159 protein-coding genes, 1 pseudogene and 2 riboswitches (1 of these 162 only partly in view) are annotated in these 170,824 nt (G+C 72.7%); of the genes and pseudogenes, 70 read left to right on the forward strand and 90 right to left on the reverse strand.

The features are described from left to right. The 7 genes from AB0B63_RS11955 to AB0B63_RS11985 form a co-directional block, all read right to left on the reverse strand. On the reverse strand, positions 1–925 hold the 5' portion of the coding sequence (locus AB0B63_RS11955) for an urease accessory protein UreD (protein WP_357017345.1). Its footprint begins 17 nt before the window's first position; only the first 925 of its 942 coding nucleotides appear in the window; its start codon is at positions 923–925; its stop codon lies off the left edge, out of view. Further along, on the reverse strand, positions 925–1,662 hold the full coding sequence (gene ureG, locus AB0B63_RS11960; RefSeq protein ID WP_208566114.1) for an urease accessory protein UreG: 738 nt from the start codon (positions 1,660–1,662) through the stop codon (positions 925–927). The genes AB0B63_RS11955 and ureG overlap by 1 nt, the downstream gene beginning before the upstream one ends. Beyond that, positions 1,652–2,335: an urease accessory UreF family protein gene (locus tag AB0B63_RS11965; RefSeq protein ID WP_357017349.1), complete on the reverse strand. Its 684-nt coding sequence runs from the start codon at positions 2,333–2,335 to the stop codon at positions 1,652–1,654. Before AB0B63_RS11965 ends, ureG begins: the two co-directional genes overlap by 11 nt. After that, on the reverse strand, positions 2,335–4,038 hold the full coding sequence (locus tag AB0B63_RS11970; RefSeq protein ID WP_357017352.1) for an urease subunit alpha: 1,704 nt from the start codon (positions 4,036–4,038) through the stop codon (positions 2,335–2,337). The genes AB0B63_RS11965 and AB0B63_RS11970 overlap by 1 nt, the downstream gene beginning before the upstream one ends. Further along, positions 4,035–4,394 carry an urease subunit beta gene (locus AB0B63_RS11975; RefSeq protein WP_357017355.1) on the reverse strand — a complete coding sequence of 120 codons (360 nt, stop codon included), beginning with the start codon at positions 4,392–4,394 and terminating at the stop codon, positions 4,035–4,037. Before AB0B63_RS11975 ends, AB0B63_RS11970 begins: the two co-directional genes overlap by 4 nt. Continuing rightward, a complete protein-coding gene (locus AB0B63_RS11980) occupies positions 4,391–4,693 on the reverse strand; it encodes an urease subunit gamma (protein ID WP_208566118.1) in 303 nt (100 codons plus the stop codon). Before AB0B63_RS11980 ends, AB0B63_RS11975 begins: the two co-directional genes overlap by 4 nt. Before the next feature lie 258 nt (positions 4,694–4,951). Beyond that, entirely contained in the window at positions 4,952–5,584 is a 633-nt protein-coding gene (locus AB0B63_RS11985; protein ID WP_357017358.1) for an SGNH/GDSL hydrolase family protein, read from the reverse strand. Positions 5,585–5,878: 294 nt separating this feature from the next. Between AB0B63_RS11985 and AB0B63_RS11990 the strand changes: the two genes are divergently transcribed. Continuing rightward, entirely contained in the window at positions 5,879–6,610 is a 732-nt protein-coding gene (locus tag AB0B63_RS11990; protein ID WP_357017361.1) for a GAF and ANTAR domain-containing protein, read from the forward strand. Positions 6,611–6,621: 11 nt separating this feature from the next. On the opposite strand, the gene AB0B63_RS11995 is transcribed toward AB0B63_RS11990, so the two are convergent. From AB0B63_RS11995 to AB0B63_RS12005, 3 genes are all read right to left on the reverse strand, one after another. Beyond that, the gene (locus AB0B63_RS11995) at positions 6,622–7,332 is read right to left on the reverse strand and encodes a GAF and ANTAR domain-containing protein (RefSeq protein ID WP_357017364.1); all 711 of its coding nucleotides are present in this window, start codon (positions 7,330–7,332) and stop codon (positions 6,622–6,624) included. Between the two features lie 195 nt (positions 7,333–7,527). After that, positions 7,528–8,064, reverse strand: coding sequence for an RNA 2'-phosphotransferase (locus AB0B63_RS12000; protein WP_357017367.1), 537 nt, complete (start codon positions 8,062–8,064; stop codon positions 7,528–7,530). 95 nt (positions 8,065–8,159) lie between these two features. Then, positions 8,160–9,008, reverse strand: coding sequence for an SDR family oxidoreductase (locus tag AB0B63_RS12005; RefSeq protein WP_357017370.1), 849 nt, complete (start codon positions 9,006–9,008; stop codon positions 8,160–8,162). A 119-nt stretch (positions 9,009–9,127) separates the two neighbouring features. Between AB0B63_RS12005 and AB0B63_RS12010 the strand changes: the two genes are divergently transcribed. The 4 genes from AB0B63_RS12010 to AB0B63_RS12025 all read left to right on the forward strand — a co-directional run bounded on the left by AB0B63_RS12010 (position 9,128) and on the right by AB0B63_RS12025 (position 12,479). Continuing rightward, positions 9,128–9,544 carry a helix-turn-helix domain-containing protein gene (locus tag AB0B63_RS12010; protein ID WP_357017373.1) on the forward strand — a complete coding sequence of 139 codons (417 nt, stop codon included), beginning with the start codon at positions 9,128–9,130 and terminating at the stop codon, positions 9,542–9,544. A 67-nt stretch (positions 9,545–9,611) separates the two neighbouring features. Next, a riboswitch (SAM riboswitch) is annotated at positions 9,612–9,723 on the forward strand. 271 nt (positions 9,724–9,994) lie between these two features. Then, positions 9,995–10,894, forward strand: coding sequence for an ABC transporter substrate-binding protein (locus AB0B63_RS12015; RefSeq protein WP_307799058.1), 900 nt, complete (start codon positions 9,995–9,997; stop codon positions 10,892–10,894). 41 nt (positions 10,895–10,935) lie between these two features. Then, positions 10,936–11,733, forward strand: coding sequence for an amino acid ABC transporter permease (locus AB0B63_RS12020; RefSeq protein ID WP_208566125.1), 798 nt, complete (start codon positions 10,936–10,938; stop codon positions 11,731–11,733). Continuing rightward, on the forward strand, positions 11,730–12,479 hold the full coding sequence (locus tag AB0B63_RS12025) for an amino acid ABC transporter ATP-binding protein (RefSeq protein ID WP_208566126.1): 750 nt from the start codon (positions 11,730–11,732) through the stop codon (positions 12,477–12,479). Before AB0B63_RS12020 ends, AB0B63_RS12025 begins: the two co-directional genes overlap by 4 nt. Before the next feature lie 76 nt (positions 12,480–12,555). Here the strand turns inward: AB0B63_RS12025 and tatC are convergent, their stop codons facing one another. The 5 genes from tatC to AB0B63_RS12050 all read right to left on the reverse strand — a co-directional run bounded on the left by tatC (position 12,556) and on the right by AB0B63_RS12050 (position 16,386). Beyond that, positions 12,556–13,509, reverse strand: coding sequence for a twin-arginine translocase subunit TatC (tatC, locus tag AB0B63_RS12030; RefSeq protein WP_208566127.1), 954 nt, complete (start codon positions 13,507–13,509; stop codon positions 12,556–12,558). 18 nt (positions 13,510–13,527) lie between these two features. Further along, complete coding sequence (gene tatA, locus AB0B63_RS12035; protein ID WP_208566128.1) at positions 13,528–13,872, reverse strand: Sec-independent protein translocase subunit TatA; 345 nt, start codon at positions 13,870–13,872, stop codon at positions 13,528–13,530. Positions 13,873–14,133: 261 nt separating this feature from the next. Next, positions 14,134–14,382, reverse strand: a complete 249-nt coding sequence (locus tag AB0B63_RS12040; protein WP_208566129.1) for a hypothetical protein — start codon at positions 14,380–14,382, stop codon at positions 14,134–14,136. Between the two features lie 10 nt (positions 14,383–14,392). Then, positions 14,393–15,391, reverse strand: coding sequence for a YafY family protein (locus AB0B63_RS12045; RefSeq protein WP_208566130.1), 999 nt, complete (start codon positions 15,389–15,391; stop codon positions 14,393–14,395). After that, complete coding sequence (locus AB0B63_RS12050) at positions 15,388–16,386, reverse strand: WYL domain-containing protein (protein ID WP_219461573.1); 999 nt, start codon at positions 16,384–16,386, stop codon at positions 15,388–15,390. The genes AB0B63_RS12045 and AB0B63_RS12050 overlap by 4 nt, the downstream gene beginning before the upstream one ends. Before the next feature lie 221 nt (positions 16,387–16,607). Here AB0B63_RS12050 and AB0B63_RS12055 point away from each other — a divergent pair, with 221 nt between their 5' ends. Together AB0B63_RS12055 and AB0B63_RS12060 are read left to right on the forward strand one after the other, a co-directional pair. Then, positions 16,608–17,669, forward strand: coding sequence for a cation diffusion facilitator family transporter (locus tag AB0B63_RS12055; RefSeq protein WP_357017380.1), 1,062 nt, complete (start codon positions 16,608–16,610; stop codon positions 17,667–17,669). 180 nt (positions 17,670–17,849) lie between these two features. Then, entirely contained in the window at positions 17,850–18,947 is a 1,098-nt protein-coding gene (locus AB0B63_RS12060) for a DUF3866 family protein (RefSeq protein WP_357017383.1), read from the forward strand. Positions 18,948–19,209: 262 nt separating this feature from the next. Here AB0B63_RS12060 and AB0B63_RS12065 read toward each other — a convergent pair whose 3' ends face one another. From AB0B63_RS12065 to rfbA, 17 genes are all read right to left on the reverse strand, one after another. Beyond that, positions 19,210–19,998 (reverse strand): hypothetical protein, encoded by a 789-nt coding sequence (locus tag AB0B63_RS12065; RefSeq protein WP_208566134.1) that lies wholly within the window; start codon positions 19,996–19,998, stop codon positions 19,210–19,212. Positions 19,999–20,084: 86 nt separating this feature from the next. Further along, positions 20,085–20,879: a hypothetical protein gene (locus AB0B63_RS12070; protein WP_357017386.1), complete on the reverse strand. Its 795-nt coding sequence runs from the start codon at positions 20,877–20,879 to the stop codon at positions 20,085–20,087. Then, complete coding sequence (locus tag AB0B63_RS12075; protein ID WP_357017389.1) at positions 20,876–22,669, reverse strand: hypothetical protein; 1,794 nt, start codon at positions 22,667–22,669, stop codon at positions 20,876–20,878. Before AB0B63_RS12075 ends, AB0B63_RS12070 begins: the two co-directional genes overlap by 4 nt. Then, entirely contained in the window at positions 22,666–23,478 is an 813-nt protein-coding gene (locus tag AB0B63_RS12080) for an SIR2 family protein (RefSeq protein ID WP_208566137.1), read from the reverse strand. Before AB0B63_RS12080 ends, AB0B63_RS12075 begins: the two co-directional genes overlap by 4 nt. Positions 23,479–23,480: 2 nt before the next feature. Then, complete coding sequence (locus AB0B63_RS12085; RefSeq protein WP_357017392.1) at positions 23,481–25,175, reverse strand: AAA family ATPase; 1,695 nt, start codon at positions 25,173–25,175, stop codon at positions 23,481–23,483. After that, positions 25,175–27,643: a hypothetical protein gene (locus tag AB0B63_RS12090; RefSeq protein ID WP_357017395.1), complete on the reverse strand. Its 2,469-nt coding sequence runs from the start codon at positions 27,641–27,643 to the stop codon at positions 25,175–25,177. The genes AB0B63_RS12085 and AB0B63_RS12090 overlap by 1 nt, the downstream gene beginning before the upstream one ends. Positions 27,644–27,675: 32 nt before the next feature. Next, positions 27,676–29,325 carry a Mov34/MPN/PAD-1 family protein gene (locus AB0B63_RS12095; protein WP_208566140.1) on the reverse strand — a complete coding sequence of 550 codons (1,650 nt, stop codon included), beginning with the start codon at positions 29,323–29,325 and terminating at the stop codon, positions 27,676–27,678. Further along, positions 29,325–29,639, reverse strand: a complete 315-nt coding sequence (locus AB0B63_RS12100) for a hypothetical protein (protein ID WP_208566141.1) — start codon at positions 29,637–29,639, stop codon at positions 29,325–29,327. The genes AB0B63_RS12095 and AB0B63_RS12100 overlap by 1 nt, the downstream gene beginning before the upstream one ends. Further along, entirely contained in the window at positions 29,636–30,193 is a 558-nt protein-coding gene (locus AB0B63_RS12105) for a hypothetical protein (RefSeq protein WP_208566142.1), read from the reverse strand. The genes AB0B63_RS12100 and AB0B63_RS12105 overlap by 4 nt, the downstream gene beginning before the upstream one ends. Then, positions 30,180–30,806: a ubiquitin-conjugating enzyme E2 gene (locus AB0B63_RS12110; protein WP_357017401.1), complete on the reverse strand. Its 627-nt coding sequence runs from the start codon at positions 30,804–30,806 to the stop codon at positions 30,180–30,182. The genes AB0B63_RS12105 and AB0B63_RS12110 overlap by 14 nt, the downstream gene beginning before the upstream one ends. Position 30,807: 1 nt before the next feature. Beyond that, entirely contained in the window at positions 30,808–32,067 is a 1,260-nt protein-coding gene (locus AB0B63_RS12115; protein WP_357017404.1) for a ThiF family adenylyltransferase, read from the reverse strand. Continuing rightward, positions 32,064–32,579, reverse strand: coding sequence for a hypothetical protein (locus tag AB0B63_RS12120; RefSeq protein ID WP_208566145.1), 516 nt, complete (start codon positions 32,577–32,579; stop codon positions 32,064–32,066). The genes AB0B63_RS12115 and AB0B63_RS12120 overlap by 4 nt, the downstream gene beginning before the upstream one ends. A gap of 363 nt (positions 32,580–32,942) precedes the next feature. Next, a complete protein-coding gene (locus AB0B63_RS12125; RefSeq protein ID WP_357017407.1) occupies positions 32,943–33,488 on the reverse strand; it encodes a carboxymuconolactone decarboxylase family protein in 546 nt (181 codons plus the stop codon). A 132-nt stretch (positions 33,489–33,620) separates the two neighbouring features. Further along, on the reverse strand, positions 33,621–33,818 hold the full coding sequence (locus AB0B63_RS12130; protein ID WP_208566147.1) for a hypothetical protein: 198 nt from the start codon (positions 33,816–33,818) through the stop codon (positions 33,621–33,623). Positions 33,819–33,876: 58 nt separating this feature from the next. Beyond that, on the reverse strand, positions 33,877–35,235 hold the full coding sequence (pafA, locus tag AB0B63_RS12135) for a Pup--protein ligase (protein WP_208566148.1): 1,359 nt from the start codon (positions 35,233–35,235) through the stop codon (positions 33,877–33,879). 68 nt (positions 35,236–35,303) lie between these two features. Continuing rightward, on the reverse strand, positions 35,304–35,927 hold the full coding sequence (gene rfbC / locus AB0B63_RS12140) for a dTDP-4-dehydrorhamnose 3,5-epimerase (RefSeq protein ID WP_208566149.1): 624 nt from the start codon (positions 35,925–35,927) through the stop codon (positions 35,304–35,306). Continuing rightward, positions 35,924–36,841: a glucose-1-phosphate thymidylyltransferase RfbA gene (gene rfbA, locus AB0B63_RS12145; protein WP_357017412.1), complete on the reverse strand. Its 918-nt coding sequence runs from the start codon at positions 36,839–36,841 to the stop codon at positions 35,924–35,926. Before rfbA ends, rfbC begins: the two co-directional genes overlap by 4 nt. 88 nt (positions 36,842–36,929) lie before the next feature. Here rfbA and rfbB point away from each other — a divergent pair, with 88 nt between their 5' ends. The 6 genes from rfbB to AB0B63_RS12175 are packed head-to-tail and all read left to right on the forward strand — an operon-like array spanning position 36,930 to position 42,252. After that, positions 36,930–37,931: a dTDP-glucose 4,6-dehydratase gene (gene rfbB, locus AB0B63_RS12150; RefSeq protein WP_208566151.1), complete on the forward strand. Its 1,002-nt coding sequence runs from the start codon at positions 36,930–36,932 to the stop codon at positions 37,929–37,931. Further along, positions 37,928–38,815: a dTDP-4-dehydrorhamnose reductase gene (gene rfbD / locus AB0B63_RS12155; protein ID WP_208566152.1), complete on the forward strand. Its 888-nt coding sequence runs from the start codon at positions 37,928–37,930 to the stop codon at positions 38,813–38,815. The genes rfbB and rfbD overlap by 4 nt, the downstream gene beginning before the upstream one ends. After that, positions 38,812–39,219 carry a DUF2304 family protein gene (locus AB0B63_RS12160; protein ID WP_244251851.1) on the forward strand — a complete coding sequence of 136 codons (408 nt, stop codon included), beginning with the start codon at positions 38,812–38,814 and terminating at the stop codon, positions 39,217–39,219. Before rfbD ends, AB0B63_RS12160 begins: the two co-directional genes overlap by 4 nt. Continuing rightward, positions 39,212–39,913 carry a glycosyltransferase family 2 protein gene (locus AB0B63_RS12165; RefSeq protein ID WP_145920205.1) on the forward strand — a complete coding sequence of 234 codons (702 nt, stop codon included), beginning with the start codon at positions 39,212–39,214 and terminating at the stop codon, positions 39,911–39,913. Before AB0B63_RS12160 ends, AB0B63_RS12165 begins: the two co-directional genes overlap by 8 nt. Continuing rightward, a complete protein-coding gene (locus AB0B63_RS12170) occupies positions 39,913–41,223 on the forward strand; it encodes a polysaccharide biosynthesis protein (protein WP_357017417.1) in 1,311 nt (436 codons plus the stop codon). The genes AB0B63_RS12165 and AB0B63_RS12170 overlap by 1 nt, the downstream gene beginning before the upstream one ends. Next, entirely contained in the window at positions 41,224–42,252 is a 1,029-nt protein-coding gene (locus AB0B63_RS12175) for a glycosyltransferase family 2 protein (protein ID WP_208566154.1), read from the forward strand. 116 nt (positions 42,253–42,368) lie between these two features. Here AB0B63_RS12175 and prcA read toward each other — a convergent pair whose 3' ends face one another. The 7 genes from prcA to arc form a co-directional block, all read right to left on the reverse strand. Beyond that, positions 42,369–43,202 carry a proteasome subunit alpha gene (gene prcA / locus AB0B63_RS12180; RefSeq protein ID WP_357017421.1) on the reverse strand — a complete coding sequence of 278 codons (834 nt, stop codon included), beginning with the start codon at positions 43,200–43,202 and terminating at the stop codon, positions 42,369–42,371. A 60-nt stretch (positions 43,203–43,262) separates the two neighbouring features. Then, positions 43,263–44,102 carry a proteasome subunit beta gene (gene prcB / locus AB0B63_RS12185; RefSeq protein ID WP_208566156.1) on the reverse strand — a complete coding sequence of 280 codons (840 nt, stop codon included), beginning with the start codon at positions 44,100–44,102 and terminating at the stop codon, positions 43,263–43,265. Next, positions 44,021–44,707, reverse strand: a complete 687-nt coding sequence (locus AB0B63_RS12190) for an endonuclease VII domain-containing protein (RefSeq protein ID WP_357017425.1) — start codon at positions 44,705–44,707, stop codon at positions 44,021–44,023. The genes prcB and AB0B63_RS12190 overlap by 82 nt, the downstream gene beginning before the upstream one ends. Before the next feature lie 22 nt (positions 44,708–44,729). Next, positions 44,730–44,942, reverse strand: coding sequence for a ubiquitin-like protein Pup (locus AB0B63_RS12195; protein WP_204924405.1), 213 nt, complete (start codon positions 44,940–44,942; stop codon positions 44,730–44,732). A gap of 110 nt (positions 44,943–45,052) precedes the next feature. Continuing rightward, positions 45,053–46,570 carry a depupylase/deamidase Dop gene (dop, locus tag AB0B63_RS12200; protein WP_357017429.1) on the reverse strand — a complete coding sequence of 506 codons (1,518 nt, stop codon included), beginning with the start codon at positions 46,568–46,570 and terminating at the stop codon, positions 45,053–45,055. Between the two features lie 58 nt (positions 46,571–46,628). After that, positions 46,629–48,698: a hypothetical protein gene (locus AB0B63_RS12205; RefSeq protein ID WP_208566158.1), complete on the reverse strand. Its 2,070-nt coding sequence runs from the start codon at positions 48,696–48,698 to the stop codon at positions 46,629–46,631. A 151-nt stretch (positions 48,699–48,849) separates the two neighbouring features. Continuing rightward, complete coding sequence (gene arc / locus AB0B63_RS12210; RefSeq protein ID WP_208566159.1) at positions 48,850–50,631, reverse strand: proteasome ATPase; 1,782 nt, start codon at positions 50,629–50,631, stop codon at positions 48,850–48,852. A gap of 177 nt (positions 50,632–50,808) precedes the next feature. Between arc and AB0B63_RS12215 the strand changes: the two genes are divergently transcribed. Then, on the forward strand, positions 50,809–51,105 hold the full coding sequence (locus AB0B63_RS12215) for a ferredoxin (protein WP_208566160.1): 297 nt from the start codon (positions 50,809–50,811) through the stop codon (positions 51,103–51,105). Positions 51,106–51,210: 105 nt separating this feature from the next. On the opposite strand, the gene AB0B63_RS12220 is transcribed toward AB0B63_RS12215, so the two are convergent. From AB0B63_RS12220 to AB0B63_RS12230, 3 genes are all read right to left on the reverse strand, one after another. Beyond that, the gene (locus tag AB0B63_RS12220) at positions 51,211–51,783 is read right to left on the reverse strand and encodes a hypothetical protein (RefSeq protein WP_091239677.1); all 573 of its coding nucleotides are present in this window, start codon (positions 51,781–51,783) and stop codon (positions 51,211–51,213) included. 81 nt (positions 51,784–51,864) lie between these two features. Next, on the reverse strand, positions 51,865–52,818 hold the full coding sequence (locus tag AB0B63_RS12225; RefSeq protein ID WP_208566475.1) for a tRNA (adenine-N1)-methyltransferase: 954 nt from the start codon (positions 52,816–52,818) through the stop codon (positions 51,865–51,867). Between the two features lie 65 nt (positions 52,819–52,883). Then, on the reverse strand, positions 52,884–54,038 hold the full coding sequence (locus AB0B63_RS12230; RefSeq protein WP_357017434.1) for a site-2 protease family protein: 1,155 nt from the start codon (positions 54,036–54,038) through the stop codon (positions 52,884–52,886). An 82-nt stretch (positions 54,039–54,120) separates the two neighbouring features. On the opposite strand from AB0B63_RS12230, the gene AB0B63_RS12235 reads away from it, so the two are divergent. From AB0B63_RS12235 to AB0B63_RS12255, 5 genes are all read left to right on the forward strand, one after another. Continuing rightward, on the forward strand, positions 54,121–55,032 hold the full coding sequence (locus AB0B63_RS12235; protein ID WP_219461474.1) for a PD-(D/E)XK nuclease family protein: 912 nt from the start codon (positions 54,121–54,123) through the stop codon (positions 55,030–55,032). Positions 55,033–55,129: 97 nt separating this feature from the next. Then, a complete protein-coding gene (locus tag AB0B63_RS12240) occupies positions 55,130–56,323 on the forward strand; it encodes a sensor histidine kinase (protein WP_357017437.1) in 1,194 nt (397 codons plus the stop codon). 23 nt (positions 56,324–56,346) lie between these two features. Continuing rightward, entirely contained in the window at positions 56,347–57,081 is a 735-nt protein-coding gene (locus AB0B63_RS12245; protein ID WP_357017440.1) for a response regulator transcription factor, read from the forward strand. A gap of 356 nt (positions 57,082–57,437) precedes the next feature. Next, a complete protein-coding gene (locus AB0B63_RS12250; RefSeq protein ID WP_357017443.1) occupies positions 57,438–58,205 on the forward strand; it encodes an ABC transporter ATP-binding protein in 768 nt (255 codons plus the stop codon). Then, entirely contained in the window at positions 58,205–60,757 is a 2,553-nt protein-coding gene (locus AB0B63_RS12255) for an FtsX-like permease family protein (RefSeq protein WP_357017446.1), read from the forward strand. The genes AB0B63_RS12250 and AB0B63_RS12255 overlap by 1 nt, the downstream gene beginning before the upstream one ends. 116 nt (positions 60,758–60,873) lie before the next feature. Here the strand turns inward: AB0B63_RS12255 and AB0B63_RS12260 are convergent, their stop codons facing one another. The 3 genes from AB0B63_RS12260 to AB0B63_RS12270 all read right to left on the reverse strand — a co-directional run bounded on the left by AB0B63_RS12260 (position 60,874) and on the right by AB0B63_RS12270 (position 62,732). Then, positions 60,874–61,521, reverse strand: a complete 648-nt coding sequence (locus AB0B63_RS12260) for an HAD family phosphatase (RefSeq protein ID WP_357017449.1) — start codon at positions 61,519–61,521, stop codon at positions 60,874–60,876. A gap of 119 nt (positions 61,522–61,640) precedes the next feature. After that, entirely contained in the window at positions 61,641–62,408 is a 768-nt protein-coding gene (locus tag AB0B63_RS12265) for a neutral zinc metallopeptidase (protein WP_307799064.1), read from the reverse strand. 117 nt (positions 62,409–62,525) lie between these two features. After that, a complete protein-coding gene (locus AB0B63_RS12270; RefSeq protein ID WP_208566167.1) occupies positions 62,526–62,732 on the reverse strand; it encodes a hypothetical protein in 207 nt (68 codons plus the stop codon). Between the two features lie 142 nt (positions 62,733–62,874). Between AB0B63_RS12270 and AB0B63_RS12275 the strand changes: the two genes are divergently transcribed. The 5 genes from AB0B63_RS12275 to AB0B63_RS12295 all read left to right on the forward strand — a co-directional run bounded on the left by AB0B63_RS12275 (position 62,875) and on the right by AB0B63_RS12295 (position 67,753). Further along, the gene (locus AB0B63_RS12275) at positions 62,875–63,276 is read left to right on the forward strand and encodes a YciI family protein (RefSeq protein ID WP_208566168.1); all 402 of its coding nucleotides are present in this window, start codon (positions 62,875–62,877) and stop codon (positions 63,274–63,276) included. A 9-nt stretch (positions 63,277–63,285) separates the two neighbouring features. Next, entirely contained in the window at positions 63,286–64,539 is a 1,254-nt protein-coding gene (locus AB0B63_RS12280) for a DUF6596 domain-containing protein (protein WP_357017454.1), read from the forward strand. A gap of 77 nt (positions 64,540–64,616) precedes the next feature. Further along, complete coding sequence (locus AB0B63_RS12285; RefSeq protein WP_357017457.1) at positions 64,617–65,753, forward strand: M20 family metallopeptidase; 1,137 nt, start codon at positions 64,617–64,619, stop codon at positions 65,751–65,753. A gap of 74 nt (positions 65,754–65,827) precedes the next feature. Next, positions 65,828–66,976, forward strand: coding sequence for a glutamate--cysteine ligase (locus AB0B63_RS12290; protein ID WP_357017461.1), 1,149 nt, complete (start codon positions 65,828–65,830; stop codon positions 66,974–66,976). A gap of 177 nt (positions 66,977–67,153) precedes the next feature. Then, positions 67,154–67,753 (forward strand): nitroreductase family protein, encoded by a 600-nt coding sequence (locus AB0B63_RS12295; protein ID WP_357017660.1) that lies wholly within the window; start codon positions 67,154–67,156, stop codon positions 67,751–67,753. Here AB0B63_RS12295 and AB0B63_RS12300 read toward each other — a convergent pair. Continuing rightward, positions 67,737–69,281: an NAD(P)-binding domain-containing protein gene (locus AB0B63_RS12300; protein ID WP_357017463.1), complete on the reverse strand. Its 1,545-nt coding sequence runs from the start codon at positions 69,279–69,281 to the stop codon at positions 67,737–67,739. The genes AB0B63_RS12295 and AB0B63_RS12300 overlap by 17 nt on opposite strands. 130 nt (positions 69,282–69,411) lie before the next feature. Further along, complete coding sequence (locus AB0B63_RS12305) at positions 69,412–70,284, reverse strand: endonuclease/exonuclease/phosphatase family protein (protein WP_208566174.1); 873 nt, start codon at positions 70,282–70,284, stop codon at positions 69,412–69,414. 220 nt (positions 70,285–70,504) lie between these two features. On the opposite strand from AB0B63_RS12305, the gene AB0B63_RS12310 reads away from it, so the two are divergent. Then, positions 70,505–71,527 carry a glycoside hydrolase family 43 protein gene (locus AB0B63_RS12310; protein ID WP_357017466.1) on the forward strand — a complete coding sequence of 341 codons (1,023 nt, stop codon included), beginning with the start codon at positions 70,505–70,507 and terminating at the stop codon, positions 71,525–71,527. 60 nt (positions 71,528–71,587) lie between these two features. Here AB0B63_RS12310 and AB0B63_RS12315 read toward each other — a convergent pair whose 3' ends face one another. Beyond that, positions 71,588–71,752: a hypothetical protein gene (locus AB0B63_RS12315; RefSeq protein ID WP_357017469.1), complete on the reverse strand. Its 165-nt coding sequence runs from the start codon at positions 71,750–71,752 to the stop codon at positions 71,588–71,590. 164 nt (positions 71,753–71,916) lie between these two features. Further along, entirely contained in the window at positions 71,917–73,605 is a 1,689-nt protein-coding gene (locus tag AB0B63_RS12320) for an LLM class flavin-dependent oxidoreductase (protein ID WP_208566177.1), read from the reverse strand. Positions 73,606–73,929: 324 nt separating this feature from the next. Between AB0B63_RS12320 and sthA the strand changes: the two genes are divergently transcribed. The 4 genes from sthA (at position 73,930) to prfH (ending at position 78,729) form a co-directional block, all read left to right on the forward strand. Next, positions 73,930–75,333 (forward strand): Si-specific NAD(P)(+) transhydrogenase, encoded by a 1,404-nt coding sequence (gene sthA / locus AB0B63_RS12325; RefSeq protein ID WP_208566178.1) that lies wholly within the window; start codon positions 73,930–73,932, stop codon positions 75,331–75,333. A gap of 150 nt (positions 75,334–75,483) precedes the next feature. After that, positions 75,484–76,695: an ROK family protein gene (locus AB0B63_RS12330; RefSeq protein ID WP_357017474.1), complete on the forward strand. Its 1,212-nt coding sequence runs from the start codon at positions 75,484–75,486 to the stop codon at positions 76,693–76,695. Positions 76,696–76,870: 175 nt separating this feature from the next. Beyond that, positions 76,871–78,046 carry an RNA ligase RtcB family protein gene (locus AB0B63_RS12335; protein ID WP_357017477.1) on the forward strand — a complete coding sequence of 392 codons (1,176 nt, stop codon included), beginning with the start codon at positions 76,871–76,873 and terminating at the stop codon, positions 78,044–78,046. Continuing rightward, the gene (gene prfH / locus AB0B63_RS12340) at positions 78,043–78,729 is read left to right on the forward strand and encodes a peptide chain release factor H (protein ID WP_357017480.1); all 687 of its coding nucleotides are present in this window, start codon (positions 78,043–78,045) and stop codon (positions 78,727–78,729) included. The genes AB0B63_RS12335 and prfH overlap by 4 nt, the downstream gene beginning before the upstream one ends. Here the strand turns inward: prfH and AB0B63_RS12345 are convergent. Beyond that, entirely contained in the window at positions 78,689–79,315 is a 627-nt protein-coding gene (locus AB0B63_RS12345; RefSeq protein ID WP_219461416.1) for a DUF1349 domain-containing protein, read from the reverse strand. The two genes, prfH and AB0B63_RS12345, sit on opposite strands and share 41 nt — an antisense overlap. Before the next feature lie 88 nt (positions 79,316–79,403). On the opposite strand from AB0B63_RS12345, the gene AB0B63_RS12350 reads away from it, so the two are divergent. The 4 genes from AB0B63_RS12350 to AB0B63_RS12365 all read left to right on the forward strand — a co-directional run bounded on the left by AB0B63_RS12350 (position 79,404) and on the right by AB0B63_RS12365 (position 84,509). Continuing rightward, positions 79,404–80,234 carry a PIG-L family deacetylase gene (locus tag AB0B63_RS12350; protein WP_208566183.1) on the forward strand — a complete coding sequence of 277 codons (831 nt, stop codon included), beginning with the start codon at positions 79,404–79,406 and terminating at the stop codon, positions 80,232–80,234. Between the two features lie 199 nt (positions 80,235–80,433). Continuing rightward, on the forward strand, positions 80,434–82,677 hold the full coding sequence (locus tag AB0B63_RS12355; protein WP_357017484.1) for a M4 family metallopeptidase: 2,244 nt from the start codon (positions 80,434–80,436) through the stop codon (positions 82,675–82,677). 165 nt (positions 82,678–82,842) lie between these two features. Then, positions 82,843–83,970 (forward strand): glycosyl hydrolase 53 family protein, encoded by a 1,128-nt coding sequence (locus AB0B63_RS12360; protein ID WP_208566185.1) that lies wholly within the window; start codon positions 82,843–82,845, stop codon positions 83,968–83,970. A 74-nt stretch (positions 83,971–84,044) separates the two neighbouring features. Next, positions 84,045–84,509: a hypothetical protein gene (locus AB0B63_RS12365; RefSeq protein WP_208566186.1), complete on the forward strand. Its 465-nt coding sequence runs from the start codon at positions 84,045–84,047 to the stop codon at positions 84,507–84,509. A 135-nt stretch (positions 84,510–84,644) separates the two neighbouring features. Here the strand turns inward: AB0B63_RS12365 and AB0B63_RS12370 are convergent, their stop codons facing one another. The 5 genes from AB0B63_RS12370 to AB0B63_RS12390 all read right to left on the reverse strand — a co-directional run bounded on the left by AB0B63_RS12370 (position 84,645) and on the right by AB0B63_RS12390 (position 90,046). Next, positions 84,645–85,385, reverse strand: coding sequence for a cellulose binding domain-containing protein (locus tag AB0B63_RS12370; RefSeq protein ID WP_357017487.1), 741 nt, complete (start codon positions 85,383–85,385; stop codon positions 84,645–84,647). A gap of 398 nt (positions 85,386–85,783) precedes the next feature. Continuing rightward, on the reverse strand, positions 85,784–86,806 hold the full coding sequence (locus tag AB0B63_RS12375; protein ID WP_208566188.1) for a LacI family DNA-binding transcriptional regulator: 1,023 nt from the start codon (positions 86,804–86,806) through the stop codon (positions 85,784–85,786). A 58-nt stretch (positions 86,807–86,864) separates the two neighbouring features. Next, positions 86,865–87,704 (reverse strand): carbohydrate ABC transporter permease, encoded by an 840-nt coding sequence (locus tag AB0B63_RS12380; RefSeq protein WP_208566189.1) that lies wholly within the window; start codon positions 87,702–87,704, stop codon positions 86,865–86,867. Then, a complete protein-coding gene (locus AB0B63_RS12385) occupies positions 87,701–88,699 on the reverse strand; it encodes a sugar ABC transporter permease (RefSeq protein WP_208566190.1) in 999 nt (332 codons plus the stop codon). Before AB0B63_RS12385 ends, AB0B63_RS12380 begins: the two co-directional genes overlap by 4 nt. Before the next feature lie 54 nt (positions 88,700–88,753). Then, positions 88,754–90,046: an extracellular solute-binding protein gene (locus AB0B63_RS12390; RefSeq protein WP_208566191.1), complete on the reverse strand. Its 1,293-nt coding sequence runs from the start codon at positions 90,044–90,046 to the stop codon at positions 88,754–88,756. Positions 90,047–90,290: 244 nt separating this feature from the next. Here AB0B63_RS12390 and AB0B63_RS12395 point away from each other — a divergent pair, with 244 nt between their 5' ends. From AB0B63_RS12395 to AB0B63_RS12405, 3 genes are all read left to right on the forward strand, one after another. Then, positions 90,291–91,916 carry a glycoside hydrolase family 43 protein gene (locus AB0B63_RS12395; protein WP_357017492.1) on the forward strand — a complete coding sequence of 542 codons (1,626 nt, stop codon included), beginning with the start codon at positions 90,291–90,293 and terminating at the stop codon, positions 91,914–91,916. 306 nt (positions 91,917–92,222) lie between these two features. Beyond that, positions 92,223–93,416, forward strand: coding sequence for an endo-1,4-beta-xylanase (locus AB0B63_RS12400; RefSeq protein WP_357017495.1), 1,194 nt, complete (start codon positions 92,223–92,225; stop codon positions 93,414–93,416). Positions 93,417–93,424: 8 nt separating this feature from the next. Continuing rightward, entirely contained in the window at positions 93,425–94,021 is a 597-nt protein-coding gene (locus tag AB0B63_RS12405) for a polysaccharide deacetylase family protein (RefSeq protein ID WP_357017498.1), read from the forward strand. A 192-nt stretch (positions 94,022–94,213) separates the two neighbouring features. Here the strand turns inward: AB0B63_RS12405 and AB0B63_RS12410 are convergent, their stop codons facing one another. From AB0B63_RS12410 to AB0B63_RS12450, 9 genes are all read right to left on the reverse strand, one after another. Beyond that, a complete protein-coding gene (locus tag AB0B63_RS12410; RefSeq protein WP_357017501.1) occupies positions 94,214–95,254 on the reverse strand; it encodes a hypothetical protein in 1,041 nt (346 codons plus the stop codon). A gap of 63 nt (positions 95,255–95,317) precedes the next feature. Next, positions 95,318–97,102 carry a TraM recognition domain-containing protein gene (locus tag AB0B63_RS12415; RefSeq protein WP_357017663.1) on the reverse strand — a complete coding sequence of 595 codons (1,785 nt, stop codon included), beginning with the start codon at positions 97,100–97,102 and terminating at the stop codon, positions 95,318–95,320. Positions 97,103–97,107: 5 nt separating this feature from the next. After that, positions 97,108–98,844 (reverse strand): ATP/GTP-binding protein, encoded by a 1,737-nt coding sequence (locus AB0B63_RS12420; RefSeq protein WP_357017504.1) that lies wholly within the window; start codon positions 98,842–98,844, stop codon positions 97,108–97,110. Beyond that, positions 98,841–100,334 carry an SCO6880 family protein gene (locus tag AB0B63_RS12425; RefSeq protein WP_219461381.1) on the reverse strand — a complete coding sequence of 498 codons (1,494 nt, stop codon included), beginning with the start codon at positions 100,332–100,334 and terminating at the stop codon, positions 98,841–98,843. Before AB0B63_RS12425 ends, AB0B63_RS12420 begins: the two co-directional genes overlap by 4 nt. A 66-nt stretch (positions 100,335–100,400) precedes the next feature. Continuing rightward, positions 100,401–101,579 carry a hypothetical protein gene (locus AB0B63_RS12430; protein ID WP_208566197.1) on the reverse strand — a complete coding sequence of 393 codons (1,179 nt, stop codon included), beginning with the start codon at positions 101,577–101,579 and terminating at the stop codon, positions 100,401–100,403. Beyond that, a complete protein-coding gene (locus tag AB0B63_RS12435) occupies positions 101,580–102,290 on the reverse strand; it encodes a hypothetical protein (protein WP_357017509.1) in 711 nt (236 codons plus the stop codon). Continuing rightward, positions 102,287–102,643, reverse strand: a complete 357-nt coding sequence (locus AB0B63_RS12440; protein ID WP_208566199.1) for a hypothetical protein — start codon at positions 102,641–102,643, stop codon at positions 102,287–102,289. The genes AB0B63_RS12435 and AB0B63_RS12440 overlap by 4 nt, the downstream gene beginning before the upstream one ends. A 116-nt stretch (positions 102,644–102,759) precedes the next feature. Then, complete coding sequence (locus tag AB0B63_RS12445; RefSeq protein WP_208566200.1) at positions 102,760–103,098, reverse strand: hypothetical protein; 339 nt, start codon at positions 103,096–103,098, stop codon at positions 102,760–102,762. After that, positions 103,095–103,628 carry a hypothetical protein gene (locus AB0B63_RS12450; RefSeq protein WP_357017513.1) on the reverse strand — a complete coding sequence of 178 codons (534 nt, stop codon included), beginning with the start codon at positions 103,626–103,628 and terminating at the stop codon, positions 103,095–103,097. The genes AB0B63_RS12445 and AB0B63_RS12450 overlap by 4 nt, the downstream gene beginning before the upstream one ends. 184 nt (positions 103,629–103,812) lie before the next feature. Here AB0B63_RS12450 and AB0B63_RS12455 point away from each other — a divergent pair, with 184 nt between their 5' ends. Together AB0B63_RS12455 and AB0B63_RS12460 are read left to right on the forward strand one after the other, a co-directional pair. Beyond that, positions 103,813–104,616 carry a transglycosylase SLT domain-containing protein gene (locus tag AB0B63_RS12455; RefSeq protein ID WP_208566201.1) on the forward strand — a complete coding sequence of 268 codons (804 nt, stop codon included), beginning with the start codon at positions 103,813–103,815 and terminating at the stop codon, positions 104,614–104,616. Between the two features lie 38 nt (positions 104,617–104,654). Continuing rightward, a complete protein-coding gene (locus AB0B63_RS12460) occupies positions 104,655–105,092 on the forward strand; it encodes a DUF4913 domain-containing protein (RefSeq protein WP_357017516.1) in 438 nt (145 codons plus the stop codon). Between the two features lie 138 nt (positions 105,093–105,230). Here the strand turns inward: AB0B63_RS12460 and AB0B63_RS12465 are convergent, their stop codons facing one another. From AB0B63_RS12465 to AB0B63_RS12475, 3 genes are all read right to left on the reverse strand, one after another. Next, the gene (locus tag AB0B63_RS12465) at positions 105,231–106,307 is read right to left on the reverse strand and encodes a zf-HC2 domain-containing protein (protein ID WP_357017519.1); all 1,077 of its coding nucleotides are present in this window, start codon (positions 106,305–106,307) and stop codon (positions 105,231–105,233) included. A 100-nt stretch (positions 106,308–106,407) separates the two neighbouring features. Continuing rightward, a complete protein-coding gene (locus AB0B63_RS12470) occupies positions 106,408–106,962 on the reverse strand; it encodes a sigma-70 family RNA polymerase sigma factor (protein ID WP_208566204.1) in 555 nt (184 codons plus the stop codon). 221 nt (positions 106,963–107,183) lie between these two features. Continuing rightward, positions 107,184–108,845 (reverse strand): beta-1,3-glucanase family protein, encoded by a 1,662-nt coding sequence (locus AB0B63_RS12475; protein WP_357017523.1) that lies wholly within the window; start codon positions 108,843–108,845, stop codon positions 107,184–107,186. A gap of 235 nt (positions 108,846–109,080) precedes the next feature. On the opposite strand from AB0B63_RS12475, the gene AB0B63_RS12480 reads away from it, so the two are divergent. Further along, a complete protein-coding gene (locus tag AB0B63_RS12480; protein WP_357017526.1) occupies positions 109,081–110,658 on the forward strand; it encodes a ricin-type beta-trefoil lectin domain protein in 1,578 nt (525 codons plus the stop codon). A gap of 128 nt (positions 110,659–110,786) precedes the next feature. On the opposite strand, the gene AB0B63_RS12485 is transcribed toward AB0B63_RS12480, so the two are convergent. After that, positions 110,787–112,277, reverse strand: a complete 1,491-nt coding sequence (locus AB0B63_RS12485) for a S8 family serine peptidase (RefSeq protein ID WP_357017529.1) — start codon at positions 112,275–112,277, stop codon at positions 110,787–110,789. A 282-nt stretch (positions 112,278–112,559) separates the two neighbouring features. Between AB0B63_RS12485 and AB0B63_RS12490 the strand changes: the two genes are divergently transcribed. Further along, positions 112,560–114,698 (forward strand): hypothetical protein, encoded by a 2,139-nt coding sequence (locus AB0B63_RS12490; RefSeq protein WP_357017532.1) that lies wholly within the window; start codon positions 112,560–112,562, stop codon positions 114,696–114,698. On the opposite strand, the gene AB0B63_RS12495 is transcribed toward AB0B63_RS12490, so the two are convergent. Beyond that, positions 114,644–116,779, reverse strand: coding sequence for a hypothetical protein (locus AB0B63_RS12495; protein ID WP_357017535.1), 2,136 nt, complete (start codon positions 116,777–116,779; stop codon positions 114,644–114,646). The genes AB0B63_RS12490 and AB0B63_RS12495 overlap by 55 nt on opposite strands. Before the next feature lie 200 nt (positions 116,780–116,979). Between AB0B63_RS12495 and AB0B63_RS12500 the strand changes: the two genes are divergently transcribed. Further along, on the forward strand, positions 116,980–117,465 hold the full coding sequence (locus AB0B63_RS12500) for a hypothetical protein (protein ID WP_208566208.1): 486 nt from the start codon (positions 116,980–116,982) through the stop codon (positions 117,463–117,465). A 47-nt stretch (positions 117,466–117,512) separates the two neighbouring features. Here the strand turns inward: AB0B63_RS12500 and pdxY are convergent, their stop codons facing one another. After that, entirely contained in the window at positions 117,513–118,364 is an 852-nt protein-coding gene (gene pdxY, locus AB0B63_RS12505; protein WP_208566209.1) for a pyridoxal kinase PdxY, read from the reverse strand. A 193-nt stretch (positions 118,365–118,557) separates the two neighbouring features. Then, the gene (locus AB0B63_RS12510) at positions 118,558–120,591 is read right to left on the reverse strand and encodes a copper resistance protein CopC (RefSeq protein ID WP_357017539.1); all 2,034 of its coding nucleotides are present in this window, start codon (positions 120,589–120,591) and stop codon (positions 118,558–118,560) included. A 297-nt stretch (positions 120,592–120,888) separates the two neighbouring features. On the opposite strand from AB0B63_RS12510, the gene AB0B63_RS12515 reads away from it, so the two are divergent. From AB0B63_RS12515 to AB0B63_RS12565, 11 genes are all read left to right on the forward strand, one after another. Beyond that, on the forward strand, positions 120,889–121,458 hold the full coding sequence (locus tag AB0B63_RS12515; RefSeq protein ID WP_208566211.1) for a sigma-70 family RNA polymerase sigma factor: 570 nt from the start codon (positions 120,889–120,891) through the stop codon (positions 121,456–121,458). Between the two features lie 66 nt (positions 121,459–121,524). Beyond that, positions 121,525–122,304 (forward strand): zf-HC2 domain-containing protein, encoded by a 780-nt coding sequence (locus tag AB0B63_RS12520; RefSeq protein WP_357017544.1) that lies wholly within the window; start codon positions 121,525–121,527, stop codon positions 122,302–122,304. A gap of 94 nt (positions 122,305–122,398) precedes the next feature. Further along, positions 122,399–123,052: a copper chaperone PCu(A)C gene (locus AB0B63_RS12525; protein WP_357017547.1), complete on the forward strand. Its 654-nt coding sequence runs from the start codon at positions 122,399–122,401 to the stop codon at positions 123,050–123,052. Positions 123,053–123,075: 23 nt separating this feature from the next. Then, positions 123,076–124,287 carry a Dyp-type peroxidase gene (locus AB0B63_RS12530; RefSeq protein ID WP_357017666.1) on the forward strand — a complete coding sequence of 404 codons (1,212 nt, stop codon included), beginning with the start codon at positions 123,076–123,078 and terminating at the stop codon, positions 124,285–124,287. Positions 124,288–124,306: 19 nt separating this feature from the next. Continuing rightward, positions 124,307–124,867: a copper resistance CopC family protein gene (locus tag AB0B63_RS12535; protein ID WP_357017550.1), complete on the forward strand. Its 561-nt coding sequence runs from the start codon at positions 124,307–124,309 to the stop codon at positions 124,865–124,867. 93 nt (positions 124,868–124,960) lie between these two features. Continuing rightward, the gene (locus tag AB0B63_RS12540; RefSeq protein ID WP_357017553.1) at positions 124,961–126,442 is read left to right on the forward strand and encodes a PepSY domain-containing protein; all 1,482 of its coding nucleotides are present in this window, start codon (positions 124,961–124,963) and stop codon (positions 126,440–126,442) included. A gap of 152 nt (positions 126,443–126,594) precedes the next feature. Then, positions 126,595–126,663, forward strand: a riboswitch (cobalamin riboswitch). A gap of 60 nt (positions 126,664–126,723) precedes the next feature. Further along, entirely contained in the window at positions 126,724–126,927 is a 204-nt protein-coding gene (locus tag AB0B63_RS12545) for a CbtB-domain containing protein (protein ID WP_208566216.1), read from the forward strand. Further along, complete coding sequence (locus AB0B63_RS12550; protein WP_357017556.1) at positions 126,918–127,748, forward strand: CbtA family protein; 831 nt, start codon at positions 126,918–126,920, stop codon at positions 127,746–127,748. Before AB0B63_RS12545 ends, AB0B63_RS12550 begins: the two co-directional genes overlap by 10 nt. Beyond that, a complete protein-coding gene (locus AB0B63_RS12555) occupies positions 127,745–128,362 on the forward strand; it encodes a histidine phosphatase family protein (protein ID WP_357017559.1) in 618 nt (205 codons plus the stop codon). Before AB0B63_RS12550 ends, AB0B63_RS12555 begins: the two co-directional genes overlap by 4 nt. A 193-nt stretch (positions 128,363–128,555) precedes the next feature. After that, complete coding sequence (locus AB0B63_RS12560; protein WP_357017562.1) at positions 128,556–129,215, forward strand: TOPRIM nucleotidyl transferase/hydrolase domain-containing protein; 660 nt, start codon at positions 128,556–128,558, stop codon at positions 129,213–129,215. 10 nt (positions 129,216–129,225) lie between these two features. Continuing rightward, a complete protein-coding gene (locus AB0B63_RS12565; RefSeq protein ID WP_357017565.1) occupies positions 129,226–130,014 on the forward strand; it encodes an ankyrin repeat domain-containing protein in 789 nt (262 codons plus the stop codon). Between the two features lie 113 nt (positions 130,015–130,127). Here the strand turns inward: AB0B63_RS12565 and AB0B63_RS12570 are convergent, their stop codons facing one another. Next, positions 130,128–130,724 carry a dihydrofolate reductase family protein gene (locus tag AB0B63_RS12570; RefSeq protein WP_357017568.1) on the reverse strand — a complete coding sequence of 199 codons (597 nt, stop codon included), beginning with the start codon at positions 130,722–130,724 and terminating at the stop codon, positions 130,128–130,130. A 122-nt stretch (positions 130,725–130,846) separates the two neighbouring features. Then, positions 130,847–131,374 carry a GNAT family N-acetyltransferase gene (locus AB0B63_RS12575; protein WP_357017571.1) on the reverse strand — a complete coding sequence of 176 codons (528 nt, stop codon included), beginning with the start codon at positions 131,372–131,374 and terminating at the stop codon, positions 130,847–130,849. 221 nt (positions 131,375–131,595) lie between these two features. Between AB0B63_RS12575 and AB0B63_RS12580 the strand changes: the two genes are divergently transcribed. The 3 genes from AB0B63_RS12580 (at position 131,596) to AB0B63_RS12590 (ending at position 133,689) form a co-directional block, all read left to right on the forward strand. After that, positions 131,596–132,234, forward strand: coding sequence for a hypothetical protein (locus AB0B63_RS12580; RefSeq protein ID WP_357017574.1), 639 nt, complete (start codon positions 131,596–131,598; stop codon positions 132,232–132,234). A gap of 113 nt (positions 132,235–132,347) precedes the next feature. Next, entirely contained in the window at positions 132,348–132,860 is a 513-nt protein-coding gene (locus AB0B63_RS12585) for a sigma-70 family RNA polymerase sigma factor (protein ID WP_357017577.1), read from the forward strand. Next, a complete protein-coding gene (locus tag AB0B63_RS12590; RefSeq protein ID WP_208566225.1) occupies positions 132,850–133,689 on the forward strand; it encodes a hypothetical protein in 840 nt (279 codons plus the stop codon). The genes AB0B63_RS12585 and AB0B63_RS12590 overlap by 11 nt, the downstream gene beginning before the upstream one ends. A 50-nt stretch (positions 133,690–133,739) precedes the next feature. Here AB0B63_RS12590 and AB0B63_RS12595 read toward each other — a convergent pair whose 3' ends face one another. Next, on the reverse strand, positions 133,740–134,270 hold the full coding sequence (locus AB0B63_RS12595; RefSeq protein ID WP_357017580.1) for an adenylate kinase: 531 nt from the start codon (positions 134,268–134,270) through the stop codon (positions 133,740–133,742). 246 nt (positions 134,271–134,516) lie between these two features. Between AB0B63_RS12595 and AB0B63_RS12600 the strand changes: the two genes are divergently transcribed. From AB0B63_RS12600 to AB0B63_RS12620, 5 genes are read left to right on the forward strand one after another with little or no spacing between them, the layout of a single operon-like run. Next, the gene (locus AB0B63_RS12600) at positions 134,517–136,196 is read left to right on the forward strand and encodes an extracellular solute-binding protein (RefSeq protein ID WP_357017583.1); all 1,680 of its coding nucleotides are present in this window, start codon (positions 134,517–134,519) and stop codon (positions 136,194–136,196) included. Further along, the gene (locus AB0B63_RS12605; RefSeq protein WP_357017586.1) at positions 136,193–137,218 is read left to right on the forward strand and encodes an ABC transporter permease subunit; all 1,026 of its coding nucleotides are present in this window, start codon (positions 136,193–136,195) and stop codon (positions 137,216–137,218) included. The genes AB0B63_RS12600 and AB0B63_RS12605 overlap by 4 nt, the downstream gene beginning before the upstream one ends. Continuing rightward, positions 137,215–138,138, forward strand: coding sequence for a carbohydrate ABC transporter permease (locus AB0B63_RS12610; RefSeq protein ID WP_357017589.1), 924 nt, complete (start codon positions 137,215–137,217; stop codon positions 138,136–138,138). The genes AB0B63_RS12605 and AB0B63_RS12610 overlap by 4 nt, the downstream gene beginning before the upstream one ends. 58 nt (positions 138,139–138,196) lie before the next feature. Continuing rightward, positions 138,197–138,814 carry an ABC transporter ATP-binding protein gene (locus tag AB0B63_RS12615; protein WP_357017591.1) on the forward strand — a complete coding sequence of 206 codons (618 nt, stop codon included), beginning with the start codon at positions 138,197–138,199 and terminating at the stop codon, positions 138,812–138,814. A 1-nt stretch (position 138,815) separates the two neighbouring features. Continuing rightward, positions 138,816–140,231, forward strand: coding sequence for a DUF6297 family protein (locus AB0B63_RS12620; protein ID WP_357017594.1), 1,416 nt, complete (start codon positions 138,816–138,818; stop codon positions 140,229–140,231). Between the two features lie 17 nt (positions 140,232–140,248). Here AB0B63_RS12620 and AB0B63_RS12625 read toward each other — a convergent pair whose 3' ends face one another. The 3 genes and pseudogenes from AB0B63_RS12625 to AB0B63_RS12635 all read right to left on the reverse strand — a co-directional run. Next, the gene (locus AB0B63_RS12625; protein WP_208566231.1) at positions 140,249–141,952 is read right to left on the reverse strand and encodes a hypothetical protein; all 1,704 of its coding nucleotides are present in this window, start codon (positions 141,950–141,952) and stop codon (positions 140,249–140,251) included. A gap of 119 nt (positions 141,953–142,071) precedes the next feature. Next, on the reverse strand, positions 142,072–142,530 hold the full coding sequence (locus tag AB0B63_RS12630; protein WP_357017669.1) for a cellulose binding domain-containing protein: 459 nt from the start codon (positions 142,528–142,530) through the stop codon (positions 142,072–142,074). Beyond that, positions 142,522–143,589 (reverse strand): annotated as a pseudogene (locus tag AB0B63_RS12635) (PQQ-dependent sugar dehydrogenase); the annotation flags it as partial. The gene AB0B63_RS12630 and the pseudogene AB0B63_RS12635, both read right to left, overlap by 9 nt. Positions 143,590–143,783: 194 nt before the next feature. Here AB0B63_RS12635 and AB0B63_RS12640 point away from each other — a divergent pair. Continuing rightward, positions 143,784–144,350 carry a hypothetical protein gene (locus tag AB0B63_RS12640; RefSeq protein ID WP_208566232.1) on the forward strand — a complete coding sequence of 189 codons (567 nt, stop codon included), beginning with the start codon at positions 143,784–143,786 and terminating at the stop codon, positions 144,348–144,350. A gap of 69 nt (positions 144,351–144,419) precedes the next feature. On the opposite strand, the gene AB0B63_RS12645 is transcribed toward AB0B63_RS12640, so the two are convergent. From AB0B63_RS12645 to AB0B63_RS12655, 3 genes are all read right to left on the reverse strand, one after another. Beyond that, the gene (locus AB0B63_RS12645; RefSeq protein WP_357017599.1) at positions 144,420–144,959 is read right to left on the reverse strand and encodes a flavin reductase family protein; all 540 of its coding nucleotides are present in this window, start codon (positions 144,957–144,959) and stop codon (positions 144,420–144,422) included. Between the two features lie 509 nt (positions 144,960–145,468). Further along, positions 145,469–148,549 carry a VWD domain-containing protein gene (locus AB0B63_RS12650; RefSeq protein ID WP_357017602.1) on the reverse strand — a complete coding sequence of 1,027 codons (3,081 nt, stop codon included), beginning with the start codon at positions 148,547–148,549 and terminating at the stop codon, positions 145,469–145,471. 127 nt (positions 148,550–148,676) lie between these two features. Next, on the reverse strand, positions 148,677–149,507 hold the full coding sequence (locus AB0B63_RS12655; RefSeq protein ID WP_357017605.1) for an alpha/beta hydrolase: 831 nt from the start codon (positions 149,505–149,507) through the stop codon (positions 148,677–148,679). 80 nt (positions 149,508–149,587) lie between these two features. Here AB0B63_RS12655 and AB0B63_RS12660 point away from each other — a divergent pair, with 80 nt between their 5' ends. Next, positions 149,588–150,619, forward strand: coding sequence for a sigma-70 family RNA polymerase sigma factor (locus tag AB0B63_RS12660; protein ID WP_357017672.1), 1,032 nt, complete (start codon positions 149,588–149,590; stop codon positions 150,617–150,619). A gap of 57 nt (positions 150,620–150,676) precedes the next feature. On the opposite strand, the gene AB0B63_RS12665 is transcribed toward AB0B63_RS12660, so the two are convergent. Further along, on the reverse strand, positions 150,677–152,014 hold the full coding sequence (locus AB0B63_RS12665; RefSeq protein ID WP_357017608.1) for a glycoside hydrolase family 43 protein: 1,338 nt from the start codon (positions 152,012–152,014) through the stop codon (positions 150,677–150,679). Positions 152,015–152,093: 79 nt separating this feature from the next. On the opposite strand from AB0B63_RS12665, the gene AB0B63_RS12670 reads away from it, so the two are divergent. Beyond that, positions 152,094–153,275 carry an ROK family protein gene (locus AB0B63_RS12670; RefSeq protein WP_357017611.1) on the forward strand — a complete coding sequence of 394 codons (1,182 nt, stop codon included), beginning with the start codon at positions 152,094–152,096 and terminating at the stop codon, positions 153,273–153,275. 221 nt (positions 153,276–153,496) lie between these two features. On the opposite strand, the gene AB0B63_RS12675 is transcribed toward AB0B63_RS12670, so the two are convergent. Beyond that, positions 153,497–155,875, reverse strand: a complete 2,379-nt coding sequence (locus AB0B63_RS12675) for an excinuclease ABC subunit UvrA (RefSeq protein ID WP_357017614.1) — start codon at positions 155,873–155,875, stop codon at positions 153,497–153,499. Between the two features lie 189 nt (positions 155,876–156,064). Beyond that, positions 156,065–156,475: a RidA family protein gene (locus tag AB0B63_RS12680; RefSeq protein ID WP_357017617.1), complete on the reverse strand. Its 411-nt coding sequence runs from the start codon at positions 156,473–156,475 to the stop codon at positions 156,065–156,067. A gap of 71 nt (positions 156,476–156,546) precedes the next feature. Between AB0B63_RS12680 and AB0B63_RS12685 the strand changes: the two genes are divergently transcribed. Next, positions 156,547–156,921, forward strand: a complete 375-nt coding sequence (locus AB0B63_RS12685; protein WP_357017620.1) for a helix-turn-helix domain-containing protein — start codon at positions 156,547–156,549, stop codon at positions 156,919–156,921. A gap of 197 nt (positions 156,922–157,118) precedes the next feature. Here AB0B63_RS12685 and AB0B63_RS12690 read toward each other — a convergent pair whose 3' ends face one another. Beyond that, a complete protein-coding gene (locus tag AB0B63_RS12690; protein WP_357017623.1) occupies positions 157,119–157,337 on the reverse strand; it encodes a flavin reductase in 219 nt (72 codons plus the stop codon). A gap of 489 nt (positions 157,338–157,826) precedes the next feature. Here AB0B63_RS12690 and AB0B63_RS12695 point away from each other — a divergent pair, with 489 nt between their 5' ends. Both AB0B63_RS12695 and AB0B63_RS12700 read left to right on the forward strand, forming a co-directional pair. Further along, on the forward strand, positions 157,827–158,153 hold the full coding sequence (locus AB0B63_RS12695) for a hypothetical protein (protein WP_357017626.1): 327 nt from the start codon (positions 157,827–157,829) through the stop codon (positions 158,151–158,153). Positions 158,154–158,852: 699 nt separating this feature from the next. Continuing rightward, a complete protein-coding gene (locus tag AB0B63_RS12700; protein ID WP_357017629.1) occupies positions 158,853–159,875 on the forward strand; it encodes an HNH endonuclease in 1,023 nt (340 codons plus the stop codon). Positions 159,876–159,991: 116 nt separating this feature from the next. On the opposite strand, the gene AB0B63_RS12705 is transcribed toward AB0B63_RS12700, so the two are convergent. The 4 genes from AB0B63_RS12705 to istA are packed head-to-tail and all read right to left on the reverse strand — an operon-like array spanning position 159,992 to position 162,684. Further along, positions 159,992–160,270, reverse strand: a complete 279-nt coding sequence (locus tag AB0B63_RS12705; RefSeq protein WP_357017633.1) for an ankyrin repeat domain-containing protein — start codon at positions 160,268–160,270, stop codon at positions 159,992–159,994. Continuing rightward, complete coding sequence (locus AB0B63_RS12710; protein WP_357017636.1) at positions 160,239–160,499, reverse strand: hypothetical protein; 261 nt, start codon at positions 160,497–160,499, stop codon at positions 160,239–160,241. The genes AB0B63_RS12705 and AB0B63_RS12710 overlap by 32 nt, the downstream gene beginning before the upstream one ends. After that, positions 160,499–161,260 carry an IS21-like element helper ATPase IstB gene (istB, locus tag AB0B63_RS12715; RefSeq protein ID WP_357017639.1) on the reverse strand — a complete coding sequence of 254 codons (762 nt, stop codon included), beginning with the start codon at positions 161,258–161,260 and terminating at the stop codon, positions 160,499–160,501. The genes AB0B63_RS12710 and istB overlap by 1 nt, the downstream gene beginning before the upstream one ends. Further along, a complete protein-coding gene (istA, locus tag AB0B63_RS12720) occupies positions 161,257–162,684 on the reverse strand; it encodes an IS21 family transposase (protein WP_357017642.1) in 1,428 nt (475 codons plus the stop codon). The genes istB and istA overlap by 4 nt, the downstream gene beginning before the upstream one ends. Before the next feature lie 631 nt (positions 162,685–163,315). On the opposite strand from istA, the gene AB0B63_RS12725 reads away from it, so the two are divergent. Further along, complete coding sequence (locus AB0B63_RS12725) at positions 163,316–163,498, forward strand: hypothetical protein (protein WP_357017645.1); 183 nt, start codon at positions 163,316–163,318, stop codon at positions 163,496–163,498. A gap of 46 nt (positions 163,499–163,544) precedes the next feature. On the opposite strand, the gene metH is transcribed toward AB0B63_RS12725, so the two are convergent. Beyond that, a complete protein-coding gene (gene metH / locus AB0B63_RS12730) occupies positions 163,545–167,060 on the reverse strand; it encodes a methionine synthase (protein ID WP_357017648.1) in 3,516 nt (1,171 codons plus the stop codon). Positions 167,061–167,319: 259 nt separating this feature from the next. Here metH and AB0B63_RS12735 point away from each other — a divergent pair, with 259 nt between their 5' ends. Next, a complete protein-coding gene (locus AB0B63_RS12735) occupies positions 167,320–168,189 on the forward strand; it encodes a PAC2 family protein (RefSeq protein ID WP_208566261.1) in 870 nt (289 codons plus the stop codon). A 159-nt stretch (positions 168,190–168,348) separates the two neighbouring features. Continuing rightward, on the forward strand, positions 168,349–169,140 hold the full coding sequence (locus tag AB0B63_RS12740) for a GntR family transcriptional regulator (protein ID WP_208566262.1): 792 nt from the start codon (positions 168,349–168,351) through the stop codon (positions 169,138–169,140). Between the two features lie 139 nt (positions 169,141–169,279). Here AB0B63_RS12740 and AB0B63_RS12745 read toward each other — a convergent pair whose 3' ends face one another. Beyond that, the gene (locus AB0B63_RS12745) at positions 169,280–170,020 is read right to left on the reverse strand and encodes a LysE family transporter (RefSeq protein WP_357017652.1); all 741 of its coding nucleotides are present in this window, start codon (positions 170,018–170,020) and stop codon (positions 169,280–169,282) included. Positions 170,021–170,088: 68 nt separating this feature from the next. On the opposite strand from AB0B63_RS12745, the gene AB0B63_RS12750 reads away from it, so the two are divergent. Then, the gene (locus AB0B63_RS12750; RefSeq protein WP_357017655.1) at positions 170,089–170,535 is read left to right on the forward strand and encodes an Lrp/AsnC family transcriptional regulator; all 447 of its coding nucleotides are present in this window, start codon (positions 170,089–170,091) and stop codon (positions 170,533–170,535) included. Positions 170,536–170,824: the final 289 nt, after the last annotated feature.

Below are 170,824 nucleotides of genomic sequence, written 5' to 3' on the forward strand. Positions count from 1 at the left end.
CCCGCCGCGTCCGGAACGCTGCCCCCGCCCCCGGCAGCGCCCTGGGCCCGGCAGCGGCAGCGGACGCGGTAGCAGCAGCGCTGACGGTCGGGGCGGCCGGAGCCGGACCGGTGGCCGTCGCCGGGGTGGGCGGGTCGATCGCCGCCACGCCGGCCGGGTCACCGGCCGGGTCGAGCAGGGTACGCAGGGTGTGGGCGTCGGGGGCGGTGGCGGTGAGCAGGGCCGCCGGACCACCGGCCAGCGGCATCCAGGCGGCGGACGCCCCGGGGCCGGTGGGCAGCACCCGACCCCGGAGCTGACCGCCGCCGTCCACGGTGGCCGGTCCCGACGCGGCGGCGGGACCGACCACCAGCAGCGAACCGGTCGCCGTCGCCCCGCCCAGCACCGCCGGCCCGGCCCAACCGGGTGCGGCCGGGCCGACCGCCAGGGACTGGCGCAGCAGCGGCCGCCCGGCGTGGTCGACCGAGGTCGCCACCACGACGTTGCCGGCGGGTTCGCCGTACCGGCCGCAGACGAGTTCCTCGCGCCAGAGCAACCGGGCCCCCTCGGCGAGGCTCACCCGGGACCCGGCGACGTGGTCGCAGCCGGCCGCCGCGACCAGCTGCTCCGGCAGCCAGTGCAGGGTGCCGCCGTCGTGCACCACCGCGTCGACCCGCATCCGGGAGACCGCCCCCGGCCGGCCGGGCAGGGCCACCGAGGCGGCGACGGTACGCACCCGCACCGCCGCCCCCGGCCCCACCTCGACGCTCAACCGCAGGTCGTCACCGGCCAGCGGGCCGGCCGCGCCGCCGACGACGTACACCGTGGGGACGCCCTCCTCGGTGGCGGCCTGGCGCAGCAGCAGCGGTGACTCGCCCCGCAGCTCGCGCAGCACCGTGCGGCCGTGACGGTCGGCCACCGCCACCACCCGGGCGACCGCGCGCATCAGGCGACGGCCAGCCGGCCACGGTGGTGGGCCAGCTCGTGACGGACCCAGTCGGCCACCCCGGTGGCCAGCGGATCGCCCACGATGGACAGGAATACCGTCGGCAGGTCCCCCCGCCGGGCGCGGGCGTCGCGGTCCATCACCGACAGGTCGGCCCGCACCAGCGGGGCCAGGTCGGTCTTGTTGATGACCAGCAGGTCGGCGGCGGTCACCCCGGGCCCACCCTTGCGGGGCACCTTGTCACCACCGGCGACGTCGACCACGAAGATCTGCCGGTCGACCAGCCCCCGGCTGAACGTGGCGGTGAGGTTGTCCCCACCGCTCTCCACCAGCACCAGGTCCAGCGGCCCGACCCCGTCGACCAGCTCGTCGATCGCGTCGAGGTTCGCGCCGATGTCGTCGCGGATCGCGGTGTGCGGGCAGCAGCCGGTCTCCACCGCCCGGATCCGCTCCGGGTCGAGCACCCCGGCCCGGCGCAGGAAGTCCGCGTCCTCGGTGGTGTAGATGTCGTTGGTCACCACGCCCAGGCGCAGCTCGTCGGCGAAGGCCCGGCACAGCGCCGCGACCAGCGCGGTCTTGCCCGACCCGACCGGTCCGCCGATGCCGACCCGCAGCGGGCGGGCGGTGGGCGGCAGCGGGGCGTGCGGGTCGACCCCCGGCTCGGGGTGGGTGTGCGGCACGGTCTCGTCGTGCGGGATCGACGCGTGCGGGGTCGGCGATACGGTTTCAGGACGCAAAGAGACGCACCTCCCAGGTGGTGTGGACTTCGGCGTGGATGTCGGTGAGCGGGGCGGCCGGGGCCGGCAGCCACTCGGGCGGATCGTCGGCGGTGGCGACCGCACGGGCCGCCGTGGCGTCGCAGTCGACGGCCAGCGCCGCCAGCACCGCGTGCACCCGGTACGGGTCGAGCCCGAGCAGCCGTACCCCCGCGCTGGCCGGGCCGGTCACCGACCCGTACGCGGCGACGGTCGCCACCGCCACCGGGTCCAGGGCGGCGGCGGCGGCGACCAGACCGAGCACCAGCGGCTGGTGCGGCCCCGGCACACCGGCGGGCAGCGCGTCGAACCCGCCGTCGGGCCAGATCTCCCGACCGGCCCGCAGCAGCGCCCGACCCTGCCGGCGGGAGACGACCCGCAGCGCCGGGGCGGCGGTACGGGCGTCCAGTTCGGCGTCCAGCCGGGCCAGCGTCGCCCGTCGGTCGGTGGCTGCGGCGGCCCGGTGCGCCGCCACCGCGAACGCGGCGGCGACCAGCCCGCCGGTGGCCAACCGGCCGCGCAGGAACCCGGCCAGGGTGGCCGGGTCGGTGACCAGCCCGGCCGCCACCGCCGCCTCCAGCCCGCCGGAGTGGGCGTGCGCCCCGGCGGGGAACCTGCCGTCGGCCAGCAGCAGCACCATGCTCGACGGGGTCATCAGAACAGGTGGTACCGCTGGGCCATGGGCAGTTCGGTGACCGGTTCCGGGTCGACCACCACCCCGTCGATGCGGACGGTGAAGGTGTCCGGGTCGACCTCGATGCGCGGCAACGCGCCGTTGCACGGCAGGTCCGCCTTGCCCCGTGAGCGCACGTCGGCCACCGGGACCAGCGGGCGGCGCACGTCCAGCCGCAGGCCCGCCTCCAGCGCGGCCGGCGCGACGAACGCCACGCTGGTCGCGGCCGGCACCACGCCGTACGCGCCGAACATCGGCCTCGGCAGCATCGGCTGTGGGGTGGGGATGGACGCGTTCGCGTCGCCCATCTGCGCGTACGCGATCATCCCGCCCTTGATCACCAGGTGTGGCCGGACCCCGAAGAACGCCGGGTCCCAGAGCACCAGGTCGGCGAGCTTGCCCGGTTCCACCGAGCCGATCTCCCGTTCCAGCCCGTTGGCCATCGCCGCGCAGATGGTGTATTTCGCTACGTAGCGGCGGGCCCGGTGGTTGTCGGCCGGGCCGTCACCGGGCAGCGCGCCCACCCGCCGCTTCATCACGTGCGCGCTCTGCCAGGTCCGGGTGATCACCTCGCCGACCCGGCCCATCGCCTGCGAGTCCGAGCCGATGATGGAGATCGCCCCGAGGTCGTGCAGCAGGTCCTCGGCGGCCATCGTGGACGGCCGGATCCGGCTCTCGGCGAACGCCAGGTCCTCCGGCACCGACGGGTTGAGGTGGTGGCAGACCATCAGCATGTCGAGGTGCTCGGCGAGGGTGTTGCGGGTGTACGGCCGGGTCGGGTTCGTCGACGACGGCAGCACGTTCGGCTCCCCGGCCACCGTGATGATGTCCGGCGCGTGCCCACCCCCCGCCCCCTCGGTGTGGTACGAGTGGATCGCCCGGCCGGCGATGGCGCGCAGCGTGTCCGCCACGAACCCGGCCTCGTTGAGGGTGTCGGTGTGGATGGACACCTGCACCCCGGACGCGTCGGCCACCCGCAGGCAGGCGTCGATCGCCGCCGGGGTGGTCCCCCAGTCCTCGTGCAGCTTGAACCCACCCGCCCCGGCCCGCAACTGCTCCCACAGCGCCTCGGTGGAGACCGTGTTGCCCTTGCCCAGCAGCAGCACGTTCACCGGGAAGGCGTCCAGCGCCTCGTGCATCCGGGCCAGGTGCCAGGCGTTCGGGGTGACCGTGGTGGCCCGGGTGCCCTCGGCCGGGCCGGTGCCCCCGCCGACCAGGGTGGTGATGCCCGAGGTGAGCGCCTCGGTGACGATCTGCGGGCAGATGAAGTGCACGTGGGTGTCCACCGCCCCGGCGGTGAGGATGCGCCCGTTGCCGGCGATCACCTCGGTCGACGGGCCGATCACCAGGTCCGGGTGCACCCCGGGCATGGTGTCCGGGTTGCCCGCCCGCCCCAACGCCACGATCCGCCCGTCGCGCAGCCCGACGTCGGCCTTCACCACCCCCCAGTGGTCCAGCACCACCGCGCCGGTGATCACCGTGTCCAGGGCGCCCTCGGCCCGGGTGGCCCGGGACTGGCCCATCGACTCGCGGATCACCTTGCCGCCGCCGAACACCGCCTCGTCGCCGCCGACGCAGTGGTCGACCTCCACCTCGATCAGCAGGTCGGTGTCGGCCAGCCGGATGCGGTCGCCGGTGGTCGGGCCGTACAGGTCGGCGTAGCGTCGCCGGTCCACCGCGCTCATCGTCCCGCCTCCGCGTCGCGCGGGCCGGACCCGTCGGCATCCGGCCCCGGGTCGAGGGGGCCGGCGACCTCGCCGCGCAGCCCCGGCACGACCCGGGCCCCGCCCAGCGGCACCAGGTCGACGGTGCGGCTGACGCCCGGCTCGAACCGCACCGACGTCCCCGCCGGCACGGCGAGCCGCTGCCCGTACGCGGCGGCGCGGTCGAAGCGCAGGCCCGGGTTGGTCTCGGCGAAGTGGTAGTGCGAGCCGACCTGGATCGGCCGGTCGGCGGTGTTGACCACCAGCAGGGTGGTCACCGGGCGACCCGCGTTGATCTCGACCGGCCCGTCGCCGGGCAGGATCTCCCCGGGGATCACGGGATCGGGTGGTGCACCGTCACCAACTTGGTGCCGTCCGGGAACGTCGCCTCCACCTGCACCTCCCCCAGCATCTCGGGGATTCCGTCGAGCACGTCGTCGCGGGTGAGCACGGTCCGGCCGGCGGCCATGAGGTCGGTGACCGTCCGGCCGTCCCGGGCGCCCTCGAGGAGGAACGCGGTGATCATGGCGACGGCCTCGGGATAGTTGAGGCGCAGTCCGCGCTCGCGTCGTCGTCGGGCGACGTCCGCAGCGACGTGGACGAGCAGGCGGTCCTGCTCGTGGGGCGTGAGGAACACGGGATCTCCCGGGCGGCTCGGCGTGTTTCCCACCGTACCGACTCCGAACGCGACAAAGGGCGCAGACCGGCGAGGGGGCGGGACGACACACGGGACCGCCGCCGGCACCGGGCAGGTCCTCCCGGGGCCCCACCGGCCCCGGCCCGCCACAGGGCCGCTCGGCGGTGGTGGTTGGGAAGGACCGCACCGCCAACCGCTGGACCGACCGTAGAGGATCACCCCGGGCCCTGGCAACGCCCAGGGCCCGACCAGCCGGGCTCAGGTGGCCGGGGTGACCGCCGCCAGCCACTGCTGGGCCAGCACCGCGTGACCGGACGGGGTCAGGTGCACCCCGTCGTCGGTCCACACCCGGTCGTCGACCTCGGCGCGGTGGAACACCGCCTCCACCGCGACCAGCGTCGCGTCGAACTCGGCGGCCAGCTTGCGCACCGCGTCGACCTTCGGGTCCAGGTCGTCACGCCAGCGCCGCTGGAGGTCGTCGACCGGGATGAGGAAGGGTTCCATCAGCACCAGCCGGACGTCGGGCAGCGCCTGCCGGGTGCTGGCGAGCAGGTGCCGGTAGTCGGTGGAGAACTCCTCGACGGTGGTCACCTCGCCGCTGCTGTACCGCCGCCAGGTGTCGTTGATCCCGATCAGCACCGACACCACCTGCGGGGCCAACGCCAGGCAGTCGTCCGCCCAGCGGGACCGCAGGTCGCGTACCCGGTCACCGCCGACGCCCCGGTTGCGGAAGGTCACCCGGTGGCCCGGATACCGGGCGGTGAACCAGGCGGCGGCCATCATCGCCCAGCCCGTCCCCAGGTCGGCCTCGTCGGCGCGGTCGCGCCCGGCGTCGGTGATGCTGTCGCCGATGAACAGCACCCGGCCACCACGCGGCATCTCCAGCGTCATCGCGTCCGCTCCCCTGTCGTCGTCGGACGCCATCATCCCCCGGGGTCCGCCCCGGACACCACCCGGGAAATCGACGTCGTGGTGGTGTCCGTCGCCTGTCGTCGCCGACCGACCCGCTACAGTGATGGTCCGCATTCGACGTCCCCCGGGATGTCGCAGGCGAGCGTCAAGCAGTGGCGCGGTCCCCGGTTCGTCCCGGCGGAGCCGCACCCACGGCCGCCGGCACGGACCGATCGTCACGCGCCGCCGGCCCGACCGGCAGGTTCGCGCCGGTTCGCAAGGACGTCAGACGCCATGCCACAGTCCCCGCTCGACCTCACCGAGGCCATCCTCCGGTTGGGGTCCATCCGCCACGACGAGATGGGCCTCGACGCCGTCCTGACCCGGATCACCGAGGTCGCCCGGGACAGCATCCCGGGTACGACGGAGACCTCGGTGACCCTGGTGCACGGCACCGAGGCGAAGACCGCCGCCCACACCGGTGACCTCGCCCGCCGGCTCGACCAGTGGCAGTACGAACAGGGTCGCGGCCCGTGCCTGGACGCGGCCACCACCGGCACCGTGCTGATCGTCACCGACATGACCCGGGAGCCGCGCTGGCCGGAGTGGGCGACCCGGGCCCACGCGTCAGGGGTGTCCTCGGCGATGTCGATCGGTCTGCCGATCCAGGAGGCGGTGGTCGGCGCCCTCAACCTCTACGCCACCCGACCGGACGCCTTCAGCAGGGTGGCCGAGCCGGCCCGGGCACTCGCCGGACACGCCGCGGTGGCCCTGGCCAACGCCCACCTGTACGACAGCACCGCCACCCTGGCCGGGCAGATGCAGGAGGCGATGCGCAACCGGGCGGTCATCGAGCAGGCCAAGGGCATCATCATGGGTCAACGCCGGTGCACGGCCGACGAGGCGTTCGCGATGCTGGCCCGGGTCTCCCAGAATTCCAACCGCAAGCTGCGCGACGTGGCGGAGGCCCTGGTGCAGCAGGTCGTCCGGCCGGTGCCCGGTCAACCCACCGCCGCCGACCGCTGAGCCACGCCGGTTCAGCGACTGCCGGCGGTGGCCCTGCCGACCAGTGCGGCGGCGACGTCGCGCAGCCGACGGTTGGTGTCCTGGGAGAGCTTGGTGAGAATGCCGAAGGCCTCGTCGGCCGTGCACCGGCGTTGACCCATGATGATGCCCTTGGCCTGCTCGATGACCGCCCGGCTCTCCATCGCCGCCCGCATCTGTTCGGCCAGGGTGGTGGCGCTGGAGTAGAGGTGGGCGTTGGCCAGGGCCACCGCGGCGTACGCGGCGAAGGTCCGGGCCAGCTCGACCGTGTCGGCGTCGAACGCGCGGGGGGTCGTCCCGTAGAGGTTGAGGGCGCCGACCACCGCCTCCTGGATCGGCAGGCCGACGGCGAGCGTGCTGCCGACACCCGCGTCGGCGGCCCGGGCCGCCCAGGCCGGCCACCGTTCCTCGGTGGCGGTGTCGGCCACGACGAGGGTGTCGCCGGTGACGGCGGCGTCCAGGCACGGCCCGTGGGCCTGCCGGTACTGCCACTCGTCGAGCAGCAGCGCGACGTCGCCGGTGACGGCGATGCTGTGCGGCACAGCGCCGCGCAGCAGGGTCACCGAGACCTCGTGGGCCCCCCGTAGGCTGCGCCCCGCCAGGTCGGCGATCAGCTGCAACACCTCGTCCACGCCGACCTCGTCGAGTCGGATCCGGCCGAGTTCGGCCAACGCGTCGTGCGGGTCCAGGGAGAGTGGTGTCATCGCGCGGCTCCTTCCCGGCTGGGGCGGGGACGCGGGACGGCGTCAACGGCTCGCCCCCGGCTGCGCGTCGCCCCCGGCGGCAGGTCGGCACCCTGGCCGTTCACCGGCCCGCCCGGCGGGGCACGACAACCGCACCATACCCGCCGTCGGCGCGCACCGCCCGGCGACGCGGCAGCCGTCGCGGAGGTGACCGGGTCACCCCAGGTAGGCCGGCGGCACCGCGTCGGTGAGCCACACGCCGTTGGCGCTGCGGTAGAAGGTGTGCCCGTCGCGGGCCATCGCCGCCGCGTCGACGGTCAGTACCACCACCGCGCCACCCCGGCGGGCCCCGACCCGCCGGGCCGTCGCCACGTCCGACGACAGGTGTACGTGGTGTCGGCCGCCCCGGTGCAGTCCGGTGGCCCGGATCGAGCCGAGTGCGACGGCCCCGGTGCCGTGGAAGAGCCGCGGCGGCGGCGGTTCGGCGGTCAGCCCCAGGTCCACCGGGTACGAGTGGCCCTGGCTGGCCCGGATCCGTTCGGTCCCGTCGGCGTCCCGGGTCACCGCGAAGCGCTGCTTGTCGTTGCCCGTGACCACCACGTCGAGGTCGGCCCGGTCGATCCGCAGGGCCGCCAGCAGGTCGACCACGGACACCCAGCCGCCCGGGTCGGGGGTGAGGCCGAACCGGGCGGGCTGGTGGCGCAGGGCGAGCGACACCCGCTTGCTGACCCGCACCAGCGTCTGGTGATCCATGGCGAGCATTGTCGGGTGGGGCGGGGGCGACGTTCCACCGGTTATCCCCGCGCCGCCCGCCCCGGGGTGTCGCCGGGGCGGACGCGCGGGTCGGGTCAGCGGGCGGCGCGGAGCGCCTCGGTGAGGCTGGTGGGCCGGCGGCCGAGCAGCTTCTCCAGGTCGTCCACGGGCACGTACAGCGCACCCTGGGCGATGCCCCGGTCGGCGTCGGCCAGGGTGGCGGCGTACGGCTCGGGCAGCCCGGCGGAGACGAGCAGGTCGGTGTACGCCGGCACCGGCAGGTCGGTGTAGCGGACGTCGTGTCCACTCTGGCGGGACACCTCGGCGGCCAGTTCGGTCATGGTGAACGCCTCACCGCCCAGCTCGTAGACCTGACCGGCGTGTCCCTCGGTGGTGAGCACCTCGGCGGCGGCCTCGGCGTAGTCGGCGCGGGTGGCGGCGCTGACCCGGCCGTCACCCGCGGAACCGGCGACCCCGTGGGCCAGGTAGCCGTCGAGTTGGCCGGTGTAGTTCTCCAGGTACCAGCTGTTGCGCAGCAGCACGTACGGCAGGCCGGAGGCGCGCAACTCCTCCTCGGTGGCCCGGTGCTCGGCGGCGAGCAGCAGGTCGGAGGTGTCGGCGTGGGCGATGCTGGTGTAGACGACCAGGCCGACACCGGCCCCGCGGGCAGCGTCGATGACGTTGTGGTGCTGGGGCAGCCGCTGGCCGACCTCGCTGCCGGAGACGAACATCAGCTTCTCGGCGTCGGCGAAGGCGGCGCGGAGCGAGTCGGGGTCGGTGTAGTCGGCCGGCCGGACCTCGACCCCCCGGTCGGCGAGGTCGGTGAGCCGGCCGGTGTCCCGCCCCAGCGCCACGATCTTCCCGGCGGGTACGCCCCGGCGCAGCAGGGATTCGACGATCAGGCGACCCAGGTGGCCGGTGGCTCCGGTGACGACGATGGACATGGCGTTCTCCTTCGGGTGGCTACTTCAGTCGTACTGGCAAACACCCAGCTGCTTGGCGATACTTCCCATCGGAGAGTAGGCACCTTGAAGTTTGTGACGCACTGATGGAGAGTAAGCAGATGCGACCCGACCCGTTCCAGCGCAACTGCGGCAGCCGGCAGGTCATCGACCGGATCGGCGACCGGTGGAGCGTGCTGGTCGTGCTGACCCTCGCCGACGGCGACCGGCGCTACGGCGAGCTGGCCGAACACATCGACGGGATCAGCCAGAAGATGCTCACCCAGACCCTTCGCGGGCTGGAGCGCGACGGCCTGGTCACCCGGACGGTGCACGCCAGCGTCCCGCCCCGGGTCGACTACGCCCTCACCGACCTGGGCCGCAGCCTGCTCGACCTGGTCTCCGGACTGGAGTCCTGGGCCACCACCCACCTCGCCGAGGTGCAGGCGGCCCGGGTCCGCTACGACGCCGACCTGCCCCACCGCGCGCCCACCGGCACCACGCGACCCACCCGTCTCACCCGTCCCGCCCGGCGGTAAGGAGCGGACGTGAGGGCCGTCATAACGGGTGGACGATCGCCCGGTCCCGGCTGCTAGCCTTCGGGCAGGTCATGAGCGCCAGCGTCAAGCCCCGGCTCGCTGGCCGGCAACCCTCCGCCACGGTGGGGTGCTCCGGGTGAGGACCAGGCACCGGTAGACCACCGGTGCAAGCGTGGCCTGGTTTCCCCAGGTCAACTCCGACCCCGGGAGAACCCATGTCCGCACCCGCCCCGCCCACCGACGGCGTCGCCCCCGTGTCCCGGGCCGGCGTCCGGAGCAGCGGCGTCCGGCTGGTCAGACGGCGACACGTCGACCTGATGCGGGTCCACAGCGACTCCTGTCGCCCCCGGTAGTCGACCCCCTCTTCCCGTACCACCTCAGCGGCGTGCCCGGCGGGCACCCCGTCGGCGACGCGCGCCCGCCGTCGCCCGATCAACTCTGGAGACACCCGTGCGCTTCCTCCCTGCCCTGCCCACGACCCGGCGGCCCCGGCCCGCCCTCACCAGGGCCGCCGCGCTCGGCGTCGCCGCCCTGCTCGCCGCCACCGCGCTGACCGCCTGCGGCGGCGACTCCGCCGACCCGGCCGACAACCCGTACGGCCTGCTCCAGCCGGGGGTGCTGCGCGCCGGCACGCTCACCGACGCCCCACCGAACGTCTACCTCAAGGACGGCACCTTCACCGGCTTCGACAACGACCTGCTCGTCGCGGCCGCCGGCAAGGTGGGGCTGAAGGTCGAGTTCGTCGGCACCGACTTCTCGGCACTGCTCTCCCAGGTCAACAACCGCAAGTTCGACATCGGCAGCTCCTCGATCACCATCACCGAGGCCCGGAAGAAGACCGTCGACTTCGGCAACGGCTACGACTTCGGCTACTTCGGCCTCGACGTGCCCGCCGGCTCCCCGCTGACCGGCTTCGACCAGCTCGCCGGCAAGCGGGTGGTGGTCGTGCAGGGCACCGTGCAGGACGACTACGCCACCTCGCGCAAGCTCGACCCGGTGCGGGTGCCCGACTACAACGGGGCGGTCAACCAGCTCAAGGCCGGCACCGCCGACGCCTGGATCGCCCCCGCCGAGATCGGCGAGAAGTCGGCCGCCGACAGCAACGGCAAGATCACGGTGGCGGCCACGGAGTTGAGCCCGACCCCCACCGCGTACGCCTTCGCCAAGGGCAACGACGCGCTGCGCGAGGCGCTGAACAAGGGCCTCGACGAGGTCATCGCCGACGGCACCTGGACCCGGCTCCAGCAGCAGTACTACCCGGGCCGGCCGATCCCCGCCGGCTTCACCCCCGGCAGCGGCACCGTCGCCGCCCCCGGCGCGGCGACGCCGTCGGCGTCGGCCACCTCCTGACGGTACGACCAGACCAGCGAGCGGGGCGGTAGGAGAACACGATGGATCCGTTGAGCACCCTGTGGGAGACCTTCTTCGACGGGGACTCCATGCGCGAGGCGCTGCCCGAGATGCTGACCGTCGGGCTGCCCAACACGCTGATCCTGGCGGTCTCCGCCGCCCTGCTCGGCTCGGTGCTCGGCATGGCGCTGGCCGTGGCGGGCCTCTCCCGTACCCGGTGGTTGCGCTGGCCGGCCCGGGTCTACACCGACGTGTTCCGGGGCCTGCCGGCCGCCGCCACCATCCTGCTGATCGGCGTCGGCCTGGCCCCGCTCGGCATGCAGGTGTGGGGTCCCAACCCCTACCCGCTGGGCATCCTGGCGCTGTCGCTGATCGCCGCCGCGTACATCGGGGAGATCTTCCGCTCCGGCATCCAGAGCGTGGAGGCGGCGCAGCTGGAGGGGGCCCGAGCGCTGGGCTTCTCCTGGGGTGAGGCGATGCGCCTGGTCATCGTCCCGCAAGGGGTACGCCGGGTGCTGCCGGCCTGGGTCAATCAGCTGATCGCGCTGATCAAGGACTCCAGCCTGGTCTACTTCCTCGGCCTGCTGGCCAGCCAGCGGGAGTTGTTCCGGATCGGGCAGGACTACGCGGCCAACACCGGCAACCAGTCGGCGCTGCTGCTGGCCGGCCTGTGCTACCTGCTGCTGACCGTGCCGCTGACGCACGCCGTCAACGCCATCGACCGCCGGTTGCGCCGGGGCCGGACGGTCACCGTCGACCCCGACGACGACGGCGGGCTGGCCCTGGCCGGCGAGACCGCCCTACCGCAACCGCGTACCCCCCGGGAGGACCCCCGATGACCGCCGGCACCGCGACCACCACCTCGGTCAGCCTCGCCGTCCGCGACGTGCACCTGGCCTTCGGGGCCAACCGGGTGCTGCGCGGCGTCGACCTGGACGTCGCCCGGGGCGCGACGGCCTGCGTCATCGGACCGTCCGGTTCCGGCAAGTCCACCCTGCTGCGCACCGTCAACCGGCTGATCGAGCCGGACGCCGGTGACGTCCTGCTCGACGGGCGCAGCGTGCTGCGCGACGACCCGGACGCCCTGCGGCAGCGGATCGGCATGGTCTTCCAGCAGTTCAACCTGTTTCCGCACATGACCGTGCTGCGCAACATCACCCTGGCGTTGCGCCGGCTCAAGAAGCTGCCCGAGGACGAGGCGGTCGCGCTGGCCCGGACCCAGTTGGCGCTGGTCGGCCTCGCCGGCAAGGCCGACTCCCGGCCCGCCCACCTCTCCGGCGGTCAGCAGCAGCGGGTCGCCATCGCCCGGGCGCTGGCCCTGCAACCTGAGGTGATGCTCTTCGACGAGGCCACCTCGGCGCTCGACCCGGAGCTGGTCAAGGGGGTGCTCGGGGTGATGGCCGAGCTGTCCGCCGGGGGCATGACGATGGTGGTGGTCACCCACGAGATGGGCTTCGCCCGCTCGGTCGCCGACACCGTCGCGTTCATGGACCACGGGGTGGTGCTGGAGGCCGGCGCACCGGAGGCGGTCTTCGAGACGCCGCAGCACCCCCGGCTGCGCCGCTTCCTGTCCCAGGTGCTCTGAGCCCGCCGGGGCCGGACGGGCGACGCCGCTCCCGGCAGGGCGGGAGCGGCGTCGGGTGGTGCGGATGACCTGACGCTCAGGTCATGTCGTCGTAGCGGCGGTCGATCGGTTTGGGTGGGGCCACCGGCTCGGAGGCGTGCACCGGCTCGGACAACTCCAGCTCCGGCGTGGCCACCACCGGGTCGTCGTCCAACTCCAACGGCGACACCTCGTCGTCGCTCAGCCCCGCGTAGGACTCCTTACGCCGCCCCTTGCGCCGGTCGTTGATGAAGGCCACCCCGACCGCGGCGAAGTAGAGCGCGCAGAGGCAGATCGCCAACGCGGTCATGCCGAACGGGTCGGGGGTGGGCGTCACCACGGCGGAGAAGGCGAAGAACACGAAGACCGCAACCCGCCACCAGCTCAGCAACTTGCGGGCGCTGGCCAACCCGACGAAGTTGAGCATCAGCACCACCAGCGGGAACTCGAACGCCACCCCGAACAACAGGATCAGGTTGGTGACGAACGAGATGTAGCGGGTGACCTCCAGGGTGGTGGAGATGTCGCCACCGGAGATGTCGAGCAGGAACTCCAGGCCCTTGGTGGTGACGAAGAAGGCCAACACCGCGCCGGCCGCGAACAACGGCGCGGCGAGCGTCGTGAAGATGTACGCGTACCGCCGCTCGTGCCGGTGCAGACCCGGCGCGATGAACGCCCAGAGCTGGTAGAGCCAGACCGGTGCCGCGATGATCAACCCGACCCAGAGGCCGATCTTCAGATTGAGCAGGAAGACATCGGCAACGCCGAGCTGGACGAACTTACACAGCCCGGTATCCGGGTCCCTCGCCTGAGGCAGGTCGCAGTACGGCTTCGAGAGCAGCACCCGGACCGGCGTCGCCAGCCAGATGCCGAAGCCGAAGCCGACCAGGATCGCCAGCGAGGCGCGGAACAGCCGGTTCCGCAGCTCGCGGACATGCTCCATCAGGGTCATGGAACCGTCGGAGGCCCGTTCGAAGGTGCTGGGGCCGCGTTTACGGAGCGCGAAGGCCACGGTGGTGGGGCCCTTCGGTCAGTTGTCGCGGACGCGCTGCACCGGGTCGACCGGCGGGGCGACCGGCTGCTGCGGAGCCTGCTGCGGGGCGTACTGCGGCTGGGCGTACTGCTGCTGGGGCTGCGGCGCGTACGGCTGCTGCTGCACGGGCTGCTGCTGGGGCGGCAGCGGCTGGTAGCCGGCCTGCGCGTCGGCCTTCTCGGCCAGGTCGCGGTCGTCGTCGGCCAGGCTCTTGGTCTCCGCCTTGATGATCCGCAACGAACGGCCGAGCGAGCGGGCCGCGTCGGGAAGCCGCTTCGCGCCGAAGAGCAGGATCAGCACAACCACGAGTACGGCGATGTGCCACGGCTTGAGGGCACCCATGGGAAGCTCCAGTCGCTCTGTGTCGAAGGGTGGGGTCGCTGCCCATCGTACGTGCGAGACGGGCTGCTGCCACCCGCCGGGCCACCGCTGATGCGGCCCGGCCGGTGAAGTCTTGACCACCGCTGAGTGTCCCGTCAACCACCTGTACGGGTGCAGAGCTGCGTGAATCGGACGCCGGGTGGGCGGCGGACGCGCGGTTCACCGACCGGTGTCGATCAGTTCCCGCGCCGGATGTCGATCACTCCCGCGCCCGGCCGTCGATCAGTCGCCGCGCTTGGCCTTGATCAGTTCCAGCCGCTGCTGGGTCGTCTCGCCCTGCCGCTGGAGCGCCTCGACCCGTTCCTGGAGCGCCTCGGCGCTGTGCCGCAGCGCCTCCGCGTCGGCCTGGCGACGCTGCAACGCCACCGCCGCGCGACGCAACCGGGGCAGCCGCACCAGCACCGGACGGACCGCCAGGGCCAACACGACCAGCGCGAACAGCAGCACCACGAGAACGATCCACTTCACCACGGCGGCCAGCCTACCGGTCGGTCGGCGGACCCACCGGGCCGGCCGAGAGCACCGGGGTGGCGTACGCCTCCAGGGCGGCGGTGGCCTGGGCACGGACCTGGGCAGCCAGCTCGACCGGGGCGAGGACGGTGACGTCGGGACCCAATCCGAGCACGAAGCGGCGTGCCCAGCCGAGATCGGTCACCCGCAGCGACACCACCCACCGGTCACCGTCGACCTCGACCCGCTCACACGGGTAGTACTCGGTGATCCACCGCTCGCCCCGGCCAATGCGCAGGGTGATCAGCGGCAGGTCCGGGGACGGCTGGAACACCCCCTGGCGCAGGTCGTGCGGGCGGGCCTGCGGCGGCACCACGGCGGGCTCGTCCAGCTCGACGACCGCGTCGATCCGGTCGGCCCGGAACAACCGGACCGCCTCGGCGCGGCGGCACCACGCCTCGACGTAGGCCCGACCATCGACCATCAGCATCCGCAGCGGGTCGATGACGCGCTCGGTGCTCTCGTCCCGGGCTGCGGTGTAGTAGGTGATCCGCAGCGCCCGGTGCCGCTCCACCGCCGCCCGCAGCTCCTGCACCCGCTGGCTCTCGCCGGGGAGTCGGACAGCCACCGGGGCGCCGACCAGGTCACCGGCCGCATTCTCGATCTTGGCGAGGGCCCGCTCGACGGCCTCCCGGTTGGCCACCCCGGGCGTCTCGGCGAGCATCCGCAGCGCCACCACCAGGGCCAACGCCTCGTCCGGGGTGAGCCGCAGCGGCCGGTCGATGCCGGCGTCGTAGGTGATGGTCACCCGGTCGCCGTCGAAGGCCATGTCGATCAGGTCACCCGGGCCGTAACCGGGCAGCCCGCACACCCAGAGCAGCTCCAGGTCCTCGCGGAGCTGCCGTTCGCTGACGCCCAGGTCACCGGCGGCCTCGGCGATCTCGATGCCCGGTCGGGCCAGCAGGTAGGGCACCAGGTTCAGCAACCGGGCCAGCCGGTCGGCGGAGGTACGCGCGGCGGGGCGGGTCATCGGGCACCCCCGGCCACGGCCAGCTCGTCGTGCCGGGCGGCGATCTCCTTGAGTCGTTGGATCACCGCGTCGCGTACCTCGGGAGGGTCCACGACCCGGACGTCCGGGCCGTAGCCGACGAGCTGCCCGGCCAGCGACTCCGGATCGGCGTAGGGCAGCACCAGGTGGTCGCCGTCGGGGCCGGGCACGCTCTGCACCGCCCACCGGCGCAGCCCGGCGGCCCGCCCGGGCGCGGCCAGCACGGTGGCCCGGCCGGTCCGCTCGACCGGCCCGGACCAGGTGGCGACGTGCGAGATCAGGTCGAGGCCGGCGGGTGGTTCGTAGCCGCCCGGCGCACCGGTGGCCCGGACCGCGCCCACCACCCGGGACAGCCGGAAGCAGCGGGTCGCCGCCCGGTCCCGGTCGTGGCCGACGACGTACCAGCGGCCCCGCCAGCAGACCACGCCCCACGGCTGCAACCGGCGTCGGGTCGGCGCGTCCCGGTCCGGCACCCGGTAGTCGAAGGTGACCTCCCGGCGGTCCCGGGCGGCGGCGGTGAGCGGGGCGAACGACGGGTCGACGGTGACCATCGGCTCCAGGCCCAGGGTGGCCTGCGGGTCGACGTCGACGCCGGCCGCGCGCAGCTTGGCCAGCCCGGACGAGGCGGCGGCGGCCAGCCCGGCGTGCTGCCACAACCGGGCGGCGATGCCCACCGCGGCGGCCTCGTCCGGTTCGAGCGGGATGTCGGGCAGGGCGTACTCGCGGTGGGCGATCCGGTAACCGGGCTCGGCGTCGAACACGCTGGCCGTCCCGGTCTCCAGCGGCACCCCCAGCTCGCGCAGTTCCGCCTTGTCCCGTTCGAACTTACGCTGGAACGCCTCGTGCTCCCGGGCGTCGTCCGGATCGTGTTCGTAGCCGGGAACGGTCGCGGCGATCTGCGCGGCGGTCAGGAACCGCCTGGTGGACAGCAGACAGATCACCAGGTTGACCAGGCGTTCGGTACGACTCCGCGACACGGGGTGAACGCTAGCAGCCCACCCGCGAAACCCGTGCACCCACGCCGGACCCCCATCCCCCACCCAACCCCCCATCCCCCGCCACGACCCCACCCTTCTGCGGTGATCAAGAGGTTTGCGTCATCCGTAGAGATCAATTTGACGTAACGCTCTTGATCACCGGGGGCAGAACCCGGCCGGCTCTCCGGGCGGAGCCGGGACAACAGACTTACGGTGACCGCATGTCGGAAGGTGAAGTCAAGACCGAGAGCGTCGGCACGGTCGTGGTGGCGGGGGTGGCCAACCTCGCCATCGCGGTGGCGAAACTGGTCGCCGGGGTCGTCTCCGGCTCGGCGGCGATGCTCTCCGAGGCCGCCCACTCGCTCGCCGACACCACCACCGAGGTGCTGCTCTACCTGGCGTTGCGCCGGGGCGCCCGGCCCGCCGACGTCCGGCACCCGTTCGGGTACGGCAAGGAGAGCTACGTCTGGGCGTTCCTCGCCGCGTTGTTCACCTTCGTCGCGGGGGCCGGCTTCGCCATCACCCACGGCGTGACGACCATCCTGGTCCACGAACACAGCGGCGACTACCTGATCTCGTACGTGGTGCTGGCGGTCTCCTTCGTCATCGAGTCGGTGTCGCTGACCCGCGCGGTACGCCAGGTGCGCAGCGAGTCCCGCCGGTGGCGGACCACCCCCCGCCGGTTCCTGCGGCTGACCGCCGACACCACCGTCAAGGCGGTGTTCCTGGAGGACAGCGCCGCCCTGGTCGGGCTGCTCATCGCGGGCGTCGGGGTGGGCCTGTCCGAGTGGACCGGTGACGAGCTGTGGGACGGTCTCGCCTCGATCCTGATCGGCCTGCTGCTACTCGTCGTCGCCACCGTCCTCGCCCGCAGCAACCTCTCGCTGCTGGTCGGTCGGGCGGTGCCCGAACGGCTGCACCGGGAGATCGAACGGGAGCTGGCCGGCCTGCCGACGGTGGACCGGATCGACACCCTGCTGACCATGCAGCTCGGCCCGGCGGACATCCTGGTGGCCGCCAAGGTCGACTTCCGGGACGAGGCGACCGGGGGCGACATCGAGGCCGACGCCGACGAGGCCGAGCGACGGCTCACCGCCCGCTATCCGGAGATCGGGTACGTCTTCCTCGACCCCACCCGGTCGCTGCCCGGCGTCGCCGGTCGCCGCGCCCGGCGTACCCAGGACGAGCAGGGCCCGGTGACCGACGCCCGGGTCACCCGGGGCGGACCCGACCCGGCGACCGACGCCGGCGACGCCCCCGGGCGGCCCGACCGACCGGCGTAACCGGCCCGACCGCCGTAACCGCCGTGACCGGCCCGACCGGGGCGACCGGCGTGACCGGCGGGACTGGGCCTGCCGGCGGGCCGAGGTGGGTCCGGGCCGACCTGCACCGCGGGCGGGCCGGACCGGGCGGCGGCGGACCCGCACGCGGTCACCCGGCCGGCCGGCGATACCGTGCCGGGCATGGTGCGATGGCGGTCCGGGACGGTCACGGCGGTACGACGGCGGTGGGCCGGTGCGGTGGAACTCGACGTCGCCCTGCCCGACGGGACCACCCTGCGTGCGCTGGCCTACCCGGAGCTGGTCGGTGACCCGGTCCCCGGCGACCGGGTGCTGCTCAACGCCGGTGCGCTGCTGATGGGCCTCGGCACCGGCGGGTACGCCCTGGTGGTCGCCCTGCCCGACCGGCTGCCCGCCGACCCGCCGCAGGCCGGGGACACCCGCGACGCCGGTCACCTGGTCAAGGCCCGGTACACCCCGTTGCAGCCGATCATGCTGGGGGTCGACGAGGAGGCGTCGCCGCACCACACGCTGCTCGCCACCGTCGACAGCCTGGACGGGATGCCGGTGGTCACGGCCGACCTGCACTCCGCCCTGCCGGCCATCCTCGCCGGCATCCACGCCGACGCCCCGCAGGCCCGGGTGGCCTACCTGCTCACCGACGGTGGCGCCCTGCCGGCCTGGTTCTCCCGCACCCTCGACGGGCTGCGCGACGTGCTCGTCGGCACGGTCAGCGTCGGGCAGGCGTTCGGCGGGGACCTGGAGGCGGCCACCCTGCACACCGGCCTGCTGGCCGCCCGGCACGTGCTCCGCGCCGACGTGGCGATCGTCGCGCAGGGGCCCGGCAACCTGGGCACCGGCACCCGGTGGGGGTTCTCCGGCGTCGCCGTCGGCGAGGCGGTCAACGCGGTGGCCGTGCTGGGCGGTCGGCCGGTCGGTTCGCTGCGGATCTCCGACGCCGACGCCCGCCCCCGGCACCAGGGGGTGTCGCACCACAGCCTCACCGCATACGGCCGGGTGGCGCTGGCCCCGGCGGAGCTGGTGGTGCCGGACGGCCTGCCGGTGGAGCTGGCGGCCCGGGTGGATGCCGCGTTGGCCCCGCTGGCCGACCGGCACCGGGTGGTCCGGGTCGACACCGACGGTCTGGACGCCGCGCTGCGCGCCCTGCCGGTGCGGCTGTCCACGATGGGTCGTGGGCTGGACGCCGACCACGCCTACTTCCTGGCGGCGGCCGCCGCCGGCCGGCACGCCGCCGCGCTGGCCGACACGCCGGCCAGCTGACCCGTCCGGCGCGCTGACCCGCCCGCCCGCAACCCCGGCCGGTGCGGCGTCACCCCGGTCGACGTGGCGGCACCCCGGCCGGTGCGGCGTCACCCCGGTCGACGCGGCGGCACCCCGGTCGACGCGGCGGCACCCCGGTCGACGCGGCCCCACCGACCCGGCACGGCGACCCCGGTCGGCTGGAGTCGGCGGCGGATCCGGGAGGGCGGGCGGCGCGGGTCCGGTGCCCGGACAGGCGGTGGGCGTCGTGCCCGGGCCCCGTTCAGTCGCCCGGCTGGTCCCCCGGCCGGCCGTCGGCGTCGACCGGTCGGGCCGCCGCCCAGATGTGGCGGAACTGGTCGATCCAGTAGGCGTACCAGCGGTCGCTGTCGCGCCGGTGGAACTCCAGGTGCATCCGGCCCGAGGTGGACTCGTTGTGGAAACCGTGCAGCTCCACGATCACCCGGCCGTGCCGGCTCTGCGGGTCGATCGCCACCAGGCTGAACCCGGGGTTGAAGTCGAGCACCCGATGCTCGACGACGCCGGGGACCGGCCAACCGGCCATCGCGGCCAACCGGCCACGGGTGGTGGTGATGGACGGCCGGAGCCGCTGCAACGCGAAGTCGACCGCGTCGTCGAGCTGCCGTACGGCCTGCTCCACCGCCGGTGACGCCGGATCCAGCAGCACCACCCGGACGACCCCACCGGGCCGGGCGAGCACCGACGTGCGCAGTGCGTCGCAGTGGGCCGGCGACAGGATGTTGACCGCCGACGGCGCATAGACCCACACCTCCTGGGCGGTACGCAGCCGGTCCGGGAACGGTCGGGCGTCGAACGCCACCCGGTCGTCGAGGAAGGCGTCCAACGTGCCCGCCCGCTCGTCGGGGACGGTGATCCGGTACACCAGCAGCGCGATGCCGGCGAGCAGGACGCTCCACAGCACCTCCACCGGCACCAGGTCACCGAAGGCGGAGACGACGGCGAGCGCCGCGGCGACCAGGGTCACCGCGTACGCCTCCAGATTGCGTCCCCGCCGGACGTCGTGTCCGATCCTGCGCACCGTCCCGGCCATCCGCCCCTCCTGTCGTCTCGGTCGTCGATGGCACCGCGTCGGGGCCGGTCGCCTCCGCCGGGTGGCTGGGCTGCTCACCGGCCGGGTCAGTCCGGCGACTCGGCGGCTCCCCCGGGGCGTGTCCCGGCGATCTCCCGTCGACGCCACCGGCGCAGATACGCCCGGGCCCGTCGACGGGTCTGCGGCGACATCCCCTCGTCCCCGGCGATCCGGGCGAGGTCGTCCTGCACCGCCGTACGCAGCGCCGGCTCCCCGGCCACCCGGATCGCCAGGTTGATCAGGGCGTCGTTGCCCGACTGCAACCACTTGCGCAGGATCGGCACGGCGTCGCGCTGGTTGAGCAGTTCGGTCCGGAGCTTGCCCATCCGGTCGACGTACTTGACGCGCAGGCTCTCCACCAGGGCGTGGTGCGCCTTGCCGAGGCTCTGCAGGTCCGCCGACTCGCTGAGGGCGCCGGCCACCTCCAACGCCTGCTGCCAGCGCAACAGCCCGGTGATGATGTCCTGCAGGCGCTTGTCGTCCGACTCGGTGTCGAACGGGGCGGACCCGGTGTCCGACGTCGGGTCGCTCGCCGCGGACTCGTCCGGACCGATCAGCGAGGTGGGGTCGACCAGCGAGGTGGGACCCGCGTACTGCTTGCTGATCCGGGCCAGTTCCTCGGTGAAACCGGCCTGCACCGAGTAGGAGATCTCGACCGGGTCGAGGTCCGGCACCTCCACCTTGATCATCGCTGAGGTGAGCGGCCCGTCGGGCAGGTTCAGGGACACGTCGACGTCCTTCAGGTTGACCGTCATCCTGAGCGCGTCGAGCGCCCGTGCCGGCGGAACCTGCAGGGGATGCGCCCGGAGCAGGGGCAGTTGGTCGCCGGGGGGTCCCGTCACCGGTCCGCTCCGTCCGGCGGGTGCGGCCGTGGGTCGATCTGGAAGTCCGGTGCGCCGTCCTGCGGGTCGGGCGTCGTCGCCGCGTCGTGCCGGGGTACCGGGTCCACGGTGAACACCGGTTGGATCGCCTCCGTCGCGTCCGCCAGCCGGCGTACCACCTCCGACCAGAGACGGCCGAGTTCCTCCACGGACAAGCCGCCCGTCGACCCGTCCGCCGGCACGTCGGCGTCCGGTGCACCGTCCGCAGGCGCCCTACCGGCGGCGGCCACCCGGGAGATGGTCAGGCCCACCTCCTGCCGCCAGATGTCGAGCGCGTCGTGCAACCAGTCCGGATCGGACTCCGGCAGGGCGTCGACCTGCATGATCGCCCCGCCCAGTCGGGCCACGCAGTCCTCGTCGAGCCAGGCCAGCAGCGGACCCAGCTCCCGCGTGATCCACTCGACGACCGCGTCGACCGTGACGAACATCTGCTCCGGCAGGGCCTCCACCCGGACCGTGTCGCCGCGGCCGTAGTTCGCCCGCGCCCAGTCGGTCACCGCCAGCGGACAGAACAGGACGATGTGCGAGCCGTTCGGATCGACCGATTCTCGCCACCATTCGATGACCGCCGTCAGTCGGACCCAGAAACCGGGGTCCGGGGAGGACAGGTCACACAGTTCACCGACGACGACGGTGTCCGCGCCCCGGGCCCGCAGGCCGAGCCACCGGCCGATCGCGGTCAGGTCCGCCCCGCCGCGCAGGCCGGCGGAGGACAGACCCTCGTCGAGCCCCGCGAGCAGCCACTCCGCCGTCCGTCGGCGGGTACGTTCACCGTCGATGCCGATCAGGGTGACCGGCCCGGCGAACGCCGACTCCCGCAGCCCGGCCAGTTGGTCGACGGTGAGCAACGGAGGGGTCGCCGCGGGCCGCAGCACCGTCCAGCCGGCCGACGGCGACGTGGTCGGCGGCACAGCGGCGGACGAGGCGCCCCCGGACAGGCCGAGGCTCTCCGCCAACTGGTTCAGGATGTCGGTCGTCGCGTCCTCGTCGTCCTCGCTCTCGTCACCGACCACCAGGTGGAAGTCGGCCTCCACCCAGGAGTGTTTGAGGCTGTACCGGCCCAGCAGGTACAGCGGCGTGAGCTTGCGGTAGAGGGTGCTGAGCGGGACGTTGAGCCGGCACCAGCCCCACCCGTAGACGACGTCGAAGTCGTCGAGGAACTCCACCAGCGCGGCACGCATGTCCCGGAGTTGGGTGCCGTGCTCGTCGAGCCGGGTCGGTTCCAGCCCGGCGATCAGCATCTCCGCCGCGTCGACCAGCACCGGGCGGGCCCGTTCGCTGCCCTGCCGGCGGAGATCGAACATGCTCGGCTTGTGCCCCACCGCCTCGATGTGGCGCGGCACGATGGAGCCGGCGGCGATCATGTGTCGACAGAGGTGTTCATAGAGATACCGGGCCGGGTCGGTCACCATGACCGCGTTGAAGTAGCCCTGGTTCATCAGCTCGGCCAGGTTGGCGATCGCCGTCAGGTCGCCGTCCGCCGCGTCGGTCGGTGTGGTGTACCGCTTCAGGAAGTCGTCCCGGGCCAGCGACGAGGAGCGGAAAGCCCAGAAGTCGCCGATCTTCTGGTCGTCATTCTTGGTCGGCGCCCGGTCCCCGCGCAGCGCGTCGACGAACCGGGTCGGTCGGGCGTGGTTGAGCAGCGCCGCCCCACCGTCCAGACCGATCACCAGGGCCGAGGACACCTTGCTCTCCCGGTTCGCCCGCATCCGTTGGGCCAGGTCGGCCACCTGCAGCTCGGACCTCTTCACGTCAACTGCTCCGTGACGGCCCGCATCAGGCCGGCGAAGCTGCCCAGCTTCCCGTCGATGAACCTCGGGCTGTAGTTGCGCTGGGCCATCAGCGACAGCACCATCGGGGCGTCGGGGAAGGCGATGTTGGCGTAGTAGAGGGGGGAACGGTCCCGGCTGAACGCCTGCAACACGTTGAGGTGGAAGAAGGAGTACCCGCAGACCACCGCCGGTCGACTGGTGACGTCCCGGACGAGCTGCTCGATGCGCTCCTCGTACCGGATGATCTCGCGGCTGGTCATCAGGTTCAGCCCGAGGTCCAGCCCGCCGTGCAGCTTGATGATCCGGATCCGGGGGCTACCCGGTGCGGTGATCTGGAGCACCGCCGCCTCGGGCCGGTACTGCGGCACGTCGATCACCCGGTAGTCGTGGTGTTCGCGCAGCCCGGCGGCGGCGAGCGCCTGCTCCAGAAGATCGTCGATGTTGACGGTCACCACCATGTCCGCGTACCCGCGGGTGAGCAGCCCGACCAGTTGGCGGTACGGCGAGTCCGGGGTGAGCGGACGCTCCAGGTACCGCCGGAACAGGCCGGCCCGCGCCACCCCCGGCCCGAGCCCGTCACAGAACAGGTCGAACCGGTACTGGGGGCTGCCCCACGTGTCGACGTCGTCGCCCAGCACGGCGGCGAGCAGCTCCGCGTTGAGCGGCACCCCGTCGTGCACCGAGCAGCCGGCGCCGAGCCAGAAGAAGGGCTTCTCCGCCGACGCCTGGTCATCCCGGAACTGCCGCAGATGCCGGACCAGTTCCCGCACACTGTCCTGCGCGGTCATCGCTACCTCCGTAGGTGTCGGAGCAGGGTCAGGTCCACCACCGGTTCCTCCGACCACGCCTGCTCGGAGACGGGATGCCAGGCCGGGCCGGTGCCGGGCAGCAGGGAGGCGACGCCGCCCTGGACGTAGTGGCCGTAGGTGCGCTCGACGTCGCGCGCCATGTCGTCGTGGCCCAACTCCCGCAGCGCGGAGACCGACTGCCGCACCCAGTCGCGGATGTGCATCGGCTGCTGGTACGTCTCCAGCGCGGTCAGCAGCTGCTGCCGGGTCAGCTGCCCGGTCGGCCCCTGCGGGCCGGTGGACGAGATGACCCCCATGACGGTGTCCGAGACGACCTTCTGGATGTCACCCGGCGCCAGCCCGTGCGACCTGCGGGCCAACTCGACGACGTCGATGTCGTCGGCACGCACCCCGGCGTCGAGCTGGTCGAGGTGCACCTGGAAGATCTTCGCCCGGACCTGCTCGTCGGGCAGCTCGACGGGGATCATCTCGTCGAAGCGGCGCAGCAGTGCCAGGTCCATCGCCCAGAGCCGGTTCGTGCAGCCGAAGAAGATCACCGCGGCCTGTGACTCACGTAGCCGGTCGATCTCCTGGAGCAGGTGCGAGGTGAGCTGCACCCGCCAGTCCTGACCGCCCTCCCGGGACATGCCGATCGAGTCGATCTCGTCTCCGAACAGGATCGCCGGTTGGGCGTCGATCGCCTGGTCGAAGATCTCCGACACCCGCTTCTCGTCGTCACCGACGTAACGGTTCAACACGTCGTTGAGACGCATCCGGAAGATCGGCAGTGGCCGGCCGTGTCGACGCCGGTACTCGCCGCTGAACGCCCGGATGAGGAAGGTCTTGCCGCATCCCGACGGTCCGAACAACAGGATGGACCTGCTGGGTGACTGGTGGTAGCGGGCCAGCCGGTCGGCGAGGCCCTCGCTGTCGAGGTCCCCGAAGTAGGTCTCGAAGATCCGCTGACGTAGCCGCCCGGTGAACGTACCCGCCTCGTCCGCGCCTCCGACCTGCGCGAACGTCGGTTCGGTCGAGCCGGTCACCGGTCGGGACCCCGACCCCGGCTCGGCGGCGTCCACCTCCGCGGGCAGCCGGGGGTGCCGCGGCTGCAGGGCCCGGACCCGACGCAGGTCCGTCGCGCACTGCTCCGGCCGGCCCAGCTCCTGGTGCACGTACGCGCGGGTGGCCAGCACCTCGGCGGACAGGTACCGGCCCAGCCCGCCGGGCAGCGGCGCGGCGTCGAGGAGCCCGGCGAGCCGGTCGCACGCCGCCACCGCCTCGACCGTCGGTTGCTGCTCGAACCCGGCCAGCAGCCGTGACAACGCGTCGGTCAGACTGTTCGCCACCAGTTCCTGGTGGGTGCTGCGCCCGATGGCACGCAGCAGCGAACCGACCGCCCGCTCGTGCTCGCCGCGCAGGTGATGCAGGTGACCCAGCAGCGCGGCGGCGTCCGAGCCGGCGCCGAACTCGTCGAGGGCACGGGCCAGGTCCGCCTCGGCCACCGCGAGGTCCGCCGGGTCGGGCTGCCCGTCCCCGTCCCGCAGCAGGGTCCAGGCCCGGCCGTAGTACGGCTCCCACTGGTCCGCGCCCAACTCGATCGCCTTGGCGAAGTGTTCCCGGGCCGACCGGAGGTCGTCCCGGCCCAGTGCGTCGACACCCTCGTGGTAAGCCGACGTCCAGACCTTCTCGGGCTCCATCAGCCACCTCCCTGCGTCCCGTTGACCGGCCACACGACACAGCGGGAGACGTGGGACCGTCCCCGACCGGCGGTCACCCGGATGCCGCCGTGCGCGCCGATGCCGTCGACCAGTGCGTCCGCGACGGTGACACCGGCGGCGACCGCCAGCGCCCCGTACGCCGCCGGCGTCAGTCCACCGGCGAACAACTCGGTGTAGCCGGTGCAGTCGCCGATCGCCCGCGGGTCGGTGTCCGCCGTCGCGGCCACCAGGACGTGCGGGGCGAACTCCGCCGTGGCGAACAGCCGCTGGAGCTGGTCCAGCACCGGCCCCGGGCCACCGGTGAACAGCACGCACACCGGCCCGGTCACCCCGGTGGGTGGCACGACGCCGGTACGGATCCAGGGATTGTCGTCGTCGGGGGGCGTGCCGCCGGCCGCCGGGGCGGACCGCTCCGGCGGCGGGTCGGGTTCGCGGGCGGAGCTGACCAGCGCCGCCAACTCCTCCAGCCGGGCCTCGTCCGGGCGGGGCACCACGTCCAACTCGAAGTCGGACCAGTCCCGGTCACCGGTGGCCTTCGGCACCGACCCGATCGCCCCGACGGTGTCGACGATCGAACCCAGCAGCAACGTCGCTGCCACGGGGGCTTCGACGGCGTCCGTGGGCAGGTCGACCAGGACCCGGCCGGCCGAGCCGAGCGGCTCGACGGAGAAGTCCGGCCGTTGGAACGTCATCGCCACGGCCCGCCGCAGGACGCTGACGACGCCCAGGGCCCGGTCGAGCAGGAGGGCGGCGCGGCGCAGGTCACCGGTGTGGTGGAACGTCAGCCCGGCGCGCTCGAAGACCATCGCCACGGCGTGCGTGCGGGACGCGTCGGCGTCGTCACTGGCGTAGGCGCGCCTGGTAAGCAGGCCGACGGCGTAGACGATGGCCCTGACCACCGCGTCGGCGGCCGGGTCCGCACAGTGCGGCAACCGGGCCAGCAGACACTGCGCCAGCAGGTCGCGCAGCGCCGGGGCCCGGTCCAGTTCCTCCAGCCACCAACCCGCCTGCCCCTGGCCGTCGAGCTGGGGTCGCAGCCGGTGCCAGCCCGGGGGGACCGTACCGACCGGCGTCTCCCGGATCCACACCACCGGCCAGCCCTGCCGGGACAGCGTGTCCCCCCACGCGCCGATCCGGGCTTCGGTCACCGGGGTGCCGATCAGCCGGCAGCGGACGCCCGGGCCGATCCGCAGGCTGGCGACGCCGCCCCGGTCGGCCAGGCCGACCCGCAGCGGCACCCCGGGCGGGGCGTCCGGGTAGCCGGTCAACCGGGCCGGTCGGCGGAACGGGTCCCCGCTGGCCGGGGGCACGGCCACCCGGGTCGGTGCCGACGCCGGAACGACGGGCGGTGGCACCTCCCGCAGCAGTTCGGCGTCGGCGAGCAGGGCCGGCAGGAACCACCCGCTGCGCCGACCGACCGTCCGCAACTGGCGGGCCGCCACGGGCAACCGGTGACGCAACACCCGGCCGTCGAGCAGTGACACGAGTTCGGGTAGCCGGGCCTCCAGACCCCGCTGCATCATCCAGTCGCCGATGCGCAGACCGTGGGCGAAGGCCCGGTGCAGCTCCCGGTCGGAGCCGAGCCGGGAGTGCTCCTCGACCAGCATCCGGCGGTAGCGCCAGGCCGCCGCGAGGACCGGATCCACCCGGTTCGGGCGCCACGGGTCCGGGCCCGGCCCCACCGCCGCCTCGTCGGTGAGGGCGCTGGCCAGGTAGAAGCAGGCGTACGCGGTGGTGGGGTCACCCAGCCGGAGCAGGGCCCGCCCGCACCAGACCAGTTCCGTGCGCACCTCGGACTCGAGCCAGCCGGACAGCCTCTCGTCCCCGACGATGGTCAGGAGCTGCTCGACGATGATCCGGTATTCGCCCAGGCCGTACCAGACGTCACCCCGGGCGAGGTAGGGACCGGTCAGATCGCGCAGCAGCCGCCGTTCGACACCCTCCGGATCGGTGGCCGGCGACTCGCCGTACGGCAGGTCGTCCTCGCCGTCGAAGAGGGCGGCGAGCCGCTCCCGCTTCGGCTCCGGGCCCTCCACCCCCAGCGGTGCCACCGATGCCGGCACGGGGACCGGTTCCGACGGGCGCAGTGCCGGCTCCTGGGCCAACGCCGCCAGCTCGGACAGCTCAGCCCAGTCCGCCCGCAGGCCGGTGCCGACCAGGTGAACGGTGTGCGTGAGCAGCGCGTGGGCCAGGCCCGGCAGACCGAGTGCCGCCCAGCCCCGGATCACCGCCAGCCACCAGCCGCACCGGCCGGTGTGCAGTTGGGCCAGCAGTTTCCCGTATCCGGCCGGGACGGTGTCACCGGGGTCGGCGGCCGGTACGAACACCGCAGGGTCCACGGCCAGCATGACCGCCGCACTGAACTCGCGGGCCACGACCACCCGCTCACCCGCGTCGAGCAGCCGCGGCCAGTTGCCCCCGACCTTTCCGCGCCGGCCGATGGTCAACTCCCCCGCACCTCCTCCGGTCGTCCCCACGCTCAGAACCGGCACAGGACGTGGTCGATGCGACCGTGCAACCGGCCGAGGTGGTCGGTGCAGATGGTGGCCACCGACTCCTGCCCGGCCACGCTGACGATGTGCTGGGTCAGTCGTTGCGTGCGCAGGTCGAAGGCGGCGATCTGGTTGCCGCCGTCGTCGTCGAACAGGGCGTAGAGGGTGTCGCCGCCGAGGGACAGGTCCCGCACCGGCCACCGGTCCCAGGGTGGGTCGAGGGCGATGTCGACCAGCGGTGTCCCGTCGTCCTCGGCGGGTCGCCAGAGCCGGAGCCGGCCGTCCTGCACGGCCCCGAGCAGCGGCGTCGACCCACCGGACTCCTTCCAGCGGGGCAGCAGCCGACACTGCGCGGACGGCAGGTCCCCCCGCGTGCCGGAGCCGAGCGACGTGCGCTCGCCCTCCTGGACGAGGGGCAGCCGGTGCCACTGCCGGGCGGTACGCACCCAGACCGCCTCCGGGTCGCCGACGGCCTCCAGCGGATCCCCCTCCAGTGGGGGCAGCGCGAGTCGGGCGAACTGGAACCGGAACCGGGTCCCCTGCTCCGAGTCCTCGGCCGCCGAGGTCTCCATCCGCAGGACGTGGTGGTTGGCCATCAGCACCCAGAGCATGCCCTCCTGGTCGTAGTGCACCGAGACGGGCGGCGACTCGATCCGGACCGGCCAGACCAGCCGCCGGGATATGTCGAAGCGCTCCATCAGCAGGTCACCCGGGGTGTAGGAGTAGCACTCGCCCCGGTGTACGGCGATCCGTTCCTTGAACCGGGTGGAGGCCAGCCGTAGCCGTCCCTGGCGACCACGGGTGTGTCGCAGCCGCCGCTGGACCGCCTCCAACTCCTCGACGCAGCCGGGGTCGGCACCGGCCGTGAGCGCCACCTCGACCAGGAGCCGGAACTGGTCGATGCCGGCGTCGGTGCCCCACCGGCGACGGGGGCTGGCCGCCGCGGTCAGCAGCGTGGCCAGCCGGGACTCCGTGGCCACGCCCAGTGCGGGCAGCAACTCGGCCGGCCCTGGTCGGCTCGGCCGGTCGTCGTCGTCCCGGTCGACGCACTCCTCCAGGAACCGCTGGTGTCGTTCGGCGGCGCTGTCGGGGCCGGTCATCCGGACCAGGTAGTCGTCGAGCGCCTCCAGTTCGGTGCCGGCGAGCCGCCAGAAGCCCACCGGGAGTCCCCACTCGCCGGCGCCGACCACGGCGGAGACGTACCAGGGCGCGTTGAAGTGTGCCTGGTGCATCTTGTGGTCGGTCCCCGACATGAACGGCTTGCCGCCGACGTGTGAGTGGTACCAGCCGACGATGTACTCGTCGACGCTGTCGGCGAGCCGGGCGGCGATCGCCTGGATCGACGACTGGTCGAACTCGAAGTGCACCGCGCTGGCGTTGTCGCTGGGCACCGCCAGGTGGTCGGTGACCGTGACGATCCAACCGGTGCCGTTGACGAAGTGACGGCCCAGCAGGATGCCGCCGACCTCGGTGCCGGCCTGCTGCGCGGACTGCCGCCGGATGCCGCTGAGTACGGTGTCGTCGACGTGCAGGGTGACCACGGGGCCGGACCGCAACAGTTCACTCGACGGTGCCGGGTTGTGCTGGGCGAGCGGGCGGCGGACGGGTTCGATGCGGAAGTCCGGCGAGACGTCCATCAGGTCGCCGCCCCCGCCGTCCGGTCGCCCGCGCGCGCCTCCCGGGTCATGATGAGGGTGTGGCCGGCCTCCACCTGCGCCGACCGCAGGGTCTCGGACACCCCGAGGAAGCGGTTGCGTTCCTGCCACATCAGCCGGTACGGGATCACGTTGCCCGTCTGGTCCTGTTGGGGGAAGGGCAGGGCCGGGTTCGCCACGATCTTGGCGATGATCCCCTGCACGGGAATGTCGAGCGGGAGGCTGACGTCCCACTTCTCGGTCAACATGGTGGTGGCCAGGATGACCGGGATCGATTCGAGCGGCGGATTCGTCATGCGTCACCTTCTGCCGGTGTGGACCATTCCTGGATGCGGTTCACCGAGATGTCGAAGTCGAGATCCTGCTCCGGCTGGCCGAGCAGGGTGTGGGCGGAGGTCTCCTCCGCCCGCCGATGGACCGCCTCGAACAGTGCGCCGACGGTCAGGTCCGTGGCGATGAGGGCGATCTCCACGCCGGTGTAGGTGCCGAGGCGGCACACCGTCTGCAACAGGTCCTGGAACGTCCCCGCATGCCACTGCACCGCCGGCACCTCGGCCTGGATGAGCACGCACCCCTGCACCAGCAGGAACTTCGCCTGTCGGCTGTGGACGTTCCACTCCGACACCAGCCGCAGCACGGGTCCCCGGGCGGTGAGACCGACCTCCCGTTGCAGCAGGGCGCGCAGGTAGACCCAATGCGGCGTCGACTTCACCTCGATCAGCAGCGGGTAGTGGTAGCCGGGCACCGGGCAGCGGTAGCCGGTGACGACGGTGTTCTCGTCGACGACCTCGCAGGTCCAGCCGATCTGCGCGAACAGGGCGGCGATGGCCTTGCCGTCAGGCCTGCTCATCCGGGCCCCCCTCCCGTCCGGTCGAGTCCGGCTCGACCGCCGGCAGGCCGGGTTCGACCGACGCCGGACCCGGCCCGGTCGACGGCAGGTCGGGACCGGCCGGCGGCGGGCTCGCCCGCGGTCGCAGGTCGAGGTCGAAGGCCAGGTCACGCACGGGTGTTGGATCGATCGGCACCACTGGTTCGTCGGCCTCCAGGTTGATCCCGAGCCACCGGGCCGCCCCGCGGTCCAGCGGGTCGTAGATGTTGAACGACTTGTACTGGACCAACTCGCACAACTGGACGCAGAGTTCGGCCACGGACATGCCGGGGTACCAGATGTCGCCGGTGCAGACCCGGGGCGGCCGGATGTTCGGGTGGAAGATCGGTGTCTTCCACACGATCTCCGGGGGCAGCAGCGGGAAGCTACCGCCCAGGGTGAGGGTGAACTCGTGGTGCGACGACAGGCCCAGCTCCTCCTGGTTGAACACCAGGCCACGGCAGGTGAGCACCACGTCGTACCGGGTCGGTGGAAGCCCGTGCGCGGTGAAGGTCACCATCGAGCTGGCCCTGACCAACTGCCGCATGTCGGTGTACTCGGTGTCCAGCCGCCGGTCGCGGGGCGTCATCGCCATGTCAGCTCCTGCCTCTGCCGGTACGCGCCGCCGGGTCCTGCGGACCACGAGGCGCCGGGGCCTGCGGACCACCGTCCGGCGGCACCCGGGGCGGCGCACCACCGGCGCCGCCCCGACCTCCGTCGGAGCCCACCGGTTCGGCCAGTTCGAAGACCACGGTCCCCCCGCTGCCGTGCGCCTCGACCCAGCTCCAGCGGGGGAAACCCGTCTCGTGCGGCGACAGCCGGTGCCACGACTGCGTCCCGTCGATCTGGTCGACCAGGTCGAGGGCCACCTCGGCGGCGCAGGTCGGGCACCGGACCGGGCGGTCCCCCGGGTGGACCCGGTGGACCTCGTCCTGCCGGCCGCAACCGAGGCAGCTCCAGCCGCGCAACACCGTCAGCGGCAGGCGCAGCACCACCTCGTCGTCGGCCCGCGCCGTCCGCCACCGCTCGAGGATGTCGACCCACCGGTCGGTGGCCCACGAGCCGGGGCTCCCGGTCGGCACCGCCGGGGTCGGGTGCAGCAGGCAGTCCGGGTTCACCGGGATGCCGACCTGCCAGAACCGGTCGTAGGCGAGGTCGAAGCGCAGTTCGTGGCCGATCGGCACGGTCATGTCGTGCCGGTCACGGCTGAGCCACCGCATCGCCTGCTGCGCCATCGACGCCCCGACGGTGGAGGCGACGGTCGGGGTGGTGGGCACCCCCCGGGCCGTCTCGGCACGGACCCGGTAGGCCAGGCAGGAGTGGCGCAGGGCGAGGTCCCGCAGGTCCTCGTCGGTCAGCCCGCAGACGTAGCACGGGCCGTCCGGCGGCAGGTAGAGGCGCACCGCGCCCTCCCAGGTGGTGAGGCCGCCGTCGATCAGCAGGACACCGGCCTGCCCGGCGAGTTGGCCGAGCGCCACCCGGGCGGCCACGTTGTCCAGGCAGCCGAGCACCACGTCGGCGCGGTGGAGCAGCCCGGCCCCGAGACCCGTGCGCAGGTCGTCGGCGATCACGTCGACCTGACAGTCCGGGTTGAGTTCACCGGCGGCCCGTACGACGGCGTCCACCTTGGCGGCGCCGACGTCGGACGGTCGGTAGAGCACCGACCGGGAGAGGTTGCCGACCTCGACCGTGTCGAGGTCGACGACGGTGATCGTGCCCCAGCCGAGCAGGAGGAGGTTCTTCAGCACCTCGTTGCCGAGGGCACCCGCGCCGGCGACCACGGCGTGCGCGCCACGTACCTCGTCCTGGTCCCACCACTCGATGTCGGCCAGCCGGGAGTAGCGGTCCTGGGTCATGTGGTCACCACCCGACCCACCGGCACCGGAACCGGCACCATGTGGCAGTCGCGCGAGTAGCACCGCGCGCCACGCAGGTACTCCCAGCAGTCCTCGCAGTAGCCCTCACCGCACAGGGGGCATAGCACCACCTCCGCATCGACGGTGAAGGTGGTGTGGCACTGCTGGCAACGGTGCCCGACCAGCACGTGCCCGGTGGGCAGTCGCAGCTGACGGACCTCGGAGAACCACGCCAACTGACCGGCGAAGGCCACCCGGTCACCGTGGTGCAGGACGGCGAGTCCGATGATCCGTCGACCGTTGCGGACGACGTCCACCCCGTCCGGGATGATCAACGAGTGGCCCGCCCGGGACCGGGCGAGCCAGACCCCCGCGCCGTCTCCCGCGGTGTCCCGCAGCTCGGCGGTGGGCAGTCCCGCGCACGGCAGGTAGCCGTGCGTCCCCCGTTGGGGCAGCTGCACGGTGAAGTCGTCGAAGTCGAGGTACGGACCGACGGCGGGGATCTCGATCATCAGCACCCTCCACGACCGGTTCCGGAGCAGCACTCGCGCGGCGGTGACCGGGGGCCGGTGGATCCGTGCCACCCGGAGCACCTCACGCACGGTGTGCGTAGGGAGACCCAGTGTTCTATGAGGATGCAAGTGCGGGGATCGACCGATGGTCCAGTGAGGACTGTCGACACAGCCCGGGCGGGTGACCCGACGGCAGTTTCCCGGCGCCGGGCCGGCCGCAGCGGGCCGGCAAGGCGACCGACCCGGCGGCGGTACGGCGTCCCTGACCTGCTGGATCGGCATGGACGGGGGCTCTCGGCCGGCGGACCGGACCACCCGTCCCCCGCCGACTGACCGGTCGGCGGGGGCACTGTCGGATCAGCGTCAGTCCGCCGTGTAGCCGTGCGTCACGATCCGCGCGGCGGTCTCCTCGTAACCCTCCCCCTCGGGGGCGAAGGTGCCCAGGCCGTCGACGTACCGGTTGAACATGCAGAACGCGGCGGCGATCAACACCGTGTCGTGGATCTCCAGGTCGGTGCCGCCCTCGGCGCGGGCCGCCTCGACCAGCTCGCTGGTGACCTGCCGGCCACCGGCCTGCACCGCCGCCGCGATCCGCAGCAGGGTGCGCAGCTTCGCGCTGACCGGCGCGGTGTCCAGGTCGGCCCGCACCTGGTCGACCAGGGTCATCCCGGTGGGCAGCTGGGCGGCGGCGAACGCCGAGTGGGAGGCGCAGCAGAACCGGCACTCGTTGAGCCCCGAGACGTAGGCGGCGATCAGCTCCCGCTCACCCGGCGTCAACGTCGGGTGCGGGGTGCGCAACAACACCTCGGCCAGCTCGTTCAGCGGCTTCGCGGTCTCCGGCCGGTACCGCATCGGCCCGGTGATCCCCGGGAACGCCTTCTCGTCGAGACCCAGATCGATGTGCGCCACCGGCACCCCCTGACTCGTCGGCCGCCCCGGCGGGCTGCCGTCGCACCAGGGTGCCAGCTCCGCGGCCCCCGCTCATCTTCCGGAGTGCTCGACCGGACCGACCGGTGCCGACGGCGGCCCGACCGGAAGGGGTCAGCCGACCAGGAAGATCACCGCGAGCCAACCCACCACGATGACGACCAACGCCACGGTCAGCACCCAGGTCGGCACCGTGTACTCGCCCCGGCGGTTGCGGGCGATCTCGTCGCGGATCTTCGCCCGGCGACGATCGATCCAGTTGAGCCGCTGGGTGTCGCCGCTCTCGCGGTCGGCGGGTTCGGAAGTGTTCATCGCCCCGCCAGCGTACCGGTGGGGTCGGCGGTCGCTGCCGGCCGCCGACCCCACCGGGTCACATGCTGGCGATCAGGCGTTCGACCCGCTCGTCGTACGCGCGGAACGGGTCCTTGCAGAGCACGGTGCGCTGCGCCTGGTCGTTGAGCTTCAGGTGCACCCAGTCGACGGTGAAGTCACGCCGCTTCTCCTGGGCGTGCCTGATGAACTCGCCGCGCAGCCGGGCCCGGGTGGTCTGCGGCGGCGTCTCCTTGGCCTCGAAGATCTCCGGGTCGGTGGCCACCCGGTCCACCTGACCGCGCCGCTCCAGCAGCCCGTACAGGCCCCGGCCCCGGCGCAGGTCGTGGTAGGCCAGGTCCATCTGCGCCACCCGGGGGTGCGACAGCGGCAGGTCGTGCTTGCGCTGGTAACGCTCGATCAACCGGAGCTTGCTCACCCAGTCGATCTCCCGGGCCACCGGGTCGAGGTTGCCGTCCTCCACCGCGTTGAGCACCCGGCCCCACAGCTCCACCACCCGCTTGGCGGTCTGGTCGCCACCGCGGCGCTCGACGAACTCGGTGGCCCGCGCCAGGTATTCCTGCTGGATCTCCAGCGCGCTGACCTCCTTGCCGGAGGCGAGCCGCACCTTGCGCCGGCCGGTGATGTCGTGTGACACCTCCCGGATGGCCCGGATCGGGTTCTCCAGCGACAGGTCACGCATCACCACGCCGGCCTCGATCATCCGCAGCACGATGTCGGCCGAGCCGACCTTGAGCAGCGTGGTGACCTCGTTCATGTTGGAGTCGCCGACGATGACGTGCAGCCGCCGGTAGCGCTCGGCGTCGGCGTGCGGCTCGTCGCGGGTGTTGATGATCGGCCGGCTGCGGGTGGTCGCCGAGGAGACGCCCTCCCAGATGTGCTCGGCCCGCTGGGACAGGCAGTAGACCGCCCCGCGCGGGGTCTGCAACACCTTGCCCGCCCCGCAGATCAGCTGCCGGGTGACCAGGAACGGGATGAGCACGTCGGCCAGCCGGCCGAACTCACCGTGCCGGGACACCAGGTAGTTCTCGTGGCAGCCGTACGAGTTGCCGGCCGAGTCGGTGTTGTTCTTGAACAGGTAGATCTCACCCGCGATGCCCTCGTCGTGCAGCCGCTTCTCCGCATCGACGAGCAGGCCCTCCAGGATCCGTTCACCAGCCCGGTCGTGGGCGACCAGGTCGGTGACCGAGTCGCACTCCGGAGTGGCGTACTCCGGGTGCGACCCGACGTCCAGGTAGAGCCGGGCCCCGTTGCGCAGGAACACGTTGCTCGACCGCCCCCAGGACACCACCCGACGAAACAGATACCGGGCGACCTCGTCGGGGGACAGCCGCCGCTGCCCGCGATAGGTGCAGGTGACGCCGTACTCGGTCTCGAGGCCGAAGATTCGCCGCTCCATGATGTGACACTAGCCGCCCGGAGGGCCGGTTCGTCACTGTCACAGCACAGGTAGTGTGCTTCGGTCGCTCAGATCCCGTCCGAGTACGACATTCCGTCCGGCCCCAGCCCGGCCACGAACGCCCGGCAGGCGGCATAGTCCGGCAGCGTCCCCGCCGCGCGGACCTGCGCCAACGTCGGCGCCGCCGCGTCGCGGGCGGACAGTTGCGGCACCTCGGCCGGCCACTCGATGCCCAACTCCGGGTCGAGCGGGTGCACGGCGTGTTCCCCGGTCGGGTTGTAGGTGGTCGAGCAGAGGTAGGTCAGGGTCGCGTCGTCGCTCAACGCGCAGAAACCGTGCCCCAGCCCCTCGGCCAGATAGACCGCCCGCCGGTCGGTGTCGTCCAACCGGACGCCCTCCCAGCGGCCGAAGGTCGGCGAACCGGTGCGCAGGTCCACCACCACGTCGAGCACCGCGCCCCGGACGCAGGTGACGTACTTGGCCTGGCCGGGCGGGACGTCGGCGAAGTGGATGCCGCGCACCACACCCCGGCCGGAGATGGACAGGTTGGCCTGGGCCAGCCGCAGCGGGTGCCCCACCGCCTCGGCGAGCTGGTCGAACCGGTACCACTCCATGAACAGGCCGCGCGGGTCACCGTGCTGCTGCGGGGTGACCTCCCAGGCGCCCTCGATGCTCAGCGGGCGAATCTTCACCGCACCCCCTCCGTTACCGCCTGGGCCGCGCGCAGCACCGCCTCGTCGTGCTTGTCGGCCAGCAGGCCCAGCAGGTAGTCACCGTAGCCGCTCTTGGTCAGCGGCTCGGCCAGGGCGCGCAGCTGCTCGTCGTCGAGCAGGCCGGCCCGCCAGCAGACCTCCTCGACGCAGCCGATCTTCATGCCCTGCCGTTCCTCGATCACCCGGACGAACTCGCCGGCCTGCATCATCGAGGTGAAGGTGCCGGTGTCCAGCCAGGCGGTGCCCCGGTCCAGCACGGTCACCGACAGCTCACCGGCCCGCCGGTACGCCTCGTTGACCGCGGTGATCTCCAACTCGCCCCGGGCGCTCGGGGTGAGGTTGCCGGCGATCTCGACCACCCGGTTGTCGTAGAAGTACAGGCCCGGCACCGCGTAGCGGGACTTCGGCCGGGCCGGCTTCTCCTCGATCGACAGCACCCGGCCGTCGGCGTCGAAGTCGACCACCCCGTACGCCTCGGGGTTGGCCACCGGGTAGGCGAATACCCGCCCGCCGACCAGGTCACCGTTGTCGGCCAGCTGCCGGCCGAGGCCGACGCCGTGGAAGATGTTGTCGCCCAGCACCAGCGCCACCGAGTCGTCGCCGATGAAGTCCGCGCCGAGCACGAACGCCTGCGCGATGCCGTCCGGGCGGGCCTGGGCGACGTACTCCAGCCGCAGCCCCCACTGGCTGCCGTCGCCGAGCAGCCGCTGGAACTGGTCCTGGTCCTCCGGGGTGGTGATCACCAGGATCTCCCGTACCCCGGACATCACCAGCGTCGACAGCGGGTAGTAGACCATCGGCTTGTCGAAGATCGGCATCAGTTGCTTGGACACCGCGCGGGTGATCGGCCACAGCCGGGACCCGGTGCCACCAGCGAGAAGGATTCCACGCACCGGGGGAGCCTACCGGGACCGGCGCGAACCGGACACCGGGGTCACGGTCCCCGGGTCGGCGGGCCGATGCGCGTACACTTCCGTCCCCGTGAGGATTCTCGTCACCGGCGGAGCCGGATTCATCGGGTCGGAGTACGTACGGATGCTGCTGGGTGTGCCCGGCGGTGACGCGTCCGGCGTGCCCGCGGTCGAACCCGCGACGGTGACCGTGCTGGACAAGCTGACCTACTCCGGCAACCTGGACAACCTCGCCCCGGTGCGCGAGGACCCCCGGCTGCGGTTCGTCCGGGGCGACATCTGCGACCCGGCGACGGTCGACGAGGTCGTCGCCGGCCAGGACGTGATCGTGCACTTCGCCGCCGAGTCGCACGTCGACCGGTCGATCGCCGGGGCCGCCCCGTTCGTCACCACCAACGTGCTGGGCACCCAGACCCTGCTGGACGCCGCGCTGCGGCACGGCACCGGCCGGTTCGTGCACGTCTCCACCGACGAGGTGTACGGCTCGATCGACTCCGGCTCCTGGACGGAGACCTGGCCGCTGGCCCCGAACTCGCCGTACTCGGCCTCGAAGGCCGGGTCCGACCTGCTGGCGCTGGCCTACCACCGGACCCACGGCATGGACGTGGTGGTGACCCGCTGCTCCAACAACTACGGGCCGTACCAGTTCCCGGAGAAGGTCGTCCCGCTGTTCGTGACCAACCTGCTCGACGGCGGCACGGTGCCGCTCTACGGCGACGGCGGCAACGTGCGTGACTGGCTGCACGTGCACGACCACTGTCGGGGCATCGCGATGGTGGCGCACGCCGGTCGCGCCGGTGAGGTCTACCACATCGGCGGCGGCACCGAGCTGAGCAACAAGGAGCTGACCGGGCGGCTGCTGGAGGCGTGCGACGCCGGCTGGGACCGGGTCGTCCCGGTGACCGACCGCAAGGGCCACGACCGCCGCTACTCGCTCGACATCAGCAAGATCAACACCGAGCTGGGGTACGCCCCGAGCATCGGCCTCGACGAGGGCCTGGCCCAGACCGTCGCCTGGTACCGGGACAACCGGGCCTGGTGGGAACCGTTGAAGACGGCACCGGCCGCATGACCCGGGTCCTCGTCACCGGTGCGGGCGGCATGCTCGGCCGGGACCTGCTCACCGTGCTGGCCACCCGCGGCGACCTCAAGGTGACCGCCGCCACCCGCACCGACCTCGACATCACCGACGCCGAGGCGGTCCGGGCCGCGGTCGCCGGGCACGACGTGGTGTTCAACGCCGCCGCGTGGACCGACGTCGACGGTGCGGAACGGGACGAGGCGGCGGCCACCGCGATCAACGGCGGCGGGGTGGCCCACCTGGCCCGCGCCTGCGCCGGGCACGGCGCGCGGCTGCTGCACGTCTCCACCGACTACGTCTTCGCCGGCGACGCCGACACCCCGTACGCCGAGGACGCCCCCACCGACCCGATCAACGCGTACGGCCGCAGCAAGCTCGCCGGGGAGCGGGCCGTGGTCCGATTCCTCCCCGAAACCGGCTACCTGGTGCGGACCGCCTGGCTCTACGGGGCACACGGGCGCAACTTCGTCACCACCATGCTCGGCCTGGCCGCCACCCGGGAACACCTCGACGTGGTCGACGACCAGCACGGCCAACCCACCTGGTCGTACGCGCTGGCCACCCGGCTGGTCGCACTCGCCGACGCGGCCCTGGCCGACCGGGCCCCCGCCGGGACCTACCACGGCACCTGCACCGGCCAGACCACCTGGTACGGGCTGGCCCGCGCCGCCTTCACGCTGGCCGGGCTCGACCCCGACCGGGTCCGACCCACCACCAGCGACCGGTTTCCGCGTCCGGCCGCGCGACCCGCGTACAGTGTGCTAGGGCACGACCGGTGGGCCGAGGCCGGCCTGCCCCCGCTGCCGGACTGGCACGACGCGCTGTCCGACGCCTTCGCCTCCCCGACTGCACCCACCCCGTGGAAGGTCGCATGAAGCTCACCCTCGTCACCGGTCTGACCGGCCTGATCCTGCTCGCCACCATCGTCGAGCTGCTGCGCCGCCGGCAGCTCCGCGAGAAGTACGGCATGCTCTGGCTCGGCGTGCTGGTCATCGTCATCCCGTTGTCGCTGTTCCCCCGGCTGCTCGACAACGTGGCCGGCTTCTTCGGCGTGGTCTCCGGCGTCAGCCTCGTGCTGTTCCTCGGCATCGTCTTCCTGCTGCTGGTCTGCGTGCACCTGAGCTGGGAGGTCAGCGCGCTGGAGGAGGAGACCCGCACCCTGGCCGAGGACTTCGCCCTGCTCCGCGCGCAGATCGACGCGGAACGCGCCGCCCGGCTCGCCCAGGACGCGCAGCTCACCGCAGCCAACCGAGACGAACTGGTGTCCCACGATGGTTAACGGCAAGCGTGTCCTGATCATCATCCCGGCGCTCAACGAGTCCGGGTCGATCGCCGACGTGGTCGGCGAGGTCCGGGGCGAACTGCCCGGCGTCGACGTGCTGGTGGTCGACGACGGCTCCACCGACCGCACCGCCGCCGTGGCCGCCGCCGCCGGGGCCCGGGTCGCGAAGCTGCCGTACAACCTCGGGGTGGGCGGGGCGATGCGGCTCGGCTACCGCTACGCCCGGGACAACGACTACGACGTGGCGATCCAGATCGACGCCGACGGCCAGCACGACCCCCGGTACGTGCCCAAGCTGGTCGACCTGCTCGACGACAACGACCTGGTCATCGGCGCCCGGTTCGCCGGCGAGGGCGACTACTCGGTGCGCGGGCCCCGCCGCTGGGCGATGGTCATGCTGTCCGGGGTGCTCTCCCGGGTGGCCAAGACCCGGCTGACCGACACCACGTCCGGGTTCCGGGCCGCCAACCGGCGGGTCATCGAGATGTTCGCCGGCTGGTACCCGGCGGAGTACCTCGGCGACACGGTGGAGACCCTGGTGCACACCGCCCGGCGCGGCTACCGCATCCGCCAGGTGCCGGTGGCCATGCGCAAACGGATGGCCGGCACCCCCAGCCACTCCCCCGCCAAGGCGATGATCTACCTGGGTCGGGCCTTCGCGGTGCTCACGCTGGCGCTCATCCGCCGGTGATGCGGCGGCTGCTCCATCTCGTCCCGCCCGGCACCGTCGCCGTCGGAGGCGGGCTCGCCCTGCTCGGGCTCGCCTCCTACGTGCACCTCGCGGTCGCCGGACACGCCCTCGACCGCGCCGACTACTCCTCACTGTCGGTGCTCTGGTCGATCGTGTTCACCCTCGGCATCGGCGTGTTCATCCCCGTCGAGCAGGAGGTGGCCCGGGTCGTCGCCGCCCGCCGCAGCCAGGGGCTGCCCCCCGGCCCGGTGCTGGCCCGGGGAGCCACCGTCGCCGCCGCCGTGCTGGCGGTGCTGGTAGTGGCCACCCTCGTCGGCCGCCAGGCGCTCACCGACCGGCTCTTCGCCGGCGACGACACGATGGTCGCCGTCCTGATCGGCGCGCTGGTCGCGATGGCCGTGGCGTACACCACCCGGGGCGTGCTGTCCGGCCTGCAACTCTTCCCCTGGTATGGCACCCAGCTCGGCGTCGACGGCGGGGTGCGCATCGCGCTGGTCGCCGGCCTCGGCCTCAGCGGCGTCACCGACCCGGTCTGGTACGGCGCGGTGCTGGTCGTCGCCCCGCTGCTGTCGGTGCTGGTGACCCTCCCGCCGGTGCTGCGGGCCGTCGGCGGCGGCCTCCCGGTGGCCTGGGGCACCCTGCTGCGCGGCCTCGGCCTACTCACCGTCTCCAGCCTGCTCTCCCAGGTCGTGGTCAACATCGGCGTGATCAACGTCCGGCTGCTCGACCCGGCCGACGTGGCGACCGCCGGTGCGCTGCTCTCCGCCCTGGTGCTGGTCCGGATCCCGCTGTTCGTCTTCGGCTCGATGCAGGCGTCGCTGCTGCCCGGCCTGGCCACCACCGCCACCACCGGCGACGTGGCCGCTTTCCACCGCCTGCTGCGCCGGGCGCTCGGCGTGGTCACCGCCCTCGGTGTCGCCGGGGCGGTCGGCGCGGTGGCGCTCGGCCCGTGGCTGGTGCACCGGCTCTTCGACGCCCCCGGCGTGCTCGGCCACGGCGACTTCGCCTGGCTGGCCGTCGGCACCCTCGCCTACCTGTGGGCGATGGTGCTCGGGCAGGCGCTGCTCGCCCTCGACCGGCACCGCGCCCAGGCCGTGTCGTGGACGATCGGGGTGACCGCCCTGCTCGCCGTCACGGCCGTCCCGGCCCCCGTCGCGCTCCGCGTCGAACTGGCCTACGCCGTCGGCTCCGTCGTGGTGGCCGCCACCATGGCCGTCCTGCTGCTGCGCCGGGGTGCCCGCCCGGCCACCCCCACCCCCGGCCGGCCGCTCGACGACGTGGTGGCCACCGGCGTCTCCGGAGGTCTGTAGATGTCCCGCCCCCAGGTGTCCGCGGTGATGCTCGCCTACGGTGCCGAGCCCTACCTGGTCGACGCCGCCCGCGCCGTGCTGGCCAGCACCGACGTCGAGATCGAGCTGATCGTGGTCGACAACGGCTGCACCGGTGACGGCATCGACGTGGTCAAGGGCTTCGCCGGGGTACGGGTGGTCCGGCCGGAGGAGAACACCGGCTACTCCGGCGGCTGCCGGGTCGGCGCCGCCGAGGCCACCGGTGAGTGGCTGGCCTTCGTCAACTCCGACGCCGTCGTCGCCCCCGACGCGCTGGCCCGGACGGTGGCGGTGGCCGGTGAGCCGGGCGTGGGCGCGGTGATGGCCTCGATCCGGCTCGCCGAGAACCCCGACCTGATCAACACCTCCGGCAACCCGCTGCACTACATCGGGCTGTCCTGGGCCGGCGGCAACGGCCAGCCCGCCAGCGCGCACGCCCGGCGGACCACGGTCCCGTCGATCAGCGGCTGCTGCTTCGTGATCAACCGGGCGCTCTGGCGGGAGCTGGACGGCTTCGCCGCCGAGTACTTCGCCTACCACGAGGACACCGAGATCAGCCTGCGGTTGTGGCAGCGCGGACTACGCCAGGAGTACGTCCCGGACGCCGTGGTGGTGCACCACTACGAGTTCTCCCGCAACAAGCTCAAGCACTACCTGCTGGAACGCAACCGCCTGATCTCGCTACTCACCGCGTACGAGACGCGGACGCTGGTGGTGCTCGCGCCGATGCTGCTGCTGACCGAGGCGGCGATGCTGGTGGCCGCGCTGCTCGGCGGCTGGAGCCGGGAGAAGGCGCGCGGTTGGGGTTGGCTGTGGACCAACCGGGCCTGGGTGCGGGCCCGGCGTCGCCAGCTCCAGCAGGAGCGGATGGTCCCCGACGGCGTCATCGCCGAGCTGATGACCGCCAAGGTCGACCCGTCGAACGTCGAGTCGCCGCCCGGGATGAGCATCTTCAACGTCATCGCCGCCGGCTACTGGGCCCTGGCCAGGCCGCTGCTGCGCAGGGCCTGACCGTCACGCCGCCGCCATGCCGCAGGGCACCGGCGGCGGGTGGGTCGACCCGGACTGCGGATGGCACCCACGCGCAGGGGCCGGGGTGTGCACCCCGGCCCCTACGCGTGTCGCCGTCACGCTTCCGGCTTCTCCTGGGGCTGGCCCTCCAGGTCGGCCGAGCCGGCCGACGTGGTGGGCTTGTGCGCCTCCTCGGTCGGCACCGTCGGGGTCTTGGCCTGGCCGTCGGCCGGCGCGGCGTCACCCGCCGCGTCACCCTCCAGCAGCGCGGTCAGCGCCGCGCCGGTGATCCGTCGGAAGGTACGCCCTACCCGGGCACGGTCCAGGACCGCCACCTCGAGCTGGTTGGGGGCGATCGTCCGGGCCGCGCCGCCCTCGCCGCCGACGCTGCTCAGCGCCTTCATCGCCACCCTGACCGCCTCGCTGAGCGACATGTCGGGGCGGTGCTCGGCCTTGAGCACGCCGGTGATCGCCTCGGCCTGACCGCCCATCGCCATCCGGCCCGGCTCGTCGTTGACGGACCCGTCGTAGGTGAGCCGGTACAGCTCGTCCTCCTCGACCGTGGCACCGACCTGCGCCACGCAGATCTCCACCTCGAACGGCTTGGACTGCTCGGTGAAGATCGCGCCCAGGGTCTGCGCGAACGCGTTGGCCAGGGCCCGGCCGGTCACGTCACGCCGGTCGTAGCTCAGGCCGTTGAGGTCGGCCATCCGCACCCCGGCGCGGCGCAGGTTCTCGAACTCGTTGTACCGGCCGACGGCGGCGAAGCCGATCCGGTCGTAGATCTCACTGACCTTGTGCAGGGCGCTGGAGAGGTTCTCCGCGACGAAGAGCACCCCGCCGGTGTAACTCAGGACCACCGCGCTGCGCCCCCGGGCGATGCCCTTGCGGGCCAGCTCGGAGCGGTCGCGCATGATCTGCTCGGGCGAGGCGTAGAACTGCATGGCCACGGCGGCGGTTCTCCTTCTGGCACTGTGCTGACGACTGGGGCTGGTGGGGGTGGGACGGCGTCAGCCGCCCGGGTTCTCCATCCGCCCGGCGACGACGGCCTCGGCGATGGTGGCCGTCTCGGCCTCGGTGAGCCGGCGGGTGCCCTCGGCGGTCGCCGTCATCACCACCGGGTAGATCCGCCGGGTCAGGTCCGGCCCGCCGGTGGCCGTGTCGTCGTCGGCGGCGTCGTAGAGCGCCTCGACGGCGAGCCGGGTCGCGTCGTCGATCGACACGCCGGTGCGGTACCGCTTCTTGAGCGCGGACTTGGCGAAGAGCGAACCGGAACCGATCGCGTCGTAGCCGGTCTCCTCGTAGGGGCCGCCGGTGACGTCGAAGCTGAAGATCCGCCCGGCGCGGGCCGGGTCCCGGGCGGCCAGGTCGAAGCCGGCGAAGAGCGGCACGACCGCCAGCCCCTGCATGGCCGCGCCGAGGTTGCCCCGGATCATCGAGGCGAGCCGGTTGGCCTTGCCGTCGAGGGAGAGCATCGCGCCCTCGATCTTCTCGTAGTGCTCCAGCTCCACCTGGAACAGTCGCATCAGCTCGATGCCGATGCCCGCCGTGCCGGCGATGCCGACCAGCGAGTACGCGTCGGCGGGGTGCACCTTCTCGATGTCGCGCTGCGCGATCAGGTTGCCCATGGTGGCCCGTCGGTCGCCGGCCAGCACCACACCACCGACGGCCGAGATGGCCACGATGGTGGTGGCGTGCGGCGCCAGGTCGGCGGCCATGCCCGGCGGCAGCGGCCGTCGGCCGGGCAGCATCTCGGGGGCCACCCGACTCAGGAACGAGGTGAAGGAGGACGTCCCCGCGTTGGTGAACACATCTGGTAGACGCCCGGATGGATCAAAGCCCGCTGCCACGTGGTTCCTCTCAGGTACGTGATCGCCCTGGCCAGCCTCGTGGGACTGTCACGGAACTGGCCAAGACCACCGTTGCAGTTGAAGCAGAGTATCCCGCGCACCCATCCGGTGCGGTGATCGTGGTCCACATGTTGAGGATCTTCCGCCCCGCAGACGGCACAGACGCCACCCTGCTCGGCGAGCAGCTCCTGGAACTCCTTCTCGCCGATCCCGTAGCGGCGGCGCAGGTGGTACTCGCGACTGCCGCCGTACAACCGGAGCTTGCTCTCCTTGCCCTTCTCGTTGTGGCAGGGCTTGCAGTATCGGCCGTAGCCGCCGCGCCCCGACCGGTTACGGGGAAAGTCGTCGAGTGCTTTCGTCTCACCACACGTCGGGCAGCGACGGTGGCCATCCGGCACCACAGGTAGTTGGCGAACCTCCCGGCCGTGCTTCGCTCTCGTCCGCTTGGCATAGCTCACCTTGGAACGCAGGTTGAAGCAAGGCTTGCAATAGCTGCCCCGGCCATCGGGCCGACGGCTGTTCGCGCAGAACTCATCGAGCAACTTCCACTCGCCGCAGTCTCGGCAACGACGGTGTCCGTCTCGATCGTCGAGCGAATCAGGCATGTCCGATTTAACCGTCTATGCCCTATTCACCCCCTTTTTGTACGTAGCCACGCACAAATTCTTCGGCGTTCTCCTCCAGGACCGAGTCGATCTCGTCGAGCAGGTCGTCGACGTCCTCGGTGATCTCGGCGTGCCGCTCGGCGACCTCGGGGTTGACCTCGGTGGTGACGTCGTCGATCTCCTCGGCCTGGTGCGACTTGCCCGACTGGGTCTGACCGCCCTCTTGTGAAGCCATCTCGCTGCCTCCTCCACGATCGTCTGCGATGAACTTACCTCGCGGAGACGACGAAAAGCCCGTCGCGCGCCGGCATCCGACGCACGACGGGCCGCCGTCACCGCGTCGACTCAGCCGCCGGTCAGCGTCTCCAGCAGATCCTTGGCGGTGTCGCACCTGTCGAACAGCGCCCCGACGTGCTGGCGGGTGCCCCGCTCCGGCTCCATCATCGGCACCCGCACCAGCGACTCCCGACCCACGTCGAAGATCACCGAGTCCCAGCTCGCCGCCACCACCTCGGAGGCGTACTGGGCCAGGCAGCGGCCCCGGAAGTAGGCCCGGGTGTCCTCCGGCGGCTCGGTCATCGCCCGGCGGGTCTGCTCGTCGTCCAGCAGGGTCTTCATCGAGCCCCGGGTCACCAGCCGGTGGTAGAGGCCCTTCTCCGGCCGGACGTCGGAATACTGCAGGTCGACCAGCTGAAGCTTGTGCGAGCCCCAGCCCAGCTTCTCCCGCTCCCGGTAACCCTCCAGCAGCCGCAGCTTGGCCACCCAGTCCAGCTCGTCGGCGCAGAGGAACACGTCGCGGCCCAGCCGGTCCAGCACCTGCTCCCAGCGCTCCAGCACGTCCAGGGTCTGCGCGTCGGCGTCCGCGCCGTACCGCTCCTCCACGAAGGAACGCACCCGCTCGTAGTAGGCCCACTGCAGGTCCAGGGCGGTCAGCCGACGGCCGTCGCGCAACCGCATCCGGTGGGTCAGCGACGGGTCGTGGCTGACCGCGCGCAGCTCGGCGACCGGGTCGGCGATGCCCAGGTCGGCACCGAGCGCCTTCTCCTCGATCATGGTCAGGATCAGCGCGGTGGTGCCCACCTTGAGGTAGGTGGAGATCTCCGACAGGTTGGCGTCGCCGATGATGACGTGCAACCGGCGGTACTTGTCGGCGTCGGCGTGCGGTTCGTCGCGGGTGTTGATGATCGGCCGCTTGAGGGTGGTCTCCAGCCCCACCTCGACCTCGAAGAAGTCCGCCCGTTGGGAGATCTGGAAGCCGCTCTGGCCGCCGTCCTGCCCGATGCCGACCCGGCCCGCGCCGCAGACGATCTGCCGGGTGACGAAGAACGGCGTCAGGTACGCCACGATGTCGGCGAACGGGGTCTGCCGCCGCATCAGGTAGTTCTCGTGCGCGCCGTAGCTGGCGCCCTTGTTGTCGGTGTTGTTCTTGTAGAGGTGGATCGGCTGGGTGCCGGGGATGGTGGCCGCCCGCCGGGCCGCCTCGGCCATCACCCGCTCCCCCGCCTTGTCCCACCGCACCACGTCGAGGGGGTTGGTCACCTCGGGGGTGGAGTATTCCGGGTGTGCGTGGTCGACGTAGAGCCGGGCGCCGTTGGTGAGTATCACGTTGGCCAGGCCGAGGTCCTCGTCGGCGAGCGCCTCCGCCGGGTCGTAGGCGGCCCCGGAGTAGGTGAACCCCCGGGCGTCGCGCAGCGGCGACTCCTCCTCGTAGTCCCAGCGGGCCCGGCCGCCACGGTTGAGTTCCGGGCGCGCGCCGTACGCGTTGACCACCTGGGACGAGGTGACCATCGGGTTGGCTCCGGCCTGGCCGGGCACGGAGATCCCGTACTCGACCTCGGTGCCCATGATCCTTCTGACGCTCATCGACCTACCCGCTTCGCTCGCCTCACCCGGTCCGCCGTCATGTCGAGCGTAGTCCGCCTCACCGGGGAAGGGGGCACGCCGCTTCGGCCGGGTCGGGAGTGGCGGTCTCCAGGGTGGGCGGGGGCGGCTCGTCGGAGGGGGCCACGTCGCACTCGGGGACCGTCAACGGCACCCAGCTGAGCCGGTGCCGCAGGGCGGGCTCGTCGCGCAGCATCCGGTGTACCCGACGTTCGCCCTTGGGGTCGGAGGTGATGAACCGGACGGGGCCGGCCACCCGGCGGACGATGATGTCGGTGCGGTCCGGTTCGAGGAACGGCAGGCTGTAGATGCCCGGATCGGTGGCCGCCGTGGTGCCGTGCAGGGCCGACAGGCACAGCGAGATCAGGTAGGACCGCATCGGCCCCCGGTCGATGACCAGGGTGGTGGTGCCCGGCACCTCGGGATAGCGCTGTTGGGCGTCGGCGCACACCCAGGCCACTCTGGACGGCAGGGTGAGGTCCTGGTGGACCCACCGCTGCGCCCAGGTCTGCTCGTCGACCACGAGCAGGCTGCGGTGCCAGCCGGTGACCCCGCAGAGCGCCACCGCGACCGTCATGGTGAGTGCGGCGGCCAGCACCCCCGCCGTGGTGCTGCCGGCCCCCCGCCAACTCAGGGCGGGCCGGGGCACCGGCAGTAACCGGACCACCCCGGCGGTGCCGACGATGAGCAACGCGGTGGCCAGGTGGGTGCCCTTGACGAAGTAGTAGCCCGGAGTCACCCCGGCATCGGTGTTGATCTGCGCGATGGTCAGCGGCAGGGCCGCGCCGACGACGCAGACCAGCAGCCAGCGCCGCCAGGCCGGATCGGCGCGGGCGACCTGGACGAGCAGGGCCACCCCGACGATGCCGCCGAGCCAGATCAGCGCCCGCCAGCCCTCGACGGCCTGGGACGAGCCGATGACCAGCGCCTCGGTCTGCCCGGCCCGCAGCACGCCGAGCAGCGGGGCGATCAGGGCGAGAGCGGCGCCGGCCAGGCCGACGGTCAGCACGGTGAACCACCGGCGCAGTGCCTCCCGCCAGTGGGTGAGCACCCAGCACAGGACCAGCACGGCGGCGGCGGGCAGGAAGAGGTAGTAGGTGAACCCGACGGCGGCGAGCAGGGCGCACAGCAGCACGACCTGCTCCCGGGTGCCGGGGACGGGCCGGGCGACCAGGGTGGCGATCAGGACGGTCAGGGTCAGCCCGAGCACCTCGGTGGGGTAGCCGGCGTTGAGCAGGCGGGGCAGTTGGGTGCCGAGCACCAGCGCGCCGACGACCACGGTCAGCACCGTGCGGTGCAGCAGGTGGATCGGGCCGGCAAGCCGTTGGGCCGCCCAGATCAGCACGAGGGTGAACAGTCCGAAGCCGGCGATGGTCCAGCCGAAGTAGTGGGCGACGAGGGCGTCGACGCGCGGCCCGGTGGGGGTCAGGAAGCCGTCGAGCAGGGCGGTGACCAGGTGCCAGCCCTGCGGGTAGTAGATGAGCTGGGCGGTGATCTGCTCCCGGGCGGCGGCCGGGTCGACGAAGGTGTAGCCGTCGAGGCGGCCCATGGCGTCGAACAGCGCCAGGTGCCGCCAGTTGTCCTCGCCCGCGCCGAGGACGGTGAGCCGGTCGGCGAGGTCGGTGGCTCGCTGCCAGGGTTGCCGCAGGTAGGCCACCATGGCGGCGGCGCCGGCCAGCGGGAACAGGTCGGCCCAGCCGGGCCGGGGCAACCGGGGGCGGCGGCGTAGCACGGCGGCGGCGAGGACGAGCCCGGTGAGGGCGGTCCCGGTGAGCGGCACCGGCCGCATCCCCCAGGGCCAGACCGGGAAGACCAGGCCACCGATGGCGGTCAGGCCGAGCAGCAGGCCCAGGGCGAGCATCAGCCGGTCGAGCAGGGTACGGCCGCCGCGCAGCAGGCTGGCCGTGGCGATCAGCACGACCGGGGGCAGGAGCCAGTCCCGGTGCAGGGCGTGCCCGGCGAGGGGTACGGCCCATGCGGCGACCAGCGCGGCGAGCAGGAGCGGGATCCACCGCCAGCGGCGGGCCGGCCGGCGCGGCGCGACGGTGGGGGGTGTCTGATCCACCGCCGGGGACAGCGGCGGATCGGCGACGGTGAGCTCGGGCGGCACGCGGTTCCTCGGAGTCGACTACGCGGTCGGGGAAGTCTAGCGACGCGGCCGGCATTCCACCCACCCGACGCGGGGTGGTGCGGTTAACAGTGGGTGACGTACGCGAGCGGGCCCGCGACGCGTCGCGTCGCGGGCCCGTCCGGTCGGCCGGTCAGAGGTACTGGCCGGTGTTGCTGGCGGTTTCGATGGAGCGGCCGGCCTCGGTGCCCTTGCCGCCGGAGACGAGCGTGCGGATGTAGACGATCCGCTCGCCCTTCTTGCCGGAGATGCGGGCCCAGTCGTCCGGGTTGGTGGTGTTGGGCAGGTCCTCGTTCTCCCGGAACTCGTCGACGCAGGCGTCGAGCAGGTGCTGCAACCGCAGCCCCTTGCGCCCCGAGGTGAGGAACTCCTTGATCGCCATCTTCTTTCCCCGGTCGACGATGTTCTGGATCATCGCGCCGGAGTTGAAGTCCTTGAAGTAGAGGACTTCCTTGTCACCGTTGGCGTAGGTCACCTCGAGGAAGCGGTTCTCCTCGGTTTCCGAGTACATCCGCAGCACGACCGCGTCGATCATGGCGGCCACGGTGGCCTGGGGCTCGCCGCCGTGCTCGGCCAGGTCGTCGGCGTGCAGGGGCAGGCCGACGAGGATGTACTTGGAGAAGATGTCCTTGGCCGCCTCGGCGTCCGGACGCTCGATCTTGATCTTCACGTCGAGCCGGCCGGGTCGCAGGATGGCCGGATCGATCATGTCCTCCCGGTTGGAGGCGCCGATCACGATGACGTTCTCCAGGCCCTCGACACCGTCGATCTCGCTGAGCAGCTGCGGGACGATGGTGTTCTCCACGTCGGAGGAGACACCGGAGCCACGGGTCCGGAAGATCGAGTCCATCTCGTCGAAGAACACGATGACCGGGGTGCCCTCCCCGGCCTTCTCCCGGGCCCGCTGGAAGATCAGCCGGATGTGCCGCTCGGTCTCACCGACGTACTTGTTGAGCAGCTCCGGACCCTTGATGTTGAGGAAGAAGCTGGTGTGCCGGTCCTTGCCCAGCCGCTCGGCGATCTTTTTGGCCAACGAGTTGGCCACCGCCTTGGCGATGAGCGTCTTGCCACAGCCCGGCGGACCGTAGAGCAGGATGCCCTTCGGCGGCCGGAGCTGGTGCTCGCGGAACAGATCGGCGTGCAGGAAGGGCAGCTCCACCGCGTCGCGGATCTGCTCGATCTGCGACTGGAGGCCGCCGATGTCGGTGTAGTCGACGTCGGGCACCTCCTCCAGCACCAACTCCTCGACCTCGCTCTTCGGGATCCGCTCGTAGGCGTACGCCGAGCGGGGCTCGATCATGAGCGAGTCGCCGGCCCTGATCGCGGTGCCGATCAGGGTGTCGGCCAGGTGGACGATGCGCTCCTCGTCGGAGTGCGAGACCACCAGCGCCCGGTCGCCCGGGCTGCCCTCGGGACCCGCGAGGATCTCCTTGAGCATCACCACCTCGCCGACCCGCTCGTAGCCGAACGCGTCGACGATGTTGAGCGCGTCGTTGAGCAGGACCTCCTGGCCACGCCGCAATTCCTCGGCGTCCAGTGAGGGTGAGACGGCTACCCGGAGCTTGCGTCCGCCGGTGAAGATGTCCACCGTGCCGTCGTCGTGTCGCGCGAGGAAGACACCGTAGCCGGACGGCGGCTGCGCCAGCCGGTCGATCTCCTCCTTGAGCGTCACGATCTGCGCGCGAGCCTCTTTGAGGGTGCTCACGAGCCGGTCGTTGTTCTCGGTGAGCCGCGCCAACTGTGCCTGGGTGGCCGCCAGCCGCTCTTCGAGCTGCCGGACGTGTCGGGGGCTTTCGGTCAACTTGCGCCGCACCAGAGCGAGTTCCTCTTGAAGGAACGCGACCTGCGTGGAGAGATCGTGGGCCTCCTTCTCCCACCGTGCGGCGCGCGAGTCCGCGTCGTCGCTGCGTGCCACGTCCCACCTCCCCGGGGGGCTTGAACGTTCTGCCCTAACACTAGCCGCTATGAGGCCGATTCGGTCCCACGCAACGCCCTCGTCACTGAACCTTGATCGCCAAGGTACGCCTGAGGGGCAGGTCCGGCCGTTCGGGTACCGTCGTGGGGTGGGACGGGAGAACATGGGGGGTGCCGGGTGAGTGACGTCGCGACCGACCAGTTGCAGGTCTGGGTGGACCAGGATCTCTGCACGGGTGACGGGCTCTGCGTGCAGTACGCGCCGGAGGTCTTCGAGTTCGACGTCGACGGCCTGGCGTACGTCAAGGGCACCGACGGTGAGCTGCGGCTGGCCCCCGGCAGCCGGGTCGACGTGCCGGAACACCTGCGGCTGGAAGTGATCGACTCCGCGAAGGAGTGCCCGGGTGACTGCATCCACGTGGTACGCGGCAGCGACGGCGTCGAGGTGGCCGGCCCCGAGGCCGCGGACGACTGACCACTTCCCGACAGAACACACCGCCACCCGGCCGGCCGCCACCCGCCGGGGCGGGCCCGTCGGCGGAGCGGCCGGGGCGACCGTCGTCCCGGCCCGACGGTGGTGTCACAGCAGCGGACGGCCGACCACCGAGGCGACCAGCCGGGCGAACTCCTCCAACCGGGCGATCTGACCGGCACCGCCGTCGTCGAGGGTCTTGCCGAAACGCAGCGCGTCGTGCCGGGGCGCACCGACCATCTCGTCGCCGGGTGGGGCCTCGTCCAGTGAGGTGAGCAGCAGGTAGACGTCGATGCTGTCGACCCGTACCTCACCGTTGTCGGCCCGGGTCAGGCGGCGTCGGCAGCCGACCTCGGTGACGGTGGAGACCGGCACCACCCGCAGCGACGAGGTCATCGACCCGGGGGGACCCTCCCCCGGCGGCACGTCCTCGCCGTGCCAGAGCACCAGCCGGCTGCCGTCGCAGACGACGACCTCCTGCCACACCCCGTTGACCTCGTTGACGAAGCGTTCCAGGGTGAAGCCGAGCACCGAGGCGCCGCGCAGCACCCCGCCGAGCGCCTCCAGGGCGATGTCCGGGTCACGCAGGTAGGCCCGCGCCGCCGACTCCAGGTCCTGGTACGGCGACCAGTCCGGGAACACGGCCGGCAGTTCACCGCCGCCGAACCCCGGCCGACTCATGCCCACTCCCTGCGGTCGCACCGTCGGCCCGCACCGGCCGTCGGGTTCTGCCCGTTCACGCCCAGCTGCTCCGCTCCGCCGTCACGGCCGGTCCACCTCGTCGGCGCAGGCGGCCGACGCGGCTGCGGTGGCCTGCGCCGCCGCCTCCCGGGCCGCCGCCGCCTCGCGCAGCGCCTGCTTACGCTCGGCGTACGCCTCCGCGCCCTTGCTGGGCTTGCGGCGACGCGGCGGGGCGGTGACACCCGGAGCGAGTTTACGCGCGGAGACCAGGAACGCGGTGTGCGCGATCATCCGGTGGTCGGGGCGGACGGCGAGCCCTTCGGCGTGCCAGTCGCGCACCAGCGACTCCCAGGCCCGCGGCTCGGTCCAGCCGCCCCGCTCGCGCAGCGCCTCGACCAGCTCGGACAGCTGCGGGGTGGTCGCCACGTAGCCGATGAACACGCCGCCGGGCAGCAGCGCCCGCTCGACCATGTCCAGGGTCTCCCACGGGGTGAGCATGTCCAGGATGATCCGGTCGAACCCGGTCTCCGGGCAGTCGGCGACGTCGCCGACGTGCAACCGCCAGGCCGGGTGCGGCGCACCGAAGAACGCCTCCACGTTGCGCCGGGCGATCTGGGCGAAGTCGTCGCGCACCTCGTAGGAGTGCAGCTCGCCGCCGGTGCCGACGGCGCGCAGCAGCGAGCAGCTCAGCGCCCCGGAACCGGCGCCGGCCTCCAGCACCTTGGCACCGGGGAAGACGTCGCCCATGGCGACGATCTGCGCCGAGTCCTTCGGGTAGATCACCTGGGCGCCGCGCGGCATGGACAGCACGTAGTCCGACAGCAGGGGACGCAGCGCCAGGAACGCCGTCCCGCCGCCGGCGGTGCTGACCACGCTGCCGTCGGGCTGCCCGATCAACGCGTCGTGCGCCAGGATGCCCCGGTGGGTGTGGAACTCCTTGCCGGGCTCCAGGGTGACGGTGTGCATCCTCCCCTTGGGGTCGGTCAGCTGCACCCGGTCACCGGGGCGGAACGGTCCCCGGTGCACCGGGGGCAGCTCCGCTGGGGCGGTGGGCGTCGGTGTGCCGTTGCGGGCCGGGAGGGTGGGGGGATGTGCTGCGGTCACCTGTTCATCTTCCGTGTGGGTTCGAGGACCTGGGCGAGATCCGCGGTGTGCAGAACGCCGACCACATCTTCGCCTGCCGTCACCACGTACCGTGCGCCCGGGTGGGCCTGGACGGCCGCCATCAGCCGCTCGCCGTCGAGACCGAGCGGCAGGGTCGGCAGCGCGGTCAGCGGCCGGGCCACCGCGTCCACCCCCAACCAGGGCCGACGGTCCACCGGTACGGCGTCCGCCGCCGCCGGGTCGACCAGGGCGACGGGCCGGCCCGCGCCGTCGACGACCAGGAGGGCGGACCGGGGCGGGCCCTGCTCGGCGTGCCGACGCTGCGCCTCGGCCACTGGCGTGCCGGTGGGTACGGCGTGGACCGGGCGGGCCAGCCGGCCCAGGTCGAGCAGCGGCACCCGGCGGCTGATCCGGGCGTACCGGATCGACTGGCCGGCGCCCCGCCAGAGGGTGATCGCGACCAGCAGCATCAGCGGCAACGCCAGCGGCACCAGGATCCGCTGGACGGTGAGCAGCACGACCAGCCCGGCGGTGGCCACCGCGACGGCCCGCCCGACCCAGCCGGCGATCTCGGTGGCCCGGTGCCGGTCCCGGGTGAGCCGCCACAGCACGGCGCGCAGCGCCCGGCCGCCGTCCAGGGGCAGGCCGGGCAGCACGTTGAACACGGCCACGATGACGTTGCTCAGCGCCAGTTGCAGCGCGAGCTGGTGGGCCAGGGTGTGGTCGGGGGCGGCCAGCGTGGCGGCCACGGCGATCCCGCCGAGCAGCGCCGAGACGGCCGGGCCGGCCAGGGCGACCAGCAGCTCCACCCGGGGGTTGGGGGCGTCCCGGTCCATCTCGGTGTAGCCGCCGAGCAGTTCCAGGGTGATCCCGCGCACACCGATGCCGTAGCGGCGGGCGGTCAGCGCGTGCCCCAGCTCGTGCAGCAGGACGGAACCGAGCAGCGACACCACGAAGCCGAGACCGATCAGGTAGCCGCCGAGCGGGGACAGTCCGAGGCGGTCCCGGGCGAACTCGGCATAGGTGACGGTCACCAGCAGGGTGAGCAGCAGCATCGACAGGTTGAGGTGCAGCGGCACCCCGAACACCCGGCCGACGGTCAGGCCGGCACCCCGGCGGGGCCGGCGCGGTGCGCGGGGACGAGACTCCACCGCCCCGATGCTACGCGCCGACTCGATCATGCCCGGTGCGGCGAGCGCGGTGGTGTCACACCGGTGCCCTAACCTTCGGGGCATGACGGCGGAACCGGTGACCGACCAGCAGCATCCTCCGGCGGCGTTGCCCGCCACGGTCCGGGCTTCACTGTCGCCGTCACGGGCCGCCGACTTCAAGACCTGCCCGCTGCTCTACCGGTTCCGCAGCATCGACCGGTTGCCCGAGCGACCCAGCGTCGAGCAGGCCCGGGGCACCCTGGTGCACGCGGTGCTGGAGCGGTTGTTCGACCTGCCGGCGGGCGGGCGCACCCCCGACGCCGCCGGTGACCTGGTCGTCCCGCAGTGGGACCGGCTGGTCACCGAGCAGCCCGAGCTGGCCGGCCTGTTCGACCCGGGCGACGAGGCGGGCACGGCCGAGTTCCTCCGCTCGGCGACGGCACTGTTGGCGGGTTACTTCGCGGTGGAGGATCCGCGCCGGCTGGAGCCCGCCGAGCGGGAGAGCCTGATCTCCGCGGTGGTCGACGACGAGCTGCTCATCCGTGGTTACGTCGACCGGCTCGACGTGGCCCCCGACGGGGCGCTGCGGGTCGTCGACTACAAGACCGGCGGTGCGCCGAGGGAGGCGTTCGAGGCACGGGCGCTGTTCCAGCTGAAGTTCTACGCGTTGGTGCTGTGGCGCACCCGGGGCGTGGTGCCCCGCGTGCTGCGCCTGCTCTACCTCAAGGACGCCGAGGTCTGCGACTACTCCCCCGACGCCGAGGAGCTGCTGCGGTTCGAGCGCACCGTGGTGGCGCTCTGGCAGGCCATCGAGCAGGCCACCGTGCGGCAGGATTTCCGGCCCCGACCGAGTCGGCTCTGCGACTGGTGCAACCACCAGGCGCACTGCCCGACCTTCGGCGGCACCCCGCCGCCGTTCCCGCAGCGGGCCGGGGCGGCCGACCCGTTGCGCGACGCCCGGTCCCGACCGGCCACCCCGGGCGCCGACGAGTAAACGGTCGGCGGGTCGGAGACCGGCTCATCCGCGAGGAGGAGACGAGGTTCACCGTCGGCGACGACCGGACGGCCCGCCGGGCGGCTAGCGTCACGGTATGACCGAGGGGGGCGAGCGCTGGTGGGTGCGCCGGCCGTTGGCCGGTGACGCTCTCTTCGCCGTCGCGCTGGTGGTGCTGGAGGTCGCCTTCATCCTGATCACCCCCCGCGAGTTCTGGCCTCGGCAGCTGCCGTCCGCGCTGGCCTGGAGCCTGCTGTGCGCCGCGCCGGTGGCGCTGCGGCGGGTCGCCCCGTGGCCTGCGGTGGGGGCCGCGTTGGCCACCCTGGCCGTGCCGGCGGTGCTCGGGCACGCCCCGACCACGCAGAGCCTGACGTTCCTGGTGCTGACCTACACGATGACGGTCAACCGGCCGGCGCTCCCGGCGGTCGCCGCCACGGTGCTGCTGTGGGTGCCGGTGGCGGCGCTCAACGTGCTCACCCCACTGGACACCGGGCTCGACGTCGGACCGGCGTACCTGGTGCTCAACAACCTGCTCACCGCGCTGCTCGCCTACGCGGTGGGGCGGGCGGTGCGGGCCCGGCGCACCTCGCTGCGGGCGCTGCGGGAACGGGCCCGGGTGGCCGAGGAGAACCAACGGTCGCTGGCCGAGCAGGCGGTGGCCGACGAGCGGCGACGGATCGCCCGGGAGCTGCACGACGTGGTCGCCCACCACGTCAGTGTGATGGGGGTGCTGGCCACCGGGGCCCGCCGGGTGCTGCGGCGGGACCTCGCCGCCGCCGACGAGGCGATCGCCACGATCGAGGACACCAGTCGGGTCACGCTGCGGGAGATGCGGCGGTTGCTGGACGTGCTGCGTACCGACGCCGAGCCGGCCGCCGACCTCACCCCGCAGCCCGGCCTGGCCGGCATCGCCGCGCTGGCCGAGCAGGTACGCGAGGCGGGGCTGCCGGTCACCCTGGAGGTCGCGGACCCGGTGCCGACGGTCGAGGAGGGCATCTCGCTGACCGTCTACCGGATCGTGCAGGAGGCGTTGACCAATGCGCTCAAGCACGCCGGCCGGGCCACCGCGACGGTCCGGCTGGGGGTGACGGACGGCTGCCTGACGGTGGTGGTCACCGACACCGGGCGGGGTCCCGGGCCGGAACCCGACCGGATCGGGCACGGGTTGGTCGGTATGCGGGAACGGGTCGGCCTCTACGGTGGGATCCTGCACACCGGGCCACGTCCCGGTGGCGGCTTCCGGGTGTACGCCCGGATCCCGGTGGAACCGGTCGGGGCGGTCCCGACGTGACGGCGGCAGAACGGGGAGAGCAGATGGGCGAGACGTACGGCAGCTCCCCTTCCGTCGTGCCGGACGAGGTGCGGGGGCCTGCCCGCGCGCCGGGGCGACCGGTGCGCATCCTGCTCGCCGACGACCAGCCGTTGCTGCGTACCGGGTTCCGGATGGTGTTGGGCACCGAGGACGACCTGGACATCGTGGCCGAGGCCGGGGACGGTCAGGAGGCGGTGGAGTTGTCCCGCCGGCTGCTGCCCGACGTGGTGCTGATGGACATCCGGATGCCCCGGATGGACGGGGTGGCCGCGACCCGGGCGATCGTGGACGCCCGGTTGCCGGTGCGGGTGCTCATCCTCACCACCTTCGACCTCGACGAGTACGTGGTGGGGGCGTTGCGGGCCGGGGCGAGCGGGTTCCTGGCCAAGGACGTGCCGGCCGACGACCTGGTCACCGCCATCCGGACGGTGGCCGCCGGGGAGGCGGTGGTGGCGCCGCGCATCCTCAAGCGGCTGCTGGAGCGGTTCGCCACCGTGCTGCCGGACCCGGCGGCGAGCCCACCGAAGGCGTTGGGCACGTTGACCGAGCGGGAACGCGAGGTGCTCGTCCAGGTGGCCCGGGGGCTGTCCAATGCGGAGATCGCCGCCGCGTTGTCGGTCAGCGAGACGACCATCAAGACCCACGTCGGGCACGTGCTGACCAAGCTACGGCTGCGCGACCGGGTGCAGGCGGTGGTGCTGGCGTACGAGTCGGGGCTGGTCCGCCCCAAGGCGTAGCCGGGTGGTGGCGGGTCCGCCTCGGGGCGTACCCGCAGTGAGGCCGGTGGGCGGACGGCAGCGTTGCCCCGCTCACCTACCGTGACGAAAGACGGCGCGGCGCGGTTGACCATGACACGGCGTCAGGTTTTAGCGTCGGCGTCGGCACCGCCGCAGGCGGCGCGACGAACAGTGACCGGTCGTCGCCTCAGGGGCAACCCTGAGTCGGGCTCCGGGCCGACCCGCAGCGGGAAATCCGCCTCGGGTCACCCCGTGGTCGGACGGATCTCCACCGACCGGCACCGAGGATGGGATCGACCCCACCGACCAGCGGGGGCGGTGGGGGCACACACAGCCAGACGGAAGAGGTAGATGACGTGACCGCGACGGTAGGCCGGTATTCGCAGGCCGCGGCCCGGGCGAACGACGTGTGGAAGGTGTACGGCACCGGCGAGGCGCAGGTCGCCGCGCTCCGCGGGGTCAGCGCCGAGTTCGAGCGGGGCAGGTTCACCGCGATCATGGGCCCGTCGGGCTCCGGCAAGTCGACGTTGATGCACTGCCTGGCCGGGTTGGACTCGGTGAGCAAGGGCACCGTGCAGATCGGCGACACGACGGTGACCGGGCTGGGTGACTCTGGCCTGACGAAGCTGCGCCGGGACAAGGTGGGCTTCATCTTCCAGCAGTTCAACCTGCTGCCCACGCTCACCGCCCAGGAGAACATCCTGCTGCCGATGTCGATCGCCGGCCGCAAGCCCGACCCGGCCTGGTACGACACGGTCATCGACACCGTCGGCCTGCGGGACCGGCTGGGGCACCGGCCGTCGCAGCTCTCCGGGGGTCAGCAGCAGCGGGTCGCCTGCGCCCGGGCGCTGGTCGCCCGCCCCGAGGTGATCTTCGCCGACGAGCCCACCGGCAACCTGGACTCCCGCTCCGGCGCGGAGGTGCTCAACTTCCTGCGCAACTCGGTACGTGAGCACGGGCAGACCATCGTGATGGTCACCCACGACCCGACCGCCGCCGCGTACGCCGACCGGGTGGTCTTCCTGGCCGACGGGCAGATCGTCTCGGAGCTGATCGAGCCGACCGCCGACACGGTCCTGGACACCATGAAGAAGCTGGACACCCCGGTCGAGGTGGCCGGCTGATGTTGCGGGCCACCCTCAAGAGTCTGCTGGCGCGCAAGGTGCGCCTGCTGTTGTCCGGCCTGGCCGTGGTGCTGGGCGTCATGTTCGTCTCGGGGGCCTTCGTGCTCACCGACACCCTGGGGCGGTCGTTCGACGCGGTCTTCGCCGACGCGTACGAGGGCATCGACGTCAACGTCGCCGGCAAGCCCAAGGTGGCGCTCAGCGAGATGCAGGGTGAGCAGGTGCCGACCACGGTGCCGGCGGCGACGGTGCAGCGCATCGGCGCGGTCGCCGGGGTCGCCGAGGCCACCGGCGTGGTCGCCACCGACGGGGCCCAGCTGATCGGCAGCAACGGCAAGGTGGTCACCTCGTTCGGGCCGCCGCAGCTCGGGTCGAACTGGCAGGGCGAGAGCGACCTGGTGAAGCTGCGCGAGGGGCACGAGCCCCGGGCGGACGACGAGATCGTCGTCAACGCGGCGCTGGCGCAGGCGGGCAAGGTGAAGGTCGGCGACCGGGTCGGGGTGCTGACCCCGCTGTCGCCGAAGCAGACCTTCACCCTGGTGGGGATCTTCGGGTACAGCGGTGACCGGGATTCGATCGGCGGGGTCAACGAGGTCGCCTTCACCACACCGGTGGCGCAGCGGTTGCTGTTGGGTGAGCGGGACGTCTTCACCAACGTCACGGTCCGGGCGGCCGACGGGGTCAGCGACTCGGCGTTGCGCGACGACGTGGCCCGGACGCTCGGCGACGGCTTCGAGGTCAAGACCGGCGCGCAGTTGTCGGCGGACGCCTCGGCGAGCCTGAAGGAGGGGCTGTCCTTCTTCAACAAGATCCTGCTCGGTTTCGCCGCCGTCGCGCTGCTGGTGGGCACGTTCCTCATCCTGAACACCTTCTCGATCATCGTGGCGCAGCGGACCCGGGAGCTGGCGTTGATGCGGGCGATCGGGGCCAGCGGCCGGCAGATCATCGGTTCGGTGGTGCTGGAGGCGGTGGCGATCGGCCTGATCGCCTCGGTGCTGGGGTTGGGTGCCGGCATCGGCATCGGCGCGCTGCTGGCGTACGTCTTCGGCAACCTGGCCGGAGGGCTGACGCTGGCCGGCATCGGGGTGCCGGCCTCGGCGGTGATCGGCTCCTTCGCGGTGGGTCTGGTGATCACGGTGGTGGCGGCGCTGCTGCCGGCGCTGCGGGCGTCGCGCATCCCGCCGATCGCGGCGATGCAGGACGTGGCCAATCCGGACCGGCCGCTGACCCGGATCACCGTGACCGGTGGGGTGATCACCGGGATCGGCGCGGTGCTGTTGTTCCTCGGGCTCAGCGGCAACGCCGGGGACAACACGCTGGCCGTCATCCTGGGTGGGGTGCTGTTCGCCTTCATCGGGGTGGCGCTGCTGACTCCGTTGATCAGCCGCCCGGTGGTCTCCCTGCTGGGGGCGATCTTCGCCTGGTCGGTGCCGGGCAAGCTGGGTCGACTCAACTCCGGCCGCAACCCGCGCCGGACGGCGATCACGGCGGCGGCGCTGATGGTCGGCATCGCCCTGGTGACCGGGGTGACGGTGATCCTGGACTCGGCGAAGGGCAGCATCGGCGCGTTGGCCCAGGACACCATCAAGGCCGAGCTGGTGATCTCGGGGTCGACGACCGGTCCACGGCCGGCGAGCTTCGACCCGGCGGTGCTGACGAAGGTGGCGGCGCTGCCCGGTGTGCAGATGGCCGACGGCGAGTACGGCGACATGGGCATGGTCGACGGGAAGGTCACCTGGCTGGCCGCGTCCAGCGACGTGACGGCGTTGCAGCGGATCTTCGGGGCCAAGACGACCGCCGGTGACATCAGCCGGCTCGGCCCGGACCAGATGCTGTTCAGCTCCGACGCCGCCAGGTCCCGCAACATCTCGGTCGGTTCGACGGTGACGGTGCAGGCCTCCCGGGGTGAGCCGCGCACCTACACGGTCAGCGGCATCTACGAGAGTTCCGAGCTGACCAGCCCGGTGCAGTTGCCGCCGCAGGCGGTGAAGGACTTCGCCGTCCCGAAGCCCAACCAGGGGTTCATCCAGCTGGCCCCGGGCACCCGGGTGGCGGACGTGCAGCCGCAGGTGGAGGCGCTACTCGTGGACAGCCCCGAGGTGTCGGTGGCCGACCGGGACGCGTTCATCGAGCAGCAGACCGGCTCGCTGGACAGCCTGCTCACGATGATCCAGATCCTGTTGGCGCTGGCAATCGTGATCGCGGTGCTCGGCATCGTGAACACCCTGGCCCTGTCGGTGCTGGAGCGGACCCGCGAGTTGGGTCTGCTGCGGGCGATCGGGCTGCGCCGGGCGCAGACCATGCGGATGATCACCGTGGAGGCGGTGGTGATCTCGGTCTTCGGGGCGCTGCTCGGGATCGTGGTCGGCGTCGGTCTCGGTGCCGCGGTGGTCCGGGCGCTCAAGGACGACGGCATCACCGACCTGATCCTGCCGTGGGGTCAGATGGGGCTGTTCCTGCTGCTGGCGGCGATTATCGGCGTGGTGGCGGCGGTGCTGCCGGCGGTGCGGGCGGCCCGGATCAACGTGCTGGGCGCGATCGCGCACGACTGATCCCGTCCGCCGCGAAGGGGTTCCGCCGGTCGGCGGGACCCCTTCGTCGTGACCGGCCCGCGCCACCCGCCCCGCCGGTCACGGCCGGGCCGGCCGACCCCGTGGGTGACGGCGGCTCAGCCGGGTGGCTCGCCGAGCAGCGCCGCCAGCAGCTCCAGATCAGCGGCGGTGAGGCTCTCCACCTGGTGTACGCCGTCGGTCGGCGGCACCGGCACCTCCGCCGGTACGGCCAGCACCGCCGCACCGGCGGCGAGCGCGCTGGCCACTCCGGTCGGCGAGTCCTCGATCGCCACGCACCGGCCGATCGGCACGTCGAGCAGCCGGGCAGCGGTCAGGTACGGCTCGGGGTGCGGCTTGGCCGAGTCGACCTCGTCGCCGCAGACCACGGCGTCGAAGCTGTCCCGGCCGAGGGTGTCCAGGGCGACCTCGACCAGGGGCCGACCGCTGGAGGTGACCAGGGCGGTGGGGATGCCGGCGGCGCGGACCGCCCGCAGCAGGGTCAACGCGCCCGGCCGCCAACGCAGCCCGGTGCGGAACAGTTCCAGGATCCGCGCATTGATCCACTCGGCGCTGGCCTGGGGGTCCCGCTCGGGTTGACCGAGGTCGTCGTGGAGGATGCGCATCGACGCGGCCATCGCGGTGCCGATCATCGCCCGACGGGCCGGGCCGGTCAGCGTGCCGCCGTAGACGGCGGCCAACTCGTGCAGGGCGACGTCCCAGAGCTTTTCGCTGTCGACCAGGGTGCCGTCCATGTCGAAGAGCACGGCGGCGGGGTGTGGGCTGCTCAGCGGAATCCTCCTGGCGGTCGCGGGTGGTCTCCGGGCGATCCTGCCAGCCCGGCCCGGGACGCGCGCCGCCGTACCACCCGGACGTGACGTGGTCCTCAGCCGAGGTTGCAGGCGTCCAGGGACCGTTCGTAGCCGCGGAAGAACCAGTCGGTGCGCTGTTCGGCGGTGCCGTGCGACCCCTCGGCGAACCACGGCTGGTCGGGGTCGTCGCCGACGGCGAGCAGCCCTTCACGGAACTCGTCCAGGTCGCCGGCGTCGAGCTTGAGGGTGCCGTCGCGTACCGAGTCGCCGAGGTACGCCCCGGCCATGCAGTCGGCCTGCAGCTCCTGTTGGATGGTGAAGTTGGCGCGGATGCCGAGCCGGATCTGGATGCCGTGGGCGTACTCGTGGCCCAGCAGGTAGAACACGAACGCGTCGCCGACCTGCCGGAACGCCGCCACCGACCAGTTGACGTCGTAGGCGATGAAGTCGCCCTGGGAGCAGTAGACCGCGTTGTTGCGGGGCAGCGCCTGGCCGCCGCAGGAGATCTCACCCTCCCGCTGGTAGGGCAGGATCCGGCGGATCGGCCGGAACTGCTGCCCGGAGGTCCGGAACTGGGCGGCCCAGTAGCGTTCGGCGATGGCGACGGCGTCGTCGATGTCGCTCTTGAACTCGGCCACGCTGGTGGTGCCGTCGGCGCGGGTGGTCTCCGCCTCGGGAGAGGCCGGTGCCGCCGGGCGCGACGACTGTCGTGGGGCCGGTTCCCGGGGTGCCTGCGGGGCGTTCTCCCCCACCCCGCCGGCAGCACAGCCGACCGCCACCACCAGCGCCGTCAATGCGGCGACCAGTGGTCCGTGCGAGCGGCGTCGCGAGCCTGCCGTCACCGTGTGCCTCCCAAGGCGTCCCGGTCCTACGGCCGGTGGTACCCCGACCGTGGAACGATCATGCCCGGCCGACGTCCCGTTGACCATGGGGGGCCCGGACCGACCCGGCCGGGACGGTCAGTGGTGCTCCTGGCCCCGGTGGATCGTGTCGGCCTGGGTGAAGTGTCGCTCCGCCTCGTACCGGTGCTGTCTGGCCTGGGCGTCCAGCCTGGCGGCCCGGTCCTCGGCCCCGGCGGTGCGGGCCCGGTCGCGCCACGCGACCCAGCCGACCGAGCCGACCGTCACCAGCGCCGCCGCCCCGAGCGCGACCCACATCGTCGTCATGGCACCACGATAGGTAACCCGTCGCCATCCGGGCGTCCCCCGCCCGGTGGGCGGTTAGCCTCGGGGCCGGTGTCCGGATCGGCCCCGCGGCACCGACGTCTCCGGTGTCCGGCCGGGCCACGGCCGGCCGAGAGGAGAGAACATGAAATACATGATCATGTTGTACGGCTCGCAGCGCGACTACGACGCGATGGCCGGCCGGCCCGGCGCGCAGCCGCCGATGACGCCGGAGCAGGTCGCCGCGATGCACGCCCACATGGCGGCGGTGCACCAGGAGCTGGCCGAATCCGGTGAGCTGGTCGACGGGCAGGGGTTGACCGCGCCGGTGCACGCCCGCCGGGTGCGGCTGCGGCAGGGCACGCCCGTGGTCACCGACGGGCCGTACCCGGAGACGCAGGAGGTGCTGGCCGGGTTCACCGTCGTCGACTGTGTCAGCTTCGACCGGGCGACCGAGATCGCCGCCCGGTTCGTCGACCCGGACGCCGAGGGCGGGTACGTCGACGTGCGGCCGGTCGCCGACGGCATCGACGACCTGGACGGCTGACCCGTTCCCGTGGGCCCGTCCACCGTCGAGGACCTGCTGCGCGTGCTCGCGCCGCAGGTCCTCGGCGCGGTCGTCCGCCGGTACGGCCACTTCGACACCGCCGAGGACGCCGTCCAGGAGGCGCTGCTGGCCGCCGCGACCCGCTGGCCGGTCGAGGGGCTGCCGGAGCACCCCCGGGGTTGGCTGATCACGGTGGCCGCCCGGCGGCTGACCGACCTGCTGCGCGCCGGGCAGGCCCGGCGCCGGCGGGAGGACGACGAGGGCCGGGCGCAGCGGTGGATCGCCCCGGCGGCCGACCACCGGGAGCCGTTCGACGACAGCCTGGTCCTGTTGTTCCTGTGCTGTCATCCGGCGCTGCCGCCGGCCGCCCAGATCGCCTTGACCCTGCGCGCCGTCGGTGGGTTGAGCACCGCCGAGGTGGCGCGGGCGTTCCTGGTGCCCGAGGCCACCATGACCCGGCGGATCACCCGCGCCAAGCAGCGCATCCGCGACAGCGGGCTGCCGTTCGCGCTGCCCGACGCCGACGAGCGCCCGGCCCGTCTCGACGCCGTCCGGCAGGTGCTCTACCTGGTCTTCAACGAGGGGTACGCGAGCACCGCCGGCCCGCAGCTGCGCCGGGTGGACCTGTCGACCGAGGCGATCCGGCTGGCCCGGCTGCTGCACCGGTTGCTCCCGGACGACCCGGAGGTGACCGGGCTGCTGGCGTTGATGCTGCTCACCGACGCCCGGGGCCCGGCCCGGGTCGGCCCGGACGGTGAGCTGGTGCCGATGGCGCAGCAGGACCGCCGCCGCTGGCGGGGCGACCAGATCGCCGAGGGGGTGGCCCTGGTCAGCGCGGTGCTGCCGCGTGGGGATGTCGGGCCGTACCAGCTCCAGGCGGCGATCGCGGCGGTGCACGACGAGGCACCGGGTGCCGACGAGACCGACTGGGCGCAGATCGTGGCCCTCTACGAGGTGCTGATGCGGATCTCGGACAACCCGGTGGTGGCGCTCAACCACGCGGTGGCGGTGGCGATGGCCCGGGGTCCCGTCGACGGGCTGCGCCTGCTCGACGCGCTGGCCGCCGATCCCCGCATCGGCGACGACCCCCGCCGGCACGCCGCCCGCGCCCACCTGCTGGAACGCTGCGGCAGCCTCGCCGAGGCCCGGGCGGCGTACGCGCACGCGGCCCGGCTGTCGACGAACCTCCCCCGCCAGCGCTACCTGTACGGCCGGCTGGCGCGGCTGACCGACGCCAGCGACGGTGAGCACGGCAACGGATGACCGCGCGCGGGCGACGCTGCGATGGTGGATGGGTCGCCTGGCCAGGCCCGTCACCGTCTTCGAAGCTGGAGGGCTCGATGGACCATCCGCGCGATCTGCTCGACGCTGCGACGAAACTCCGCCCCGAGATGGTGGACCGGCTGCGCGTCCTGGTGTCCGCCGAGTCGCCCCCCGATGACCTGCCGTGCCTGGAGTCCTGTGCCGACCTGCTCGCGGGTTGGGGCGAGGAGGTGCTCGGCCGGCCCGCCGAACGGGTCGTCGTGGACGGGCTGCCGCACCTGCTGTGGCCGGCGGCCCGGCAACGGGTGCTGCTGCTCGGTCACTTCGACACGGTCTTCCCCGCCGGCACCGTCCGGACCCGGCCCTTCACCGTACGCGGGGACGTCGCCACCGGTCCCGGGGTGTGCGACATGAAGGCCGGCATCGTGCAGATGTTCACCGCACTGGGCCTGCTGGCCGACACCTCCCGGGTGGGGGTGCTGCTCACCTGCGACGAGGAGAGCGGCTCCGGCACGTCCCGGCCGTTGATCGAACGCGAGGCGCGGCGCTCGGACGCGGTGCTGGTCTGCGAGGCGGCCACCCCGCAGGGGGAGGTGAAGGTGGCCCGCAAGGGGGGCTCGGTGTACCGGGTGACCGTGCGGGGCCGGGCCGCCCATGCCGGGGTGGAGCCCCAGCGGGGGGTGAACGCCACCGTCGAGGTCGCCCACCAGATTCTCACGCTGCGCGCCCTCGGCGCGGGGCACAGCGCCGGCACGTCGGTCACCCCGACGCTGTTGGCGGCCGGCACCACCACCAACACGGTGCCGGAGCTGGCCAGCCTGGCGGTCGACGTACGGGCGTGGACCAGTGCCGAACTCGAACGCGTCGACCGGGCCATCCACGGGTTGGTGCCGTTCCTGCCCGAGGCGACGGTGGCGGTGGAGGGCCGCATCGGCCGCCATCCGATGCCCCCGGAGCTGGCCCGGCCGCTGCTGGCCGTCGCCCAGTCGGTCGCCGGTCGACTGGGCCTGTCGACCCTGGGCGGGGCGCACGCGGCGGGTGCGTCGGACGGCAACTTCACCGCCGCGTTGGGGGTGCCGACGCTGGACGGGCTGGGTGCGGTGGGTGGTGGGGCACATGCCCGCGACGAGTACGTCCACCTTGACCGGATGCCGGAGCGGACCGCCCTGCTGGCCGGACTGGTCGACCGGTTGTCCACGGTGGAGGCGCGTTGATGACGATGTGGCCGAACGGGCCGTAGGCTGCTCCCTGTCGGCGAGCGACCGACGGCGAGGGGTCGGACGCGCGCATGACTACGGCACAGTGGTCGGGGTCGACCATTCCCCTGCTCGGCGTCGAGGAGGAGTTCCTCGTCGTCGACGCCGAGCGGGGCGAGGTCAGGCCGGAGGCCGCCACGGTGGTCGACCTGGCCCGCCCGGCGCTCGGCGGTCGGGTGGGTGGCGAGATCACCGAGCTGCAGATCGAGACCCGCACCGATCCCTGCCACGCGGTGGCGGACATCGGGGCGCAACTCGTCGAGGCCCGGGCGGCGTTGCAGGCGGCGGCGGGCCGGGCCGGGCTGCGGGTGATCGCCACCGGCTCCCCGGTGCTCGGCCGGGCCGTGCCGCCGCCGATCACCCAGGGGCCACGCCAGGACCGGGGCAACGCCACCTACCGGGGGTTGCACGACGACCTGGCGATCTGCGCGGTGCACGTACACGTGGAGCAGCCGGACCGGGACCGGGCGGTGCTGGTCGGCAACCACCTGCGCCCGCACCTGCCGGTGTTGCTGGCGTTGACCGCCAACTCGCCCTACTGGCGTGAGCGCGACACCGGTTATGCGAGCTGGCGCAGCCTGACCTGGCAGCGCTGGCCGGTGGCCGGCCCGCCGCCGTATGTGACCTCCGCGCAGCAGTACGACGCCCACATCGACCTGCTGCTCGACGCGGGCGCGCTGGTCGACTCCGGGACGATCTTCTGGGACATGCGGCTGTCGGCACGCCACCCCACCCTGGAGGTCCGGGTGGCCGACATGCCGATCACCGCCGCCGAGTCCGCCGGGTTCGCCGCCCTGGTCCGGGCCCTGGCGATGGTCGCCGGAGCGGCAGTCGACCGGGGCGACGAGGGCCCCCGCACCGACCCGGACCTGATGCGGCTGGCGTACTGGCGGGCCGCCCGGGACGGGATGGGTGGCCACGGCGTCGAGGTGGGCACCGGGCGGCTGCTGCCCGCCGGGGTGCTCGCCGCGCAGCTGGTCGAGCTGGCCCGGCCGGCGTTGGCGGAAACCGGTGACGGTCCCCGGGTCGGGCGGTGGCTGGCCGGGCTGGCCGCCGACGGTGACGGGGCGACCCGGCAGCGGGCGGCGGCGGCCGGGGGGCGACTCACCGACGTGGTCGCCGCCCTGGTCACCGCGACCGCTCCGGACGTGCCCGATCGGCAAGACAGCACGGTGGCGTAACGACGAACCGGCCCGCCTCGGAAATGCTGGGAGCAGCCGCCCCACGGGCGTGGCGTCCACTGTGGAACTTGCTGCGTGGTGCCCGGCGGGTCGGTTATCGCAGGGAGGCGACAGATGGCCGACACGGTCCTGCTACCCACCGTCCCGATCCGACACGAACGCCGGCCGGCGGCGGACATGCTCCGCGCGGCGGAGGCGTTCGCCGACCGGATGGCCGGCCGCCGTTCGGTACGCGACTTCGCGCCCGACCCGATACCCGAGGGGGTGATCGAGGCGGCGGTCCGGGCCGCGTCGACCGCCCCCAGCGGGGCCAACGTGCAGCCGTGGCGGTTCGTCGTGCTGACCGACCCGGCCCGCAAGCGCCGGCTACGTGAGGCGGCCGAGGCCGAGGAACGCGACTTCTACCAGCGCCGCGCGCCACAGGAGTGGCTGGGGGCGATCGCCCAGCTCGGCACCGACTGGGAGAAGCCGTTCCTGGAGACCGCACCCGCCGTCATCGTCGTGTTCGAGGTGCACCAGGGGCCGCACAGCCCCAAGCCGTACTACGTCAAGGAGTCCGTCGGCATCGCGGTCGGCCTGCTGATCTCCGCGTTGCACCACGCGGGCCTGGTCACCCTGACCCACACGCCCAGCCCGATGCGGTTCCTCAACGAGGTGTGCGAGCGCCCGCCGGAGGAACGCCCCAACCTGGTGCTGCCGGTCGGGTACCCGGCCCCGGACGCCCGGGTCCCCGACCTGGCCCGCAAGCCGCTCGACGAGATCATGATCCGCCAGTGAGGTCCCCGGTCAGGAACTCGACGAGCGGGTCGACGTGCCGGTCCGGCCGCCGCCACTCGGCCAGCAGATCCTCCAACAGGTGCTGCTCGGCCACCAGCTCCCCGTGGCGGTACCGCCGGATCACCGGGTGGATGAAGGCGCTCTCCCGGGCCCGGTCCGGCGTGGGGTGCCGGTCGATGGCGAAGACGTCGCCGTAGTCGTCGCGACCCCAGCGCAGGGCGAGGGTGTAGAGGTGCGACGCGGCGGCGAACCGCTGCACGGCGTAGTCCTCCGGCAGGTCCTCGTAGTGCCGGAAGTCGCCGGTGGCGTCGTCGCGGACGAACACGTCGCAGAGGTACTCGAACTGGGTCCACAGCGCCGAACTCCAGTTGACCCGGTCGAGCATCACCTTGGTCAGCGCCGCCGGCTCCCCCGGCGTGGTGGCCACCGGCACCGGCACGTCGTCGTAGCGCTCGCGCAGCAGCCGGGTGAAGGTCCGCAGGTTGTACCGGAACCCGTCGATGAACGGCGACGAGGCGTGCTTCACGTCCCGCGCCTGCGCGATGGTGCCGGCGAAGTACAGGTCGTCGACGTTGCTCGACTGCCAGTCAGGACGCAGGCCGGGCATCCGACCGTCCCGCACCATGTCCGGGGCACAGGAGGCGTCGAACAGGGAGGTGTCCATCCGGAACCCGGTGCAGCGCAGCACCTCGTGGTAATCCAGCTCGGCGGTCTCCCCCTGGGCGTGGGTGTAGGTGATGGCGACCTGGAACCTTCCGTCGACCGGCCGGATCTCGTCGATGGTGCAGTCGAGCACCGAGTGCAGCGTCTTGAACTGGTAGCTGTCGAGGATCGCGCCGTACTGGCCCCGGACGTCACCGGGGTGCTTGGTGTTCCAGGCCAGCCGCAGCGGCTGCCGGCTGGCCAGGTGCACCATCGACGCCTTGCCCAGGATCGCCGAGGCGGTCTCGAACGCGGAGTTGCCCTTACCGATGATCAGGACCCGCTTGCCGGCGTACCGGTCGGGGTCGACGTCCATCTCCTCGTAGCCGGTGGCGTACTCGATGCCCTTGATGTCCGGCACGAACGGCCGCCCCCAGCCGGTCGCCACGATCAGGCAGCGCGCCCGCACGACCCCCCGGTCGGTGCGTACGACGAACCCCTCGTCGTCGCGGCTGATCTGCTCGACCGTGGTGCCGTAGCGGACCCGGAGCTGGTGGACCCGTTGGAACTCGGCGAGATAGCTCACCAGGTCGTCCGCCGCCGGCAGGTACTCCTGGCTGAACTTCGGGAACAGCAGCTCCGGGTCGTCGTTGAGCAACGAGTTCCAGTCCCACCGCAACCGGATCTCGGGGTCGGTGCTGTCGGTGTGCACCTTGTTGAGCGAGATCAGCCGACGGTGGCGCGGGAACCGCCGGAAGAAGCCACCGGGCTCGGCGCCGCGCTCGAGCGTCAGGTAGTCGGCACCCTGCTGCTGAAGGTAGTAGCTCAGCTGCAGGCCGGCGGGCCCGGCTCCGACGATGACGTACGTGTGCGTGGTGTCGACCATCAGGTGAACCCTTCGACGCGGGGACGGTTCCCCCGACGATGGAGTGGACCACGAGATGTGTCAATGGTCGACGGTCGGAATCGACGGCGGTGCGCCGGTGGGCACCCGGCGGGGGTCGCCGGGCCGGAGGCTACGACGAGATGGTGAACGCCGCCACCACGCCATTGTGGTCGGAGTTGGTGCCGCTGACGATGTTGTAGTCGGTCATCCACATCTCGCGGTGTTCCTCGACGCGCTTCCAGAAGTAGATGTAGTCGATGTGCCGGTTGCCGTGCGTCCCGTTCCCCTTCTCGCCGTACAGGTTGTAGCAGGACCGCAGGTTCGGCAGCTCGTTGGCCTCGAACACCTTCCAGGGGAACTTCTGGTACCCGTACGCCCGGTCGGCGCTGAAGTCGACGTTCAGGTCACCGCTGACGATGACCTGGCCGGAGTCCTTCTTGGCGGCCGCCAGGTTCTTCAGGGCCTGGAACTGCTGCTCGGCGCAGGCGGTCCGGGGCAGGTCCTCGGGCCGGCCGTTGTTCTCGATGCTCGCGTTGGCGTGCGCGTTGAGGTGGTAGACGCTGCGCCCGGTCGCCTTGTGCCGGTAGCGGACCCAGTTGTTGTAGCGGGCCGGCGGCACCTCGCCGGGCCCGTTGGTGTCGCACACGAAGTTCGACCCCTTGTCGAGCACGTCGAACACGCTCTTTTTGGCCAGCAGCGCCTCGTTGGCCGCCTGCGTCGGCTCGGGCGCGTACAGCCACCAGCCGTTGTCCGCCGCCCAGTTCTGCAGGTACGCCTTGCGGTTGCCGACCTCGTTGAGCCCGACCAGGTCCGCCTTCGCGGTGATCAGTTCCAGGTCGTGGACGAAGTCGGCCTGGTTCAGCTCGTTGAGGATGTTCAGGGTCGCCGCCTGGAAGGTGGAGTTCGCGGCGGCGGGGGTCGCCGGCACCAGGCTCACCAGCAGCACCGCCGCGCCGACGAGGGCACCCGCCCCGCGCGCCGACCAGAGTTTTCCGCGTGACATGGTGGTCCTCTCCTGAGTCCCGACAACCGGCGCAACGCGATCCGGCGATGAAGAATACCGTCTTGCTTTCTTCCGGCACCGTAGCTTAGTTTCACCACCCGGACAACGGAACCACATTGTCCGGAATGAATTGCCGATCTTGCCGACGGAGTGGCGCAGGGGCCCGCCCGACACCGGCCCGGACGCCGTCCTCCACCCGCCTGTCGCACCCGGAGACACCATGCATCCACGAACGACCTGGCGACCGTCGCTGATCGCCGTCGTGGTCGCGCTCGTCGCCGGCACCGCCGCCGCACCCGCCGCAGCGGCCACCCCGCAACCGGTGTACGCCCCCTCGGGCGGGATCGCCGACCCCGGCGTGGTGCGGCACAACGACACCTTCGTCGTGTTCGCCACCGGCACCCGGGCCCCGGCCTACCGGGGCGAGACCGCGTCCGGGCCGTGGAGCGCCCTCGGCACGACCCTCGGATCGGTCCCGGACTGGGCCGAGAACGGCGCGGTATGGGCCCCCGACGCGGTCCGTACCGCCACCGGATGGGTGCTCTACTACTCGGCGCCCGCCAAGGGCAAGAACGGACAGCGGTGCATCGGGGCCGCGACCTCCGACACCGTCGACGGGACGTACACGCCGGTGGGTGTCGCGCCGCTGATCTGCCCGGGTGGCGCGCACGGAGCGGACGACGCGGTGGCGGGACGGCCGGTCGCCGCCGCCGGCGTGATCGACCCGTCCCCGTTCGAGGACGCCGACGGCAAGCGGTTCGTGCTCTACAAGACGCAGCAGACCCCGTCGTCGATCCGGATGCTGCGGCTCGACGACACGGGCACCCGCTGGGTCGGCAACGCCAGTGGTGAGCTGGTCCGCAACGCCGGCATCATCGAGAACCCGGTGCTGCGGCAGCGGGGCTCCACGTACGTGCTGTTCGCCTCCCGGTACGGCTACGACAACTGCAGCTACGCCACCGTCTATCTCACCTCCACCGACCGGTGGGACTTCCACGGCAGGACCGAGCATTCGTTGCTCACCACGTCCGGCACCGGGATCTGCGGCCCGGGAGGCGCGGACCTCGTCCCGGCCCTGGTCGACGACGAGCAGCGGCTCTTCCTGCACGGTTGGGTCTGCGCCGGCACCACCCCGTGCCGGCAACAGGCCGACGGCTCGCTGCCCGCCAACGCCCGCCGCGCGCTGTACGCGGCGATCTTCCGCTGGGACGGCGCCACCCCGCGCGTCGGGGCGTTCCTCTGAGCCGTCCGACGGCCGCAGCGGTCGCCCTGTCGATGCGGACCGGCCCCCGCCGAGACCGGCTCAGTCGTCGCGCTGTCGGCCCGACCGGCGGCCGGTCCGGGCGACCACGACGGCGGCGGCGAGGCTGAGCGCCGCAGCACCCAGTTGCAGCAGCCCGTCGACGAGGTCGACGAGGTCGGCGAGGTCGGCGAGGTCGGCGAGGTCGGCGAGGGAGGGGGATTCCACTGTGGCCTCCGGGGGGGGGTCGGTCCCCGCCGTCCGCGCGGTGCGGAGGCGCCCCCCGGGCCCGGGTGACATCCACGGGCACCATCACGATTATGGCACCACGAACCGAACGCCGTCACCCGCCCGGTCCCGCTTCCCGGCCGTAGCCGCCGCACCGGGACGGGTCAGAGTTGACCGGGAAAGAAGCCGTAGCGGGCCAACGGCTCGACGATGTTCTGCTCCTCGTAGGACAGGTGCGACAGCAGGGTGTCGGTGAGCACGTCCACCGCCCGCTGAAGCTCGGCCAGCCGCTCCGGGTCCTCGATCAGCGCGACCAGGGCCCGGTCGACGCCCTCCACGACGTCGTGGATGACCACGTGTTCCTGCTCCAGCCGGTCGATCACCGGCACCAGCCCCGGGTCGGCCCGCCGCAGGTGCGGGAAGATCGCGTCGTCCTCCAACCCGTGGTGCTGGGTGACCAGCGTGCAGTACGCGGCACAGTACGCCCCCAGCGTCCAGTTGTTCTGCCGCATCGTCATCCGGTTGAGCACCCCCCGGGCGTCCCCGGCGGAGACCACCCCCCGGCGGACCTGATCGAGCAGGTCACGGATCTCGCCCAACTCCCGGCGCAGGTGGTCGTGGACGTCGACCAGGTGCCCGCCGACGGCCTGGGCCTGCGGGGAGTAGACGTGCCCGGGCGGGGCCGGCGGGGCGACCGGCCGGGTCGACTCGTCCCAGAGCCGGTGGTCGCTGTGCCGTACCTGCGGTGCCGGGGTGGGGGTGACCGCCAGCCCGGCTGTGCCCCCGGCCCGGACGACCTCCCGTGGCCGCGCGGCGCCCGACCCGCCGGAGCCCGCCGCCGACCCGCCCTCGGCCGACCCGGACTGCGCCACCGGACCCGACCCGGCCGACGCGTCCTCGGCCGACCCGGCCGGTGCGCCTTCGCCGGCGGACCCCGATGACCCGGGCGCGGTCGACCCGGCCCGCTCGGCGGCGACCAGTTCACGGACGGCGGGAGCGACCTCCTGGGCGAACAGCTGGATGCTGGTGGGATCGTCCGAGCCGAGGATGAAGCCGGAGGTGCCGTACGTCAGCACCAGGTCGGCCAGCTCCCGCACCCACTGCTGCGGCGGCCCCTCGAGGAAACCCGCACCGGTGCGGGTGAACCGACCGGAGACGTTCAGCAACCGCCGCACCTCGGCGGGGTCACGCCCGACCGCCGCCGCACCCTCGTCGACGAGCGCGTTGAGGTCGGCCAGCTCCGCCGGCCCCTTCGGCAGGTACGACAGCGACGGCAACCAGCCGTCCGCCGCCCGGCCCACCAGCCGCAACAACCTCGGCTTGTACGCCCCGACCCAGATCCCCACCGGGTGCGCCGGGGCGGGACCACGCTTCGCGCCGACCACCCGGTAGTGCTCGCCGTCGACCCGCACCCCGCCGCGCCGGTCGGCGGCCCAGACCTCGCGGATGATCCGGATCGCCTCGTCCACCGCGTCCACCGCCTGCCCCGGGGCGAGCCGTCGGCCACCGTTGGCCTCGATGGCGTCCCAGAACGCGCCCGCGCCGAGGCCGAGTTCGACCCGGCCGCCGCTGAGCAGATCGAGGCTGGCGACGCTACGGGCCAGCACCACCGGCTGCCGCAGCGGCAGGTTGAGCACGTTGCCGGCCAACCTGATCCGGCTGGTCGCCGCCGCCAGGTAGGACATCAGCGTCCAGGTGTCGAGGAATCCCGGCTGGTAGGGGTGGTCCTGGAAGGTGACCAGGTCCAGGCCGGCCTGTTCGCAGAGCCGGGCCCGGGCGACGACCTGCTCCGGCTGCCGGGCGTCGGGGGTCAGGAAGCCGCCGAACAGCAACTCGTGTCCGTAGTCGGTCATGACGCTGCCGTCACCTGATCCCTTCGTCGCGTCCGGCGTCGCCCAGCGGCACGCCCGGCGTCGGGACGCGGCCACGGCGGGTGGCCGGGGCGACCGGCCCACCGTAGCGCCGTCCCCCGGTGCTCTGCCGGGCGGTCGCGGAGTTCGGGCCGGTCAGGGCCGCGGTGCCGGGCCGGCCAGAGGTCGAGGGTGAGGTGTACGGCCACCCGCTCCCCCACCTCGATCCCCTCGGCCGTACGCACCCGGGCCCTGCCCGGGACGAGATGGCACCCGCCCGACGATCACGAGTGGCGGAAGTTGCGGCAGCTTGCAAGGCTAGGTGCCGTGTATGACTACGACCTGTTGGTGCTGGGCTCCGGGCCCAGCGGTCAGAAGGCCGCGATCGCCGCCGCGAAGCTCGGTAGGCGGGTCGGCATCGTGGACCGCCGCGACATGATCGGTGGGGTGTGCATCAACACCGGCACCGTCCCCTCCAAGACGCTGCGGGAGGCCGTTCTCTATCTGACCGGCCTGAGCCAGCGCGACCTCTACGGCAGCAGCTACCGGGTCAAGGAGGAGATCACCGTCGCCGACCTGGCCGCCCGTACCCAGCACGTGATCGAGCGGCAGACCGATGTGATCCGCAACCAACTGGGCCGCAACCGGGTCGCGCTGATCACCGGCACCGGCCGGTTCGCCGACCCGCACTCGATCTGGGTGGACGGCGGCTCCGGGCACGACACCCGGATCACCTTCGACAAGGCCGTCATCGCCGCCGGCACCCGACCGGCCCGGCCGGACAGCGTCGACTTCGACGACCGGACGATCGTCGACTCCGACGGGGTGATCAACCTGCAGGCCGTGCCGCGCAGCATGGTCGTCGTCGGTGCCGGCGTGATCGGCATGGAGTACGCCTCCATGTTCGCCGGGCTGGGCACGAAGGTGACCGTGGTGGAGCGCCGGGACCGGATGCTCGAATTCTGCGACGAGGAGATCATCGAGTCGCTCAAGTACCACCTGCGTGACCTTTCGGTGACTTTCCGCTTCGGCGAGGAGGTCGCCGCGGTGGAGAAGCACCAGAACGCCGCGCTGTGCATCCTCAAGAGCGGCAAGAAGATCGTCGCCGACACGGTCATGTACTCGGCCGGCCGGCAGGGGCAGACCGACGACCTGGCCCTGGACGCGGCGGGCCTGGAGGCCGACAAGCGCGGCCGGATCTCGGTCGACGAGCACTACCGCACCAGCGTGGAGCACATCTACGCGGTGGGCGACGTGATCGGCTTCCCGGCGTTGGCGTCCACCTCGATGGAGCAGGGCCGGATGGCCGCGCAGCACGCCTGCGGCGAGCCGGCCCGGGAACTCCAGGAGTTGCAGCCGATCGGCATCTACACGATCCCGGAGATCAGTTTCGTCGGCAAGACCGAGGAGGAGCTGACCAACAGCTCCACCCCGTTCGAGGTGGGCATCGCCCGCTACCGCGAGCTGGCCCGCGGTCAGATCGTCGGCGACTCGTACGGCATGTTGAAGCTGCTCGTCTCCCCGCAGGACGGCCGGTTGCTCGGGGTGCACGTGTTCGGCACCGGCGCGACCGAGATCGTCCACATCGGGCAGACCGTGATGGGGTGCGGCGGCACGGTCGACTACCTGATCGACACGGTCTTCAACTACCCGACCCTGTCCGAGGCGTACAAGGTCGCCGCCCTGGACGCGGCCAACAAGATCCGCAACATCACCCGGATCGACGGCTGACCCGCCGCCCGGTGCGGGCTCCACGACACGTGGGGGCCCGCACCGGTGGGTGGGGACGGTCACCGGCCGGGCGCGCGAGGTGACGCACCGCGGCGACGGCAACTACGCTCGACGGGTAGTCAGCCGCCGATCGACAGGGTCCGCCTCGTGATGCCGAAGAGTCCGACCGTGGACGGGCAGCCGCCGGGGGACAGCCGCCGCCGGAGCCTGGGCGCGCTGCTGCGCCGGGTGCACCTCGGCGGACCGGTGTCGCGCGCCGGGCTGGCCGCCGGGCTGGGCGTGAACCGCAGCACGGTCCTGGCGCTCACCGCCGAACTGGTGGCGGCCGGCCTGGTGCGGGAGGGTTTCCCCGAGCTGACCGGTCGGGCCGGCCGGCCGTCCCTGGTGGTCCGGCCCGCGTCCGACCGGGTCTTCGTGCTCGCCTTCGACATCGCGGTGGACCGGCTGGTGGCCGCCCGGGTCGGGCTGGGCGGGCAGATCCAGGACCGCCGGGAGGCGCCCCGGGCCCGCGCGGGCGTCGACCTGGACACCGTGGCGGGGGTGCTGGCCGACCTCGGGCGTGACCTGCACCGGGCAGCGGCACCGGGGGCGGTCTGCGTGGGGATCGGCGCGTCGTACTGCGGGATGATCCGGCCCGGTGACGGGATGGCGCGGTTCGGCCCGGACCTGGGCTGGGTGGACCAGGCGTTCGGCGCGGAGCTGGGGCGTCGACTCGATCTCGGCCTGCCGGTCCTGGTCGGCAACGAGGCCCACCTGGGCGCGCTGGCCGAACACCAGCGTGGGGTGGGCGTCGGGGTGCACAACCTGGTCTACCTGCACGGCGACGTCGGGGTCGGGGGCGGCATCATCGTCGGCGGCGACCTGCTCGGCGGCGATGGCGGGTACGGCTCCGAGGTCGGTCACATGCTCGTCAACCCGTACGACGGGAGGCCGTGCGGGTGTGGTTCGCGCGGCTGTCTGGAGGCGGAGGTCGGCGAGCGGGCGTTGCTCGACGCGGCCGGTCGACCCGCCGACCTGATCGGCCGCGACGCGGTCCGTGAGGTGGTCGAGGCGGCCGGTCGCGGCGAACCGGCGGCCCGCGACGCCCTGCGGACCGTCGGCGACTGGTTGGGCATCGGGGTGGCCAACGTGATCAACCTGTTCAATCCCGGCATGGTGATCTTCGGTGGCGTGCTGCGGGAGGTCTACCGGGGCGCGGCGACGCACGTCCAGGAACGGATCACCGCCAACGTGCTGCCGGTCTCCCGGTCCCGTGCGCAGTTGCGGGTCTGCGCCCTCGGTGACGACGCCACCCTGGTCGGCGCGGCGGAACTCGGCTTCACGCGGCTGCTCGCCGATCCGCTGGGCGTACGGGTCGGCTGAGCAGCCGGCCGAAAACCCGTTGGCCGCAGCGGTCCGGTGGGCCAGGCTGGTGGGCATGACGTACTGACGGACACCTCCGCATCCCGCCCGCACCGCGCCACCGCGTGCCGCCGTGATACCGCGCGCCATCGCGCGCCGCCGCGCCGTCCGTTCCCGTCACCCGAAACGAGCGTCCGTGTCCCCACAGCATTTCCCGCCGCCGTCGACCACGGCCACCGTCACCGTCTTCGCCTCCCCCGAGAGCTGGATCGAGTCCGATGCCGTCCGGCAGTGCCACCAGGTGGCGGCCCTCGACGGCATGCGCCACGTCGCCGCCATGCCCGACCTGCACCCGGGCAAGGGCGCCCCGATCGGCGCCGCGATGGCGTCGACCGTGCTCTACCCGCATCTGGTGGGCTCCGACATCGGGTGTGGCATCGCCGTGTTCCCGATCGGCCTCAGGCGCGTCGTACCCGAGCGGCTCGCCGCCCGCTTCCCCGATCTGGACCGGGCGCTGGACCCCGGGCGGGACGCCGACGATCCGGCCTGGGCCGTCGCGGCCGGCGGTCCGCCCGCCGGCCACGTCGAGGGCCTCGGCACGGTCGGGCGGGGCAACCACTTCGTCGAGCTGGCCCGGATCGAGACCGTCTTCGCGGCGGACCACGCGGGCCGGCTCGGGCTCGCCGCAGGTGACCTCGTGCTCATCGTCCACAGCGGATCCCGCGGCCTGGGTGAGCGGATCCTGCGGGCGCACACCGAGGCCCACGGCGCGGGTCCGGCCCCCGATCCGGCCGGCTACCTGGCGCGGCACGACGACGCCGTCCGCTGGGGTGCGCTCAACCGTCGGCTGCTGGCCGCCCGGGTCGCCCATGCCCTGGGGGCCGAGCCCACCGCGCCGATCGTCGACCAGTGCCACAACCTGGTCGAGGTCCGTGACGGCAGCCACCTGCACCGTAAGGGCGCGGCCCCGGGTGACGGCCGCGACGTGCTGGTCGCCGGTACCCGGGGCACCCGCTCGTTCCTCGTCGCCGGCCACGCGGGCCCGGCGGCCAATTATTCGGTGGCGCACGGGGCGGGTCGCAAGATGTCCCGCGCCGACGCCCTGCGTCGGGGCCGGGCCAAGCACACGGTCGCCGAGTTGCGGCGGACGCCGGTCGGTTCGCTGGTGGTGTGCGGCGACCGGCAGCTGCTCTTCGAGGAGGCCCCGACGGCCTACAAACGTATCGAGCAGGTGATCGCCGATCTGGTCGGCCACGGCCTGGCCACCCCCGTGGCGAGCACCGTCCCACTGGTCACCTACAAGACACCCGACCTCGGGCCCGGGCTCCGACCGGCACGCCGGGACGAGCGTCGGCAGCGGGGGCGGGGATGAGCGTCCACCTGCTGCTGTCGGCCGGGCGGGGCCCGCAGGAGTGCGCCTGGGCGGTGGCCCGGCTGCTGGACCGGCTGACGGCCGACGCCGCCCGGCACCGGGTGAGCACCCACCGGGTCGAGACCGTCGCCGGTGACCGGCCCGCCACCTACCGGTCGGTCCTGGTCCGGCTCGACGGGGCCGACGCGGAGGCGGTCGCCGCCTCGTGGACCGGCACCCTGTGCTGGCAGGCCCCCAGCCCGTACCGGCCCGCGACGGGTCGGAAGAACTGGTACGTCACCGCCCGGCCGTGCCCGGTGGACCCCCCGGCCACGCCGTTCACCGAGGCCGACGTGCATGTCGTCGCCTGTCGCACCGGCGGGCCCGGCGGCCAGCACCGCAACAAGGTCAGCACGGCGGCACGGGCGACCCACCGGCCCTCGGGCCTCGTCGTCGTGGTGGACTCCGAACGGCGGTTCGGCCTCAACCGCGCCGCCGCCCTGCGGTTGCTGCGCCAGCGGCTCGCCGACGGCGACGTGCGCGCCGGGCACGCCGTCACCGCCGCCCGCCGGCGCGTCCACGACGAACTCGTCCGGGGCGACGCCGTGCGGGTCGAACGTCCGCACCCACCCGACGGGTCGGCGGCGACGACCGGGGCACGGGTCAGGAGCCGTCGCGCAGGTCGGCCAGCCGGTCGCGGGTGAAGTGGATGTCGTCGAAGGTGACCCGGCAGCCGTCCCCGATCGGCGACTGCGCCTCGAAACCGATCGTGGCGGCGGTGGCCGCACCGTCGACGGTGAAGTACCGGACCATCCGCCAGGTCCGCCCGTCGACCGAGGCGTGGTACGCGAACGCGTGGTCGATCCGGGACACCCGCAGCCACACCGAACGGCCGTCGACGACGAAGGCGTTGGCGTCGTCGGCGACCCCCCGGCCGACCACCGAGACGATCATGGGCTCGCCGTCGGGAGAGAACTCGAAGCAGAGTTTGCCCCAGTGCCGCTCGTCGACCCAGAGCAGCAGCACCCCGGCGTCGTAGGTCGCCGCGAAGTCGACGCCGACCCGGGCGCTGAACTGGAAGTCGCCGTCCGGGGGCAGACCGAGCAGGGTGGCCGCGGTGATCGTCGGCTCGGCGTGGAGCGGGTCGCCCGACGCCGGGTCGATGAAGATGTCGGTGCGCGGGGCGGCCGACGCGCTCACCACACCGTCCGCCTCGGCGATCGTCCACGCCGCCTCGGGAGACGGGGACAGGGTGAACGGCAGCCCCGGGACGTTCCAGGTGGTGGTCATGGCGTCCATTATCTGCCGGGGCGTCGGCACGCGTCGCCCCGGTGGGCCGGTACCCGCCGTCGTCGGTCGGGACGCCTAGGGTGAGGGTATGGCTGAGCGAGGTCTGACCCTGATGGCGGTGCACGCGCACCCCGACGACGAGGCGACGAGCACCGGCGGCGTGCTGGCCCGGTATGCGGCGGAGGGCATCACCACGGTGCTGGTGACCTGCACCGACGGGCGGTGCGGCGACGGTCCCGGTGGGGTCAAGCCGGGTGAGCCGGGGCACGATCCGGCGGCGGTGGTGGCGATGCGGCAGGAGGAGCTGGAGGCCAGCTGCGCGGCGTTGAAGGTCAGCCACCTGGAGACGCTCGGCTACGCCGACTCCGGGATGATGGGCTGGCCGAACAACGACATGCCCGGCGCGTTCTGGACCACGCCTGTGGTGGAGGCGGCGGACCGGCTGGCGGAGCTGATCCGCCGCTACCGCCCGGACGTGGTGGTCACCTACGACGAGAACGGCTTCTACGGTCACCCCGACCACATCCAGGCCCACCGGATCACCATGGCCGCCGTGGCGATGACCGACATCCCGGCGAAGGTCTACTGGACCACCATCCCGCACACGGCGTTCGCGGAGTTCGGCCGGGTGATGAAGGAGCTGGGCGTCGAGTGGGCCGAGCCGGACGCGGGGGACGCGCCGGGGCCGCAGCTCGGCCTGCCCGACGACGAGATCACCACCTGGGTGGACACCAGCAGTTACGGCGTGCAGAAGTTCGACGCGCTGGCCGCCCACGCCAGCCAGACCGAGAACATCTTCTTCCTGCGGATGGGCCGGGACCGGTTCGTCGAGCTGATGGGTCGGGAGACCTTCGTCCGGGTCCGCGACACCACCGGGGCGGCCCTGCCGGAGGACGACCTCTTCGCCGGCCTGCGCTGACCGTACGGGCGGGTGTTGCCGGGGTGTTCCGTCCGCAACAGGGAGGGAACACCCCGGACACAACTCGTCGGTCATACCATCGCCCGGATGGGCAACTCGGTATGAATAGCCATCGACAACTGTCTTCCCAGACTCTCCACAGCCGACGATGATCTCGCTATCGAAAGATGCGAGAGCATCTCGGATTGGGGAGGTCAGTTTGAGATCAGCCCTAGCGCTGGCCGGCGTCACCATGCTGGTCGGCAGCGGTCTCGTGGTCACCACCACGAGCGTGTCCGCAGCCCCACCATCCACCCCGGGGCCGGCGCTGGTCGCCGCTGCCGACACCGCCCTCAAGAATCACGCCGGAGCCGTCAGGTCCTCGGCGAAGGACCGCTACGCCGTGCACAGCAGCCGGCAGGACGCCAAGGGCGGCGGCGCGGTCCGCTACACCCGCACGTACGACGGGCTGCGCGTCTACGGCGGCGACTTCGTCATCCGCACCGGGGCCGACGGCGACTACGCGGGCAGCTCGGTCGGCCTGGCCGCTCCGCTGACCCTCGCCACCACCCCGAAGGTCAGCGCCGCCAAGGCGCGCAGGGCGGCGACCGCCGAGTTCTCCGGCAAGGTCACCGGCACCGGCGCGGCGGAGCTGTTCGTCGACGCCAGCAGCGGCACCGGCCGGCTCGCCTGGGAGACCGTGGTCACCGGTTGGGCACCGGACGGGCAGACCCCCTCGAAGCTGCACGTGATCAGCGACGCGCTCACCGGTGCCCGGATCGGCTCGTACGACGAGATCGAGTCCGTCGTCGGCACCGGCAACAGCGTGTACGCCGGTCCGGTCGCAGTCGACACCACGCTGTCCGGTGCGACGTACAGCCTGATCGACCCGACCCGGGGCAACGGCCGGACCTGTGACATGAACAACGGCACGTCGACCTGCACCACGTTCACCGACGCCGACAACGTGTGGGGCACCGGGGCACCCTCGAACCGGCAGTCCGCCGCGGTCGACGCCCACTTCGGCGCGGCGGCGACCTTCGACTACTTCACCAACGTGCACGGCCGCAACGGCATCTTCGGCAACGGCACCGGCGTGCCGAGCCGGGTGCACTACGGCAACGCCTACGTCAACGCCTTCTGGGACGGCGCGCAGATGACCTACGGCGACGGCGCGGGCAACGCCAAGCCGCTGGTCTCGCTCGACGTGGCCGGCCACGAGATGTCCCACGGTGTCACCGAGAACGTGGTGCCCGGCGGCCTGACCTACTCCGGCGAGTCCGGCGGCCTCAACGAGGCCACCAGCGACATCTTCGGCAACATGGTGGAGTTCTACGCCAACACCACCGCCGACCCGGGCGACTACCAGGTCGGCGAAAAGATCAACATCAACGGCAACGGCACCCCGCTGCGCTACATGTACAACCCGACGCTGGACGGCTCCTCGCACGGCTGCTGGTCGAGCAGCACCAACAGCATCGACGTGCACTACTCCTCCGGCGTGGCCAACCACTTCTTCTTCAACCTCGCCGAGGGCTCCGGGACGACCTCCTACGGCACCTCGCCGCTCTGCGGGTCGGCCCCGCCGGTCACCGGCATCGGCCGGCAGAAGGCCGAGAAGATCTGGTTCCGCGCCCTGGACGCGTACTTCGTGTCGAACACCCGCTACGTGAACACCGCCCAGCCGACCAACACCGCGCGGCTGCACACCCTGTCGGCCGCCACCGACCTGTACGGCCTGTGCAGCACCGAGTACAAGGCGGTGATGGCCGCCTGGACCGCGGTGAACGTCAACGGCACCGAGTCGTGCGCCGCCAACGACTTCTCCGTCGCGGTCGCCCCGGCGACGCTGACCCTCGACCCGGGCACCTCGGGCACCGCAACGGTCTCCACCACGGTCATCCGGGGTACCGCCGAGACGGTGACCTTCTCGACCGGACCGCTGCCGGCCGGGGTGAGCGTGTCGTTCAGCCCGTCGTCGGTCACCGCCGGCGGGTCGACCACCGTCACGGTCACCGCTGCCGCGACCGCCGGTAGCGGCACGGTGCCGATCACGGTGGTGGGCACCGCCCCCTCGGTCGCCCGGACGACCACGCTGAACGTGACGGTGAACGGGCTGCCGGGCTGCTCCGGCACCAACGGCACCGACGTCCCGATCGCCGACAACTCGACGGTGGAGAGCACCATCGTGATCAGCGGTTGCGCGGCGACCCCGTCGACCGCGAGCAAGGTCGAGGTGCACATCGTGCACACCTACATCGGTGACCTGGTGGTCAGCCTGGTCGCCCCGGACGGCAGCGTCTACACGTTGCAGAGCCGCTCCGGGGGCAGCACCGACAACATCGACCAGACGTACACCGTGAACCTCTCCTCGGAGGTGGCGAACGGCAGCTGGAAGCTGCGGGTCCAGGACGCGGCGAGCCTCGACACCGGTTACGTCAACAGTTGGAGCCTGAACCTCTGACAGTGGCACGGCGGGCGGGCCATCCGGGCTTCCGGGTGGCCCGCTTCGCGTCGCCGGCACGGAGTCGACCGCCCCACACCCCGCTATAGTCAAGTCTGTCTATTGGTGTCGCCGCCCCGACGCCGGCAGGTCCCCCACCACCACCCCACCACCGAGGAGGTCCGGATGACTCCGTACCGCTCCCGCCTGCGGGCCTGGGCCGTCGCGTTCCTCGCGGCGGTCGCCCTGCCGGCCGCCCTGCTCGGCCCGCCGACGTCGGCGTCGGCCGCGAACACCCTGACCATGCTCGGCGCGGACGTCTCCTCCGTGCAGCGCAGCCTGGACCTCGGCGCGCGGTACTACGACGCCGGCGGCACCGCCCGCGACCCGCTCGACATCCTCAAGGGCCTCGGCGTCAACTACGTCCGGCTGCGGGTGTGGAACAACCCGGCCAGCGGCTGGAACAACAAGGCGAAGGTGCTGGCGTACGCGAAGACGGTCAAGGCCAAGGGCCTCAAGTTGATGATCGACTTCCACTACTCCGACACCTGGGCCGACCCGGGCAAGCAGTACAAGCCGGCCGCCTGGGCCAACCACGGCATCGGCCAGCTCCAGACCGACGTCTACAACTACACCTCCGACGTCTGCACCAGCCTGCGCAACCAGGGCACCACCCCGGACAGCGTGCAGATCGGCAACGAGATCAACGTCGGCATGCTCTGGAACGACGGCAAGGTCGTCAACAACGACTTCACCAACCTCAGCCTGCTGCTCAAGGCCGGCTACCAGGCCACCAAGGCGTGCAACGGCGGAACCCAGGTGATCATCCACACCGCCAACGCGGACAGCATGGACCACGCCCGCTGGTTCTACGACGGCATCCGGGCCAAGGGCGTGCAGTGGGACCTGACCGCCCTGTCCTACTACTGCATGTGGCACGGCACGCTGGCCAACCTCTACAACGTCATCACCGACGTCCGCACCCGGTACGGCAAGCCGGTGGTGCTCACCGAGACGGCGTACCCGTTCACCGCCGCGAACGCCGACAACGAGGCGAACGCGATCAACGGCACCGAACCCTGCGCGGGTCACCAGGCGAGTTGGAGCGGCCAGGCCACCGAGTTCTCCTGGGTGCAGGACACCGCCCGCAACGCCGGCGCGGTCGGGGTCTTCTACTGGGAGCCGACCTGGTACGCGGTGCCGGGAAACGGCTGGGACCCGGCGAACATCAACGGCACCGGCAACCAGTGGGACAACATGGCCATCTTCAACTGGACCGGTCAGGTGAACCCGAGCATCCGCTGGCGGCCGTAGGCCGGGCGGAAGGCTTCCGTCCCGGTCGGCGGGCCACCGGCGGTGGCCCGCCGACCGGGCACTACCCTGGCGCGGTGCGATACGACGAGTGCGATGCGGCCATCCGGGAGCTGGTCGACGCGGCCGACGAGGACGCCCTGCACGCCTTCGGGCTGGCGACCGTCACCCGCCTGTTGGCGGCCGACCTGATCGACGAGGCCGGCGCGGACGACCTCGACGAGGACGCGTGGGCGGCGCTGGCCGCCGCGCGGGAGCGGATCGCCACGGCTGACGCGGGCGAGCTGCGTTCCCACCTCGACCGCATCGACGAGGGTATCCTCGCCGACGGCGACATGGACCCCGGCCTGCTGATCGCCCTGTCGGCCCTCGAACACTGGACCACGTACCTGGAGGGGCACCGGCGCGGCGAGCTGCACGAGCTCGCCCTGCGCTCGGTCGAGGAGGTCGACCACCGGGTCTCGGCCGCGCTCGACGACTTCCTGGCGACACCGGAGATGGCCGCCGAGTACGCGCGGATCAGGCAGTCGCTGACCGGCTGACGGGTCACCGGGCGGCGGGCCGCGCCGACGGCGGGCCGCCATCCCGGTGGGTGGCGGCCCGCCGGTGCGGACCTCAGTCCCGTGCGGTGCGCCCGCGCGCCGGCCCGGCCGTCGCCTGCCGGCCGGCGTCGGCGGTCACCGGCCGCAGTTCAGCGTCAGCGGGCCCGGCGCGTTGGTCCAGACGAGCATGCCGAACGTCGTGCTGCCACCCGGGGCCAGCGTGCCGTTCCAGGAGGCGTTGCGCACCGTGACGTCGGGACCGGAGATGGTGAGCACGCCGTTCCAGAGGGCCGAGATGCGCTCGTCGCCCAACCACCGCCAGGTGACCTGCCAGCCGTTGAGCGTCTCCTCGGCGGTGTTGCGCACGGTGACCGTGGCGGCGTACCCACCGGTCCAGCGGTTGTCGACGGTGATCGTCGCCCGGCACGACGCGGACCCGGCCGGCAGCGTCCGGACCGGACCGTTGATGACGTACGGGTCGTGCTTCTCCCCGGCGCTGAACCGGTACCAGTACTCGCTGTCCGGGGTCAGCCCGGTGACCGTGATCTCGCCCTGCCGTTCCGGGCCGGACACCGCCGAGGCCACCGGGTTCAGCCAGGCCGTCGCGTCCTCCCGGCTGGCGAAGAGGACCAGGGTCATCGGCGGGTTGTAGCCGCACGGCGGGGTCATGAGCATCGAGTACCGGACGGTGATGCTCGTGGCGCTGGCCGACATGAACTGCCCGGAGACCGGCAGCGCCGGGGGGCACGCGTAGGTGGGGGTGGGCAGGGGGGTGGCCGAGAGCGCCGGCTGGGCCTGGGCGCCGGTGAGTGTGCCGGCCCAACCGGCCAGGGTCAGGGTCGTGGTCGCCAGCACCACGCCGAGCGTGCGGAGCATCCGTACCTCCGAGGGGTTGCGGGGGCACCGACGGCCGGGACGGGCCCGCGGTGCCGGATCCGGGACTGTCGCCCACCGTGCGGTGGGCGGGTGAGGTGCTGCGCGATCATCGGCTGTCATGGCCGGGCGGATGCCGGACGGCCCGGTCGACGGGCGCGGAGGACCGACCGGTGGTCACCGTCGCGGACTGCCCGGCGCGGGGTGGCGCGGCCACCTCGCGTGTCCGACGAATCGGCGCACGAGTGGTCACGCTGGCTCCCGAGCGTGACGACGCCAGAACAGTCTGGCATTCGATGACTGTCGATGCAATGCTGTCCGATCGGGCCGCCCGGACCGGCCGACCGGCCGCTACGGGCCACTCTCCGGCGTCGATCGGCCGACCGCCGACCCGGCCCGGATCAGCGGATACGCGGCGCGGCGGCGCTGTCCCGCACGACCAGATCGGTGGCGAGCTCCACCCGAGGGCTCTCGATCGTCTCGCCCCGGGCCAACCGCAGCACGGTCCGGGCGGCCAGCATGCCCATCTCGGCCAGCGGCTGCCGGATCGTGGTCAGCGGCGGCGAGCACCAGCGGACCTCCGGCAGGTCGTCGAAGCCCACCACGCTGACGTCGTCCGGCACCCGCAGGCCACGCTTACGGACCGCCTCGTAGACCCCGAGGGCCATCTGGTCGCTGGAGGCGAAGATCGCGGTCGGCGGTTCGGGCAGGCCCAGCAGGTGCATGCCGGCCGTGTAACCGGACTCGTGGTAGAAGTTGCCCGGCCGGACCAGCCGGTCGTCGACGGCGAGACCGGCGGCGTCGAGCGCGGCCCGGTAGCCGTCCATCCGGGCCCGGCTGCACATCAGCTGCGGCGGGCCGGCGATGAAGCCGATCCGCCGGTGACCCAGGCCGAGCAGGTACTGGTTGGCGCGCAGGCTGCCCGCCCAGTTGGTCGCCCCGATCGTCGGGGCCTCCTGGGGGGCGACCCCGGCCGGGTCGACGATGACCACCGGCAGCCGCAGCCGGCGCAGCTCCGCCTGCAACGGCGGCTCCACCATCGAGGTCACGAAGATGACCCCCTCGGTGGAACGGGTGCGCATGTTGTCCAGCCACTGCTTGGCCGACGAGGTCCGCCGGTGGATCGCCGACACGACGGTCCCGGCGCCGCTGGCCTGCGCGACGTCCTCCACGCCCCGGATGATCTCCACGGCCCAGGGGCTGTCCAGGTCGTTGAAGACCAGGTCGATCAGGGCGGACTGGGTACGGCGGGCCGCCGAGCGGGGGCGGTAGCCGTGCCGGGTGAGCAACTCCTCCACCCGTTCCCGGGTCTGCGGGGCGACGTCGGACCGGCCGTTGATCACCCGGGAGACCGTGGGCACCGAGACGCCCGCCAACCGCGCGATCATCGCGATGGTGACGTTCCTGCCGTTCTCGGAGCCCACGGTCACCCTTTCGGTCGGGGGAACTACGGTCGCAGAAGGCTATCGCAGCAGGTCGGGGTCACCCCTTGACGCTGCCGGAGAGCCCACCGATGAGCTGACGTTCGGCGATGGCATAGAAGCCCAGCGCCGGGATCATCGACAACACGACGTACGCGAGCACCTTGGCGGTGTCGTCGGAGTACTGCCCCTGGAACGCCTGGACCCCGAGGGGAAGCGTCCACCAACTCTGGTCGGTGAACACCACCAGCGGCAGCATGAAGTTGTTCCAACTGCTCACCAGCGCCAACACCGAGACCGTGGCCAGGGCGGGCCGGGCCATCGGCAGCAGCACCCGCCAGAAGAACCCGAAGGGACCGCAGCCGTCGAGGGTCGCCGCCTCCTCGACCTCGCCGGGAATGCTCCGGAAGAACTGCCGCAGGATGATGATGGTGATCGGCAGGCCGAAGGCGGCCTGGGGCAGGATCACCCCGAGCGGGTTGTCCAGCAGCCCCATCCCGCGCAGCAGGATGAACAGCGGCAGGATCGCCACCGCGAAGGGGAACATCAACCCGATCGCGAAGATGGTGACCAGGAACTCCCGCCCCCGGAAGGCGAACCGCGCGAAGACGTACGCGGCCATCGCCGCCGCCGCGACCACGACGAACGTGCTGGCCACGGCGATCAGGACGCTGTTGCCCACGTTGCGCCAGAACACCCCGGCGGTGAAGATCTCGACGTAGTTGCCCGGCACCCACGGGTCGGGCAGGCCGAGCGGGTTGGTGGAGAGCTGCCCGTTGTCCTTGAACCCACCGATCACCCCGAACCAGACCGGCACGACGATGAGCGCGCCGACGGCGATGCAGACGAGGTGCAACAGGAGGCGACGGCCCCGCTGGGCCGGGTTCGCCGAGGTGGTCATCGCTGGTCTCCTTGGACGGTGAGGGCGCCCTCGGTGTCCCGACGCAGGACGACGCGCTGGTAGATGAGGGCGAAGACGAGGCTCAGCAGGAACATGATGATGCTGATCGCGCTGGCGTAGCCGACCTCGAAGCGGCGGAAGCCGAACTGGAACATCGTCACGGCCATGGTCTCCGAGGCGTGGATCGGCCCACCGCCGGTGAGCACCCAGACCATGTCGAAGAGCTGGATGGTGCCGATGACCGACAGGAACACGCTGATCCGGATGGTCGGGCCGAGCAGCGGCAGGGTGACGAGCCGGAACGCCTGCCACGCGCTGGCCCCGTCGGTGACCGCCGCCTCGTTGAGCTCCTTGGGGATGTTCTGCCGGGCCGCCAGGAAGAGGATCATGTAGAGGCCGAAGTACTTCCAGGAGACCACCAGGAAGACGGCGTACAGGACGGTGTCCGGGTCGGCGAAGACGGCCCCCGCGTCGGCCCCCAGGAACCGGGAGATGGCGTCACCGAACCCCCGGTTGGGTGAGAACACCAGGTTGAACAGGACCGCGGTGGTGACCTCGGACAGCACGTACGGGGCGAAGAAGATCACCCGGTAGATCGCGCGCCCCCGTAGCGGCTGGTTGAGCAGCATCGCCAGGCCCATCGCGACCGGCAGCTGGACCGCCAGGGAGAGCACGATCAGCACGAGCCCGTGCCACAGGTCGCCCCGGAACACCGGGTCGCCGAAGGCCCGGGTGTAGTTGTCCAGCCCGATGAAGTTCTCGGGCAGACCGAAGCCGTTCCACTTGTAGAGGCTGGCGTAGCCGGCCACCACGATGGGGGTCAGCACCAGCAGTAGGAACAGCACCAGGGACGGGGCCAGGAAGACGGCGAGGGCCCGGCGACGGCCCGGCCGGGGCCGGCGGCCGGTACGGCGTACGCCGCCCGGCCCCGGCCCCGACGGTTCGGTCACTCGGCCGCCGGGTCCCGCATTCGACAGGATCGATGGCGTGGTCATGCCTGCTCCACTCAGTTCTCGCCGGCGGCTGGTGATCGATGGGGTGGGACGGTACTACTGGGTCTTCGCCACCTGGGTGATGTCCTTGAGGATCTGCGCCGGCGACTTGCTGCCGGCGACCAACGCGGCGACGCTGTCGTTGACCTGCTGGCCGACGGCCGGCGGGTAGGCCTGGTCGAGGTAGAGCTGGAAGCCGGTGGCGGCGGCCAGCGTCTGCGCGACGACCTTGTTGTTCGGGTCGGCGACGGCGTCGGTGGCTTCCTTGACCGTCGGCAGCACCGCGCCGGTCTTGGTGCTGCGACGCTGCACGTCGACGCTGAGCAGGGTCTTGAGGAAGTCCAGGGTGGCCGGCGGGGCGTCCTTGCCGACGGCGAAGCCGTTGCCGCCGCCGAAGACCTCGGTGGCCGTGCCCTTGCCGCCGTCGACGGCCGGGAACGGGAAGAAGCCGAGCTTGTCGCCGAGCCCCTTCTTGCTGGTGGAGCTGGACGCCTGCACCGACGGGGCCCACTGCCCCATCAGCTCCAGCGCGGCACGGCCGTTGCCCATGGTGGCGGCCTGGCCGTCCGGGGAGCCGTACTCCGCGCCCAGGAAGCCCTTCTGGAACGGCTGGAGGTCGACCAGTTCCTTGAGCCGTTCACCGGCGGCCACGAAGTCGGGGGTCTCGAAGTTCTTGTCCTTGGCGGCCTGCTGGAGGGCACCGAGCCCGCCGATGCGCATGGACAGGTAGGCCCAGTAGAAGTGGGCCGGCCACTTGTCCTTGCCGGCCAGCGCGACCGGGGTGATCCCGGCGGCCTTGAGCTTGCGGACCACGTCGAGCAGCTCGGCCCAGGTGGCCGGCGGCGCGGTGATCTGCGCCTGGGCGAAGAGGTCCTTGTTGTACCAGAAGCCGACCATCCCGATGTCGAACGGCACCCCGTAGATCTTGCCGTCCACGGTGTACGGCTCCAGGGACAGCGGCAGCAGGCCGTCCTTCCACGGGGCGATGGTCTCGGTGAGGTCCTTGACCAGACCCGCGTCGACCTGCTGCTTGAGCACCCCGCCGCCCCAGGACTGGAACAGGTCGGGCGGGGAGCCGGCCTGGGTGGCGGTGGTCAGCTTGGCCTTGAACGCCTCGTTCTCCAGCGGCTGGATCTCGATCTTCACGTTGCTGTGCGCGCTCTGGTACTCCTGGGCCACCGCCGCCCAGACCGGCAGCATCGGCTCGGTGTTCTGGATGTGCCACCAGTTGATCGTCTGCGGGGCGTCCGGGTCGTCGGAGGCGTCGTCGCTGCAGCCGCTGAGCAGGTACGCGCCGGCACCGGCGCCGACGAGGCCGAGCAGCGATCTGCGGGAGAGGTGGGCGGTCATGATCCATCCCTTCGGGGGACTCACGAGGTGCTCGGGTGCCGGTCGAGCCGGCGATTTCGAAACGTGTATCTCCGGAACTTTCAGAGCGTCGCCGGTATTACCGATCGATGGCGGGCACGCTACGAGCTGTTTCCGCGCGGGTCAAGACCTCTGTCCTATCGCGGCGAAAACGGCTAGCGTGTGCAGGGCTTCACCGACCATGGCCATGATTCCGAAAGTTTCGAGAGCTGCCCGAGGAGTGCCCGTGTCGACCGACACCGCTGAAGTGGCGACCGCTGCCCGGTCGATCCGCAACCCCGTCCTCGCCGGGTTCCACCCGGATCCGTCGATCCTGCGCGTCGGCGACGACTACTACCTGGCCACCTCGACCTTCGAGTGGTACCCCGGGGTCCGGCTGCACCACTCCCGCGACCTCGTGCACTGGCGGGCACTGGGCGGGGTCGTCACCGACCGCCGCCTGCTCGACCTGCGCGGTTGCGGCGACTCCAACGGGATCTGGGCACCCGACCTGACCTACCACGACGGTCTGTTCCACCTCGTCTACAGCGACGTGGCCAGCTTCGCCAGCGGCTACTGGGACCCGCAGAACTTCCTGGTCACCGCGCCCGACATCACCGGACCCTGGTCCGACCCGGTGAAGCTGCACGGGCGTGGCTTCGACGCCGCCCTGTTCCACGACGACGACGGCACCAGCTGGCTGCTCGCCATGAGCGCCGACTGGCGGCCCGGCCGGGACCGCTTCGCCGGCATCGAGATCCAGCAGTACGACCGGGCCGCGCGCCGCCTCGTCGGCCGGCCCCGCATCCTGTTCACCGGCACCCCGGTCGGGGTCACCGAGGGCCCGCACCTCTACCGCCACGACGGCTGGTACTGGCTGATCACCGCGGAGGGCGGCACCAGCTGGGAACACCAGGTCACCGTGGCCCGGTCCCGGGAGCTGTTCGGACCGTACGAGGTGGACCCGGACGGTCCGCTGCTCACCTCCGTCGGCCGGCCCGAGCTGCGGTTGCAGAAGGCCGGCCACGGCAGCCTGGTGCGCACCCCGGACGGCGGGTGGTACCTGGCCCACCTGGTCGGCCGCCCCTACTCTCCGCTGGGCAGCTGCGTGTTGGGCCGGGAGACGGCCATCCAGCGCGTCGAGTGGCCCACGGACGGTTGGCCGCGGATCCCCGGCGGCGTGCCGGCGGACGAGGTCGCCGCGCCGGACCTGCCGGCGCACCCGTGGCCGGCCGAGCCCGCCACCGACGACTTCGACGCCGCCGAGCTGGGCCCGGCCTGGTCGACGTTGCGTCGACCGGCCACCCCGGACTGGATCGACCTGCGGTCGCGCCCGTCGCACCTGCGGGTGCACGGTGGGCAGTCCCCGGTGGGCCGGCAGGCCCCCAGTCTGGTGGCCCGGCGGGTCGGCGCGACCCGGTGCACCCTCGACACGGTGGTCGAGTTCGACCCGGTCGACCACCGTCAGCTGGCCGGCATCACCGCCTACTACAACACCCTCAACTGGCACCACCTCTACCTGACCCGGGCCGACGACGGTCGGACGGTGCTGGAGCTGCTCAGCTCGGACAACGGCCGGCGTACCGCCTATCCGGAGCTGACCGTCGACACCGGCGGGGCCACCCGGGTGGGTCTGCGGGCGGAGTTCGACGGCCCGGTGGTGCGCTTCGGCTACGACCTGGGCGCGGGCTGGCAGCAGCTACCGATCGACCTGGACGCGACCATCCTGTCCGACGAGCACGCCGCCCTGATCATCGACGGCGAGCCGGCGGCCTGGGGGTTCACCGGGGCGTTCCTGGGTCTCTGGGTCCAGGACCTCGGTGGCGACGGCGGCCACGCCGACTTCGACCGGGCCACCTACCGGGAGCACTGACCGCTCCCACACCCGTCACGACCGGCTCCGGGTGGGGCCGGTCGTGGCCGTGCCCGGGATACCGGGAGGCCGGATCTCGAAACTGTTGCGACGACCGGTCGACGGCCTGACCAGGAGTTCCGGAAGTTTCGATGGTTGACCCGGTGGGCTCGCGCTCGTAACGTTCCAGTCGGCTTCCGGAAATCGATGCACAACTATCGGTTGGCTCCGGTGCGGCCCGCCACACGTCCCGCCGTGGCGGTGCCGCACCCCTCCCCCACCCTCGCCGCCGTCGACCCGTCGACGCGCCTCGGGAAAGGACCGCAGATGATCCTCAGACGGTGGATGGCTGCCGGGTTGGTCGCCGTCGCGACCGCCGGCGTGTTGAACGCCGTACCGGCCACCGCACAGCGGCCGTACGACCCGACCGCGCAGAGCCTGCGCGCCCTGGGCCAGCGCCACGGCCTGTACGTCGGCACCGCGGTCGACATGGCGGCCCTCAACGACGCCGCCGAGCCCCGCTACCGGGAGATCGTGCGCGACGAGTTCTCCACGGTCACCGCCGAGAACGTGATGAAGTGGGAGTCCCTGGAGCCGACCCGGGGCACCTACGACTGGTCGGCGGCCGACGAACTCGTCGCCACCGCCCGACGCAACGGTCAGAAGGTCCGGGGCCACGTGCTGGTCTGGCACAGCCAACTGCCCAAGTGGCTCACCGACGGGGTCGCCGACGGCTCCATCGACAACACCGAGTTGCGGTCGATCCTGCGCCAGCACATCACCACCGTCGCCAGCCGCTACCGGGGCAAGATCTGGCAGTGGGACGTGGTCAACGAGGCCGTCAGCGACCCCTGGGACACCCCGTCCACCCTGCACTACAAGGGTTTCTGGGCCGAGCACCTCGGCCCGGGTTACGTGGCCGACGCGTTCCGCTGGGCCCGCGCCGCCGACCCGACCGCCCTGCTGTTCTACAACGACTACAACATCGAGGCGTTCGGCTCCGGCGACCCGGCCAACGACAAGACCCAGTTCGTGTACGACATGGTCAAGGGCCTGCTGGGCCGGGGCGTGCCGATCGACGGGGTCGGCAGCCAGGGCCACCTGGGCACCCAGTACGGCAACTACGACACCCTCCAGGTCGCCGACGCGCTGCACCGCTTCGCCGGGTTGGGGCTGTCCACCGCGTTCACCGAGGTCGACGTACGCAGCCGGTTGACCGACGGGGTGCAGGCCGGCGACTCCGAGGAGATCAACCCACGGCTCCAGGCGTCCGCCGCGAACTTCCACGTGCTGTTGCAGGCCTGCCTGGCCGAGCCGCGTTGCCTGTCGTTCACCGTCTGGGGGTTCACCGACCGGCACTCCTGGGTGCCCGGCACCTTCGACGACCCGCCGCAGGGCCTGGCCACCATCTACGACGAGAACTACCAGCCCAAGCGGGCGTACCAGGTGATGAAGGCCGACCTGATCTACGCCGGCCCACCGTACGTGCGGATGCGGGCCACGCCGAAGCCGCGCCGGTAGGCCGGCCGGTGGGCGCCGACATCCTCGACACGGCCCGGGGCGGCGGACGGACGGTCAGCCTCACCTTCGACGACGGCCCGAACCCCACCGACACGCTGCGCCTGCTCGGCGTCCTGCGGCGGCACCGGATCGCGGCCGTGTTCCTCCTCTGCGGCGGGCAGGTCGAGGCCCACCCCGAGGTGGTCCGCAGGATCGTTGCCGACGGTCACCGGCTGGGCAACCACAGCATGCACCACGACGACATGACCACCTGGTCGGCCGAACGGATCGAGGCGGATCTGCGGGAGACCAACGAGGCCATCCGGCGGGCCGTACCGGATGCCCGGATCCGCTACTTCCGTGCGCCCTACGGGGCCTGGGGGGCGAGTCCCGGCGTCGCCGCCGCGTTGGGCATGCGACCGCTCGGCTGGCGGCTGGCCGTCGGCGACTGGGAACCGCCGGGCACCGACGAGCTCGTCCGCCGGCTCCTCGACGGGGTCACCCCCGGCGCGGTGGTGCTGCTGCACGACGGTGGTGGGGACCGCAGCCAGAGCGTCGCCGCCGTCGACCGGGTCGCGCCCGTGCTGCGCGCACGACGCTGGCGGTTCACCCTGCCCGCCGACTGACCCGCTGCCGGCCCGCCCCGGCGGATCGGGCCGGCAGCAGGCGGAACGTACCGGCCGACCGGTTACGGCCGGTGCGGGTGGTGGGTGGGGGGTCGGGGTGTACCCGCCCACCCACCACGCCGTCGGGGTGCCGCCGGTCCACGTCCCTGGACGCGGCGGCACCCCGACCTGGACGGTCACGGCAGGCGTGACCTACCGGACGACACCCCCGCCACCACCGCTGTTGCCACCGCCGCCCCGCCGGTGCTGGTCACGGGTGCGATCGGACCCGTTGCGCCGGCTCACCGGCTCGTGCGACGAGCCGCTGTCGCGGCCGCTGGTCCGCGAGGTGTGGGTGCGGGAGGTGTGGTTACGGGAGGTGGCCCCGCCCCTGCGGTGCGAACTCGCGGTGTCGGCGACGTCCCCCCGGGCCTCCGTGTCCTGCCGGGAACGCCCCGGCTGTTCCCGGGGACCCCGGGTGACCATGAACGCGGAGCCCACCCCGTGCACGATGGCCCCCGAGTTGCCAGCCGTGGTGTCCTGGCCCGGCGCGTAGCCGACGCCCCAGGTGATGGCGCCGGCGGCGGCCACCGCGCCGTAGGCGGCCCGGACCAGGTCACCCTGCTGGCCGTTGCGCAGCGAGTTGACCACCTCCTTGCCCACCACGTACATGCCGGGGCCGGCGGCCAGGGCCAGGCCCACGCTGTTGGCCACCGCGTTGCCCCGCAGCCCGGCGGCACCCTGCACCCCGGGCGACGCGACCATCGACACGAAGTTGACGATCTTCTCGTCGTTCTCGTAGACCCACCTGCTGGCCTGCTGAGCCCAGGTCATCACCCGGTTGCGGCTGTCCAGGGAGTGCCGGCTGGTCTCGCTCTCGCTCCACTCGACGCTGATCGAGTCTCCCGGGCCGGGGCTGCTGCGGCCCGAGGAGGTCGACGTGCTGTACGGCTGGCCCACCTCGGCCCGGTAGTCGTCGGCGGTGTACTGGCCGTAGCCCGACTGCACCGACGAGGTGCTCGGGGCGCCCTGGCTGTAGTTGCTCGGCGTGTAGGCGCCCGGGGTGTAACTGACCTGGCTGTAGTTGCTGGGGGTGTAGACGCCCGGGGTGTAGCTGACCTGGCTGTAGACGCTCGGCGAGTAGACCACCTGCGGCTCGGACTCGGTCGGGGTGGGCGGGTAGTGGACGCTGTAGCTCTCGCTGCCGGTGGGACTTCCGCTCCCGCCCGGTGGTGGCTGATGGGGTGAGGACACCTGGGCTCCTTGATGCTCGACCAGCGGTTGACACGCTCATTACGACCGGCCCGGCGTCCCGGTTCAGCCGGCGGCCGGGGTTTCTCGCCAGTTCGCCTGCCACGGCGTCGCGGTGGCCTTGCCGGCGGCCCGCTCGGTGATAGCCGCGACCTCCTGCCGGGCCTGCGCCGAGATCCGCCCCGCGTCCGGCTCCTTGTACCAGGGCCGCAGCGTGATCACCGCCGGCCGGATGCCGGTGGCGAGCAGCAGCGCGGTCCCCTTCGGCAGGGCCCGGATCCGGTCCGGCGGCAGCACGTGTTCCTGCCGGTACGAGGTGGACCGCGACGAACCGTCCCGGCTGCGGGAGACGCTCACCGTGCTGACGTCGTGCTGGCCGACCAGCTTGGAGACCTTCTCCACGAAGTCGGCGTCGTCGAGGCCCGCGCCGAGCAGCTTGATGGTGGCGGCGCCCCACAGCGCGTCCATCCCGGCCTCCCCCCAGACCCGGGACCCCTGCCGGTAGCTCTGCAACAGGGTGACCACGTTGATCCCCCGCGATCCCAGGTGCGAGTAGAGGTCCGGCAGGTCGGAGATCCGGCACACGTTCGCCGCCTCGTCCAGCACCGCCGTCATCGGCGGGTCGAGCCGGCCGCCCATCCGTTCGGCGGCGACCACCCCCGCCCGCAGGGTCGCGTCGGCCAGGCCGGCGATCACCCCGGCGGCGGAACCGCCGCCGTCCTTGGACAGCAGGAAGAGGGTGTCCCGGCCGAGCACGTGCCGGTCCGGGCGGAACTGCGGCAGGTACGGGTCCGGGGAGACCCAGGCCAGGATCTCCGGGTCGAGCAGGCACGCCACGCACTGCCGGGCCGTCTCGTAGATGCCGTCGCGGGTCTCCACCGCCCCGCGTACGGTGCCCTGCAACTGCTCGGCCATCGCCGCCATACCCGCGTCGCGGAGCAGGTCGATCGGGGTACGGTCGGCCGGGTCGGCCAGCCAGCCGAGCAGCTCGGCGACGGGGGCCCGGCCCCGGGCGGCGGCCAGGAAGAGCGCGGTCAGGGTGTTCTGCGCCGCCGAGATCCAGAAGTCCTTCTTGGCGGTGTCGTCGTTGACCGACGCCACGAAGTGCCCGGCCAACCGGCGGGCCCCCTCGATGGTGACGCAGTCGGCGAGGATGTCCCACCACATCCGGCGGGGAACGTGGGCGATGCCCTGCGGGTCGAAGGTCCACACCGTACCGACACGTTCCCGCTCGGCCCGGGTCACCGCGTACACGTCGGACTTGTTGGAGGTGAGCAGCACCGCGCCCCGGGCCCGCAGCACCCGGGGCACCGCGATGCCGGTGGACTTGCCGGCCCGGGGGGCCATCAGGTCCAGCTCCACGTCCTCGAAGGAAGAGCGCAGCTCCGGGCCGTTGGGCGCCAGGTCACCGAGCAGGTTGCCGGTGTCGTCCGGGGCGAGTTGCCGCACCCCGGCCAGCGAGGGACGCAGCTCCCGGGCCCGGGCCGCGATCCCGGTGGGCGTCAGCGGGGCCAGGTCACGCACCCGGGCCAGCCCGACGCCGCGCCCGCGCAGGTCGAGCAGCCGACGACCGACGAGCACCGCCGGCACCACCACCAGCAGCGCCACCACGAGCATCCCGGAGTAGAGCGCGTACGGTGACGCCCCGGGCCAGAGCGCGCCGGCCGCACCGGAGATCACCATGAAGTACGCGCCGAGCGTGAACGGCGGCGTCTGCCAGCCGTGGCCGGTCACCCCGGCACCCAGGGTGCCGCCCAGCCAGGCGACCGTGAACAGTGCCGCATTGGCGAGGACCACCAGGCAGAACGCCCAGAAGAACAGGTCCGCGCCCCGGGGCGAGCCCGACGACATGCGGCTCACGCGTGCCACCCCCGCTCACCGGCGGCGACCTGGTCGGCGAGGTGGGCCAGCTCCGGCCGGGTGGCCAGGTTGCCCAGCTCCGCCTCGACCTCGAAGGCCGCCTGCCGGGCCGCCGCCCGCTCGGCGGCCTGCTGGGCGGCGTACCCGTTCTGCACCCAGCGCTGGTTGGTGTCGTGCAGCCGGCGCTCGGTGTCGGTGATGGACACCCGGATCGGGATGCCGGGCCGGCCACCCACCTTGATCAGGAACCGGCCCCGCCCCGGTGGTTCCTCGTTGCTGCCGGTGCTCGCCCAGCCCGGCGGCGACGACCAGGAGGAGACCAGCTCGATCTCCCGTTTGGACAGGCCGATCACCCGACCCAGGTCGGTCATCTCCGCCGCCGGCAGCCCGGCGCAGGCGACGATCCCGGCCCGTTCCACGAAACCGCGCGCCTTGGCCCGGTCGGCGTCGGAGCCCAACGCCTCGGCGTCCTTGAGGGTGTGGGTGATCTTGGCATCGCCGAGGCCGAGCGACCGGTTGAGCCGGGTCAGCGCGTCGATCCGGTCGACGATGCCGGAGGCCGCCCGCAGCGGCCGCCACAGCTCGTCGAGGATGGTGAAGAACCAGCGGCGCGGGGCCAGCCCGGCGTCGGCCATCGCGTGCGACGCGGCGACCGTGCCCAGGCCCTCGGACCATGCCGCCAGCATCGCCGCCGCGGTGAGCTGGGTGTCGGACTCCCCGATCCGGGAGATGTCGATGCACACGGCGGGGGCGTCCGGGTCGATCCGGGTGGAGGTGGACGAGCCGAAGGTGTCACCCAACGCGCCGTCGAGGATGCCCAGCAGCGACCGGTGCAGCGGGTCCACCGCGTCCCGGTAGCGGCTCTCCTGACCCCGGTCCAGGGTCACCGCCCGGACCCGGTCGGGCCCCTCCTCCAACACCCGCAGCAGGTCCGGCAGCAGCGGGGCCCGGCCCTGCGGGGTGCGTTCCCGCAGGTGCCGCAGACAGGCGGAGAGCACCGACTGCTCGTGGTCGTCCAGCGCCCGGCCGCGCACGATGGTCAGCAGCGCCGCCACCATGTTCAGCACCCGGCCGTGCGTCTCGGCGGCCAGCGCCCGGCCGGCCCGGCCGCCGATGCGTTCGGCGGCCAACCCCATCGCCCCCGGGTCCAGCACGTTGATCCCGCCGACGCCGCGCCCGATCGGGATCACCTGACCGCCGAGCGCGCGGACCGTGTCGGCGTAGTCCGGCTTGAGGTCGCCGAGCACCAGCGGCACCACCCCGGTCGCGGCCAGACCCACCGCCATCCGGTTGATCAGGGTCGACTTGCCCAGGCCGGGCATGCCCAGCATGAACAGCGACGGATTGGAGATGTAGCGGGCCCGGGTGAACCAGGAGATCGGATCACCGCAGACCGTGGCGCCGGTGAACAGGTGCTGGCCGAGCGGCACCCCGGACATCGGCGCCCCCGAGCCGGCCGAGAACGGCCACAGCCCGCACGCCTGCACGGTGGTGGCCCGCCACATGGTGGGCGCGTCCAGGTAGCCGACCCGGCCACCGCCGGGCCCCTCCCAGCCCCGGGCCGAGGGGGGCAGCTCACGGCGGGGCCGGGCCGGTCGGGTCTTCTTCGGCGCGACGGGGGCCTCGTCGTCCGGGTCGCCGACCACCCCGGCCAGCGCGGTCCGCGCCCCCGAGGTCCCGACCGGCCAACCCGCCCCGAGCCCGTCCGCGCGGACGACCGGTGCGCCGCTCACATCGCCTCCTGAAGTTCGTGTGGCAGCACGGTCTGCTCCCACGGAAGGATTCCGGTCGGCAGGGTGCAGGTGAACGCCGCCGCCTGCATCCGGTGGGCCGGCCGCATCGCGATCCGGGTGGCCCCGGTCATGTTGCGCACCAGCACCGACGCGTCGTCGAGCTGGGACCGGTCGTCGACGGTGACGGTCAGCATCAGCGAGAACTCCACCAGCCCCGCCCCGGTGGCCTCCTCGGCGGCGGCCTGCTCGGCGGCGCGTACCTCGGCGGCGGCCCGCGCCTGCACCATGCCCCGCCCGGAGGTGGCCATGAACTGCGCCGTGCGGCGGTCCGCCTCGACGATCCGGGCCGAGGTCGCCGGGTCGATCGGCCGGTAGAGCAACGCCACCCGCTTACGGCGGGTCCCGGCGGAGGCGTCGAGCATGGTGCGCAGCACACTGGAGCGCACCGTGCCCCGGGGGGCCAGGGTGAGCAGCCAGGTCCGGGACACCCCGGAGTCGTGCTGGTAGGCGTCCACCGACTCGACCGCGGCGACCGGCCCGCAGTCGGCCCACTCCAGCCCGGTCCGCCCGTGCTCGGCGCGGACGCTGAGCACCTCGGCCGCGCAGGCCGGGTCGTACGCCACCCGGACCACCTCGGCGATCTGCTCGGCGGTCAGCGGCTCGGCGACACCCCCACCGGCACCGATCAGCCCGGTCAGCAGGCTCGGCACCCGGATGGCCAGGTCGGTGACCACGTCCTCCGGATCCCGCCGTGGCCCACCCACCGGGGCGTAGGTGAGGGTGATGTACGAGTTCATCTCCGACGACGCCGACGGGTAGTCCTCGACCACCTCCTCCAGCACCGCACGGGCGGCGGCGGGGGCGGCGGCGTCCAGCCGGGGCAGCACCTCCGCCGCGAGCCGGGTCCCCGGGTCCGGGGCGGTCTCCACCACCACCGACGCCCCGCGCAGCCCCGGTTCGTGGGCGAGCCGGGACAGCCACTCGCCCCACAGCGACACCCACGTGTCGACCTGCTCCGGGTCGACCAGCGAACCGCCGTCGGGCTCACACCGCAGCACGATCGTGTATAGGTTGCGGCTCTTGTGGTGCAGCACCCCGAACGGTCGGTCGTAGGCGTCCCGGCCCTCCCGGGCGAGCACCCCGCTGAGCAGGCCGGGCGGGGGGAAGCGGCCACCCGGTCGGGCCGAGAGCGGCCCCGAGACGTACAGGTGCTCCCGGCGGGACACCCGACGCGACCAGCCGATCCGCAACGCCAGGAGCTGGTACAGGTTACGGCCGTCCTGGGTGCGTACGGCCATCGGCAGCAGGGCCACCACGAGCGGCACGCCGACCACGAACGCCGCCTGCAGCGACGCCAGCGAGGCCAGCAGCACCAGCACCAGCCCGCCGAACACCCCGACGGTGCCGACCAGGCCGAGTGGGCCCAGCCCGGCCCGGCGGGGCCGACGCCAGTTGCCGTACGTCGGTTCGATGACGGCTTCGGTCGTCATTGCCTCTCCCTCGTCTCACCGGACCGCCGCCCGACCGGGTCGTCCGGTCGGCGGTGGTCCGCGCTGTCAGTTGTGGCCGGCGTCGCCGTCCGCGCCCGACACCGTGCCGGCCGCCATGTTCCGACCGGTCCGGGCCGCCCGTTGCGCCCCGTCGATCGCGACCCCGACCGGTCCGGCCAGCCGGGCCGCGGAGCCTGCGGCGGCTGCGCTGCCGCCACCGGTGCCGCCGGTACGGCCGGCTGGGCCCTGTCCGCCGGTGTCACCCCGGCGACCCTGCGGTCCGCGGGCCCCGGACGGGGCGCCGCCACCCCCACCGCCCGAGGACAGGGCGGACCCCGCGACCCGCTTCGCGCCGGAGGCGACCATGCCGCCGGCGGCCGACACGGCGGTCCCGGTCGGGTCGCCGGTGCCCAGCGCCGCCGTGGCCGGCACCACGATCTTGAGCAGCGCCGGTAGGGCGACCGCCGACAGCAGCAGGACGCCGATGCCGGCGATGCGGATGTGCGAGGAGTTCTGGGTACGGCTGCCGACGGCGAGCATCTCCGCCCCGGAGAACATGATCAGACCGACGGCGGGCTTGTAGAGCAGCCAGGCGATCGTCCAGCCGATGTGCTTGCGCCACCAGCCGGCCCCCCAGTTCGTCATCGACGCGGCGGCGGCCAGCGGCAGGGTGCCGAGCATGATGGTCATCACGCCCAGCCGCAGGTAGAGCATCAGCACGTGCACGATGGCGGCGATCAGCAGCAGGAAGGCCAGCACCAGCAGCAGGAACGACTCGATGGAGGAGCCGTTGTCCACACAGGGCACCCCCATGATCACTTCCATCGCCGCGGACCTGAGCAGGTGGTCGGAGAAACCGTCGGAGAGGCTGGCCGCCCGGCCCACCACCCACGAGCCGGCCCCGGCGACCAGGATGACCCGCAGGAAGCCCTGCAACGCGGTCCGCCCGGCGGTGCCCTTGCGTTCCATCGCCATCCGCGCGGCGGCGAACAGCACCGACCCGATCGCGAGATAGGTCACGACCCACTCGATCTGGTCGCTGATCAGGCTCGGCACGTCGTCCGGGCCGCCCTCGGTCGTGGTGCCCAGCGTCGGCACCGAGACGCTCAACTCGGCGAAGATGGAGATCGCGGCGGCCAGCATCAGGTTGGCGATCATCCGGACCAGGGTGCCGATCGGGTCACCGAGGAACGAGAAGAAGCCGGTGATGATGTCCAGGGGATTGGGAGGCGAACACCCGCCCATCTACTTCCTCCAGAGTGTGTAGCCGGCGCTGCCGGTGACCGTGCCCAGCGAGGCGTGCACCACCCCGGCCCGCGACGGCGCCACCTTCCAGTCCCCGGCGTCCCAACGCAGCTCGACCAGGGTCGCCACGTAGCCGCCGGCACCGGTCTTGACCAGTAGTTGCACCCGGGCCGTGTCGGCCGCGTACCGGGCGAGGGCGAAGCCGGCGTAGCTGCCCCCGCCACGGCTGGTGACGACCCCGGCGGCGGCCCCCAGCCGGGCCACCAGCACGTCCCGGCCCGGTCCCGGCACCACCTGCCGGTCGGCCACCGTCCGCCAGGTGGCCCCGGCCAGTTGGGTGGGCACGGCGTGTGCCGCCAGCACCGCACCGATCGGGGTGTGCGCGAAGCAGCCCAACACCCCGTCGGCGGTACGCGACGGTCCCTGGGTCGCGGAGACCGGCACCCGGTCCCCACCGTCGAGGGTCCGCCACGCCACGTCGTCCGGCGGCACCGCCGGCCCCGCCGCGACCACCGTCCGGGGCGGACACTGCGCCACCTGGGCGGCGGCGTCACGGGCCACCGGGTCGGCCGGGGTCTCCCGGGCCGACCCGGACATCCAGGCCCCCGCCGCCAGCAGCGCCATGCCGGCGAGGAACGCCACCGAGAGGATCCAGCCGCGCTCGGTCCAGAACGGCGGGTCCGCCGGGGACCGGCCGCGCCCGCCGGTCACTGCGGCTGGCCTGCGGTGGTGCCGGCACCGCCGAGGAAGAAGTTCGCCAGCGGGCCCGCGACGGCGACCAGGATGCAGCCACCGAGCACCAGACCGAGCCGGGACATGTGCTCGGAACTCTCGCCCCGCTTCACCGAGATCGCCATCATCGTGCCGGTGATCAGCACCCCGGCCACCCCGGCGGCGGTGCCGGCCCAGGCGATCAGGCCCAGCAGCTTGTTCACCAGGGTGGTCAGCTGCCCCGGGGCGTTGGGGGTCGGGTTGATCCCGCCACCGCTCGGCGCCGGCTCAAGGGCCGGGAGGCGGGCGACCAGGTAGGCGGCGGCGTACTGGGACAGGCTCGTGAACGACATCGGAACAGCTCCTTCGGGCAGGTGGCATCACCGGAGGCGTCGACGACGCTCCGGCGGTGACGGGGTGGAACGGGCCGGCAGTGCGGGGTGCGCTGTCCGACCGGCGGCGATCCGGCTCAGAGTCCGAGGTCACCGAAGAACATGACGAGTGGTCCGGCGGTCGCGCCGAGCACGCAGCCCATCGCGACGAACACCGCCCCACGGAAGTGGTCGCTCATCTCCCCGGGAACGCCCCGGTTGAGTTGGATGGCCATCGAGATGCCGAGGATGAGCAGCCCGGCGACACCGGCCGCGCTGACCCCCCAGGCGAGCAGGTTCAGCAGGTCGTCGGCCGCACCACCCGCCGGGTTGTACGGCGGCGGGGGTTTGAGGCTCGGCAACGGGGAGGGCGCCGCCCCCGGGCCGAACGCCAGGAGGTGGCCGGCGAGCCGGTCCACGCCGTACCCGACGGTCATGACGGACTCCCGTCCCTGGCCAGGCCGGTCGCCGCCCGGAGCCGTTCCAGGGGCTTGGGCATCCGGGCGGGCTGCTGGCCCAGCCGCCAGGCGGGTATCCACGGCACCCGGTGCACCGGCGCGACCGACCGCAACACCCGGATCCGGCGGGCCAGCACCGGCGGCAACCGGCCCGGGGCGTCGGCCAGCAGCACCAGGCCGGCCAGCCGCATCCCGGGCGGGTGACGTCCCTCCCGCAGGGCGTTGAGCGCCCGGGACACCGCCCGCATCCCCTCGGCGTCGGTCCGGCCGACCAGCATCACCGTGGCCGGCTCCGCCCGCGCCGCGTCCGGCCACCGGCAGCCCAGGTCGGTGCCGCCGAAGAGCCGGGTGAGCGTCGTCGCGCCGGCACCACCGTGCGCCGCGATCCAGCCCAGCCCCGCCTCGGACAGCGACCGCCGGGGCGACACGACCGGCCCGGGACCGGTCCGGGCGGACAACGGCCCCGGTGACATCCGCGATGCCGGGTCGCTCATCGTCGCGGACCCCATGCACCCACCTCCTCGCCAAATGTCGCTCCAGTTCGTCGGCGTCCCGGTTGAACCACCCCGGGTCCGGTCCCGTCATCACGGCGGGCCGGGCAGTCGACGGACGCCTCTACGGGGGCTCCCGCCCCCCGGTTCACGCCGGGGACCAACTTTTTCCACCGCGATGGTGAGCAGCCTGGGAGGCGACATGGCAACGTCCGACAACGACGGCGCGGAGCCGACGCAAGGGTCCAACCGCAGCAGCGCGGCCCTGATCGGCGCGGCCGTCGCGGCCGGGCTGAGCTGCCTGGCCACGCCGGTGGTCGGGGTCGTCGGCGCGGCCGCCGTCTTCGTGATCGGCGCGCTGGGCGTGCTGCTGGCCCCGCTGGTCGCGTTGATCCTGTTCTTCGGGGGCGGCGGTGGGTCGGCCGACCCGGTCAGCGTCGCCGACGACTCGTTGGCCGCCGCGCAGGGCGACGGCAAGGGGACCCTCGACCCCGACCAGGTGCCCGAGGGCCTGGTGGACAGCATCGAGGACGCCGGGAAGGCCTGCACCCAGATCGGGCCCGTGGTGATCGCCGCGCAGATCGAGGTGGCCTCCGGATGGGACCCGGCGAAGGTCGGCGCGAACGGGGAGAAGGGCATCTCCCAGCTCCCGCCCGCGGTCTTCACCCGGTACGGCGAGGACACCGACGACGACGGCGACACCGACGCGACCGACGAGGAGGACTCGATCGCGGCACAGGCCAAGCACGTCTGCGCCCTGGCCGGGCAGGCTCAGGCCCTCATCGACGACGGCCAGGCGATCGGTGAGGTGCTCGACCTGACGCTCGCCGCGTACGCCGTCGGCATCGACGAGGTACGCCGGTCCGGCGGTGTGCCCTCGACCAACGCGGCGCAGCTCTACCTGGCGCAGGTCCGGTCCCTGTTCGCGAAGTACCAGGGGCTCGGCGGCCCACCGCCGTCGTTCCCGCCGACCGCCTCCCCCAGCGCGTCGCCGACCGGCGACTGACCCCGACCGACCCGCTGACCGACCGATGAGGAGTTCCGATGACGGTGACCCCGCAGGACCAACGCCCCGCCGGGCGGCAACAGCCCCCCGGCGACGACACACCGCCGGGCGACGCGCCGCCGACCTCGCCGTTCATCCTCTACCTGCGCGACGAGGAGTACGCCGAGGAGCTGGAGCTGCTCAGCAACTGGGTCCGGCTGTTGCTCGTCCCGATCTACGCGCGGGAGGCGTCCTCGACCGCGCCGTGGTGTGGGCGGTGGTGGCAGCACCCCGAGGCGGTGGCGCAGTTGCACGGCCTGTGGCTCGCCTGGCAGGAACTCACCGGGCCCGACGCCGGGCTGTGCGGCCCGGCGAACTGGCACCGCGACTATCTGGAACCGGTGCTGAACAGTCTGCGTAGCCCGGCCGGGCCGTTCGCCGGGTGCAAGGCGGGAGCACACCGGGCCAAGGATGTCCCGCACACCGACCCGTACTGACCGACGGTGGCCCGACGACGAGGGCGGGGTCTCGTCCGCGATCCACCCGCGACGTCGCCGCATCCGGTCTCCCCGGCCGGCCGGGGAGACCGGCCGGCTCAGCGGGAGACCGGTCGGCTCAGCGTGAGACCGGCCGGCTCAGCGGGAGATCGGTGCGGTGACGACGGCGGTGCCGTCCACCAGGCCCACGGTGACGAAGGCCAGGTCGGCGACCGGCAGCGACAACTCGCCGGTCACCTCCTGCGGCCCGGTCGAGGCGGTCCAGTCCCGCACCACGTGCGTGACGCCGTCGCGGGTCACCGCGAACAGCCGGTACCGCAGGCCCTGACGGAGCCCGGTGGCGGTGATCCGGATGGTGGAGCCGCGCCCCTCGTCGGTGGTGATCGCCACCGAGAGGCTCACCCCCTGGGCCGGGGCCTCGCCGGTCGCGGTGAGCACCACTGCGCTATGGCCACCGAACCCGGTGACGGCCGCGACGCCACCGGCCAGGACGACGGCCACCAGGGCGGCGGCCACCCCACCCCAGAACAGCATCCGACGACGCCGGGCCGAATCCGGCCGGGTGCCACCCGTTGCGGACGCCGACCCCGGTCGGTCCCCACCGGGGCGGTTCCCCGACGGCCGGTTCCGGACCGGACTGCCGGCGTCGGCACGCGGACCGGTGCCCCGACGAGCGCCACGCCGGGCTGTCCCGGCCGGTTCATCCGCTGCCCTCGGCGGGGTCACCCCGGCGCCCGGGTCCGCACCGGTGACGGTGGCGACGGGCTCACCCGCGCGGGGTGCATCGCTGGTGCGGAGCGCTGGGTCGGCGGCGCTGGGTGGGTCGGAGGCGCGGGTCGGTGGGTCGGGCACAGCGTCGGGCACCGGCTGCCTCGGCACCACTACCGGGGCGGACGCCGCCGGCACGTCGGGGTCGGCAGCCGGCGGCGGCCCGGCCGGTGGGGCGAGGCCCGGGGCGGGTGTGTGGCCGGCCGGCGGGAGGAACTCCGCCGGTGGCGCGAACTCCGGCAGGCCACCCAGGTCGTCCCAGTCGGCGGCGGCCAACCCGCCGAGGGCGCTGGTCACGCTGCCCATCTCACCGGCTGCGGACAGGCACTCCCCGCACCCGGCCAGGTGGGCCTCGAAGGCGACCCGGTCGGTATCGTCGAGCGCGCCGAGCAGATAGAGGGCCAGGGCGGAGTGCTCAGCGGTGGGGTGTTCGCCGCCGGTGCGCATCACGCCCTCCTTTTCGACCCGGAGACACCGATGACGGTGTGACGACCCCCGGGACGGTGAGCGTCCGGGGGGTCGAACGGGAGATCGACACGTCGCGTCATCAGGAGGACTCGGTCGGGCCGATCGCTGCGTGCAGCGCGCGCACCGCATAGTACGTCCTGGACTTTACCGTACCCTCCGGGATGCCCAGTCGCTGCGCGGCTTCGGCGACCGACGAACCCTTGTAGTACATCTCGACCAGCACCTCGCGGTGCTCCGGTTTGATCTGTTGCAGCGCCAGCCGCACCGTGTGGGTGCTGACCACCCGGTCCATCTCGTCCTCGGCCGAGGCGAGCCGGTTGAGGTCGGGGATGGCCACCTCGGGCGGGCGGGACTGCCGGGCGCGCATCGCGTCGATGGCCACGTGCCGGGCGACCGTGTAGAGCCACGGTGCGATCCGACGCGGGTCCTCGGCCAGGGTCTCCAGGTTGCGCCAGGTGCGTAGGAACGTCTCCTGGACCAGGTCCTCGGCGAGTTCCTGCCGACCGAGGACCAACCGGGTGAGGAACCGCAGCAGCGGCCCCCGGTACTGCTCGTGGATCGCCCGCATCAGGGCCTCGGGGGAGGCCCGTTCGGTCGCCGCGTCGCCGGTCACCCCAGGCGCTTCGTTGGGCACCGCCGACACAGAACGCCTCCCCCTGACGTACGGGTCGTGCCCGTACGGCCGCGCCGTCGTCTCGACGTCGAGCCCGCCTAGGAAGAGAGCATAACCGTGCTCATCGGACGGTCCACCAGGCCATCGTGTGGCCGGTCGGAACCGTCGGTGCAGGGTGGTGGACGCCGTGGCCCCGACGCACCGGTCGGGATGCGCCACGGGGGTGAGGAGGGTGGCCGGGCTCATCGGGTGAAACGCAGCCAGCGGACGTTGACGAACTCCTCGGGTTGCCCACTGGCGAAGGTCAGGTAGACGTCGTGCACACCGGTCACCGGGGCGAGGTTGCCCGGCACGGTGACCCAGCTCTGCCAACCACCGGTGCCGGCCACCGCGATGCTGCCCACCGGTGGCAGGCCCGGGGCGTCGAGGCGTACCTCGATCAGACCCGACACCCCCTGCGGGGCACCGGAGGCCACCCGCAGCTGGAACTGCGTCGCCGGCTCACGGCCGAAGTCGACCCCCCGGTAGCCGGCCCAGTCGCCGTGGGCGAGGAACCCCAGGTGCTCGCCGCCCTCGCTGGACGGTTCCGTCCGGACGCCCTGCTGCCGGTCGAAGCCCGCCGCCGCGATCTCCTGGCCCACGCCCCGCTGCCCGGCGACGACGACCGGGGCCGGCTCGACGACCACCGGTGCCGGCTCGCCGACGGCCGGTGCCCGCTCGACGACCACCGGGCCGCCGGCCTGCTGTGGCGGGGCCTCCCCCGGACCGGCGCCGAAGGGGGTCAGGGTGACCGTCACCTCGTGCGGTGCGGTGTCCTGGATGTACGACGCGTCGTCGGCCACGTCGTCGAAGGGGAAACCGTACGCCCGGCCGTCGGCGCTGTGCCGGTGCAGCACCCGGGCGTAGTGGTTGGTCACCGGGTGCTGGTAGTAGGCGTCCCGGTTGGTGGTCGGCTGGTCGGGCTGGTCGAGCACCGACCGGTTCAACCCGGCCCCGATGATCGCCGCCACCGGCCCGTAGTGCCCGTCGTTGGGCGCGGCGAGCGCCCCGTCGCAGTGGAACACGTTCAACGTCGAGGGCCGGTCGAACGACCGCGCCCCGTCGTCGAAGGTCAACCGCCCGTCGACCACCCGCCCCCGGTAGCTGCCCAACGGACCTCTGACGCGCAGCTCGGAGCGGCTGTAGCGGTCCCAGGTCTCGGCGATGTAGCCGTCGAGGTACCCCGGGTCGAAGCGGCCCGTCTCGATGCCCTTGCCGGGGGCGATGACGCGCAACCCGTCGCCGACCACCAACCGCTCGAACCCGGGCTGGCGGGCCAGCTCGGCGAAGATCGCGTCCCGGCCGCCGTCGACCAGCTTGCCGGTGGCCTGCTCCACGTCGCCGTGCAACCGGATCGACATCGGAATGCTGAACATGTCCACCATGGTGGTGTTGCAGAACATCCCGCTCGCGTTGTATGTGAACTCGCAGCAGTCGTGCAGCACCCCGAAGCTCGGGTCGTCCGCCACCCAGCCGACGGGGTACTGCAACGCCGGCCGCCCGTTGCCGTCGGTGACGACCGTGAACCTCAGGTGACCGTCGATGGCGAAGTAGATCCGGCCCGACATCATCGGCAGGACGAACCGGGTCACGCCGGAGCCGGCCAGCGGCACCCCGATGTCGGCGACGCCGTCCGGTCCGTTGTGCGCCGGGTCGGCCGGCGTGAAGGTCCCACTCTCCCGGACGTAGCCCATCGCGCCGGTCTCCGCGTGGGTGCCGACGACGTACATCCGGATCGCCGAGTTGGCGAACCGGCCTGTGCTGTTCACCACGTTCAACGGCAGGCCGCCCGAGGCCCGCGCCCGGGAGATCAACGGGGCGGCCACCAGCGGCACACCGACCACGGCGGCGCCGGCAAGTCCCATCCCGAGTATCCTGCGGCGAGTCAGCATCACAGCTCCGATCGACGACGGCCATCGCCGCCGGCACCCGGTGTGACATCGGCCGGGCCCGGCGGTAGCCACGTTGACGGCCCGGTACCCCCCTCGGTTCAATGTCGACCGGACCAAAATCATCCCGATCCGATCCGAGCCCGGTGAACCAAGGACATCGCGCGTCCGTCACCACAGCGATGTCGTCACGCCGGAAGGGACACCTCCCGTGAAATCCGATCACCCCTCCTTACGCTCCCGACTGGGGTCGATCCCCCGTCGGACCGTTGCCGGCCTGGTCGCCGGCCTGGCCGTACTGTCCACGGTGGTGGCCGCCATCGGCTGGGGCGCGGCCTCGGCCCGGGACGACGACCTGACCGGTCGACCCGTCTCCACGGAACACCTGACGACCATCCAGGCCGCCGCCCGGTCCTGCCCGACGCTCACCCCGGCCCGGCTGGCCGGTCAGCTGATGGCCGAATCAGGGTTGGACGGCCGGGCCACCCGGACCGCCTCCGGTGGTCAGGGCATCGCCGGTCTCGATGCCGCCGCCTGGAAGTCGTGGGCGCCGTGGCCCGGTGCGGAACGCTCGGATCCCGCCGCCAACATCCTCGCCCTGGCGCACCTCATGTGTGACCTCAACGGGCAGGTCCGGCTGGCGAACGTGCCCGGTGAGGCCTGGCGGCTGTCCCTGGCCGCGTTCCACACCGGCCTCGACGAGGTACGTGACGCCAAGGGGGTGCCCGCCGACGCCGTCGAGTACGTCGACCAGGCCAGCGGGTACGCCGCCTACTACGGCAAGCTGACCGCGTTCGGCGGTTCCGGTCAGCCCCGCCCGTCGGGCGGAGTCCAGCAGCCCAAGGCGGTGCCCGGCGGTTACACCGCGCTCGTGGTCCGGGCCGGCTCGGTCTGCCCGGAGGTCCCGCCCCCGCTGGTCGCCGCGCAGCTGATGGCGTTGTCCGGCTTCGACGTCAACCTGCTCGGCCCCGAGGGTCAGCGGGGCGTCGCACAGTTCCGCCCCGAGGTCTGGCAGGCGTACGGCCCGACCGACACCTCGGCCTGGGACCCGCAGGCGGCGATCCCGGCGGCCGGTGCCGCCCTGTGCGGGCTGCACCGGGAACTGTCGGGGCTGGAGGGCGACCCGTCGCTGTTGGCGCTGGCCGCGTACCGCAACGGTCCCGCCGCCGTCCGGCAGTCCGGCGGGGACCTCGACGCCGGGACGCAGGCGTTCCTGCGGACCGTACGGGAACACACCGACTACTACGCCCTCGACAGCCGGCTCCGGGCGGCGGCGTCGCCGTCACCCAGTCCGTCGCCCACGCCGAGCCCGACGCCGTCGCCCACCCCGAGCGGCAGCCCGGCCGCTCCGACGACGCCCCCCGCGAGCCCGCCGGGCAAGAAGCCCACGCCGGCACCGACCCGGCCGGCCGGCACGAAGCAACTCGTGGGCAAGGAGACCGGGCTGTGCGTCACCGCCGGCACCAGCGACGGGGTACGCGCCGTGCTGAGCAAGTGTCGGGAGGAGAAGTCGCAGTGGTGGGACTTCCGATCCGACGGCACCGTCCGGGCCAACGGACTCTGCCTCGACGTGGCCTGGGGTGAGAAGAAGGACGGCACCCCCGTGCAGGTCGCCGTGTGCAGCGGCAATCCGGCCCAGAAGTGGGAGTGGATCAAGCAGAACGACCGCACGTCCCTGTTCAACCGGGAGACCGACCGGTGCCTGGACGTCGACGGCCACGGGGTGGGTGCCCCGATGATGTCCTGGATCTGCGTGTTCAACCCCAAGCAGACCTTCACCCGGCGCTAGCTGGCCGGCACCACCGGTGCCCGGTGGCCCGCCCGCAGGGGGTGGGCCACCGGGCATCCGCCGTACCGACCTGGTCCGCCCGGCCGGTCGGACGTCGACCGACCGGCGTCGGGCCGCCCGGTGTCGGCTCAGCCGGCGAACCGGCGGCGACGCAGGCGCAGCCCGAAGACCACGCCGGCGCCGCAGAGCAACGCGATGCCGAGGATGACGGCCAGCGCCGCGCCGGTGCTGCCCTGCTGCTGGCTGGCCACCTGGTTGCGGTCGTCCACCGCCACCGACACCGAGGCAGCCGGGTTGATCATGCCGGAGCCGTACTTGGCGTCGGGGGCCGTGCCGATCGCGTCGGCGGTGCCGCGGATCCGCTCCTTGACCTGCGCGGCGGTCAGGTCGGGCTGGGCCGCCCGGATCAGCGCCGCCTGCCCGGCCACGAACGCCACGGCGAACTCGGTGCCGGTGTTGCTGACCGCCCGGCCGCCGCCGACGCCGAGGCTCGCCACGTCCACCCCGGGCGCGACCACCTCGACCGCGCCCGCCACGTACTGCTCGGCGAGCTGGTCACCGGCCCCGACCCCGCCGGTGAACAGCAGCGCCCCACCTCCGGACCGGCCGGCCGGGGACGGCGGCGTCACCGCCTTGGTCGGCGCACCGGCCACCAGCAGGACGTCGTGGTCGAGGGCGGTGGCCACGGAGGACGCCACCGCCGGGTCACCGAGGTCGACGTGCGAGCCGACCGCGACGACCGAAGCACCGGCGCTGACCGCCACCTCGATGGCGTTCGCCGCGTCGGCCGCCCGGGCGGCACCCGACCCGCGTACCACCCGCACGGGCAGGATGGTGGCGTCCGGGGCGATGCCGACCGGGCTACCGTCGACACTGCTGTCACCGGCGATGATGCCCGCCATCGCGGTGCCGCTGCCCAGGCAGTCGGTGTCCCCACGCCCGTTGCCGACCGTGACGTCCGCGCCGACCGCGACCCGGCCGCTGAGCTGCTGCACGCTCGCGTCGACACCGCTGTCGACCACCGCCACCTTGACCCCGTTGCCCCGGGTCAGGGTCCAGGCGCTGTCGGCGGCCATCCGCAGCTGCGCCCAGTCCGAACGGCTGCTCGACCCGGTCGTGGCGGTGCACTTCGGGCCGGCACCCCCGGGGCGGGGGCTGGCGCCCGTACGGCTCGGGCTCGGCGTCGGGGGCGGGGTCGGGCTGGCGGCGCCGGGTGTGGGACCGGCCGCGCCGGAGGGCCGGGCCGTCGGGGTGGGCCGCTTCCCCACCGGGAGCTGGCCGTACGTCACCCCCTCACCGGCCGCGTCCCACGGCAGCACCAACTGCCAGCCGGCCTTCAACCGGCCCGGGTCGGTCAGCCGGGACCCGTCCGGCTGCACCCGTCCCGTGTTCAGGTGGTAGATCTCCGCGGACCGCTCACCGCTGCCGAGGAACCGCCGTGCGATCGCCGTCAGGCTCTCCGGCTGGCCCTGGTACTGCGCCGCGACCACGTAGAACTTCACGTAGGGCTGCGGATCGTTGGTGGCCTTCGCCACAGCCGGCCCGGTCAGCGCCATGAGCACGCAGCCAGCCATCGCCACCGCGAGCAGGCGGGCAAGGATCGAGCGCTTCGCCAGCACTGGGTGTCCCCCTTCAGTCACCATGGCCGAGCGTCACCGGCCTTCACCGTCTATTGCGGATCAGCGGCGAGTTCGTTCAAATCAATCTGAACCAGATTTCCATGATCCTCGTCATGAGGTCTGCCGAGAGTACCGGCCGACGATGACGGGAAGATCTCCTCGGGCCGTCCCCCCGATGGGAGCGGATGACCGGTGGGCAGCCGACGGTCCACCGCCGACGGTGGCGACGACGACCGAGGGGACCGGGCCGTCAGGCCCGGTGGAGACGAAGGTGGGGCGGCGGTGAACGGGCTTGGGCGTACGGCAGGGCCGACGGGCGGCAACGGCTTCGACCGGGTGCCGGCCACCCGTCGTTTCGACCCCCGCCGACACCGCCGCATCGCCGGGCTGTTCGACCTGTGGTTGGCACCCGGGGCGGGCGGACGGCTGGTGGTGCCCACCGACCCCGGTCGACCGCTCGACGCCCGGGCCGTGGCCACCCTGGTCCGGCACGGCGCGGACGCGGCACAGGACGTGCGGATCCTCGCCGACGACGGAGCCCGGCACGTCGAACTGTTCACCGAGGTGGCCGGCCTGCTCGGCCACGACGTGCTGGTCAGCCCGGACGGGTCCGACATCCGGCACGCCACGGAGCGCACGACCGGCCCGGCAACCCGGTCGACCACCGACGGCGGGCCGCTGGACGCGGTGCCGCTGGACCGGGTGACCCGCCAGCCGATGGACTGGCTCGTGCTCCAACCACCGGATCTCGCCACCTCGCTGCCCGGCTGGTTCGCGGTGGACGACGGTCTGGTCCGCCCCCGTACCGGGGTGGTGGGCCTGCCGCTGCCGGACGGTCTCGCCCTTGCCACCCGGGCCGACTTCGTCACCAGACGGGCCACCGCGCACCGGCTGGGCGCGTCGACCGGGGTGGTCACCGTGGCCGTCACGGCCCGGTCCGGGGGTTTCCTGGTCGGCAACTACAGCGGCACCCAGGACGTGCACAGCGGCGGGCAGCTCGCCGCGGTCCTCGGCGACCTCCCGCTCTACGGCGCGGACCTGCGGCTCTGGCTGACCTGGCCGTCCGACGCCGACGAACAGGCCCGGCTCGTCACCCAGGTCGTCGAGCTGGCCGAGACGACCGGTGCCACCGTCTGGACCCCACCCCCCGGTGGTCGGGCCGAGCTGATCGACGACCGCCGTGACCTGCGCTCCTTCGACCCGGCCGGCGCGATCGCCGCCTGGCAGGCCCACCGACCGAGGTACGCCGACGGGCCGGCCACCCTCGACGCGACCCCCGACGGGCTGCTGGTGTCCCGGCTGGACCGGCAGCGGATCGTGGTGGCGTCGGCCACCGGCGGGACCGTCGACACCACCCCGGTGTCCGACCGTCCGCCGGCGGACCGGGCCGGCGAACCCGACGGCGTCGACACCGGGGGCCCGACGGCGGACCGTCCCGCGCCCTCGACCCCCGCCACCGCACCCGCCCCGGCACCGGCCGGCACCACCGTCGGGTCCGCGGCGGAGCAGCCGGCCGTGGCCCTGCCCCGCCCCGCACTCGTCACCGACAACCGCCGGGCCGCGGACTACGGTCCACCCTGGTTGCGGCGGGGCCAGCAGGTCAACGCCGAGGCGTTCGAGGCGTTCGTCCTCGCCGAGGGTGATCCGGCCCGCGCCGTCACCGACGGTGTGCCGAGCGTCGAGTTGTTCCTGGCCGCTTTCCTCGATCCCCGGTCGGCCCCGGCCGGCAGCGACCTGCTGCGGGTCCGGATCGGCCCCGGCGGCGCCGTCGCCATGGCGGTGCTGCGTACCCACGTCCCGGCGCGGTTCAAGTACGTCCTGGGCAGCCCCGACACCTACCTGCTGCCGGCCGCCCGGCTGGACCGGGTCCGGCTGGTGGGCGGGTTCCGGTCCGACGGGCACGGCCGGCTGCTGCCCACCGTGGACGCCGACGGCGAACCACTGCGGATCCGGCCCGCGCCCACCAGCCGCTCGGTCGCCGGGCTACCCCACGACGTCCGCCGCTGGCCCGGATTCGGCACCCGGACGGCGTACGCCCTGCTGCCGGCCAGGTCACGGGGGCTGCCCCGGGGCTGGTTGCCGTTGCACCAACAGCGGCCCGTGGCCCGGCCGGGCCGGTTGCTGGTGGAGGTCCGGGTGCCGGCCGGCCGCACCGTCGACGTCGACGCCACCCACACCGCGCTGACCGGGTTGCCCCTGGCCCGGACCAGGGTCGCGCGGCTGCACCACGCGGGGGTGGCGCTGGTCCTCGGCAGCCGGTCGTACGACCGGATCGTGGTGCAGCGCGCCTACCGTGCGCAGGGCGGCGGGTGGCAACGGATCGGGGATCTCACCCCCGGCCCGCTGCCGTCCGTCGTCGCCGGCCTTCAGTCCGCCGTACCGGCCCGGGTGGTCGACCCGCCGCCGGTCGACGCCACCTGAACCGACCACCGACCGGCGGGCACCGGCCCGATCACCACCGGTACGCACCGTCCCCCGCTCTCCGTGGCGAGTCGACGCGCCCCGGCCAGTTCCGCACCCGCCAGACCGGGCGTGAACACCACGTACGGCGGGGCGGGGTCCACGTCGGGAGCGGGGGCCGCCGGTAACCCGGGCAGCGCACGGCAGCCCTCCGGGGCCTGCGCACCGAGCACCCCACCCACCGTGGCCACCCCGATCCCGGCGGACCGTAGCCGGCGGGCGAAGAGGGCTGCGGTGTCTCGGCAGTCGTCGGTCCCGCCGACGAGGGTGAGCACGTCGGGTGCCCGGCCCAGGTCGACGTGCAGCCGCCAGGGTCCCCGGTGCCCCAGCACCAGCGGCAGGGTCGCCGGCGGCGCGGCCTCGTCCGGGCCGAGCCAGGCGTAGGGGGGCGCACCCCGGCCCGCCGCCACCCCGACCAACCGGACCTGGATCGGCCCGAGTTCGGTTTCCAGCTCGGTGCTGAGGTAGGGGACCTCGTTGCCGCCCGGCACCGTCGGCCGGGGCAGCTCGGGTACGGCAGGCGGGGCGACCGGCGTGCCGGTGACCGGACGGGCCGGGGCCGGCGCACCCGACGGCTCCGGAAGCCCTGATGGCTCCGACGCACCCGACGGCTCCGACGCCTCGACCGTCGCCAGGTCCACCGGGGTCGGCCGGGGCGGTGCCGACTGCGGTGACCGGGGCGGCCAGACCGGCTTCGCCGGCAGCGCCGGAACCGGGAGTGCCGGTGCGGCGGGAGGTGTGGCCCCTGGGGGCTCCGCAGCGCCGGTGCCGGGCGCACGCTGCGCTGTCGGCTCCGATGGCACCGGCGGAGCCGTGGCCGGTACCGGGACCGGGCGCTGCGGGGGCGACGTCCGGGCCGGTGACGCCACGGCTGATGACGCCGGGGCCGGTGACGCCGGGATCGGTGGCTGGATCGGCAGCGACGGTGTCGGTGACGCGGTGGCCGGTGACGGTGCCGGGACCGCCAGGGTCGGTGGGGACGCTAGTGACGGTGCTGGCGGGGCCGGGGCCGGGGATGACGGTGCCGGGACCGCCAGGGTCGGTGGGGACGCTGGTGACGGTACCGGCGGGGCCGGGGATGACGGTGCCGGTGGGAGCGGTGACGGCTGGGGGGCGGGGGGCGGCTGGGGGGCGAAGGGCGGTGCCGGCGGGAGCGGCCCGGCGACCGGGGATGGTGGGGCCGGCCGGGTGACGGGCGGCGGTGGGATCGGCCGGGTGACCGGCGGTGGCAGCGGCGGGGTCGGTCGGGGCGCCACGGCCACCGGAGCTGGCCGGGGCGCTGCGGCCACCGGAGCCGCCCGGGGTGCCGTAGCCGGGGCCGGCCCACTGGTCGGAGGCGGTGGTGGGGTGTCCACGTCGCCGACCGCCGGGCCGGCCGCGAGTTCGGCGGGGGTCGGGGTGTGGTGCCGCTGCGGCGGCCACGGCCCGTCGTCCTCCAGCACCACCCGGCGGCTCCCGCCCCGCCGCAGCAGCATCACCGCCACCGCCGCGAAGAAGACCGCCAGCAGCCCGGCGGTACCCCGGATCAGCAGCGGGCTCAGCGGGCCGGCCGCCGCCGGGCCGTCGGGGGGTCGGGCGACCGCCCGGGTGCCCGCCTGCGCCGGGGTGGTGGCGGGCCGGGGCGCAGCGGACGTCGTCGCCCGTGGGGTCGGGCTGGGACGCGCCGGGGTCGTGGCCGGGGCGCTCGGAGCCGGCGGACGCGGGGCGGACGGGCCGAGCTGCGGCAGTCGTCCGATCCGTACCCCCTGGCCCTTCGCGTCCCGGGGCAACACGAGCTGCCAACCGGGGCGCAGGACCACACCGTCGGTGAACGTCTCGCCGTCCGGTTGGGCCCGCCCCGCGTTCAGCTCGACGATCTCCCGGAACCGGTTACCGTTGCCGAGGGTACGCAGCGCGATGGCGTAGAGGTACTCCCGCTGACCGTCGACGGGTGGCCCGACCACGTAGTACCGGCCGGTCTCGGCGGGCACCGCACGTACCGGCCCCGCCGGAACGACCAGCACGATCCCGACCAGCAGCACCGTGACAAAGGCTCGCCGCATCCCCACCATCGCTCTCCACACCCTTGGTCCCACCGACATCCTCCCGTCCCGGTCCCCTTCTACGAACCGGGGTGCCGACGGTTCAACCGGAGAGCGATCGGCCTGCGCGCCGGGACGGACGGGCCGCCGGACCATCCCACTTCCACCGGTGGTACGCCGCCCGCGCGGACGTGGTCCGGGGGCCGTGCCAGGATGTGGCGGTGTCGTATCCCCCTCAGCCGTCGTACCCGGCCGCGCCCGGCGGCGTCACGCCGATGATCGCCTACCCCCACCCGATCCCGCCGCCCCCGGGGCACGCGGTGCTGACCGTCTCGGTCAACCGGGGGCCGTACCTGGTGCCCGCCCCCTCCACGAGCCGGTTCAAGGTCGACGGCCGGTTGGTGGCGATCCCGGGCGAGGGCACCTGGTACGTGGCCGTCCCGGCCGGGCCGCACGACGTCCGCTACACCGACTTCATGGGCATCCCCGTCATCACCACCGCGCTGGTCACCCAGCCGGGGGTGGTGTACCCGTTGTCGTTCCGCTTCGGCGGCTGGCGCAACCGGGTCCACGACGGGCAGGGCACCGACGTGACGAAGTTCGGCATGTGGTCGAACTACAGCATCCTGCTCGTCACGCTGGCCGTGCTGGGGGTGCTCTGCTGCGGTGGCTTCGGCCTCGTCGCGGCGTTCTCCACGTCGCCCTGACCGTCGCGCCGGCTGGGGCCGGTACGGGGTCGCAGCCCGTACCGGGGTCAGCGCAGCCGGCGCGCGACGAACCTGGTCGGCGGGTCGGCGATGGCGTCCTGGGCCGCGACCAGCTGGATCTCCCGGGTGCCCGCCGCGAGGGTGCGCTCCAGCACGGTGAAGACCGAGGCGATGGTCCGTTCCAGGGCGATCGCCGGTGAGCCCGTGGTGCGCAGGTGGGCCAGGTAGAGCGCGGCGGTGACGTCGCCGCCGCCGTTGGGGCTGATCGGCAGCAGCGGCGTGGTCACCGCCCAGGCACCCTCGTCCGAGACCGCCACGACCTCCAGCGAGCCGGCCGGCACGTCGTCGTGCAGCACGCTGGTGACCAGGACGTCGCGGGGGCCGGTGGCGCGGACCACGTCGACGGCGTCCAGCACGGCGGTCAGCGAGGTGGTCGTCCGGCCGGCGAGGAAGTCCAACTCGAAGTGGTTCGGGGTGATGATGTCGGCCCGCGGGACCACCACGTCGCGCAGGTACTCCGGGATGCCCGGCCGGACGAACATCCCGCGGCCGGTGTCGCCCATCACCGGGTCGCAGCAGTACACCGCGTCCGGGTTGGCGGCCCGGACCCGGTCGGCCGCGTCGAGGATCACCGCGCCCATCGCCGGGTCGCCCTGGTAGCCCGACAGCACCGCGTCGGCGGTGCCGAGCACCCCACGGTCGGCGATGCCCTCGATCACCTCCGCCACGTCGGCCGGGGCCAGCAGCGGCCCGCGCCACGCACCGTAGCCGGTGTGGTTGGAGAAGTGCACGGTGAGCACCGGCCAGACCTCGTGCCCGAGGCGCTGGAGGGGGAACACGGCCGCCGAGTTGCCGACGTGACCGTAGGCGACCGAGGACTGGATGGACAGGATCTTCACCGGCCCATCATGGCCGCTGCCACCGACACCCCGGGTACGGGCCCTCCGATTCGCCCCGGCCGGGCCCACCGGTTCACCCCCGCCGGGCTGCCGGCCCCCGCCGGACAGCCCGGCCGGCTGACGCCTGTGGGCCCGGCTGCCGGGACAACCCGCCGGGTCGGCAATCCCGGGGACCGGTCGCCGGGGCCGGCGCTCAGCCCAGGTCGAGGGTGTACTGCGCGGTGTGCACCTGACCGTCGACCTGGAAGTCGAAGAACGCGCGGTACCGGCCGGTGCTCGGGGCGGTCAGCCAGAACCGGACCGTCCCGTCCACCAGCTCCGGCTCGGGGTGGACGTGCACGTAGCCCAGGTCACCCTCCCGCACCACGACCAGGTGCCCGTACGCCCCCAGGTAGCGCTCCAGTCGGGACGGCTCGACCCCGTCGGGCCGGAAGGACAGCGGCACCGTCACGCCCACCGTCGGCGTACCGGTCATGGTCACCGTGAACGGGCCGGCCGTCGACTGCTGCGCGGCGGGCGGCAGCGGGGCCGGAGTGTGCGCGCCGGGCACCTGGTGGTCGACGCCCAGCACCAGCGGCACCGTTTTGCCGTCGACGCCGGTCACCGAGAAGTCGGCGTAGATGCGGTAGCCGCCGGGTCGGGCCAGCGTCAGCGGGACCGTCCAGGTGCCGTCCGCCGCCATGGTGGGATGCAGGTGCTGGTAGCCGCTCAGGTCGCGGCCCACCACGACCAGGTGCAGTTGCTTGTCGTGGACGACCGCGAAGCGGGTCGCCGGCTGACCGTCGGCACCGACGATCCGGAACCGGTAGTCCGTGCGTACCCCCGCTGGTTGGGTCCTGGCCTGCGGCTGCACGGTGTAGCCGCCGGAGTTCACCGACAACCCGGTCACCTGCGCCTGTGTCGCGCCGTCACCGGGATGGGTGTGCGCTCCGGTGCCGGGTCCGTGCTGGTGCCCGTCCCCCGCCGACAGCGCCGCCCCGGTGACCGGCGGCGCTGTCGCGCTGCGGTCGGCGGGCCGGGTGCCGGAGCCGAGCCGGCCGAGCCCGAACCCGGCCAGCAGTGCGACCACCAGCCCTCCGACGAGCAGCGCGAGGCCGGTGTTGCCCAGCCGGGTGCCCCGTTCCGCTGCCGTCCCGGCCACGGCGGGTCCCGCCTCGGCCGTGGTGGGTACCGCCCCGGTGGCGGGCGCGACCGTGCTGGCTGCGGCTCCCCTGGTGCCTGCTGCCGCCTTGACGCCTGATGCGGCCTTGGTGGCGGGGGCGGCCTTGGTCGGTGCCACCTCGGTGGCGGTGGGTGCCGGCACCGGCTCGGTGACCCCCGCGCGCGGGGCGGCGGGACGGTTCGCCCCCCGGCGACCGCGCGCCGTCGTCGACCGGGTCGGGCGGGCCCCGGCGGCGGACCGGGCGACCGACCCCCGGCTGCGGGGCCGGCCACCGGCGCGGCCGGCGGGCCGGGCGGCCGGGACCGGGCGACGCCGCCAGGCCGCGAAGCCGACCGCCGCCACGACCAGCACCGCACCGCCGGCCCAGGCCAGCCACCCGAGGTCGTTCTCGTCGCTGCCGGGGGTGGCGGCGGCCGGCGGGGCCACGGCGGTCGCGGCCGTCGAGGGGGCCGGCGGGACCGCGGAGGCCGGCCCGCCCGGAGCCGCGCCGCCGGTGTGGCCGGAGGTGGCGTGCTGCTCGGCGGCGGCCACCAACGCCGGGTCCGGCTGGTCGACCGGTGGCCGCCAGCCCTGCGGGGCGGCCGTCGCCCGCCCGGTGTACCGGAAACTCATGGTGCCCCGCACCGGCTCGCCGTCCGAGGCCACCGACAGGTAGCTCACCGCGTACTGCCCCGCCGCCGGCAGGTGGGCCAGGGTCACCACCGCCGGGAAACCCGTGCTGTACTCCTTCGGCTCGAACTTGCCGTCGACCAGCAGGTACTCCCGGACCGGCTTGTCCAGGGGCCGGGGTGAGCCCTGCCGCCAGCCGTTGTCGACCCGACCACCCCCGGGGCCGGTGACGGTGAAGTAGGCGTTGGCGGCGACCTGCTCGGTGAAGTACAGCTCCACCTCCGTCAGCGCCTCGCTCACCGTGGCGTCGGCCGCCGGGGTGGACATCGCCAGCGTGCCGTGTGCCTGGGCCGGCCGGGCGGTGGGGAGCAGGACGACCGCCGAGGCGAGCACGAACGCGAGGAGGCCCGCGAGGGCACGCCCGGTGGGCCCGGTGGCTGGAGGGGGACAGCGCATCGGATCATCCTCACGAAGAGTGGACTTCGATCAAGAGTTCACCAACTTTTTACGCAGATGGCAAAAGTTTTGGCCAGGACGTCCCAATCCCGACCCCGGATGATCAAAACTCGCCGCGGCGACGGCACCGCCCGACGCGGGACCGCGCCACCGGGTAAGGACGAGGTGATCCGTTGCCGGCTTCCGTCCGTACCAGTGGGCGAAGGTGACGCCGGGTGTGCCGTACGCTCACCCGAGACCTACTACACCCCGTCGTTACGGTTGGCGGGCGTGCGCGACCGGACACGGAGGTAGCAGGTGAGCGACGACGACGCGGAGGTCACCGCGTGGGCGCTGGCCGCGGGTCGGGGTGACCGGGAGGCAGCAGCCCGGTTCATCCGGGCCACCCAGCAGCACGTACGACGGTTCGTCGCCCACCTGATCAGTCCGGCCGAGGCCGACGACCTCACCCAGGAGACGTACCTGCGGGCGATGCGGTCGCTGCCGTCGTTCGCCGCCCGGTCGTCGGCCCGGACCTGGCTGCTCGGCATCGCCCGGCGCACCGCCGTCGACCACGTACGGGCCGCCACGTCGCGCCCGCGCACCGTGCCGTTGTCCGAGTGGCACGACACCCCGGACACCCGGGGCAGCGGCTTCGACGGCGAGGTGGTCCTCAACGACCTGCTGTTGGCCCTGCCCGCCGACCGTCGGGAGGCGTTCGTCGCCACCCAGGTCCTCGGTCTGTCCTACGCCGAGGCGGCCGAGGTGTGCGGCTGTCCGGTCGGCACGATCCGGTCCCGGGTCGCCCGGGCCCGGGAGGATCTCGTCGTGCTGGTCGAGGGCAACCCCCGCTCGATCCGCCGCCGGCCCGGAAGCGCCGCCGGCTGACCGCTGACCTGGGTCGCGACCACGGTCCACGGGAACCAGCAGGCCCCCCGGTCCGACTACCGGTACATGGGGTGTGAGCAGTGGCGTGAGATCCTGTCGGCGCAGCTGGACGGCGAGGAGACCCCCGCCGAGCGGATCGCGGTCGACGCCCACCTGGACGGATGCACGGGCTGCCGGGACTGGTGTGACCAGGCCGCGACGGTGACCAGACGGTCCCGACTGGTCCTCTCCGCCCCCGCCCACGGCCGGCGGCGTCGGGTGGTGCCCGGCCCCGATCTCACCGACGCCGTCCTGGCCGCGCTCCCCGCACCCCGCCGGCTCCGCGACCGGCTCGTGTTCGCCCTGCGCACCGGGCTGGCCCTCATCGGCGCACTGCAACTGGTGCTGGGACTGGCCCAGGTCGGGCGGGGCCCGGCTGCCGGTCACGCCCACGGCGCGCTCGACACGCTGACCTCCGGGCACCTGTGGCACGAGTCCGCCGCCTGGAACATCGCCGTCGGCGCGGGTTTCCTGTTCGTCGCGGCCCGGCGCACCCCGACCAGCGGGCTCCTGCCGACCCTGAGCGCCTTCGTCGGGGCACTGGTGCTGCTCTCGGCCAACGACCTGGTCACCGGGCGGGTGGAGCCGGCCCGGCTGGTCAGTCACGGTTTCCTGCTCACCGGTTACCTGATCGTGGTCGCCCTGTCCCGACCCCGGCTGCGACCCGACGGGCCGGCGGGCCGCGACCAGCGCGACCGTCCCGCGTGGCGGCTGGCCGCGCACGACGTACCGACCGCCACGCCGCCCCTGCGCCTGGTGCCGCCGCACGTCGGTTCGGCGCGGATCCGCGACCGGTCGGCGGCCTGACCGGCCACGAAACGTCGATGCCGACCGGCCGGAACTTCCAGGGCCCGGTGACCGACCAACGGGACAGAGCACCGGCACAACGGAGGAAGAACCCATGCGCCCCACCCGTCCACTCGGCTCGTATCGACGCCCGTCGGTCGTCCTCGCCACCACCGCCGCAGCGCTGCTGGCGCTCGGCACCGCCGGCTGCGGCCCGGCCGATCGGGCCGCAGCTCCGCAGTCGAGCGCTTCGGCCCCGGCGAGCGCGGTCACGGGGGTGGTCGACATTCGTGACCCGTGGGTGAAGGCGGCCGACAAGGGCATGACGGCGGCCTTCGCGACCCTGGTCAACGGCGGCGACGCCGACGTGACGCTGACCGGTGCCACGACGTCGGTGTCGCCGATGGAGCTGCACGAGATGACCATGAAGGACGGAAAGATGGTCATGCGGCAGAAGGAGGGTGGCATCGTGATCAAGGCGAAGGGCACCCATGTCCTGGAGCCCGGCGGTGATCACCTGATGCTGATGGACCTGCGTCAGCCGGTGCAGGCCGGTGACGCCCTCACCGTGACCCTCACCTTCGGCGATGGTCGGACCCAGCAGTTCACCGCCGTGGCGAAGCCGTTCACCGGCGCGCAGGAGAGCTACGCCCCCGGCCACGGCGCTCCCATGCCGAGCATGAGCGGGCAGCCGAGCATGAGCGGGCAGCCGAGCATGAGCGGGCAGCCGAGCATGAGCGGGCAGCCGACGACGAGTCCGGCGTCGTGACCACGACCTCGCCCGCCCGGGCGGTGAGCCGGCGGGGTCTGCTCGCCGGTGGGGCGGTGGCCGCGGGTGGCGCGGTGGCCGGCGCGGCGGTGGTCGCCGCCGCTACCGGTGACCAGGCCGGTGGCCCGCCTGCGGTGGCCGCGCCGAGCCCGGTGGCGGCCGTCGGTGCGCTGGTCGAGCCGTTCCACGGTCCCCGGCAGGCCGGGGTCACCACCGAGCCACAGGCGCACGGTGCGTTCGTCGCGTTCACCCTGCGGCCGGGCACCGACCGGGCGGCGCTGGGCCGGTTGCTGCGGCTGCTCAGCGACGACGCCGCCCGGCTCACCCAGGGCCGGCCGGCGCTGGCCGACACCGAGGCGGAACTCGGGTTGCTGCCCGCCCGGCTCACCGTGACCTTCGGTTTCGGCCCCGGCCTCTACCGGGCCGCGGGCGTCGACGACCGCCGGCCGCCGTCCGTGGTGGACCTGCCGGCGTTCCGTGTCGACCGGCTCCAGCCGGCCTGGTCCGGTGGGGACCTACTGGTGCAGATCTGCGCCGACGACGCGGTCACCGTCGCCCACGCCCAACGGGTGCTGATCAAGGACAGCCGGCCCTTCGCCACCGTCCGTTGGGTGCAGCAGGGCTTCCGGCGCAGCCCCGGTGTCGAGCCGGCCGGCCACACCCAACGCAACCTGTTCGGTCAGCTCGACGGCACCGCCAACCCCCGCCCCGGCCCGCCGTCGGACACCGCCGTGTGGGTGCCCGACGGCCCGGCCTGGCTCAAGGACAGCACGACCCTCGTGGTCCGCCGGATCAGCATGAACCTGGAGACCTGGGACCTGCTCGGCCGCACCGACCGGGAACTCGCCATCGGCCGCCGCCTCGACACCGGCGCCCCGCTCACCGGCACCGCCGAACACGACGAACCCGACTTCGCCGCCACCGGCGACGACGGCCTCACCGTCATCCCGGACTTCTCCCACCTCACCCGGGCCCACGTCACCGACGACCGGCTGAAGATCCTGCGCCGGCCCTACAACTACGACGGCACACCCACCCCGCAGGGGCACGCCGACAGTGGACTGATCTTCGCCGCCTACCAGGCCGACATCACCGCCCAGTTCCTGCCGATCCAACGACGACTCGCCGACCGGGACCTGCTCAACGAATGGACCACCCCGATCGGCTCCGCCGTGTTCGCCGTCCCGCCCGGCTGCCCGCCCGACGGCTGGATCGGTCAGCAGGTGCTCGGATGAGCCGGCCCGGTAGAGCGTCATGATCACCTCGACCTGCCGGCTCGCCGCCGCGCTGCTGGCCGCCGTGCTGGTGCTCCTCGTCGCCGCAACGCCGGCCTGGGCACACAACAGCCTCACCTCGGCCTCACCGGCTCGGGAGGCGACCCTGTCCCGCGCACCCACCGAGATCACGCTCGAGTTCCTGGCCCGGCTGGACCCGGCCTTCACCACCATCGTGCTCACCGACGGGACGAAACGACGCGTCCCCACCGGCGATCCGGTGGTCGACGGGACGAAGAGCACCGTCCACGTGACGGACACCCTGCCCAACGGGACGTACACCGTCGCGTACCGGGTGGTGTCCGCCGACGGGCACCCGGTGCAGGGGTCGTACCCGTTCACCGTGGCCGACCCCGCCGCGCCCACCGTCGCCCCCAGCACCGCGTCGGCCGCGTCGGCCGCCCCGGCCACCGCCGCGGCCCCGGCCGGGGACGACGACGGTCGGGGCACGGTCCTGGGCGTGGCCGGCGGCGCGGTGGCCGCCCTGGCGGTGGCGGCGGGCGCGCTCCGGTGGCGACGACGCCGGTCGACACGCCGCTGAGGGCGGGCCGGCGCGACGCCGGCACCACGAACGCGGGCTGATCCGCCCGTAGGCACGGGACGACCATCGGTACCTCCCGACGATCTCGATCGGATGAGTATGTCTGTCACTGAGTTGCCCGGCCCGTCGAGGCCGGAACCCGCCCCACCCGCCGACCCGCCCGTCCGGTCCACCCGGGGTGGTTCACCGTTCGGCGCGTTGCTGCTGCGGCTGCACTTCTACGCGGGTGTGCTGGTCGCGCCGTTCCTGGTGGTCGCCGCGCTGACCGGGTTGGCGTACACCGTCGCGCCGCAGGTGGACGGGGTGCTCTACGGCGACCGGACGACAGTGGCCGAGGTGGGTGAGCGGCCACTGCCGGTGGCCGACCAGGTCGGGGCGGCCCGCAACGCACACCCCGAAGGCAGTGTCGCCTCGGTGCAGCCGGGAACGGGTGACCAGGCCACGAGGGTGGTGTTCGCGGCCCCGGAGTACGGGGAGAAGCAGCACACCGTGTACGTCGACCCGTACACGGCACGGGTGCAGGGGCAGCTGACCACCTGGTTCGGGTCCACCCCGGCCACCACCTGGCTGGACGACCTGCACCGCAACCTGCACCTCGGGGCGGTCGGCCGGCACTACTCGGAGCTGGCCGCGAGTTGGCTGTGGATCATCGCGCTGGGAGGGGTCGTGCTGTGGTGGCGACGCCGCCGGGCCTCCCGGGCCACCGTGCGGCACCTGCTCGTGCCGGACCTGTCCGCCGCCCGGGGGGTCCGCCGGACCCGGGGCTGGCATGCCACCCTCGGGATCTGGCTCACCGTCGGCCTGTTGTTCCTCTCGGCGACCGGGTTGACCTGGTCCCGGTACGCCGGAGCGAACTTCGGCGCCGGCCTCGACTCCCTCGACGCCCGCGCCCCGCTGCTGTCCACCGCCCTCACCGCGACGCCGAGCGACCCGGCCGACACCGACGGCGGTGGTCACCACGGTGCGTCCGGGGCGGGCGGGGTGGTCGAGTCGGCCGCCTTCGACCGGGTGCTGACCGCCGCCCGGACGGCCGGGCTGGCCGGCCCGGTCGAGATCGCCCCGGCTGCGGAGCCGGGCTCGGCCTGGACGGTCACCCAGGTCGACAACACCTGGCCGGTCGCGAAGGACCGGGTCGCCGTCGACCCCGCCACGGCCACCGTCACCGCCCGCAGCGACTTCGCCGACTGGCCGCTGCTGGCCCAGCTCAGTGGTCTCGGCATCCAGGCCCACATGGGCGTGCTCTTCGGCCCGGTCAACCAGCTCCTGCTCGCCGCGCTGGCGCTCGGGCTGCTCTGCGTCATCGTGTGGGGCTACCGCATGTGGTGGCAACGGCGACCCACCCGCACCGACCGGCGCGCGCTCGTCGGCACCCCACCGGCCCGGGGCGGCGTGCGGGCCGTACCGCGGTGGGTCCTGCTCGTCGGCGTGCCGTCGACGGCGGCGATCGGCTGGGCGCTGCCCCTGTTCGGGCTCACCCTCCTGGCCTTCCTCATCGTCGACGTCGTCCTGGGCGCGACCTCGCGACGGCGTCGGCGCACCACCACCCCCACGTCACCCGCACCCGCCGGTCGATGACCGGTCCCGGCCGGTTGTCGCGCGACGGCCGGCCGGGACCGTCGACCCGTCGGGCTTCCGCCCGGGGTGGCTCACATTCGTCAGGGTGACGATTGACCAGTCGGGGGTCGCGCCGTTACGGTCGACCTACTATCTGCGGCGTCGCGAGGTAAGCCGGTGAGATTCCGGCGCGGTCGCGCCACTGTGAGCGGTTCCGTCGATGACGGTGCCACGAGCCAGGACGCTCGGTCGTCCGCAGCCTTGCGATGGGGACGCGTCATCCCCGGGAAGGTTCGTGTCCCATGTCGAGTTCCACTCCCACCCAGTCGCTGGTGCAGCCCGTCGGGTCGGCCCGCGTGTGGGGGACGGCCCTGGTCGTCGTCGGCGTACTCCTCCTGCTCACCTACCTGGTCGCCTTCGATCAGGGCGCGATCTCGCGCAGCGGCATGTACCTGCACGAACTCATGCACGACGGGCGGCACCTGCTCGGTGTCCCGTGCCACTGACCACACCCCACAGTCCACCCACGTTCGCCACCGTCCTGCTCCGCGGTCTGCTCGCCGGTCTCGTCGCCGGCCTGCTCGCGGGGGCGTTCGGCTATCTCGTCGGTGAGCCGCGCATCGAGGCGGCCATCGCGATCGAGGAGTCGGCCACCCACACCGGGCCGGTGGCCGACGACCACCACGCGGACGACCTGGTCGGTCGGGGCGGGCAGCGGGCCGGCCTGTTCCTGGCCACCGGGCTGTTCGGGACCGCGATGGGCGGCCTGTTGGCGACGGCGTACGTGCTGCTGCGCCGTCGCCTGCGCAGCACGGACGACGGCCGGTCGGTGCTGCTGCTCGCCGGTGGCACCCTGGTCGGCGCGGTGCTCGTGCCGTTCGGGAAGTACCCGGCCAATCCACCGGCGGTCGGTGATCCCGACACCATCGACCAGCGCACCGTCGCCTATCTGGCGCTGGTGGTCCTCGGCCTGGTGGCGGTCTGGGCGGGCACCCTCGGCTACCGGTCGGTGCGCGCCGACGCGCCGGTCTGGCAACGGTTCGGGGCGGGCGTCGGCGGATTCCTCCTGGTCGCCGTCGTCGGCTATGTGGTCCTGCCGTCGTTCCAGGAGGTTCCGGACGACTTCCCGGCGACCCTGCTGTGGAACTTCCGGTTGGCCTCGCTCGGCACCCAGGTGGTGCTCTGGACCGCGATCGGCCTGTTGTTCAGCGCCCTGATGAGTCGGGGCGGCGGACGGCCGAGAAGCGAGCGGCACGCAGGCGAGCGGCACGCAGGCGACCGCCCCGGTGAGCCGGCGATCGGTCAGGGCACACCGGCTCACCCGTGAGCGCGACCAGCCTGCGGCTGGTCGCCCACGCGCACACCGGCGCCCTGCGGCGCGGGGTGTTCGGCGCGGGTGACGACGACCTGGACGAGGGCGGCCGGCAGGCCGCTCTCGCCCTCGTCGGCCCTGACCGGCGCACTCCCCTGGGCCGGGTGGACCTCTGCCTGACCAGCCCGGCGGCGGCAGCGACACAGACCGCGTACGCCCTCGGGCTGCGTCCCACGGTCGAGGCCGCGTTGGCGGACTGCGACTACGCCGCCTGGGCCGGGCGGAGCCTGGCGGACGTGGGGGCGCGGGAGCCCGAGGCGTTGCGGCAGTGGTGGGAGAGCCCCGAGGTGGCACCGCACGGCGGGGAGTCCCTCGCCGCACTGCGCGACCGGGTCGGGGGCTGGCTCGACGGTCAGCTCGCCCCGGGTGTCCGGATCGCCGCGGTGACCCATCCGATGGTGGTCCGGGTGGCGATCGTGCACGCGTTGCAGCTTCCGACGGCCGTGTTGCCCAGCCTGGACGTCGCCCCGCTGGCGGTGGTGCGGCTCAGCCGGCACGGCTCCCGGTGGCGGCTCCAGTTCACCGCGCCGCGGGTCGGACCGGGTTCGGAGCGCGGGCCGACCGGGTGATCAGCAGGTCGCCGGTCGCCCGGACACGTTCCGGGAACCACGCGGCCGAGGGCTCGCCCACCACTGCTCCGCCGCCACGGCCCCGCCGCTTTCCGGTGCCCGGTCCACCGCCCGGTCGAGGTGTGCCGCCAGGCCGCCGACCGCCGTCGAATCCCGGTGGCGGCCCCGGCCGGTGGTTGCGAGACTGCCACCCGTGCGAGAGCCCGACCGTTTCCGCGCCGCCGTCGGAGCCTGGGCGGCCGGCGGCGCGGACGCGGCGGGGGCCGCGGTGATCGCCCGCCGCCTGGCCGGTGCCGGGGTGGCCACGGTCGTGCTCGTCGAGGGGGTCAGCGACCGGAGCGCGGTCGAGGCGTTGGCCGTGCGGCGTGACCGCGACCTGACCGACGAGGGCGTCTGTGTGCTGCCGATGGGGGGCGCGATGAGCGCCGGCCGGTTCCTGCGGCTGCTCGGCCCGCCGGGTCTCGGCCTGGCCGTCCGGGGTCTCTGCGACGAGGCCGAGGAGGGGTGGTTCCGGCGCGCTCTGGAGCAGGTCGGCCTCGGCGTCGACCTGAGCCGGACCACGATGGAGGCTCTCGGCTTCCCGGTCTGCGTCGCCGATCTGGAGGACGAGCTGATCCGCGCGCTGGGTCCCTCCGGTGTCGAGGACGTCCTCGACACCGAGGGTGACCTGCCCAGATTCCGGGTCTTCCAGAACCAGCCCGCCCAGCGCGGTCGGTCCGTGCAGCGGCAGCTACGCCGGTTCCTGGGCACCACCAGCGGCCGTAAGGCGAGGTACGCCGCCGCACTGGTGCACGCCCTCGATCTGGACCACGTCCCCCGACCGTTGGACCGGGTGCTCCCCGACGGCGGGTAGGGTCGCCCAGGTGACGGGTGACCTCCTGCTGCTCGCGGTCGACAACCCGCTGGCGGCCACGGTGACCGGGGCGATCCGCAGCGGCGACCTGACCACGCTGCGGCGGCTGCTCACCGCACACCCGGGGCTGGCCACCGCGCGCCTGGTCGACCACGTCGGCGGGGCCCCCGGTGCGAGTGCGATGTCCCGCACGTTGCTGCACGTCGTCACCGACTGGCCGGGCCGGTTTCCGCACGGAGCGGCCACCGTGGCCGCCCTGGTCGCCGCCGGCGGCGACGTCGACGCCCGGTTCGTCGGACCGCACCGGGAGACCCCGCTGCACTGGGCGGCCAGCTGCGACGACGTGGACGTCGTCGACGCGCTGCTGGACGCGGGTGCCGACATCGAGGCTGCCGGGGGCGTGATCGCCGGCGGTACGCCGCTCGCCGACGCGCGGGCCTTCGCCCAGTGGCGGGCGGCGTACCGGCTCGTCGTCCGGGGGGCCCGCACCACCCTCACCGACGCGGCCACGCTCGGCCTGCTCGACCGCGTGGAGCGGGCCTGCACCGACGTCGTGCCGCCGTCGGCGGACGAGATCGACGTGGCGTTCTGGGGTGCCTGCCACGGCGGCCGGCAGTCCTGCGCCGGGTACCTGTGGGAGCGGGGCGCCCAGCTCAACTGGGTGGCACCGTGGGAGCACCGCACCGCCCTGGACGCGGCCGTCCGGCGCGGTGCCACCGAGCTGGTCGTCTGGTTGCGGGCCCGGGGGGCCGTCACCGCCGCCGAGCTGGATCGGCGCACGCCCGGCTCAACCCGCTAGCCGGAACACCGGCCGGGTCGCCGCGCGGACCGCCGGCCGGACACCCCCGCGACGCCGGTGGCTCGACGACGGGACGGCCCGCGCGGGCCGGGCGGCTGTTCTGCCGCCGGCGGTTACTCCTCGACGGCGTCGTCGCCGACGGTGGCTGGCGTCTCGACCGGCGCGTAGACCACCCGGATCACCCCGGTCGGGAACACCTCCGTCGTGGCCACCCGCAGGTGGTACGGCGCGTCCCCGTCGTCGAACAGTTTGCGGCCCTTGCGTGCCGCCACCGGGTGCACCAGCAGCCGCAGCTCGTCGACCAGTCCGGCGGCGAGCAGCTGCTGCACGACGGAGATCGACCCGGGGATGAGGACGCCACCGATGGTGGTGTCGTTCCTGAGTGCGGTGACGACCTCGAGGAGATCGCCGTCGAGCAGCTCGGAGTTGCGCCAGGGGAACTCCCGGGGCTGCCGGGAGACGACCACCTTGCGCAGGTCGCCGAGCTGCTTGGCGAACGGCGCGTCGTCGCCGCCCGCCGTCTCCCGGTCGGGCCACGCCCCGGCGAAGCTGTCGTAGGTCTCCCGGCCGAGGAGGAGCACGTCGGCGGCGTCGTAGTCCTCGTTGACGGCCCGGCCCATGTTGTCGTCGAAGTACGGGAAGTGCCAGTCGGGGTCGATCTCGGCCACGCCGTCGGCCGAGATGAAGAGTGTGGAGATGACCTTTGCCATCGGAAAGGTCCCTTCGAGTCGGAAGATGTCGCTTGTCGGACCGGCACAGCATCCCAAACCCGTCGGCCGCGCACCCGCCCATGGGCCACCCGCACCGCGTGTCGCTCCGTGGGCTGCCCGTCCTACCCACGCAGCGTGAAACGGTAGCGGCGGGTGGAACCGAGCCGGGTCTCCCCGACGCCCTCGAAGACGCCGCCGCACCGCTCGATCGTCCGGGCCGAGGCGACGTTGCCGGTGGCGCAGACGACCAGCAGCCGCTCCCGCCCGAGCGCACGCGCCTCGTCGAGCATCCGGCCCAGGGCCCAACTGGCCAGCCCTCGGCGTCGCGCGGACGGCCGGATGCCGAACCCGAGGTGGCCGGCCCACCGCGCGTGTTCGTCGCGGTCGTGGCGCAGGGCGATCGCGCCGAGCACCCGCTGGTCCTCGACGATCCAACGGTACGTGCCGCGATCATCACCGGGGTCGGGCGACCCCGACGGGCCCGGCGGTGGCGTCAACCGCGCCACCCAGGCGGCGAACCCGGATGACGAGTCCACCTCGTCGCCGGGGCGCAGGCCGAAGCCGTCCTCGTGCCACCCCGGCCCCCACTCCGCGTGCGCTTCCCGCCAGGCGTCGTACAGCTGGACGGCGGGTGCGATCAGCTCGGGCACCCGACGACGGTACCCGCGATCCGGCGGCTCGACCGGACGGGTGGGCCATCGTCACGGACTCTCGCCGGGCCGTCACCGGTGGTGCCGGAAAAGATCGTGGGGTGGGACTGAAACCGGGCGACGGTGTGGAGCGTCCTGAAGGGTGAGTCGGGCGGGACGTCGACACCGGGCCGGTGCGACGACGGACCTGCCGACCACGTCCCCAGGTGGAGGAGCGGACAATGGTGATGAAACGATGGCTCGCGGGTGCCGGGTTGCTGGCGCTGACCGGGGCGCTGGCGGCCTGTGCGGTGGACACCCGGCCCGGGGCCGACGGTGGGCAGGCGGCCCCGGCGCAACGGGACACCACGGCCGTGGCGGACAGCGTACCGGTGGGGTTGTCGGCCACGCCGCCGACGGCGACCAGGGCCCCACGCGGGTTCACCGGCACCCGGCAGTACACGATCGTCCGGGTCGGCGCGTTCGAGAGCGGCCTGTCGCTGACCGACTCCGGGCGGCTGGCCGAGGTCGACGACGACCAGGGCCGGCAGCTGTTCGTGCCGACCCCGCTGGGTGGGCAGAAGTACCTCGTCAAGTCGTACTCCCGGGCCAGTGCCGGCCCGCTCTGCTGGCGGGTGCATAATCCCGGCAACAGCAAACCGTTGGAGGTTCGGGCCGCCACGTGCAACGCCGATGATCCCCGCCAGCAGTTCGAGATCTTCGCCGCGACCGGCACCACGCCGTCCTACCTGATCAGCAACGCCGGGGCGTTCCTGCGGGACTCCGCACGCTCCGGCCTCATCCTCGAGGAGCTGGGTGACGCCCCGCCGACGAGCAGCTTCCGGTTCAACGACAACGGACCGGCGCCCGCCGCCCGCTGACGGCAGACCGGTCGGATCGGACGGGTGGGCCGCCCCGTCCGATCCGACCTGGGCAGGGTGGGTCCTGGGCGTGGCGGGATCGGATGCGACCGGCCGGGTGGAGAGCGTGATCGATGCGTGACGCCGAGGAGTTCGACGCCTTCTACGCCTCGTCGGCGCAACGGGTGCTGGGGCAGGTGTACGCGATGCTCGGCAGCCGTACCGAGGCCGAGGACGCGGTGGCCGAGGCGTACGCCCGGGCCTGGAGCCGGTGGGCGACGGTGCGGGAGTGCGACAGCCCGGAGGCCTGGGTACGCAAGGTCGCCTACCGGGTGGCGGTGAGCGCGTGGCGCAAGGCGGTGAACCGGGTCACGGCGCACCGGCGGGAGGCGACCGGGCAGCAGGTGGAACCGGTCTCCGTCGACCACGTGGTGTTGGTCGACGCGTTACGGCACATCCCCTCCGAGCAGCGCCGGGCCATCGTGCTGCATCATCTGGTCGGCCTCAGCGTGGCCGAGATCGCCGCGGAGACCCGGGCGAATCCGAACACCGTCAAGACCCGGTTGGCCCGGGGCCGTCAGGCCCTGGCCAGGTACCTGAGCGATGACGGACATCAGACGACGGCCGGGAGGAGCAATGGGGCCTGACGACATGCTCGACGAGGCCCTGCGCGGGCTGGCCCGACAGGCCGGACAGACCGGTCGGCTCGCCACCGTCGCCGAGGTCCGTCGGCGCGGTGACAGCCGGCGTCGGCGTCGACACATCGCGACCGCCGCGCTGGGCATCGCCCTGCTGGGGGCGGTGGGTGCCGGTGCCACCGTGGTCCACCTCGCCGGCACTGGGCGCACCACCCTGCCCGCCGGCCCGAGCGGTACGACGTCGGGCCCGACGCCGGGGGCCACCCCGTCCACCGGGCCGACCCCGGACACCTCGACCACCGGGGATCCGACGTCCGGGTCGCCCCGGGCCACCCCCAGGGGCACGCCCAGCGCCACCCCCAGCGGGTCGAAGAGTTCGGCGTCCACCGACCCGCTACGGCTCGGACAGCGCCGCTACGTCGTCCTGCGGTCCGCCGCGATGGAGTCCGTGGTGTCCCTGCTCGACGACGGCAGTCTCGGCGAGGTCGACGGCGACGAGGGGCGCAGCCTGTTCGTGTTCGTGCCCCAGGGGTCCGGCACCTATCTGGTCCGTACCGCCGAACCGAACGCCGAGGGTGACCGGGACTGCTGGCAGGTCCGGTCGGCGGGGTCGGAGCCGCTCACCGTCGTGGCGGCCGCCTGCTCGCCGGACGAACCGAGGCAGCTGTTCTCGATCGTGGTGCACAGCTCGGGCGGCGGCCAGCGGACCTACGCCCTCAGCAACAGCTCCGCGTACCTCCGGTACTCCAACCAGCGCGGGCTGATCCTGGAGGAGCTCGGCGACGCTCCCCTGGACACGGTGTTCCGGTTCGTGGACAACGGGCCCGCGCCCAAGTGACGACGGTCCGGGGCGCGGCGGCGTCCCGGCCGCTCACCTGTCCCGGCCGCTCACCGTCGGGGCAGTGTGGCCAGCCAGCGGTCCAGCTCGGTCGGGGAACGGAACAGCAGCACCGGTGGTCCCGAGGGGTCGGCCTGCCAGGCGCGCATCCGTCGCCGCGCCCGGCCGAAGGCGCTGACGTGCCATACCAGGATCGAGTCCCGGGACAGCACGCTGCGCAGTGACTCGCGGTTGCCGTTGCAGATCTCCTCCCCCGTCACCAGCCGGCCGAGGGTACGACGCAGCAGCCGGCCGAACGAACGCCAGCGGGGGTAGTCCAGGGCGACGACCAGGTCGGCGCGGGCCAGCGGCACGTCCCGCCACCCGTGGTAGGCCCCGTCGAGGATCCACCGGTCGCCCCGGCAGACCTGCGTGATGCGGTTGCGCTGCTCGGCGACCGGCACCTCGACCCAGCCGGGTTGCCACAGCAGGTCGTCGACCGGGTGCCACGGCAACCGCAACCGGTCGGCCAGCGCCGCCGCGAGGGTGGACTTGCCCGCGCCGTACACCCCGTAGACCAGGATCCGGGACGGTGCGCTCATCCGGGCAGCCTACGCAGCGGGTGCGGGGGCCGCTCGTCGTCTCCGGGTGGGGTTCGGCCCGGCGGGCACGCCGACGTCACGGCGACCCGACGCGCCGCCGGTACCGACACGGCGGGTGTCGATGCCTCTTGTCGGAATCTCCCGCCGTCCATTAGTTTGTTTAACATCCAGACCAACTAGCTTCGCCTCCACCTGCTCCACCCCGACCTGCGAACCCGCTACCCAGCCCTTCTCGAAGGGGGACCGATGACACCCCAGCAACCCGGCTCGACTGCCTCGCGCCGACACTTCCTCGGCCTGGTCGGCCTCGGCACGGCCGCCGTCGCCGGCGGACCCCTGCTCGCCGGGTGCTCCGAGAAGCCGGCCGGCTCCGGCGCCGCGCAGAACCTGGACGCCTACGCCGATCTGCTGCCGACGCACAAAGACCTGGCCCAGAGCATCAAGCCCGACATCATCGGCACCCGCCCGGTGCCCGACGGCTACACGAAGTACCCGACCTCGCTGGTCGACGCGATCACCGAGCGGCCCGGCACCAGCGGCAAGGAGATCACCGCGATGACCCCCGCCTGGGGTCCGGCCCCGCCCGGTGCGGCGCAGAGTGCCTACCTGCAGGCGGTGAACGCCGAGCTGGGCACCCCGGTCAACTTCACCATCCAGGACGGCAACACCTACGCCGACAAGCTCAACGCGATGCTCGGCGCCCGGGACGTCCCGGATCTGCTCTGCGTACCCCAATGGGAAGTGGAGAAGATCCCGCGCTTCGCCGAGGCGATCAAGGTGCTCTTCGAGGACCTCACCGACCACCTCAAGGGCGACGCGGCCAACGCGTACCCGATGCTGGCCTCGTTCCCCACCGGTGCCTGGCGCAACTCGCTGTGGAACGAGCGGCTGATGGCCGTGCCCAACCCGACCGACGGGCCGTTCCCCTGGGCGTTGTTCACCCGCAAGGACCTGCTCGACGCGCGCGGACTGGCGGTGCCGGCGTCGCTCGACGACCTGCTCACCGTGGCCAAGCAGGTCACCGACCCGGCCAAGAAGGTGTGGGCGTTCGACAACGTCTTCGACATGATCCAGATGTACCACAAGGTGCCGTCCGCCAAGCAGGGCTGGCGGCTGAAGGCCGACGGGACCCCGGAGTTCAAGTACGAGACCCCGGAGTACCGGCAGGCCGTCGAGGTGATGGCCAAGATCTACAAGGACGGTCTGGTCCACCCCGAGATCATCGCCACCAGAGGCGCGGACAGCGCCCAGTTGTTCGCCAAGAACGGCGCGATCGTCTTCACCCGCAACGGCGTGGGCTTCTGGCAGGGCGCCCAGGCCGAACACCAGAAGGTCAACCCGAAGCTGAACATCCAGCCGGTGCCGGTCTTCTCGGCCACCGGTGGCGACCCCCTGGTCTGGGGCGACGACGAGCCGATCTCCTTCACCTTCGTCAAGAAGGGCGTCGGCAAGGAACGGGTCGAGGAGCTGCTGCGGATCATGAACTGGTGCTCCGCGCCGCTGGGCACGCAGGAGGCCCAGCTGCGTGACTACGGGGTGGCGGGCAAGCACCACAACAGCACGCCGAACGGGCCGGTCAAGACCGACCTGGCGTTCAAGGAGATCGCCAACCAGTACTTCTTCATCAGCGGACGCAACCCCACCATCGGCCCGTACCCGGAGACCCCGAACTACGTGCCGGACCTCCTGACCTACTCCAACAACATGGTCAAGTACCTGGAGAAGGACCCCTGGGACGGGGTGAAGCTGGAGATGCCGGCCGCGTACAAGGCCAACCAGGTGCCCACCGAGGACAAGATCACCGACATGCTGCGGGGCCGCCGGCCACTCTCCGACATCGACGCCATCGTGCAGGAGTGGAAGGCCAACGGGGGCGAGGAAGCGCGGGAACTGCTCGCCAAGTCGCTGCCCAAGGCCGGGCGATGACCACTCGCGACACCACCGTCGCGGCCGGGTCCGACCGGACCCGGCCCGACGGGCCCACCCGGGCCGGGCGAGAACGCCGTCCCGCCCGTCGGCGGCGGGTGCCACTGCGCACCCGGCTCGCCCGGGACTGGCAACTGCTGGCCATGGTGACGCCCGGCTTCCTCGTCCTGCTGGTCTTCAGCTACCTGCCGATCCTGGGCAACGTCATCGCCTTCCAGGACTACAACCCCTACCTGGGGGACAACCCGTTGCAGGCGTTCGCGCGCAGCAACTGGATCGGCTTCGGGCAGTTCCAGCTGTTGTTCGAGGACTCGGCCTTCTGGGAGGCGTTCCGCAACACCCTGGCGATCACCGCGTTCCAACTGGTCTTCTTCTTCCCACTGCCGATCTTCCTGGCGATCATGCTGCACAACCTGCTCTCCAGCCGGTGGCGCACCTTCGTGCAGACCGTCGTCTATCTGCCGCACTTCTTCAGCTGGGTGCTCGTGGTCAGCTTCTTCGTCGCCATGCTCGGCGGCGCCGGCCTGCTGGCGCAGACCATGCGCGACGCCGGGATGCAGCCGTGGAACGTGATGACCAACCCGGACACCTTCATCATCCTGGTCACCGCCGAGGCGGTCTGGAAGGACGTCGGCTGGGGCACCATCGTCTTCCTCGCCGCACTGTCCACCATCGACACCAGCCTCTACGAGGCGGCGGCGGCCGACGGCGCCGGCCGGTGGCGCCGGCTGTGGCACATCACCCTGCCCGGCCTGCGACCGGTGATCGTGCTGCTGCTCATCCTGCGGCTGGGTGACGCGCTCTCGGTCGGCTTCGAACAGTTCCTGCTGCAACGTGAGGCGGTGGGCCGGCAGGCCGCCGAGGTGCTCGACACGTTCGTCTACCACTTCTCCATCGCCACCGGGAACTACGGCTACGGCGCGGCGGCCGGCCTGTTCAAGGCCGCGATCGGGCTGGGCCTGATCCTGGCCGCCAACCGGGTCGCCCACCTGCTCGGCGAACGGGGGATCTACTCGAAATGACCGAGACCGTCGCACTGCGGGCCCGCACCGGACGCGACCGCCGGCCGGTGTGGGAGGAGCCGCCGACCCGGATCGGCCAGGGGTTCAAGGCCGCCTTCCTGGGTCTGCTCGTGCTCAGTGTGCTCTTCCCACTCTGGGTGATCCTGGTGACCAGCCTGTCCTCCCGGGAGACCCTCGCCGAGGCCGGCGGCATCGTCGTCATCCCCCGGGGCATCGACACCGCGGCCTACGAGACGATCTTCGCCGGTGGGGCGGTCACCCGGGCGCTGTGGATCAGCACGCTGGTCACCGTCATCGGCAGCGCGCTGGCGTTGACCGTGACCGTTCTCGCCGCGTACGGGTTGTCCCAGCCGCGTTCGGTGGGCTACCGCTGGCTGCTGATCTACTTCCTGGTCCCGTTCCTGGTGTACCCGCCGTTGGTGCCGAAATACCTGGTGGTGACCGGGCTGGGCCTCAAGGACACCATCTGGGCGCTGATCCTGCCGCCGGCGATCAGCGTGTTCAACCTGGTGGTGGTGCGCGGCTTCTTCCAGGCCATCCCGCAGGAACTGCTGGACAGCGCCCGGGTCGACGGGGCGAGCCACTTCCGTACCCTGGTGCGGATCGTGCTGCCGCTGTCCCGGGCGGTCATCGCCGTGGTGGGGCTGTTCTACGCGGTGAGCTACTGGAACGTCTGGTTCGACGCGCTGCTGTTCATCGACCGCAACGACATGTACCCGATCCAGCGGGTGTTGCAGAGCTACCTGCTGGCCGGCCAGGCCCCGCACACCTCCGGCGGCAGCACCGGGGTGTCCATGCCACCGACCGAGGCGATCAAGATGGCGGTGGTCGTGCTCACCGTCGCCCCGATCGTCGCGGTCTACCCGTTCATCCAGCGGCACTTCATCAAGGGTGTGCTGATCGGCGCAGTCAAGGGCTGACCGCTGCGGCGGGACCGGGTCGACGGCCACACCGGCCCGCGTGCGACAGTGGCTGGTTGTGAGCACACTTGCCGTACGCGGGCTGACCCGCCGGTTCGGCGCGCTGGTCGTCCTCGACGACGTGCGCTTCCAGCTCGACGCGGGGCAGGTCGCCGTCGTCGTCGGGCCCAACGGCTCCGGCAAGACCACCCTGCTGCGCTGCGTCGTCGGGGCGGACCGCCCCGACGAGGGCGAGGTCCTGCTCGACGGCCGACGCTGCGACGAGACCGACCCCCGGGTCCGCGCGGCGGTCGCCGCCGCCCTCGACGACATCGACTTCTTTCCCGACCTGTCCGTCGTCGAACACCTCGAACTGCTCGCCTACGCCCACGGCGGCACCGCCGACCCGGTCGAGGAGGTGCTCACCGAGCTGGCTCTCGAACCGGCCCGCGACCAGCTTCCGGCGACCCTGTCCAGCGGCCAGCGCCGCCGCCTCGCCCTCGCCTCCTGCTTCGTGCGCCCGCGCCGGTTGCTCGTCCTGGACGAACCGGAGCAGCGCCTCGACGTCCGGGGCCGGGCCTGGCTGGCACAGCGGCTGCTGCGGGAGAAGGCAGCCGGCACGGCGGTGCTGATGGCGTCGCACGACACCGAACTGATCGACGCGGTCGCCGACCGGCGGATCGAGATCGGCGGCTGAGGTGACGTCGACCAGGACCTCCCCACCACCGGTGGTCGGGCCCACGCCCCGGCAGCTGCGGACCGGGCTGCGACGGGCCCGCCGCCGCCACCATCCCGGCTCGCTCGGCGAGGTGCTCACCGACGCCTACGTCGTGGTCCTGTTCGTCGCCCTGTACGGCTGGTTCGCGGTCGCCGCGATCCGCGACCACCTGACGGCCCCGCAGGTGACCCGGACCGACCCGGGCGACAGGTACTGGATCGCCGTCGCCGCCGTGACGGCGGGGGCCGGGCTCGTCTGGTGGGGCCTGCGGCTGACCGGGCCGCTGCTGGTCACCCCGGCCGCGCAGACCTGGCTGGTCAGCTCACCGGTGGACCGCCGGGCGTGGCTGCTCCCCCGGTTCGGTGGCCTGGTCGGCGGCGGCACCATCGGTGTCGGGCTGCTGGCGGTGGCAGCCGCGTACGCCGGTGGCCTCGACCGCCCCGTCGACCTGGGCTGGGCGGCGTTGGCCGGCCTCACCTGCGGGGCCACCGCGACCGCGTGGGCCGTCGTCGCCCAGAGCGTCCGCCCCACACCCCGCTGGGCGGGACGGCTCGGCGTCGGTCTGTCCGCCGTCGGGGCGACGATCGCGGTGCTGGTGGTGCTCGGGCACGCCGCCGGGTGGTCCCTCCCGCTGCCGCCGGTGCCGCTCACCGCCGGCGTCGGCCTGGTGCTGCTGCCGGTCGCGGTGGCGTCCACCGTCCGTGCGTACCGGCGGCTGCCCGGGGTGGACCGGGCGGCGCTGACCACGGGCGCGCAGTTCGCCAACGCCGCCACCACCGCCGCCGTGCTGCTGGATCCGTCGCTGCTCGCCGCGCTGGTGGAGAGCCGCCGGTGGCGCGGGATCGGCCTGGTGCGCGGGCGGCCCTTCCGTGCCGGTGGTCGGTTGCGGGTGCTGCTCCAGGCGGAGGTACGCCGGTTGTCGCGCCGCCGGGGTGCCATCGTCGGCTGGGCCGGGGCGCTGCTGACCATGTACGCCGTCGCGGTGGCGCTGCCGTCGATCGCAGGTCCCGCGCACCTGGTGCTGGCGTACCTGGCGACGGGCGGGCTCACCGGCGGGCTCCGCGCGATCAGCCGCGCACCGGGCCTGCGACGGTCCCTCGGCGGCAACGACGCCCTGTTGCGGCTGACGCATCTCGTCGTGCCGGGCGTCGGCGCCACCCTCTGGTATCTGGCCACCCTGCCCGCCCTGCGGCCGGCGCCCGTCCCGCTCGACGCGGTGCTGCTGCTCGGGGTCGTGACGGCGGCCTTCTGGGCCGGCACCCGCCCACCCATGCGGTACGGCGGGGCGGTGGTCAACACGCCGTTCGCGATGGTGCCCGTGGACCTGGTCCGTCAGGTGCTGCGCGGCCCGGACCTGGTCGCCGTGCTGGTGGTCGTCCAACTGCTCGCGGGGTGACGGTGGCGGCCTGGCGCTCAGCGGGCCGGCAGGCACACCTTCCCGGTGAACGCCGGGTCGGGTTGCCGGTTGCCCGCCCAGGCCGGGTTCGCCGCGATCGGCAGCGGCGGCGCCTGCCAGGCGGCGGCGAAGCTCTGCATCAGCGGGTACTCGGCCCGGGTGTGGGCGATCGGCTTGCCGGTCAGGAAGTCGATCAACCGGTCCTGGAGCAGCCTGCGGTCCAGCAGGCCACCGTGCACGCCGGGGATCTGGTAGACCGGAATCCGGCTGTACTCCCCCGGTGGCGCTTCGGTGGCCGTCGCGGTGGGCAGGAAGGCGACCATCCGGACCCCTGGCACGGGACACATCAACTGGTTGCGGTAGAACGGCGCGTCGTCGAGCAACGACCGGATGAACGGCTCGTCGGGGCCGCCGCCGACGTCGGCGAGCCCGAAGATGGCCCGCAGTTGCCAGCCGGTGACCACCCCCCAGCCCTCGTCGTGGTGCGGGGGCGGGTAGTAGGCCCGGCCGGCGTAGATCAACGGGCTGAACATGACGAGGATGTCGACCGTCGTGTCGTGTCGCCGGGCGAGATAGGTGCGGGCCACCATCGCACCCTCGCTCTCCCCGATCAGCGCCACCCGCCGCCCGGTGCGCCGGTGCAGCAGCTCCACCTGCCGGGTGAGCAGCGCCACGCTGTCCGCCATCGACCGGGTGGTGTCCGCCGACCGGTACGCGAGCGGCTTCCCGTCGGGGTCGAGCCCCCGGTAGGAGAAGCGCTGCACCCGGGGGTCGGACGGCTGCTCACCGCCGTAGTCCGAGCCGTAGCCGGTGAGCACGATCACCGCGTGGGTGACCGCGGCGGGCAGCGGTCGTTCCAGCACCGCCGTCCTGATCCACTGCTCGTTTCCCGGGACCAGCTCGGTCACCGGCGGGATGACCAGCGGCACGGCGACGGCCAGCAGCGCCGCCAGCGGGGTCACCGGCACCCGGGCCCAACGCACCCGTGAGGGCAGCAGCGCCGCCCGTACGGTCCGGTTCCACAGCACCCCGTTGAGCGCCCCCGCCACCCCGGCCACGGGCACCGTCCACCAGCCGGGCACCACCCAGCACAGCGCGCCGGCCACGGTGAGTACCACGAAGTTCAGCAGTGACCAGCCGACCAGCGAGATCGACGGCAGTCCACGCCACCAGTGCTCCACCACGGCCACCCGTTGCAGGAACGGCGCGAGCAGGAACATCGGCAGCAGCGACGCCAGCAGCACCCAGGACAGGGCGACCACCGACGCCGCCACCGAGATCGCCGCCCAGGGCGCGACGAACCCGCCGACCAGCACGCCGAGCACGACGTTGCGGCGCAGCAGCCAGCCCAGTGCCGGCCGGGGCACCCCGGCCGGCCAGGCCAGCAGCACCAGGCCGGTGGTGAACAGGCCCCGGGCGACCAGCACGTAGGTCAGCCAGAGCGCGAACTCCCACCACGACCGGTGGTAGACGTAGAGCCACCGCAGGTCGTGGTAGGTGTCGTACGGCCACAGGGCGGTGAGCTGCGGGGGGATGCCCTGGGCGGCCCGGAATCCGAGGGCGACCAGCACGGTGGCCTCGATCATCGGCACCAGGCTGGTCACCAGCAGCAGCCCGACGAACCTTCGGTTCAAGACCACCCCGTTCCGCCGCACCGTGCGCGATAGCGTCCCTCGCAGGCTCCACCGGAACGACGGCCGGCGTCGGCGAATCCGGCACATTGCCCCGGTTCGACCGACGCCGGGGTGTCGGCGACGACGCGACCGTGTCACCCGGACGCGCCGGCTGGCACGGCGGACGGCGGCCGGCCCGGGGTGCCCCGGACCGGCCCCGTCGTGGCTCACTGGACCAGGCAGACTCCCCCGTTGAACTGGAACGCGGCCGGGCGTGGGTTGCTCGCGCCGGAGGTGCCCTGGACGCCGAAGCTGACCGTGCCGCTCTGCGGTACGGTGCCGTTCCAGGCGGCGTTACGCGCGGTGACCGCGGACCCGGACTGGGTGACCTGCGCGTTCCAGGCGTTGGTGATCCGCTGGTCGGCGGCGAAGGACCAGGTCAACGTCCAACTGGTGACCGGGAAACCCAGGTTGGTGATGGCCACCTCGGCGGTGAACCCGCCGCTCCACTGGTTGGGCTGCCAGACGACCCGGCAGGAGACGGGCGGCGGGGTGCCCGGCGTCGTGGGCGGAGGCGGCGTCGTCGTGGGCGGGGGTGTGGTCGGCGGAGGCGTCGTCGGGGGTGGGGTGGTGGGTGGCTGGCTGGTGGGGGGCGGGGTGGTGTCCTTCGGCGGGAAGCGCAGGATGCGGTCGTCGGTCGACGCCGGGGTGCCACGCCCGTCCCGGTTGCTGGTGGTGACCCAGAGCCAGCCGTCCGGCCCGTACTCCACGGTACGCAGGCGACCGTACGCGCCGGTCAGCTCGGCGGCCGGGGTGCCGACCCCGCCGGTGCCGGTGAGCGGCACGGTCCACAGCCGGGTGCCGCGCAGGGCGGCGACGAAGAGCCGGTTGCCGGCGACCGCCGCGCCACTCGGGGACGCCTCGGCGGTCGTCCAGACCAGCAGCGGGTCCCGGAACCGTGGGTCGTTGGCCCGCCCCTCGACCGTGGGCCAGCCGTAGTTGCCGCCGGCCACGATGAGGTTGACCTCGTCCCAGGTGTTCTGCCCGAACTCGGCGGCGTAGAGCCGCCCCTGCGCGTCCCAGGTCAGGCCCTGCACGTTGCGGTGCCCGAGGCTGTAGACCAGGGAGCCGGCCGTCGGGTTGTCCGACGGCGCGGACCCGTCCGGACGCATCCGGAGGATCTTGCCGTTGCGGCTCTGCGGGTTCTGCGCGTTGGCCGTCTGCCCCGCGTCACCGACCCCGGCGTAGAGCATCCCGTCCGGGCCGAAGGCGATCCGCCCGCCGTTGTGGATGGTGGAGCGGGCCAGTCCGGTGAGGACCGGCTCCTGGTTCTGCGGGGCGCTGAGCCGGAACCGGACGATCCGGTTGTCGGTGGTGGTGGTGAGGTAGACGTAGACGTAGCCGTCCTGGGCGTACCCCGGGGAGACCGCGAGGCCGAGCAGGCCGCCCTCGCCGCTGGCGTTCACGCCGGAGATCTGGGCCACCTGTTCCGGGGCCTGACCGGGTCGGACCCGTACCACCTGGCCGGAGTTGCGCAGCGCGGTCAGGGCGCTGCCGTCGGGCAGGAAGTCCATCCCCCAGGGCACCGTCAGGCCGGTGGCGACCACCTGGGGGCGGGTGAAGTCGAAGTCGCCGACGGCCAGGGTCGCGGCGGCCGGGGCCGGGTCGGCCGGCGCGGCCCCGGCGAGCGTGGCGGTGCCGACGCCGGTGGCCGCCAGCCCCGCCGCGACCGCTGCCGCCACCATCGAACGGACTCTCACGTCGGGCACCTCCAGAGCAGTAAGTGACTTGTGTCAATATAGCCCGACCTCGGTGAAAGCCGCAGCGGTGGACGAACCCGACGCCTGCCGTCGGGTCCCCGCTGACCGCCGACCGGCGCGGCGGACCCGCCGTCGACCGGCGCGGCGGGCCTGTCGGGGGCGGCGGTTAGCATCCGCCGGTGACCCTCACCCCTGACGATCTGACCGGCTACGTCGAGCGGGACCTCGACGCCGATCTCGCCCGATGGTTCGCCGACCGCCCGCCCGTCACCGTTCCCGCCGGGACCCGCCCGGTGACGTCGCTGCTCGACCGCCTCCCGCCCCCGGCCGCCACGGCGTTGGCGGCGTTCGACCGCCGCGTGCGGTCCGGGCGGCTGCCCCAGTTCCTCGACATCTACGACTGGTCCTACGGCTTCGACTTCGCCGCCAACGACTGCCAACTCCTCGACGCCGACTACCGGCCGACGCTCACCGACGACGACGTCTACTCGATCGGCGCCGACGGTGGCGGCAACCTGCACGTGGTCCTCGCCACCGGGCAGGTCGGCCTCTGGTTCCACGAAGAGGAGGTCGTCGAGGGCGGCACCCGCTTCGACACCCTCGACGTCTTCCTCTGGTCGGTCGTGCGCTACCACGCGGTGCGGGCGGGCCGGCTGGAGCGGGCCGCCGTCGAGGCCGACTTCCGGTCGCTGGGCCAGGACGGCGCGCTGAGCCCGGAGGTCGGGCTGCTCAGCACGATGACCTGACCCGACACCCGACCCGGCACTCCCGCCGACCGGCGGCGACCCCCGGCAGGCCGCTCCGGGTGGCGGCCGTCAGGCGGCGGGGCGGCGGGGCACGCCGTCCGGCGCACCGGCCAGGCCGGCGTAGCGGCCCCGGTGGTAGAGCAGCGGCGTACCCACGTCGGCGTGCTGGATCAGCTCCGGCTCGGCGAGCACGATCGCGTGGTCGCCGACGGTCACCCGCTCGACCACCCGGCACAACAGCCAGGCCAGGGTGTCGTCGAGGATCGGCGCACCCTCCGGCCCAGCCTGCCACCGGGTCGGCGCGGCGAACCGGTCGATGCCGCTGGTGGCGAAGGTGCGGGCCAGTTCCTGCTGGTGGTGGCCGAGCAGGTGCACCGCCACGTGCCGGGTCCGGGCCACCGTGGGCCAGCTCGACGCGCCGAGGTCCAGGCAGAACGAGACGATCGGCGGGGCCAGCGACACCGAGGTGAACGAGGTGGCGGTGAAGCCGACCGCCGGGGTGCCGGGCGCGGTGACCACCACGACGGTGCTGGCCTGATGGCGCAGCAGCGCACGCAGGGCGTCGGCGTCGGCGTCGACCGGCGGGGGACGATGGTCGGGCTCGGTCATCTGGGTGCCTCCTACGCGGGCATCGGCGGGGTCACGGCGGCCCGGCGGACGGCCGGTGCCCTCGGGCGTCTCCTCGACCCGCCGTCGCACGTCGGCCGGGTCGCGCACCGCTCGTCCGGGAGTTGCTCGGGAGCTGCTCGACTGACGGCTGCTCGACTGGGAGCTGCTCGACGGCGACCGGCAGCCGGTTCTCCCCCCGGCGGCGACGGACGGGGCGGCGGCACGCCGGTCAGGCCGCGTCGGGCATTCCGGGACAGCGTTGCGCGGCGACCCGCATCAGGTCGACGACCCGACGGGAGGTGAACGGCCGGAACAGCCGGACGGGAAGCATGGATCCGATTTTCCTATCAAAGCGATAGGATTTCAAGCCCCCCGACCGGAGCCGTCCAGCCCGGAGGGTCACCACCTGGCCGGAGCCGTCGGGCCCGAGTCACCACCAGGGTCGGAGCGGCCCGGCCCAGGGGGCACCACCTGACCCCGCACCACTGCGCAGCCCGCCCCGCACCGGGTCACTGCCGCAGGGTGAGGGTGACGGTGCCGGTGGCCGCCCCGGACGGATCCACCACGACGGTGTAGACACCGGTGGCCGGCAGGACGGTCGCGTCGATGCCACCGGCACCGTTGACCACGCAGCCGGTGCCCACCGGCACCCCGTCGGGGCCGCGCAGTTCCAGCGGCGAGCACTGGTCCGGCAGGGTGGCGTCGGTGGCCGTCACGGTCACCGACGTGCCGGCCGTGCCGGTGAACCGGTAGCCGAGCACCGCGCCGGGCCGGTCGACGGTGGCGACGACCGGCGGTCCGTCGAGCGCGATCGGGTCGAACCGGTCCCCGGTGACGAACAGCCGCAGCGCCACCGTGCCGACGGTGCGGTCCACCGGGTCCACCAGCACGGTGTACGTGCCGTCGGCGGGCAGCACCGTGCCGTCGATGTCGCCGGTGCCGTTGACGACACAGCCGCTGCTGAGCCGCTGTCCGTCGGGATCGCGCAGCTCCAACGGGGAACACTGGTCCGGCAGGGTGCTCTCCGGCACCTCGACGAAGACCCGCTGGCCGGCGACGCCGGTGAACCGGTACCGGGCCCGGCCGCCCGGCCCGGCGATCGTCACCGGGACCGCCGGCCCGTCCGGTCGCAGGGTGCCGGTGACGTCCCGGGCCGCGTAGACCCGCACGGCCGCCCGACCGGTGCCCCCGGCGGCGGCGTCGACCACCACCGTGTAGTTGCCGTCGCGGGTGAGTTCGGTGCGGTCGACGAGGCCGCGTCCGTCGATGTTGCAGCCGCTGGCCAGCTCCGTCCCGGTCGGGTCGAGCAGCCGGTACGGGGAGCAGCGGTCCGCCAGGCCGGGCGCGCTGACGTCGACGAACACGGCGTCGCCGGCCCGGCCGCGGAAGGTCAGCGGGTCGCCACCCGGGGTCAGCGCGCCGGTGGCGATCGGTGTCGCGGCGATCGGCGCGTCGGCCGGCGGGGCGATCCGCTCGGTGCCGACGCCGCTGACCGCGAACTCGGGACGGCCGGTCACGGCCACGTCGAAGACGCACTCGGCGAGTTGCCAGGGGTCGGTGATCCCGGCCCACCGGCACACCTGCTCGGCGGCGGCCCGCCGGGCCGGGTCGAGGTCGTCGAGGGTCACCGCCCGCTCCGGGAAGCCCCGATCGGTGAACGACCCGGTGTCCTGGCCGTCGGGGTAGCTGAACAGGGAACTGTCCCGGGTGACCCGCCAACTGTCCGCGTACGACGGGTAGAGCTTCGCGAACGGCGCGGGTTGGGGCAGGGCGGCACCGGACGGCGCGGCGATGTCGTCGGTCGGGTCGCCGTCGAAGTCGCCGAGCAGTCCCCGTACCTTCCCCGCCCGGCTCGCCGCCAGCTTCGTCAGCACCCGGTAGCCGTAGGGGCCGATCTGGTCGACGGCGGCGGCGGAGCCGTCGGGCCAACCCAGGTCGTAGCCGTCGGCGGCACCGGTGTCGGAGTCCCGGCGGGTGAGCGTGCCACCGCCGGGCAGGGCCGTCTCCCCTGGCGGCGGGACGCGGACGGCACCGTCGACGCGTACCTCGGTGTCGCCGTCGACCAGGGTGAGGGCGACCCGGTGGGCGCCGATCCGGACGGCGACGGCGGTGTTGACCGACACCGTCCGCGAGTCGCCCATCGGCGTCTGCCGGACCTGCACCGCCAGCGGGTCACCCGAGGTGGAGCCGACCAGCACGAATTCGCCGACGGCCTGGAAGTCGTAGTAGTGCCGGTCGAAGGTGACCAGGTGCGGGTCGCCGTTGGTGCCGCCGCAGTCGCCCCCGTCCTCGCAGAGCTTGACCGGGCCCTTCGGCGGTGGGGTCTTCTTCGCGGGCTTCCTGCACTCGTCGAGGCTCTTCGGCAGGGTCTTGCCGTCGTACTCGGTGCGCGCCGGCAGACCCTTGGCCGCCCGGTACCTGTTCTCCGCCAGGGTCGCCTTGACCTCGGCGGTCTTGATCCCGGTGCCACCGCAGTCGCCCTGTGGCACCGCGTCGCGGGAGATGTCGTCGGAGTGGTTCAGCTCGTGGTAGAGCGCCGCGCACGGGTCCCGGGCGATCCCGTCGCCGTACGGGTCGACCGAGGTCGGGTTCCAGGTCACCGTGGACGACCCCTTGCCGTCCTTGCTGTCCGGGGTCTCGAAGGACCCCGACCCGCCGGGGGTGGGGATGATCCGCACCCGGGGGGTCTTGGTGTCCTTGAGCCGGGGCAGGATGCCCGCCGGGTCACCGCCGGCCGCCGCGAACCCCTGGAGGCAGCCGTCGACCGCCGCCTGGAAGTCGACGCCGCTGACCGGCACCCCGGCGCTCGGGTCGACCTGGTAGTCGGCCCGGGCCGGCCCACCGGTGCCCCCGACGGCGGTCCCGACGCCGACGAGCAGCAGCGCCACGACGAGCGCCGGGCGACGGCGACCACGCCGCAGGAGCAGGACGGCCAGCCCGCCCACGACGACCAGCAGCAGCACCGCCCCGCCGAGCAGCCAGGGCCACCACCCCCGGCCGGCCGGGCCGTCGGCGACGGTGAAGCTGGTGGTCCGCAGCGCCGTCGCGCCCGTGCACGGGGTGTCGAGACCGGTCACCGGCAGCGCCGTCCAGTTCGCCGTCACCTCGTAGACCCCGGGTGCCCCGACCGGCCAGAGGGTGTCCAACCCGCCGCCGTCCGGGGTCGCCGCCACCGACCGCAGCACGACGGCACCGGCGTCGGTGCCGTCGTGCATCCGGGTGCCGGCCAGCGGCACGGTCACGCTCGCACCGGGTTCCACGGTCGTCGTGCCGGCGGTGGCGGCGGCCCCGATGCCGTCGCCGTAGAAGCTGCGGCCCAACGCCGGCACCAGTTCCTGACCGTCGCGGCGGACCGAGGTCACCTGCACGGTGCCGTCGGCCACGGTGGCCAGGCCGCAGGCCGCGCCGGTGGCGTTGGTGACCGTGAGCGTCAACCGGATCGCCTCGCCCGGGGCGTATCGCGGGGCGGTGGTCCGCAGGTCCAGCCCGAGACCCTCGCCGGCCGGCGCGGCGCAGGCCGCCCCCGGCCCCGCCGCCAACGCCGCCAGGAGGACGGCGAACCCGCCGGCGAGTCGCACGATCAGCTTCATGCGCGGCACTCTAGGACCGCGACGCCCACCGCCCGCGCGACTGTCGTGCATCGGTCGCCGCCGCCCCGGCCGGTCCTACGGCACGCGGGTCACCCCGGCCGCCCGTCGACCCACGGACGCCCCACCGTCACGAGGCGATCACCTCGCGCAGCCGGGCGGCGAAGCCCGCGGGGTCGTCGGTGAAGCCGATGTGCCCACCGGGGAACATCGTGGGTGGCACCCCCAGGGCGGCGGCCAACGCCCGGGAACTACGGTCGCACAGTTCCCCGGCCGACTCCTCGCCGAGGCCGACCAGCACCCGGGTGGGTCCGTCGCGCAGCGCGGCGACGTCCGGCTGGTAGCGGGTCGTGCCTTGCAGCGTGTGCAGGTACTGGTAGCGCTCGTCGGCGGCGTCCTGCGGGTCGGGGTCGCGGCCGAACATGCCCTGGATCATCTCCTCCGGCATGGCGATGTTGGCGTTGGCGAGGAACTTCCGCCATGCGCCCAGCCGGTCCCCGCGCCGGTAGGTGGCGACCATGTCGTCCTCCCGGGCGAGGAGTTCCTCCCGGTCGTCGAGTAGGAGCAGCAGCGGCGGTTCGTGGGCGATCACGGTGTGCGCCGCCTGCGGGTGGGCGTGGGCGAGCGCCAGCACGGTGACCGCGCCGCCGCTGGAGCCGAGCACCGCCGCCGGACCGGCGTCGAGGTGGGCCAGCAGCCGGGCCAGGTCGTCGGCGCGTAGTTCGGGCGTGGAGTCCTGCTCCGGGTCGTGCAGCCGACTGCGGCGGATGCCGCGCGGGTCGGTGGTGAGCACGGTGTGGTCGGCGGCCAGCAGGTCGGCCAGCGGGGCGAACGCCCGGGCGTCCATCGGGGCGGCGACCAGCGCCACCAGGGGGCCCTGGCCGCGTACCTCGAAGTGCAGGGTCCCGTCGGGGACGGCCAGGGTGGCGGTGGTCACCGGGATGGTGGTGGGACTGCTCATGATCGGGTCCTCCGGGTCGTGACGTGCGGCTCTTACACGGTGCAGACTCCCGGCGTGGGGCAGAATCGTCGGTCGTGAGCATGATTCTCGCCGACATCACGGCCGACGACCATGAGGCGACGCTGACCCGGGCCCGGGGCGGGGACGACGCCGCGTTCACCACGCTCGTCGCGCCGCTGCGGCCGGAACTGCACGCGCACTGCTACCGGATGCTCGGTTCCCCGCACGACGCCGACGACGCGTTGCAGGAGGCGCTGCTGCGGGCCTGGCGGGCGCTGCCCCGGTTCGAGGGGCGCAGTTCGCTGCGGACCTGGCTCTACACCGTGGCCACCCGCACCTGCCTGGACCTGTCCACCGGGCGGGGCCGTCGGGCGTTGCCGGTCGACCTGGGGCCGGCCAGCGAACACGCCGTGCCGGGCAGCGTCGCCGCCGACCACGTCCGGTGGCTCGGCCCGTATCCCGACGCTGCCCTGGTCGCCGGCCCGGCCGCCCCCGACGCCCGCTACGAGCAGCGGGAGGCCGTCGAGTTGGCGTTCGTCGCCGCGCTGCAACACCTGCCCGGCAACCAGCGCGCCGCGTTGCTGCTGTTCGACGTGCTCGGCTTCACCGCCGCCGAGATCGCCGCCATGATGGGCACCTCCGCCGGTTCGGTCAACTCGGCGTTGGCGCGGGCCCGCCGGGTCGTCGCCGAGCGGGTGCCGGCCCGCAGCCAGCAGCGGACCCTCCGCACGCTCGGCGACGCCCGGCTGCGGGAGGTCGCCGCCGGCTACGCCGCCGCTTTGGAGAACGGCGACGCCGACGCCCTGGTCGCCCTGCTCACCGAGGACGTCACCTGGTCGATGCCACCGCTGCCGCACTGGTACGCCGGCCGCGACGCGGTGCTGGACTTCGCCCGGACCATGCCGTTGGGCAGTTGTGGCAGCTGGCGACACGTGTCGGTGGCGGCCAACGGGCAACCGGCGGTGGCCAACTATCTGCGCCCGGGCGACACCGGCCCCTACCTGCCGTGGTCGATCACGGTGCTGACGGTGCGCGACGGCCGGATCGCCCAGCTCGTCTCGTTCCTCGACGACACCCTGTTCCCGGCGTTCGGCCTACCGGCCACCCGCTGACGGCCGGGGCCGGCCGGTGGACGTGGCTGCGCCCACCGGCCGGCCCCGCGCCAGGGCTCAGGCCAGCGGCGTGGTGAGGGTGTACGAGGCGTCCCCGGCGAAGGTGCTGCCGGCGGCGTACGGGTCGACCCGCAGCACGTAGTCGTAGTGGCGCAGGTAGCGGCCGGGGTGGTTCCACGACTCGAACGAGTAGCTGCCGCCCCCGGCCAGCCCGGTGCGGCTGCAGAAGGTGGCGTCCCCGGCGAAGACGGCGCTGCCGTCGTTACCGGCGAGCCGCATCGTGAAGTCCCAGTGCCGCAGGTAGGAGCCGTTGACCGCGCGGAACGAGTAGCAGGACGCGTTGGCCAGCCCGGGGACGATCTGGAAGGTGGCGTCCTGCCGGTCGGCGAGCGGGCTGCCGCTGCCCAGCACGTCGATGCGGGCGACGTTGTCGCGGTGGCGGACGTAGCGGTCGGGGAAGTTCGCCGAGCGCAGCGAGCGGTTGCCGGTGGGCGGGGCGGAGTTGTCCCCGACGCTCTCCCGCAGCACGGTGAAGTGGCGCACCGTGCCGGACAGCCCGGCCAGTTCGGTCTTGCCGGTGAAGCCGTACAGGTCGCTGCTGTCGGCGGAGTAGTAGCGGCCGGCGCCGTACTGGTCGAAGTAGATGCGCCACCGGTTGTCGGGCAGCCGGACCAGGGCGGGGCCTTCCAGGCCGGAGCCCCAACCGGCCCAGTTGCCGGTGCCGACCCAGCTCCACGGGCCGGTCAGCGCGGGGGCGGTCGCGTGCTCGATGTACTTGGTGGTCTCGTTCTTCATGAAGTTGTGGTAGGTGTTGCCGACCTTGACGATGAAGCTGTCGATGTGGTTGGTGCCGATGCCGGCGAGTGCCGCCGGGGCGCTCCACGCCGACAGCGCCGCGTTCGTCGCGGTGATCCGGTACGGCTGGAACTGCCCGGCCGTGCCGGTCTGCGACACGGACACGACGATGTGCACGCTGCCGTCGCTGTCGACGAACCACTCCGGGGCCCAGGTGCTGCCGTTGGCCGGCGCGACGGAGATGGTGACGTTGCGCTGGAACGTCCAGGTCAGGTAGTCGCTACTGCGGGCGATGCCGATGGTGTTGCCGGTCCAGCCGGTGGTGTAGACGAGGTAGTAGTAGCCGTCGGTGTGCCGGATGACGCTGGGGTCGCGGACCAGCCCGGACGGCGGGGTGTAGGCGTTGGCCCGCTGGAGGGTGAACCGGGTGGCGTCGGCCGAGTCGTAGACGTACATGTTGGATTCGCTGCTGTTGGTGAACGCGGTCATCAGGTAGTGCGGGACCGGCCCGGCGGCGTTGGCCCGCGCGGGTGCGGCGACCAGCAGGCCACCGAGCATGCAGAGCACCGCCGCCAGAGCGGCGTACCGGAGACGTCCCATCGACGCACCTCTTCCCTATGAATCGACAGCTGTCATCCTGCACTATTGCCAAGGGTTTTCGTAAGTGTTGCGATAAGCCATGGCCCGGACCTCCCGCGACATCCGCTCCGCCAACCGCCTCACCGTCGTGCAGCAGGTCGTCGCCGCCGGCACCACCAGCCGGCAACGCCTCGCCGCCGACACCGGCCTCAGCCTCGGCACCGTCGCCACCCTGGTCGGCGAACTCACCGCCCTCGGGCTGCTCACCGAAGCCGGCCGGGAGGACTCCGGTGGCGGCCGGCCCCGTGGCCTGGTCACCGCCGACCCGCACGGCGGACTGCTCGTCGGTGTCGACGTCGCCGAGACGTACGTGCACGTCGACCTCTTCGACACCACGCTGACCCGGCTGGCCGGGGCCGAGGAGCCGCTGCACCCGCTGGAACGCCGCCCCCACCAGGTGGTCCGGCACATCGTCAGCGGTGTCGACGCCGTCCTGGCCGGCACCGACGCCCGGGTGCTCGGCGTCGGCGTCAGCGTCCCCGGGCAGGTCGACCGGGAGGGCGGCGTGTCGGTGTTCGCACCGAACTGGGACTGGCACGACGTACCGCTGCGGGACCTGCTCGCCGACGGCCTGGCACTGCCGCTGCACCTGGACAACCCGCTGCGCGCGGCGGTGCTCGCCGAGCTGTGGGCCGGGGCCGCCCGGGGCCGCGACGACGTCGCCGTGATCAACCTGGGCACCGGCGTCGGCGCGGGCCTCGCCTTCGGCGGCACCCTCTACCGGGGTGGCAGCAACAGCGCCGGCGAGTGGGGGCACACCACCCTGGTCCTCGACGGGAGGCTGTGCCGGTGTGGCAGCCGGGGCTGCGTGGAGGCGTACGTCGGTGCGCCCGGCATCATGCAGACCCTGCGCGACCTGGCTCCGACCAGCCCACTGCTGCACCCCGAGGACCAGACCGCCACCCTCGACGTCCTCGCCGCCGCACTGGCCGCCGACGATCCCACCGCCGCCAAGGTGGTCGCCGAGACCGCCCGCTACCTCGGCGTCGCCGTCGCCGACCTGGTCAACCTGATCAACCCGGAGGTCGTCGTGCTCAGCAGCTGGGTCGCCGACCGGCTCGGCGACCGGCTGCGCGACGAGGTCCGCACCGTCGTCGCCCAGCACGCGCTGCGTCGCCCGCTCGCCGCCACCGAGATCGTCCGCTCCCCCGTCGCCGGCAACCCGGTCAGCCTCGGCGCGGCGACCCTCGCCCTGGAGGGCTTCCTCACCAGGGGACGGTAGCCCGCCGCACCGGCGTCGCGGCGTCGACCAGGTCCGTCGATGCTGCTGACGCCCCCGGTGCCGGAGGCGGCTGCTCCCCGCCGCCCCCGGCACCGTCGGGTCCGCGCCCCGCCCGCCCCGCCGGACCGTCCCCGCGACCCGGCCCGGCAGGCCCCGGTCACGCGGCCCGGCGGGCGCAGGGCGAGCCGGCCGGGGGTGGTTCCGGCGGGGGCAGGGCGGCGTCAGCGGGCGACGTAGGCCGCGAGGTGTTCGCCGGTCAGGGTGGAGCGGGCGGCGACCAGGTCGGCGGGGGTGCCCTCGAAGACGACCCGCCCGCCGTCGTGGCCCGCGCCGGGACCGAGGTCGATGATCCAGTCGGCGTGCGCCATCACCGCCTGGTGGTGCTCCACGACGATGACCGAGGTGCCGCCGTCGACCAGCCGGTCGAGCAGGCCGAGCAGCTGCGCCACGTCGGCGAGGTGCAGCCCGGAGGTCGGCTCGTCCAGGACGTACACCCCGCCGGCCTCGGCCATCCGGGTGGCCAGCTTGAGCCGCTGCCGCTCGCCGCCGGACAGGGTGGTGAGCGGTTGACCCAGGCGCAGGTAGCCGAGCCCCACGTCGACGAGCCGGCCGAGGACGGCGCTCGCCGCGGGGATACGTGCCTCGCCCGCACCGAAGAACTCCGCCGCCTCGGTCACCGACATCGCGAGCACCTCGCTGATGTCCCGACCGCCGAGGCGGTACTCCAGCACGGCGGCCTGGAAGCGGCGACCCTCGCACTCCTCGCAGACCGTGGCGACCCCGGCCATCATCGCCAGGTCGGTGTAGATGACCCCGCCGCCGTTGCAGCCGGGACAGGCTCCTTCGGAGTTGGCGCTGAACAGCGCCGGTTTCACCCCGTTGGCCTTCGCGAACGCCTTACGGACCGGGTCGAGCAGACCGGTGTACGTCGCCGGGTTGCTGCGCCGCGACCCACGGATCGCCCCCTGGTCGACCACGACCACCCCGTCACGCCCCGCCACCGAGCCGTGGATCAGGGAACTCTTGCCCGACCCGGCCACCCCGGTGACCACCACCAGCACGCCCAGCGGGATGTCGACGTCGACGTCGCGCAGGTTGTGGGTGTCCGCGCCGCGTACCGGGAGCACGCCCGACGGGGTGCGCACCGTCGGCTTCACGGCGGCCCGGTCGTCGAGGTGCCGCCCCGTCAGGGTGCCGCTGTCGCGCAGCCCGGCGACGGTGCCGGCGAAGACCACCTCGCCACCGGCCGAGCCGGCACCCGGGCCGAGGTCGACCACGTGGTCGGCGATCGCGATGGTCTCCGGCTTGTGCTCCACGACCAGCACCGTGTTGCCCTTGTCCCGCAACCGCAGCAGCAGACCGTTCATCCGCTGGATGTCGTGCGGGTGAAGCCCGACGGTGGGCTCGTCGAAGACGTAGGTGACGTCGGTCAGCGAGGACCCCAGGTGGCGGATCATCTTGGTCCGCTGCGCCTCCCCACCGGACAGGGTGCCCGCCGGGCGGTCCAGCGACAGGTAGCCCAGGCCGATCTCCGCGAACGAGTCGAGGAGCCGTTGCAGCCCGGTCAGCAGCGGGGCCACCGAGGGTTCGGCGAGGCCGCGCAGCCAGTCGGCGAGGTCGCTGAGCTGCATGGCGCAGACGTCGGCGATGTTCTTCCCGCCGATCTTCGACGACCGGGCCTCCGGGCCGAGGCGGGTGCCGGCGCAGTCGGGGCAGGTCGTGAAGGTCACCGCCCGCTGCACGAACGCCCGGATGTGCGGTTGCAGGGTGTCGACGTCTTTGGCCAGGTACGACTTCTGGATCTGCGGGATCAGCCCGGCGTACGTCAGGTTGATGCCGTCGACCTTGATCCTGGTGGGCTCCCGGTACAGCAGGTCGTGCAGCTCGGTCTTCGTGTACCGGCGGATCGGCTTGTCCGGGTCGAAGTAGCCGCAGCCCCGGAAGATCCGGCCGTACCAGCCGTCCATGCTGTAACCGGGGATGGTCAGCGCGCCCTCGTTGAGTGACCTGCTGTCGTCGTAGAGCGCCGACAGGTCGATGTCGGTGACCGCGCCCATCCCCTCGCAGCGCGGGCACATCCCGCCGAGCCGGTGGAAGGTCGCCTTCTCGGTCTTCGTCCGGCCGGCGCCCCGCTCGACCGTGATCGCGCCGCTGGCCCGCACCGAGGGAACGTTGAACGAGTACGCGTTGGGCGGGCCGATGTGCGGCTGCCCCAGGCGGCTGAACAGGATGCGCAGCATGGCGGTGGCGTCGGTGGCGGTGCCGACGGTGGAGCGGGCGTTCGCCCCCATCCGCTCCTGGTCCACGATGATCGCCGTGGTCAACCCGTCGAGCACGTCCACCTCGGGCCGGGCCAACGTCGGCATGAACCCCTGCACGAAGGCGCTGTAGGTCTCGTTGATCAACCGCTGGGACTCGGCGGCGATCGTGCCGAACACCAGCGAACTCTTGCCCGACCCCGAGACCCCGGTGAACACGGTCAGCCGGCGCTTCGGGATCTCGACGTCGACGTCACGCAGGTTGTTCACCCGCGCGCCCTGCACCCGGATCAGATCGTGGCCGTCGGCAGCGTACGACCCCGGCGAGCGGCCCTGCGTCATCGCGTCTCCCCCTCCGTCGGGCGGGTCCGGCCCGCACCCCCTGCCCGCCTGATCCTCCCCTGCCCCGCCCCACCGCCCCGGGCCGGCCCACATGACCAACTCGATGTCGGCGATCCGGCGGGATCGCTGCGGTGGGATACCGCCGGATCGCCGACATGGTGAACGACCCGTCTGCCCGGGCCGGGACGGTCAGTCCAGGATCGCCGTCGCCTCGACCTCGACGAGAACGTCGGGCTCGAAGAGGTGGTCGACGCCGATGAGCGACGACGGGGGCAACGGCTGCGGCAGGCCGAGTTCTCCCGCGACGTCCTCCACCCCGGCCATGAAGTCGCCGATCCGCTCCGGCGACCAGTTCGTCACGTAGAACGTCAGGCGCACGACGTCGGCGAAGCCCGCGCCGGCACCGCCCAGCCCGTACCCCGTGTTGCGCAGCGCCTGGGCGACCTGACCCCGCAGGTCGCCGGTGGCGACCGGCCGGCCGGCCTCGTCGCGGCTGATCTGACCGGCCACGTGGACGTGGCGTGACCCCGACGCGACCGCGACGTGGTGGTAGGGAACGGGCTGCATCATGCCCGGTGCGGAGAAAAGCTGGACACCCATCTGAGTTCCTCCCTTGTTGGTATCTCATGGATACCTGGTGCTCCGAAGAAACTTCAACGAGACTAGGTGTCATGCCGGAAACCGCACCCCTGCCGGAGGAAGCCCTCCGGATCACCCCACCCCACCGCGAACTACTGGACCAGGTCCTCGACAAGTGGTCGATGGAGGTGCTCAACCAGCTCTGCGAACGGCCCTCCCGGTTCAACGAGCTGCGCCACGCCATCCCCACCGTGTCCCAGAAGTCACTGAGCGCCACCCTGCGCCGGCTCGAACGCAACGGCATCGTCGCCCGGCACGTCCTGTCGTCGCGGCCGGTCGCCGTCGAGTACCGCATCACCCCGCTGGGCAAGACCCTCCGGCACCCGGTCGACGTGCTCCTCGACTGGGCCGGACAGCACCTGCCCGCCATCGAGGCCGCCCGCCGGTCGTACGACGAGACCAGCTGACGGCGCGGGACCGCGCCGCCTCCCCGGGGTGACGCTCAGACGAGGCGCCGGAGGCGTACCTTCGGGTACTCGTTCCTGAGATGGCCGTGCTTGTGCTGGCGGACCTCCTCGTTCCACACCTCCTGGCCGTAGTCCGGGTCCGGCGGGACCCACCGGTGCGAACCGTCGCTGTAGTGGTACTCCGCGTCGCAGGATGCTCATCGGGTCCAGCCGAGGAAGCGGTGGTGCAGCCGGCCGGCGGGAAGCACGGCAAGGTCCCGGCCGGCGGTGACGAGCTGGGTAGCCAGGTAGAGCGCGAGGGCCACCCGGGCGTCCCGGTACTCGGCCAGTAGCTGCCGGCGAGCCGGCCCACAGGGCCAGTCGGTGCCGCAGCCGCCACAGGTCCAGGCCGGCGGGACCGGTTGATGGTTCGTCACCGGGGATCGTCCTGATCGGGCCAGTGACCACGGTTGATCGGGATGCGGTGCCGGCTGCGGCAGGGCAGGTCAGCGCCGCAGCGGCAGATCCACCGCCCAACGCCGCCAGGACCAGGCCGGCCGGTGCCGGCGGGCGAGGGTCAACGCCACCGCCGCGACATACCCGTCGTACGAGACGCGTCTCATCGGTTCACCCATTGGGGATGACCGAAACCCTGCCGGGCGTCGGGGTCTTCGTCGCTGAATGACCTCCCAGTTAGACCTGCACCGATCTCCACGCCTTTCGACGCGGCACGACGTCGACGCGCCATGGCCTGACTCCTTGCCACCCAGACAACCGACCCGGTCTTGTGAGCTGACATGAGACGAATGTTGAGCTACGAGGGCATTCCTACACCATCCTCTGCAGTCCGTGACTATCCGTTGCGATCGTCGCGGGCTGCTCACCACCCTGGGTGGAGGTTGAGGTAGATCCGGGACCATGACCACATGGATGAGGCTCAACGACGGCGGAAGCACCAGCAGCACGTAGCATCTTGGCTCCAGGTCGTCGCCACCCTGCAGACCGAAGGCTGGGAGGCACAGGTGACTTGTTCTGCAGCTCCGGTGCAGATAGAAGGATCTCTGCCCAACGGCGAGCGGTTCCACTTCCGCGCCCGGCATAGTGACGTGTCGTTGGGCATCGGAGGTGACGACCCGGCAGACCTTCCCGAGTGGGAAAACAGAGAATCGCACGAGGAAGCCAGCTACCTGCCCGCTGTCGTCGGCGAGGCCATCGTCAGACGGCTTGTTCGCCGCTACCTGGAGGAGCGCTAGCGAGCGGACGAGCACCGTCAGCTGGGAAGCTGAGAGCGCAGGCTTGGCAAGCGGACTGATCCGCACAGCGGATGACAGGTGACGCCCCGCAGCGTCAGGCGGAAAGTGTCCGTTCGGCCAGTCGAGGCCACCGAACCTGACTGGCGTCGACCGCTGCATCGGGCACGCTGCGGACACGGCCGGCTGAGCGCCTACGCTGATGTCATGGAAGGCATCGGGGCTGGGGTCATGTTGCTGTGCGGCGCGCTGAGTTGCCTATTCGCCTGCCTCATGCTCTCCGCCGTCGCAGCGGCATGGGCCACTCGACCCGAAGCCAGGCGCTGACCCTAAAGGTCGACGTCTGCGTCCCGCAGGAACCAACAGCCGCCATGACCTGCGCCAGCAGAGGGTTAAAGCTGCCGGCACGGTCCACCGAGTCCGCAGACGTCAGGAGTTCGCCCGCGTCCAACGTCACTCAGTTGGTCACCCCTGATTCCGGTCCGCGCGTCACTTGGCGTTTAACTGTCGCCGAGCTGTTGGCCGGTCCGGCGAAGTAGGTCAACTCGGGCGCTCAGATAGGGACACAAGAGGCGTTGATGGTCTTCACTGGGCACTGGTGGTCCGCCTCTGACGGCCTGGCGACGGCCTGGCGACGGCCTGGATGCGGCCCAGCAGGGATGGGCGTCGGCTGATGTTGGCGCCTCGCCCTATGCTCCCGGCATGGCGCTCACCGACATCACCCGACAAGCCGTCCTCGATGCGATCGCCGAATTCGACCAGTTGGGTCGCGATCGGTTCCTTGAGACTTACAAGTTCGGCCGCGCCCTGTCCTACTTCGTCGAGCACAACGGCAATCTCTACGACTCGAAGGCTATCGCCGGGTACGCCCATGGCCGAGTCCCCGGCCAACGTCGGTGGACCACCGACGACTTCACCGGCGGCGAGAACTCCGTCGCCCGGCACCTGCGCGATCGGCTCGGCTTCACCATGCAGGTTCGCAAGAACCCCTACTGGACCCGCGATGAAATCATCCTCGCCTGCGACCTGGTCTACGCCAACAACTGGCATGAGCTCCGAGCCGAGTATCCCGAGGTCATCGAGCTGTCTGACCTCCTACGGCGGTACTGGGTGCACCCGGTCGACGAGCGCATGGAGACGTTCCGCAATCCCAACAGCGTCGGCCGCAAGACTTCCGACATTGCCACCCGCCATCCCGACTTCCGCGGCACGCCTACCCGGGGCAACAAACTGGACCGCGAAATCCTAGCCGAGTTCCTCGCCAACCCTGAGGAGATGCACCGTCAAGCCATAGCACTCAGAGCCGCGATCCTTGCCGGCCCCGAGGACGGGACATGGATCGCGGATCCGACCGATCCCGACCTAGATGATGCAAGCGCATCGGAGGGCGGCCTGCTGGAGCAGCTACACCTACGACGCGAGCGAGACCGCGGTATCCGCAACAAGGCTGTCAAGGCCTACAAGAGCAAACACGGCCACATCGCCTGCGAAGCCTGCGGCTTCAACTTCGCCGTCACCTACGGGCCCCGCGGCGAGGACTACATCGAGTGTCACCACAAGGTGCCGCTTTCAGAGTCCGGTGCTACGACCACCAGAGTCAGCGACTTCGTCCTCCTTTGCTCGAATTGCCATCGAATGATCCACCGGTTTCGCCCGTGGCTGACCCTCGAACAGCTGATCGAGCTCCTGGCGGTCAGGCGGCCGTCTGCAGCGTCCGCCCCTTGACCCCCAGGCAACCCACACGGCACGCTGACGTGGGGCGGCCTGCGTCTAGCAGCGTCAACCGTCCACCGAGGTCCATGGTCGTCCACTGCTGACCGCACCCGGCGTCAGCCAATTAGTCACCCGGGCCGGCCGGCACCCAGGCCGCGGCTCCAAGCCGTCAGCAGCTCCACCGCAAGCCAGTGCCCATTGGCGCGTGCATAGTCCAACGGCGTGCGGCCTTCACGATCGACGGCGTTAGGATCTGCGCCCCGGGCCAACAACAGGGCTGTGACATCCACATGCAACGGCCCTCCGGACTGAAGGGCACCATCTGTCGGGGTACTCGTTGGAGTGCAGAGGTAAGTACGGCTGATCTTGCAGAGGTCATGCGTCGTGTTGGGCGCCTTGTTCGTCACGGTGGGTTGCGTTTTGTAGGCGTAGGCGGGTGAGGCCGAGCATGTCGATGAGCCATCCGGGTCCGCCGGTGATGCCGTGGGTGCGTAGGAGGGTGTCGACCTCGTGACGGGTCGCCGGCCCGGTGTTGGCGAGGAAGTCCTCGCAGATCTGGAGCAGAAGCTGCAGCAGGTCGCTGTGGTGGGTGTCGCTGGTGGTCGCGGGGTCGTTCAGGGTGGCCGGGGTGGGCATCAGGCGACGTTGTCGATGGCGGTGAGGCGGTTCTTGAGTCGGTAGCTGGGGCCGTTGATGGGGACGACGTCGCAGTGGTGCAGGAGCCGGTCGAGGATGGCGGTGGCCAGGACCTCGTCGCCGAAGACCTGGCCCCATTCGCCGAAGCCCTTGTTCGAGGTCAGCAGGGTGGAGCCCTTCTCGTAGCGTTTCGAGATCACTTGGAAGACGAGGTTGGCCTCGGGTCGTTCGAGGGGTTGGTAGCCCACTTCGTCGATGACCAGGACGGTGGGGCGTAGGTAGGTCTGCAGCTTGCGGGCCAGCCGGCCGATCGCGTCGGCGGCGGTGAGGTGGCGGACCATGTCGTCGAGGGTGGTGAAGTAGACGGTGAACCCGGCTCGGCAGGCGGCGACCGCGAGGGACACCGCGATGTGGGTCTTGCCGACGCCGGGCGGGCCGAGGAACGCGACGTTGGCTTTGGCCTGCACGAACGCGAGGGTCGCGAGGTCACGGACCTTGCGGGGGTCCAGGTCGGGCTGGAAGCTGAAGTCGTAGTCGTCGAGGGTCTTGTGGTGCGGCAGTTTCGACAGACGCAGCCCGGCGCGGAAGCGGCGTTCGTCGCGGACGGCGAGTTCCTCTTCCAGGACGAGGTCGAGGAACTCCAGGTAGCCCATGGCCTCGGTGTCGGCCCGACCGGTGAGCTCCTGCAGCGTCTTGGCCAGGTGAGGCAGGCCGAGTTTGGTGGCGCTGGTGTGGATGCGGTTGGTGACCAACTCACTCACGTCGAGACGTCCTTCAGGTGTGGGCGGTGGGTGAACGGGCTGGCCGCAGCGATCTGCTCATATACCGACAGTGGGCGGGCCTCGACGGCGATCTGGGCGGCGGCGGCCCGGTTGAGCAGGGCTTGCAGCGGTCCCTGACTGCTGTCGTGGCGGGCCGGTCGGCGTGTGGTCGGCTGTCCGCCGTCGGGGTCGCCGGTGGTGACTGCACGGGTGTGTCCGTCGGGCAGACCGTCCCAGTGGCTCTCGTCGACGACGCGGGCGCCGCGGCCCACGGCCCGCTGGTGCGTGGCCAGCAGCGTGGTGCCGTCCAGACCGGGAACGGTGGCGTGGATGGTGATCGTGGCGGCGGTCGCCCGGACCTCCACGAGTTGGCGGTGGCGGACCCGGCGGGCCGGCACGGAGTAGAGGTTGCCGGCATAGGCGATCAGGCAGTCCTTGCCGACGTGCCGCAGATGCCGGTCGGCGACCACATACGCCCTGGCCGGGATCGGTCGCAGCGCGGCGTGGTCGCGGACCGCCCGCACGCCGATGATCTCGCCGTGGGTGCGATGCCGCACGGCCCGCCGCTGCGGCACCCACGCCACGAACGTGGCATCGAGTTCGGTCAGCGAGGAGAACGCCCGTCCGGCCAGGACATGATCACGGACGATGGTGACCTGCCGTTCAACCCGCCCCTTGCCGGTCGGACGGTAGGCGGCCAGCACATCGATGTCGAAGTCGTAGTGCCCGGCGAACGCAACCGCTTCCGGGTGCAGCGGCACCGCCTGACCCGGGGCGACGTGCCGGCGGACCACGGTCTTGGTCCGGTCGTAGACGATCACCCCCGGGACCCCGCCGAAGTGGCCGAACGCCCGCCGGTGACACTCCCAGAACGCGGCCAGGTCCTGGCTGGTGGTGAAACAGCAGAACGGATCCCGCGAGTACGACAAAACCATGTGGAACGAGTACACCTTCGGGATCCCGACGTGGGCGAGGATGCCGCCCTCGTCGCCCCAGTCCACCTGCGCCTGCGCACCCGGAACAACCTCGAACCGGCGATGCAGCCCCGCCAGCTGATCCGGGCTGATCCCCAACTCCGCAGCGATCCGCGGCCGGGCCTGCTGCAAATACAGCTTCACCCGCTGGTAGTTGCCGGTGAACCCGTACTGCTCGACAAGACGCTCATGGATCACCGTGCCCTTGAGCAGCAACTCCGCCCGCAACCACGCATCGACTACATGCGCGAACACGTCGATTAACTGCCCACGAGCCGGCCGCGCCCGCACCGGCGGCGCCACCTCGCCGCCACCAGCAGCCAGGTACTTCTTCACCGTCCGCCAGTTCAGGCCCGTCTCACGAGCGATCTCCGAGACACTCGCACCAGCCTCGTGCAACGCCCGGAACCGGCGAACATCCAGCCACCGCTGCTCATCCAACGCCCCCACCGCAGCCGCCCCACGCCGGTCCGATCACGACCCGAGCAGCCTCACCCTCAGCCACCCGCTGACGACGGACAAACAGTGCGCACCTCTGCAAGATCAGCTGTACCTAGCTCTGCACTCCAGGCCGTACCCCGACACCATCCCCCTCTATGTCCACGGCGTGATGTAGCAGGGCCATACCCTGCTCGTCGGGATCCTCGACGGCAGCTCCACCGTCTAGAAGCTGCCGCAGTCGGGGAAGGTCTTCCATCTCTACGGCGTGGTGAGTCGGGGTCACCCGGTCAACCTAGGCCCTCATACACTCCGGCCTACAGTCAGACTGAGCCTTGGGACGCCTCCTGACGGCACCGATCGCGGGTGGTCCACCTACAATCGACCCCCTGGAATTCGGACCTTCGCCGGCTTCGGCCCGGTGCTCTGCGCGGGATCTGTCTGCGACTTCCTCATCGCCGCCGTAGGGCTGCTCGCAGCCTGATGGAGGGCAAAAGCTGACGAAGCCACCCTCGGCTTGGAAAGTGTTTTGATCGCTAGGCAGACCATCGTGAACCTGCCGGTGATAAGGGTGCGAGCAGCCGGACTGCCCCGGGACCGGGCTGCGCCACCGTGGCCTGATCGACGTGTGCCGCCTGGATGAATGCATCAGTTGCCCTTCGGTGCCGGCAAGGCGCTGCCGCTGTACCTCGGCCACGCCGACCCCGGCTTCACCCTGCGGGTCTACACCCACCTCGTGCCGACCAGCGAGGACCGCACCCGCCGGGCGATCGACACCGCCTTCGGGCACGGCCCCACGACCCCCGACGGCCTGGCGACGGCCTAGCCGGGTGCTGGAACGGTGTTCGCGCAGCTCAAGCAGGGTGACGGCGTCACTTGGCGTTGAAGTAGTTGGCCTCCGGGTGGTGCACCACGATCGCGTCGGTGGCCTGCTCCGGCACCAGCTGGAACTCCTCCGACAGCTGCACGCCGATCCGCTCCGCCCCGAGCAGCTCCACGATCTTGGCCCGGTCCTCCAGATCGGGGCAGGCCGGGTAGCCGAACGCGTACCGGCAACCCCGGTAGTCGTTGCGCAGGAGCCCGGCCAGGTCGGTCGGGTCGCCGGTGGCGACCGTGCCGCCGCCCGGCAGGGTCAGCTCGGAGCGGATACGCCGGTGCCAGTACTCGGCGAGCGCCTCGGTGAGCTGCACGGACAACCCGTGCACCTCCAGGTAGTCGCGGTACTCGTTGGCGGCGAACATCTTCGCGGTGTACTCGCTGATCGGCTGGCCGACGGTGACCAACTGCAACGCCACCACGTCGAGCCCGTCACCCCTCGGGCAGAAGAAGTCGGCCAGGCAGAGCCGGCGTTCCTGCCGCTGCCGGGGGAACGAGAACCGGGCCCGCTCGCTGTTGCCGTTCTCGTCCAGGATCACCAGGTCGTTGCCCTCGGAGTACGCCGGGAAGTAGCCGTACACCACGGCCGCCTCCAGCACCTGGTCGGCGATGAGCCGGTCCAGCCAGTACCGCAGCCGGGGCCGCCCCTCGGTCTCCACCAACTCCTCGTACGACGGGCCCTGGCCGCCCCGTGACCCGCGCAGCCCCCACTGGCCGAGGAAGGTGGCCCGCTCGTCCAGCAGGGAGGCGTAGTCGGCCAGCGGCACCCCCTTGACCACCCGGGTGCCGAAGAACGGCGGGGTGGGCACGGCCACGTCGGTCGCCACGTCGGAGCGGACCGAGGCGTCGTCCAGCTCCGGCAGCACCTCGGTGACCATGGTGCGCTGCTTCTCCCGGCGGGCCCGCCGGGCCGCCAACGCGGCCTCCCGCTCCGGGTCGATCACGGGTGCGCCACCGCGCTTGGCGGTCATCACCCGGTCCATCAGGGCCAACCCCTCGAAGGCGTCCCGCGCGTAGTGCACCTGGCCGGGGAACATCGCCCGCAGGTCGTCCTCGACGTACGCGCGGGTCAGCGCCGCCCCGCCCAGCAGCACCGGCCACCGCTCGGCCACCCCGCGCGAGGCCATCTCGGCGAGGTTCTCCTTCATGATGACGGTGCTCTTGACCAGCAGCCCGGACATCCCGATCGCGTCGGCGCGGTGCTCCTCGGCGGCGTCGAGGATCGCGGCGATCGGCTGCTTGATGCCGATGTTGACGACCTCGTAGCCGTTGTTGGACAGGATGATGTCGACCAGGTTCTTGCCGATGTCGTGCACGTCGCCGCGCACGGTGGCCAGCACGATCCGACCCTTGCCGCCGTCCTCGACCGCCTCCATGTGCGGCTCCAGGTAGGCCACCGCCGTCTTCATCACCTCGGCGGACTGGAGCACGAACGGCAGCTGCATCTGCCCGGAGCCGAACAGCTCACCGACGACCTTCATCCCGTCCAGCAGGATGTCGTTGATGATGGACAGCGGGCTGCGCCCCTGCGCCATCGCGGTGTCCAGGTCGGCCTCCAGGCCGTTGCGCTCGCCGTCGATGATCCGCCGCTTGAGCCGCTCGTCCAGCGGCAACCCGGCCAGCTCCTCGGCCCGGGTGGCCCGCGCCGAGGCCGCGTCGACACCCTCGAACGCCTGGATGAACCGCTGCACCGGGTCGTAGCCCTCGCGCCGCCGGTCGTAGATCAGGTCGAGGGCGACCTCCCGCTGCGCCTCGGGGATCTTGGACATCGGCAGGATCTTGCTGGCGTGCACGATCGCCGAGGTCAGACCCGCCTGCACGCACTCGTGCAGGAACACCGAGTTGAGCACCTGCCGGGCGGCCGGGTTGAGCCCGAACGACACGTTGGAGATGCCCAGGGTGAAGTTGACCCCCGGGTAGCGGGCGGCGATCTCCCGGATCGCCTCGATGGTCTCGATGCCGTCGCGGCGGGTCTCCTCCTGGCCGGTGGCGATCGGGAAGGTCAGCGCGTCGATGAGGATGTCCCCCCGGTCCATCCCCCACCGGCCGGTCAGGTCGTCGATCAGCCGGGCCGCGACCCGGACCTTCCACTCCCGGGTACGGGCCTGCCCCTCCTCGTCGATGAGCAGCGCCACCACGGCCGCGCCGTGCTCGGCGATCACCGGCATCACCCGGGCGTAGCGGGAGTCGGGGCCGTCGCCGTCCTCGAAGTTGACCGAGTTGACCACGCAGCGCCCACCGAGCATCTCCAGCCCGGCTTCGATGACCTGCGGCTCGGTGGAGTCCAGCATGATCGGCAGGGTGGACGCGGTGGCGAACCGGCCGGCCAGCTCCCGCATGTCCTGGGTGCCGTCGCGGCCGACGTAGTCGACGCACAGGTCGAGCAGGTGCGAGCCGTCGCGGGCCTGGCTGCGGGCCACCTCGACGCACGCCTGCCAGTCGGCGGCGAGCATCGACTCACGGAACGCCTTGGAGCCGTTGGCGTTGGTCCGCTCCCCCACCATCAGCACCGAGGCGTCCTGGGCGAACGGCACCGGGTGGTAGATCGACGAGACACCCGGCTCGTGCCGGGGCTCGCGGGCGGCCGGGGTGGCGCCGTGCAACCGCTCGGCCAGCGCCCGGATGTGCTCCGGGGTGGTGCCGCAGCAGCCGCCGATCAGCCCGACGCCGTACTCGCCGACGAACCGCTCCAGGGCGTCGGCCAGCTCCACCGGGCTCAGCGGGAAGTACGCCCCGTCGGCGGTCAGCACCGGCAGGCCGGCGTTCGGCATCACCGACAGCGGGATCCGGGAGTGCTGCGACAGGTAGCGCAGGTGCTCGCCCATCTCGGCCGGGCCGGTCGAGCAGTTCAGCCCGATCAGGTCCACCCCGAGCGGCTCGATGGCCGCCAGCGCCGCCCCGATCTCGCTGCCCACCAGCATCGTGCCGGTGGTCTCCACCGCGACGTGACAGATGATCGGCACCTGCTGGCCCAGCTCGGCCATCGCCCGCTTGGACCCGACCACGGCCGCCTTGACCTGCAACAGGTCCTGGCAGGTCTCGATGATCAACGCGTCCGACCCGCCGGCGATAAGCCCGGCGGCGTTCTCCTGGTAGGCGTCCCGCAGCGTCGCGTAGGGGGCGTGGCCGAGGGTGGGCAGCTTGGTGCCGGGGCCGATCGAGCCGAGCACGAACCGGGGCCGCTCGGCCGTGGTGTACGCGTCGGCGGCCTCCCGGGCGATCCGTGCGCCGGCCTCCGACAGCTCCCGGATGCGCTCCGGGATGTCGTACTCGGCGAGGTTGGCGAGGTTGGCACCGAACGTGTTCGTCTCGACACAGTCCGCGCCGGCCGCCAGGTATTCCTCGTGCACACCGCGCACCACGTCGGGTCGGGTCACGTTGAGGATCTCGTTGCAACCCTCCAGCCCCTCGAAGTCGTCGAGGCTCAGGTCAGCCGCCTGGAGCATCGTCCCCATCGCGCCATCGGCGATGAGGATCCGGTCGGCCAGCACATCCCGCAACGAAGTCCGCACAGGTTCAGGTTAGTGCGAGGATCCCGACGATTGTCGACGCCCGGCCCCGTCCCACTATGTGTCCATCCGCTCATCGGGTCGGTTCGTACCGGTTCGGGGGCGGGGTGGGTCGGCGGACCGGCGCGGCCGACGGGCCACGCGCCGCGCCGGGACGTAGGCTGGCGGACGTGAAGGACAACAGGGACGCCACCGTGCACGGCGGGCGGGTGACCGGGTCGACCCCCGGCACCGTCGGCGACGAGCGGGGCGAGGTGACGGCGTGACCGAGTTCGACGGGCTGCCGGTGCTGCGGTCCCCGGTGGCGATCGCCGCCTTCGAGGGGTGGAACGACGCCGCGGACGCCTCCACCGCCGCCGTGGAACACCTGGAGCAGGTCTGGCAGGCCCGGCAGATCACCGAGATCGACCCGGAGGAGTTCTACGACTTCCAGGTCAGTCGGCCGACGATCACGATGTCCGACGGCGAGACCCGCCGGGTGGAGTGGCCCACCACCAAGTTCGTGGTGGCCAGCCCCGAGGGCACCGAACGCGACGTGGTGCTGATCCGGGGCATCGAGCCGAGCATGCGGTGGCGCACCTTCTGCGAACAGGTGCTGGAGATCTGCCACAGCCTGGAGGTCGAGCGGGTGGTGCTGTTGGGCGCGTTGCTGGCCGACGTGCCGTACACCCGGCCGTTGCCGATCAGCGGCAGCGCCTCCGACGCCCAGGCCGCCCAGCGCTACCAGCTCACCCCCACCCGCTACGACGGGCCCACCGGCATCGTCGGGGTGCTCCAGGATGCCTGCACCCGGGCCGAGGTCGACGCGGTGTCGTTCTGGGTGCACGTGCCGCACTACGCCAACAACCCGCCCTGCCCGAAGGCCACCCTCGCCCTGCTGCACCGGGTGGAGGAGGTGCTCGACCTGCCGGTCCCGATGGCCGACCTGGCCGAGGAGGCCGCCGAGTGGGAGCAGCGGGTCCGCAGCGCCGCCGAGCAGGACGCCGAGCTGGGTGAGTACGTCCGCGAGCTGGAGGAACGGGTCGGTGACGCGGGCATCACGCCGTTGACCGGTGACGAGATCGCCCAGGAGTTCGAGAAATACCTGCGCCGCCGGGGTGGTTCCGCCGGCCCCACCGCCGGCTCCTGGTAGTCGTTCCTCGCATTCCTGGTAGTCGTCTTTCGGGTTTCTGGCAGTCGTCTTCGAAAGGCCCCGGGCGTCGTGGCGTCCGGGGCCTTTCGGCGTGTCCGGGGTGGCGTCGTCACGCTCTCTAGGGCATCCTAGGAACCTAGCTATCAGGAGGAGGCGGGCGTGCAGATCAACCCGGGGACCGCCGAGTTCCCGCACCGACAGATCGCCGCGCAGCTCAAGGCCCAGGTGCGCCGGGGCGACTGGGGGCCGGGCGAGCGGCTGCCGTCCATCCCGGCCATCGCCGAGCTGTTCGGGGTCGCGAAGCAGACCGTGCAGCGCGCCATCGACCAGCTGCGGGTCGAGGGCATCCTGATCACCAAACCCGGCTCCGGTACGTACGTGCGGGGCACCCGGCGGCGACTCAACCGGCTCTCCCGGGGCCGGTACGGCGGCTTCCGGGGCTACCACGCCGACCTCGCCGCCCGGTACCGCCAGCAGCTCGTCTCCGTCGGTCGGGCACCCGCCCCGCCCGAGGTCGCCGACGCGTTCGGGGTCCCCGACGGCACCGAACTGCTCTGCCGCCGGCACCTGGTACGCACCGACGAGTCCCCGGTGGAGGTGGGCGCGTCCTGGTTCCTGCCGAAGGACACCGCCGGCACCTCCCTGGAACGGGCCGAGGCGTTCGGTCGACCGCTCTACCAGGAGGCCGAAGAGGCGACCGGCCGGCGGTACACCACCGCCGCCGACACCATCAGCGCCCGCCAGCCCAGCCGGGAGGAGGCGGAGACCCTCCAGATCCGCCCCGACACGCCCGTGCTGCACCTGCTGCACGTCGCCTACGACGCCCACCGCAAGCCGATCGAGGTCGCCCAGGCCACCTGGCCCGGCCCGATGACCACGCTCACCGAGGAGTACCAGATCCCCGCCCCCGCGCCGGACCCCGACCCCGACCCCGGCCTGGTCCTCGGCTGATCCCGACCGGGCACCGCCCGCCGTCCCGGCCCCCGCACGGCCGGGCAGCACCGCACGGGGGCCGGGCGGCAGTACCGCAGGCCGGGCAGGGGTGGCGCGGCTCGCGGGACGGCACCGGGCGCACGGGGCCAGCCGCGCCTCAGGTGACGGCGGTGACCACGACCACGGCCGCCCCGAGCGCGACGACGATCAGGGAGGCGACCACCCCGAGCAATTCGGCGACCCGTGCCGGGACGGTGGCGCCCAGGGCCGCGCCGATCGCGGCGAGGCCGGTCTGCCACAGCAGGGAGGCCAGCCCGGCAGCGACGACGAACACCCCGGGCCCCGTCCAACTGCCCGGCACGGCGTTCACCGTCCCGGCCAGGGCGAAGAAGTACACCAGGGTCAACGGGTTGACCGCAGTGAGGAGCACGAAGCGGACGTAGACCGGTCCGGCGGCGGTCCGGGCCGGACGCTCCCCACCGCCGCCGTTCCGCTCGGCACCGGTCCGGTCCCGCAGGGCTCCACCGGTGCCGTTCCGCCAGGCCTCGCCGGTGGCGTTCCGCTCGGCACCGGCACCGGCACCGGCGGGGCGTGCCGGGGCGCGGCGCAGGGTGACCAGTTGGTGGCAGCCCAGCCCGACGATCACCAACCCGGACAGATAGCGGGGGGCGTCGCCCCACGAGGCGATCACCGGCGCGAGCGCCGCCCCGGTCAGCAGCGCGCCGAGGCAGTAGAGGGTGTCGACGGTGGCGACGCCGGAAGCGGCGGCCAGGCCACTGCGGTGGCCACGCAGCATCCCCTCCCGGACGATCAGCACCCCGATCGCCCCCAGGGGCATCGCCACACCCAGCCCGGCGGCGAACCCGGCGACCGCCAGGAACACGATTCCATCAACCATCCGCCGAGTCTGGTTCACCCCGACGGGTGCGCCCGACAAATGAGCGGTGCCGACGTACGATTGTCGGTGTGGACCGGCTTGACGAGCAGATTCTCGGCATCCTCCAGGAGAATGCGAGGTGTTCGTTCAGTGAGATCGGTCGACGGGTCGGCCTGAGCACGAACGCCACCGCCGCCCGGGTCCGCCGGCTGGAAGACGACGGCGTCATCCTCGGGTACACCGTCGTCACCGGCCACGACGCGCCGGAGCTCCGCGGCGGGTTGGAGGTGTTCATCGACGTACGCCTCGACGCCGGGACCGACTACGAGACGTTCGTCGATGCCATCGCCCCGATCGAGCAGATCGTCGACGCGGTGCACATGACCGGGCCGTACGACTATCTGCTGCGGGCCCGGCTACGGGACACCGCCGCCCTGGACGCGTTGCTGCGTCGGCTCAAGAAGAGCTGCGGCGTGGTGCAGACCCAGACGCGGGTCGCGCTGCGCCAACCCGCCCCGCAACCCCGCAACCGGTGAACACCGCCCCCGGCACGACGAACCAACCACCCACCCACGCCTGACCGGCCCCCGGGTCCCCGTACGTCGATCATGGAGTTGTGGGGCCCCGCATAAGTCGCATAAGGGGGCCCAACCCCCACCACAACTCCATGATCGACGAGCCGGCCGGGGCCACGCGGAGTTCGGCCGGGGGGCGTGCCGTCGTGGTCGGGGCGGGTGGGGGTGGGGGTGGGGGTGGGGGTGGGGGTGGGGGTGGGGGTGGGGGTGGGGGTGGGGGTGGGGGTGGGAGGGGGCGGAGGCCAACGAG

Source organism: Micromonospora sp. NPDC049081 (genome assembly GCF_040648835.1).
Classification (GTDB): Bacteria; Actinomycetota; Actinomycetes; order Mycobacteriales; family Micromonosporaceae; genus Micromonospora; species Micromonospora antibiotica.

What these genes read in the sequence shown, in the direction of transcription:
- AB0B63_RS11965 (WP_357017349.1), bottom strand. Translation starts at nt 2,335, where the DNA reads ATGACCCCGTCGAGCATGGTGCTGCTGCTGGCCGACGGCAGGTTCCCC.
- AB0B63_RS11970 (WP_357017352.1), bottom strand. Translation starts at nt 4,038, where the DNA reads ATGAGCGCGGTGGACCGGCGACGCTACGCCGACCTGTACGGCCCGACC.
- AB0B63_RS11985 (WP_357017358.1), bottom strand. Translation starts at nt 5,584, where the DNA reads ATGACGCTGGAGATGCCGCGTGGTGGCCGGGTGCTGTTCATCGGCGAC.
- AB0B63_RS11990 (WP_357017361.1), top strand. Translation starts at nt 5,879, where the DNA reads ATGCCACAGTCCCCGCTCGACCTCACCGAGGCCATCCTCCGGTTGGGG.
- AB0B63_RS11995 (WP_357017364.1), bottom strand. Translation starts at nt 7,332, where the DNA reads ATGACACCACTCTCCCTGGACCCGCACGACGCGTTGGCCGAACTCGGC.
- AB0B63_RS12000 (WP_357017367.1), bottom strand. Translation starts at nt 8,064, where the DNA reads ATGGATCACCAGACGCTGGTGCGGGTCAGCAAGCGGGTGTCGCTCGCC.
- AB0B63_RS12005 (WP_357017370.1), bottom strand. Translation starts at nt 9,008, where the DNA reads ATGTCCATCGTCGTCACCGGAGCCACCGGCCACCTGGGTCGCCTGATC.
- AB0B63_RS12010 (WP_357017373.1), top strand. Translation starts at nt 9,128, where the DNA reads ATGCGACCCGACCCGTTCCAGCGCAACTGCGGCAGCCGGCAGGTCATC.
- AB0B63_RS12020 (WP_208566125.1), top strand. Translation starts at nt 10,936, where the DNA reads ATGGATCCGTTGAGCACCCTGTGGGAGACCTTCTTCGACGGGGACTCC.
- AB0B63_RS12025 (WP_208566126.1), top strand. Translation starts at nt 11,730, where the DNA reads ATGACCGCCGGCACCGCGACCACCACCTCGGTCAGCCTCGCCGTCCGC.
- tatA (WP_208566128.1), bottom strand. Translation starts at nt 13,872, where the DNA reads ATGGGTGCCCTCAAGCCGTGGCACATCGCCGTACTCGTGGTTGTGCTG.
- AB0B63_RS12045 (WP_208566130.1), bottom strand. Translation starts at nt 15,391, where the DNA reads ATGACCCGCCCCGCCGCGCGTACCTCCGCCGACCGGCTGGCCCGGTTG.
- AB0B63_RS12055 (WP_357017380.1), top strand. Translation starts at nt 16,608, where the DNA reads ATGTCGGAAGGTGAAGTCAAGACCGAGAGCGTCGGCACGGTCGTGGTG.
- AB0B63_RS12060 (WP_357017383.1), top strand. Translation starts at nt 17,850, where the DNA reads ATGGTGCGATGGCGGTCCGGGACGGTCACGGCGGTACGACGGCGGTGG.
- AB0B63_RS12065 (WP_208566134.1), bottom strand. Translation starts at nt 19,998, where the DNA reads ATGGCCGGGACGGTGCGCAGGATCGGACACGACGTCCGGCGGGGACGC.
- AB0B63_RS12080 (WP_208566137.1), bottom strand. Translation starts at nt 23,478, where the DNA reads ATGACCGCGCAGGACAGTGTGCGGGAACTGGTCCGGCATCTGCGGCAG.
- AB0B63_RS12085 (WP_357017392.1), bottom strand. Translation starts at nt 25,175, where the DNA reads ATGGAGCCCGAGAAGGTCTGGACGTCGGCTTACCACGAGGGTGTCGAC.
- AB0B63_RS12095 (WP_208566140.1), bottom strand. Translation starts at nt 29,325, where the DNA reads ATGGACGTCTCGCCGGACTTCCGCATCGAACCCGTCCGCCGCCCGCTC.
- AB0B63_RS12100 (WP_208566141.1), bottom strand. Translation starts at nt 29,639, where the DNA reads ATGACGAATCCGCCGCTCGAATCGATCCCGGTCATCCTGGCCACCACC.
- AB0B63_RS12105 (WP_208566142.1), bottom strand. Translation starts at nt 30,193, where the DNA reads ATGAGCAGGCCTGACGGCAAGGCCATCGCCGCCCTGTTCGCGCAGATC.
- AB0B63_RS12110 (WP_357017401.1), bottom strand. Translation starts at nt 30,806, where the DNA reads ATGGCGATGACGCCCCGCGACCGGCGGCTGGACACCGAGTACACCGAC.
- AB0B63_RS12115 (WP_357017404.1), bottom strand. Translation starts at nt 32,067, where the DNA reads ATGACCCAGGACCGCTACTCCCGGCTGGCCGACATCGAGTGGTGGGAC.
- AB0B63_RS12120 (WP_208566145.1), bottom strand. Translation starts at nt 32,579, where the DNA reads ATGATCGAGATCCCCGCCGTCGGTCCGTACCTCGACTTCGACGACTTC.
- AB0B63_RS12130 (WP_208566147.1), bottom strand. Translation starts at nt 33,818, where the DNA reads ATGAACACTTCCGAACCCGCCGACCGCGAGAGCGGCGACACCCAGCGG.
- pafA (WP_208566148.1), bottom strand. Translation starts at nt 35,235, where the DNA reads ATGGAGCGGCGAATCTTCGGCCTCGAGACCGAGTACGGCGTCACCTGC.
- rfbD (WP_208566152.1), top strand. Translation starts at nt 37,928, where the DNA reads ATGACCCGGGTCCTCGTCACCGGTGCGGGCGGCATGCTCGGCCGGGAC.
- AB0B63_RS12160 (WP_244251851.1), top strand. Translation starts at nt 38,812, where the DNA reads ATGAAGCTCACCCTCGTCACCGGTCTGACCGGCCTGATCCTGCTCGCC.
- AB0B63_RS12165 (WP_145920205.1), top strand. Translation starts at nt 39,212, where the DNA reads ATGGTTAACGGCAAGCGTGTCCTGATCATCATCCCGGCGCTCAACGAG.
- AB0B63_RS12170 (WP_357017417.1), top strand. Translation starts at nt 39,913, where the DNA reads ATGCGGCGGCTGCTCCATCTCGTCCCGCCCGGCACCGTCGCCGTCGGA.
- AB0B63_RS12175 (WP_208566154.1), top strand. Translation starts at nt 41,224, where the DNA reads ATGTCCCGCCCCCAGGTGTCCGCGGTGATGCTCGCCTACGGTGCCGAG.
- AB0B63_RS12190 (WP_357017425.1), bottom strand. Translation starts at nt 44,707, where the DNA reads ATGCCTGATTCGCTCGACGATCGAGACGGACACCGTCGTTGCCGAGAC.
- AB0B63_RS12195 (WP_204924405.1), bottom strand. Translation starts at nt 44,942, where the DNA reads ATGGCTTCACAAGAGGGCGGTCAGACCCAGTCGGGCAAGTCGCACCAG.
- dop (WP_357017429.1), bottom strand. Translation starts at nt 46,570, where the DNA reads ATGAGCGTCAGAAGGATCATGGGCACCGAGGTCGAGTACGGGATCTCC.
- AB0B63_RS12220 (WP_091239677.1), bottom strand. Translation starts at nt 51,783, where the DNA reads ATGAGTCGGCCGGGGTTCGGCGGCGGTGAACTGCCGGCCGTGTTCCCG.
- AB0B63_RS12235 (WP_219461474.1), top strand. Translation starts at nt 54,121, where the DNA reads ATGACGGCGGAACCGGTGACCGACCAGCAGCATCCTCCGGCGGCGTTG.
- AB0B63_RS12240 (WP_357017437.1), top strand. Translation starts at nt 55,130, where the DNA reads ATGACCGAGGGGGGCGAGCGCTGGTGGGTGCGCCGGCCGTTGGCCGGT.
- AB0B63_RS12245 (WP_357017440.1), top strand. Translation starts at nt 56,347, where the DNA reads ATGGGCGAGACGTACGGCAGCTCCCCTTCCGTCGTGCCGGACGAGGTG.
- AB0B63_RS12255 (WP_357017446.1), top strand. Translation starts at nt 58,205, where the DNA reads ATGTTGCGGGCCACCCTCAAGAGTCTGCTGGCGCGCAAGGTGCGCCTG.
- AB0B63_RS12270 (WP_208566167.1), bottom strand. Translation starts at nt 62,732, where the DNA reads ATGACGACGATGTGGGTCGCGCTCGGGGCGGCGGCGCTGGTGACGGTC.
- AB0B63_RS12275 (WP_208566168.1), top strand. Translation starts at nt 62,875, where the DNA reads ATGAAATACATGATCATGTTGTACGGCTCGCAGCGCGACTACGACGCG.
- AB0B63_RS12285 (WP_357017457.1), top strand. Translation starts at nt 64,617, where the DNA reads ATGGACCATCCGCGCGATCTGCTCGACGCTGCGACGAAACTCCGCCCC.
- AB0B63_RS12290 (WP_357017461.1), top strand. Translation starts at nt 65,828, where the DNA reads ATGACTACGGCACAGTGGTCGGGGTCGACCATTCCCCTGCTCGGCGTC.
- AB0B63_RS12295 (WP_357017660.1), top strand. Translation starts at nt 67,154, where the DNA reads ATGCTCCGCGCGGCGGAGGCGTTCGCCGACCGGATGGCCGGCCGCCGT.
- AB0B63_RS12300 (WP_357017463.1), bottom strand. Translation starts at nt 69,281, where the DNA reads ATGGTCGACACCACGCACACGTACGTCATCGTCGGAGCCGGGCCCGCC.
- AB0B63_RS12305 (WP_208566174.1), bottom strand. Translation starts at nt 70,284, where the DNA reads ATGTCACGCGGAAAACTCTGGTCGGCGCGCGGGGCGGGTGCCCTCGTC.
- AB0B63_RS12310 (WP_357017466.1), top strand. Translation starts at nt 70,505, where the DNA reads ATGCATCCACGAACGACCTGGCGACCGTCGCTGATCGCCGTCGTGGTC.
- AB0B63_RS12320 (WP_208566177.1), bottom strand. Translation starts at nt 73,605, where the DNA reads ATGACCGACTACGGACACGAGTTGCTGTTCGGCGGCTTCCTGACCCCC.
- AB0B63_RS12330 (WP_357017474.1), top strand. Translation starts at nt 75,484, where the DNA reads ATGCCGAAGAGTCCGACCGTGGACGGGCAGCCGCCGGGGGACAGCCGC.
- prfH (WP_357017480.1), top strand. Translation starts at nt 78,043, where the DNA reads ATGAGCGTCCACCTGCTGCTGTCGGCCGGGCGGGGCCCGCAGGAGTGC.
- AB0B63_RS12345 (WP_219461416.1), bottom strand. Translation starts at nt 79,315, where the DNA reads ATGACCACCACCTGGAACGTCCCGGGGCTGCCGTTCACCCTGTCCCCG.
- AB0B63_RS12350 (WP_208566183.1), top strand. Translation starts at nt 79,404, where the DNA reads ATGGCTGAGCGAGGTCTGACCCTGATGGCGGTGCACGCGCACCCCGAC.
- AB0B63_RS12360 (WP_208566185.1), top strand. Translation starts at nt 82,843, where the DNA reads ATGACTCCGTACCGCTCCCGCCTGCGGGCCTGGGCCGTCGCGTTCCTC.
- AB0B63_RS12370 (WP_357017487.1), bottom strand. Translation starts at nt 85,385, where the DNA reads ATGCTCCGCACGCTCGGCGTGGTGCTGGCGACCACGACCCTGACCCTG.
- AB0B63_RS12380 (WP_208566189.1), bottom strand. Translation starts at nt 87,704, where the DNA reads ATGACCACCTCGGCGAACCCGGCCCAGCGGGGCCGTCGCCTCCTGTTG.
- AB0B63_RS12385 (WP_208566190.1), bottom strand. Translation starts at nt 88,699, where the DNA reads ATGACCACGCCATCGATCCTGTCGAATGCGGGACCCGGCGGCCGAGTG.
- AB0B63_RS12390 (WP_208566191.1), bottom strand. Translation starts at nt 90,046, where the DNA reads ATGACCGCCCACCTCTCCCGCAGATCGCTGCTCGGCCTCGTCGGCGCC.
- AB0B63_RS12400 (WP_357017495.1), top strand. Translation starts at nt 92,223, where the DNA reads ATGATCCTCAGACGGTGGATGGCTGCCGGGTTGGTCGCCGTCGCGACC.
- AB0B63_RS12415 (WP_357017663.1), bottom strand. Translation starts at nt 97,102, where the DNA reads ATGTCGTCGGGCTCGCCCCGGGGCGCGGACCTGTTCTTCTGGGCGTTC.
- AB0B63_RS12425 (WP_219461381.1), bottom strand. Translation starts at nt 100,334, where the DNA reads ATGACGACCGAAGCCGTCATCGAACCGACGTACGGCAACTGGCGTCGG.
- AB0B63_RS12430 (WP_208566197.1), bottom strand. Translation starts at nt 101,579, where the DNA reads ATGGGCGGGTGTTCGCCTCCCAATCCCCTGGACATCATCACCGGCTTC.
- AB0B63_RS12440 (WP_208566199.1), bottom strand. Translation starts at nt 102,643, where the DNA reads ATGTCGTTCACGAGCCTGTCCCAGTACGCCGCCGCCTACCTGGTCGCC.
- AB0B63_RS12445 (WP_208566200.1), bottom strand. Translation starts at nt 103,098, where the DNA reads ATGACCGTCGGGTACGGCGTGGACCGGCTCGCCGGCCACCTCCTGGCG.
- AB0B63_RS12450 (WP_357017513.1), bottom strand. Translation starts at nt 103,628, where the DNA reads ATGGGGTCCGCGACGATGAGCGACCCGGCATCGCGGATGTCACCGGGG.
- AB0B63_RS12455 (WP_208566201.1), top strand. Translation starts at nt 103,813, where the DNA reads ATGGCAACGTCCGACAACGACGGCGCGGAGCCGACGCAAGGGTCCAAC.
- AB0B63_RS12460 (WP_357017516.1), top strand. Translation starts at nt 104,655, where the DNA reads ATGACGGTGACCCCGCAGGACCAACGCCCCGCCGGGCGGCAACAGCCC.
- AB0B63_RS12465 (WP_357017519.1), bottom strand. Translation starts at nt 106,307, where the DNA reads ATGCGCACCGGCGGCGAACACCCCACCGCTGAGCACTCCGCCCTGGCC.
- AB0B63_RS12475 (WP_357017523.1), bottom strand. Translation starts at nt 108,845, where the DNA reads ATGGGACTTGCCGGCGCCGCCGTGGTCGGTGTGCCGCTGGTGGCCGCC.
- AB0B63_RS12495 (WP_357017535.1), bottom strand. Translation starts at nt 116,779, where the DNA reads ATGCGGCGAGCCTTTGTCACGGTGCTGCTGGTCGGGATCGTGCTGGTC.
- AB0B63_RS12510 (WP_357017539.1), bottom strand. Translation starts at nt 120,591, where the DNA reads ATGCGCTGTCCCCCTCCAGCCACCGGGCCCACCGGGCGTGCCCTCGCG.
- AB0B63_RS12520 (WP_357017544.1), top strand. Translation starts at nt 121,525, where the DNA reads ATGGGGTGTGAGCAGTGGCGTGAGATCCTGTCGGCGCAGCTGGACGGC.
- AB0B63_RS12525 (WP_357017547.1), top strand. Translation starts at nt 122,399, where the DNA reads ATGCGCCCCACCCGTCCACTCGGCTCGTATCGACGCCCGTCGGTCGTC.
- AB0B63_RS12535 (WP_357017550.1), top strand. Translation starts at nt 124,307, where the DNA reads ATGATCACCTCGACCTGCCGGCTCGCCGCCGCGCTGCTGGCCGCCGTG.
- AB0B63_RS12540 (WP_357017553.1), top strand. Translation starts at nt 124,961, where the DNA reads ATGAGTATGTCTGTCACTGAGTTGCCCGGCCCGTCGAGGCCGGAACCC.
- AB0B63_RS12545 (WP_208566216.1), top strand. Translation starts at nt 126,724, where the DNA reads ATGTCGAGTTCCACTCCCACCCAGTCGCTGGTGCAGCCCGTCGGGTCG.
- AB0B63_RS12570 (WP_357017568.1), bottom strand. Translation starts at nt 130,724, where the DNA reads ATGGCAAAGGTCATCTCCACACTCTTCATCTCGGCCGACGGCGTGGCC.
- AB0B63_RS12580 (WP_357017574.1), top strand. Translation starts at nt 131,596, where the DNA reads ATGGTGATGAAACGATGGCTCGCGGGTGCCGGGTTGCTGGCGCTGACC.
- AB0B63_RS12585 (WP_357017577.1), top strand. Translation starts at nt 132,348, where the DNA reads ATGCGTGACGCCGAGGAGTTCGACGCCTTCTACGCCTCGTCGGCGCAA.
- AB0B63_RS12590 (WP_208566225.1), top strand. Translation starts at nt 132,850, where the DNA reads ATGGGGCCTGACGACATGCTCGACGAGGCCCTGCGCGGGCTGGCCCGA.
- AB0B63_RS12595 (WP_357017580.1), bottom strand. Translation starts at nt 134,270, where the DNA reads ATGAGCGCACCGTCCCGGATCCTGGTCTACGGGGTGTACGGCGCGGGC.
- AB0B63_RS12600 (WP_357017583.1), top strand. Translation starts at nt 134,517, where the DNA reads ATGACACCCCAGCAACCCGGCTCGACTGCCTCGCGCCGACACTTCCTC.
- AB0B63_RS12605 (WP_357017586.1), top strand. Translation starts at nt 136,193, where the DNA reads ATGACCACTCGCGACACCACCGTCGCGGCCGGGTCCGACCGGACCCGG.
- AB0B63_RS12610 (WP_357017589.1), top strand. Translation starts at nt 137,215, where the DNA reads ATGACCGAGACCGTCGCACTGCGGGCCCGCACCGGACGCGACCGCCGG.
- AB0B63_RS12625 (WP_208566231.1), bottom strand. Translation starts at nt 141,952, where the DNA reads ATGTGCCGGATTCGCCGACGCCGGCCGTCGTTCCGGTGGAGCCTGCGA.
- AB0B63_RS12645 (WP_357017599.1), bottom strand. Translation starts at nt 144,959, where the DNA reads ATGACCGAGCCCGACCATCGTCCCCCGCCGGTCGACGCCGACGCCGAC.
- AB0B63_RS12650 (WP_357017602.1), bottom strand. Translation starts at nt 148,549, where the DNA reads ATGAAGCTGATCGTGCGACTCGCCGGCGGGTTCGCCGTCCTCCTGGCG.
- AB0B63_RS12655 (WP_357017605.1), bottom strand. Translation starts at nt 149,507, where the DNA reads ATGAGCAGTCCCACCACCATCCCGGTGACCACCGCCACCCTGGCCGTC.
- AB0B63_RS12660 (WP_357017672.1), top strand. Translation starts at nt 149,588, where the DNA reads ATGATTCTCGCCGACATCACGGCCGACGACCATGAGGCGACGCTGACC.
- AB0B63_RS12665 (WP_357017608.1), bottom strand. Translation starts at nt 152,014, where the DNA reads ATGGGACGTCTCCGGTACGCCGCTCTGGCGGCGGTGCTCTGCATGCTC.
- AB0B63_RS12670 (WP_357017611.1), top strand. Translation starts at nt 152,094, where the DNA reads ATGGCCCGGACCTCCCGCGACATCCGCTCCGCCAACCGCCTCACCGTC.
- AB0B63_RS12675 (WP_357017614.1), bottom strand. Translation starts at nt 155,875, where the DNA reads ATGACGCAGGGCCGCTCGCCGGGGTCGTACGCTGCCGACGGCCACGAT.
- AB0B63_RS12680 (WP_357017617.1), bottom strand. Translation starts at nt 156,475, where the DNA reads ATGGGTGTCCAGCTTTTCTCCGCACCGGGCATGATGCAGCCCGTTCCC.
- AB0B63_RS12685 (WP_357017620.1), top strand. Translation starts at nt 156,547, where the DNA reads ATGCCGGAAACCGCACCCCTGCCGGAGGAAGCCCTCCGGATCACCCCA.
- AB0B63_RS12695 (WP_357017626.1), top strand. Translation starts at nt 157,827, where the DNA reads ATGGATGAGGCTCAACGACGGCGGAAGCACCAGCAGCACGTAGCATCT.
- AB0B63_RS12700 (WP_357017629.1), top strand. Translation starts at nt 158,853, where the DNA reads ATGGCGCTCACCGACATCACCCGACAAGCCGTCCTCGATGCGATCGCC.
- AB0B63_RS12710 (WP_357017636.1), bottom strand. Translation starts at nt 160,499, where the DNA reads ATGCCCACCCCGGCCACCCTGAACGACCCCGCGACCACCAGCGACACC.
- AB0B63_RS12725 (WP_357017645.1), top strand. Translation starts at nt 163,316, where the DNA reads ATGCATCAGTTGCCCTTCGGTGCCGGCAAGGCGCTGCCGCTGTACCTC.
- AB0B63_RS12745 (WP_357017652.1), bottom strand. Translation starts at nt 170,020, where the DNA reads ATGGTTGATGGAATCGTGTTCCTGGCGGTCGCCGGGTTCGCCGCCGGG.